218 protein-coding genes, 2 tRNA genes and 1 pseudogene (1 of these 221 running past the window's edge) are annotated in these 223,971 nt (G+C 65.7%); 123 read left to right on the top strand and 98 right to left on the bottom strand.

The window, feature by feature from the left end; genetic code table 11:
- The first annotated feature begins 133 nt into the window (after positions 1 to 133).
- The gene (locus tag AC6UUM_RS02785; RefSeq protein WP_500803831.1) at positions 134 to 1,402 is read left to right on the top strand and encodes a nucleotide sugar dehydrogenase; all 1,269 of its coding nucleotides are present in this window, start codon (positions 134 to 136) and stop codon (positions 1,400 to 1,402) included.
- A 23-nt stretch (positions 1,403 to 1,425) separates the two neighbouring features.
- Here the strand turns inward: AC6UUM_RS02785 and AC6UUM_RS02780 are convergent, their stop codons facing one another.
- From AC6UUM_RS02780 to AC6UUM_RS02765, 4 genes are all read right to left on the bottom strand, one after another.
- On the bottom strand, positions 1,426 to 2,709 hold the full coding sequence (locus AC6UUM_RS02780; protein WP_500803830.1) for a glycosyltransferase family 4 protein: 1,284 nt from the start codon (positions 2,707 to 2,709) through the stop codon (positions 1,426 to 1,428).
- 162 nt (positions 2,710 to 2,871) lie between these two features.
- Positions 2,872 to 3,882 (bottom strand): LLM class flavin-dependent oxidoreductase, encoded by a 1,011-nt coding sequence (locus AC6UUM_RS02775; protein ID WP_500803829.1) that lies wholly within the window; start codon positions 3,880 to 3,882, stop codon positions 2,872 to 2,874.
- Positions 3,879 to 4,073 (bottom strand): DUF1289 domain-containing protein, encoded by a 195-nt coding sequence (locus tag AC6UUM_RS02770; RefSeq protein WP_500803828.1) that lies wholly within the window; start codon positions 4,071 to 4,073, stop codon positions 3,879 to 3,881. Before AC6UUM_RS02770 ends, AC6UUM_RS02775 begins: the two co-directional genes overlap by 4 nt.
- Complete coding sequence (locus tag AC6UUM_RS02765; RefSeq protein ID WP_500803827.1) at positions 4,070 to 4,489, bottom strand: ABA4-like family protein; 420 nt, start codon at positions 4,487 to 4,489, stop codon at positions 4,070 to 4,072. The genes AC6UUM_RS02770 and AC6UUM_RS02765 overlap by 4 nt, the downstream gene beginning before the upstream one ends.
- A 94-nt stretch (positions 4,490 to 4,583) precedes the next feature.
- Here AC6UUM_RS02765 and AC6UUM_RS02760 point away from each other — a divergent pair, with 94 nt between their 5' ends.
- Complete coding sequence (locus AC6UUM_RS02760; RefSeq protein ID WP_500803826.1) at positions 4,584 to 5,324, top strand: class I SAM-dependent methyltransferase; 741 nt, start codon at positions 4,584 to 4,586, stop codon at positions 5,322 to 5,324.
- A gap of 579 nt (positions 5,325 to 5,903) precedes the next feature.
- Here AC6UUM_RS02760 and AC6UUM_RS02755 read toward each other — a convergent pair.
- From AC6UUM_RS02755 to AC6UUM_RS02735, 5 genes are all read right to left on the bottom strand, one after another.
- Positions 5,904 to 7,400, bottom strand: coding sequence for a GmrSD restriction endonuclease domain-containing protein (locus AC6UUM_RS02755; RefSeq protein WP_500803825.1), 1,497 nt, complete (start codon positions 7,398 to 7,400; stop codon positions 5,904 to 5,906).
- A 539-nt stretch (positions 7,401 to 7,939) separates the two neighbouring features.
- Positions 7,940 to 8,359, bottom strand: a complete 420-nt coding sequence (locus AC6UUM_RS02750; RefSeq protein WP_500803824.1) for a type II toxin-antitoxin system VapC family toxin — start codon at positions 8,357 to 8,359, stop codon at positions 7,940 to 7,942.
- On the bottom strand, positions 8,359 to 8,604 hold the full coding sequence (locus tag AC6UUM_RS02745) for a hypothetical protein (RefSeq protein ID WP_500803823.1): 246 nt from the start codon (positions 8,602 to 8,604) through the stop codon (positions 8,359 to 8,361). The genes AC6UUM_RS02750 and AC6UUM_RS02745 overlap by 1 nt, the downstream gene beginning before the upstream one ends.
- A 61-nt stretch (positions 8,605 to 8,665) precedes the next feature.
- Entirely contained in the window at positions 8,666 to 9,046 is a 381-nt protein-coding gene (locus AC6UUM_RS02740) for a RidA family protein (protein ID WP_500803822.1), read from the bottom strand.
- Positions 9,047 to 9,056: 10 nt separating this feature from the next.
- Positions 9,057 to 10,106 (bottom strand): D-alanyl-D-alanine carboxypeptidase family protein, encoded by a 1,050-nt coding sequence (locus tag AC6UUM_RS02735; RefSeq protein WP_500803821.1) that lies wholly within the window; start codon positions 10,104 to 10,106, stop codon positions 9,057 to 9,059.
- A gap of 202 nt (positions 10,107 to 10,308) precedes the next feature.
- Between AC6UUM_RS02735 and AC6UUM_RS02730 the strand changes: the two genes are divergently transcribed.
- Positions 10,309 to 11,901, top strand: a complete 1,593-nt coding sequence (locus tag AC6UUM_RS02730; RefSeq protein WP_500803820.1) for a peptide chain release factor 3 — start codon at positions 10,309 to 10,311, stop codon at positions 11,899 to 11,901.
- Positions 11,901 to 13,868: a transglycosylase domain-containing protein gene (locus tag AC6UUM_RS02725; RefSeq protein WP_500803819.1), complete on the top strand. Its 1,968-nt coding sequence runs from the start codon at positions 11,901 to 11,903 to the stop codon at positions 13,866 to 13,868. Before AC6UUM_RS02730 ends, AC6UUM_RS02725 begins: the two co-directional genes overlap by 1 nt.
- A 271-nt stretch (positions 13,869 to 14,139) precedes the next feature.
- Here AC6UUM_RS02725 and AC6UUM_RS02720 read toward each other — a convergent pair whose 3' ends face one another.
- The 8 genes from AC6UUM_RS02720 to AC6UUM_RS02685 form a co-directional block, all read right to left on the bottom strand.
- Complete coding sequence (locus AC6UUM_RS02720; RefSeq protein WP_500803818.1) at positions 14,140 to 15,882, bottom strand: DUF262 domain-containing protein; 1,743 nt, start codon at positions 15,880 to 15,882, stop codon at positions 14,140 to 14,142.
- A 413-nt stretch (positions 15,883 to 16,295) separates the two neighbouring features.
- Positions 16,296 to 18,128 (bottom strand): AMP-dependent synthetase/ligase, encoded by a 1,833-nt coding sequence (locus AC6UUM_RS02715; RefSeq protein WP_500803817.1) that lies wholly within the window; start codon positions 18,126 to 18,128, stop codon positions 16,296 to 16,298.
- Positions 18,129 to 18,193: 65 nt separating this feature from the next.
- Complete coding sequence (gene ggt, locus AC6UUM_RS02710; RefSeq protein WP_500803816.1) at positions 18,194 to 19,927, bottom strand: gamma-glutamyltransferase; 1,734 nt, start codon at positions 19,925 to 19,927, stop codon at positions 18,194 to 18,196.
- A gap of 58 nt (positions 19,928 to 19,985) precedes the next feature.
- Complete coding sequence (locus AC6UUM_RS02705) at positions 19,986 to 20,390, bottom strand: GNAT family acetyltransferase (protein ID WP_500803815.1); 405 nt, start codon at positions 20,388 to 20,390, stop codon at positions 19,986 to 19,988.
- Complete coding sequence (locus AC6UUM_RS02700; RefSeq protein WP_500803814.1) at positions 20,387 to 21,409, bottom strand: quinone-dependent dihydroorotate dehydrogenase; 1,023 nt, start codon at positions 21,407 to 21,409, stop codon at positions 20,387 to 20,389. The genes AC6UUM_RS02705 and AC6UUM_RS02700 overlap by 4 nt, the downstream gene beginning before the upstream one ends.
- 31 nt (positions 21,410 to 21,440) lie before the next feature.
- Positions 21,441 to 22,445, bottom strand: coding sequence for a ligase-associated DNA damage response exonuclease (locus AC6UUM_RS02695; RefSeq protein ID WP_500803813.1), 1,005 nt, complete (start codon positions 22,443 to 22,445; stop codon positions 21,441 to 21,443).
- Positions 22,432 to 22,863: a type II toxin-antitoxin system VapC family toxin gene (locus AC6UUM_RS02690; protein ID WP_500803812.1), complete on the bottom strand. Its 432-nt coding sequence runs from the start codon at positions 22,861 to 22,863 to the stop codon at positions 22,432 to 22,434. The genes AC6UUM_RS02695 and AC6UUM_RS02690 overlap by 14 nt, the downstream gene beginning before the upstream one ends.
- A 10-nt stretch (positions 22,864 to 22,873) precedes the next feature.
- Complete coding sequence (locus AC6UUM_RS02685) at positions 22,874 to 23,110, bottom strand: FitA-like ribbon-helix-helix domain-containing protein (RefSeq protein ID WP_500803811.1); 237 nt, start codon at positions 23,108 to 23,110, stop codon at positions 22,874 to 22,876.
- 75 nt (positions 23,111 to 23,185) lie between these two features.
- Here AC6UUM_RS02685 and AC6UUM_RS02680 point away from each other — a divergent pair, with 75 nt between their 5' ends.
- From AC6UUM_RS02680 to AC6UUM_RS02665, 4 genes are all read left to right on the top strand, one after another.
- Positions 23,186 to 25,606 carry a ligase-associated DNA damage response DEXH box helicase gene (locus AC6UUM_RS02680; RefSeq protein WP_500803810.1) on the top strand — a complete coding sequence of 807 codons (2,421 nt, stop codon included), beginning with the start codon at positions 23,186 to 23,188 and terminating at the stop codon, positions 25,604 to 25,606.
- Between the two features lie 11 nt (positions 25,607 to 25,617).
- The gene (locus tag AC6UUM_RS02675) at positions 25,618 to 26,952 is read left to right on the top strand and encodes a POT-type proton-dependent oligopeptide transporter (protein ID WP_500803809.1); all 1,335 of its coding nucleotides are present in this window, start codon (positions 25,618 to 25,620) and stop codon (positions 26,950 to 26,952) included.
- Positions 26,949 to 27,608, top strand: coding sequence for a ligase-associated DNA damage response endonuclease PdeM (gene pdeM / locus AC6UUM_RS02670; protein WP_500803808.1), 660 nt, complete (start codon positions 26,949 to 26,951; stop codon positions 27,606 to 27,608). Before AC6UUM_RS02675 ends, pdeM begins: the two co-directional genes overlap by 4 nt.
- Before the next feature lie 175 nt (positions 27,609 to 27,783).
- Positions 27,784 to 28,656 (top strand): UTP--glucose-1-phosphate uridylyltransferase, encoded by an 873-nt coding sequence (locus AC6UUM_RS02665; RefSeq protein ID WP_500803807.1) that lies wholly within the window; start codon positions 27,784 to 27,786, stop codon positions 28,654 to 28,656.
- A gap of 14 nt (positions 28,657 to 28,670) precedes the next feature.
- Here the strand turns inward: AC6UUM_RS02665 and AC6UUM_RS02660 are convergent, their stop codons facing one another.
- Both AC6UUM_RS02660 and AC6UUM_RS02655 read right to left on the bottom strand, forming a co-directional pair.
- The gene (locus AC6UUM_RS02660) at positions 28,671 to 29,342 is read right to left on the bottom strand and encodes a response regulator transcription factor (RefSeq protein ID WP_500803806.1); all 672 of its coding nucleotides are present in this window, start codon (positions 29,340 to 29,342) and stop codon (positions 28,671 to 28,673) included.
- 151 nt (positions 29,343 to 29,493) lie between these two features.
- Positions 29,494 to 29,931, bottom strand: coding sequence for a molybdopterin-dependent oxidoreductase (locus AC6UUM_RS02655; RefSeq protein WP_500803805.1), 438 nt, complete (start codon positions 29,929 to 29,931; stop codon positions 29,494 to 29,496).
- A 98-nt stretch (positions 29,932 to 30,029) separates the two neighbouring features.
- Here AC6UUM_RS02655 and AC6UUM_RS02650 point away from each other — a divergent pair, with 98 nt between their 5' ends.
- Both AC6UUM_RS02650 and AC6UUM_RS02645 read left to right on the top strand, forming a co-directional pair.
- Complete coding sequence (locus tag AC6UUM_RS02650) at positions 30,030 to 30,551, top strand: flavin reductase family protein (protein ID WP_500803804.1); 522 nt, start codon at positions 30,030 to 30,032, stop codon at positions 30,549 to 30,551.
- On the top strand, positions 30,541 to 32,052 hold the full coding sequence (locus AC6UUM_RS02645; RefSeq protein ID WP_500803803.1) for a lipopolysaccharide biosynthesis protein: 1,512 nt from the start codon (positions 30,541 to 30,543) through the stop codon (positions 32,050 to 32,052). The genes AC6UUM_RS02650 and AC6UUM_RS02645 overlap by 11 nt, the downstream gene beginning before the upstream one ends.
- Here AC6UUM_RS02645 and AC6UUM_RS02640 read toward each other — a convergent pair whose 3' ends face one another.
- A complete protein-coding gene (locus AC6UUM_RS02640; RefSeq protein ID WP_500803802.1) occupies positions 32,053 to 32,550 on the bottom strand; it encodes a DUF2306 domain-containing protein in 498 nt (165 codons plus the stop codon).
- A 77-nt stretch (positions 32,551 to 32,627) separates the two neighbouring features.
- Here AC6UUM_RS02640 and AC6UUM_RS02635 point away from each other — a divergent pair, with 77 nt between their 5' ends.
- On the top strand, positions 32,628 to 33,461 hold the full coding sequence (locus AC6UUM_RS02635; protein ID WP_500803801.1) for a LytTR family DNA-binding domain-containing protein: 834 nt from the start codon (positions 32,628 to 32,630) through the stop codon (positions 33,459 to 33,461).
- Here the strand turns inward: AC6UUM_RS02635 and AC6UUM_RS02630 are convergent.
- Positions 33,446 to 35,650, bottom strand: a complete 2,205-nt coding sequence (locus AC6UUM_RS02630; RefSeq protein ID WP_500803800.1) for a primosomal protein N' — start codon at positions 35,648 to 35,650, stop codon at positions 33,446 to 33,448. The two genes, AC6UUM_RS02635 and AC6UUM_RS02630, sit on opposite strands and share 16 nt — an antisense overlap.
- Positions 35,651 to 35,685: 35 nt before the next feature.
- Here AC6UUM_RS02630 and purB point away from each other — a divergent pair, with 35 nt between their 5' ends.
- Together purB and AC6UUM_RS02620 are read left to right on the top strand one after the other, a co-directional pair.
- Positions 35,686 to 36,999 carry an adenylosuccinate lyase gene (gene purB / locus AC6UUM_RS02625; RefSeq protein ID WP_500803799.1) on the top strand — a complete coding sequence of 438 codons (1,314 nt, stop codon included), beginning with the start codon at positions 35,686 to 35,688 and terminating at the stop codon, positions 36,997 to 36,999.
- The gene (locus AC6UUM_RS02620; protein ID WP_500803798.1) at positions 36,999 to 38,531 is read left to right on the top strand and encodes an acyl-CoA synthetase; all 1,533 of its coding nucleotides are present in this window, start codon (positions 36,999 to 37,001) and stop codon (positions 38,529 to 38,531) included. The genes purB and AC6UUM_RS02620 overlap by 1 nt, the downstream gene beginning before the upstream one ends.
- A 1-nt stretch (position 38,532) precedes the next feature.
- Here the strand turns inward: AC6UUM_RS02620 and AC6UUM_RS02615 are convergent, their stop codons facing one another.
- Positions 38,533 to 40,053: a hypothetical protein gene (locus tag AC6UUM_RS02615; protein ID WP_500803797.1), complete on the bottom strand. Its 1,521-nt coding sequence runs from the start codon at positions 40,051 to 40,053 to the stop codon at positions 38,533 to 38,535.
- A gap of 41 nt (positions 40,054 to 40,094) precedes the next feature.
- Here AC6UUM_RS02615 and AC6UUM_RS02610 point away from each other — a divergent pair, with 41 nt between their 5' ends.
- Together AC6UUM_RS02610 and AC6UUM_RS02605 are read left to right on the top strand one after the other, a co-directional pair.
- Entirely contained in the window at positions 40,095 to 40,700 is a 606-nt protein-coding gene (locus AC6UUM_RS02610; RefSeq protein ID WP_500803796.1) for a 2-hydroxychromene-2-carboxylate isomerase, read from the top strand.
- A 392-nt stretch (positions 40,701 to 41,092) separates the two neighbouring features.
- Positions 41,093 to 41,953 carry a PEPxxWA-CTERM sorting domain-containing protein gene (locus AC6UUM_RS02605; RefSeq protein WP_500803795.1) on the top strand — a complete coding sequence of 287 codons (861 nt, stop codon included), beginning with the start codon at positions 41,093 to 41,095 and terminating at the stop codon, positions 41,951 to 41,953.
- A gap of 52 nt (positions 41,954 to 42,005) precedes the next feature.
- Here the strand turns inward: AC6UUM_RS02605 and AC6UUM_RS02600 are convergent.
- Positions 42,006 to 42,167: pseudogene (locus tag AC6UUM_RS02600) on the bottom strand (PEPxxWA-CTERM sorting domain-containing protein); the annotation flags it as partial.
- A gap of 403 nt (positions 42,168 to 42,570) precedes the next feature.
- Here AC6UUM_RS02600 and AC6UUM_RS02595 point away from each other — a divergent pair.
- The 7 genes from AC6UUM_RS02595 (at position 42,571) to AC6UUM_RS02565 (ending at position 49,770) form a co-directional block, all read left to right on the top strand.
- A complete protein-coding gene (locus AC6UUM_RS02595; protein ID WP_500803794.1) occupies positions 42,571 to 42,717 on the top strand; it encodes a hypothetical protein in 147 nt (48 codons plus the stop codon).
- A gap of 383 nt (positions 42,718 to 43,100) precedes the next feature.
- On the top strand, positions 43,101 to 43,832 hold the full coding sequence (locus tag AC6UUM_RS02590; protein ID WP_500803793.1) for an ImuA family protein: 732 nt from the start codon (positions 43,101 to 43,103) through the stop codon (positions 43,830 to 43,832).
- Positions 43,747 to 45,252 carry a DUF6504 family protein gene (locus AC6UUM_RS02585; RefSeq protein ID WP_500803792.1) on the top strand — a complete coding sequence of 502 codons (1,506 nt, stop codon included), beginning with the start codon at positions 43,747 to 43,749 and terminating at the stop codon, positions 45,250 to 45,252. Before AC6UUM_RS02590 ends, AC6UUM_RS02585 begins: the two co-directional genes overlap by 86 nt.
- Positions 45,252 to 48,635: an error-prone DNA polymerase gene (locus AC6UUM_RS02580; RefSeq protein ID WP_500803791.1), complete on the top strand. Its 3,384-nt coding sequence runs from the start codon at positions 45,252 to 45,254 to the stop codon at positions 48,633 to 48,635. The genes AC6UUM_RS02585 and AC6UUM_RS02580 overlap by 1 nt, the downstream gene beginning before the upstream one ends.
- Positions 48,636 to 48,690: 55 nt before the next feature.
- Positions 48,691 to 48,936: a type II TA system antitoxin, ParD family gene (locus AC6UUM_RS02575; protein WP_500803790.1), complete on the top strand. Its 246-nt coding sequence runs from the start codon at positions 48,691 to 48,693 to the stop codon at positions 48,934 to 48,936.
- Positions 48,933 to 49,241 (top strand): type II toxin-antitoxin system RelE/ParE family toxin, encoded by a 309-nt coding sequence (locus tag AC6UUM_RS02570; protein WP_500803789.1) that lies wholly within the window; start codon positions 48,933 to 48,935, stop codon positions 49,239 to 49,241. Before AC6UUM_RS02575 ends, AC6UUM_RS02570 begins: the two co-directional genes overlap by 4 nt.
- A gap of 43 nt (positions 49,242 to 49,284) precedes the next feature.
- Positions 49,285 to 49,770 (top strand): CinA family protein, encoded by a 486-nt coding sequence (locus AC6UUM_RS02565; protein WP_500803788.1) that lies wholly within the window; start codon positions 49,285 to 49,287, stop codon positions 49,768 to 49,770.
- Here AC6UUM_RS02565 and AC6UUM_RS02560 read toward each other — a convergent pair.
- A complete protein-coding gene (locus tag AC6UUM_RS02560) occupies positions 49,767 to 50,219 on the bottom strand; it encodes a VOC family protein (protein WP_500803787.1) in 453 nt (150 codons plus the stop codon). The two genes, AC6UUM_RS02565 and AC6UUM_RS02560, sit on opposite strands and share 4 nt — an antisense overlap.
- 32 nt (positions 50,220 to 50,251) lie before the next feature.
- Here AC6UUM_RS02560 and AC6UUM_RS02555 point away from each other — a divergent pair, with 32 nt between their 5' ends.
- The 4 genes from AC6UUM_RS02555 to tatC all read left to right on the top strand — a co-directional run bounded on the left by AC6UUM_RS02555 (position 50,252) and on the right by tatC (position 52,896).
- The gene (locus AC6UUM_RS02555) at positions 50,252 to 51,262 is read left to right on the top strand and encodes an NADP-dependent oxidoreductase (protein WP_500803786.1); all 1,011 of its coding nucleotides are present in this window, start codon (positions 50,252 to 50,254) and stop codon (positions 51,260 to 51,262) included.
- Positions 51,263 to 51,341: 79 nt separating this feature from the next.
- Complete coding sequence (locus tag AC6UUM_RS02550; protein ID WP_500803785.1) at positions 51,342 to 51,572, top strand: twin-arginine translocase TatA/TatE family subunit; 231 nt, start codon at positions 51,342 to 51,344, stop codon at positions 51,570 to 51,572.
- Between the two features lie 59 nt (positions 51,573 to 51,631).
- Positions 51,632 to 52,108 (top strand): Sec-independent protein translocase protein TatB, encoded by a 477-nt coding sequence (gene tatB / locus AC6UUM_RS02545; RefSeq protein WP_500803784.1) that lies wholly within the window; start codon positions 51,632 to 51,634, stop codon positions 52,106 to 52,108.
- Positions 52,105 to 52,896, top strand: a complete 792-nt coding sequence (gene tatC / locus AC6UUM_RS02540; RefSeq protein ID WP_500803783.1) for a twin-arginine translocase subunit TatC — start codon at positions 52,105 to 52,107, stop codon at positions 52,894 to 52,896. The genes tatB and tatC overlap by 4 nt, the downstream gene beginning before the upstream one ends.
- On the opposite strand, the gene AC6UUM_RS02535 is transcribed toward tatC, so the two are convergent.
- A complete protein-coding gene (locus AC6UUM_RS02535) occupies positions 52,893 to 53,057 on the bottom strand; it encodes an entericidin A/B family lipoprotein (protein WP_500803782.1) in 165 nt (54 codons plus the stop codon). The two genes, tatC and AC6UUM_RS02535, sit on opposite strands and share 4 nt — an antisense overlap.
- An 81-nt stretch (positions 53,058 to 53,138) precedes the next feature.
- Here AC6UUM_RS02535 and AC6UUM_RS02530 point away from each other — a divergent pair, with 81 nt between their 5' ends.
- The 4 genes from AC6UUM_RS02530 to AC6UUM_RS02515 all read left to right on the top strand — a co-directional run bounded on the left by AC6UUM_RS02530 (position 53,139) and on the right by AC6UUM_RS02515 (position 58,150).
- A complete protein-coding gene (locus tag AC6UUM_RS02530; protein WP_500803781.1) occupies positions 53,139 to 55,898 on the top strand; it encodes a bifunctional [glutamine synthetase] adenylyltransferase/[glutamine synthetase]-adenylyl-L-tyrosine phosphorylase in 2,760 nt (919 codons plus the stop codon).
- Between the two features lie 9 nt (positions 55,899 to 55,907).
- The gene (locus tag AC6UUM_RS02525; RefSeq protein WP_500804887.1) at positions 55,908 to 56,366 is read left to right on the top strand and encodes a peroxiredoxin; all 459 of its coding nucleotides are present in this window, start codon (positions 55,908 to 55,910) and stop codon (positions 56,364 to 56,366) included.
- Between the two features lie 388 nt (positions 56,367 to 56,754).
- The gene (locus AC6UUM_RS02520; protein ID WP_500803780.1) at positions 56,755 to 57,774 is read left to right on the top strand and encodes a M23 family metallopeptidase; all 1,020 of its coding nucleotides are present in this window, start codon (positions 56,755 to 56,757) and stop codon (positions 57,772 to 57,774) included.
- 43 nt (positions 57,775 to 57,817) lie between these two features.
- Positions 57,818 to 58,150 (top strand): HesB/IscA family protein, encoded by a 333-nt coding sequence (locus tag AC6UUM_RS02515; protein WP_500803779.1) that lies wholly within the window; start codon positions 57,818 to 57,820, stop codon positions 58,148 to 58,150.
- A gap of 10 nt (positions 58,151 to 58,160) precedes the next feature.
- Here AC6UUM_RS02515 and AC6UUM_RS02510 read toward each other — a convergent pair whose 3' ends face one another.
- Complete coding sequence (locus tag AC6UUM_RS02510) at positions 58,161 to 59,327, bottom strand: ATP-NAD kinase family protein (RefSeq protein WP_500803778.1); 1,167 nt, start codon at positions 59,325 to 59,327, stop codon at positions 58,161 to 58,163.
- 14 nt (positions 59,328 to 59,341) lie between these two features.
- Here AC6UUM_RS02510 and AC6UUM_RS02505 point away from each other — a divergent pair, with 14 nt between their 5' ends.
- Complete coding sequence (locus tag AC6UUM_RS02505) at positions 59,342 to 59,962, top strand: HAD-IA family hydrolase (RefSeq protein WP_500803777.1); 621 nt, start codon at positions 59,342 to 59,344, stop codon at positions 59,960 to 59,962.
- Positions 59,963 to 60,024: 62 nt separating this feature from the next.
- Here the strand turns inward: AC6UUM_RS02505 and AC6UUM_RS02500 are convergent, their stop codons facing one another.
- Positions 60,025 to 61,227, bottom strand: coding sequence for an acyl-CoA dehydrogenase family protein (locus AC6UUM_RS02500; RefSeq protein WP_500803776.1), 1,203 nt, complete (start codon positions 61,225 to 61,227; stop codon positions 60,025 to 60,027).
- Positions 61,224 to 62,237, bottom strand: coding sequence for a phosphotransferase family protein (locus AC6UUM_RS02495; RefSeq protein ID WP_500803775.1), 1,014 nt, complete (start codon positions 62,235 to 62,237; stop codon positions 61,224 to 61,226). The genes AC6UUM_RS02500 and AC6UUM_RS02495 overlap by 4 nt, the downstream gene beginning before the upstream one ends.
- Positions 62,238 to 62,252: 15 nt before the next feature.
- Here AC6UUM_RS02495 and AC6UUM_RS02490 point away from each other — a divergent pair, with 15 nt between their 5' ends.
- Positions 62,253 to 62,879 (top strand): GNAT family N-acetyltransferase, encoded by a 627-nt coding sequence (locus AC6UUM_RS02490; RefSeq protein WP_500803774.1) that lies wholly within the window; start codon positions 62,253 to 62,255, stop codon positions 62,877 to 62,879.
- Here the strand turns inward: AC6UUM_RS02490 and AC6UUM_RS02485 are convergent.
- Together AC6UUM_RS02485 and AC6UUM_RS02480 are read right to left on the bottom strand one after the other, a co-directional pair.
- On the bottom strand, positions 62,863 to 64,953 hold the full coding sequence (locus AC6UUM_RS02485) for a TonB-dependent receptor (RefSeq protein ID WP_500803773.1): 2,091 nt from the start codon (positions 64,951 to 64,953) through the stop codon (positions 62,863 to 62,865). The two genes, AC6UUM_RS02490 and AC6UUM_RS02485, sit on opposite strands and share 17 nt — an antisense overlap.
- A gap of 90 nt (positions 64,954 to 65,043) precedes the next feature.
- A complete protein-coding gene (locus tag AC6UUM_RS02480) occupies positions 65,044 to 65,937 on the bottom strand; it encodes an SDR family NAD(P)-dependent oxidoreductase (RefSeq protein WP_500803772.1) in 894 nt (297 codons plus the stop codon).
- Positions 65,938 to 66,009: 72 nt separating this feature from the next.
- Between AC6UUM_RS02480 and AC6UUM_RS02475 the strand changes: the two genes are divergently transcribed.
- Positions 66,010 to 66,606 carry a TetR/AcrR family transcriptional regulator gene (locus AC6UUM_RS02475; RefSeq protein ID WP_500803771.1) on the top strand — a complete coding sequence of 199 codons (597 nt, stop codon included), beginning with the start codon at positions 66,010 to 66,012 and terminating at the stop codon, positions 66,604 to 66,606.
- Positions 66,607 to 66,672: 66 nt separating this feature from the next.
- Here the strand turns inward: AC6UUM_RS02475 and acs are convergent, their stop codons facing one another.
- Positions 66,673 to 68,631, bottom strand: coding sequence for an acetate--CoA ligase (gene acs / locus AC6UUM_RS02470; RefSeq protein ID WP_500803770.1), 1,959 nt, complete (start codon positions 68,629 to 68,631; stop codon positions 66,673 to 66,675).
- 69 nt (positions 68,632 to 68,700) lie between these two features.
- On the opposite strand from acs, the gene AC6UUM_RS02465 reads away from it, so the two are divergent.
- Both AC6UUM_RS02465 and AC6UUM_RS02460 read left to right on the top strand, forming a co-directional pair.
- Complete coding sequence (locus AC6UUM_RS02465; RefSeq protein WP_500803769.1) at positions 68,701 to 69,135, top strand: nucleoside deaminase; 435 nt, start codon at positions 68,701 to 68,703, stop codon at positions 69,133 to 69,135.
- A 175-nt stretch (positions 69,136 to 69,310) separates the two neighbouring features.
- Entirely contained in the window at positions 69,311 to 70,648 is a 1,338-nt protein-coding gene (locus AC6UUM_RS02460) for an APC family permease (protein ID WP_500803768.1), read from the top strand.
- On the opposite strand, the gene feoB is transcribed toward AC6UUM_RS02460, so the two are convergent.
- From feoB to AC6UUM_RS02445, 3 genes are all read right to left on the bottom strand, one after another.
- Positions 70,614 to 72,482, bottom strand: a complete 1,869-nt coding sequence (gene feoB / locus AC6UUM_RS02455) for a ferrous iron transporter B (protein WP_500803767.1) — start codon at positions 72,480 to 72,482, stop codon at positions 70,614 to 70,616. The genes AC6UUM_RS02460 and feoB overlap by 35 nt on opposite strands.
- Positions 72,479 to 72,727 carry a FeoA family protein gene (locus AC6UUM_RS02450; protein ID WP_500803766.1) on the bottom strand — a complete coding sequence of 83 codons (249 nt, stop codon included), beginning with the start codon at positions 72,725 to 72,727 and terminating at the stop codon, positions 72,479 to 72,481. The genes feoB and AC6UUM_RS02450 overlap by 4 nt, the downstream gene beginning before the upstream one ends.
- Before the next feature lie 65 nt (positions 72,728 to 72,792).
- Entirely contained in the window at positions 72,793 to 73,434 is a 642-nt protein-coding gene (locus tag AC6UUM_RS02445) for a COQ9 family protein (protein ID WP_500803765.1), read from the bottom strand.
- Between the two features lie 204 nt (positions 73,435 to 73,638).
- Here AC6UUM_RS02445 and rpsU point away from each other — a divergent pair, with 204 nt between their 5' ends.
- The gene (rpsU, locus tag AC6UUM_RS02440) at positions 73,639 to 73,845 is read left to right on the top strand and encodes a 30S ribosomal protein S21 (RefSeq protein ID WP_156255446.1); all 207 of its coding nucleotides are present in this window, start codon (positions 73,639 to 73,641) and stop codon (positions 73,843 to 73,845) included.
- Positions 73,846 to 74,000: 155 nt separating this feature from the next.
- Positions 74,001 to 74,519 carry an FKBP-type peptidyl-prolyl cis-trans isomerase gene (locus AC6UUM_RS02435; RefSeq protein ID WP_500803764.1) on the top strand — a complete coding sequence of 173 codons (519 nt, stop codon included), beginning with the start codon at positions 74,001 to 74,003 and terminating at the stop codon, positions 74,517 to 74,519.
- Between the two features lie 25 nt (positions 74,520 to 74,544).
- Here AC6UUM_RS02435 and lepB read toward each other — a convergent pair whose 3' ends face one another.
- The 7 genes from lepB to rpoZ form a co-directional block, all read right to left on the bottom strand.
- Positions 74,545 to 75,342: a signal peptidase I gene (lepB, locus tag AC6UUM_RS02430; protein ID WP_500803763.1), complete on the bottom strand. Its 798-nt coding sequence runs from the start codon at positions 75,340 to 75,342 to the stop codon at positions 74,545 to 74,547.
- Positions 75,339 to 75,764, bottom strand: coding sequence for a holo-ACP synthase (acpS, locus tag AC6UUM_RS02425; RefSeq protein ID WP_500803762.1), 426 nt, complete (start codon positions 75,762 to 75,764; stop codon positions 75,339 to 75,341). Before acpS ends, lepB begins: the two co-directional genes overlap by 4 nt.
- Positions 75,761 to 76,498 (bottom strand): pyridoxine 5'-phosphate synthase, encoded by a 738-nt coding sequence (locus AC6UUM_RS02420; RefSeq protein WP_500803761.1) that lies wholly within the window; start codon positions 76,496 to 76,498, stop codon positions 75,761 to 75,763. The genes acpS and AC6UUM_RS02420 overlap by 4 nt, the downstream gene beginning before the upstream one ends.
- 7 nt (positions 76,499 to 76,505) lie before the next feature.
- On the bottom strand, positions 76,506 to 77,582 hold the full coding sequence (locus tag AC6UUM_RS02415) for a serine hydrolase domain-containing protein (protein ID WP_500803760.1): 1,077 nt from the start codon (positions 77,580 to 77,582) through the stop codon (positions 76,506 to 76,508).
- Positions 77,583 to 77,592: 10 nt separating this feature from the next.
- Complete coding sequence (gene pyrE / locus AC6UUM_RS02410; RefSeq protein ID WP_500803759.1) at positions 77,593 to 78,174, bottom strand: orotate phosphoribosyltransferase; 582 nt, start codon at positions 78,172 to 78,174, stop codon at positions 77,593 to 77,595.
- Between the two features lie 66 nt (positions 78,175 to 78,240).
- Positions 78,241 to 80,349, bottom strand: a complete 2,109-nt coding sequence (locus AC6UUM_RS02405; RefSeq protein WP_500803758.1) for a RelA/SpoT family protein — start codon at positions 80,347 to 80,349, stop codon at positions 78,241 to 78,243.
- A gap of 249 nt (positions 80,350 to 80,598) precedes the next feature.
- On the bottom strand, positions 80,599 to 80,940 hold the full coding sequence (gene rpoZ / locus AC6UUM_RS02400; protein WP_500803757.1) for a DNA-directed RNA polymerase subunit omega: 342 nt from the start codon (positions 80,938 to 80,940) through the stop codon (positions 80,599 to 80,601).
- A 246-nt stretch (positions 80,941 to 81,186) separates the two neighbouring features.
- Between rpoZ and rpsD the strand changes: the two genes are divergently transcribed.
- Positions 81,187 to 81,798, top strand: a complete 612-nt coding sequence (rpsD, locus tag AC6UUM_RS02395; RefSeq protein ID WP_500803756.1) for a 30S ribosomal protein S4 — start codon at positions 81,187 to 81,189, stop codon at positions 81,796 to 81,798.
- Between the two features lie 212 nt (positions 81,799 to 82,010).
- Here the strand turns inward: rpsD and AC6UUM_RS02390 are convergent, their stop codons facing one another.
- Positions 82,011 to 84,218, bottom strand: coding sequence for a S9 family peptidase (locus tag AC6UUM_RS02390; protein WP_500803755.1), 2,208 nt, complete (start codon positions 84,216 to 84,218; stop codon positions 82,011 to 82,013).
- A 412-nt stretch (positions 84,219 to 84,630) separates the two neighbouring features.
- Between AC6UUM_RS02390 and AC6UUM_RS02385 the strand changes: the two genes are divergently transcribed.
- The 6 genes from AC6UUM_RS02385 (at position 84,631) to AC6UUM_RS02360 (ending at position 91,141) form a co-directional block, all read left to right on the top strand.
- Positions 84,631 to 87,219: an Rne/Rng family ribonuclease gene (locus AC6UUM_RS02385; protein WP_500803754.1), complete on the top strand. Its 2,589-nt coding sequence runs from the start codon at positions 84,631 to 84,633 to the stop codon at positions 87,217 to 87,219.
- A 91-nt stretch (positions 87,220 to 87,310) separates the two neighbouring features.
- Positions 87,311 to 88,084, top strand: coding sequence for a uroporphyrinogen-III C-methyltransferase (gene cobA / locus AC6UUM_RS02380; protein ID WP_500803753.1), 774 nt, complete (start codon positions 87,311 to 87,313; stop codon positions 88,082 to 88,084).
- A complete protein-coding gene (locus tag AC6UUM_RS02375) occupies positions 88,069 to 88,356 on the top strand; it encodes a DUF2849 domain-containing protein (protein WP_500803752.1) in 288 nt (95 codons plus the stop codon). The genes cobA and AC6UUM_RS02375 overlap by 16 nt, the downstream gene beginning before the upstream one ends.
- Positions 88,356 to 89,987 (top strand): nitrite/sulfite reductase, encoded by a 1,632-nt coding sequence (locus AC6UUM_RS02370; RefSeq protein WP_500803751.1) that lies wholly within the window; start codon positions 88,356 to 88,358, stop codon positions 89,985 to 89,987. The genes AC6UUM_RS02375 and AC6UUM_RS02370 overlap by 1 nt, the downstream gene beginning before the upstream one ends.
- The gene (locus AC6UUM_RS02365) at positions 89,980 to 90,405 is read left to right on the top strand and encodes a DUF934 domain-containing protein (RefSeq protein WP_500803750.1); all 426 of its coding nucleotides are present in this window, start codon (positions 89,980 to 89,982) and stop codon (positions 90,403 to 90,405) included. The genes AC6UUM_RS02370 and AC6UUM_RS02365 overlap by 8 nt, the downstream gene beginning before the upstream one ends.
- Positions 90,398 to 91,141 (top strand): phosphoadenylyl-sulfate reductase, encoded by a 744-nt coding sequence (locus AC6UUM_RS02360; RefSeq protein WP_500803749.1) that lies wholly within the window; start codon positions 90,398 to 90,400, stop codon positions 91,139 to 91,141. Before AC6UUM_RS02365 ends, AC6UUM_RS02360 begins: the two co-directional genes overlap by 8 nt.
- Positions 91,142 to 91,148: 7 nt before the next feature.
- On the opposite strand, the gene AC6UUM_RS02355 is transcribed toward AC6UUM_RS02360, so the two are convergent.
- From AC6UUM_RS02355 to AC6UUM_RS02345, 3 genes are all read right to left on the bottom strand, one after another.
- Complete coding sequence (locus AC6UUM_RS02355) at positions 91,149 to 93,134, bottom strand: DUF2075 domain-containing protein (protein WP_500803748.1); 1,986 nt, start codon at positions 93,132 to 93,134, stop codon at positions 91,149 to 91,151.
- Positions 93,135 to 93,222: 88 nt separating this feature from the next.
- Complete coding sequence (locus AC6UUM_RS02350; RefSeq protein WP_500804886.1) at positions 93,223 to 96,522, bottom strand: TonB-dependent receptor domain-containing protein; 3,300 nt, start codon at positions 96,520 to 96,522, stop codon at positions 93,223 to 93,225.
- A gap of 153 nt (positions 96,523 to 96,675) precedes the next feature.
- Positions 96,676 to 98,292 carry a phosphoenolpyruvate carboxykinase gene (locus AC6UUM_RS02345; protein WP_500803747.1) on the bottom strand — a complete coding sequence of 539 codons (1,617 nt, stop codon included), beginning with the start codon at positions 98,290 to 98,292 and terminating at the stop codon, positions 96,676 to 96,678.
- Positions 98,293 to 98,492: 200 nt separating this feature from the next.
- Here AC6UUM_RS02345 and AC6UUM_RS02340 point away from each other — a divergent pair, with 200 nt between their 5' ends.
- The 8 genes from AC6UUM_RS02340 to AC6UUM_RS02305 all read left to right on the top strand — a co-directional run bounded on the left by AC6UUM_RS02340 (position 98,493) and on the right by AC6UUM_RS02305 (position 105,866).
- Positions 98,493 to 99,233 (top strand): response regulator transcription factor, encoded by a 741-nt coding sequence (locus AC6UUM_RS02340; protein ID WP_500803746.1) that lies wholly within the window; start codon positions 98,493 to 98,495, stop codon positions 99,231 to 99,233.
- Between the two features lie 3 nt (positions 99,234 to 99,236).
- Complete coding sequence (locus tag AC6UUM_RS02335; protein WP_500803745.1) at positions 99,237 to 100,763, top strand: sensor histidine kinase; 1,527 nt, start codon at positions 99,237 to 99,239, stop codon at positions 100,761 to 100,763.
- A gap of 1 nt (position 100,764) precedes the next feature.
- Positions 100,765 to 102,111 (top strand): RNase adapter RapZ, encoded by a 1,347-nt coding sequence (rapZ, locus tag AC6UUM_RS02330; RefSeq protein ID WP_500803744.1) that lies wholly within the window; start codon positions 100,765 to 100,767, stop codon positions 102,109 to 102,111.
- Entirely contained in the window at positions 102,108 to 102,509 is a 402-nt protein-coding gene (locus tag AC6UUM_RS02325; protein ID WP_500803743.1) for a PTS sugar transporter subunit IIA, read from the top strand. Before rapZ ends, AC6UUM_RS02325 begins: the two co-directional genes overlap by 4 nt.
- Positions 102,506 to 102,784 carry an HPr family phosphocarrier protein gene (locus AC6UUM_RS02320; protein WP_500803742.1) on the top strand — a complete coding sequence of 93 codons (279 nt, stop codon included), beginning with the start codon at positions 102,506 to 102,508 and terminating at the stop codon, positions 102,782 to 102,784. The genes AC6UUM_RS02325 and AC6UUM_RS02320 overlap by 4 nt, the downstream gene beginning before the upstream one ends.
- A gap of 72 nt (positions 102,785 to 102,856) precedes the next feature.
- Positions 102,857 to 104,074: an FAD-binding domain-containing protein gene (locus tag AC6UUM_RS02315; protein WP_500803741.1), complete on the top strand. Its 1,218-nt coding sequence runs from the start codon at positions 102,857 to 102,859 to the stop codon at positions 104,072 to 104,074.
- 7 nt (positions 104,075 to 104,081) lie between these two features.
- Positions 104,082 to 104,333 carry a hypothetical protein gene (locus tag AC6UUM_RS02310; protein ID WP_500803740.1) on the top strand — a complete coding sequence of 84 codons (252 nt, stop codon included), beginning with the start codon at positions 104,082 to 104,084 and terminating at the stop codon, positions 104,331 to 104,333.
- Between the two features lie 213 nt (positions 104,334 to 104,546).
- Positions 104,547 to 105,866, top strand: coding sequence for a peptide MFS transporter (locus AC6UUM_RS02305; RefSeq protein WP_500803739.1), 1,320 nt, complete (start codon positions 104,547 to 104,549; stop codon positions 105,864 to 105,866).
- Here AC6UUM_RS02305 and AC6UUM_RS02300 read toward each other — a convergent pair.
- Both AC6UUM_RS02300 and AC6UUM_RS02295 read right to left on the bottom strand, forming a co-directional pair.
- A complete protein-coding gene (locus AC6UUM_RS02300; RefSeq protein ID WP_500803738.1) occupies positions 105,863 to 106,411 on the bottom strand; it encodes a SixA phosphatase family protein in 549 nt (182 codons plus the stop codon). The genes AC6UUM_RS02305 and AC6UUM_RS02300 overlap by 4 nt on opposite strands.
- Entirely contained in the window at positions 106,408 to 109,179 is a 2,772-nt protein-coding gene (locus AC6UUM_RS02295; RefSeq protein WP_500803737.1) for an ATP-dependent DNA helicase, read from the bottom strand. Before AC6UUM_RS02295 ends, AC6UUM_RS02300 begins: the two co-directional genes overlap by 4 nt.
- A 47-nt stretch (positions 109,180 to 109,226) precedes the next feature.
- Here AC6UUM_RS02295 and AC6UUM_RS02290 point away from each other — a divergent pair, with 47 nt between their 5' ends.
- Together AC6UUM_RS02290 and AC6UUM_RS02285 are read left to right on the top strand one after the other, a co-directional pair.
- Positions 109,227 to 110,813: a lysine--tRNA ligase gene (locus AC6UUM_RS02290; protein ID WP_500803736.1), complete on the top strand. Its 1,587-nt coding sequence runs from the start codon at positions 109,227 to 109,229 to the stop codon at positions 110,811 to 110,813.
- A gap of 14 nt (positions 110,814 to 110,827) precedes the next feature.
- The gene (locus AC6UUM_RS02285) at positions 110,828 to 111,679 is read left to right on the top strand and encodes a GIY-YIG nuclease family protein (protein ID WP_500803735.1); all 852 of its coding nucleotides are present in this window, start codon (positions 110,828 to 110,830) and stop codon (positions 111,677 to 111,679) included.
- A gap of 39 nt (positions 111,680 to 111,718) precedes the next feature.
- On the opposite strand, the gene bdcA is transcribed toward AC6UUM_RS02285, so the two are convergent.
- Complete coding sequence (gene bdcA / locus AC6UUM_RS02280) at positions 111,719 to 112,432, bottom strand: SDR family oxidoreductase (protein ID WP_500803734.1); 714 nt, start codon at positions 112,430 to 112,432, stop codon at positions 111,719 to 111,721.
- 122 nt (positions 112,433 to 112,554) lie between these two features.
- Here bdcA and AC6UUM_RS02275 point away from each other — a divergent pair, with 122 nt between their 5' ends.
- Both AC6UUM_RS02275 and AC6UUM_RS02270 read left to right on the top strand, forming a co-directional pair.
- A complete protein-coding gene (locus AC6UUM_RS02275) occupies positions 112,555 to 113,310 on the top strand; it encodes a hypothetical protein (RefSeq protein WP_500803733.1) in 756 nt (251 codons plus the stop codon).
- A gap of 139 nt (positions 113,311 to 113,449) precedes the next feature.
- A complete protein-coding gene (locus AC6UUM_RS02270; RefSeq protein ID WP_500803732.1) occupies positions 113,450 to 113,803 on the top strand; it encodes a hypothetical protein in 354 nt (117 codons plus the stop codon).
- A 100-nt stretch (positions 113,804 to 113,903) separates the two neighbouring features.
- Here AC6UUM_RS02270 and AC6UUM_RS02265 read toward each other — a convergent pair whose 3' ends face one another.
- From AC6UUM_RS02265 to AC6UUM_RS02240, 6 genes are read right to left on the bottom strand one after another with little or no spacing between them, the layout of a single operon-like run.
- Complete coding sequence (locus AC6UUM_RS02265) at positions 113,904 to 114,218, bottom strand: phosphoribosyl-ATP diphosphatase (RefSeq protein WP_500803731.1); 315 nt, start codon at positions 114,216 to 114,218, stop codon at positions 113,904 to 113,906.
- The gene (hisF, locus tag AC6UUM_RS02260; RefSeq protein ID WP_500803730.1) at positions 114,218 to 114,997 is read right to left on the bottom strand and encodes an imidazole glycerol phosphate synthase subunit HisF; all 780 of its coding nucleotides are present in this window, start codon (positions 114,995 to 114,997) and stop codon (positions 114,218 to 114,220) included. Before hisF ends, AC6UUM_RS02265 begins: the two co-directional genes overlap by 1 nt.
- Positions 114,994 to 115,713, bottom strand: a complete 720-nt coding sequence (hisA, locus tag AC6UUM_RS02255; protein ID WP_500803729.1) for a 1-(5-phosphoribosyl)-5-[(5-phosphoribosylamino)methylideneamino]imidazole-4-carboxamide isomerase — start codon at positions 115,711 to 115,713, stop codon at positions 114,994 to 114,996. Before hisA ends, hisF begins: the two co-directional genes overlap by 4 nt.
- Entirely contained in the window at positions 115,710 to 116,318 is a 609-nt protein-coding gene (hisH, locus tag AC6UUM_RS02250; RefSeq protein WP_500803728.1) for an imidazole glycerol phosphate synthase subunit HisH, read from the bottom strand. Before hisH ends, hisA begins: the two co-directional genes overlap by 4 nt.
- Positions 116,311 to 116,913, bottom strand: a complete 603-nt coding sequence (gene hisB, locus AC6UUM_RS02245; RefSeq protein ID WP_500803727.1) for an imidazoleglycerol-phosphate dehydratase HisB — start codon at positions 116,911 to 116,913, stop codon at positions 116,311 to 116,313. Before hisB ends, hisH begins: the two co-directional genes overlap by 8 nt.
- A gap of 44 nt (positions 116,914 to 116,957) precedes the next feature.
- A complete protein-coding gene (locus tag AC6UUM_RS02240; RefSeq protein ID WP_500803726.1) occupies positions 116,958 to 117,584 on the bottom strand; it encodes a 1-acyl-sn-glycerol-3-phosphate acyltransferase in 627 nt (208 codons plus the stop codon).
- A 113-nt stretch (positions 117,585 to 117,697) separates the two neighbouring features.
- On the opposite strand from AC6UUM_RS02240, the gene hslV reads away from it, so the two are divergent.
- From hslV to AC6UUM_RS02225, 3 genes are all read left to right on the top strand, one after another.
- Positions 117,698 to 118,258: an ATP-dependent protease subunit HslV gene (hslV, locus tag AC6UUM_RS02235; RefSeq protein WP_500803725.1), complete on the top strand. Its 561-nt coding sequence runs from the start codon at positions 117,698 to 117,700 to the stop codon at positions 118,256 to 118,258.
- Positions 118,255 to 119,553 carry an ATP-dependent protease ATPase subunit HslU gene (gene hslU, locus AC6UUM_RS02230; protein WP_500803724.1) on the top strand — a complete coding sequence of 433 codons (1,299 nt, stop codon included), beginning with the start codon at positions 118,255 to 118,257 and terminating at the stop codon, positions 119,551 to 119,553. The genes hslV and hslU overlap by 4 nt, the downstream gene beginning before the upstream one ends.
- A gap of 418 nt (positions 119,554 to 119,971) precedes the next feature.
- On the top strand, positions 119,972 to 122,776 hold the full coding sequence (locus AC6UUM_RS02225) for a M16 family metallopeptidase (protein WP_500803723.1): 2,805 nt from the start codon (positions 119,972 to 119,974) through the stop codon (positions 122,774 to 122,776).
- Between the two features lie 399 nt (positions 122,777 to 123,175).
- Here the strand turns inward: AC6UUM_RS02225 and topA are convergent, their stop codons facing one another.
- Positions 123,176 to 125,770 (bottom strand): type I DNA topoisomerase, encoded by a 2,595-nt coding sequence (gene topA, locus AC6UUM_RS02220; protein WP_500803722.1) that lies wholly within the window; start codon positions 125,768 to 125,770, stop codon positions 123,176 to 123,178.
- A gap of 90 nt (positions 125,771 to 125,860) precedes the next feature.
- Positions 125,861 to 127,069: a serine hydrolase domain-containing protein gene (locus AC6UUM_RS02215; RefSeq protein WP_500803721.1), complete on the bottom strand. Its 1,209-nt coding sequence runs from the start codon at positions 127,067 to 127,069 to the stop codon at positions 125,861 to 125,863.
- A 103-nt stretch (positions 127,070 to 127,172) separates the two neighbouring features.
- Here AC6UUM_RS02215 and AC6UUM_RS02210 point away from each other — a divergent pair, with 103 nt between their 5' ends.
- Complete coding sequence (locus AC6UUM_RS02210; protein WP_500803720.1) at positions 127,173 to 127,733, top strand: hypothetical protein; 561 nt, start codon at positions 127,173 to 127,175, stop codon at positions 127,731 to 127,733.
- A gap of 174 nt (positions 127,734 to 127,907) precedes the next feature.
- Here AC6UUM_RS02210 and AC6UUM_RS02205 read toward each other — a convergent pair whose 3' ends face one another.
- The 4 genes from AC6UUM_RS02205 to plsY all read right to left on the bottom strand — a co-directional run bounded on the left by AC6UUM_RS02205 (position 127,908) and on the right by plsY (position 131,388).
- A complete protein-coding gene (locus AC6UUM_RS02205) occupies positions 127,908 to 128,396 on the bottom strand; it encodes a DUF4411 family protein (RefSeq protein ID WP_500803719.1) in 489 nt (162 codons plus the stop codon).
- Positions 128,396 to 129,526 (bottom strand): ImmA/IrrE family metallo-endopeptidase, encoded by a 1,131-nt coding sequence (locus tag AC6UUM_RS02200; protein WP_500803718.1) that lies wholly within the window; start codon positions 129,524 to 129,526, stop codon positions 128,396 to 128,398. Before AC6UUM_RS02200 ends, AC6UUM_RS02205 begins: the two co-directional genes overlap by 1 nt.
- A 195-nt stretch (positions 129,527 to 129,721) precedes the next feature.
- The gene (gene dprA / locus AC6UUM_RS02195; protein WP_500803717.1) at positions 129,722 to 130,807 is read right to left on the bottom strand and encodes a DNA-processing protein DprA; all 1,086 of its coding nucleotides are present in this window, start codon (positions 130,805 to 130,807) and stop codon (positions 129,722 to 129,724) included.
- Positions 130,804 to 131,388: a glycerol-3-phosphate 1-O-acyltransferase PlsY gene (gene plsY / locus AC6UUM_RS02190; RefSeq protein WP_500803716.1), complete on the bottom strand. Its 585-nt coding sequence runs from the start codon at positions 131,386 to 131,388 to the stop codon at positions 130,804 to 130,806. The genes dprA and plsY overlap by 4 nt, the downstream gene beginning before the upstream one ends.
- A gap of 61 nt (positions 131,389 to 131,449) precedes the next feature.
- On the opposite strand from plsY, the gene AC6UUM_RS02185 reads away from it, so the two are divergent.
- From AC6UUM_RS02185 to AC6UUM_RS02145, 9 genes are all read left to right on the top strand, one after another.
- Entirely contained in the window at positions 131,450 to 133,063 is a 1,614-nt protein-coding gene (locus tag AC6UUM_RS02185; protein WP_500803715.1) for an amidohydrolase family protein, read from the top strand.
- Entirely contained in the window at positions 133,060 to 134,175 is a 1,116-nt protein-coding gene (locus AC6UUM_RS02180; RefSeq protein ID WP_500803714.1) for an L-lactate dehydrogenase, read from the top strand. Before AC6UUM_RS02185 ends, AC6UUM_RS02180 begins: the two co-directional genes overlap by 4 nt.
- Positions 134,176 to 134,203: 28 nt before the next feature.
- Positions 134,204 to 135,856, top strand: a complete 1,653-nt coding sequence (locus AC6UUM_RS02175; RefSeq protein WP_500803713.1) for an NAD+ synthase — start codon at positions 134,204 to 134,206, stop codon at positions 135,854 to 135,856.
- A gap of 46 nt (positions 135,857 to 135,902) precedes the next feature.
- A complete protein-coding gene (locus AC6UUM_RS02170) occupies positions 135,903 to 136,826 on the top strand; it encodes a hypothetical protein (RefSeq protein WP_500803712.1) in 924 nt (307 codons plus the stop codon).
- Between the two features lie 194 nt (positions 136,827 to 137,020).
- Complete coding sequence (locus AC6UUM_RS02165; RefSeq protein WP_500803711.1) at positions 137,021 to 139,957, top strand: TonB-dependent receptor domain-containing protein; 2,937 nt, start codon at positions 137,021 to 137,023, stop codon at positions 139,955 to 139,957.
- A 126-nt stretch (positions 139,958 to 140,083) separates the two neighbouring features.
- Positions 140,084 to 141,079: a dihydrodipicolinate synthase family protein gene (locus AC6UUM_RS02160; RefSeq protein ID WP_500803710.1), complete on the top strand. Its 996-nt coding sequence runs from the start codon at positions 140,084 to 140,086 to the stop codon at positions 141,077 to 141,079.
- Positions 141,080 to 141,123: 44 nt separating this feature from the next.
- The gene (locus AC6UUM_RS02155) at positions 141,124 to 143,217 is read left to right on the top strand and encodes an outer membrane protein assembly factor BamB family protein (RefSeq protein WP_500803709.1); all 2,094 of its coding nucleotides are present in this window, start codon (positions 141,124 to 141,126) and stop codon (positions 143,215 to 143,217) included.
- A gap of 27 nt (positions 143,218 to 143,244) precedes the next feature.
- Positions 143,245 to 143,688 carry a c-type cytochrome gene (locus AC6UUM_RS02150; RefSeq protein WP_500803708.1) on the top strand — a complete coding sequence of 148 codons (444 nt, stop codon included), beginning with the start codon at positions 143,245 to 143,247 and terminating at the stop codon, positions 143,686 to 143,688.
- 26 nt (positions 143,689 to 143,714) lie between these two features.
- The gene (locus AC6UUM_RS02145; protein ID WP_500803707.1) at positions 143,715 to 144,812 is read left to right on the top strand and encodes a peptidyl-alpha-hydroxyglycine alpha-amidating lyase family protein; all 1,098 of its coding nucleotides are present in this window, start codon (positions 143,715 to 143,717) and stop codon (positions 144,810 to 144,812) included.
- Positions 144,813 to 144,818: 6 nt separating this feature from the next.
- Here AC6UUM_RS02145 and AC6UUM_RS02140 read toward each other — a convergent pair whose 3' ends face one another.
- Positions 144,819 to 145,250: a cupin domain-containing protein gene (locus AC6UUM_RS02140; RefSeq protein ID WP_500803706.1), complete on the bottom strand. Its 432-nt coding sequence runs from the start codon at positions 145,248 to 145,250 to the stop codon at positions 144,819 to 144,821.
- 101 nt (positions 145,251 to 145,351) lie between these two features.
- Between AC6UUM_RS02140 and AC6UUM_RS02135 the strand changes: the two genes are divergently transcribed.
- From AC6UUM_RS02135 to ribH, 7 genes are read left to right on the top strand one after another with little or no spacing between them, the layout of a single operon-like run.
- A complete protein-coding gene (locus tag AC6UUM_RS02135; protein ID WP_500803705.1) occupies positions 145,352 to 146,680 on the top strand; it encodes a glutamate--tRNA ligase in 1,329 nt (442 codons plus the stop codon).
- A gap of 47 nt (positions 146,681 to 146,727) precedes the next feature.
- Positions 146,728 to 147,141 (top strand): hypothetical protein, encoded by a 414-nt coding sequence (locus tag AC6UUM_RS02130; RefSeq protein ID WP_500803704.1) that lies wholly within the window; start codon positions 146,728 to 146,730, stop codon positions 147,139 to 147,141.
- The gene (gene ribD / locus AC6UUM_RS02125) at positions 147,138 to 148,112 is read left to right on the top strand and encodes a bifunctional diaminohydroxyphosphoribosylaminopyrimidine deaminase/5-amino-6-(5-phosphoribosylamino)uracil reductase RibD (protein ID WP_500803703.1); all 975 of its coding nucleotides are present in this window, start codon (positions 147,138 to 147,140) and stop codon (positions 148,110 to 148,112) included. Before AC6UUM_RS02130 ends, ribD begins: the two co-directional genes overlap by 4 nt.
- A gap of 9 nt (positions 148,113 to 148,121) precedes the next feature.
- Entirely contained in the window at positions 148,122 to 148,724 is a 603-nt protein-coding gene (locus tag AC6UUM_RS02120; RefSeq protein ID WP_500803702.1) for a riboflavin synthase, read from the top strand.
- Between the two features lie 55 nt (positions 148,725 to 148,779).
- Positions 148,780 to 150,057 (top strand): 3,4-dihydroxy-2-butanone-4-phosphate synthase, encoded by a 1,278-nt coding sequence (ribB, locus tag AC6UUM_RS02115; RefSeq protein WP_500804885.1) that lies wholly within the window; start codon positions 148,780 to 148,782, stop codon positions 150,055 to 150,057.
- An 8-nt stretch (positions 150,058 to 150,065) separates the two neighbouring features.
- Positions 150,066 to 150,548 (top strand): CYTH domain-containing protein, encoded by a 483-nt coding sequence (locus AC6UUM_RS02110; protein WP_500803701.1) that lies wholly within the window; start codon positions 150,066 to 150,068, stop codon positions 150,546 to 150,548.
- A 3-nt stretch (positions 150,549 to 150,551) separates the two neighbouring features.
- A complete protein-coding gene (ribH, locus tag AC6UUM_RS02105) occupies positions 150,552 to 150,968 on the top strand; it encodes a 6,7-dimethyl-8-ribityllumazine synthase (RefSeq protein WP_500803700.1) in 417 nt (138 codons plus the stop codon).
- 33 nt (positions 150,969 to 151,001) lie between these two features.
- Here ribH and AC6UUM_RS02100 read toward each other — a convergent pair whose 3' ends face one another.
- Positions 151,002 to 153,035: an oxidoreductase gene (locus AC6UUM_RS02100; RefSeq protein WP_500803699.1), complete on the bottom strand. Its 2,034-nt coding sequence runs from the start codon at positions 153,033 to 153,035 to the stop codon at positions 151,002 to 151,004.
- 263 nt (positions 153,036 to 153,298) lie between these two features.
- On the opposite strand from AC6UUM_RS02100, the gene AC6UUM_RS02095 reads away from it, so the two are divergent.
- The 9 genes from AC6UUM_RS02095 (at position 153,299) to AC6UUM_RS02055 (ending at position 161,176) form a co-directional block, all read left to right on the top strand.
- A complete protein-coding gene (locus AC6UUM_RS02095; protein WP_500803698.1) occupies positions 153,299 to 153,973 on the top strand; it encodes a pyrimidine 5'-nucleotidase in 675 nt (224 codons plus the stop codon).
- Positions 153,974 to 153,975: 2 nt separating this feature from the next.
- Complete coding sequence (gene dapD, locus AC6UUM_RS02090) at positions 153,976 to 154,803, top strand: 2,3,4,5-tetrahydropyridine-2,6-dicarboxylate N-succinyltransferase (RefSeq protein WP_500804884.1); 828 nt, start codon at positions 153,976 to 153,978, stop codon at positions 154,801 to 154,803.
- Positions 154,804 to 154,916: 113 nt separating this feature from the next.
- A complete protein-coding gene (locus tag AC6UUM_RS02085) occupies positions 154,917 to 155,150 on the top strand; it encodes a type II toxin-antitoxin system Phd/YefM family antitoxin (protein ID WP_500803697.1) in 234 nt (77 codons plus the stop codon).
- Positions 155,147 to 155,533, top strand: coding sequence for a type II toxin-antitoxin system VapC family toxin (locus AC6UUM_RS02080; RefSeq protein WP_500803696.1), 387 nt, complete (start codon positions 155,147 to 155,149; stop codon positions 155,531 to 155,533). The genes AC6UUM_RS02085 and AC6UUM_RS02080 overlap by 4 nt, the downstream gene beginning before the upstream one ends.
- Before the next feature lie 144 nt (positions 155,534 to 155,677).
- Complete coding sequence (locus tag AC6UUM_RS02075) at positions 155,678 to 156,883, top strand: BtaA family protein (protein WP_500803695.1); 1,206 nt, start codon at positions 155,678 to 155,680, stop codon at positions 156,881 to 156,883.
- Positions 156,880 to 157,542, top strand: coding sequence for a class I SAM-dependent methyltransferase (locus AC6UUM_RS02070; protein WP_500803694.1), 663 nt, complete (start codon positions 156,880 to 156,882; stop codon positions 157,540 to 157,542). Before AC6UUM_RS02075 ends, AC6UUM_RS02070 begins: the two co-directional genes overlap by 4 nt.
- A gap of 85 nt (positions 157,543 to 157,627) precedes the next feature.
- Positions 157,628 to 159,052 (top strand): M20/M25/M40 family metallo-hydrolase, encoded by a 1,425-nt coding sequence (locus tag AC6UUM_RS02065; RefSeq protein WP_500803693.1) that lies wholly within the window; start codon positions 157,628 to 157,630, stop codon positions 159,050 to 159,052.
- Between the two features lie 11 nt (positions 159,053 to 159,063).
- Positions 159,064 to 160,479, top strand: coding sequence for a M20/M25/M40 family metallo-hydrolase (locus AC6UUM_RS02060; protein ID WP_500803692.1), 1,416 nt, complete (start codon positions 159,064 to 159,066; stop codon positions 160,477 to 160,479).
- A gap of 43 nt (positions 160,480 to 160,522) precedes the next feature.
- Complete coding sequence (locus AC6UUM_RS02055) at positions 160,523 to 161,176, top strand: YjbE family putative metal transport protein (protein WP_500803691.1); 654 nt, start codon at positions 160,523 to 160,525, stop codon at positions 161,174 to 161,176.
- Between the two features lie 10 nt (positions 161,177 to 161,186).
- Here the strand turns inward: AC6UUM_RS02055 and AC6UUM_RS02050 are convergent, their stop codons facing one another.
- Together AC6UUM_RS02050 and AC6UUM_RS02045 are read right to left on the bottom strand one after the other, a co-directional pair.
- The gene (locus tag AC6UUM_RS02050; RefSeq protein ID WP_500803690.1) at positions 161,187 to 162,161 is read right to left on the bottom strand and encodes an MBL fold metallo-hydrolase; all 975 of its coding nucleotides are present in this window, start codon (positions 162,159 to 162,161) and stop codon (positions 161,187 to 161,189) included.
- The gene (locus AC6UUM_RS02045) at positions 162,158 to 163,126 is read right to left on the bottom strand and encodes a quinone oxidoreductase family protein (protein WP_500803689.1); all 969 of its coding nucleotides are present in this window, start codon (positions 163,124 to 163,126) and stop codon (positions 162,158 to 162,160) included. The genes AC6UUM_RS02050 and AC6UUM_RS02045 overlap by 4 nt, the downstream gene beginning before the upstream one ends.
- Before the next feature lie 137 nt (positions 163,127 to 163,263).
- Between AC6UUM_RS02045 and AC6UUM_RS02040 the strand changes: the two genes are divergently transcribed.
- From AC6UUM_RS02040 to AC6UUM_RS02015, 6 genes are read left to right on the top strand one after another with little or no spacing between them, the layout of a single operon-like run.
- The gene (locus tag AC6UUM_RS02040) at positions 163,264 to 163,521 is read left to right on the top strand and encodes a DUF6489 family protein (protein WP_500803688.1); all 258 of its coding nucleotides are present in this window, start codon (positions 163,264 to 163,266) and stop codon (positions 163,519 to 163,521) included.
- 9 nt (positions 163,522 to 163,530) lie between these two features.
- Positions 163,531 to 164,835: a tRNA uridine-5-carboxymethylaminomethyl(34) synthesis GTPase MnmE gene (gene mnmE / locus AC6UUM_RS02035; protein ID WP_500803687.1), complete on the top strand. Its 1,305-nt coding sequence runs from the start codon at positions 163,531 to 163,533 to the stop codon at positions 164,833 to 164,835.
- A gap of 49 nt (positions 164,836 to 164,884) precedes the next feature.
- The gene (mnmG, locus tag AC6UUM_RS02030; RefSeq protein ID WP_500803686.1) at positions 164,885 to 166,738 is read left to right on the top strand and encodes a tRNA uridine-5-carboxymethylaminomethyl(34) synthesis enzyme MnmG; all 1,854 of its coding nucleotides are present in this window, start codon (positions 164,885 to 164,887) and stop codon (positions 166,736 to 166,738) included.
- A complete protein-coding gene (rsmG, locus tag AC6UUM_RS02025; protein WP_500803685.1) occupies positions 166,716 to 167,390 on the top strand; it encodes a 16S rRNA (guanine(527)-N(7))-methyltransferase RsmG in 675 nt (224 codons plus the stop codon). The genes mnmG and rsmG overlap by 23 nt, the downstream gene beginning before the upstream one ends.
- Complete coding sequence (locus AC6UUM_RS02020; protein WP_500803684.1) at positions 167,387 to 168,163, top strand: ParA family protein; 777 nt, start codon at positions 167,387 to 167,389, stop codon at positions 168,161 to 168,163. Before rsmG ends, AC6UUM_RS02020 begins: the two co-directional genes overlap by 4 nt.
- 11 nt (positions 168,164 to 168,174) lie before the next feature.
- On the top strand, positions 168,175 to 169,059 hold the full coding sequence (locus AC6UUM_RS02015) for a ParB/RepB/Spo0J family partition protein (RefSeq protein WP_500803683.1): 885 nt from the start codon (positions 168,175 to 168,177) through the stop codon (positions 169,057 to 169,059).
- Here AC6UUM_RS02015 and holA read toward each other — a convergent pair whose 3' ends face one another.
- From holA to AC6UUM_RS01995, 4 genes are read right to left on the bottom strand one after another with little or no spacing between them, the layout of a single operon-like run.
- Complete coding sequence (holA, locus tag AC6UUM_RS02010; protein WP_500803682.1) at positions 169,060 to 170,079, bottom strand: DNA polymerase III subunit delta; 1,020 nt, start codon at positions 170,077 to 170,079, stop codon at positions 169,060 to 169,062.
- A 9-nt stretch (positions 170,080 to 170,088) separates the two neighbouring features.
- A complete protein-coding gene (gene lptE / locus AC6UUM_RS02005; RefSeq protein WP_500803681.1) occupies positions 170,089 to 170,577 on the bottom strand; it encodes an LPS assembly lipoprotein LptE in 489 nt (162 codons plus the stop codon).
- The gene (gene leuS / locus AC6UUM_RS02000; RefSeq protein ID WP_500803680.1) at positions 170,570 to 173,092 is read right to left on the bottom strand and encodes a leucine--tRNA ligase; all 2,523 of its coding nucleotides are present in this window, start codon (positions 173,090 to 173,092) and stop codon (positions 170,570 to 170,572) included. Before leuS ends, lptE begins: the two co-directional genes overlap by 8 nt.
- A 17-nt stretch (positions 173,093 to 173,109) precedes the next feature.
- A complete protein-coding gene (locus AC6UUM_RS01995; protein WP_500803679.1) occupies positions 173,110 to 173,547 on the bottom strand; it encodes a DUF3576 domain-containing protein in 438 nt (145 codons plus the stop codon).
- 228 nt (positions 173,548 to 173,775) lie between these two features.
- On the opposite strand from AC6UUM_RS01995, the gene AC6UUM_RS01990 reads away from it, so the two are divergent.
- From AC6UUM_RS01990 to AC6UUM_RS01980, 3 genes are all read left to right on the top strand, one after another.
- Positions 173,776 to 174,525, top strand: a complete 750-nt coding sequence (locus AC6UUM_RS01990; protein ID WP_500803678.1) for a hypothetical protein — start codon at positions 173,776 to 173,778, stop codon at positions 174,523 to 174,525.
- Positions 174,526 to 174,529: 4 nt separating this feature from the next.
- Entirely contained in the window at positions 174,530 to 175,189 is a 660-nt protein-coding gene (locus AC6UUM_RS01985; RefSeq protein WP_500803677.1) for a YggS family pyridoxal phosphate-dependent enzyme, read from the top strand.
- 143 nt (positions 175,190 to 175,332) lie between these two features.
- Entirely contained in the window at positions 175,333 to 176,004 is a 672-nt protein-coding gene (locus AC6UUM_RS01980) for an HNH endonuclease (protein ID WP_500803676.1), read from the top strand.
- A gap of 211 nt (positions 176,005 to 176,215) precedes the next feature.
- Here AC6UUM_RS01980 and AC6UUM_RS01975 read toward each other — a convergent pair whose 3' ends face one another.
- The 13 genes from AC6UUM_RS01975 to AC6UUM_RS01915 all read right to left on the bottom strand — a co-directional run bounded on the left by AC6UUM_RS01975 (position 176,216) and on the right by AC6UUM_RS01915 (position 185,580).
- Positions 176,216 to 177,139 carry a hemolysin family protein gene (locus AC6UUM_RS01975; protein ID WP_500803675.1) on the bottom strand — a complete coding sequence of 308 codons (924 nt, stop codon included), beginning with the start codon at positions 177,137 to 177,139 and terminating at the stop codon, positions 176,216 to 176,218.
- 9 nt (positions 177,140 to 177,148) lie between these two features.
- The gene (gene ybeY / locus AC6UUM_RS01970) at positions 177,149 to 177,655 is read right to left on the bottom strand and encodes an rRNA maturation RNase YbeY (protein ID WP_500803674.1); all 507 of its coding nucleotides are present in this window, start codon (positions 177,653 to 177,655) and stop codon (positions 177,149 to 177,151) included.
- Positions 177,655 to 178,668 carry a PhoH family protein gene (locus AC6UUM_RS01965; RefSeq protein ID WP_500803673.1) on the bottom strand — a complete coding sequence of 338 codons (1,014 nt, stop codon included), beginning with the start codon at positions 178,666 to 178,668 and terminating at the stop codon, positions 177,655 to 177,657. The genes ybeY and AC6UUM_RS01965 overlap by 1 nt, the downstream gene beginning before the upstream one ends.
- Entirely contained in the window at positions 178,668 to 180,053 is a 1,386-nt protein-coding gene (gene miaB, locus AC6UUM_RS01960; RefSeq protein WP_500803672.1) for a tRNA (N6-isopentenyl adenosine(37)-C2)-methylthiotransferase MiaB, read from the bottom strand. Before miaB ends, AC6UUM_RS01965 begins: the two co-directional genes overlap by 1 nt.
- Before the next feature lie 23 nt (positions 180,054 to 180,076).
- The gene (locus AC6UUM_RS01955) at positions 180,077 to 180,847 is read right to left on the bottom strand and encodes a lysophospholipid acyltransferase family protein (RefSeq protein WP_500803671.1); all 771 of its coding nucleotides are present in this window, start codon (positions 180,845 to 180,847) and stop codon (positions 180,077 to 180,079) included.
- A gap of 49 nt (positions 180,848 to 180,896) precedes the next feature.
- Positions 180,897 to 181,316, bottom strand: coding sequence for a Fur family transcriptional regulator (locus AC6UUM_RS01950; RefSeq protein WP_500803670.1), 420 nt, complete (start codon positions 181,314 to 181,316; stop codon positions 180,897 to 180,899).
- A gap of 97 nt (positions 181,317 to 181,413) precedes the next feature.
- Complete coding sequence (locus tag AC6UUM_RS01945; protein ID WP_353198211.1) at positions 181,414 to 181,860, bottom strand: Ros/MucR family transcriptional regulator; 447 nt, start codon at positions 181,858 to 181,860, stop codon at positions 181,414 to 181,416.
- A gap of 87 nt (positions 181,861 to 181,947) precedes the next feature.
- Positions 181,948 to 182,448 (bottom strand): ribosomal protein S18-alanine N-acetyltransferase, encoded by a 501-nt coding sequence (rimI, locus tag AC6UUM_RS01940; RefSeq protein ID WP_500803669.1) that lies wholly within the window; start codon positions 182,446 to 182,448, stop codon positions 181,948 to 181,950.
- A gap of 19 nt (positions 182,449 to 182,467) precedes the next feature.
- A complete protein-coding gene (gene tsaB, locus AC6UUM_RS01935; protein WP_500803668.1) occupies positions 182,468 to 183,052 on the bottom strand; it encodes a tRNA (adenosine(37)-N6)-threonylcarbamoyltransferase complex dimerization subunit type 1 TsaB in 585 nt (194 codons plus the stop codon).
- Positions 183,053 to 183,061: 9 nt separating this feature from the next.
- The gene (locus AC6UUM_RS01930) at positions 183,062 to 183,655 is read right to left on the bottom strand and encodes a malonic semialdehyde reductase (protein WP_500803667.1); all 594 of its coding nucleotides are present in this window, start codon (positions 183,653 to 183,655) and stop codon (positions 183,062 to 183,064) included.
- Positions 183,655 to 184,209 carry a NifU family protein gene (locus tag AC6UUM_RS01925; RefSeq protein ID WP_500803666.1) on the bottom strand — a complete coding sequence of 185 codons (555 nt, stop codon included), beginning with the start codon at positions 184,207 to 184,209 and terminating at the stop codon, positions 183,655 to 183,657. Before AC6UUM_RS01925 ends, AC6UUM_RS01930 begins: the two co-directional genes overlap by 1 nt.
- Before the next feature lie 85 nt (positions 184,210 to 184,294).
- Positions 184,295 to 184,759 carry a universal stress protein gene (locus AC6UUM_RS01920; RefSeq protein ID WP_500803665.1) on the bottom strand — a complete coding sequence of 155 codons (465 nt, stop codon included), beginning with the start codon at positions 184,757 to 184,759 and terminating at the stop codon, positions 184,295 to 184,297.
- A 44-nt stretch (positions 184,760 to 184,803) separates the two neighbouring features.
- A complete protein-coding gene (locus tag AC6UUM_RS01915) occupies positions 184,804 to 185,580 on the bottom strand; it encodes a class I SAM-dependent methyltransferase (protein WP_500803664.1) in 777 nt (258 codons plus the stop codon).
- A 45-nt stretch (positions 185,581 to 185,625) separates the two neighbouring features.
- Between AC6UUM_RS01915 and AC6UUM_RS01910 the strand changes: the two genes are divergently transcribed.
- The 5 genes from AC6UUM_RS01910 (at position 185,626) to AC6UUM_RS01890 (ending at position 188,101) form a co-directional block, all read left to right on the top strand.
- Positions 185,626 to 186,393: a double zinc ribbon domain-containing protein gene (locus tag AC6UUM_RS01910; protein WP_500803663.1), complete on the top strand. Its 768-nt coding sequence runs from the start codon at positions 185,626 to 185,628 to the stop codon at positions 186,391 to 186,393.
- Between the two features lie 71 nt (positions 186,394 to 186,464).
- Positions 186,465 to 186,722, top strand: a complete 258-nt coding sequence (gene grxC, locus AC6UUM_RS01905) for a glutaredoxin 3 (protein ID WP_500803662.1) — start codon at positions 186,465 to 186,467, stop codon at positions 186,720 to 186,722.
- Positions 186,723 to 186,724: 2 nt separating this feature from the next.
- A complete protein-coding gene (locus AC6UUM_RS01900; RefSeq protein ID WP_500804883.1) occupies positions 186,725 to 187,543 on the top strand; it encodes a carbon-nitrogen hydrolase family protein in 819 nt (272 codons plus the stop codon).
- Positions 187,540 to 187,962, top strand: coding sequence for a DUF1178 family protein (locus tag AC6UUM_RS01895; protein ID WP_500803661.1), 423 nt, complete (start codon positions 187,540 to 187,542; stop codon positions 187,960 to 187,962). Before AC6UUM_RS01900 ends, AC6UUM_RS01895 begins: the two co-directional genes overlap by 4 nt.
- 65 nt (positions 187,963 to 188,027) lie before the next feature.
- Positions 188,028 to 188,101, top strand: a tRNA-Arg gene (locus AC6UUM_RS01890).
- 126 nt (positions 188,102 to 188,227) lie between these two features.
- Here AC6UUM_RS01890 and AC6UUM_RS01885 read toward each other — a convergent pair.
- The 4 genes from AC6UUM_RS01885 to hemE are packed head-to-tail and all read right to left on the bottom strand — an operon-like array spanning position 188,228 to position 192,566.
- A complete protein-coding gene (locus AC6UUM_RS01885; RefSeq protein ID WP_500803660.1) occupies positions 188,228 to 188,587 on the bottom strand; it encodes a nuclear transport factor 2-like protein in 360 nt (119 codons plus the stop codon).
- Positions 188,588 to 188,625: 38 nt separating this feature from the next.
- The gene (gene hrpB, locus AC6UUM_RS01880; protein WP_500803659.1) at positions 188,626 to 191,067 is read right to left on the bottom strand and encodes an ATP-dependent helicase HrpB; all 2,442 of its coding nucleotides are present in this window, start codon (positions 191,065 to 191,067) and stop codon (positions 188,626 to 188,628) included.
- Between the two features lie 5 nt (positions 191,068 to 191,072).
- Positions 191,073 to 191,522, bottom strand: coding sequence for a CopD family protein (locus tag AC6UUM_RS01875; protein ID WP_500803658.1), 450 nt, complete (start codon positions 191,520 to 191,522; stop codon positions 191,073 to 191,075).
- Positions 191,523 to 191,525: 3 nt separating this feature from the next.
- Positions 191,526 to 192,566: a uroporphyrinogen decarboxylase gene (gene hemE, locus AC6UUM_RS01870; protein WP_500803657.1), complete on the bottom strand. Its 1,041-nt coding sequence runs from the start codon at positions 192,564 to 192,566 to the stop codon at positions 191,526 to 191,528.
- A 385-nt stretch (positions 192,567 to 192,951) separates the two neighbouring features.
- Here hemE and AC6UUM_RS01865 point away from each other — a divergent pair, with 385 nt between their 5' ends.
- The 11 genes from AC6UUM_RS01865 (at position 192,952) to AC6UUM_RS01815 (ending at position 199,525) form a co-directional block, all read left to right on the top strand.
- Positions 192,952 to 193,815, top strand: coding sequence for a pyruvate, water dikinase regulatory protein (locus AC6UUM_RS01865; RefSeq protein ID WP_500803656.1), 864 nt, complete (start codon positions 192,952 to 192,954; stop codon positions 193,813 to 193,815).
- Positions 193,815 to 194,408 (top strand): Maf family protein, encoded by a 594-nt coding sequence (locus tag AC6UUM_RS01860; protein WP_500803655.1) that lies wholly within the window; start codon positions 193,815 to 193,817, stop codon positions 194,406 to 194,408. The genes AC6UUM_RS01865 and AC6UUM_RS01860 overlap by 1 nt, the downstream gene beginning before the upstream one ends.
- Complete coding sequence (locus tag AC6UUM_RS01855) at positions 194,405 to 195,217, top strand: shikimate dehydrogenase family protein (protein ID WP_500803654.1); 813 nt, start codon at positions 194,405 to 194,407, stop codon at positions 195,215 to 195,217. The genes AC6UUM_RS01860 and AC6UUM_RS01855 overlap by 4 nt, the downstream gene beginning before the upstream one ends.
- Before the next feature lie 20 nt (positions 195,218 to 195,237).
- Positions 195,238 to 195,621, top strand: coding sequence for a DUF5360 family protein (locus AC6UUM_RS01850; RefSeq protein ID WP_500803653.1), 384 nt, complete (start codon positions 195,238 to 195,240; stop codon positions 195,619 to 195,621).
- A 4-nt stretch (positions 195,622 to 195,625) separates the two neighbouring features.
- On the top strand, positions 195,626 to 196,210 hold the full coding sequence (gene coaE / locus AC6UUM_RS01845) for a dephospho-CoA kinase (RefSeq protein ID WP_500803652.1): 585 nt from the start codon (positions 195,626 to 195,628) through the stop codon (positions 196,208 to 196,210).
- Between the two features lie 38 nt (positions 196,211 to 196,248).
- A complete protein-coding gene (dnaQ, locus tag AC6UUM_RS01840; RefSeq protein WP_500803651.1) occupies positions 196,249 to 196,914 on the top strand; it encodes a DNA polymerase III subunit epsilon in 666 nt (221 codons plus the stop codon).
- A gap of 43 nt (positions 196,915 to 196,957) precedes the next feature.
- Positions 196,958 to 197,590: a ribosome hibernation-promoting factor, HPF/YfiA family gene (hpf, locus tag AC6UUM_RS01835; RefSeq protein WP_500803650.1), complete on the top strand. Its 633-nt coding sequence runs from the start codon at positions 196,958 to 196,960 to the stop codon at positions 197,588 to 197,590.
- A gap of 11 nt (positions 197,591 to 197,601) precedes the next feature.
- Positions 197,602 to 198,084, top strand: a complete 483-nt coding sequence (locus AC6UUM_RS01830) for a PTS sugar transporter subunit IIA (RefSeq protein ID WP_500803649.1) — start codon at positions 197,602 to 197,604, stop codon at positions 198,082 to 198,084.
- Between the two features lie 4 nt (positions 198,085 to 198,088).
- Positions 198,089 to 198,418 (top strand): DUF1491 family protein, encoded by a 330-nt coding sequence (locus tag AC6UUM_RS01825; RefSeq protein WP_500803648.1) that lies wholly within the window; start codon positions 198,089 to 198,091, stop codon positions 198,416 to 198,418.
- A gap of 89 nt (positions 198,419 to 198,507) precedes the next feature.
- Positions 198,508 to 199,023, top strand: a complete 516-nt coding sequence (locus AC6UUM_RS01820) for a cell wall hydrolase (protein ID WP_500803647.1) — start codon at positions 198,508 to 198,510, stop codon at positions 199,021 to 199,023.
- Between the two features lie 37 nt (positions 199,024 to 199,060).
- Entirely contained in the window at positions 199,061 to 199,525 is a 465-nt protein-coding gene (locus AC6UUM_RS01815) for an MmcB family DNA repair protein (RefSeq protein ID WP_500803646.1), read from the top strand.
- Here the strand turns inward: AC6UUM_RS01815 and AC6UUM_RS01810 are convergent.
- The 4 genes from AC6UUM_RS01810 to AC6UUM_RS01795 form a co-directional block, all read right to left on the bottom strand.
- Entirely contained in the window at positions 199,516 to 201,300 is a 1,785-nt protein-coding gene (locus AC6UUM_RS01810) for a DUF885 domain-containing protein (RefSeq protein WP_500803645.1), read from the bottom strand. The two genes, AC6UUM_RS01815 and AC6UUM_RS01810, sit on opposite strands and share 10 nt — an antisense overlap.
- A 38-nt stretch (positions 201,301 to 201,338) precedes the next feature.
- On the bottom strand, positions 201,339 to 201,884 hold the full coding sequence (locus AC6UUM_RS01805; protein ID WP_353198236.1) for an ActR/PrrA/RegA family redox response regulator transcription factor: 546 nt from the start codon (positions 201,882 to 201,884) through the stop codon (positions 201,339 to 201,341).
- Entirely contained in the window at positions 201,884 to 203,128 is a 1,245-nt protein-coding gene (locus AC6UUM_RS01800; protein ID WP_500803644.1) for an ActS/PrrB/RegB family redox-sensitive histidine kinase, read from the bottom strand. Before AC6UUM_RS01800 ends, AC6UUM_RS01805 begins: the two co-directional genes overlap by 1 nt.
- Positions 203,129 to 203,259: 131 nt before the next feature.
- On the bottom strand, positions 203,260 to 203,847 hold the full coding sequence (locus tag AC6UUM_RS01795) for an ankyrin repeat domain-containing protein (RefSeq protein WP_500803643.1): 588 nt from the start codon (positions 203,845 to 203,847) through the stop codon (positions 203,260 to 203,262).
- 66 nt (positions 203,848 to 203,913) lie between these two features.
- On the opposite strand from AC6UUM_RS01795, the gene AC6UUM_RS01790 reads away from it, so the two are divergent.
- Genes AC6UUM_RS01790 through AC6UUM_RS01780 form a run of 3 tightly spaced genes read left to right on the top strand, consistent with a single transcriptional unit; the run spans position 203,914 to position 205,741 of the window.
- Positions 203,914 to 204,531 (top strand): SCO family protein, encoded by a 618-nt coding sequence (locus tag AC6UUM_RS01790; protein WP_500803642.1) that lies wholly within the window; start codon positions 203,914 to 203,916, stop codon positions 204,529 to 204,531.
- Positions 204,521 to 204,970: a YcgN family cysteine cluster protein gene (locus AC6UUM_RS01785; RefSeq protein ID WP_500803641.1), complete on the top strand. Its 450-nt coding sequence runs from the start codon at positions 204,521 to 204,523 to the stop codon at positions 204,968 to 204,970. The genes AC6UUM_RS01790 and AC6UUM_RS01785 overlap by 11 nt, the downstream gene beginning before the upstream one ends.
- Before the next feature lie 9 nt (positions 204,971 to 204,979).
- Positions 204,980 to 205,741: a M48 family metallopeptidase gene (locus AC6UUM_RS01780; protein WP_500803640.1), complete on the top strand. Its 762-nt coding sequence runs from the start codon at positions 204,980 to 204,982 to the stop codon at positions 205,739 to 205,741.
- Here the strand turns inward: AC6UUM_RS01780 and AC6UUM_RS01775 are convergent.
- From AC6UUM_RS01775 to lptB, 5 genes are all read right to left on the bottom strand, one after another.
- Positions 205,729 to 206,478: an alpha/beta fold hydrolase gene (locus tag AC6UUM_RS01775; RefSeq protein WP_500803639.1), complete on the bottom strand. Its 750-nt coding sequence runs from the start codon at positions 206,476 to 206,478 to the stop codon at positions 205,729 to 205,731. The two genes, AC6UUM_RS01780 and AC6UUM_RS01775, sit on opposite strands and share 13 nt — an antisense overlap.
- Positions 206,479 to 206,480: 2 nt before the next feature.
- Positions 206,481 to 207,236 carry a DsbA family protein gene (locus AC6UUM_RS01770; RefSeq protein WP_500803638.1) on the bottom strand — a complete coding sequence of 252 codons (756 nt, stop codon included), beginning with the start codon at positions 207,234 to 207,236 and terminating at the stop codon, positions 206,481 to 206,483.
- 2 nt (positions 207,237 to 207,238) lie between these two features.
- Positions 207,239 to 208,585, bottom strand: a complete 1,347-nt coding sequence (locus tag AC6UUM_RS01765; RefSeq protein WP_500803637.1) for a M48 family metalloprotease — start codon at positions 208,583 to 208,585, stop codon at positions 207,239 to 207,241.
- Between the two features lie 74 nt (positions 208,586 to 208,659).
- Positions 208,660 to 210,162, bottom strand: a complete 1,503-nt coding sequence (gene rpoN, locus AC6UUM_RS01760) for an RNA polymerase factor sigma-54 (RefSeq protein ID WP_500803636.1) — start codon at positions 210,160 to 210,162, stop codon at positions 208,660 to 208,662.
- 18 nt (positions 210,163 to 210,180) lie between these two features.
- The gene (lptB, locus tag AC6UUM_RS01755; protein ID WP_500803635.1) at positions 210,181 to 210,960 is read right to left on the bottom strand and encodes an LPS export ABC transporter ATP-binding protein; all 780 of its coding nucleotides are present in this window, start codon (positions 210,958 to 210,960) and stop codon (positions 210,181 to 210,183) included.
- A 158-nt stretch (positions 210,961 to 211,118) separates the two neighbouring features.
- On the opposite strand from lptB, the gene AC6UUM_RS01750 reads away from it, so the two are divergent.
- Positions 211,119 to 211,880, top strand: a complete 762-nt coding sequence (locus tag AC6UUM_RS01750; protein WP_500803634.1) for a sulfite exporter TauE/SafE family protein — start codon at positions 211,119 to 211,121, stop codon at positions 211,878 to 211,880.
- 9 nt (positions 211,881 to 211,889) lie between these two features.
- On the opposite strand, the gene AC6UUM_RS01745 is transcribed toward AC6UUM_RS01750, so the two are convergent.
- Positions 211,890 to 214,196 carry an FtsK/SpoIIIE family DNA translocase gene (locus tag AC6UUM_RS01745; RefSeq protein WP_500803633.1) on the bottom strand — a complete coding sequence of 769 codons (2,307 nt, stop codon included), beginning with the start codon at positions 214,194 to 214,196 and terminating at the stop codon, positions 211,890 to 211,892.
- A gap of 190 nt (positions 214,197 to 214,386) precedes the next feature.
- On the opposite strand from AC6UUM_RS01745, the gene AC6UUM_RS01740 reads away from it, so the two are divergent.
- Genes AC6UUM_RS01740 through AC6UUM_RS01725 form a run of 4 tightly spaced genes read left to right on the top strand, consistent with a single transcriptional unit; the run spans position 214,387 to position 218,001 of the window.
- Positions 214,387 to 215,613: an FAD-dependent monooxygenase gene (locus tag AC6UUM_RS01740; protein WP_500803632.1), complete on the top strand. Its 1,227-nt coding sequence runs from the start codon at positions 214,387 to 214,389 to the stop codon at positions 215,611 to 215,613.
- Between the two features lie 27 nt (positions 215,614 to 215,640).
- Complete coding sequence (locus AC6UUM_RS01735; protein WP_500803631.1) at positions 215,641 to 215,892, top strand: ribbon-helix-helix domain-containing protein; 252 nt, start codon at positions 215,641 to 215,643, stop codon at positions 215,890 to 215,892.
- Complete coding sequence (locus tag AC6UUM_RS01730) at positions 215,876 to 216,163, top strand: type II toxin-antitoxin system RelE/ParE family toxin (protein WP_500803630.1); 288 nt, start codon at positions 215,876 to 215,878, stop codon at positions 216,161 to 216,163. Before AC6UUM_RS01735 ends, AC6UUM_RS01730 begins: the two co-directional genes overlap by 17 nt.
- A gap of 56 nt (positions 216,164 to 216,219) precedes the next feature.
- Positions 216,220 to 218,001, top strand: a complete 1,782-nt coding sequence (locus AC6UUM_RS01725; RefSeq protein ID WP_500803629.1) for a flavin-containing monooxygenase — start codon at positions 216,220 to 216,222, stop codon at positions 217,999 to 218,001.
- 7 nt (positions 218,002 to 218,008) lie between these two features.
- Here the strand turns inward: AC6UUM_RS01725 and AC6UUM_RS01720 are convergent, their stop codons facing one another.
- Genes AC6UUM_RS01720 through trxA form a run of 3 tightly spaced genes read right to left on the bottom strand, consistent with a single transcriptional unit; the run spans position 218,009 to position 219,775 of the window.
- On the bottom strand, positions 218,009 to 218,200 hold the full coding sequence (locus tag AC6UUM_RS01720) for a Trm112 family protein (RefSeq protein ID WP_500803628.1): 192 nt from the start codon (positions 218,198 to 218,200) through the stop codon (positions 218,009 to 218,011).
- Between the two features lies 1 nt (position 218,201).
- Entirely contained in the window at positions 218,202 to 218,873 is a 672-nt protein-coding gene (locus AC6UUM_RS01715; RefSeq protein WP_500803627.1) for an LON peptidase substrate-binding domain-containing protein, read from the bottom strand.
- A complete protein-coding gene (gene trxA / locus AC6UUM_RS01710) occupies positions 218,870 to 219,775 on the bottom strand; it encodes a thioredoxin (RefSeq protein ID WP_500803626.1) in 906 nt (301 codons plus the stop codon). Before trxA ends, AC6UUM_RS01715 begins: the two co-directional genes overlap by 4 nt.
- A 160-nt stretch (positions 219,776 to 219,935) precedes the next feature.
- Here trxA and AC6UUM_RS01705 point away from each other — a divergent pair.
- From AC6UUM_RS01705 to AC6UUM_RS01685, 5 genes are all read left to right on the top strand, one after another.
- Positions 219,936 to 220,010, top strand: a tRNA-Gly gene (locus tag AC6UUM_RS01705).
- Positions 220,011 to 220,332: 322 nt separating this feature from the next.
- The gene (locus tag AC6UUM_RS01700; RefSeq protein WP_500803625.1) at positions 220,333 to 221,280 is read left to right on the top strand and encodes a cation diffusion facilitator family transporter; all 948 of its coding nucleotides are present in this window, start codon (positions 220,333 to 220,335) and stop codon (positions 221,278 to 221,280) included.
- A 61-nt stretch (positions 221,281 to 221,341) separates the two neighbouring features.
- Positions 221,342 to 222,841, top strand: coding sequence for a CoA-acylating methylmalonate-semialdehyde dehydrogenase (locus tag AC6UUM_RS01695; RefSeq protein WP_500803624.1), 1,500 nt, complete (start codon positions 221,342 to 221,344; stop codon positions 222,839 to 222,841).
- A 4-nt stretch (positions 222,842 to 222,845) separates the two neighbouring features.
- The gene (locus AC6UUM_RS01690) at positions 222,846 to 223,217 is read left to right on the top strand and encodes a cupin domain-containing protein (RefSeq protein WP_500803623.1); all 372 of its coding nucleotides are present in this window, start codon (positions 222,846 to 222,848) and stop codon (positions 223,215 to 223,217) included.
- Positions 223,214 to 223,971 carry the 5' portion of an enoyl-CoA hydratase gene (locus tag AC6UUM_RS01685; protein ID WP_500803622.1) on the top strand. Its footprint extends 16 nt past the window's final position, so 758 of the gene's 774 nt are visible here — the first part of the coding sequence; the start codon lies at positions 223,214 to 223,216; its stop codon lies off the right edge, out of view. Before AC6UUM_RS01690 ends, AC6UUM_RS01685 begins: the two co-directional genes overlap by 4 nt.

Here is a 223,971-nt window from a genome sequence, read left to right as displayed (position 1 = left end):
TGCGTGGCGAATGCTGGCCGGGTCAATCAACGCATGCAGCCGTTGCGGGGTTGAACCGCGACACCGGTTCGGGCAGAACGCCGGCGGCCGCTCGCTTGCGGTTTTCAGATACGGTTGCGGGGGCTGGTGCGCCATGAAGATTGCCATTTTCGGATTGGGCTATGTCGGCTTCACGGCAGCATGCTGCCTTGCCTCCCAGGGCCATCAGGTGATCGGGGTTGATGTCAGCCCGGCCAAGATCGCCGACATCAACGCTGGCCGCCCGCCGTTCGAAGAGCCTGGCCTCGCCGATATGCTCACACAACAGCGCGCCGCCGGCCGGCTGGCCGCCACCAACAGCGTGGCGGACGCACTGGAAGCGGCCGAGCTGGCGATTGTGTGCGTCGGAACGCCGTCCGGCCCCGATGGCGGGCATGACATGCGCTACATCATCGATGTGTCGCGGCAGATCGCAGCGGCGGTGGCGGCGCAGCCCGGCACGGCGCGGATCGGCGTCGCCTATCGGTCCACCATGAAGCCCGGCACGATGCGCCGGCTGATCACGCCGCTGTTTGCTGCCCAGCTTGGCGATGATTGGGCGCAGCGCGTTGAATTGTTGTACAATCCGGAATTCCTGCGTGAGGCGCAGGCGGTCCATGATTTCTTCCATCCGCCCAAGATTGTGGTCGGCACCCATGATGGCGAGCCCAGCGCCGTCATGGCGGCCATGAACGAGGGCATTTCGGCGCCGCTGTTCGTCACCGGCTGGGAAGAAGCCGAAATCACCAAGTTCGTGGACAACAGCTGGCACGCGACCAAGGTCGCATTTGCCAATGAGATCGGCCGCGTGTGCGAACGGATGGGGATTTCCGCCCGCCGCGTCCACGAAATCTTCGTGTCCGATACCAAGCTTAACATCTCGGCCTATTACACGCGGCCAGGCGGTGCCTTTGGCGGATCGTGCCTGCCCAAGGATGTGCGGGCCCTGCAGCACATGGCCAATGACATTGGCGCCCATATCGATGTGGTGGGCAGCCTGTTGCGCTCCAATGAGGCGCACAAGAATCACCAGTTTGCGCAAGTGACCCGCGGTCTGGAGCCGGGCGCGCGCGTGCTGATTGCCGGTTTGGCCTTCAAGGCGAGCACCGATGATCTGCGCGAAAGCCCGAATGTCGATCTGGCGCGCAAGCTGATCGAGGCCGGCTATCATGTGCGGGTGTATGATCCCGGCCTGGTGCCTGACAAGCTGCGCGGCCAGAATCTGGGCTATGCCTATGCCCACCTACCCAGCATCGACAACCTGCTGGTGGGCAAGGCGGAGGCCGAAGCGGGCCCGTGGGACGTGGCGGTCGCCTCCAATGCGACGGCCGATGCGCTGGATCTTTCGGGCTTTCGCGTCGTCGCCACCCACAGCATCGCCTGATCCGCGCGCATCCGGGCGGTGTGTCAGCCCATCCGGGCAAACAACCGCTCATAGGCGGCGACCAGCGCGCCAACCTGATGCGGCCAGGCAAACAGCCGCGTCACACGATCATGCCCGATGTCGCCCATCCGCGCCCGGGCGTCGGGATCGGCGAGCAGTTCGGACATGCAGCGCGCGAGATCGACAGGGTCGTTGGCTTTGGCATAGAGCGACGCCTCGCCGGCCGAAAACCGGCCCTCGGTCACGTCAAATTGCACAATCGGCTTTGAAAAGGCCATATATTCCAAGATTTTGTTCATGGTCGATTGATCATTCATCGCATTCACCCGGTCGGGGTTCACGCACAGATCGGCGGTTGACATGATCTCGAAAAGATCGGCATCAGGGGCGCGGCCGGTAAAGGTGACATGCTGATCCAGCTGCATGGCGCTGGCCTGCGCCCGCAACGCATCGAGCGCGGGGCCGCCACCCACCAGCACGAATTGGATATCCTGGCGGCCCTCCACCTTGATCAGCTGCGCCACGGCTTCCAGCAACAGGTCGATGCCTTCCTGTTCGCCCATCACGCCGACATAGCCAACCAGATAGCGGCGGCCATTGCGCCAGCGATCGTTCGGCGGCACCGGCTTCACGCGTGACAGATCCGGGCCTGATCGCACAACGAACACATCATCGGCCTGCATGCGACCACGACGCAGCGCAATCGCGCGATAGCTTTCGTTGGTGGCAATCGACACCGTCGCAGCGGCAAAGGTCAGCCGTTCGAACAAGCACATCAGCCACCAGAAGGGACCGCGCTTGCCGAACTTGGCTTCGTACAATTCGGGATTGATATCGTGGTGATCGAACAGGAAACGGCGGCCAAGCAGGCGGAACTGCAGCGCCACCAGAAAGATCAGATCCGGCGGGTTGCACCCATGGATGACGTCAAACCCCTGACGAAAGAAGATCTTCCACGCCAGCCGTGATTCGTGGAACAGCGCCGATCCATATTCCAGCAGATAGCCCAGCGCGCCCTTGGCCTCGATCGGTAGGCTGTGGCGATAGATGTGGATACCATCCAGCATCTCTTCACGTGCATCATGGCCCTTGCCGATCGGGCAGATCACGGAAACCTCGGCGCCAGCAGCCTTCAAGGTGCGGGCTTCCATCCACACCCGCCGGTCAAATGGCACCGGCAGATTCTCCACGATGATCAGGATGCGTCGTCCCGCCAGACGGCCGGCCCAATTTTCGGGGTCGCCCAGCCAAGCCATGGCTGACCCGCTGTTGTCGGTTGTTGCCGGCACCATATCCAGATTATCCAAAACGCGGTTTCCCCACTACGCGGCTTCGCTGTCAGGCCAAAGGCATGATCCGGAATCGGCTTAGTGGGCAGGTGTTGTCATCGCAAGACGGTGTTTGACCGGGAAGGCGATCGGCCACCTTTAACCCGGAACAGATCAGGCACGCCAAGTGCCAATTGGCGATCAGGCCTCAACCATGGCCATGGCTTCGCTGGCCAGCGTGTAGCTGGCCTTGCGATCATCATGGCCGTGCAGGATATTGACCAGCATCAGTTCGTCGGCTGCATACTCGCTGATCACATCCAGCAATCCGGCGCGCACCGTGGCGGGGCTGCCAGCCACCACCCGGCGGCTGGCGAAGCCGCGCGCCACTTCGGGCCGATCGGCCAGCCACGCCGTGGCCACATCCGGATCCGGCACCGCGATGGATTTGCCCATCATCATGTGCGCAAACATCATCCGCGCCGGTGCGGCCAGGCGCTGGGCGGCGGCATCGGTTTCGGCGCATACGGTCCACACCGCCACCATCACGCGCGGCGCATCAGCTGGATGACGCGCCACAAACCGCGCGCGATATTGCGCTGCCAGCGCGCCCTGCCGCGGCGCGATGAAATCGGCGATGCAATAGGGCAGGCCCATGTCGGCGGCAAAGGCCACACTGTCCGGCGAGGAGCCGAGCACCCAAGGCTCCGGCGCATGGGGCTGGCCCGGCAGGGTGGCCGCATAGGCCGCGAACGGGTGATCGTCCGGCAGGCTGCCCTCCAGATAGCCGATCAGCTCGGCCAGCTGCGCCGGGAAGTTGTTCGGCGCATATTGGCGCCGATCCTGCTGCAACGCGACAGAGGTGCGCTGGTCACTGCCCGGCGCGCGACCCAGGCCCAGATCGATGCGGCCAGGATAGAGCCCGGCAAGCAGGCTGAACTGTTCGGCGACTTTCAACGGCGAATAATGCGGCAGCATCACCCCGCCGGAGCCGACACGGATGCGGCTGGTGGCAGCTGCGACCGCGCCGATCAATATTTCCGGCGCGCTGCCGGCCAATGCGTGGCTGGCGTGGTGCTCGGCCAGCCAGTGGCGCTGATAGCCCCGCGCCTCGCAGTGGCGGGCCAGATCGATGCTGTTCGCCAGCGCCTGCGCCGGGGTCATGCCTTGCGCAATCGGCGTCTGATCGAGAACGGAAAGGGGAATCATCATCGCCACAGGCTCCGTTTCGGGATGCTGCGCCCCGCCAGCGCGGCGAGGATGGCGCGGCGTTCATCGTCGCTGGCCACCGACCAGCGGGTGATTTCGTCGATGCTGCGCCGGCAGCCTTCGCACCAGCCGCTGCGCCGATCGATGCGGCAGACGTTGGTGCACGGGCTGGCCACGGTGCGGGCTTCGCTCATGCACGCGCCTTTCGCGCGGCCTTCAGCAGGTGATAGAGCAGCAGCCCGGTCGGCCCGGCGACAAACGTCAGCGCCAGGCAGGGCAGCAGCAGCCAGTGCGGCAGGCTGTTGTCCTCCGCCTCCCAACTGCCCACCCACAGATCGAACACCAGATAATGCACCCAGCCGGCCAGCAGCGCCGCCGGCGACGACAGCAGCAGGCGCACACCCTCCAGCGTATCGAAGCTGGCACCCGCTGGCGGCCCTTCACCGGCGAGGCCCGCCACCAGCAGCGACACATAGAGGCCGGACAGCAACACCGCGATGATCCGCGCAATCAACACGAGCCGCGCCCGGGCCAGCGGCGCGAAGGCCAGCGCCAACCAGCCGGGCAAAACCACGGTGCTGGCGATCTGGAACAGGCTGTCCGGCGTCATCGCAATCGACAGTGACGGTGCTGCCCGGCCCGGTCAAGCATGGCACGCCGCCTCAGCTTGCGATAGGATAGCGCAAATCACGGGGAGGATGAACATGCGCATCGTTGGTCTGGCCGGGATGGCCCTGTTGCTGATGGCGGCGGCGCCTCCGGCCAAAGCGGCCGATATCGTTGGCGCGCCGGGCCGACCGGCCGAGATGGTGGCGCTGGATGCCGGGCGTATGCCGGCGGCGGTGTTGGCGCAAAGCCTGATCCGCCCCGGCGCCCGCGTCATGGATGTGATGGCCGGCCAAGGCTATTACACCGAATTGCTCGCCCGCCATGTCGGGCCCAAGGGCCGGGTATTTGCGGTCGAACCGGTCAGCTACATGGACGATCCCAAAACCGCCGCCGCCTGGGCCGCCCTGCAGAAACGCCAGCCCAATGCCGAACTGATCGTCGGCGCACCCGGCGAAGCCAAGATGCCGGACGGGCTGGACGCCGCCTTCTTCCACCTGACCTACCATGATCTTTATTGGCAGAGCGAAAAGTTCAAATATCCGCGCACCGAGGTCGATGCCTACAACGCCCGGCTGTTTGCCGCGCTGAAGCCCGGCGGCGTGGTGATCATCATCGATCATTACGGCGTGCCCGGCATGGACAGCCGCGCCCAGGCCGACAAGACCCACCGCATCGACGCCGAGATCGTCAAAGCCGACCTGGCCCGCGCCGGCTTCCGCTTCGCCGGCAGCGTGCCGATCCTGGAAGTGGCCGGCGACGATCCGGCGAAACTGGTGTTCGACCCGTCGGTGCGGGGCAAGACCAACCGGTTTTACTATCGGTTCGTGAAGCCGTGAGAGATTATAATGAAAGAATAGCCTCCGGCGGGCAGGGCTGAGCCCTGCACCCGTTTGTTTTCGCGCCGCCCTTGCGGTGCGCCGTGTCCTGATCTGAGAAAGAGCAGCATATTTCGTGGATGGCCGGCATTTGCGCCATCCTTGGGCAATTTTTTCAGCGGCAGTTTTGCCAGTTGTGACGAATCCGACGAGATTCAGCGTTGTTTTTCCTCTGTTTTGTGTTTTCTGCGGTTTTCAACGCCTCACAGCAGCAATGCTCAACCACAAGATGACAGGCTTTACCCGTGTAGGACAGGACAGCAATGCGGCCTCTGCCTGCCGCTTGCCGTACACGGCTAAAGGTCGGGTTTGGGGTAGCGAGCGGTCGTTCCCGTACGGCCGACAGATGGCCGCTTTTGGGCCGTATGCCGACTGACCGCTTTAGGACCGGCAAGTGGGTATAGCTGACGCTGTCTCTCCCGTTGTTGACACGGCCGTTGACGACCGAGAACCGGTCGTTCAGGTCCGTTCCGATAAAAATCCGGTCTTGCCGGAAGCCGCCCTCTCGCTCATTGATCAATTCACGATGACTGGCGGTAACTACTCTCCGGGGCTGGCGAGTAGATCAGCGAGGTCATTCTGGAGCGCCTTGAGTAATCCCAACTGCAAAAGAGGGAACTGAGAAGGGGCAGCAACTGCGGGCGATGTTACGCCCGAATATTTTTTAAAGATGTCACCATGCGCGGTCTTTTTCTTGGCAACGGCGCTCGACTTTCCATGATCAACATCGTGCTGCAATTCGGTCCGTAACGTATTTGCGTCTTTAAAGGATTGCGGCTTGTCACTGAGCTTCGACCCAGGGCCTTCCCAGAAGAGAAAGTACAGGTTCTCAACGAATAACTTATACTGGGCAAACGAGTTGATTTGCTCACCAATTGCAACCTGAGCTTCGGCAGTCTTGCTCGTGGCTTTGAACAAATCGCTGCCGTTCGTCGCGGCGTAGGCGTTGTTGATGTCTAGGACGAGGGACCTGACCTTTTTCGCGACGTTCGCAATCTCACCAGAAAAATCTGCTGCGGCGATCGCGCTTGCGTCGGCACTGGTCAGAAATGAGGGATCAAACTGGAACAGCTTTCGGAGCAACACTTGGTCGCGCACCACCGGGCCCGACTTCACGTTCGCATTGATGCTCTTTTGGAAGGCAATGAAATCAGAGTCGGTTGCCGACTGACCTTTCTCGACTTGAACGCCGAGCTCATGAACAAACTCCTTCGCGAAGGCAGCAATAGTAACCTCTTTACCCTTGAGCGCACCGTTCTCTTGCAAATGACACATCAGCGATATAAATGATTGTGTCAGTGATCGACTTCGGAATGCCACGCATTTGTCAGGTATAGACGCTGCCAAAAAGTCTAGTGCTGCTTTAATACGCACCGCGACTTGCGATTTTTCAGAAAAGTTTTTTTGCGCCTCAAACACCTGCCGAACGTCATCGTAGCGCAACCCTGCGCCAAATCCTTCGACCTCAAGCGTGGCTACCTTAGCGACTACGTCAAAATGGGCATATCGTTTGTTATCAAATACCACCTTCTTTTTGAAGAAATCATGCTTGGACATGTTTCTGCAGAATGTTTTTAACTTGCTCGGGATAGCATTGAGCTTCTCGCTCGAATTTAGCTCCAATCCCGACTGGAGTCTCTGAAAGAAATCCATCAGTTCTTCATCGGAAGCGTCTTCAATAATATCAAAATCTATTTTGAAATCATCTACACGGTCGGATAATTTATCTGGCAAACCCTTATAGGTATGCGATCCGAACTCGGCCGCCATATTATCGGTCAACGACAGCTCACCCGAGAGAAACTCAAAGATGGTTGCGAGACGCTGTTGCCCGTCCACGACCTCATATGTCGGCGGCTCTGTCTTTGACACCACGAAGTAGAACTTGGGCAGCTTCCAACCCCTGAGGATGGAATCTATAAGCAGTTGTTTGCGCGGTTCGTCCCAGACTTTCTCGCGCTGCCAGTCAGGGATCTCATAACGATCGCGCCGCTTAAAGATTTTGTCCAGTTCCCGCCGATCAGACTTCATGTGCATTTTTGATACCTCGCCGCTCGTTGATAGCCTCGGCAAGCGTACAAAGAAAGGTCAGTGTCCCGCTGATCACTTTTCGCGGCAGTGAGCGTTTTCTATATCGAACCGAATCGGAGCGACCAGTCCGCTATCGGCGCAATTCCAGCCATTCAATTGTTTTGCTCGAACACACGCTCAAATGACGTCTCGTGCTTTGAGCCGACGTTCGGTGGCCCAAGCAGGACCCGCGGGTAAGTCCCCGACCCGGGCTTCAGGCCGGCAGGTGCCGCTATTCGGTGAAAGGCAGGTTTCGGGACGGTCTCGCGGCCTATGGAACGACCGAGATGGGGGCGCGAATCAGACGAAAGAACCAATGACGGATTCTGGACGCAAGCGGACTCGCTTCAATCCAGTGCGTCCGAAAATAAATGGGTGCAGGGGTCTCGCCCCTGCCCGCCGGAGGCCTCCTGTTCTTCAGCCCGCCAGCATCGCCGTTCCGATCTCGATCTTCATGGCTGGAGCGATCAAATCGACCAGCACCACATGTTTGCCGGCGGATTGCGCTACCCGGCAAACGGGTTGATCAATTTTACGCCCATGGCGGCGAAATCATCGACATTGCGGGTGACGAGGATCAGGCCTGCATGAATCGCCGTCGCTGCGATCCAGGCGTCACGTTCGGATTTGGGATCGGGGATGTGGAGGCCGGCGCAGATCAGGGCCACGGCGCGCGAGAGCGGCAGGGTGCGGGCTTCATAGGTTGGCATGACCCTATCATTCAGCCAGGCCCGCAGCACGGCGCCAGCCCTCGCGTCGCAGCGCTCCATTTGCTGCACGCCGCGTTCCAGTTCGAAAATGGTCATCGCACAGACAAAGCTGCTTTCGGCATCGACCGTCGCCAGCCAGCGGGCCACGTTTGGATCAATGCGGGGCGTGCCGAGCTTGCGGCTTTCCGACAGGATATTGGTATCGAGCAGATACATCAGGCATCAAGATCGGGCACGCGGGCGGTGATGGTGGCGCGCGGCGGCTCCCAATCGAAGTCTTGGCAAGTGGCCGGGGCCAGCGCTTCGGCCAGGGTCTGGCGCTGCGCAGCGAGGCGCTCGAGCGCTTCCTCGATGATCTGGGCCTGGCTGCGGCCGCCGGTGGCGAGGCGGCGCAACAACGCGGTCGCGCGGGCCGAGCGGATGGTGATCGGGGGTTGGCTGCGGCGCGCCGGCGATGTCATCGAACATCCTTTCGGTGGACCATAGCATTTGTGCAAGTACGCGTACAAGCACGCAGCATGATCAGCCCGGCAGCATCGCCGTCACCTCGATCTCGATCTTCATCGCCGGGTCGATCAGGTCGGCGAAGATCACTGTGCTGGCCGGCGGGTTGGCGCCGAACACGGCGCGCAGTTGCGGCCAGCAGGGTTCGAAATCGGTGCGATTGGGGAGGTAATAGGTCACGCGCACGACGTGGGCGAAGTCGCTGCCGGCTTGCGCCAGGGCGCGGCCGATGATGGCGAGCGCGTTGGCGCATTGGCCTTCCACATCCGCCGGCAGGTCGCCGGTGTCGGGATTGCGGCCCACCGTGCCGGATACGAACACGAACGGCGCGGCCACAACGGCGCGGCAATAGCCGACCTTGGCCTCCCACGGCGCGCCGGAGGGGATGCGGGTGATCAAGCGCGTATTATCAGCGGCGCGGCAGGCCACCACCGCCGCCAGCCAGGCGCGGCGCGGAAAGGCCGGCTTCGCCGAGCGTGGTGATGGCGCTGGCGACGTCCACCAGTTGCACGGCGCGCACCGGTTGCTGCACTTCGCCGTCGATTGCGGCGACGTCACCGGCCAGGCTTTCCATCACGGCATCGGGCAGATCGTCAGGCTCGGCAAAGCGGCTGGCAACGGTGAAGCTCTGGCCCTGTTGCCGCGCGGCCAGCACATCGAAGCCGATGCTGAGCAGATCTTCGACATTGTTATCCCGGCCCAGCCGGCTCGGCCCGCCGAGCACGACGGCGACCAGCCGGCGGCCATCGCGCACGGCGGACGCCGCCAGCGTGAAGCCCGCCGCATTGGTGAAGCCGGTCTTGATGCCATCGACGCCGGGCATGGTGCGCAGCAGATGGTTGTGATTGGCCACCGCCTGGCCGCGATATTGATAATGGGCCTGGCTGAACGCCGGATAATAATCGGGGAAATCGCGCAGCATGGCACGGGACAATATTGCGATATCGCGCGCCGTGGTGGTGTGATCCGGATGCGGCAGGCCCGACGCATTGTAGAAGGTCGTGCCCATCATGCCCAGCCGGCGGGCGGTCGCCGTCATCCGCACGGCGAATGCACTTTCGCTGCCGCTGATATGTTCAGCAACGGCGACCGCGATATCATTGGCGCTTTTGGTGGCGATCACGCCGATGGCATCGCGCATGCTGATCGTGGCGCCAACGCGCAGGCCGAGTTTGGACGGCGCCTGGATCCAGGCCTGGCGCGAAATGCGGATATCATCATCCAGCCGCAGCCGGCCGGCAGCGATTTCCTCGAACGCCACATACAGCGTCATCACCTTGGTGATCGAGGCCGGATAGCGGGTTTCATCGGCGCGGCGAGCATAGAGGACTTCGCCCGTGGCGTTATCGATCAGGATCGCGGCATAACGCGGCGCAGTATAAAGGCTTGCGGCAAAAGCAGATGGCGCCAGCAACGCCAGCAGTATCGCAAGACATTGCGCCAGAGCCTTGATCGACAAGCGTTTTGCTCCCTCTATATCCCCAGTTCGAACTGTAACCTGAATGTCGCGCCACTGCATAGGGGGCGATTGCCGGTGCTGCGCCCTGTCGCAGCAAATGCACGGTGAAACCACGCACGCGTCCGCGCAACTTGGCGGCCCCATTGCCCTTTGTGCGTACATCTGCCATGCGCCGCGCCTGTTGTTGGATGCCGCTCCCCAGATGAACGCGCCCCTTTCCCCTTTGCTCGGTCCGGTCGCGCGGCGGCGCACCTTTGCCATCATTTCGCATCCTGATGCCGGCAAAACGACATTGACCGAAAAATTGCTGCTGTTCGGCGGCGCCATCCACGCCGCCGGCGAAGTGCGCGCGCGCGGGCAGAACCGCCGGGCGCGATCGGATTGGATGAAGATCGAGCAGGCGCGCGGCATTTCGGTCACCTCCAGCGTGATGACCTTCGAACGCGGCGGCATCACCTTCAACCTGCTCGACACGCCGGGCCACGAGGATTTTTCCGAAGACACGTATCGCACGCTGACCGCGGTCGATTCCGCCGTGATGGTGATCGATGCGGCCAAGGGCATCGAAGCGCAGACGCGCAAGTTGTTCGAAGTCTGCCGCCTGCGCGACGTGCCGATCATCACCTTCATCAACAAGGTCGATCGCGAAGGCCGCGACCCGTTCGACCTGCTCGATGAAATCGCCGACATGCTGGCGCTGGAGGTTGCGCCGTTGAACTGGCCGGCCGGCATGGGCGGTGAATTCACCGGGCTTTATGATCTGAAAACCCATCGCTTTCACCGGCCCGATGGCAACGACAGCCGGCTGGCCGGCGATGTCGTCCAGGTGACGGGCCTCGATGATCCGCGCATCGATGCGCTGGCCGGGCCGATGGCCGGGCGCTTGCGCGAACAGGCGGAACTGGCCGAAGGCGGCTATGCCTCGCTGGATATCGAACAATATCGCGCCGGCGCACTGACCCCGGTGATCTTCGGATCGGCACTGAAGGATTTCGGTGTTGTCGATTTGATCGAGGCGCTGGCCAATCTGGCACCCAGCCCCCGCCCGCAACCGGCGCTGCCCGCTGCGGTCGATCCGATGGGCGCGCAGGTTTCTGGTTTCGTGTTCAAGGTGCAGGCCAACATGAACCCGCAGCACCGCGATCGCATCGCCTTCCTGCGGCTGGCCAGCGGGCGGTTCCGGCGCGGCATGAAGCTGAAGCAAATGGCCACCGGCAAGATGATCGCCATCAACTCGCCGATCTTCTTCTTCGCGCAGGATCGTGAAATTGCCGACGAAGCCTGGCCGGGCGACATCATCGGCATCCCCAACCACGGCGTGCTGCGGGTGGGTGACAGCCTGGTGGAGCGCGACGATGTGACCTTCACCGGCATTCCGAATTTCGCGCCGGAAATCCTGCGCCGCGTGCGGCTGGATGATCCCACCAAATCCAAGCAGTTGAAAACCGCGCTCACCGACATGGCCGAAGAGGGCGTGACGCAATTGTTCAAGCCGGCGATCGGCAGCCAGTGGATTGTCGGCGTGGTGGGCCAGTTGCAGCTGGAAGTGCTGATCAGCCGGCTGGAGGCCGAATATCGCGTCGCCGCCAGTTTTGAAGCCAGCCCGTATGATACGGCGCGCTGGATCGGCGGCGCCCCGGCCGATGTGAAAAGCTTCATGGAGGAGCATCGCAGCGCCATGGCCGAAGATCGCGATGGCGCGCCGGTGTTCATGGCGCGCGACAATTGGGATCTGAATTTCGTGCAAGGCCGTTATCCGGCGATCCGCTTTTCCGCCACACGGGAACGTGCGTGATGGCCAGCCTGCCCACCAGCATCGGGACGTTCTGGGGGCTGGTGCGGCCGTATCGCTGGTGGTTCGTCGCGGCGGTTGTCGCGCTGTTCGCAGCACTGCTGGCCTGGCTGGTGGCGACCGCGCCGCTCGGCCGGGCGCTGGAGCCGCTGAAGCAGCCCAGCCTGGTGATCACCGACATGACCGGCAAGCCCATTGCCCGGCGCGGCGATTACAAGGAAGAACCGGTGTTGATCGCGCGCCTGCCGGCCTATGTGCCCGCCGCGCTGATCGCCATCGAGGATCGCCGCTTCAACGAGCACTTCGGCGTTGATCCGGTCGGCATCCTGCGGGCCTTCGTCACCAATGCCCAGGCCGGCGGCGTGCGCCAGGGCGGATCGACGCTCACCCAGCAATTGGCCAAAACCAGTTTTCTGTCCGCCGAACGCAGCGTCAAGCGCAAGCTGCAGGAGATCATCATCGCGCTCTATCTGGAGGCGCGGCTGAGCAAGGACGAGATCCTGCAGAATTATCTCAGCTCGGTGTATTTCGGCGATGGCGCCTATGGCATTCGCGCTGCGGCGCGCACCTATTTCGACAGGGCGCCTGAGCAATTGACGCTCGGCGAAGCCGCCATGCTGGCCGGGCTGGTGCAGGCGCCGTCGCGGCTCGCCCCTTCGCGGCATCTGGAACGGGCGCGGGCGCGCGCCGTGCAAGTGCTGGCGGCGATGGTGGAAACCGGCGCCATCACGGCCGCTCAGGCCAAGGCCGCGCGTGCCGCCGATTATCGTCCGGGTCGCAAGCCACTGCCCACCGGCAGCTATTTCGCCGATTGGGTGCTCGCCGAAGCGCGGGAGGCCAATGATGCCGCCTATGGCGAGACGGTGGTGAAAACCACGCTCGATCCCAAGTTGCAGCGCATCGCCGAAGACATGATCAAGGATGGCCTGGCACGCGCCCGCGGCCTGAATGTCACGCAGGCAGCATTGGTGGCCATGCGGCTGGATGGCCGGGTGGTGGCGATGGTCGGCGGCACGGATTACAAGGCCAGCAGCTTCAACCGCGCCACCCAGGCCCAGCGCCAGCCGGGCAGCTCGTTCAAATTGTTCGTTTATCTTGCCGCGCTGGAGGCCGGGGTGAAGCCCGGTGACACGATCGTTGATGAGCCCATCGAAATCTGCGGGCCGGGCCAGCTACCAGGCGAATGCTATGCGCCGAAGAATGACGATCTGCGCTTCCGCGGCCCGATCAGCATCGCCACCGCTTTTGCCGCCAGCTCCAACATCGCGGCGGTCAAGCTGGCGCAGCAGGTCGGCATCCCGGCAGTGGCGAAGCAGGTGAAGAAGCTCGGCATCGACGGCGGCGTGAGCATCTATCCGGCGATGGCGCTGGGCACCACGCCGATCCCGCTGATCGACATGACCCGCGCCTTTGCCGCGGTGGCCAGCGGCAAATATCCGGTGCGCGCCACCGGCCTGTGGCGCGCCGATCCCTGGCCCGAAAAGGTCGCGCCGACCGAAGCCACCGCAGCCAGCTGGCCGGTGCGCGAAGACATGATGCAATTGCTGCAATCCGCCGTGCGCAACGGCACCGGCAACGCCGCGCGGCTGTCGATGCCGACCTGGGGCAAGACCGGCACCACGCAGAACCACCGCGACGCCTTGTTCATCGGCTTTGCCGGCGATCTGGTGGTCGGCATCTGGGTGGGCAATGACGACAATTCACCGATGGCGGCCAGCCTGGTCGGCGGCGGCCTGCCAGCGCGGCTGTGGAAGGGCTTCATGACCGCCGCCCTGCAATCGGAAGGCCGGCTGGAGCGCGAGGCCGAATTGGCGCCGGTCGAGGTCGACATGGACGCGCTGGCGCTGGATATGGAAGGCATGACTCTGAACCTCGATGGCACGCCGACCGAGCCGCCGCCGCCCGACAGCAACGAAGCCGATGTGCCGCCGGATCCGCCGCAAGTGCCGGCCCTGCCGCCGCCGCAGTAGAAAAAAGGTGCCTCCGGCGGGCAGGGGTGACCCCTGCACCCGGTTGTTTTTGCGTGCGCTGGCGGGGAGGGCGGTTGCCGATCGTCCGCTTTGCGCCTGCCAGCCGGTAGTTCAGCGTGTGCATTGCCTTGCCCCGAAGCAGCCATTCAATCGTTGGCTCTGCAAACAGTAGCGAATGACCGATTTTGGGACGTTGCTGCCGTTCGCGATGTCTACGCCGAACGGCGGGTTTTGGCGAAACCGGACGTTTGGGAAAAATTGTCTTCCTTCGTCACGCCAGCAATCCTTTTAACGCCTTCACTAGCATCCTTTCCCGTTTCTCGACAAACTCCCGGAAGTTGGCAAAAGAAATATCGACGTCAGGAATATAGTGCTTGGCCATATAGTCCTTACGATCCGCCTTGGAGGGAAATTTCTGATTCAGCCACGCATCAAAATCTTTGCCTGATTTCTCCTGATTCGGAACTCCTTCGAGCAGTTGTAAATTGGCGAGACTGTTGAATTTTTCCATGAAAAATTCAACGTCTTTATCGTCAATTCCCGCCTTCGACAGACGCGATTTCGTAAATAACTTTTTTGGGAAAATGTGATCTTGATGGAATTTATTGCGAAAATCCAGCATCGGGTAAAGGAATGCTAGGACAGAGTAGGTGTATGCTTCGCCGTAGCTGTAGTGTAGCAGACTCACGATCTCGTCATCGTCGAATGACAAGGATTTTGTCCCACCCTTCAACTTGCTTGCGATCTCTTCGAACGGAAAACCTGGTTCGGCGTTGTTGATGACATCGCGGATAGGACGAAGCACGTTATCGGGTTGACCACTGAATGTGCGCTTGAGGAGGACGATCACCAGCCATTTGAAAATGGCCTTGCGGTCAGCCTCGTATTTTGATGCGATGGCAAAATTATTGGGGACGCCAATCTTCTTCAGATACAGGGCGATTGGGATCAGGGCGTTGTTGGATGTCAGCGTATCGCGGTGATAACCGAGATTGGCGAGCAGGATAACAGCGGCGCTGATCGCTTTGGCGATGTCATCCCATTGGCGCTCGATATTGAGCATGTTTGCTTTGTTGAAATTGTCTACTTTGAAAGCGATTTCCCGAAATCCGCCGAGGACAAGGCAGCATTTCAGGACGAAGTCCTTGTTAATGTTGAAGCCGTCGCCGATCGCATTCACTTCGTCAACAAATTCCGTGATCTCCTCGCGTGCATCTTTTTCTTTCCATTGAGCCGTGGCGATTGACAGCAGAAGATCAGAATAATTGAGTTGAGTGCCGCCGCTGTTTACGCGGATGAAGATATTGAGAACCTTGTCGAGGTCCTCGCCACGCTCGAGGAAAAAATTGATCGATCTGCTCTTTCGTATGACGTCATGCAGCTTGAATAGAGCTTTATTAGCCAGCCGAAACTTGTCGTTTCCAAACTGCGAAACACCATTATTCAGCAGATAATCATTGACATCGACTGGTTCAATTATGTCGAGAATGTCGCCAACCTTAAACCAGAAATTTTCAGCGTCACGAACCTCAGCTTCCTTTTTTGTCAGGAAGCTAAATTGATACTCGATGTCACTGTCTTCCGTGGGAGCGTGGAAGAGGTTCAAATAGAGATACCGCTTGGGAAAAGCAGCATCATTATCCCAGCGCTTGCGTGGCATTTTATAGGCATATGAACCTTTGAGCCCGATATAAAGCGAAGTCAGGCGCTGTTGGCCATCAAGAATAGCGATAATCCCGGATTCGCCGCTCAGGTTGGCTTTTGGGTTATGGTAGCTGTCGCGCTCGTGGTAGTCACGGACGAATTCATAAAACTGGTATTTGTCGACATTGTTGCGTTCGACTTCCCAGAATAGAAATGAATTAATTGGATAGTCCCGCATAAGTGAGTCAAAGAGCGTCTCAATCTGATCGACGCTCCAGACGAATTCGCGCTGGATTGCGGGAAGCAGGTAATTTTTGCGGTGAATGTTGTCGATGGCGTCCTTGATCGTGATCGGTTCAACAAATGCCATCTTTCCCTCCAGCCATACTTCCAAGTTCGTACCGCGTTCAATATCACCTCATTCATTGGCAAAGGCAATGTCCGGAATGGCTTGGCGATTTCGGTGACATAGATAAGTCGAGGCAAAATATCTTGATTTCATCCAAGCTGCAGCAACCGCGCCTATTTGCGACGTCATCTTCTGTTAGAAATTGAGCGCGTTGCTGGTAGGTGATTCCACGGTCGCCGGCGACCGGTTCCGGCGGCAGCGGTCATTTGCCGCCCGGTTGGTCAACGACTTGTTCTGGGTCGGAAGCAGCCATGCTCGTTTGGCATTTGCGAATGGCGGCAATTGCGGCAGCGCGTCCAAACTGTCGCAAAGCACCGCCCGAAAACAATCGGGTGCAGGGGTCACCCCTGCCCGCCGGAGGCTAATATTTTGCCTTAATCCTTGTACAGCCGATCCAGCCGCTCGCCATACACTTGCCGCAGCACATGGCGCCGGATTTTCAGCGAGGGCGTCAATTGCTGGTTGTCGGTGCTGAACGGTTCATCGGCGATGATCACCCGGCGCACCTTTTCGATGACGCTCAGCCGCTGGTTGACCCGGTCCACCGCGGCCTGGATCGCCCGCACATATTCGGGTTCGTCGCGCAATTTGTGCAGATCGGCCGGCAGGCCCTTGTCGCGGGCGAAGCCCAGCGCCCATTCGGCTTCGGGGACGACCACGCCGACGAGATAGGGCCGCTTGTCGCCATAGACCATCGCCTGGGCGATTTCGTCCTGCAGGGTGAGCATGCCTTCGACGCGCTGGGGCGCGACATTGTCGCCCTTGTCGTTGATGATGATGTCCTTCTTGCGATCGGTGATCACCAGATGGCCATCCTTGTCGATGTGGCCGATGTCGCCCGTGTAGAGCCAGCCGTCTTTCAGGGCCTTGTGGCTTTCGGCGTCGTTCATCCAGTAACCGTCCATCACCAGCTCGCCGCGCACCAATATCTCGCCATCGGGCGCGATCTTGATCTCGACGCCGGTGAGGGGCGGGCCGACGGTGTGCATCTTCAGCCGGGCGCGCGGCCGGTTGCAGCTGATCACCGGGCCGGCTTCGGTCTGGCCATAACCTTGCAGGATGGGGATGCCGATGGCGGTGAAGAAGATGCCGACTTCCGGATTCAAGGGCGCGCCGCCGGCGACCATGCCGCGCAGGCGCCCGCCAAATTTGGCGCGGATGGATTTGCGGATCGTGCGTTCCAGTGCCTGATCGATCAGCTTTTCCGCCAGGTTGAGCGTCTCGCCCTTGGCTTCCTTGCGCGCGATGGCCAGCGCCTGGTTGAGCAGCGTGATCGCCAGCCCGCCCTGCTTCTCGATCTGCTTGGCGATGCGCATGCGCAGCACTTCGAACAGGCGCGGCACCACCACCATGAAGGTCGGCTTGGCCTCCTCGATGTTGCTCGCCAGCTTTTCGAGCCCTTCGGCATAGACGATCTGCCCGCCCATCCCCATCGGCATATACTGCCCGGCGGTATGCTCATAGGCGTGGCTGAGTGGCAGGAAGGACAGGAAGATCTCGCCCTTGGCCTCGGGCGGCGGATCGGGAAAATCCTGCTCGATCACGGTGATGGCGCCGGAAATGTTGCGCATGATCGCGCCATGATGCTGGCGCACGCCGCGCGGGGCGCCGCCGGTGCCGCTGGTATAGATCAGGCAGGCCAGATCATCGCGGTTCATGGTGGCGCGCGCGCGGACGGCGGCGCGATCCTCATCCAGCATGGCGCCGCGGCTGGCGATCAATTTGCCCCATTCGTGGATGGCGAGGCCCTGCACATCCTGCACGGGATCGATGGTGACGACGATGCGGCAGGATTCGGTGGCCAGCATCGCCGGCAGCAGATTTTTCGCCAGTTTCGGCCCCGATACCACCACAGCGCGCGCGCCGCTGTTGGTCAGGATATGGGTATGGTCCGCTTCGGTGTTGGTGGTGTAGGCCGGCACGCTGATGGCGCCGGCGGCCATGATGGCCAGATCAGCCAGGCACCATTCCGGGCGATTTTCCGAAACGATGCACACGCGGTCGCCGCGCTTGATGCCGTTCGCGATCAGCGCTGCCGACAGGCTGGCCACCGCGTCACGCGCCTCGGCCCAGCTCATCGCGCGCCACTGGCCGCCGATCCGCGCCGTCAGGAACGGCAGCGACGGTTGTTCATCGGCGCGATCCAGGAACATCGTCACCAGATTTGGCGTCTGATCGATGCGGGCCGCAATGGCGGCAGGCCGCATTGGCGGCAATTTCGGCAACATCACCCTCTCCCCGCAGCGGCTTCGTTCGCCGCCATCTTGTTGGTTCAGTATCCGGCCGGCCGGCCTTCGCCGCGCGCATCGGCGCCGCCGCGCCAGCCACCCGCCACGCGCTGCACGCCATTCAATTTCAGCGGCAGCGCCGTCGCCACCGGTTGATGGCCCATGGCGGTCAGGGCCGGAATCATCGTTTCAAGATAGGTGCCCTTTTCCACCGAAAGGCGATCGCCGATCGCGATCAATTGCGGCAGCGCAATCGCCTGTTCCACCGGCAGCCCCCAATCGAGCACGCCGATGATCGCCTTGGTCACCTGGGCAATGATGGTCACCCCGCCGGCGGCACCAATGGCCAGGATCGGCTGCCCCTTGGCATCATAGACGATGGTGGGCGACATGGCGGAGCGCGGCCGCTTGCCCGGCTGGACATGATTGGCGGTGAGCTTGCCCTGATCTTCCGGCGCGAAATTGAAATCGGTCAATTCATTGTTAAGCACGAAGCCGTTCGACACCAGGCCCGAACCGAAGGTCTTTTCCACCGTCGAGGTCCAGGTGGTGATGTTGCCGGCGGCATCGGCCACGGCGAAGTTGGTGGTGCCAGCCACTTCATTGTCCGCCGCCGTCACCCGCGCCACCGGCGCCCCGGCTGGCATGCCGGCGACCACCTTGGCCATGCGCGCCCCGGCGCTGATCAGACCGGACCGCGTGATAAGATAGGCCGGATCGGCGAGGCCCTTGGTCGGCACCGCGACAAAGCCCGGATCGCCGATCCATTTTTCGCGATCGGCATAGGCCAGCCGCTGGCTTTCGGCGAACAGATGCCACGAAACCGGATTGTCCTTGCCCAGCCCGGCCATGTCGAACCGCTCGAGTTGCTTCAGCATGGCCAGCACGCCGGTCCCACCGGACGAGGGCGGGCCCATGCCGCACACCTTGTATTGGCGATAGCTGCCGCACACCGGCTCGCGCACCTTGGCCTGATAGGCGGCGACATCGGCCAGCGTCATCGCGGTGGGATTGGCTTCGGCCGTCGTCACCGTCTGCACGATGCCTTGCGCGATTGCGCCTTTGTAGAAGGCATCTGGCCCCTGCACGGCAATCGTGCGCAGCGTGGCGGCGAGCTTGTCATTGCGGAAGATGGTGCCGGCCTGCAGCGGCGCGCCAGCCTGGTCATAATAAAGCGCGCGGCCTTCCGGGCCGGCCTGCTTCAGACTGTCCTGCCCGAAGGCGATGAAGCGCGCCAGGGTCGGCGAAATGGCAAAGCCTTCGGCCAGACGGATGGCGGGTTCGAACAATTTGGCCCACGGCAGCTTGCCCCAGCGCTTGTGCGCCTCGGCGGCGAGCGCGACATTGCCCGGCACGCCGACACTGCGGCCACCGGTGGCGGCCTTCATGAACGGCATCGGCTTGCCGGCATCATCCAGGAACTGTTTCGGGCTGGCGACGCCCGGCGCGGTTTCGCGGCCATCGATGGTGCCGAGCGCGCCCTTGGCCGGCTGATAGACGATGAAGCCGCCGCCGCCGATGCCGCTCGATTGCGGTTCCACCACGGTGAGCGCCAGCATGGTGGCGATGGCGGCATCGGCCGCGCTGCCGCCCTGTTTCAGGATGGACAGGCCGGCTTCGGACGCCATCGGATTGGCGGCCGACACTACGGCCTTGAACGGACCGGCCCCGGCGGTGCTGGCGGCTTGCACTGGCCCGCTGTCAGCGTCTTTCGGGATGGGCTGGGCCGCGGCAGCAGTGGCGAGCAGGGAAGCGGCGAGGAGCGTGAAGCGGATCATGATGGCCGCACCTTAAGCCGATTTAAGCCCAAGAAAAGTGCCTAAACCGCAGGGCCTGTCACAGATCATGTTGCAGCACGTGCACGTCAGACACGCGAAAGCCCAGCGCCCGGTAGAAGCCAAGCACCGCATCATTGCCCGCGCGCACCATCAGATTGAGCCGCGGCACATCAGCGACGCGCAGCCAGTCCATGGCGGCGGCCATCAAGGCGCGGCCGTGGCCCGCGCGGCGACAATCATCGGCGACGGCCAGATAATAGACCCAGCCGCGATGACCATCATGGCCGACCATCACGGTGCCCACCAGCCGTTCGCCGTCGTGTGCGGCGAGGATGGTGGAGGATGGCCCGGCCAGCGCGCGCATTGCATCGGCCACCGGATCATTCCACGGCCTGGTCAGGCTGGCAGCGTGCCACAGCGCCACCGCCGCCGGAATGGCGTCTGCGGCCAGCGGCGCGATCATCCCACCGCTTCGCCCACGCTGGCGAAGCCATCACGGCGCAGCAGGGCGGCGAGTTCCGCCTTGATGCGCGTCACCAACCCCGGCCCGTGATAGACCAGCGCCGAATAAAGCTGCACCGCACCCGCCCCGGCGCGGATGCGATCATAGGCGTCCTGCCCGCTGGCGATGCCACCCACCGCGATCAACGGCAATTGCCCGCCGGCCTCGGCGCGGAAACGCTTGAGCGCGGCCAGCGCCAGCGGTTTCAGCGGCGCGCCGGACAGGCCGCCCATCTCCCCGGCGTGGGCACTGGCCAGCGCGGGCCGCGCCAAGGTGGTGTTGGAAACGATCAGCCCGTCGATGCCGCCATCGATGCAGGCGCGGGTAATGACGGCCCAATCATCTTCGCCCTGATCGGGGGCGACCTTGACGAAGACGGGCACCTCCAGCGCGCCGCGCGCCGCCATCACCCGCGCGATCAGATCGGCCAGCGCCGCGCCGTCCTGCAGGCTGCGCAAACCCGGCGTGTTGGGCGAGGAGATGTTGACCGTGACATAGGACGCCAGCGGCGCCAGCGCGCGCAGGCCCACGGCATAATCATCGGCGCGGTCTGCACTGTCCTTGTTGGCGCCCAGGTTGATGCCGACGATTCCCGGTTTGCCGCGGCGGGCAGCAAGGCGGGCGTGGGCGAATTCGACGCCCCTGGAATTGAAGCCGAAGCGGTTGATGACGGCTGCATCCTCGACCAGCCGGAACAGCCGCGGCTTGGGATTGCCCGGCTGCGGGCGCGGGCAGACGCTGCCGCATTCGACAAAGCCGAAGCCCAATTTCAGCATCGCGTCCGGCACTTCGGCATCCTTGTCGAAGCCGGCGGCGAGGCCGATGGGATTGGGCAGGCGCAGCCCTGCAAATTCCGTGGCCAGGATCGGATCATCGGCCGGCGCGGCCGGAACCAGCCCGGTTTTCAGCGCCGCCATGGTCAGATTGTGCGCGACCTCCGGGTCGAGCGCGAACAGCAGGGGGCGGACGAGCGAAAACATGGGACGCGCATGGCAGGGGGCACGCCCCCGTTCAATCCCCATCTTCCTCTTCACGCCCGACCAGGGCGAGCGCCCGCGCGCGGCGCTGATTGAGCGCGCACCAATGCACCAGCGCCTCCTCGCGGCCGTGCGTTACCCACACTTCGGCGGGGTTCAGTTCGGTGATGGTGGCGGTCAGTTCGTCCCAATCGGCGTGATCGGAAATCACCAGCGGCAGTTCGATGCCGCTCTGCACGGCGCGCTGGCGCACGCGCATCCAGCCCGATGCCATGGCGGTGATCGGATCGGGCAAGCGCCGGCTCCACACATCACGCAACGCCGATGGCGGCGCGATGATGATATGGCCTTTCAGCGCATCGCCCTTCAGCAGGCCGACGGGGCGAAGATCGCCCAGTTCGATGCCGTGCGCCTGATAAAGTTCGCACAGCGCCACCATCGCGCCGTGCAGATAGATGGGCGCGTCATGCCCGGCCCGGCGCAGCTCGGCGATCACCCGCTGCGCCTTGCCGAGCGCATAGGCGCCCACCGCGACGCAGCGATCCGGATTGGCATTGAGCGCGGCCAGCAGTTTGCGGATTTCCTGCCCCGTATCGGGGTGGCGGAACACAGGCAGGCCGAAGGTGGCTTCGGTGATGAAAATGTCGCATGGCAGGGCCTCGAACGGCGCACAGGTCGGATCGGGCCGGCGCTTGTAATCGCCCGACACGATGATGCGGGTGCCGGCCTTTTCCAGCACCACCTGCGCCGATCCCAGCACATGGCCGGCCGGCAACAGCATCAGCGATATGCCATCGCCCAGCGCCAGCCGCTCGCCATAGGCCAGCGCCTGCCCGCCCGGCTGCGGCCCGAAGCGGTGGTGCATGATGCCGAGTGTTTCAGCGGTGGCCAGCACCTTGCCATGCCCGGCGCGGGCATGATCGGCATGGCCATGGGTGATGATGGCGCGCTCCACGCTGCGTGACGGATCGATCCAGGTGTCGATGCCGGGCAGATACAGACCCTGCGGCTGCGGGATGATCCAATCAGGGCTGGGCATCGAACGGGTTCACCAACGGCACGTCGAGTCCCTGGAAATCGCCGATATTGCGGGTGACGATGCCAACGCGGTTGGCGAGCGCGATGCCGGCGATCATGGTGTCGCGGATATCGACGGGTCGGCCGATGGTGCGCCGCTCTGCGGCCAGCAAGCCGGCGCGCTCGGCCGCAGCCTGGTCAAATGGCAGGATCCGGCCGGCAAAACGCTCGGCCAACAAGGCGGCAAAGCGCAATTCCAGCCCGACTCGCCGTTGGCCGAAGGGCAAGGTTGCAAGTCCCTGGCGAATTTCCATGACCGTCACCGCGTTGCCCAACAGATTGTCACTGCGCTGCGCGTCAATCCAGCGCGCCACATTCGGGTTGCATGGCACCCGCATCAATTCGGAAATGATGTTGGTATCGATCAGCCAGCGCGACACCGAAATCGGCTCAATCAAAGTCGACGGGCCGGATGGTCTGGCCCTTCCATTCCTCGATCGGTTCTTCCAATCCGCAATCGGCGAACAATGTTTGCATATAGGTGGCCAAGCCCGTTTCCGGCGGCTCGACGGCCTCCGCCAATATTGCCCGCGCCTCTGCCTCAAGGCTGCGGCCATGCCGCGCTGCCCGGCGGACCAGCCCGGCCTTCACATGATCATCGAGGTTGCGAACAAGAATCTGCGCCATGCGCATGTTGATATCACGATATCACCGCCTTCGCCAGACTGGCCGCGGCACCCACCTTGGCTATAGGTTGGCAGCGTGACCCTGCCCCACATCATTGCCACCTGGTTCGCGCAGCGCGGCTGGCAGGTGCGTGACCATCAGCTGGCGATGATCGATGCCGCACACCGGGGCCGCCATGCGCTGCTGACAGCACCCACAGGTGCGGGCAAAACGCTGGCCGGGTTCCTGCCGACCCTGTCCGATCTTGCCACCGGCAGCCATGAAGGCCTGCACACGCTCTATATCTCGCCGCTGAAGGCGCTGGCGGTCGATGTGCAGCGCAATCTGATCACTCCGATCGCCGAAATGGGCCTTCAGATCACGGTCGAAACCCGCACCGGCGACACGCCATCGGACCGCAAGGCCCGCCAGAAAGTGCGGCCGCCGCAGATCTTGCTCACCACGCCGGAAAGCCTCGCCATCCTGCTCTCCGCCCCCGAAGCCGCTGCCATGATGGCCGGCGTCAAGCGCGTGATCATCGATGAAATCCACGCCTTCGGCACCACCAAGCGCGGCGATCAGCTCAGCCTGTGCCTTGCCCGCTTGGCTCGCCTCGCCCCCACCATGCAGCGCGTCGGCCTGTCCGCCACCATTGCCGATCCCGAAAGCTGGGCCGGCTGGCTGGCGCCGGATGCCGACGCGGATCAGGTGGATATCGTGCGCGCCCAAGGCGGCGCCGCGCCCGATATCGATATCCTGGTCATCGACGACCGCATCCCGTGGGGCGGCCACAATGGCCGCTGGGCGGCGCGCGCTGTCATGAAGCGCATCGAAACGGCGCGGTTGGCCATCGTATTCGTCAACACCCGCGCCGTGGCCGAACTGGTGTTCCGCGATCTGTGGGCGGAAAATGATTCTGCCCTGCCGATCGGCATCCACCATGGCAGCCTGGCCCCCGAAGCCCGGCGCAAGGTGGAGGCGGCGATGGCCGCTGGCCGGTTGCGGGCGATTGTCGCCACCGCCAGCCTCGATCTCGGCCTCGATTGGGGCGATGTCGATCTGGTCATCCAGATGGGCGCGCCCAAGGGCGCATCGCGGCTGCTGCAGCGCACCGGGCGGGCCAATCACCGCATGGACGAAGCCAGCCATTGCCTGATCGTGCCGGGCAATCGCTTTGAATATCTGGAGGCCTTTGCGGCGCGCGATGCTGTGTCAGTGGGCGAACTCGATCCCGACGGCTTTCGCCCCGGTGCGCTTGATGTGCTGGCCCAGCATGTCATCGGCTGTGCCGCTGCCGGGCCATTCCACCCGGACGACCTCTATAATGAAGTGAAGAGCGCCGCGCCCTATGCCGGCCTGACCCGCGAAAGCTTCGATGCCGTGCTGAACTATGCCGCCACCGGCGGCTATGCGCTGAAGGCCTATGAACGTTACCAGCGGCTGATCGCCATGCCCGACGGCCGGTTGCGGCTGCGATCGGCGGCGCTGGGCCGGCAATGGCGGATGAACAGCGGCACCATCGTTGAGGCCGTCGCCATGAACATCGTGTTCGGGACGGGAAAGCCGGGGCGCGGTGGCCGCCGCCTGGGCCAGGTCGAGGAATATTTTGCCGGGCAATTGCTGGTGGGCGACAGTTTCATGTTCGCCGGCCAGGTGCTGGAGGTGACCGGCTTTGATGGCGCCGATGTGCATGTGCGGCTGGGGCGCGGCAATCCCAAGGTGCCAGTCTATGCCGGGGGCCGCATGCCGATGACGACGCGGCTGGCGATGCGGGTGCGCGGCCTGATGAACACGCCGGCGCGCTGGCCGGAAATGCCGGGCGATGTGCGCGAATGGCTGGATATCCAGGCGCGCGTGTCGCGGCTGCCGGGGCTGGACGATGTGCTGGTGGAGACGTTCGAGCGCGATGGCCGCTGGTATCTGATCGCTTATGGCTTTGCCGGCCACCCCGCCCACCAGACCCTGGGCATGTTGATCACCCAACGCATGGAGCGCGCCGGGTTGAAGCCCTTGGGCTTTGTCGCCAGCGATTATGCCATGGCCTGCTGGAGCCTCGATCCGGTCGATGATCCGCGCCCGCTGTTTGATCCCACCGTGCTGGAGGATGAGTTGGCGGCCTGGCTGGCGGCGTCCCCCTTCCTGCGCCGGGCGTTCCGCGAAGTGGCGATCATCGGCGGCCTGATCGAGCGCACCCAGCCCGGCGTGGTCAAGACCGGCAAGGCGATGAGCGTGTCGTCCGATCTGATCTATGACGTGCTGCGCCGACACGAGCCCGATCATCTGCTGCTTGCCGCGGCCTGGACCGACGCGCGCGGCAAGTTGACCGACATCGATCGATTGGCGGCGCTGCTGGAACGCGCGCATGCGCAGTTGACCCATGTGCGGCTCGATCGCGTGTCGCCGCTGGCGGTGCCATCGCTGCTCACCATCGGCCGCGAACGCGTGGGCGACAGCGCCGATTCGGCCCTGTTGCTGGAGGCCGAAGCGCTGATTGCCGAAGCGATGCGGGTCGATTAGGCCGAATTGCGATGAGCACCAACACCGCCTTCTTCGGCCACCCGCGCGGCCTGGGGATCCTGGCCTTCACCCAGGCTTCGGAGCGCTTTTCCTTCTATGGCATGCAGGCGCTGCTGCCGCTCTATCTGGTCAGCCACCTGCTCAAACCCGATGTCGCGGCCACCGTGTTCGGGCTGGATGGCTTGCGCGCCGGCGTGGAATATCTGACCGGGCCGCTCAGCACCACCGCCTTCGCCGCGCAATTGTTTGGACTCTACATCGGCCTGTTCAACATCGCGCCGATGGCGCTGGGCTGGTTGGCCGATGGGCTTTACGGGCAGCGCCGGCTGGTGCTGGCCGGGCTGGTGCTGATGGCGGCCGGGCATTTCGCCATGGCGGTGGAGGCCTTGTTCCTGCCGGCGCTGCTGCTGTTGCTGCTGGGTGGCGGCTGCCTGAAAGGCAATCTCTATGCGCAGGTCGGCATGCTCTATGGCAGCGGCGATGATCGCCGCACTCGCGCCTATGCCATCCACCTGATGGCCCTGAATGTCGGATCGATCCTGGCACCCTTGGTGTGCGGCACGCTGGGCGAGCTGGTCGGCTGGCATTGGGGCTTTGCCGCGGCCGGTGCCGGCATGCTGGTCGGGCTGGGCATCTATGTGGCCGGCACGCGCGATCTGCCGGCCGATCGCATCGGCGGGCAAGCTGCGGACACCCCTGCACCCGCCACCCGCACGATCAGCGACAGCGCCGCCATTGCCGCCATCGTGCTGATGCTGTTGCCGTTCATCATCACCTATGCCGGCGCGATGCAGGCCTATAATCTGCTGCTGGTCTGGGCGCAGGAGGCGATGGACCGCGATGTCGGCGGCTTCGAAGTGCCGGTCACGTGGCTGCTGACCTATGATGGCCTGATGACCATCGTCGGCATCTTCGGGGCGCTCACCCTGTGGCGGCGGCTTGGCGGCCGCGAACCCGATGCGATGATCAAGCTGGCGGTGGCCGGGGTGATTGTCGCGCTGTCATGGTCGTTGCTGGCGCTGATCACCACGGCCGCAGCCGGTGCCATGGTGCCGATCCTGTCGGTGCTGGTCTTCTTTGCGCTGCTCGATCTGTCCTATGGCTGGCTCGATCCGCCGGCCAACAGCTTCGTTTCGGTCCATGCGCCGCCGCGCCTGTCGAGCACGTTGATGAGCCTGAACATCGCCGCCTTTGGTGCGGCCAATATCGCATCGGGCTGGCTGGGACGCTTTCAGAACCCGGCCGACCCGGCCGCCTTCTGGTGGCTGCTGGCCGGTGTCGGCGCCGGCGGCGCGGTGGCGGCGCTGCTGCTGCGCCCCGCCGTGCGTCGGCTGGTTGGCGGATGACCCGGCATTTCGATTTCGCCGGCGAATCGTTCATGGCCCTGCCGAGTGGCGCGCTGTGGTGGCCGGCGCAGGCCACCCTGTTCGTGGCCGATCTGCATCTGGAAAAGGCCAGCCATTTCGCCGCGCGCGGCTGGCTGTTGCCGCCGCATGCCACCGCCGAAACCCTGGCGGCGCTGATCACCGCGGTGGAACAGACGGCAGCAAGGCGCGTGGTGTGCCTGGGCGACAGTTTCCACGACCAGGGCGGCCCCGACCGTTTGCTGCCCGAAGCGCGCCACGCGCTGGGCCTGATGACGCACAATCTCGATTGGTGGTGGATCACCGGCAATCATGACGAAGCCGCCGCCGCGTGCCTTGGCGGGCAAGTGATGGCAACCGCGCAGATCGGCCCGCTGGCATTGCGCCACGAAGCCGATCCCGGCGATGTGACGCCGGAGCTTTCCGGGCATTTCCACCCCAAGCTGGTGATCCGCCACCGCGGCCGCCACATTGCCCGGCGCTGCATCGCGCAAGGGGCGACCAAGCTGATCCTGCCGGCCTTCGGGGCGTTTACCGGTGGGCTGGACGTGGCCGATCCGGCGATCCGCACGGCGCTGGTCAGGCCGATGCAGGCGCTGGTGGTGGAAGGCGATCGGTTGCTGCGGTTTCCGTGCTGACCTGAGCGCCTCGCGCGGTGGAGGGGTGAAAGATTGACGCGCGCTTAACAGCGGCGCGAAACCGGGCGGTCATCGGGTGATTTTGGCAAATATGCCCAAGATTCAACCGAAGTTTCGCTTGACCAGCCGCGTGCCATCGCAATGGTGCCGGCCGAAGAGAAGGGGACCAAAGGCCATGCGATCAGTGAAAACCGCCGTGTTTCCGGTAGGCGGGCAAGGCACGCGGTTTCTGCCGGCCACCAAGGCGGTGCCCAAGGAAATGCTGCCGGTGGTCGACAAGCCGCTGCTGCAATATGCCGTGGACGAAGCCTTGGCCGCCGGTATCGAACGGCTGGTGTTCGTGACGGCGCGCGGCAAGGATGCGCTGGAGAATTATTTCGATATCGCCCGCGAACTGGTCGACTCGCTGGAACGCAAGGGCAAGACGGCCGAGCTGGTGACACTGGCAGGCACGCAGCTCGAACCCGGCCGCATCCTGTATGTGCGGCAGCAGGAACCGGCCGGGCTGGGCCATGCCGTGTGGTGCGCCCGCCATGTTGTGGGCCGTGAAGCCTTCGCCGTGCTGTTGCCCGATGAACTGTTGTGGAACCCGGCCAACCCGGCGCTGAAGGAGATGTGCGCGGCCTACGACAGGTTGGGCGGCAACATCATTTCGGTGCTGGAAGTGCCGGAAGACCAGACCCACCGATATGGCATCGTGTCGCCCGGCGCGGTGGACGGCCTGATCACCGAGGTGAAGGCGCTGGTGGAAAAACCGGCGCAGGGCACGGCACCGTCACGGCTGGCCGCCATCGGCCGCTACATATTGCAGCCCGAAGTGATGGATGTGCTGGCGCATGGCAAGCGCGGGGCGGGCGGCGAGATCCAGCTGACCGATGCGATGGCGGAAATGATCGGCGTGCAACCCTTCCATGCCCTCACCTTCACCGGAACGCGCTTTGATTGCGGCGACAAGGCCGGGCATGTGATGGCCAATATCGCGCTGGCCCTGGAACGTGACGATGTCGGCCCGGCGGTGCGCGCCTGGCTCAAATCCCAGACATTCTGATCCGGAAGCGGCGGTCAGCCGTCCAATTTGTCCAGTCGATAGCCGAAACCATAGACGCTGCTCAGGCGCCAGCCCTGATCGGGGCGCAGTGCCAGCCGTTTGCGCACCTGAGCGACATGGGCATCCAGGGTGCGGCTGCCCGGTTGATCGCCGCGCCCCCACACACTGGTCATGATCTGATCGCGTGACAGCGCCTGGCCGGCGTTGCGCATGAACAGCAGGGCCAGCGAAAATTCCTTGGCGGTGAGCAGCACCGGGTGGCCGCGCACCAGCACCTGGCTGGCCGTGCGATCGAACAGCAATTTGCCGAACTGTTCGCGCAGGGCACCCTGGGCGCCGCGGCCAGCAAGGGCCACAGCGATGGCCTGCTCGATATCGGCGTCGGTGCCGGGATCGTGCAGCAGTGCGTCGGCGCCTTCGCCGATGCAGCCCGGTGCATCGGCGGTCATCATCAGCACGATGGCCGGCGGGTGGGCCTGGCGACTGCGCAACCGGTGCATCAACGCCACGCCGCACAGATCCGGCCCATCCCAGCGCATCACCAACAGGTCAAATTGCTCATGGGCAAGCGCCTCGGCCAGGGCCTCCCCGGCGGTGAAGGCAACAGGCCGATATCCGAATTGCGCCAACACCACGGATAAGGCGCCGGCGGCAGCAGGATCATGATGCAGAACAGCGATCCGCATGGAAGCTTTTTGCCATCTTTCTTTCGTTAACAGGCGTGTAACAGGGCATTAGCGCCATGCAAAGCGAAAGTGACGACAGTAATGATGTCAAAAAACCAGCCCCGGTATAAGCTTGTCTTTCAAGCCGGCTGACCGGTCTCACAATGATCGTTCAGGGCAGGGTGACCACACGCAGCGTTCGCAGCTGTCGTACTGAACGTGCGGCGCGGGCTTCCCCCGGTATCACCAGGCGCAGCGGGCCATCTTCGGCCGACAGTGGCTGTCCGTCGCAAAGCCCGGTGACCAGCACTTGGGCGTTGCCCAACTTGGGATCGATTTCGCCCAGGCTGAACGGCACGCGGTAACCATCGGCCGCTTCGGCAACGATCAACGTCTGCAACGCCGGGCCACGGATGGCGTCGCCGCTGGGCAGGCCGGCCGCGGCGGCCAGATCGGCCAGCCATACACCTTCACAGCTTTGGGTCTTGCCATGCGCCGTCAGCCGGGCCGTGGCCTTTGGCAAGGCTGCCAGGGTCGTGGCATCGATCGGCAATGTGGTCGGCGCTGCGGCCGAAACGGCCATGGACAGCAAAAGGGCAAGCGGCAGCATGATGGTCTCCAGGGTGCATATGACACAGCATCCGATGATAAGCCTGCCGTGGCCATCCGCAACATTGACGAGGCGCGGATTCGCGATAGGGGACGGGCATGACCGCCATCCCCTCCCAGATGCCCCCTGCGCTGGCCGAATCGGCATTCGATGCCCGGCTGCTGCGCGATGCCTTCGGCTGTTTCGCCACCGGCGTTACCGTGGTGACCAGCCAATCCCCCAGCAGGGAGCGCGTCGGCCTCACCGCCAACAGCTTCACCTCGGTCAGCCTCGATCCGCCGTTGCTGCTGTTTTGCCCGGCCAATGGCGCGTCGGCGCTACCGGTGCTGCGCGAATCGGGGCGGTTTGCCATCAATATTCTCGATCTGGATGGCCAGACGGTAGCCAACCGCTTCACGCAGCGCGATCTTGATCGATTCGGCGCACATGACTGGCTGGATTGGGATGGCGTGCCGGTGCTGGCCACTGCCAAGGCGGCCTTTGCCTGCGAACTGCACGCCGATCATGATGGCGGCGATCATCGCATCATCGTCGGCCGGGTGACAAGGCTGGCGCTCGACACCGACCGCGAACCGTTGCTGTATCTGCACGGCCGCTATCGCCGGGTGCATGTTGGCTGACACGCCGGCCTCCAACCGGGACAATCCGGAAACGGCTGCCGAAACCGCCGCCCTGGCAAAGGGCGGACGCACCAGCTTCTTCGGCTATGTGCTGCGGCTGGCGGCGCGCTTTCCGTTCCTGTTCATCGCCGGCCGGCTCTATGGCGCCGAAGCGCTGGGTCGCTTTGCCTATGCCACCATGGCGGTCGAGCTGGTGGCGATGCTGGCGACCCTGGGACTGAAGCGCGGCCTGGCCGAAGATCTGGCGCGCCGCCCCGACGATCAGGCCGGTGCCATGGCCGATGCGCTGCTGGTGGCCTTGCTGGCGTCGATTCTGGGTGCGGCGGTGCTGGTCGCCCTGCCCCAACTGATGTTCCCGGCCACCAGCCTGCATCCGCTGGATCGCTGGTTTGCCGCGGTCATCCCGTTCATTGCCCTCGCCGATGTGGCGCTTGCGGGCCTCGCCTTTCACCACGATGTCGGCGCCACCGTGCGTGCCCGTTCGATCATCGAGCCCTGGATCCTTTCGATCGCGGCGCTGGCGCTGGCCTTCACCGCCTGGAAGGGCGACGGCATGCTGATCGCCTATCTGCTGTCGATGCTGGCGGCGTTTTTCGCCGCCTTGGCGCCGGCGGTGCGCCGCTTCGGTTGGCCGGTCGGTTGGCGGATCGATCCAGCGCGGTTGTGGCGGCTGGTGCGCAGCAATGGGCCCCTGGCCGGCGCTGATCTGGCCGAATGGGGCGCGCGCCGGCTCGACATTTTCATCCTTGGCCGCTTTGCCTCGGCCGAACTTGTCGGCATCTATTATGTGGCGCAGCAGATCGCCTCGCTGCCGCAGCGGCTGAAATCCAGTTTCGATCCGATCCTCGGCCCGGTGCTCACCCGCAATCTGGCCGCGGGCAATCTGGCCAAGGTGGCGGCGCATGTGCGGCAGATCAGTTTCTGGGTGGCATCGGTGCAACTGGCGGCGGTGCTGTCGCTGGGCATGATCGGCAAGGCCGGCATGGGCCTGTTCGGCCCGGCCTTTGCCAGCGGCTTTCTGGTGCTGACCGTGCTGCTGGCGGTCGAGCTGTTCGCGGCGCAGGCAGCGGTGGCCGAAGGCGCGCTGATCTATGTGGCGCGCGGCCGCAATCTGATGTGGTCGGTGATCGGCCTGGTGGTGCAGGCGGGCCTGACCTTGTGGCTGGTGCAACTGGAGGGGCCCCTTGGCGGCGCCGTGGGGGCAGCGATGGCGCTGGCGATCGCTGCCTTGCTGCAATCGGTGGGCAAATCGCGGCTGCTGGCGGCGACGTTGGGCCATAAGGTCGCCGGCTGGCGCTGGTCGCTGCTGGCCGCGGCGCTGCCTGCGGTGTGCATTGGTCTGCTGGTGCTGCGCACGCCAGAACCCATTCAGCTCACCATCGGCTTCTTCGCCATCCTCGGCAGCTTTGGCCTGACGATCTGGCGCATCGGCTTTCGCGGCGCCGATCGGCTGCTGTTCGCGCGCGGCCTCAAGCAGCTTGAGGCCGACGCGGCCGCCTGATCAAGCCAACTGCCGGCGGAGCAGCTTGCCGAACAGCCACCAACTGCCCACCGCATACATCACGACATTGAGGCCAATCACCATCGCCCAGAACTGCACCGGTTCGAAGCCTTCGATGATGCCGAAGCGCGGATTGGTCAGCACCTGGCTGCCGCCGGCCATCATCAGGCCCAGCCAGCTGTAGGCCATCTGCACCTTGTGCGCCTTCATGTCCGCCGGCTTGCGATCCCGCAGCCAACGCCGCAGGGCGAGCATGCCGGTGGTGAGCGAATAGAGGCTGACAAACGCCAGGATGTGAAAGGGCAGGAATTTCGTGTCCGGCCGGAAGCTGGCCAGCGCGCCCAGATTGCACACCAGCATCGCCGGCACATACAGCCGCCCGGCCAGCGCATGGCCCGGCGTGCCTTGCCGGGCGACCATCTGATACAGGCCCAGCGGCATGGCCAGGCAGGCGGCCACCAGATGGGCCAGCAGCAAGGGGGACAGGTTGGCAAGCATCACAGCATCTCCGTTCGGGGTTGATGCCGTGGTGTGGCCACCTGCCGCCGCTTGCTGCAATCGCGGTTTCGCCTATCATGCCAATCGCTTCGCCAATCCCGCTGGAACCGGATTCACGCTTCGTGGAATCGACACTCAATATTTCGCAAGGCAGCGCGCCGCCGCTGCGCCCGCTGGTGGCAGGAACCCTGTTTGCCGTGGTGGTGTGCGTGTTCACCGGGCCGTTCCACACCGATGGGCTGCCGCTGCCCAGCCGGCTGGTGTTCTGGTTGGTGCTGATCGGCTGGAACAGCGTGAAATGGTGGTTGTGGTACGGCTGGGTGGGGCCGCGCACCACCAATCGGCGCACCGCCGTGCTGGCGGCAGTGATCGGCGCCCTGCTGCTGAATGCGACGATGCCGTTGGAAATTGATCTGATGTTCCGCGCCATCGGACGGCCGCTGGTGCAATCCTGGTTCGGCCTCTACCTGATGGCGCTGCTGGTTGCCGGATCGGTTTCGGGGCTGGTCGCGGCGATTCGCGGCCCGCGCGTGGCGGCGGTGCCCGCTGCGATGCTGCCTGTCGATCGCCAGCCGGAACTGCCGCCCTCCCTGCTCGCCCAACGCGCCGGCCTGCCCGATCTGGCCGGCGTGCGGATGGTGACGGCGGAGGATCATTATCTGCGCCTGGTGCTGGCCGACGGTCGCCGCCCGCTGGTGCTGTTCCGCATGGGCGATGCGTTGCCGGAACTTGCCGGGCACGGTGGCCTGCAAGTGCACCGCAGCGCCTGGGTGGCGCGCCGGCATGTGGTGGGGGCCGTGCGCGACGGCCGACGCTGGAAATTGCGGCTGTCCGATGGCAGCGAGCAGGCGATCAGCGAGACGTTCCTGCCGGCCGTGCGCACGGCGGGGTGGCTTCAGACGAAGCTGTAAGGATCGACATCCACCACCACCCGCACATTGCCGGGCAGCGGCACCCGCGTCAGCCAATCGCGCAAGATCGCCGGCAGCGGCAGTTCGCGGCGTGCCTGCACCAATATGCGATGCCGGTGCCGGCCGCGCAGCATGGCCATGCTGGCGGGCGCCGGGCCGAGCACCAGCAGGCCGTCGCGCACCGGCGCGGCGGCACCCAGCGCATCGGCGGCCGATTTTGCCGCTGAAGCGTCTTCGGAACTGATGATCAGCGCCGCCAGCCGCCCGAACGGGGGCTGGCCGAGATCACGGCGGGCAGCGATTTCGGCGGCAAAAAACGCCTGCGCATCGCCCTTGCCCAGCGCCTGCATCAGCGCCGCCTGCGGCTGGTGCGTCTGGATCAGCACGCGGCCGGGCTTGGCCCCGCGCCCGGCCCGCCCCGATGCCTGCACGATCTGCTGCCAACTGCGTTCCCCGGCGCGCAGATCACCGCCCTGCAAGCCGAGATCGGCATCGACCACGCCCACCAGGGTCAGATCGGGGAAATGATAGCCCTTGGTCACCATCTGGGTGCCGATGATGATGTCGATTTCTTGGCGTTCGACGGCCGCCACCAGCGCGGTGGCGCGCGCCGGGCTGGTGATGGTGTCGCTGGTCACCACCGCCGTGCGCGCATCGGGCCAGGTGCGGCGCACTTCCTCGGCGATGCGTTCCACGCCGGGGCCGCAGGCGACCAGATGGTCCGTTTCCCCACATTCCGGGCAGCGTTCGGGCACCGGCGCAACATGGCCGCAATGGTGGCAGGCCAGCCGGCGCGACAGGCGATGTTCCACCATCCAGGCCGTGCAGTTCGGGCACTGGATGCGGTGGCCGCAACTGCGGCACAGGGTGAGCGGCGCATAACCACGCCGGTTGAGGAACAGCAGGGATTGTTCGCCGCGCTGCAAGGTCGCGCTGATTGCGGCGACCAGCACAGGCGAGAGCCAGCTGCCGCGCGTCGGCGGATGGCGGGTCATGTCCACCAGTTGCACATCCGGCAGCTCCGCGCCGCCAAAGCGGCTGGGCAGCAGCAGATGCGTGTAGGTGCCGCGGCTGGCCAGCACCTGGGTTTCGATGGCCGGCGTGGCGGTGGCCAGCACCACCGGCAGGCTCTCCAATTTGCCGCGCATCACCGCCACGTCTCGGGCGTGATAATGCACGCCCTCCTCCTGCTTGAAGCTGGCTTCATGGGCTTCATCGACGATGATGCAGCGCAGGTTCGCATAGGGCAGGAACAGCGCCGAGCGCGCGCCGACCACCACCCGCGCCCGGCCATCGGCGATTGCGGCCCAGGCGGCGCGGCGCTCGCTGGTTTTCAGGTCTGAGTGCCAGGCCAGCGGCTGGCAGCCGAAGCGGGCGGCAAAGCGCGTCAGCCACGGCGCGGTCAGCGCGATTTCCGGCACCAGCACCAGCACCTGGCCGCCGCCCCGGATCGCCGCTGCCACGGCTTCGAAATAGACCTCGGTCTTGCCCGAACCGGTGACGCCTTCCAGAAGGAAGGGCGCGAACTGGCGGGCCTGCACGGCCGCCACCAGCGTGTCGGCCACGGCGCGCTGATCGGCGGACAGCGCCGGTACGGCATGATCCGGATCGGGCAGCGGCGGGCTGACATCGCCGGCCACGCGCTGCGCCACCAGCGTACCGGCAGTAATCAGGCCGCGAATCACCGCATCGGACACGCCGGCCATCCGCGCCAGATCGCGGGCGCTGCCCTGCCGGCCCTCCAGACGTTCGATTGCCTGGCTGCGTTCCGGCGTCAGCCGCTTCGGCAGCGGCCCACCCAGCCGATATTCGGTAAATTCGCGCGGGTTCAGAAACGCCACCGAAGGCCAGGCCATGCGCACCACCGCCAGCGGGCTGGCGACATAATAATCCGCCGTCCAGTCGATCAGGCGGCGCAGCGGCGCAGCCAGCGGCGGCAGATCGAGCCTTTCCGCCACCGGGCGCAGCCTGGCGGCCGACACTTCGGGCGCGGCCATCGCATCCATGTCCCACACCACGCCCAGAATGCGCCGCGGCCCCAGCGGCACCTCCACCGCATCACCGGGGCCGAGCACCATGCCGGCCGGCACGGCATAGTCGAGCGCGCCCAGCCCATGCTGAAAGGGGATGACGCGGACGCGGGAGGCAGTGGCCTGGTTCACCCCCGACAGATAGGCAAGTCCTGCCACGCATGCTAGGCGCGCGGCCAAACGAAAGGCCCTCCATGATCCCGCGTTATTCCCGCCCCGAAATGGTCGCCCTGTGGGACGCTGCAAGCCGGTTCCGCATCTGGTTCGAGATCGAGGCACACGCCACGCAAAAGCTGGCCGATCTCGGCGTCGTGCCGCAAGCCGCGGCCCAGGCGCTGTGGGACTGGTGGGCGACGGGTCCCGCCATCGACGTGGCCGCCATCGACGCCATCGAGGCGGTGACCAAGCATGACGTGATCGCCTTCCTCGATTGGGTGGCGCAGCAGGTTGGCCCGCAAGCCCGCTTCATGCACCAGGGCATGACCAGCAGCGACGTGCTGGACACCTGCCTGGCCGTGCAACTGGCCCGCGCCGCCGATATCCTGCTGGCCGACATTGATGCATTGCTGGACGCCATCAAGCGCCGGGCACTGGAGCATAAATTCACCCCCACCATGGGCCGCAGCCACGGCATCCACGCCGAGCCGACGACCTTTGGCGTGAAGCTGGCGCAGGCCCATGCCGAATTTGCCCGCAACCGCGTCCGGCTGGTGGCGGCGCGTGCCGATATCGCCACCTGCGCGATTTCGGGCGCGGTCGGCACCTTTGCCAACATCGATCCGCGCGTCGAAGCCCATGTCGCCGCGCAGATGGGCCTGACGGTCGAGCCGGTCTCCACCCAGGTCATCCCGCGCGATCGCCACGCCATGTTCTTCGCGACGTTGGGCGTCATCGCCAGCAGCATCGAGCGGCTGGCCACCGAGATCCGCCACCTGCAACGCACCGAAGTGCTGGAGGCCGAAGAATATTTCAGCCCCGGCCAGAAGGGTTCGAGCGCGATGCCGCACAAGCGCAACCCGGTGCTGACCGAGAATCTCACCGGTCTCGCCCGGCTGGTGCGCTCTGCCGTGACCCCGGCGCTGGAGAATGTCGCGCTGTGGCACGAACGCGACATTTCGCATTCCTCGGTGGAGCGCATGATCGGCCCGGATGCCACCATCACGCTGGATTTCGCGCTGGCCCGTCTAACCCAGGTAGTGGACAAATTGCTGATCTATCCGGAGCGGATGGCGAAGAATTTGAACCGCATGGGCGGCCTGATCCATTCGCAGCGCATCCTGCTGGCGCTCACCCAGGCCGGCGTGACCCGCGACGACGCCTATCGCCTGGTCCAGCGCAACGCCATGAAAGTGTGGGAAGCCGATGGCGCCCTGTCGCTGCTCGATCTGCTGAAGGCCGATGCCGATGTGAGCGCCCACCTGTCCGATGCCCAACTGGAAGGCCTGTTCGATCTTGGTTATCATTTCGCCCAGGTCGATACGATCTTTGCGCGGGTGTTCGGGGAGTAATGATGATCAAGGCCGATATCGGGTTGAACAGCTGGTTCAGCCGGCGAGTGCTGCAAACGCCGGACCGGCCGGCGCTGAGCTTTGAAGGCGCAACCCGCAGCTATGCCGAAATGGGCGATGCCATCAACCGGTTGGCGACCGCGCTGAAAGCCGGCGGCATCTGCAGGGGCGACCGGGTTGGCTATCTGGGGCTGAACAATCCGCTCTATTTTGATCTGCTGTTTGCCGCCGCGCGGCTGGGCGCGATCTTCGTGCCACTGAACTTCCGGCTGACGGGGCCGGAACTGGATTATATCATCAACGATGCCGGCGTGCACACGCTGGTGGTGGATGGCCCGCACCGGCCGGTGATCGACAGCGTGCGTGACCGGCTGTGCTGCCGGCGCTTCCTGTCGGCCGATGGCGCGGCCCCGGCCTGGCAGCCTGTCGCCGAATTCGTCGGCGATGCAGCGCCGCTGGCCGAAGGCGTGGAAACCGCCGACGATGATGTCGCGGTGATCATGTACACATCGGGCACCACCGGCCGGCCCAAGGGCGCCATGCTGACCCACGGCAATTTCTGGTGGGCCAATGTCAACGGCGCGCTGGGGGCCGATGTCTCCGAAAAGGACGTCAGCCTGGTGATGGCGCCGCTGTTCCATATCGGCGGCCTCAACGTCACGCCTTTGAGCTGCTGGCAGAAGGGCGGCCATGTCGTGCTGCACCGCGCCTTCGATCCGGCGCGCTTCATCGCGGATGTGCGACATTACCGCGTCACCACCACCTTCGCGGTGCCGGCGATGCTGCTGTTCATCGCCCAACAAGCCGATTTCGAAGCGGCCGATCTGTCCAGTCTGCGTGTCATCATGTGCGGCGGCGCGCCGGTGCCAGAGCCATTGCTGCGGCTCTACAACGCCCGCGGCATTCCGATGAACCAGGGCTATGGCCTCACCGAAACCGCGCCCTCGGGCACCTATCTCGGCCCCGATTTCGCGCTCGCCAAGCTGGGCTCGGCAGGCAAACCGATGTTCTTTGTCGATCTGCGCATCGTCGCCGAAGATGGCCGCACGCCGCTGGGGCCGGGCGAGCGCGGCGAAGTGATCATGCGCGGGCCCAACATCATGCGTGGGTACTGGAACAAGCCCGATGCCACGGCGGCGGCCATCGATGCCGAAGGCTGGTTCCATTCCGGCGACATCGGCTATCTGGATGCCGATGGCTTCCTCTATATCTGTGACCGGCTGAAAGACATGATCATCAGCGGCGGCGAGAATATCTATCCGGCCGAGGTGGAAGCCGTGATCTATGATCACCCCGCCATCGCCGAAGTGGCGATCTTTGGTGAACCCAATGAAAAATGGGGGGAAAGCGTGACCGCGGTTGCCGCCCTGAAGCCGGGCGAGGCGCTGGATATCGAAAGCCTGCGCGCCTGGGCAACGGAGCGGCTGGCCCGCTACAAATTGCCGAGCCGGCTGGAAATCGTGCCGGCGCTACCGCGCAACCCGGCCGGCAAAGTGCTGAAGTTCGAGCTGCGCGACCGCTTCCGGCGCTGATTCAACGCGGAGGGGCCACCGCCGCCGGCAGATCGCGGCCCCATTTCGCAAACGCCGCCTTCACGTCCGGCCGCGCCTTCAGCGCGCGCAGATCGGCGCGGCTGCGGCGGCCCGGCAAGGCGGCATGATCGAGGATCAGGAACGGCTGCAATTCGAACAAGGCCTCGCTGCGCCGCGCCGGATCATCGAGGCGCTTGATGATGGCGCGCGCCGCATCATCTGCACGCCCCAAGCACAGCATCGCCTGGAAATAGGCATCGTCATTGCGTTCGGGCGCTGCCAGCAACGGCGCCAGGGCCGCGCTGGCCGCCGCGGCATTGCCCTGCCGGTGCCGGGCACAGGCGCGCACCCCGGCCAGATAGAGCTTGCCGAAATCATTCATGTCCTCGCCCATCTTGCGTTCGGCAACGTCGGCAGCGGCCAGCGCCGCATCGCTGCGCCCGACCTGATCGGCCAGCAGGGCATGGTTGATCAGCAGCCCGGTCAGGCTCGGCCGCGCCTTGGCATCCAGCGTCGCTGCCGCCGCAAAGCGCGCCAGCCCGGCATCGACCTGGCCGAGATCGGCGAGCAATTGTGCCGACAGATTGACCAGCCACAGGCCATTGTCGGGCAATTTCGCCATGGCCTCGGCCGTCTGTGCCGTATCGGCCAGCGCCAGCGCGTCTTTTTCCTGCGAGGCGATGTTGAGCGCCTGGGCATGGCCGAGCCGGGCGATGACATCATCCGGCGCCGCATCGAGCGCCGCCTTGCTGGCCTTCAGATAGGCGGCATCGGCCAGATCAGCGCCCGGCCCCAGCCGCTTTTCCAGCGCCGGCCACAGCGATTGATAGCGCCGGTCAATGGCCAGCCGCACCAGGCTGACCGGGTTGATCAATTTCTCGATGATCGGCAGCGCCTCGTCCAGCCGATCGCGAGTGGCGAGGCCGGTAATCACCAGCAGCTTCAGGCCATCGCCCGCCGCCACCGTTTCATCGCGCGGCACATAATCGGCGCTGACCAGCGTGAACGACAGATCGAATTTCTGATCGGCGTTGGTGATGGCCACCAGCACCTGCGCGATGAGTTCCGACGGCAGTTCTGCCAGCCATTTCGGATTGGACACCGCAATCAGTTGCAGCGCCTGGCCCGCAGCCGGCGCATCGCCGCTGATGGCGCGCAGCACGAACAATTGCCGCAACAGCAGCAGGGTCGGGTTGAGCGCCGCATCCACCGCGAACTCGATGGATTTGCGCGCCTCGGCCACCTTGCCCTGGCGCGCCAGCGCAAAGCTGCGCAGCCCTTCGATCTGGCCGCGATCGGCCGGCAGATCGGCTTCGGTCAGCAGGCCATCGAGCAGGCTCAAGGCTTCTGTGGTCTTGTTTGCGTCGATCAGGCCGGCGGCCTGCGCCAGCCGGTCTTCGCGCGCCAGTGGGGCTGCAACGCTGGTCGCCGGCGGGGCGGTGGGGGCTGCAAGCGCCGCAGCAAGGGGCAACATGAACGCCAGCGGTGCCAGCAAAATGGCTGGTTTGAAGATATGGGTCATGCGTCCACAGTAACCCGATAAACGGCTTTGGGGAGAGGGTCATGACGGCACAGGTGGAATTCTTCTTCGATTGTTCGTCGCCCTGGACCTATCTGGGTTTCGAAGCGCTGTGCGCGGCGGCGCGCGAAGACGGATTTGGCGTGTGTTTCCGGCCGTTTCTGGTTGGCGGCGTGTTCAACACGGTGAACCCCAGCGTCTATGAAATGCGCTCCAAGCCGGTGGTGCCCAAGGCGCGCTATTTCACCAAGGATCTGCACGATTGGATCAAGCGTTCCGGCCTCGCCATCAAATGGACGCCCAGCATCTTCCCGGTGAACAGCGCCCGCGCCATGCGCCTGTGCCTGGTCGCCAGCGATGCAAATGCCTGCGAAGCCGTCGCCCGCCGCATCTTCCAGCTTTACTGGAGCGAGGATCGCGACATCTCGCAGCCCGATGTATTGGCCGAAGCCGCAGCCGCCGGCGGGCTGGGGCCGGACGCGCTGGAACAGGCCGATTCGCCCGAACTGAAAGCCCGCCTGCGCGCCAACACCGACGAACTCATCGCCCGCGGCGGCTTCGGCAGCCCGACATTTTATGTGGGCGGCACCGACATGTATTTCGGGCAGGATCGCATCATCCTTGTGCGTGAAGCGGCGGCGCGTGGCTAAAGTTGGGCAACTTGTCTGTTTGTATGCCACAAGCCGGTACATTGTGGTCCTTCAGGGCGACCGTGAAGAACGACCGCTGTAGCCAGACACGATCACGCGGACTGAATCCTGTGGGAGACGCTTCGGCGAGACCGCAAGCCGCCAATACTCTGTGAGATCTACGCCAGATCAGGCTATCGGCGCCTGCCGATGTTACATTATTTGAACCAAAGTAAGCATGAAATTGAATTAATTCAAGTATTAATACGGCAATAAGGTTCCACGGTTCGTCGCATTCATAGTAGAATTTACCTATATGTTCGCATTTCGACCGATATAAGCGAATCAGGACACCCCTCGGGGTAGAGTGGTGGGCGCGGGGCCTCCACGTCTTGCAGCGTATCGGCAGGATCATGGGAATCATTTCATCGGCTGAGGCCGTAACTTTATTTCTATCGCGCCATGCACCGAAGTCATTAACTGTCGCTGCACTCCTTGTCTTGAGTGTTCCCGCGGCAGCCCTGCAAACCCAATCGTGGAACGGATATCGCTGGGCGCGGACCGGCCCGTTGTCGATTGCGTTGGGCTTGAATGTCAGTTCGGTTTGGCAGCCCTATGTCACCGCCGCTGCCGCGCAATGGTCGGCCGCCAACAACATCGACATTGTCCCGACGATCGGGTCTTCGCTCGCGCCGACGTGCGGTGCCGTTTACGGTTCGATTCAGATCTGCAGCGGCAACTATGGGGCAAACGGTTGGCTGGGCTATGCAACGGTCTGGCTTGGCGGCGGCTTCATCAGCCAGGCTACGGTCAAACTCAACGACTATTATTTCGCGAATGCCAAATATGATACGCCGGCGTGGCGGAGCATGACCGCCTGTCAGGAGATCGGCCACACCCTTGGTCTCGCGCACAATGACGAGATCCGGACCAATCTGAACAAGGGCACGTGCATGGATTATACCAATGATCCGACCGGCACCATCAACCTGGGCAATGGCCTGTTGGCGAACATCGCGCCCGCCGCGTCCGATTTCGCTGCGCTCGACGGCATTTATGCAACGCTCGATGCGCGGCAGCTTTCGCAAACAAAGCCGCAATTCCGCATCAGCCAGGGGTTTGGCATTCTCGATGACCATGACCATGAGGATGGTCTGCAAGCGGTTCCGGAACCGGAAAGCTGGTTGCTGATGCTTGCCGGGTTTGCCGCAGTGGGGACCAGCGCGCGCCGCCAGGCTTCACACCGGCGTGCCAGGGCGTTCGCAATCGCCTGACCGCCCAACACAGCAAGGCGACGGGGCCGGATGGCCTGGCCCCGTCGTTTTCTCACGCTGTGATCACACGGGTCCGCGATTGCCGGCGACGCATTGCGCCGATCAACCCGAAGCCCATCACCATCATGGCCCATGAGGCCGGTTCCGGAACGGTCGATCCTGAGCCGTCCGACAGATCGGCACCGAAGTTGCCGCTTGCCGTGCCGGCAAAGGAGGCCAGGCCGCCCTGTGATACGGCAAGCGACGGGTTGATCGCGTTGATGGCAATCGCGATGTCCCGCGCCGTCGTCTGCGCGAAGTTGAAGAAATCGGAGGTGAACGTCACGTTGCCCGGCGGCTGGGAATTGAGGAACGATGCAACCGATCCACCGGCCAGCCCGGAAAACACGCCGCCGGTGAAGGCTGCGGTCAACAGGTTGGTGCCGGTGCGCCCCTTGTAGGTCACGGCACCAAGCGAGGTGAAGGTAAAGCTGCCCGCCGTGGCAGGCGCGATTCCGAGACCACCGGCAGCAAGACCGCCGGCGGTCGCAGCGAGGAAGTTGAAATTGGCCGTGACATCGAAAACCGAGCTCGACCCGGCCGGGTCGAGAAAGCGGAAGGTGACCGGGGAGCCCGGAATGCTGGCCACCGTCCCGGCGCCGCTTGGACCTGCTGTAAACTCGATGTTGGGCGAATTGGTCAGCGGTGCAAAGGTTGCGAAGGTCGTGATCGCGCTCGACGGGGCGCTCACCAACGTCGCGAAGGCCACGACTGCCGCCAGATGAAATTTGCCCATTACGCTCTACTCCGTTAAAACCTAAGCAACTACTAACGTACCCGAAACGCACGATAATTGGCGTTCCGGATGAGAGCACAATGTTTCTGGCCACTGGTAAGTTCCATATTTTTTAGACAAATGTAAAAAAGATATATTGTGCGATCAGCGACTTTGCTGGCGCTCGGCTCCGAATCTCTGCGCCTGCCTTGGCGGCCATCCGCCGCGCCCAGCAGAAATGACCGCGACAGACAAGCCGGCTTGACTCTTCTCGACGACAGGCGGCAACGTGAACAAAAGTGGAACACGTAGCCAAAGTGAGTCGCCCCCCTGCCCCCTGTTGTCCCCCCTGTCGCCCGCCTGGTGCCGCCTGGGCCTGTTGCCGCTCCGCCTGTGGCGGCACGGTTGCAGCTCGATTCCGGGCGGGTGGATGCCGCGTTGAACGGCGGGCTGATGCTGGCCGCGTGTCACGAGATTTACGGGCCGGGGGCGACGGCCTTTGCGTTGATGCTGGCGCTGGCGAACCCACGCCCCGGGCCGATCCTGTGGGTGGCCGATGGCTGGGAGGACAATGGGCGTTTGCACGGTGCCGGACTGGCGGAGCTGGGCGGCGATCCGGGGCGGTTGTGGCTGGTGGCGGCCGGTGGCGTGGTGCGGATGCTGCGTGCCACTGGCGAGGCGCAGCGCTGTGCGGCGCTGGCCTGTGTGGTGATCGAATCCCATGGCGAGGCCAAGGCCATCGATCTGACCGTGACGCGCCGGTTGCAACTGGCTGCCGCCGCATCGGGCGTGTTCACCCTGTTGCTGCGCAGTGGCGCACCGCGCCCGAGCGCCGCCAGCACCCGCTGGCAGGCCGAACCGGCACCGGCACGGCGGCTGGCGGCGGGCGCGCCGGGGCCGCCGCGGCTGGCCATCACCCTGACGCGCCAGCGCGGCGGCCCGGCCGATATCAGCCTTGCACTGGAGTGGGATCGTGACCGTTGCAGCTTCATCCCGGCCGAAAGCCGCATTGCCGCCGCCACCCCCATCGGCGCGGCTTTTGCCAAACACTCGGCGCATCCTGGCGCTGGCGCTGCCGTGGCTGCCGGCCGAGCGGCTGGCAAGAACCGGCGCAGCGCCGCCTGAGCAGCCGCTGGCGCTGATCGCCAATGATCGCGGCCGGCAGGTGATTCAGGCGGTGAACGCCGCCGCGTTGGCCGAAGGCATACTGCCCGGCCTGGCGCTGGCCGATGCCCGCGCGCGCCTGCCGTCCTTGCGCGTGGCGCCGCACGATCCGGCCGGCGATACCGCCTGCCTCGATTGGCTGGCGCAAGGCGCCACCCGCTGGTCCCCCATGGTCGCGGCGCGGCCACCCCATGGCCTGGTCATCGATATCAGCGGCTGCGCGCAGTTGTTCGGCGGGGAGGCCAGCCTGGTGTCGGACGTGGTCACCCGCCTGCACCGGCTGGGCTTCAGCGCGCAACCGGCGCTGGCCGCCACCCCCGCTGCGGCGCTGGCGCTGGCGCGGTTCGGGGCGGAACGGGTGAGCGAACTGCCGCTGGCGGCGCTGTCCGATCTGGAACAGGTGCAGATCGGCCTGCGCCGCGCCGGCTTGCGCAGCGTCGGCGATGTGGCCCGCCTGTCGCGCGCCGCGGTCGCCTCACGCTTTGGCGAGGCGCTGCTGGCCGCGCTCGATGCGCTGACCGAGGCGGCGCCGCAGCCGCTCGATCCCGTGCTGCCGCCAGCCGCGGTGATCGCCGAACAGCGTTTTGCCAGCCCCATCGTGCAACAGGATGCCGTGCGCGTGGCGCTGGAACGCTTGCTGCGGCGCTGCGCGGCGCAAATGGGCGCACTGGGCGTGGGCGGCCGGCGTTTCGCGCTGGCGCTGTACCGCAGCGACGGCCATGTCGCGCGCCTCGCGGTGGACACCGCCGAACCGCAGCGCGATGCGCGGCTCCTGCTGCGCCTGTTCGATGAGCGGATTGCGGCGCTCAACGATCCGCTCGATCCCGGTTTCGGCTATGATCTGCTGCGCCTTGCCGTGCCGGTCACGGCGCGGCTCGATGAATCGCAATTGGGCCTGGATGGCGGCGCGCTGGCCGAAACCCAGTTGAACGAACTGGTCGATCGGCTGACGGCGCGGCTGGGGCGCGGGCGCTTGCGCCGGCCAGTGGCGGCCGACACGCATATCCCCGAACAGGCGAGTTTTCTGGGCACACTGGCCGATTGCCCGGCGGCGGCCTGGCCGTCTCCCGTTCCCGGTGAGCCGCCCACGCGCCCCATCCGGCTGTTCGATCCGCCGCAACCCATCGAAGTGCTCGCCGAAGTGCCCGATGGCCCGCCGCGCCGGTTTCGCTGGCGCGGGCGCGTGCATGATGTGACGGCGCAGGAAGGCCCGGAACGCATCACCGCCGAATGGTGGCAGCGCAAGGACGGCGCCGGGCTGACCCGCGATTACTGGCGGGTGGAGGATAGTACCGGCCGGCGCTTCTGGCTGTTCCGCCACGGCCTTTATGATCGCGAAACGACCACCCCGCGCTGGTATCTGCACGGGCTGTTTGCCTGATGATGCCGCCAGTTTCCGGCTTTGCCGAGCTGGCAGCCGCAACCCATTATTCGTTCCTGGACGGCGCCTCCAGCCCGGCCGAGATGGTGGCGGCGGCGCTGGCGCTGGGCCATGCCGGCATCGGCATTGCCGATACCAACACGGTCGCCGGCGTGGTGCGCGCGCAAGTGGCAGTGCGCGAGTCTGCAGAGGCCGCGCGCGAAGCCGGCAGCGAACTGCCCCCCTTCAAGCTCGCCGTGGGCGCGCGGCTGGTGTTTGCCGACGGCACGCCCGATGTGATCGCCTATCCGGCGCACCGGCAGGGCTGGGGCCGGCTGACGCGGCTGCTCACCACCGGCAACCGTCGCGCCGAAAAGGGGATGTGTATCCTGCATCTCGCCGATCTGATCGATCATGCCGATGGCTTGCTGCTGATCACCATGCCCCCCGAACCCGGCCAGCAGCCGCGCCTGGCCGAGCTGGCACGCGCCTGCCCCGGCCGGCTGTGGCAGGGGGCGGTGATGTGGGGCCGGGGTGATGATCGGCGCCGGCTGGCGGCGCTGGCCGGGGTCGCCGACGCCCAGGGCCTGCCGCTGCTGGCGCTGAATGCGCCGCTTTATGCGACACCGGCGCAGCGGCCGCTGCACGATGTGATCCGCTGCATCAAACTGGGCTGCACGTTGAAAAACGCCGGCACGCAGCTGCGCGCCAATGCGGAGGCGCATCTGAAATCCGCGGCCGACATGGCGCGCCTGTTCCGCGACCGCCCGGATGCGCTGGCCGAACCGGCGCGGCTGCTCTCGCGCATCGATTTCAACCTCGATCAGCTGCGCTATGAATATCCCAATGAGCCGGTGCCACCCGGTTATTCCCCGCAAGGCTGGCTGGAAACGCTGACCCTGCAAAAGGCGCGGGAGCGCTGGCCCGATGGCATCCCGCCGAAGCTGCTCGGTCTGCTCGCCGAGGAATTCCGCATCATCGCCAAGGCCGGCTATGCCCCCTATTTCCTGACCGTCCACGATATCGTCGCGTTTGCGCAAGGCCGGGGCATCTTGTGCCAGGGCCGCGGCAGCGCGGCGAACAGCGCGGTGTGCTTCGTGCTGGGCATCACCGCGGTCGATCCATCCGTGCACAATCTGCTGTTTTCCCGCTTCATTTCCGAAGAACGCAAGGAACCGCCCGATATCGACGTCGATTTCGAGCATGAGCGCCGCGAGGAGGTGATGCAGTGGATTTACGAACGCTATGGCCGGGAACGCGCCGGCATCGCCGCCACCGTGATCCATTACCGGCCCAGGAGCGCAGTGCGCGAGGTCGGCAAGGTGCTGGGCATGAGCGAGGATCTGACCAACCGGCTCTCCAGCACCGTGTGGGGCAGCTATTCCAGCCAGATGGAGCGCGAGCGCTTTGCCGAAAGCGGCCTCGATCCCGACAGCCCGGAACTTGCCCGGCTGGCGGGGCTGGTGACGCAGATATTGGGCATGCCCCGCCATCTTTCGCAGCATGTCGGCGGCTTCGTGCTGACCGAAGGCCGGCTGGATGAGCTGGTGCCGATCCACAATGCCGCCATGGCGGACCGCACCTTCATCGAATGGGACAAGGACGATATCGATGCTTTGGGCCTGATGAAGGTCGATGTGCTGGCGCTCGGTATGCTCAGCTGTATCCGCCGCGCCTTCGAGATGATCGAGACCCACATCGGTCCCAGCTATACGCTCGACAATGTGCCGGGCGATGCGCCGGACGTTTACCAGATGCTGCAGAAGGGCGATAGCATCGGGGTGTTCCAGGTCGAAAGCCGCGCGCAGATGAACATGCTGCCGCGCCTGAAGCCGGCCGAATTCTATGATCTGGTCATCCAGGTCGCCATCGTGCGGCCCGGCCCGATCCAGGGCGACATGGTCCACCCCTATCTGCGGCGCCGGCAGGGGCGGGAGGCGGTGCATTTTCCGAGCCCCGGCCCCCCACATGATCCCGATGAATTGAAACAGGTGCTCGGCAAGACGCTGGGGGTGCCGCTGTTCCAGGAACAGGCGATGAAGCTGGCGATCACCGCCGCCAGCTTCACGCCGGCCGAAGCCAACCGCCTGCGCCGCGCCATGGCGACCTTCCGCAGCAATGGCGGCATGGAGTATTTCGAAACCAAGCTGATCGATGGCATGGTGGCGCGCGGCTATGAAGCGGAGTTTGCCCGGCGTTGTTTCAACCAGATCAAGGGCTTTGGCAGTTACGGCTTTCCCGAAAGCCACGCGATTGCCTTTGCCCGGCTGGTGTGGGTGTCGGCCTACCTCAAATGCCGATACCCGGCGGTGTTTGCGGCGGCACTGCTGAACGCGCAGCCGATGGGGTTTTACGCGCCGGCGCAGATCGTTCGTGATGCGGCGGAACATGGCGTGGCGGTGAGCGGCGTGGATGTGAATTTCAGCGGGTGGGATTGCAGTTTGGAGATGGCGGGTAATCCCACCCCCAGCCCCTCCCGCAAGCGGGAGGGGCGCCGGTTGGCGCTCGCACACACTGTTCCCCTACCGCTTGCGGGAGGGGTTAGGGGTGGGGAAGGCAGGCACGACACCCCGCTGTCCCTGCGCCTCGGCCTGCGCCAGATCACCGGTTTCCGCGAAGAATGGGCGCAGGCCATCGCCGCCGCCCGCCCCATCCGCTCCCTCGAACATCTCGCCCGCGCCGGCCTGCCGGCCCGCGCACTGAAACTGCTCGCCGATGCCGATGCCTGCGCCAGCCTGGGCCTCAGCCGCCGTGATGCCGGCTGGCAGGCGCTGCGCACCCCCACGGACAGCCTGCCGTTGTTTGCCGCCGCCGACGCCAGCGATCTGGGCGTGGAGGAATCCGCCGATCTGCCGCTGATGGCGCCCGGCGAGGAGGTTGCCGCCGATTACCAGGTGCTGCGCCTGTCCCTGCGCGCCCACCCGATGGCGCTGCTGCGGCCGTGGTTTCCGGGCGTGCTCAGCGCCGCGCAGTTCAACGCGGCGCGCAATGGCCGACGCGTCAGCGCGGCAGGCGTGGTGCTGGTGCGGCAGCGGCCGGGCGGCGGCAATGCCATCTTCATCACGCTGGAGGATGAAAGCGGCGTGGTGAACGTGGTGGTGTGGGCGCGGCTGTTCGAACGCTATCGCCGCGCCATCATGGCCAGCCGCCTGATGCAGGTGGACGGCGAGGTGCAGCGCAGCCCCGAAGGCGTGATGCACCTGATGGCCACCCGCATCACCGACATGAGCGGGGTGCTGGACCGCCTGTCGGACGCCCACGACGCCACGCCCGCCCTGGCGCGGGCGAGCGAGGATCTGGTGCACGGGCCGCAGGGTCGCAAACCGCCGCCGCCGAAAGCCGCGAGCCGGGGCCGTCACCCCCGCGACGTGCGCGTGATCCCACGCAGCCGGGATTTTCATTGATGGCCTGCACAAACCCACATTTGCACAAGTGCGGCTATCATGGCAGATTGCTCCCATGAGCCGCCTCAGCATCGATCTCAGCGACCAGCAGCACAACAGCCTGAAGGCGCTCGCCGCGCTGGAAGGCAAGAGCATCCGCCAATTTGCACTGGAGCGGCTGTTCCCCGATGCAGAAGGCGACGCGCCGGCCTTGGCCGAACTGAAAGCCCTGATCGATCAGCGTATTGAGGCCGCCATGGATGGCGCGATTTCCACCGCCACATTTGACGAGATCGTTGCCCAAGCGCTTGATCGCGCGTGACCGCCTGGCAGCTTACGACGGGAGCGGCGGCGGACCTCGATGAAATTCTCCGCTTCACGCAAAATGAATGGGGCGACACCCAAGCCCGCCGCTTCGCTGCCGATCTCAAGACAGCAATGCAGGCGCTTGCCGACCATCCGCATCGCCACCGCGCAATGCCCCGCCTGCATCCCGCTGTGCGCATTGCCCGCTGCCGCCACCATCTGATCTTCGCCTTGCCAATGGACGCCGGCCCCACGCTGATTCTGGCGATCCTGCATGAACGCATGGATTTGCTCGCTCGTCTGTTGCATCGGCTGCCTTGATCCGGGTCTTGCCTTCATGGCTGCAACCACCGAAGCTGCGCCCATGACCATGGAAACCCTCTTCGAAACCGCCGCTCTTGTTGGCGCGCAATTGAAAGCGCGCGGCGAGACCGTGGCCGTGGCCGAATCGGCGGCGGGCGGGCTGATCTCGGCGGCGCTGCTGGCTGTGCCGGGGGCGTCGGCCTTCTACATCGCCGGCGCGGTCGTCTACACGCCGCGCGCCCGGCACCGGCTGCTCGGCCTGAAACGCGAAGACGTGCGCGGCTTCATGTCCGCCACCGAACCGTTCGCGCTGCTGATGGCCGAAACCATCCGCGCGCAACACAGCGCCACCTGGGGCATCGGCGAGACCGGCGCGGCTGGGCCGAATGGCAACCCCTATGGCCACGCCGCCGGGCATGACGTGGTGGCGGTGAGCGGCCCAGTGCACGTGGCGCGCACCATCGCGACGGGATCGAGCGACCGGCAGGCGAATATGGTGGCGTTTGCGGTGGCGGCGCTGGAATTGTTGGGCGAGCAGTTGGTTTAATCCCCCAACGTTACCGTCCCATCCGGCCCCGGCAGCATGAACGGGTTGTAGGCGACTTCCCACGGGTGGCCATCGGGATCGCAGAAATAGCCTGAGTAGCCGCCCCAGAAGGCATCGTGCGCGGGTTTTTGTAAGCGTCCGCCGTTGGCGACGGCGCGGGCGAGGAGTTCGTCGACTTCGGCCTTGCTGCTGACATTGTGGGCGAGGGTGAAGCCGCCGAAGCCCCGGCGCCGGACGGCGCCATCTTCTAAAACTTCGCGATCCTGCATCCCGCAATCTTCGGCCAGTTTGTCGAACGGGTAGAGGGCGAAGGTCATGCCGCCGCACTGGAACATGGCGATGGCCTCCCACTTTCGCATCTTTCGTGGCCAGCCCATGGCTTCCCAAAAGGCGACGGCGCGGGGCAGATTGTCAGTGCCGAGGGTGACGATGCTGATGCGTTGGTCCATGATGGCCTCCGGTTGAATGGGGAGACTTTGGCATGACGGCTACGCAAATGGAACGCATCGTGCTGGCGCGGCATATCGTGGGTGCGCCGACGCCAGAGGATTTCCGGCTGGAAACGCTGCCGATCCCGGCGCTGGAGGAGGGCCAGTTGCTGATCGCCAATCGCTTCATCAGCTGCGATCCGGGCACACGCTCGCGGCTGTCGCCGGGTGCCTCCTACGCGCCGCCGTTGAAGGCCGGGGCCATGGTCGATGGCTTTGCGGTGGGGGAGGTGGTGGAGAGCCGCCACCCGAAGTTCGCGGCCGGCGATCTGGTGATGGGCACGGGCTGGGCGACGCATATGGTGTCGAGCGGGCGCGGTTATCTGTCGAAAGTGCCTGATCTGGGCGTGCCGCTCAGTCTGTGGAACGGCATTTTGGGCGTGCCGGGGATGACAGCGTGGTTCGGCCTGAAGCGCGTGGCGAATTTGCAGGCCGGCGAACGCGTGCTGGTCACCTCCGCCGCCGGGCCGGTGGGGGCGACGGCGGGGCAGTTGGCAAAGCTGTGGGGCGCGGGGCGCGTCGTGGGCATTGCCGGCGGCGCAGAGAAATGCCGCTGGCTGACCGAGGCGTGCGGCTTCGATGACGCGCTGGATTACAAGGCAGATGATTTCGAAGCACGCTTTGCCGAGGCCAGCGCCGATGGCTGGGATGTGCTGTTCGACAATGTCGGCAACGCCAGCATCGATCGCGCCCTGCCGGTGATGCGCATGAAGGGCCGCATCGTCGTGTCCGGCCAGGTCGCGGATTACAATCTGACGCCCGAAGACGCCCCCGGCATCCACCACACCCGCGAATTCATCGGCAAGCGCCTGCGCATGGAAGGCATGGTGGTGTTCGACGATCTGCCGCAGTTCCCCGCCGCGCAAGCCGAACTGGCGGCGTTGATCCGCGATGGCAAGGTCGCCTATCGCGAGGAAATCTTTGACGGCCTGGCCAGCCTTCCGGGCGCCTTCTGCGGCCTGTTCAGCGGCGCCAGCTTTGGCCGGCGGCTGATCCGGCTGTAATTGCAAAGGCTGGCGCATCGCTGGCCATGGGCGTAAGAAGGCCACTATCGCGTTCAAAACTGCCTAAGGAACACATCACATGGGTTCGTTCAGCCTCACTCACTGGCTGGTGGTCATTCTGGTCGTCGTGCTGCTGTTCGGTCGCGGCCGCATTTCCGATCTGATGGGTGATTTCGCCAAGGGCATCAACAGCTTCAAGAAGGGGCTGAGCGACAATGATGCGCCGACGCCACCCGCGGCCGCACCGCCGCAGGTGACGAATGGCGGCCAGCCGCAGCCGGCACCGATGGGCGAAGAAACCCGCCGCTGAGCGATTGCGGGGGCAGGCCCCCCATGCCTTCCTCGTTCAAGTGAATCCGGCACCGCCCCATGTTTGGTATTGAGTCGTCCGAACTTCTGGTCATCGCGCTGGTGGCCCTGGTGGTCATCGGACCCAAGGATCTGCCGCGCGTCATGCGCTGGGTGGGGCAATGGGTGGGCAAGGCTCGCGCCATGAGCCGCCACCTGCGCACCGGTTTCGATGCGATGATGCGCGAATCCGAACTGGAAGAGATGCAGAAACTGTGGGCGGCGCAGAATGATGCGATCATGAAGGCATCGCAGCTGCCGGAAAACAGCCTGCCCAACCTGGCCGGGCCCCATCTGCCTGAGCCTGCGCCATCCGAGCCTGCCGAAACATCCTATGATCCGTGGCCGACCACCGAAACGCCGTGGTTGCCCGCGCCGGAGTTGGACGTCGCGGCGGAACCGCCGGCCAAACCCAAGCGCCAGCGCAAACCGCGCGCCAAGCCGGCAGCCGAAGCCCCAACCGAGGCTGAACCCGCGCCACAGAGTGACGCGGCATGAGCGAAGAGATCGACCGTTCGGATATCGACGCCAGCAAGGCGCCGTTGATGGATCATCTGATCGAGCTGCGCGGGCGGTTGCTGCGCTGCGTCGTCTATTTCGCCATCGCCTTCGGTCTGGCGTTCAGCCAGGCGGGGCGCGTGTTCGATTTTCTGGTGCAGCCGCTGGTGACCGCGTCGGGCACCAGCGCCAAATTGATCTACACCAAGCTGTATGAGGCCTTCTTCACCGAAATCCGCGTCGCGGCCTTTGCCGGTTTCTGCCTCGCCTTCCCGCTGATCGCCAACGAGCTGTGGCGCTTTGTGGCGCCGGGCCTGTACCGCCGCGAGCAGAAGGCGCTGCTGCCGTTCCTGCTGGCGACGCCGATCCTGTTCACCTGCGGCGCGGCGCTGGCCTATTATGTCGTCATGCCGACGGCGTTCCGGTTTTTCCTGAGCTTTCAGCAGATCGGCGGCGCTGGCGGAGTCGAGCGCGAAGCGCTGCCGGCCATGGGCGAATATCTCGATCTGGTGATGAGCATGATCCTGGCCTTTGGCGTGGCGTTCCTGCTGCCGGTGCTGCTGATGCTGCTCGAACGCTCCGGCATCATCACCCGCCAGCAATTGCAGGGCGGCCGCCGCTATTCGGTGGTGGCGGCGTTCGTGGTCGCCGCCGTGCTCACGCCGCCCGACCTGTGGTCGCAGGTCGCGCTCGCCATCCCGTTGATCCTGCTGTATGAAATCTCGATCATCGGCATCTGGATCACCGAACGGCGGCGCGCCCGCGTGGATGCAACGGCCAGCCCTTAAAGGCGCCCGGCGGCATCCCGGCCAGCGTCATCCTTGTTGTCATTCGCGGTCTTCTTGATCGAACCGCCCGCGCTTTCGAGATCGCGGCCGGCGCCTTCCACCGTGTTGCATGCGGTCAACAGCACCAGCGCCGCCAGCAGGCCGATTGTCGTGGTCTTCATGGATACTCTCCTTCGTGTCGCGTCGAACAACTGACCGCCTGCCGGCTTGCTGGCGACCGCACGGGCTGGCATCACCCGGGCATGGCGTTCATCCTGCCCGAAGCCGAGCCGCCGCCCGATCTGGCGGGCGTGTTGCCCGATGGCCTGTCCCGCCAGATGCTGAACGCCGCCGTGGCCGCTTGGTTCAATGCGCCGTTTCTGAAGGGCCTGATCCGTGGCCGGCGGGACACCATGGCAACGCTGGCCACTGCTGGCCCGGATGCGGCGCTGGCCAATGCCATGGCACTGGCGCGCGACGATACGCAGCCGATCATGCCGCGGCTGCGCACCGCGCGGCGCGACGTGGCGCTGATCACGGCAATGGCCGATCTGGCCGGGCTGTGGCCGCTGGAGCGGGTGACGGCCGCCCTGTCGGACTTTGCCGATGCCGCAATTCATGCCGCTATCACCGCCGCCCTGGCCGAACGCGGCGCCCCCCCGGGCAGGCAGGCGCGCGGGCTGGTGGCGCTGGCGCTGGGCAAGCTCGGCAGCCATGAGCTGAATTATTCGTCCGATGCCGATCTGATCTTTCTGCATGATCCCTCGGCTGTCCCGTGCCGGGCGGGGGAGGAGCCGGGCGAGGCCGCCGTGCGCATCACGCGGCGCGCCGTGGCGATCCTGGCTGACCTGACGCCGGATGGTTATGTCGCGCGCATCGATCTGCGGCTGCGGCCGGCATCGGAAATCACGCCCATGTCGATCAGCCTGAGTGCAGCCGAGCAATATTATCAATCCGAAGCGCTGACCTGGGAGCGGGTGGCCTTCATCCGCGCCCGCGCTGCCGGCGGCGATGTCGCGATGGGCGCCGCCTTCCTGAACCGCATCCGGCCGTTCGTCTGGCGACGCAGCCTGGATTATACGGCGGTGCGCGATATCCAGTCGGTCAGCTTGCGCATCCGCGACCATTTCGAGGACGGCCAAGGCATCGGCCCGGGCTTTGATCTGAAACGCGGCCGCGGCGGTATCCGCGAAGTGGAGTTCTTTGCGCAGATCCATCAGCTGATCTGGGGCGGGCGCGCGCCGGAATTGCGCTGTCCGGCGACGCTGGACGGGCTGGCGGCGCTGGGGGCGGCGGGGCATGTGCCGGCGGGCGATGTGCAGGCGCTGTCGGCCGCGTACCGCGCGCTGCGCACGCTGGAGCATCGCTTGCAGATGCGCCGCGATGAACAGACACATGCCGTGCCGCGGCTGGCAGCCGACAGGGCTGCCGTGGCGCGGTTGAGCGGATTGAAGGACGGCGCGGCGCTGGAAGCCGCGCTGGCGCGCATCACCGCTCCGGTAGCGGCGGCCTATGACCGGCTGGTGCAGGCGGCCCTGCCGGAAGGGACGGTGGTGCCGGCCGATCCCGCCCCCTGGCTGAAGGCGCATCACCGCCCGCTCGCCAAACTGTTGGCGCCGCTGATCGCCAGTTGGCGGCAAGGCAAATACCGATCCTTGCGTGCCGAGGCCGCCCGCGCCGATTTCGAAGCCGTGTTGCCGGGCTTGATCGACGGCCTGGCCACCGCGGCTGATCCGGCCACGGCCGCGGGCCGGCTGGACGCGTTTCTGGCAGCACTGCCGGCCGGCGTGCAGTTTCTGGCGCTGCTCAGGGCCAATCCGCGCCTGGTCACCCTGCTCGGCAATCTGATCGGCGTCACCCCGGTGCTGGCCGAGGCGCTGGCCCGGCAACCGGCGCTGTTCGATATCATGCTGTCGCCCGATGCCTTTGCACCGCTGCCCGATGCCGATCGGTTGACCGCCAGCCTGGCGCAATACTGCGCCGGCGCAGCCGGTGTGGAAGAGGTGCTGGACCGGGTGCGGCGCTGGACGGCCGAATTGCGCTTTCAACTGGGCGCGCAATTGATCGAGGGCCATACCGACGCGACGACCATCGGGCGCAACCTCGCCGATATTGCCGATGCCGCAATTTGCGTGCTGTTGCCGGTGGTGGCCGCCGATTATGCGCGGCTGCACGGCGCGGTTCCCGGCGGCGAGCTGGTCGTGCTGGCGCTGGGCCGGCACGGCGGGCGGGCGATGACCCACGCGTCCGATCTCGATCTGGTGTTCCTGTTCACCGGGGATCACACGGTGGTTTCCGATGGCAGCAAGCCCCTGCCCGCCAGCCAATATTTCAATCGCCTGGCGTCCCGGCTGGTCACCGCGCTTTCGGTGCCGACCGCGGCCGGCGCCATGTACGAGATCGACACGCGGCTGCGGCCGTGGGGGGCAAAGGGCAATCTGGCGCTGTCGATCAGCAGCTTTGCCCGCTACCAGCTGGAGGAGGCCGAACGCTGGGAGCATATGGCGCTGTGCCGGGCGCGGGTGGTGGCCGGGCCGGGAAGCGCTGTTGATGATGTAATGGCCGGCGTGCTGCGGATGCCGCGCGACATCGAAGGGCTGCGCAAATCCGTGCTGGCCATGCGCGCCGATGTTGCGGCGGCCAAACCACCGCAGGGCCGGTTCGACGTCAAGCTGGCGCCGGGCGGCCTGGTCGATCTGGAATTCATCGTGCATTTCCGGCAGCTTGCCACCGGCCAGGGCCTTTCGCCGGAATTGCGGCCAGCGATCGATCAACTGGTGGCGGCCGGGTTGTTGCCCGCCGAACTGGCCGAAGCCCACGACCTGCTTAGCCGATCGCTGATGTGGCTGCGCCTGTTGTTCCCCGGCGCGCGTATCCCGGCCACCCTGCCGGCGCCGATCGGCAGCTTGCTGGCGGGTGCGCTGGGTGCGGCAAATTTCGCCGAAGTTCAGCAGCAACTGGCCATCGCCAAGGGCGTGGTGCGCATGGCATGGGCGGACATCATCCTCAAGCAAGGGACTTGAACCATGAGCATGCCGCAGCCAGGCGACACCGCCCCCGATTTCCGCATGGACGGCGATGCCGGACCGATCGCGCTGTCCGATTTCGCCGGGCGCAAGCTGGTGCTGTATTTCTACCCGAAGGATGACACGCCCGGCTGCACCACCGAAGGCAAGGCGTTTTCGGCGCTGAAGGCGGATTTCGACGCGGCCGACACGGCGATTGTCGGCGTGTCGCGCGATTCGGTGGCCAGCCATGCCAAGTTCCGCACCAAGCAGGGCCTGACTGTGGCCCTGGGCAGCGACGATGGCAGCGTGACCGAAGCCTTTGGCGTGTGGGTGGAAAAATCCATGTACGGCAAGAAATATATGGGGATCGAGCGGGCGACCTTCCTGATCGGCCGTGACGGGACCGTGGCCGGGGTGTGGCCGAAGGTGAAGGTACCCGGCCATGCCGAAGCCGTGCTGGCAGCGGCCCGCGCCCTGGCCTGAGGCCCGGGCCGGACGAGCGCCGGCCCGCGAATCACCCGACGGTGATTCGAACGATATGGTGAAATCTACGCAGGTCGTCGCGGCGGGACGGCCATCCCGCCCGCGATTTCAAATCACATTCGGCTTGTACGGTGGGATTTGCCCTGCAGATGCACGCTGGCGGCACGATTTTGTCACACTTCATCGCCTGCGACCAACGCTTGGCCGCTAGGGGGCAAATGACCGGTTGTTTGCCAGCACCGTGCCTGCTTCATCAGCGTCGTTATCCGGGTTCACCGGTGACATAGGGGACTTCAGCGCAGCGCGTGTGATGGCACTGGCATGACATGCCGGTGGACAACCGAGATGTGTGTGAAATGCCCCGGCTGAAGAAAGGTTGCACCGGGTCATGCAATTTCGGATCGGCACGATCATGCTGCTTGGCGCAGGGCTGGTTGCCCTGGCCGCGCCGGCATCGGCCAACGAGACGGCATCGACCGATCAGGGCACAGGCTTCGCACCGGTTTCCGCCGTCAGCGCCGTGATGGCGATGACCGCCGACGACAGCGCCAGCCATCCGGCGACCAGCATCGCCCAGGCGCGCCGCGAATTTCTGGCTGCGCTGGCCAATGAACATACTGATGCCGCCGTGCTGGCCCGCCTGCTGCCGCGCGCCGGCCAACCGGTTGCCGCGTTGATCGGGGCAGCGCCGGCTGGCCAGGCCCGCGCCGAAGCCGTGCTGCGCCGGCTCGGCCTTGATCCCGAGCGTTTTCTGGGGGCCCGCACCAATCTGGCGCAGGGTGGCCCGTTCATCGCGGCCAATGATCCGCAGGTGCGCAGCTTGCAGGCCGATTCGGTGCGGCAGGCGGCGCTTGCCGCCACATTCGCCAGCATCCCGGCCTTCCTGCCGGTCAATCGCCTGAGCGAATCTTCGGATTTCGGCTATCGCACCGATCCGATTCATGGTGGCGGCGCTTTTCATGCCGGACTCGATCTGACCGGCAAGACCGGCGAAGCCATCCATGCCGCCGCCGATGGTGTGGTGGTCAGGGCTGGCTGGTGGGCCGGCTATGGCAAGGTCGTGGTGGTCGATCACGGCAATGGCGTGGAAACACGTTATGGCCACATGTCGCGCTTTCATGTGAAGGCCGGCGACACCATCCGCCAGGGCCAGGTGATTGGCGGCATGGGCTCCACCGGGCGTTCCACCGGCACCCACCTGCATTTCGAAGTACGGCTCGATGGTCGTCCGCTCGATCCGCAGCCGTTCCTTGATCTGGCCAGCTATGGCGTCGATGCACCGGCCAAGCCGCGCAAGGCCGTGGTGGCGCCGCTGAACCTTGCCAGCGATGAACCCTTTGCGCCGCTGGCCAGCGACGATATGGTGATGGCCGCTGGCAAGACTTGGACCGTTCGCACTGGCCGCTGACGCTGCGGTTGCACCTGGCGGTGTGACGCCCTACATTGCAGCCATGGAAGAGCTTCCCCGCCTCAGCCCCGCCGCCGCCGGCCGCGTGTCGGCCATCGCCGCCCGTCAGGGCAAGCCCGGCCTGATGTTGCGACTGGCCGTTGATGGCGGCGGCTGCGCCGGGTTCCAATATCGCTTCGGCTTGGAAGCCGCCCCTGCGGCCGATGACATCGCCGTGCAGGCGCACGGCGTGACGATGTTGATCGATCCGGACAGCCTGCCCTTTCTGGCCGGCGCCGAGGTCGATTATGTCGAGAAAATTGGTGCGGCCGCCTTTGAAGTGCGCAACCCCAATGCCGCTTCCGGTTGCGGCTGTGGTTCCAGCTTTTCGGTCTGAACGCCGTCGTTCAGGCCGGCGCCACCGCCATCATCATCTGGCGGCGCGGCCCGGTGCGCACGGCGATATGGCCGGCCAGCGCCTGATCGAGCGCCTCATCGCCTGAATCCACCAGCAACTGCCCATCGGGAAGGGTGGCCAATTTGTCGGCACTGGCCAGCACCGTCAGCCGCTGCGGACCAACCGCCCGGATAATGCGCGCCGAAAGCTGCTGATTGCCGCGCCCAAGCAGAAAGCCCTGGCCACCGATCACACCCAGCACGAGGCGAACGCCAGCCGGCGCGCCCGCCAGCAACTGCCACAGCCGGGCTTCATCGGCATCGCGCGCGAGCAACTGTTCACCGGCAAACACATCGACCCCCAGCAATGTGCCATCGCCGGCCAGCGCCTGCTTCACCGCCAGCATGGTGCCGCCGGTGCCGATGATCGCCAGCGGACACGCCGCCAGTTCACGGGCCAGTGCGGCACAGGCGGCGGACAGATCGGTGTTGGCGATGCCGCCAGCGATTCCGGGCCCCGCGGCCTTGGCAGCCTGCCGGCGTGGGCCTTGCGGCGCCGGCAACAGACCAAACAATTGGGCCACGCCATCCGCGTCGCGATCGATGATCTCTGCGGGCTGGGGCAGCAGCGCCCGGCCCGCCACATGGTCGCGCAGCAGCGCCGCCGCCGCCGCCGGGCTGGTGGCAAACACCGCGCTGTGCATCTTCACGCCGGCCGGGATGCCCAGCACTGGCACGCTGCCGGTTGCGCCGAGCAGGTCCCGCGCCGTGCCGTCGCCGCCGGCAAAGACCAGCAGATCGATCCCGGCGGCACACAGCGCCCGCGCCGCGGCAACCGTATCGGAGGCCGTTGTATCCGCCGGCGCCTGATGCACCACGATGGGCTGGTGCCCGGCGGCCAGCGCCGCCGCTTCCCCCATCGCGTCGCTGGCGGTGAGCATCTGGGCACTGCCAATGCCGGTGAGGGCGCGAATCGCCCGCTGACCGGCGAGCGCCGCCGCCCCCTGCGCCCGCGCGCGGCCCGCAACGGCGCCGTCGCTGCCCTTCAGCGCAAGCGGGCCACCAATTCCGGCCCAGGGATTGACGATCAGGCCAAGCCGCACGCGATGATCCTTTTTCTGCCGGCGTTTGATGCTATCCCACGCCAGCACGGCGGACAAATCTGCGGCCGAGATCATGGGGGAACAGGGCGATGCCAAAAGCGGTGATTTTCGATTTCGGCGGCGTCATCACCTCGTCGCCGTTCGAGGCCTTTGCCCGCTATGAAGCGGCGCACGGGCTGCCAGCCAATTTCATCCGCACCGTCAACGCCACCAACCCGGACAGCAACGCCTGGGCGCTGCTGGAGCGCAGCGAGATTGCCGGCGCCGCATTTGATGCGATGTTCCGCGCCGAGGCGCTGGCGTTGGGCCACGATGTGCCGGGCCGCGATGTGCTGCCGCTGCTCGCAGGTGGTGTGCGGCCCGGCATGGTCGCGGCGTTGAAGGCCTGCAAGGCGCAGTTCAAGGTGGGGTGCATCACCAACAATGTCGCCAGTGACGATGATATCGGCTGGGGCAGCAGCGTCGCCGATATCCTGGCGCTGTTCGATCATGTGATCGAAAGCAGCAAGGCCGGCGTGCGCAAGCCAGACCCGCGCATCTATCTGATGATGTGCGAGGCGCTGGGCGTGGCGCCAGCGGACTGCGTCTATCTCGATGATCTCGGCATCAACTGCAAACCGGCCGCCGCGTTGGGGATGACGGCGATCAAGGTGACCGGTGAAGCGCAGGCGCTGGCCGATCTGGCGGCGACGACGGGGCTGGTGTTTTAACGAACCCTCACCCCGCTCGGCTGCGCCGAGTCGCCCTCTCCCGCAAGGGGAGAGGGGAATTGTTACCACCCCACCGGATCGGCAAATGCCGTGCCCGTCCGCTCCAACTGGGTGGCGATGGCGAATTTGTGGACTTCGGTGGGGCCATCATACAGTCGGAACGGCCGCATATCGCGGAAGATCATTTCGACGACGGTTTCCGACGTCACCCCGATCCCGCCCAGGATCTGCACGCAGCGATCGGCGACCTTGAACAACTCCTCCGACACGCTGGCCTTGACGATGCTGCTTTCGTGGCGCGCGCGCACGCCGTTGTCGAGCAGCCAGGCGACATGACGGATGGCAAGCCGGGCCTGGTGCAAGGCGATTTCATTGTCGGCCAGCATGAAGTTGACGCCCTGGTGCTGGATCAGCGGCTTGCCAAAGGCGGTGCGCACCCGCGCATGTTCCAGTGCGATATGCTGGCAGCGCGCGGCGGCACCGAGCCAGCGCATGCAGTGCGTCAGCCGCGCCGGGGCAAGGCGCATCTGGGCATAACGGAATGCCGAACCAATCTCCCCCAGCAGGTGTGATGGCCCCAGTCGCACGCTGTCAAAACGCACGACGCAATGGCCCTCGACATAGTTGCGATCCATCGAATCCATCACGCGCTCGATCCGGATGCCCGGCGTGTCGCCTTCGCACAGGAACAGGGTCGGCCCGTGGGGGCCGTGCGGATTCGGCTCGACATTGGCCATAATGATCCAGGTTTTCGCGCCATTGGCCCCAGTGATCAGCCACTTCAGCCCGGAAATCTCGTAATCATTGCCGTTGAACACCGCCTTGGTTTTCAACTGGCCGGGATCGCTGCCGGCGCCATCGGGCTCGGTCATGGCGAACACGCTGCGCCGGTGCCCGGCGACCATCGGGGCCAGGAACTGCTTCACCTGATCGGGGCGGGCGATGCGCGACAGCAGATACATATTGCCTTCGTCCGGTGCGGCGCAGTTCATCGCCACCGGCCCCAGCGTCGACCAGCCGGCCGCTTCGAACACCGCGGCCTGGGTGGCATGGTCGAATCCCATGCCGCCCAATTCCGTGGACGCTTGCGGGGTCAACAGGCCTTCGGCGCGGGCCAGCGCCACCAGTTCGCCGCGCAGATCATCATTCGGGCCATGCTGCGTCAGGCGCGGATCGCGTTCGAACGGAATGATCCGGTCAATGACGAACTGGCGGACACGGCGGGCCAGCGCCTTGGTCTCTTCGGGCAAGGTGAAATCGGTCACAGCGCGCCTTTCCTGAACTGGTCTGCGGCATGGGCAAGGATCGCCAGCACCAGCGGTTCAAAGCCCTGATAGCGGCTTCCGTGCATCTCGCCGCGCTGCCATTTTCGGTATAATTGCATCCAGGCCACGGCCAAGCGCAGCCGCGCCAGCGCCAGCGGCCAGACAAGATCGCCAACGTCGTGCCCGCTGACGGCTTGATAACGCGCCGCCACCGCCGCGCGCCCCGGCCAGCCGGGGGTGAGCGATGGCACCGCCAGCAGCGATTTGACAGCATCGGGATCGCCCGGCTCGATCCAGTATGACAGCAAGACAGCCAGATCGAAGCTGCGCGGGCCGCGGGTCGCCATGTCCCAATCGATCATCGCGCGTAGCGCCAGCGTGGTCTGATCGACGAGCAGATTGTCGGGCTTCAGGTCCATGTGCAGCAGCACGGCGATGCCCGAATCGGGCGGCGGCGCGGCGTTGAGGGCGGTGATCAGCGCGTCCGCCGTCGCCGGGAGACCGTCTGGCCAAACGGCTGCAGCCCGCGTTGTCCAGCCCTTCAGCTGGCGGGCGTAAAACCCTTCCGGCTTGCCGAGATCGCCGAGGCCAACGGCGGCCGGATCGAGCGCGTGCAGCGCCGCCATGGCGCCGAGCGTGGTTTCGACCAGCGGCAGGCCATCGGCGATACCGACGGGCAGTACGCCGCCGATGGCAATGCCTTCACGCCATTCCAGCAGCTGGAATTTGGTGCCCAACACAGCTTCGTTGTCGCAAAAGGCGATCAGGCGCGGCGCCAGTGCGAACTGCGGCGCCAGCGCGGTCAGCACGCGGGCTTCGCGCGCCATGTCGCTGGCGCCGGCCGCCAGCACACCCGGTGGCGGCCGCCGCAGCACCGCCGGGCCGGTGGTGAGCATGATCAGTTCATTGCGATTGGCGATGCCGCCGCCCAAGGCCGACAGCTGCGCGCCAGGCACCGGGGCCAGCCCCACCGTGGGCAGCCAGGCGATCAAACGGTCAAGGTCGGTCATCCTGCCATGGCTATCATGCCGAACGCAGACGGCAAATATTTGTCACAAAGCCGTTACTGGAACTTGGCGCTGGCTGTGGTTATGAAACGCAGCATGGAAGACCAATTCGTCCTGCAATCCGAGCGGCTGGTGCTGCGGCGGCCGCGCCTTTCGGATTTCGATCGACTGGCGGCGATGTGGGCGCAGCCGTCGGTGGTCACGCATTTCGGCGGCAAGCCGTTCAACCGTGAAGACAGCTGGAGCCGGCTGCTGCGCTATGTCGGCCATTGGGAGCTGATGGGCTATGGCATGTGGACGGCCACGCTGCGCGGCGATGATATCCACATGGGGGATGTCGGTTTTCTGCACGGCGAGCGCACCGGCGTGCCGGCGTTCGGCTGCCCGGAAGCCGGGTGGAGCTTCCACCCCGAAGCACAAGGCCAGGGCCTGGGCAGCGAAGCCGTGGCCTGCATCCTGGACTGGGCCGATGCCCAGGCCGCCAGCGGCGCCGATCCGCGCTTTGAACGCACCGTCGCCATGATCAACCCGGCCAATGCCGCCAGCATCGCCGTTGCGCGCCGCTGCGGCTATGCGATCTTTGGCGAAGCGACCTATCGCGCCGAGCCGGTTGGCCTGTGGCAGCGGTTCAGAACGCCGTCCTGATCGTCACGCGGGCCGTGCGCGGCGTGCCTGTGCTGATATTGTTGTCGGTGTGGGCGGTCGGGAAATAGCCGGTGTTGAGCAGATTTTCGATGTTTAACTGCGCATTCACGCCCTTGGCCAGCCGCAGGAACAGCGCCCCATCCACCCGCGTATAGGCCGGCAGGCGCACGGCATTGCTGATGCCGGTGAAGCTGCTGCTCTGGTGCAGGATGCCGACACCCAGCGCCACCGGCTCGGCAAGCTGGAAGCGCTGCCACAGGCTGGCCTGAAATTCCGGAACCAACGCCACGTGGCGGCCGGCCGGGGCCGCGCTGGTGGTGCTGGTGATGCGGGCGCTTTGCACCGCCAGGCCGGCTTGCACCTGCCACCATGGCCGGATCTCGCCATCAAGCCCCAGTTCAAGGCCGCGGCTGCGCTGGCGACCAGTCAACTCGACGGTTCCGGCCACGGCGCCGGGTGCGCGGGTGTTGGTGCGATCGAGCACATAGAAGGCGGCGTTGATGTTCAACTTGGGCGTGATGTCCCACTTGGCGCCGATTTCGCGGTTCAGAAAGCCTTCGGGTTCGAGCGCGGCCAAGCTGGCATCGAGGCTGGTGAACTGGTCGCCCGATTGCGGCAGGTAGCTGCGGCTGACGCTGGCATAGAGGGACGCGCTAGCCATCGGTTTCACCACCAGCCCAGCGCGCGGCGACCATAGATGATCGACGCGAGCAAAGCGCTGCCCATTCAGCCGATTGTCGATGGTGAGTTCGAAACGGTCATGGCGCAGCCCGGCAATCAGCTCGACGGCGTCGCCAAACTTGATCTGATCTTGCACGAACACTGCGGCAACCTCGGCCTGCGCGCGGATTGACCGGTTGCCGGGGCCGGCGCGGAACGTCGCCAGCGGCGGACGCGAGGCATCGGCGAGCGGCACGAACGCCCGCGTGGTGCCAGGCGCGACCCCATCGAAAAAGCCATTGATCCGCTGGTTGCGGGACACCTGCCGGCCCAGTTCGAACCCGGCGAGGATCTGGTGGCTTGTGCCCGCAATATCGGTGGCCCAGGTCACATCGGTCTGGCTGAACAGATTGTGACGACGGGTCGGGTCGCGATACGCTTCCAAACCGATACGGCTGTCCGCGCCGAGCGCCGTGACGGCAAAGACGTTGACATATTCCTTGTCGTAATCGGCCCAGCGCGTGCGGTGGCGCAGCGACAGATTGTCGGCCAATCGATAATCCGCCGCCAGCGACAGGGCATCGACGTTGACTCGGCTGCGGTTCAGCGCGGGATCGCCAACGAACAGATTGCGCGACACCGGCGCCGGGCGGCCAGCCTGCGAAGGGATGCCGCGATCGGCGACCCGGTCGTCCTCGGCATGTTCATAGCCCAGCACCAGATTGCCATGGCCGCCCAGATCAAACCCGACCGTCGGGTTCACAGCCCAGCGCGACAGACCATAGAAATCGCGGCGATTGCTGGCGTCCTCATAAAATCCGTTCAGGCGTGCGGCCACTCCGCTGCCAAGTGGCTGGTTCAGGTCCGTGGCCATGCGCCAGCTGCCCCAGCTGTCTGCCGCTGCATCAGCGCCGATTCGGCTGCCGGTGAGATCGGGCGTCTTGGTCACCCGGTTGATGACGCCGCCACCGCCGCCACGACCAAAGATCATCGCGTTGGAGCCTTTCAGGATCTCCAGCCGATCAAGATTGTAGAAATCGCGGAAATATTGGACATCATCACGCACGCCATCGACGAAGAAATCGGCGGTGCTGTTGTTGCCGCGCAGCACGATCTGATCGCGATTGCCTTCGCCCTGGGCGCCGACCGCACCGGGCACAAAGCGCAGCGCTTCCTGCACCGACAGGATCGCCTGATCGTCCAACCGCTGCCGGGTCAGCACGGTGATCGCCTGTGGCACATCGAGCAGCGGGGTTTCGGTGCGGGTGGCGGTATTGATGCTGCCGGCCTTGTAGCCGGCCTCGCGTTGGCCAGTCACCACGATGGTGGCGGCCTCATCGGCCAGCAGGTCCTGCGCCGCAGCGGGAACGGCGACCAGCACGGCCGTGGACAGCAACAGTAGGCAACGCATCATTGATTCCTGCGAATGATTATCAGTTGCGTCTTATTGCGACGCATTCGCAGAATGGCAAGCGGAAATTGCGAGCTTGTCGCAATAGTCAGCTCACATGGCGGGCAGACCGCATAACGCCTCACTGTCCCGCCATAAGGCGGCACACGCCTGATCGTCGCGCGCCAGAAGAGACGGTTCAGGCCATGTGATCAGGCCCTTGCGCAGCGAGGCGTAAACGCGCCCCGGCGGTGGCCGCACATCGCTGGCGAGCAGGGCGAGGTGGCGACCGGCATCGGCCAGGCTGTTCATCGTCTTGCCGAACGGCAGCAGCATCGGCAGCAGCGGCCAGATCAACGTGCGCACGATCCACATCTGGTCACGCGCCAGCCCGGTGCCGGGCGTGAGGCCGGGGTCATAGGCCACCACGCTGATCTCGCGCGCCACTGCATCGGGCAGCTGGGCTGCGGCGCGGGCGGTCAACAGGTTGCACAGTTTCGATGCGGAATAGGCGCGCATGCCCGCCGTGATCGGATTGCTGTCCAGCGCAGGATCGCAGGACGGATCCGCCAGCAGCTGGGCGTTGGCGTGGCGCGGCGGCGGCACACCGGTGCGCTCGGCTGGATCATGCGTGCCGCTGCTGGTGATCACGACGCGCGCGCCCTGGCCAAGATGCGGCCACAGCAGGCGCAGCAGCAGATAGTGGGCGAGATGATTGGCCGCGAAGGTCAGTTCATGGCCATCGGCCGAGCGTTCGGCGACGTTGGGGCGCTGGCCACCGGCGTTGAGCACCAGCGTATCGATCTGGTTGCCGGCCAGCAGAGCAATCACCGCGTCGGCAAATTTGCTGGCATTTTCGAGGCTGGCCAGATCAAGCGGTAGACCGCGGGTCCCGGCCGGGGCCGATCCGCGCAGGCCGACGATTATATCTGCAGCGGGAATCGCCGCCAGATGGCGCAGCGCTTCGGCACCAATTCCGCGACTGGCACCGGTCATGACGATCTGCATGGTGTATCCTTACATCGTAAAGTTTACGCTGTATAAATTGCGCACTGCTGTCGGTCAAGCTAGGGGTGGCGGGTGAAGCCCGAATCAGCCTGGCATTTCGATGGCGACCTGAAGCCGGCGCTCGTCGCCGCCGCGCGCGCCATCGTCGAACAGGATGGCGCTGCCGCCCTGACGCTGCGCGCCGTGGCGCGCGCCACCGGCGTATCGGCCATGGCACCCTATCACCACTTCAAGGATCGCACGGCGCTGGTGGCGGCGGTGGCAGCAAGGGGGTTCCATCAGCTTTACACCGACAAGATTGCAGCGCTGGCGACGGCAGCCGATGATCCGGCCCAGCGCATCGTCGCCGGCGCCATCGCCTATGTCCGCTTCGTCACCGAGCATCCGGAACTTTACCGGGTGATGAAAAGCCCGGAACTCGCCGACCGGTCGGCCTATCCGGAGCTGGCCGCAGCAGCGGCCAGGCCCGGCGCCACGCTGGCCGCGATGTTGCAGCAACTGGCCGATGCCGGCCGCCTGCACGGCGTGACGGCCAGGGAGGCCGGCGCCATCATGTGGGCCCTCGTCCACGGCATCGGCACGCTGGCGGTGGATGCCTATCTCACCGACGCCGAAGCGCGGACCGCGCAGGGTGCTGCCGCGCTGCTCGCCGGCTGGGGGGCACTTTAGGCTCGATTGTCACGGAGCCATGAGGAGCCCGCTCAGCCTTAGCGGTTCAATAAGAACCAACTGCGCCTAACGATTCAGCCGCCCCTCGATCAGCGCATCCACAACCGATGGATCGGCCAGCGTCGAGGTATCGCCCAAAGCGCCAAAATCATTTTCGGCGATCTTGCGCAGGATGCGGCGCATGATCTTGCCACTGCGGGTTTTCGGCAGGGCCGGAGTCAGGTGGATATGGTCGGGCACGGCGATGCCGCCAATTTCGGCGCGCACCGTCGCCTTCAGCGCATCGACCAGCGCCGGCGCGACGGCGATGCCGGCGTTCAAAGTCACATAGGCATAGATGCCCTGGCCCTTCACATCGTGCGGATAACCGACCACCGCGGCTTCGGCGACATCGGCATGGGCGACCAGCGCCGATTCGACCTCGGCAGTGCCCATGCGGTGGCCGGAAACGTTGATCACATCGTCCACCCGCCCGGTGATCCACCAATAGCCATCGGCATCGCGGCGCGCGCCATCGCCAGTGAAATATTGGCCGCGATAGGTGGTGAAATAGGTCTGCGCGAACCGATCATGATCACCAAAGATGCTGCGCGCCTGGCCGGGCCAGCTGCGCCGCAGGATCAGATTGCCGCTGATATCGTTCCCCGGCGTCCACGGAATCACCGTGCCATCGGCCTCCACCAGCGCCGGTTCGATCCCGAACATCGGATGGCAGGCGCTGCCGGGCTTCAGCGCCGTGGCGCCCGGCAAGGGCGTGATCAGCACGCCGCCGGTTTCGGTCTGCCACCAGGTATCGACGATCGGCAGCCGGCCCTTGCCGACGACGCGGTGATACCAGTTCCACGCCTCCGGATTGATCGGTTCGCCCACTGTGCCGAGCAGGCGCAGGCTGGACAGGTCATGGCGTTCCACCGGTTCGTCGCCGTCGCGCATGATGGCCCGCAACGCGGTCGGCGCGGTGTAGAAGATGTTGACCTTGTGCCTGGCGATCACTTGCCAGAAACGGTCGTTCGCCGGCCAGCTCGGCACGCCTTCGAACATCAGCACGGTCGCGCCGGCCGACAGCGGGCCATAGACGATATAGCTGTGGCCGGTGATCCAGCCGACATCGGCCGTGCACCAGAAAATCTCGCCCGGCCGATAATCGAACACGGTTTCGAAGGTGAGGTTCACCCACAGCAGATAGCCGGCGGTGGTGTGCAGCACGCCCTTGGGCTTACCGGTGGAGCCTGACGTATAGAGGATGAACAGCGGGTCTTCGGCAGCCATCGGCTCGGGCGTGCAGCTGATGGGCGATTGCAAGCGCAGCTGGTGCCACCAATGGTCGCGCTCCTTGTGGGTGGTCACCTTGCCGCCGGTGTGGCGGACCACCAGCACGGCTTCCACCGGGGTGCCGGCGCTTTCCGCCTTCTCGCAGGCGGCATCGACAATGGCTTTCAGCGGAATGGCCTTGCCGCCGCGCCGGCCTTCATCGGCGGTGATGACGAAGCGGCTTTGCGCATCTTCCAGCCGCCCGGCGAGTGCCTCGGCGGAAAAACCACCGAACACCACCGAATGCACCGCGCCGATACGGGCGCAGGCCAGCATCGCCATCGTGGCTTCGGGGATCATCGGCATGTAGATGGTGACCCGGTCGCCCTTCTCCACGCCCAGCGCCACCAGCGCATTGGCCATGCGCGCCACCTCTTCACGCAGTTCGCCATAGCTGATGCGGCGGGTGGCGGTGCCCGGATCATCGGCCTCCCATATGATGGCGATGCGTTCGGGATCGGAATCGGCCCAGCGATCGAGGCAATTCCAGCTGGCGTTCAATATGCCATCTTCGAACCATTTGATCGCCACCGGGTCCCAACGCCAATTGCCCATGATGGTGGGGGCGCGGTGCCAATCCAGCCGGGCAATCTGTGTGCGCCAGAAGCCATCGGGATCATCGAGGCTCTGGGCGTACATGGCCTGATATTGTTCGGCGGTCGTGCGGGTGATCGCCAGCGCCTCGGGCGTGACCGGGTGGATCGTGTTGCTCATGCCCCCAGACTAGGCCGCACGGCGGCTTGCGGCTAGAGGCTGTGCATGGCCTTTCCCCCCTCCAAAGCGATGGCAGCCGCGCTCGACGAAGCCCGCGCCGCGGCGGCGCGCGATGAAGTGCCGGTGGGCGCGGTGATCAGCGATGCCGCCGGCAGGATCATCGCCAGCGCCGGCAATCGCACGCGCGAACTGAACGATCCGACTGCCCACGCCGAAATGCTGGCGATCCGGGAGGCGTGTGCGCTGGTGGCATCGGAACGGCTGATCGGCTGCACGATCACGGTGACGCTGGAACCCTGCGCCATGTGCGCGGCGGCCATCGCCGCGGCCCGGCTGAGCCGCGTGGTCTATGGCGCATCCGATCCCAAATCCGGCGGCGTGGCGCACGGCGCGCGCGTGTTCAGCCATGCCCAGGCGCATCACCGGCCCGAAGTGGTTGCCGGCGTGGCCGAGGCGGAGTGTGCGGGCTTGCTGAAGGACTTCTTCGCCGGACGGCGGGCGTGATCCCCTCTCCCCTTGCGGGAGAGGGCGACTCGGCGCAGCCGAGCGGGGTGAGGGGTTGCGGGCAGCGGTCACACGAGCACCCCCTTACCCCGGGCCGCCTGCGGCGTCTCTCGCCCTCTCCCGCAAGGGGGAGGGGGGCTTGCCGCCCGCGTCGCACTCCGCCACCTTGACCGGTATGACCACTCCCGCCCCCCGCCGCATCCTCGGCCCGTTCGCGGCCGCATCGGTGGTGGTCGGCATGGTGGTGGGCGCGGGGATTTTCCGGTCGGCCAGCCTGGTGGCGGCAACCCTCCAGAATGATGCACTGGTGCTGGCCGCGTGGGGGCTGGGCGGGGTGTTCGCGCTGGCCGGCGCCCTGGTCTATGCCGAACTGGCGACGGCCTTTCCCCACACCGGCGGCGATTATCGGTTCCTGCGGCTGGCCTATGGCCGGTTGGTGGCGTTTCTGTTTGCCTGGTCGCGCTTTGCGGTGATTTTCTCGGCGTCGGCGGCACTGCTGGCGTTTGTGGCGGCCGATTATATCGCGGAGCTGGTGCCCTTGTCGGCCGCGGCGCGCGGCGGGGTGGCGGCGCTGGCCATCGTCACGTTGACCGCGCTCAACCTGGCCGGGGTGAAGCGCTCCACCGGCGGCCAGGTCGTGCTGGTCACCGGCGATGTGATCGCGTTGCTGGTGTTGGGCGTTGCCGCCGCCAGTCTGATCGCCGCCGGCACGCCGCCGCTGTTGCCTACGCCTGCGCCGCAGCCATTTGGCGCCGCCGCCTTCGGCCAGGCCATGGTGTTCGTCATGCTGGCCTTTGGCGGCTTCAACGATGCCGCCACCTTGTCCGCCGAAGTGCGCACCCCGCGCGACATGACGCGGGCGATGGTCGGCGGCATGGCGCTGGTCACCATGCTCTATTGCCTCGCTAATTGGGCCTATTTGTCTGGGCTGGGCGGCGCCGGGCTGGCGGCCAGCAATGCGCCAGCGGCGGCGTTGATGGCCCGTGCCTTCGGCTGGCAAGGCCAGGCGGTGATGGTGATCTTCGTCACGCTGGCGGCGCTGGCCATCGTCAACGCGCTCGTCATCGTGGGCGGGCGCACGCTCTATGCCGTGGCCGGCGATGAGCCGGCGCTGGCGCGGCTGGCGGCGTGGGACGAAGCCGCTGGCGTGCCACGCGTGGCGATCTGGGCGCAATGTGCGCTGTCGTTATGTCTCGTCGCGTGGGGGTCGCTGTCCACCGGCTTTGCCCAGATGGTGGATTTCCTGTCGCCGGTGTTCTGGCTATTCCTGTCGTTGACCGGCCCGGCGTTGATCATCCTGCGCCGCCGGCTGCCCGATCAGCCGCGCCCGTTCCGCGTGCCGCTCTATCCGCTGGTGCCGCTGTTGTTCAGCGCCGGCTGCCTGTTCGTGCTGCAAAGTTCGGTGCGTTATGTTGGCGTGCAGGGTTCCCTGATCAGTTTTGGCGTGCTGGCCGCAGGGCTGGTGCTGCGTGTCCTGCTCAAAGCCCCAGTGCTGTCGCCACGTGAAAGGTGATGCCGGCCGCCACATAAGCCGCGACGAACAAATAGGTGAACATGAGGATCGGCCAGCGCCAACTGGCGGTTTCGCGGCGGGTGACCGCCAGGGTTGACAGACATTGCGGCGCAAACACGAACCACGCGAGAAAGGCCAGCGCCGTGGGCAGCGGCCAGGCGGCGCGCAATTGATCGATCAGGCTGCCGGTGTTTTCCTCGTCGACATCCTGCAGGGCATAGACGGTGCCGAGCGCCGACACCGCCACTTCGCGCGCCGCCATGCCGGGCACCAGCGCGATGGCGATTTCCTTGTTGAAACCAATGGGGGCAAAGATCGGCTCCAGCGCGGTGCCGAGCTTGCCGGCCAGGCTGTATTCGATGCCGGGCTTCACCGCGCCCACCGGCGGCTGCGGCCAGCTCGCCATGGCCCACAGCACGATGGTGCTGGCCATGATGATGGTGCCGGCGCGTTGCAAGAAAGCCGTTGCGCGGCCGTACAGCCCGATGCCGATATCGCGCGGCGCCGGCCATTGATATTTCGGCATTTCCATCAGGAACGGCGGCGCAGCGCCCTTGGTGACCGTGCGCCTAAGCGCGAAGGCCGCCACCAGCGCGCCAAGGATGCCGGCCATATAGAGCACGAACAGCACCAGGCCCTGCAGCCCGAATGGCCCGACATCGCGTGCCGGAATGAAGGCGCCGATCACCACGGCATAGACCGGCAGGCGTGCCGAACAGGTCATCAGCGGCGCGATCAATATGGTGGTCAGCCGGTCCCGCGGCGAATCGATGCTGCGCGTCGCCATGATGCCGGGGATGGCGCAGGCAAAGCTGGACAACAGCGGAATGAACGCCCGGCCATTCAGGCCGACGCGCGCCATCAACCGATCCATCAGGAAGGCCGCGCGCGTCATGTAACCGGATTGTTCCAGCGTGATGATGAAGGCGAACAGGATCAGGATCTGCGGCAGGAACACCACCACCGCCCCCACCCCGGCCAGCACGCCATCATTGAGCAGCGACAACAGCCAGCCGGCGGGCAAAGCGGCGGCCAGTTCGCCTTGCAGGGCGGCCACGCCGGCTTCGATCCAGCCCATCGGCGCTTCGGCCCAGCTGAACACCGCCTGGAACATGAAGAACAGGATGGCGGCGAGCAGCAATGGCCCAGCCACCGGGTGCAGCACGACATTGTCGATCCGCTGCGACCAGCGCCGCGCCGCGCCGGTCGCGGTCTGCACCGCGGCGGCCATGCGGCGGGCTTCGCCTTGCAGGGCGCGCAAGTCGCGTGGTTGCATTTCCGGTGCTGCCGCCCGGCCGGTGCCAATCTGTTCGTTCAGCGCCGCGCCCAGCGCGTCGAGCCCGCGCTTGCGCACGGCCACGGTCGGCACCACCGGCACCCCCAGCAGATCGGCCAGCCGCGCCGCATCGATCACGATGCCATCGCGGGCGGCCAGATCGACCATGTTCAGCGCCACCACCAGCGGCAGGCCAAGCGCGCGCAATTCCAGCACGAAGCGCAAATGGTTGCGCAAATTGGTGGCGTCGATCACCGCGATGATGGCATCCAGCGGCCGTTCCCCCGCGATGCGCCCGAAAATGGCATCGCGTGTCACCGCTTCATCAGGCGATTTGGGATCGAGGCTGTAGGTGCCGGGCAGATCGATCAGTTCCGCCACGCGGCCATCGGGCAGCGCCAGCCGCCCGGCCTTGCGCTCCACCGTTACGCCCGGATAATTGCCCACCTTCTGCCGGCTGCCGGTCAACGCGTTGAACAGGCTGGTCTTGCCGGCATTGGGATTGCCGACCAGGGCCACCGCGAGATCGCGTGGCTGCACGCCCGCATGCGCGTTCATGGAGTAACTTCGATCAGCCGCGCCATGTCGCGGCGCAGCGCCACCACCATATTGCCGACCCGCACAGCGAGAGGATCGCCGCCGAAAGGCGCGCGGTGCAGGATTTCGACATCGACGCCTTCATCGAAGCCCAACTCGCACAGGCGCTGCGCGGTTTCGGGCGCGAGGCCGCCGCGATCGATCGCCGCGATCAGCGCGACTTCGCCGGGAATCAGGCTGTCGATAAGGCGATGGGATGGAATCAAGCTGGGGTCCGCTGGCGGTTGTTGCGAACCATTATCAGCTTTGCGCCGCAACGCCAGCGGTTAGTTCACACCGCCGGATAGCGCAACCGACCGAGGAAGCGCGCCGGATCGGGCAGCTTGGCGCCCAGGCCGATCAGCTTGGCCTTGGTCTTTTCAAAGCGCATCACGCCATCGATGCGCCGTTCGATGAAAGCGCGCGTGTCGACGAAATCTTGCGTGTCATCCTGAGTCCAGTGCAGCAGCGTGGCCGAGTAGATCGCAGCCAGGATCGTGCGCTTGGTATAATGATTATAATCGGTGGCGGTATCGCCGGCCGCGCGCCACATCGCATCGGCTGCCTGCCACAAAAGCCTGGCCGACAATGCCGCGTGTTGCGGCTGTGCCAGCAAAGCCAGCGCCCGGCGCGTCACTTCGCGATCGCCCTGTTCCAACCGCGTGATCAGCGCCATGCGGATGCGGTCCCGAACCTTCATGTTGTGGCTGCCCGCCATCGCCTCGGCCATGCGCGCGTTGGCCAATGTGCCCCACGCGGTCAGCATGGCGGCGGCATCCGGCAAGGCCAGCGCCGCCAGATCCGCGTCCAGGCCGATGTCGCGCGCGGCGGCGGCCAGCGCCGTGTCGCTCCAGCCGTCAAAGGCGACATGCGGCAGCATGGCTGCAATCAACTGCGGCGCAAGCTCGGCCAGCGGTGTGTCATCATAGATCATGACAGTATCTTACCGCGCCCGCCGCGCCGCCTCCAGCGCCAAAGACGTCGCGGCGCGGGCGATTGCCCGGCAACGCTTGTTTCCCTGTGTCCCCTCTGCTATGCGCCGCGCTCGCTCCGGCCAGGCTTGGTCCGGAAATGGTGATTCTTTGACAAGCATCGGCGCTGTGCCAGCTCCGGTGACGTGAATGGAGAGAACGGCTGCATGCAAATCGTGGTTCGCGACAACAATGTCGATCAGGCGCTGCGCGCCCTCAAGAAGAAGCTGCAGCGTGAAGGCGTCTACCGCGAGATGAAGCTCCGTCGTCACTACGAGAAGCCGTCGGAAAAGCGCGCCCGTGAAAAGGCTGCCGCCGTGCGCCGCGCCCGCAAGATGGAGCGCAAGCGCATGGAGCGCGACGGCGTCAAATAAGCGCTGGCGTTCAGAAGATCAGGGCCGGGCAGGGATCACCCCGCCCGGCCTTCTTCGTTCAGGGGCCGCGCGGCCAGCGCAGGGTTGACCCTGCACGGCGCGCGTCCCATGGTTCCCGCCGATCAGGCCCTTCGGCCACACAATAGAGGCACATCATGTCAGGTCAGACAGCAGGCAGCGCGGGCGGCATCGGGATCGGCAAGTGGCTGGCCGCCGGCGCGGTCGTGATCGCGGTGGTGGGCGTGCTGGTCTACACCGGCACCCAGGGCCAGGTGGAATCGGTGCGCCAGACCGACATGAATTTTCTGGCCGAAAACAAGGGGAAGCCCGGCGTGATCACCACAAGTTCCGGCCTGCAATATAATATCGTGCGCGAAGGCAAGGGCCCGCGCCCGGCCGCGAAAGACACGGTGCTTGTGCATTATGAAGGCAAGCTGATCGACGGCACGGTGTTCGACAGCAGCTATCAGCGCGGCCAGCCGGCGGCCTTCCCGCTCGATCAGGTGATCCCCGGCTGGACCGAAGGCGTGCAATTGATGCCGACCGGTTCAAAATATCATTTCGTGGTGCCGCCGCAGCTCGCCTATGGCGCGCAAGGCGCCGGCGGCGTGATTCCACCGGGCGCGGTGCTGGAATTCGATATCGAATTGCTGGCGGTGAAGCCGGCAGCTTAGCCCCGTAACGACCGGGACCAGCGCCTCAGTCGCGAAGCGACAAGAACCAGCGATTGCGCAGCGCCGTCACCCAGGTGACGGGATTGAAGCTGGTCGATCCATCCAGGCTGAAAGTGGTGAATTCGGCACGGCCGACGATATTTTCTACCGGCAACAGGCCCAGGCCGCCGGTTTCGGCGGGAAACCGGCTGTCTTCGCTGTTGTCGCGATTGTCACCCATCAGGAACACGCGGCCTTCGGGCACGATCACCGCTTCGGTATTGTCCTGCGGGAGCGCGGCCATGTCGTGCACCAGATAGGATCGGCCGCCAGGCAGGGTCTCACGATAGGTCGGCAGATGGCATTCGGCCGTGCCGTCGGGCGTAATCACCCGATACTGCGCATCGACCATGCTGTTGCAATCGCTGTTGGGCGTCACCTGCATCACCGTATCGGCCACCTGCACCTTGGGCACCGGTTGGCCGTTCAGCCACAACTGGCCATCCTTCATCTGCACGATATCGCCGGGCAGGCCTATCACCCGCTTGATCCAGTCATCCTGGGCGATCGGCGATTTCAGCACCACGATATCACCGCGTTCCGGCAGGCTGCCGAACAGCCGCCCCGGCATGCGCGGCAGCACATTCAAGGATGGTGACAGATAGGAATAGCCATAGGGAAATTTGGACACGATCAGCCGGTCACCCACCAACAACGTCGGCAACATCGAACCGGACGGGATATAGAAGGGCTTGGCGACCGCCGTGTGTACCGCGAGCACCGCCAGTGCCAGCAGGAACAATTGCCAGGCTTCTGCTGCCCACTTTGCCAATTTTGTGTTCATTCCGGTGCCGCCGTGATCAGAACGATGGCCTGCGCCCACGGATGGTCGTCGGTCATCGTGAGATGAATCGCGGCCTTATGCCCCGTGGGCGTGATTTGCGCCAGCCTTGCCGCAGCGCCGCCGGTGAGGATCAGCGTCGGCTGGCCGCTCGGCAGATTGACCACGCCCATGTCGCGCCAGAACACGCCATTGCGAAAGCCGGTGCCCAGCGCCTTCGAACACGCCTCCTTGGCGGCAAAGCGCTTGGCATAGGTGGCCACGCGGGTGAGCTGGCGGCGGTTGGCCTTGGCCTGTTCCAGATCGGTGAAGATGCGATTGATGAAGCGGTCGCCAAAGCGTTCGATGCTGGCGGCGATGCGATCGATGTTGGCCAGATCGGACCCAAGCCCCAGCACCGTCAGGCCCTGCGGCACCGCCATCATTCCGGCGTCCTTGCGGCGTCCATCAAGGCGCGCATGCGGCTGATGGCGGGGCCCAGGCCGACGAACACCGCTTCGCCGATCAGGAAATGCCCGATGTTCAGTTCCGCCAGCTGCGGCAACGCCGCCACCGGGCTGACATTGTCATAGGTCAGGCCATGGCCGGCGTGAATCTCCAGCCCCATCGCTACGCCGATCGCCACGGCGCGTTCCAGCCGCGCCAGTTCGGCGATGGCGGCCTCCCCATCGGCATGGGCATAAGGCCCGGTGTGCAGTTCCACCACCGGCGCGCCCAGGCGCGCCGCGGCTTCCAGCTGGCGTTCGTCGGGGGCAATGAACAGGCTGACGCGCATGCCGGCATCGCGCAGCCGCGCCACGATGGGTTGCAGGCTGTTATGCTGCCCGGCGGCATCCAGCCCGCCTTCGGTGGTGCGTTCGGCGCGGCGTTCCGGCACGATGCAGGCGGCGTGCGGCCGGTGGCGCAGCGCGATGCCCAGCATTTCATCGGTGGCAGCCATTTCCAGGTTGATCGGCAGCGCCACCCCGATGCTCAGCCGATCGAGATCGGCATCGGTGATATGGCGGCGATCTTCGCGCAGGTGAATGGTGATCCCATCGGCGCCGGCCGCCGCGGCCATTTCGGCGGCGCGCAGCGGATCAGGATGCAACCCGCCGCGCGCGTTGCGGATGGTGGCCACGTGATCGATGTTCACGCCCAGGCGCAAGTGATTGGTCATGTTTTGCTCAAGACTTTGCTGATGGGCAGAAGGCAGCGGACAACAGGTCGTGGGTCAGGCCCTTGCCCTGCCAAGGTTCGCCAAAATCGGCCGGGCGATCGGCGAAGGCGATGACGATGCGGCCCAGCGCCGGCGCGATGACGTTGCGGATTTCGACGCCGCCGATGCTGCCGCGCCGCTCGACCAGCTCCACCGGCTTTGCGCAACCGGCCAGCGGCACCGTATAGACCCACTGGCCCAGAGCCGCATAACCCAGCTTCGGTTCGCCCTTCCAATATTCGGCGCGGGCAGCGGCGCTCATCACCCGGCCAGTCATCAGTGCCTGATCGAAGCGCACCAGCGCGGCCGGCGGCCCGGCAATGGCCCCGGCGGCTCCGAAGCGACCGACATCGATGAAGTCATCGCCGCTGCCATCCGCGAAATAACCGGTGCGCCCGGCCGCTTCGCCGGGCTGCAGCAGTCGTGCGCCGGTCATGCGCAGCGGCGCGAACATGCGGCTGTTCAGCAATTGCGCCAGGGGCTTGCCGGTGACGGCTTCCAGCACGGCGCCGACAATTTCGGTGTCGCAGTCGTTATATTCGAAGCGGGCGCCCGGTTCGGCCTTGGCGGCGCCGGTGCAAATGGCGTTGATGGGCCCAGCGTTGCGCGGCGTGCTGCGATCGAACAGCAGCAGCATGGTGCCGGCGGCGTTCAGCGGCCCGTCCTCCACGTTGGGCAGCCCGCTGGTATGCTGCAACAACTGCCGCAGTGTCACCCGATCGGCATTGGCCACCTTGAGCGTCGGGGCATAGGCCTTGATCGGCGTGTCGAGCGCAAGTGTGCCGCGATCAACTTCCTGCATGACCAGCGCGGCGACGATCTGCTTGCTGACCGATGCCCAGCGCCAGAACGGGGTGCCAGGCTTGCCGATATCCTCGCCATGGCTTGACGCGGCGTCGGCAACGATCAGATGGCCGTTCAGGCCGCCCGCCCGCGCCGCGGCAGACGTTGCCTGCCACATCGCCGCCAATTGCGCCGGCGGCGCAGCGGCAGCCGGCACCGCCATGGCCAGGGCCGCAACAGCGAGCAGGCGCAACCGCTTCATGCCCCCCGCCTCATGCGGCCCGGCTGCCTGGCTTGATCGCCGGGATCGCTGCCAGTTCGGGCGGCAGCGCATCGGGCTGGTAACTGGGCACGTCCAGTCGGACCAATGGCGTGAACGGCACGCCCAGATCAGCCGTCCCGCCGGAGCGATCAACGAGCGAAGCCGCATGGATCACCTGCCCGCCGGCAGCCTGCACCGCCGCAATCGCCTCGCGACTGGAAAGCCCGGTGGTGACGACATCTTCCATCAGCAGCACGGCCTGCCCCGGTTCCAGCCGGAAACCGCGGCGCAGTTCAAAGGTGCCGGTGGGCCGTTCGACAAACATCGATTGCACGCCAAGCTGGCGCGCCAGTTCATAACCGCAGATCAACCCGCCCATGGCCGGCGCAATCACCACCGACACGCGCGCTTTCACCGCCGCCGGGATTTTCGCGGCCAGCGCCAGCGCCAGCCGCTCGGCGCGGGCCGGATCCATCAACACCCGCGCGCATTGCAGGTAACGCGAACTGCGCAGGCCGGACGAGAGAATGAAATGGCCTTCCAGCAGCGCATCGGCCGCCCGAAATTCCGCCAGCACCTCATCATCGGTCATCGTGCGCACCCCTTTCTGGCCCATGGCTGGGCGATTGGCAGGCCCAACCCGGTTTGCCAAGCAGCTTTACTGGCGCACCCGATCCGCCGACACCACTGCCTTCACCTGGCGCAGCGCCGCCATCAACGTGGCGAGATGCGCCGCGCTTTCCACCTCGATATCAAGGATGTCGGTGTGGAATTCCCGGTCACGGTGCTTCAGCGCGAGGCCGACGATATTGGCATTGTGCGCGGCAATGCTGGCAGCCAGGCTGGCCAGCGCGCCGGGTTGATTGTGCACCACCACGGCAATCCGTGCCGCGGCGCCGGCGGTTTCGGCGCCCCAGCGCACATCCAGCCATTCACCGGCTTCGTCGCTGAGCAGATCACAGTCGATCACATGCACGCTGATCGGGCCATCGGGGGCGCGGTTGCCGACGATGCGATCGCCGGGCACCGGCCGGCAATGGTCGCAAAGCAGGAAGCCGACGCCGGGGGTCAGGCCCTCGATGGAGATGGCGGCTGCCGCCTTGGCCTTGCTGCTGCGCGGCCGCGTCGGGCGGTCGGCCGCGCCGGGCACCAGCGCTTCGGCCACCTGATCGTCGGTCAGGCGGTTTTCGGCCATGGCCAGTTCCAGCGAACTGCGATCATGCAGCTTCAGCCGGCCCAGCGCCGGCCCCATGATGTCGTCGCCAAGCGCCACGCGCAGCCGCCCGGCCACCGCATCGAGCAATTTGTTGCCCATGGCCTGCAATTCCTCGCGACGTTTTAACCGCACATGGCGGCGGATGGCGGCGCGCGCCTTGGCGCTGGCGACAAAGCCTTCCCAGGCCGGATCGGGGGCCCGCACCTTGCCTTTCATGATCTCGACCTGATCGCCGTTCACCAGTCGGGTGCGCAGCGGCACGACGCGGCCGTTCACCTTGGCGCCCACGCAGGTGTCACCCAGATCGCTGTGCACCGCATAGGCGAAATCGACCGGCGTGGCATCGCCTGGCAACTGGTAGAGTTCGCCCTTGGGCGTGAACACGAACACCTGATCCTGGAACATCGCAAGCCGGGCGTTTTCCAGCAGCTCTTCGGGGTTGGCGGCATCCTGCAGCACATCGAGCAGATCATCGATCCACGGATAGGCCTCGCGCGCCGAAGCGCCGTCACTGCCCTGCTTGTAGGCCCAGTGAGCGGCCAGGCCATATTCGGCCTCTTCATGCATCAGCGCGGTGCGAATCTGCACTTCGATGCGCGCCGCTTCGCTGCCGAGCAATACCGAGCTGTGCAGCGATCGATAGCCATTGGATTTGGGCGTGGAGATGAAATCCTTGAAACGCCCCGGCACCATCGGCCAGCGCCCGTGCACGATGCCAAGCGCGCGATAACAATCGGTGACATCATCGACGATCACCCGGAACGCCATCACGTCCGACAATTGTTCGAAACTCATCTGGCGCGCCTGCATCTTGCGCCAGATCGAATAAGGCCGCTTTTCCCGCCCGGTCACGCTGGCCGCCACCCCTTTGCTGCGCAGCACGGCTTCCACCGATCCGCTGATGCGGTGCACATTGGCGCCGGTCGTTTCGCGTAAGCGATCCATGCGCTGGCTGATGGTGGCATGGGCTTCGGGTTCAAGCTGGCGGAAGGCGAGTTCCTGCATCTCCTCCATGAATCCGTACATGCCGATGCGTTCGGCCAGCGGCGCATAGATATCCATGGTCTCGCGCGCGATGCGGCGGCGCTTTTCTTCCTTCTTGATGTGATGCAGCGTGCGCATGTTGTGCAGCCGATCCGCCAGCTTGACCAGCAGCACACGGATGTCGTTCGACATGGCCAGCAGGAATTTGCGCAGATTTTCCGCCTGGCGCTCGCTTTCCGTCTGCGTTTCGATCTTCGACAATTTGGTGACGCCATCGACCAGCCGGGCAACCTCCGGCCCGAACAGCCGCTCGATCTCCTCGTGCGTCGCCACCGTATCCTCGATGGTGTCGTGCAGGATGGCGCAGGCGATGGTCTTGTCGTCCAGCTTCAGATCGGTGAGGATACCGGCGACCTGCACCGGATGGCTGAAATAAGGGTCGCCGCTGGCGCGCAGCTGGCTGCCATGCGCCTTCACCGAAAACACATAGGCGCGGTTCAGCAGATCCTCATCTGCTTCCGGGGCATAGGCCTTGACCCGCTCGACCAATTCATACTGGCGCAACATAGCCCATCATCGTGAAGGGGATTGGCGGGGGGCGCAAGGGTGATGGGGGTCGCGGAGTGGGCGCTGGTGGGCGCGGCCGGCGGCGGAGCCGCCGAGTCCGCTGGGTTTGGTGAAGGAAGGAAGAAAGAAAGAGCGTGGCGGAGCCACGCCGTCGGACGACTCACGAAAAAGGCGGCTGGAGAGCCGCCTTTTTTGGTCGCCGGCCGGAATTCGCCGAGTCTCGAAATAGCTACGCTATTTCGTGCCGCCTTACTCGTAATCCCCACCCATGTTCTGGTTCCGCGGGGGCTGCGCCGCCGTGATCCGCAACGCTTCCGCCGATGCTGACAGCGAACCGATCACATCGGGCGTATCATCATCCTCGGCCTGGACCTTCTGCATGCCCAAAGTCATCGATTCGCGCAGGTCGGCCGGACGGATGGTCTGTTCGGCGATCTCGCGCAGCGCCACCACCGGGTTCTTGTCGCGGTCGCGATCGATGGTCAGTTCCGAACCCGACGAGATATTGCGGGCACGATGCGCGGCCAACAGCACCAGATCGAACCGGTTCGGCACCTTGTCGACGCAATCTTCTACAGTCACACGTGCCATGGGGATTGGCTCCGGAATCAAAATCGAATGAAGCGGTGCTGGTGACCAGTTGTGCCCGCAAAGTCAAGGAAATTGGCCGGCCGCCATCGTCGCAACCTTGACTCTGGCCATCCACCCCCCTAAGCCGCGCGCTTCGCGTTTGGCCCCACACCCCGGTGAAGTGGTGGCCCACGCCAGTGGCAATATATATTGTGGGCTGGCGCGGCGGGACCGGGAACAACGTCGTCGCAAAGCCAAGGACTCAACATGTCAAAGCGTTCCAACGCGAAATACAAGCTCGATCGCCGCATGGGCGAAAATATCTGGGGTCGTCCCAAGAGCCCGGTGAACAAGCGTGAATATGGCCCCGGCCAGCACGGCCAGCGCCGCAAGGGCAAGGTCAGCGATTTCGGCCTGCAGCTGCGCGCCAAGCAGAAGCTGAAGGGCTATTACGGCGACGTCACCGAAAAGCAGTTCCGCAAGGTCTATGCCGAAGCGGTGCGCATGAAGGGCGATACCTCGCAGAATCTGATCGGCCTGCTCGAACAGCGCCTCGACATCGCGGTGTACCGCGCCAAGTGGGCGCCGACGGTGTTTGCCGCCCGCCAGATCGTCAACCATGGCCATATCCTGGTCAACGGCCGCCGCTGCAACATCGGTTCGGCCCGCCTGAAGCCGGGTGACGTGATCGAGCTGGGCACCAAGGCCCGCGAAATGGCGCTGGTGCTGGAAGCGCAAGGCCTGTCCGAGCGCGACGTGCCGGAATATGTGTCCGTGGAAGGCCCGAAGGCCACCTATGTGCGCGTGCCCACGCTGGATGAAGTGCCGTACCCGGTGAAGATGGAACCGAACCTGGTCGTCGAATTCTACAGCCGCTGATCGCAGCGCCGCGAGCGCGCAGCGGGAACTGCTGCGCGCCGACAGGCGCAAGATCGGACGGCGAGCGAAAAGGGCGGCCCTAACAGGCCGCCCTTTTTGACTCGTCCGACGGCGTGGCTCCGCCACGCTCTTCCTTGCTTTTCTTTTTTGGCACGGAACGAGCGGACTCGGCGGCTTTGCCGCCGGCCGCGCCCGAAGCCGCCCCCGCCCCCTCAATACCCCGTCGGCGACACCGTGCGCCCGAGGAACTTCAACCGCGTGATCCACGTGTGCAATTCCAGCCCTGGCGTCGCATGGGTGGCGCCAGGATAGACCATCAGATCGAACGGTTTGTTGGCCCGCTGCAACGCCGACATCAGCGCGGTGGAATTTTCGAACACCACATTGTCATCGGCCATGCCGTGGATCAGCAGCAGCGGATCGGCGATCTTCGTTGCATCCCGCAGCGCACCCGACGTCTGATATGGCACCGGGTCTTTCGCCGGATTGCCCAGGTAACGCTCGGTATAGGCGGTGTCGTACAATTCCCAGCGCGTCACCGGCGCGCCGGCGATCCCGGCGGCAAACGCGCCCGGCGCGGCCTCCAGCAGTTTCAGCACCATGTAACCGCCATAGGACCAGCCGTTCACCGCCACCTTGTCGGCCTTGGCCCACGCCTGCTGCTTGACCCAGGCCAAAGCCTGCAACTGGTCGGCCACCTCGACGCTGCCCATGGCGCGATTGATCGGGTCTTCGAACGCCTTGCCGCGGTTGTTGCTGCCGCGATTGTCGAGCTGGAACACCGCCCAGCCGTGTTGCACCAGATATTGTTCGATCGGCGCCGGGAAGCGCTTCATCACATTCTGCGCGTGCGGCCCGCCATAGACCTGCATCAGCACCGGGAACGGGCCAGACCCCTTGGGCTTCAGCAGCCGCCAGTCCATGGCCTGGCCGTCGGTAGCGGTGAGTGTGCCAAATTCCGGCGCGATATGCGCGGCGAGATAGGGCGCATAGGGATGGCTGGCATCCAGCTTGTTCTCGATCAGCCAGGCCAGGCGCTTGCCGGCGCCATCGGCCAGCCACACCTGCGCCGGCTGGCGCGGGGTGGTGGAGGTGATGATCAGCCGCTGCCCGGCGGCATCCATCACGGCCTCGTGCCAGCCGCCCGGTGCCGTCAGCCGCACAGGCCTGGCCGCCGGTTTCTGCCAATCGAGGGCATAGACATGGCTTTCCAAGGTGGAATCGGCAAAGCCGGTGAACCATAGCCGGCCACGCTTCTCGTCGACACCGACCAGATCATCGACCACCCAGCGCCCGCTGGTCAGTTGCTGCGCCTGGCCATCGGCCAGCCGATAGAGGTGACGATAGCCGTCGCGTTCGCTGGCCCACAATATGCTGCCATCCTTCAGCGGGCGGAATGTGTCGTGCAGGTTGATCCAGGTCGCGCTGGTCTCGCTGTGGATGATCTTCGCCGCTCCGGTGGCCGGATCGACCGCCAAGATGTCCAGCCGTTTCTGGTCGCGCGGCAGCCGCTGCACATAAAGCGTCTTGCCATCGAGCGCCCAGGCGACGCGCGCCAGATAGATATCCTTGTCCGGCCCAAGATTGACCCGCACCTTGCCGCTGCCATCGGGGCTGATGACCCACAGCGACACATCGGCGTTGGCGGTGCCGGCGGCGGGATAGGCCTGGGTGAACAGCCGCGTGCCATCGGCGCCGATTGCGGCCCGCGTGACCTGGTTGACCGGCGTTTCATCGACGCGGGCGACCGCAATGCGGGCATCGGTGGGCGACCACCAATGGCCATCGAAGCGGCCCAATTCTTCCTGCGCGATGAATTCGGCCACGCCCCAGCGCACGTTGGCCTTGTTCTCACCGGCCACTTCGTGCGCCTGCGCGGTGGCCAGATCGGCGACAAACAACCGGCCATCGCGCACGAAGCTGGCATATGTGCCCTTGGGCGACAATTTGGCGTCGGTTTCGGTGTCCGGCGTCTGCGTCAGGCGCTGCACCTGGCCATCCAGGCCCGCGACCCACAGATCGCCATCCACGGGAACGAGCAGGCGCTTGCTGTCCGGCGCCCAGGCATAATCGGCGATGCCCTGCACATCGGCGATGCGCTGGCGTTCGCGGTTCATGCGCTCGGCTTCCGACAAGGGCCCGCCGGCCAGCCGGGTCGAATCCACCAGCATGCGCCGCGCGCCGGTGGCGGTATCCACCGCCCACAGATCGAAGCGCGCGCGATCATTGGGGCGGTTCTGCAACAAGGTCGCCAACCGGCCATCCGGCGACAATTTCAGCACGCGCGGCCGCGCGCCGGTCAGCGCCGGTGAGGCAAACACACGCTCAAGCGTGAGCGATGCCGATTGCTGTGCCATGGCCGTCCCCTGCGCCGTCACCAGCGCCACCGCCGCTGCTGTCCACCACTTGCCCGATCCCATGACATCGCCTCCCAAATCCCCGCCAATATGCCTCGTCAATGGCGGACACTTGCCGCACCGCCAAGTGCCTGCTAGCAGAAAGATCACAACGCGCTGTGCGTTGCCGTTTTTTGCTTGCTTCCGTCCTGCCAGCCATATGGCCTGGTGTTTGGCGGAACCGGACCGAAAACAGGCTGGAGCCGCTCGTCGGCCCGGCACCCAGTTGCAGGGATACGAATGAACGCTACACACCCCCAGGCTGACGCATCGCGCACCGCGCGTTGCACGGCTGACGGTGTTTTGGCGGCATCGCGCCCGTTTGCCGCTGTTTTTGCCTCTCGCCGGCCCGATGCCGGCTTTTTCATTTCGCGCTGTTCTGACGCCGCCCGTTTGCCGGGCTCGGGCGCATGGCTGCGCGCTACGGAGCATATTCATGTCATATCGCATGCTGATCGACGCCCGCCACCCGGAAGAAACACGGGTGGCCGTGGTCAATGGCCAACGCATCGAGGAATTTGATTTCGAATCAGCCGACAAACGTCAGCTGAAGGGCAACATCTACCTCGCCAAGGTCACCCGGGTCGAACCTTCGCTGCAAGCCGCGTTCGTCGAATATGGCGGCAATCGCCATGGCTTTCTGGCGTTTTCCGAAATCCACCCGGATTATTACCAGATCCCCAAGGAAGATCGCGAAGCCTTGCTGCGCGAAGAAGCCGAGCTGGCCGCCGACGATCATGGCCATGACGACGACGGCGATGAAAACGACGATGTGCTGGAAACCGGCGGGCAGCATGACGAGCCCACCGAATCGCTGCGCCGCAAGCGCATGGCGCTGCGCCGCCGTTACAAGATCCAGGAGGTCATCCGGCGCCGCCAGGTGATGCTGATCCAAGTGGTGAAGGAAGAGCGCGGATCGAAGGGCGCGGCGCTGACCACCTATTTGTCGCTCGCCGGCCGTTATTGCGTGCTGATGCCCAACACCGCGCACGGCGGCGGCATTTCGCGCAAGATTTCCAATCCGCAGGATCGCAAGCGCCTGAAGCAGATCATGGCTGATCTGCACCTGCCATCGGGCATGGGCGCCATCGTGCGCACCGCCGGCCTCAAGCGCGGTGCGGCCGACATCCGCCGCGATTTCGATTATCTGACCCGGCTGTGGGATGAAATCCGCGAAAAGACCCTGGCCAGCCAGGCTCCGGCGCTGATCCATGAAGACAGTGGCCTGATCAAGCGCGCCATCCGCGACATCTATACCCGCGATATCGAACAGGTGCTGGTGGAAGGCCGCGCCGGTTTCGATGCTGCGCACCGGTTCATGTCGATGCTGATGCCAAGCCACGCCGCCAAGGTGGTGGAATATCAAGGCACGGTGCCCTTGTTCCAACGCTTCGGGGTCGAAGGCCAGCTGGAGAGCATGTACCAGCCGGTCGTGCAGCTGAAATCCGGCGGCTATCTCGTCATCAACCCGACCGAAGCCCTGGTGTCGATCGACATCAACTCCGGCCGTTCGACCCGCGAATATGGCATCGAGGAAACCGCCACCAAGACCAATCTGGAAGCCGCCGACGAAATCGGCCGGCAGCTGCGCCTGCGTGACATGGCCGGTCTGGTGGTGATCGATTTCATCGACATGGAAAATGGCTCCAACGTCCGCAAGGTCGAAAAGGCCATGAAGGAGGCGCTGAAGAATGATCGCGCCCGCGTGCAGATCGGCCGCATCTCCAGCTTTGGCCTGATGGAAATGAGCCGGCAGCGCCTGCGCACCGGCATCCTCGAAGCCTCCACCCATATCTGCCCGATGTGCGAAGGCACCGGCATGGTGCGTTCGGTGGCGTCGGCTGCCCTGGCCGCCCTGCGCGCGCTGGAAGCCGAGGCCTTGCGTGGTCGCCACAGCGAATTGTCGCTGCGCGCCGGCGAGGAGGTTGCGGTCTATCTGCTCAATCGCAAGCGCATCGAGCTGGCCGAGCTGGAAGAGCTGTATGGCGTCGCCATCCTGACCCGCCCGGACGATGGCCTGATCGGACCGAATTTCGAGATCGATGCCGGCGGCCCGCCGCCATCGAAGCGCGTCGACATGGCGCCGCTGCCGGCCATCCAGAAAGTGGATGACGAACCGGAACCGGAAGACAGCGACGCCGACGGTGATGATGACCGCGATGGCGACCGTGATGGGGAAGAAGGCCGCGACGAAGGCGGCCGCGAAGATGGCAAGAGCGATGATCGGCGTGGCCGGCGCGGCCGCCGCCGGCGTGGCCGCGGCCGCCGCGAGGACGGCGAAGACAACAACGAAACCGCCAACGCCACCCCCGCCAATGCCGATTCTGCGGACGCGAATGAAGCGGGCGATGATTCGGGTGAAGCCGACGACGGCAGCGATGCCGACGGTGATGACCAGGGCGACAATGGTGACGCCAACGGTTCGCGCCGCAAGCGCCGCCGCCGTGGCCGTCGCGGCCGCCGCGGCACCGCCGAGCGCACGGCGGATGCAGCTGGGGATGGCGCTGGCGAAGACGCCAGCGACACCGCGCCCGTGGCGGAACCGGTTGCCGAAACCGCGCCCGAAGCTTTGGCCGAAGTGCCGGCCAAGCCGAAGCGCAGCCGCCGCAAGCCCGCCGCCGAAAGCGCAGACGTCGCCGTGGAAATCGCCAAGCCGGTTCCAGCAGCGCCAGAGGCCGTGATCGACACACCGGCATCCAAGCCGGCCCGATCGCGCCGCAAGAAGGCTGATGCGGCCCCGGAAGCGGCTGTTGAAGCGATTGTTGAAGCGCCCGCACCGGAACTGCCGGTGATCGCCGCCGCGCCGGAACCGGAAGCCGTTGCCGCTCCGAAGCGCAGCCGCCGCAAGAAGGCCGATGCACCGGCAGCAGACGCGCCAGCCGAAGCGCCGGCTGCCGCCATCGCCGAGCCGGTCACAACCGAAGCTGCACCCGTGCCGGAGCCTGCGCCTGTGGCCGAAGAACCAGCCCAACCGGCGCCGGCACCGCGCAAGGGCTGGTGGCAGCGCACGTTCGGAACCGAATGATCGCGCTCGCCAGGGCCATGCCCAACTTGCGCTAACGCCGGCCAAAGAAAGCCTTGCTCCCCCCCTGCCGCCGGGTGCGGCAAGGGGGGACATGGATGATCCCAACCTGAACGGCCGCGTGATTCTGGTCGGTGCCGGCCCCGGTGCCGCTGATCTGTTGACCATGCGGGCCGTGCGGGCGCTGGCTTCAGCCGATGTCGTGGTGCACGACGGGCTGGTCGGCCCCGATATCATGGCGCTGATCCCGCCCGCCGCCCGCCGCATCGGCGTCGCCAAGCGCCGGGCGCGCCACACGCTGCCGCAAGACCAGATCGGCGCGCTGCTGGTCGCCGAAGCCCTGGCCGGCAACATCGTGGTGCGGCTGAAAGGCGGCGATCCCTTCATCTTCGGCCGCGGCGGTGAGGAAGTGGTGGCCTGTCAGGCCGCCGGCGTGCCGGTGGAAGCCATTCCCGGCATTTCCGCCGCCAATGGCGCGGCGGCGTCGCTGCTGCTGCCGCTCACCCACCGCGATCATGCCTCGATCGTCAGTTTCGTCGCCGGCGAATGCCGCGGCCTGGCCGATCAGGACTGGGCCGGCCTCGCCGGCAAGGGCCGCACGCTGGTGATCTACATGGGCCTGGCCGGCGCCGCCGCCATTGCCGACAAGTTGATGGCCGACGGCCTCGCCCCCGAAACGCCGGTCGCGGTGATCGAGCGCGCCACCCAGGCCGGGGAGCGCATGGTGACGTCGCTGCTGGCCGATCTCGGCGATCTGGTGGCGCGCGAAGCCATCGAATCGCCGGCACTGATCATCGTTGGTGATGTCGCCACATTGCCGGCCAAAGCACTTGCTCTTGCAAAGGAAATCCCATGCCCCGTATATTGACCGGCAACCGGCTGGAAACCGGCGATGTGCTGTGGTGGACTGGCAATGACTGGAGCCTGCACCTGAACGACGCTGTGGCGGTGGGCGACGAAGCCGATGCGCTGGTCGCGCGCCTGATCGCCGAAGAGCGCATCAACGACGTGGTGCTGGTCGATGTGGATGCCACCGATGGCGGCTGGCGCCCGCGTTCCACGCGCGAACGCGTGCGCGCTGTCGGCCCCAGTGTACGCCCTGATTTTGCCCTGCCCTCCCTGCCTGTGGACGCGATCTGATGTACAAATACGACGAATATGATCAGGCCATTGTCGATGCCCGCGTCGAGGAATTTCGCGATCAGGTGCAGCGCCGGCTGAACAATGAAATCAGCGAGGACGCCTTCAAGCCGCTGCGGCTGATGAACGGCCTCTATCTGCAGCTGCACGCCTATATGCTGCGCGTCGCCATCCCCTATGGCACGCTGAGTTCGCGGCAATTGCGCATGCTGGCCCATATCGCCCGGCGCTATGATCGTGGCTATGCCCACTTCACCACGCGCCAGAATCTGCAATACAACTGGATGAAGCTGGAAGAGACGCCCGATCTGCTCGCCGATCTCGCCAGCGTGGAAATGCATGCCTTCCAGACCAGCGGCAATTGCATCCGCAACATCAGTTCCGATCAATTCGCCGGCGCCGCCGCCGATGAAATCGCCGATCCGCGCCCCTATGCCGAGTTGTTGCGGCAATGGTCCACGCTGCACCCGGAATTTTCCTTCCTGCCGCGCAAGTTCAAGATCGCCGTCACCGGTTCCAGCATTGATCGTGCCGCCATCCAGCTGCACGACATCGGCCTGCAACTGGTGCGCAATGAAACGGGCGAGATCGGGATGAAGGTGCTGGTGGGTGGCGGCATGGGCCGCACGCCGTTGCTGGCGCATGTCATCCGCGAATTTCTGCCGATGGCTGACTATCTCAGCTACATGGAAGCGATTTTGCGGGTCTATAATCGCCACGGCCGGCGCGACAATATCTACAAGGCGCGCATCAAGATTTTGGTGAACGATTTGGGTCCGGCGGAATTCACCGCGCAGGTTGAGGCCGAATGGGCGCAGATGAAGCCGCTCGGCCTTGATGCGCCGGCCGCCGAACTGGCGCGCATCGTGGCACAATTCGCCCCGCCCGCGCTCGATGCCGACGCGCCGACCGAGATTGATCTGTCGAACGCCGATTTCGCCAATTGGGTGGCGGTGAACACGCACCCGCACAAGGTGCCCGGCCATGCCATCGTCACCATCAGCCTGAAGGCGCCCGGCGAAATCCCCGGTGATGCCTCCGCCGATCAGATGGACCTGATCGCCGATCTCGCCGAGCGACTGGCAGGCGATGAAATCCGCGTCACCCATGCGCAGAATCTGGTGCTGCCGCATGTGCGGCGCGCCGATCTGTTCGTGCTGTGGCAGGCGCTGGTGGGGGCTGGCCTTGCCAGCGCCAATCTCGATCGCGCGTCCGACATCATTGCCTGCCCCGGCCTCGATTATTGCACGCTGGCCAATGCCCGCTCCATCCCGATCGCGCAGAAGCTGGCCGTGAAGCTGGCGCCTCAGGAAGCCGATCTTGGTGAGCTGAAGATCAAGATTTCCGGTTGCATCAACGCCTGTGGGCACCACCATGCCGGCCACATCGGCATATTGGGCGTCGATCGCAAGGGCGACGAGAATTACCAGCTGCTGCTTGGCGGTTCCGGTGCCGAAGATGCCAGCCTGGCCAAGATCCTCGGCCCCGGTTTCGATGAAGACGGCATTGTCGTCGCCGTCGAAAAGGTCGTCGATTGCTACAAGGCGCTGCGCAGCGACCCGGCCGAACGCCTGCTCGACACCTACCGCCGCGTTGGCGCCGCCCCGTTCAAGGAGGCCGTATATGGCTGATTCCAATCTGCTGCGCCTGCGTGATGATGCGGAGCATAGCTCTGCGGCGGTCGCGCTGGCCGATCACCAACAGGGTGATACGGCGGTGCAATTGGCCCCCGCCGACGATGCCCGCGCGCTGATCCCGCACCTGGCCACGCTGCACCGCATCGACATCGTGTTTCCCAAATTCCGCGATGGCCGCGGCTTCAGCAGCGCCCGCATCCTGCGTGAAGCCGGCTTCAAGGGCGAAATCCGCGCCGTTGGTGATCTCAAGATCGATCAGCTCGGCTTTCTGGTCCGCGCCGGGTTCGATGCCGTGCGGTCCGATCTGGCGTTCGATCCCGCCGTGGTGGCCCGCACGCTGCAGCGCTTCGCCCATGTTTATATGAAGGCCGCCGATGGCCGTCAGCCGGTCTGGGCGCTGCGCGGTGCCTGAGGCCGCCCTGCAGCGCGTGGTGGACAGCATCGACACCGCGCCGCTGTTCACGGCGGCCGATGTCGAACGGCTGACGGCGCACTATGCCGCCGTGCCGGCGCAGGACATGCTGGCCGACCTGATCTTGGGCGAGCTCAGCGGGCGCGTTGCGGTGGTCTCCTCCTTCGGCAGCGAATCGGCGGTGCTGCTCGATCTGGTCGCCTCGGCCAGCAAGGATGTGCCGGCCATCTTCATCAATACGCAGAAGATTTTCGGCGAGACGCTGGCCTATCGCGACACGCTGGCCGAACAGCTGGGTTTCACCGATCTGCGCGTCTATCGCCCCGATCCGCGCCTGCTGGCGCAAAAGGACGCGACCAGCACGCGCTGGCGCTATGATGCCGATGGCTGCTGCGATTTGCGCAAGGTGGAACCGCTGCGCCGCGCGCTGGCGCCGTTCGGGGCCTGGATTTCCGGCCGCAAGGCCTATCAGGGCCGCTCCCGCGCCGCGCTGCCGCGCTTCGAGATCGACGAAGGCCGGCTGAAGATCAATCCCTTCGCCGATTGGTCCCGCGAAGCCGTGGACGCGGCCTTTGCCGCCCGCAACCTGCCGCTCCACCCGCTCGAATCGCAAGGCTACCCGTCCGTCGGCTGCGTCCCCTGCACCGCCAAAGTCCTCCCCGGCCAAGACCCCCGCGCCGGCCGCTGGCCCGGCCTCGACAAGACCGAATGCGGGATTCACCGGCCGGCGATCTGATCGCGTTTCATGGCAGCTGCGCAATGCCGCAGGCCGCCAACCAATCGGCAATGGCGTCATAATCGGCCGGCGGCCTGGTGGCGTCAGCAGGATCGCCCTTGGGCACAAAGATCACCATGCCTTGCCGCGCCCGAGTGAGCAGCACGCGATAGGCGTTTTTTACGTAATCGGCGCGGCCGAAGCCGCTGTCACGCGTGCTGATCTGCTGCCATTTGGTGCCTTTGAACTGGCGGGCCTGCCAGCCTTGTGCTGTACGGCGATAGTTCAGATCCCAGGCCACCCCGGTCCAATCCAGTTCCAGCCCCTGAACCGCAAATTCGGTGGCCGCATCCTCCAGCGCATTGGAGGCGCGGACATCATCGTTGCCGTTGAGGAACCAGTGGCAGACATCGATTGGCGCCTTCACGTGCAGGCCTTCGGGCTTCAGCCGCAAGGCGTTGGAACTGGCGAGCAGGCCGGCACGTTCCCCGGCACGGCGTTGCGCGCGCAGCCAGCGGCGCGCGGTGGCGAGATCACGGGTTTGCCAGATCGGGAACTGGACCGGATCGGGCCGCAGCGCGGTTGCCGCGGGCGCATCCTCGGCCAGCAGCGCCGCGACATAGGACGAAACACGATCCGTCCGGAACGAGCGCACGGAGACTGCGAGATGGAGGCCCGCATCCACCACCGCGCCGCGCTGGGTCAGGTGCCATTGCATCGCGCCATCGATGGAGCCATCGTTGGCAAGCAGGTGCGGTGGCAGGAAAGTCTGCCAGTGCCGAAGATCGGCCTGCAGGGCGCGTAGCCATTCGCCAACGCCGGCTTCGCCACGGTTGATCTCCTGCCCTTCGCCGATCAGGCAGACCACGACACACCAATCTGGCCGCCGGTCCATGACCGAAAGCAGGAAGGCAGGCTCGGATTGGTCAAAGCCCGGTTGTCCTTTCTTGCGGCGCATGAAGTCGCTGGTCATGGCGCGATCCCATGCGCGCTGCGCTTCGTCGAAGATCACGACATGCTCCGGTGGCAGCTGGTCCGGCGCCAGATATTCATCGCGGAAATGATGGACATTCTGGATGAAGGTATCGGGCTCACGCGCCTGAACAATTCGGGCTTCCGGCAGATTGGGCACCGCATGGTTTCGCTTGCTGTCGCGGCGCAGGGCCTCTTGCAGAACTTCTACCAGCGGGCCGTTGCCGGACAGGAACACGGCGTGTTCATCTGGATGGTCAGGGTCGCGCTGGCAGGCAAGATTGAGACCAGCCAGTGTCTTGCCGGCGCCCGGGACCCCGGTCACGAAGCAGATGGCCTTATGGAGGCCTGAGCGTGCATGATCCACCACGCGCGCTATCGCGACCGCCGTGCGCGACAGATTCTCGGCCCCGGCTTCAGACCGCGAAATTTCGGTCACGTCATGGCCAGCATACAGGGCCTCGGCAGCTTCGATGATGTTGGGTGTGGGGCGATAGGCGCCATCGGCCCATGCCAATGCATCAACATGTGGGCCATCGCCAGTCGCCAACAAACGCCGGACGCTCAACAGAACATCATCCGGCGCCAACAGCAGGGGTTCATGCACCCGGTCGGGAGCCCAGAATCCCAGGCCAATCTGCTGTGGCGGCGCTTCGCTGCTGATCAGGATCGGCACGATCGGCTTGTCATGGCTGGTGACATGGAAATTCTTGAGATCAAGCGCATAGCCATGTGCCTGTTCGATGGCGTGCCGGGCAAAGCCGCGTTCCCCCACCTTGTATTCCAGTACAAGGATCAGCGGACCGGCGATGATCACCGCATCAGCGCGCCGGCCCATGCGCGGGATGGCAAATTCCATGAAGATATGGCTACCGGGCAGCTCATCGGCCAGCGACTGCAAATGGCGGATCGTGAACTTCCACGCTTCGATCTGCGCCAGTTCAGCTGCAAACTGTGTTCGCGTCGCCAGTTCACCCAAGAGCCGATCCGGGTGCAAGGCGGCAAAGATTTCGGCAGGCGCATCGGCCCAGGCGCGTTTCATCGGCCCAGGCTGCCAGGCACGAACCCGCCCCGCAAACGAAAAAGGGCGGCCCTTTCGGGCCGCCCTTTCGCGTTTCTGGCTATACGCCTCAGATCTTGGCGCGGATGCCCATGAAGTAATAGCGGCCGATGCCCGACACCGGATAGGCCGACGACGAGATATAGGGCAGCGCGTTGGTGAGGTTGTTGACGCCACCATAGACGCTGAAGCGATCGCCGATCACGTCCACGTTGAAGCTGGCGCTGTGGATCCAGTAATCCGGGGCGAAGCCGGCCGGGCCGAATTCGGCGGCGGCACGTTCGATTTCGATCGCCGACGCAGCCGCCGTCGATTGGATATACTGGACGTTGTAGCCCACGGTCACCTTGCCGCGGTTGTAGGTGATGTTGCCCACGCCCGACCATTCCGGCACCGAAAGTTCACGCAGCGCCGGGTTGCCCAGCGTCGGATCGCGCGGATCGAAGAAGCGGTTCACCTTCTCCGTCCAGTTGCCGTTCACGCCGATGGTGAAGTTGTTCTTTTCCCACAGCTTGAAACGATAGTTCACCGAGAAATCGATGCCCGAGGTTTCGATGCGGGCAAAGTTCAGCGAACGCACATCCAGATTGCGGAACCCGAACAGCGCCGGCTGCGTGATGGCTGTCGCCCCAGGTGTGGTCGGGGCAACACGCTGGAACAGCGAGCAGAACTGGTTGGGGAAGCTGGTATCATAGCAGGTGTTGACGATGGTTTGCGCCGGGATCGTCTGGATCGCATTGGCGATCTTGATCGAATAATAATCGACGCTCGCCGTGAAGCCCCGCAGGAAGGTCGGCTGGAACACCGAACCGATGGTGAAGGTGGTGGCGGTTTCTTCCTGCAGATCGGGATTGCCGCCGCTGGTGCCACCGAAACGGCCGGTGAGCGGATCGCTGTAGCCGTTGATGAACGTCGTCGGGTTGGCGATGCCGAGCGCCGTCGCCGCCGCAATGCAATTCGCCTTGCGGATCGGCGTGGCATTCTGGTTGACGACATCGCACGGGTCAGACGGGCGGAAGGTGGTGCCCTGCGCCGGATCGAACAATTCGGCAATGTTCGGCGCGCGGATGGCCCGCGCATAGGTGCCGCGGAACTTCAGATCCTTCACCGGCGCCCAGGTGCCGCTGACATTCCAGGTGAAGGCGCCGCCCACCGTGGAATAATCGGCATAACGACCGGCCGCCGCGACGGTCAACTCCTGCGCGAAGGCTTCGTCCTTCAGGATCGGCAGCTTGATTTCGCCGAACACTTCCTTGACGTCGAAGGAGCCGCCGGCATTGCGCGTGCGGTTGGTCGGATCGAAGATCAGCGACTGGTTGGTGGAGACATCGCCGATGAAGCGACCGACCAGATTGGCCGGGCCGGTTTGCGGAATGGTGCCAAGCACCAGCGGATCGAACAGCGAGGTGGACTTTTCCTTGCGATATTCGCCGCCGGCCGCGAACTGCACGGCGCCGCCCGGCAGGTTGAAGAAGCCGCCGGTATCGCCGGTGAACAGCAGGGTGAACACCGTCTGCTCCAGCTGCGACCGGTTGGTCGTCGGCGTGGTGATCCAGTTCACCGCTGCCTGGCTGATTGAATTGGCGCCGGCCAGGATGTTGGCCGGTACGCAGGTGCCATCGCCGGGGCGGAAGGTGAAGAAGCCGGGCGCGATGACCGGGAAGGATTCCGAACCGGGATAGGGCGTCGTGTTGCCGGTGGATACACGGCACACCGGCTGGTTGTTGGGCCCGCGCACCACATCGAGCGCGGCGAACAAGCGGTCATACAGCACGCTGTTGGAGAAGGTGACGGCATTGTCGGTGCGGCCATAATTGCCGACGAACTCATAGCTGAGATGCGGGGTCAGCTCGCCGCGCAGGCCGCCGACGAGGCGATAGGTTTGCCGCAGCGTTGAGGTGATGCCCGGCCCCAGATCGGTCATGTCGCGCGACACGCGCAGGCCGCCCGCCAGGTTGGATTGCGCCTGCAAGGCCGCCGGCGTGAAGGGATTGTCCGGAAAGATCAGCAGCGAATCATAGAATGAGTTGTACGAGCTGCGGTTGATCGAGGTGTTGCGCGCATATTTGGCATCGATGAACACTTCGGCTGCCGGCGAGAATTCATAGTTGAAGCGCAGATTGGCGTAGGCGCGCTGCGACCCCGGGATCAGCGAGGCTGCGTTCACCCGTTCCGGCGCGCCATCGCCGCCGAACTGGTTCTGGCTGGTCGAAATGATGCCATCCTGGAAGATCCGCACGCCGCCATCGGGTGTCGAGACATAGCAGCCGCCGCCACCAAAGCCGGTCCAGCCGGTGTAGGATTCATTGCAGTCGGCAACGCCGTTGTTGTTGAGATCGGTGGTGAAGCGGGCAAAATCCGCGCGGAAGATCAGGCCCGCATTCGACGAAATGCCGAAGGTCGGCTGCGCGGCGATCACGAAGCTCGATGCACCGGCGGCGCGGGCCATCAGCGCCGATTCGGCCGCCGTGGGCGTCACACCCGGGAACAGCGTGGCGAATTGCGCCGTCGTCGGAATGGCGTTGCCGAAGCTGATGCGACTGGTGCGCGGGCCGGGGCCGCCAACACGGTAATAGTTGGCGAAATTCGGCATCGTGGAAGCCACGATGTCACCCTTCTGGAAGCGGCGCGCCGGGTTCTGATAGGTGGTCGAATTGTTGCCGCGGCCGTTGTCACGTGTGGCGTCACGGTCGCTGAACAGGATTTCCTCTTCCTTGGCATAGCCAGCGGAGAAGGTGATGTTACCACGGCCATCGGCGAAATTCTTGCCCCAGGTGCCGTCGATACGATAGGTCTTGCCGTCGCCTTCATCCGAAAGACCGAACTGGGCATCGAGGCTGAGGCCCTGGAAATTCTTTTTCAGGACATAGTTGACCACGCCGGTGACCGCGTCTGCGCCATAGACGGCCGAAGCACCGCCGGTCAGCACGTCCACCCGATCGATCAGGGCGCGCGGAATCGACGCCACGTCCACCGTCTGGCTGCCGGCCACGCCCGATACGTGGCGATAGCCATCGACCAGCACCAGCGTGCGGTTGGCACCCAACTGGCGCAGGCTCAGCGTCGCCTGGCCGCGGCCGCCAGCGCCGCGCTCGATCGAATCGGCGACCGTGCCCGATGCCAGCAGTGCGGGGATCTGGCGCAGCGTGGCGGTGGGATCATTATTGCCCAGGGCCTGCAACTGCGCCGAATCAACCGACGTGATCGGCAGCGAAGAGGTCTCGTTCGGGCTGGCCTTCAGGCGCGAACCGGTAACCACCAGTTCTTCGGCCGCGGTTTCCGCTGCCGCTGTGGTCTGGTCTTGCGCCAGTGCAGCCGTGGCAATCGAACCAGCCAGCACCGAGCCGGCCAGCAGCAGCATCTTCTTCATCAGCACGATTTTGCCCCTATCACGTGAATTGCGGCACTTTTGTTGCGCCGCAATGATGTCGTGACAACAGGGCAAACCGCGTATTCGCGTTAGGCCGCGCACATTGTGCCGCCGATGTGGCCGATCGGCCACAGCGGCGGCGGCGCCGGGCACTCAGGCGGCGTTGGGAGCCGCTTCGCGCACGCCTTGATCGACATGCGCTTCGAATGCCGCAAAATTGGCGATGAACATGCCCACCAACTTCCGGGCCTGCGCGTCATAGGCGGCCTGGTCAGCCCAGGTGTCGCGCGGGTTGAGGATCACGCTGTCCACGCCCGGCACCGAAACCGGCACCGCAAAGCCGAAATTGGCATCGGTGCGGAAATTCGCCGTCTTCAGGCTGCCATCCAGCGCGGCATTCAGCAGCGCCCGTGTCACCTTGATCGGCATGCGGCTGCCGCCGCCCATTCCTGCACTGCTGCTGGCGCTGCCGCCGGTCCAGCCGGTGTTGACCAGCCACACATCGACACCACCCTTGGCAATGCGCTGCTTCAACAGATTGCCATAGACCGACGGGTGGCGCGGCATGAACGGCGCACCGAAACAGGTGGAGAAGGTGGCATCGGGCTCGGTCACGCCGATTTCGGTGCCGGCGACACGCGCCGTATAGCCCGACAGGAAGTGATACATCGCCTGATCCGGCGTCAGCTTGGAAATGGGCGGCAGGATGCCGAACGCATCGGCGGTGAGCATAATGATGTTGCGCGGCACCGGGCCCATGTTGTCGGCGGACGCATTGGGAATGAATTCGATCGGATAGGAACCGCGGCTGTTTTCGGCCAGGCTGTTGTCGTCCAGATCGATCACCCGCGTATCGGGATCGATCACGACATTTTCCAGCACCGTGCCAAAGCGGCGCGTGGTGGCATAAATCTCCGGCTCGGCTTCTGCCGACAGCCGGATTACCTTGGCATAGCAGCCGCCTTCGAAATTGAAGACCGCCGTGTCGGACCAGCCATGTTCATCATCGCCGATCAGTGTGCGGCTGGCATCGGCAGACAGCGTGGTCTTGCCGGTGCCCGACAGGCCGAAGAAGATCGCCGTGTCGCCATCCGGGCCGATGTTGGCCGAACAGTGCATCGGCATCACGCCGCGTTCCGGCAGCAGATAGTTCAGGATTGAGAACACCGATTTCTTCATTTCACCGGCATAGGCAGTGCCGCCGATCAGCACGGTCTTGTTGGTGAAATCGACCGCCACGATGGTTTCGCTGCGGCAGCCATGACGGGCCGGATCGGCACGGAACGACGGCAGATCGATGATCGTGTATTCCGGCACGAAATCCGCCAGCTGATCGGCGCCAGGGCGAACCAGCAGCGTGCGGATGAACAGGCTGTGCCAGGCATGTTCGGTGATCACCCGCACCTTCACCCGGTGTTCGGGTTGGCTGCCGCCGAACAGATCCTGCACGAACAGATCGGCCTTTTGCGCCAGCGCGGCCTGGAAATCGGCCTTCACGGCGGCGAACTGCTCCGGCGTGATGCTCTTGTTCTTGTCCCACCAGATGGTGCCATCGGTGTCGGCATCGCGCACGATGAACTTGTCGTTGGCGCTGCGACCGGTGTGCTTGCCGGTTTTCACCACCAGCGCGCCATGTTCCGACAGCAGGCCTTCACCGCGCTGCACGGCCAGTTCCACCAGCGGACCGGTGGCCAGGTTCCAATGCAGTTGCGCGGCGGTGGCATAGCCCTGCGCTGCGAGACCAAAGGCGGGAACAACAGTGGATGGCACGTTTCTACTCCTGAATTCCGGGGCCAAACCCGCCCCCAGAGCCGAGCCGACCTTCGATGGCGGCCCGCATAGCCGACGCATCAACATCCGTCAAAAACGCAATAGCAAGGTCAACCCTTACTTGACCGCGCCGAGTCGTTGCTTGTGCAATCTACGCGCCGGACTTGCGAAAGACGCGCTGTCGCTTCACATAGGCGGTGATGGACCAGACCGCCCCGCTAGTCGCCACAATCGCCCTGGTCGACGATGATCGGAACATCCTGACGTCGGTATCGATCGCGTTGCAGGCCGAAGGCTTTGCGGTGCGGCTCTATTCGGACGGCGATACTGCCTTGAAGGCTCTGCTGGAAAATCTGCCCGATCTGGTGGTGCTGGATATCAAGATGCCGCGCATGGACGGCATGGAACTGCTGCGCCGCCTGCGCGAGAAAAGCCAGGTGCCGGTGATCTTCCTGACCAGCAAGGACACCGAAATCGATGAAGCGCTCGGCCTGGCCATGGGCGCCGACGATTATATCGGCAAACCGTTCAGCCAGCGCCTGTTGATCGAGCGCATCCGCGCCGTGCTGCGCCGCACCGCCAATCGCCGCGCTGCGCCCGATGCCGCCGACGAGGTCGTGGTCGATCCCATCGTGCGCGGCCGGCTGAACATGGATCCGGCGCGCCACCGCGTCTATTGGGATGCCGGTGAAGGCCGCCGCGGCGATGTGGCCCTGACCGTCACCGAATTCATGATCCTGGAAACCCTGGCGCAGCGGCCCGGATTCGTGAAGTCGCGCGACCAGTTGATGGACGCCGCCTACGCCCACGACGTCTATGTCGATGATCGCACCATCGACAGCCATATCAAGCGGTTGCGAAAGAAATTCCGCGCCGTCGATCACCAGTTCAAGGCCATCGAGACATTGTATGGCGTCGGTTACCGGTTCAACGAGGAATAGCATGTGAAGGCCGAGGAGGCGGTGCAGGAATGGCGCCGGGGCCTCGGCTTTGGTTCGCTGCGCGCCCGGATCTTTGCGGTGAACCTGCTGGCAGTGATCGTGCTGGCGATCATGCTGCTCTACCTCGATACGGTGCGCGCGCGCCTGCTGGACGAGCGCACCAACGCCGTTTCGAATGAAGCCCTGGCGATTGCCAGTCTCGCGGGCGATCTGCCTGCCGGGCTGGAACGGCTGAACTTTGCCCGGGGCACGCGCGTGCGGCTTTATGGCAACGACGGGGCCTTGCTGACCGACAATTGGCGCAATGCCACCACCCGCAGCTTTGCCATCGAAGATCCCGAAACCTTTTCCTGGCGGCGCGCGTCGGCCAAATTCATCGACCGCGTGCTGGAACAATTGCTCAGCGCCCGCACCCTGCCACGCTATGCCGAATCACTGCCGGATCGGGCCGGCCAGTGGCGCGAAGTGCAGATTGCCCGCCAGACCGGCCAGCCCGCCACCCAACTGCGCCGCGCCAACGACGGCAGCATCATCGTGGGTGCCGCCGTGCGCGTGCCGAGCCTTGGTGTGGTGCATTTGATGGACAATGCCGAAGACGTGTCGCGCATCCTGCGGGCCGAACGCCTGACCTCCTTCTGGCTGCTGCTCAGCGTGTCTGGCCTCACCCTGGGGCTGTCCCTGTATCTGACACGCACGATCGTGCGCCCGCTGCGCTTGCTGGCCATTGCCGCCCACCGGGTGCGGTTGGGCCGGCGCCGCGAAGTGGTGGTGCCGCGCCTGCCCGAACGCCGCGACGAGATCGGCGCGCTGGCCCGCGCCGTGTCCGACATGTCGATCGCGCTGCGGCGGCAGATCGATGCCACCGAAGCCTTTGCCGCCGATGTCGCCCATGAACTGAAGAATCCGCTCGCGTCGCTGCGCTCGGCCGTCGATGTGCTCGGCCAGGTCGAGCAGCCGGCGCTGCGCAATCAGTTGCTGGATGTGATCCGCGATGATGTCGGCCGCATTGATCGGCTGATCACCGATATCGCCGATGCCAGCCGGCTGGACGCGGAATTGTCGCGCACCGGATTCCAGCCGGTCGATGCCGGTGCGCTCGCCGATGGCCTGGTCAGCGCCTATGGCATCGCTGCACAGGTGCGGGGGCTGGCGGTGCAGCGCGCCGGCCTGCCAGCACCGGTGATGATCGAGGGCGATGCCAGCCGGCTGGCACAAGTGCTGCGCAACCTGATCGACAATGCGCTGAGCTTCTCGCCCGACGGGGGCACGGTGACGCTTGCCGTCGATCGGGTCGGTGAGCAGGTCGAACTGGTCGTCACCGATCAGGGGCCCGGCGTACCACCCGCCAACCGCAGCGACATCTTCCGCCGATTCTATTCCGAACGGCCGCCGGCAGAGGATTTCGGCCGCCATTCCGGGCTGGGCCTGTCGATCGCCGCGGCCATCGTCAACGCGCACGGCGGCCAGATCGTGGTGGAGGATGCCCCCGGTGGCGGCGGCCGGTTCCGCGTGCTGCTGCCGGCGGCCTGAGATGGCACCGGAGACGCTTCACGCCACGGCCGTGGCGCTGGATGGCCGCGCGGTGCTGCTGTTGGGGCCATCGGGGGCCGGCAAATCCGATCTGGCGCTGCGTCTGGTGGCGTGTGGCTGGCAGCTGGTGGCCGATGATCGGGTGGTGGTGACCGCTGGCGAACAGGGGCCGGTGGCCAGCGCGCCGCCGCGGCTGGCGGGCCTGCTGGAAGTGCGCGGGCTGGGCATCGTTCCCGAACCCACGGCACCGGCCCGAATCGCACTGGCGCTGGATCTCGGCCGCCACCCCGACCGCCTGCCCGAGATCGAACAGCTGCCGCTGGCCGGCGGACGCATCCCGATGTTGCCCTTTGATCCGTTCGGCGATTCGGCGCCGGAGCGCGCGGCGCGGGCCTTGGCAAGCCACGGCCTTCCCGGCACAAGCGGCCGCGTGAGCCAGCCGATCCTGATCATTTCCGGGCTTTCGGGTGCCGGCAAATCCACCGTGCTGCGCGCGCTGGAAGATGCCGAGCATGAAGTGGTGGACAATCTGCCGCTGTCGCTGCTCGATGCGTTGATCGCCGGCACACAGGGGCGCCCGCTGGCGCTGGGCATCGACACCCGCACTCGCGCTTTTGATCCCACCGCGCTTTCCGCGCGCGTGGCAGCGCTGCGCGATGCCGGGCGCGATGTGCGGTTGATCTTTCTGGATTGCGCCGACGAGGTGTTGATCCGGCGCTTTTCCGAAACCCGCCGCCGCCACCCGCTCAGCCTCGATCGCCCGGCCATCGATGGCATCATCGCGGAGCGCGACCTGCTGATGCCGTTGCGGCGCTGGGCCGATCTGGTCATCGATACCACCGAATTGTCGGTCACCGATCTGCGCGCCCGCGTGGCGGAACGGTTCGGTGGCCTGTCGCCGGGGCTGACCGTCACCATCCTCAGCTTCGGTTTTGCTGCCGGCCTGCCGCGCGATGCCGATCTGGTGCTGGATGTGCGCTTCCTGGCCAATCCGCACTGGAATGTCGCGCTGCGGCCTCTGACAGGGGAAGATGACCGGGTGGCGGCGTTTGTGGCGGCCGATCCGCTTTATGCCGCCACGCTCGCCAAGTTCGACGATCTCGTCCGCACCCTGCTTCCCGGCTATGCCCGCGAAGGCAAGGCCTATCTGACCATTGCCATCGGCTGCACCGGCGGGCGCCATCGCAGTGTTGCCACCGCGCGCGATCTGGCGGCGCGGCTGGTGGCGGCCGGGCAACCCGTGGCGCTGGTGCATCGGGATATCGCAAAATTGGCGGGCGATGCCGCCGTTATGGCAGGCGCCCCATTGACAGACTCAGGCGAAGGGCGTGAGGGCAGCGACCAATGATCGGATTGGTTCTGGTAACCCACGGGGGGTTGGCGGCCGAGTTTCGGGCCGCCATGGAGCATGTCGTTGGCGCGCAATCCTGCGTGGCGGCGATCTGCATCGCGGCCGATGACGATATGGAAGTGCGCCGCAGCGACATCGCCGAGGCGGTCACCGCCTGCAACAGCGGCCAGGGCGTCATCATTCTCACCGACATGTTCGGCGGCACCCCATCCAATCTGGCGATTTCATTGCTCGGCCCGCAGGTGGAGGTGATTGCTGGCGTCAATCTGCCGATGCTGATCAAGCTGGCCAGCGTGCGCAAGACCGGCACGGTGGCGGCCGCTGTGCAGGCGGCGCAGGATGCCGGGCGCAAATATATCGCCGTGGCCAGCCGCATGCTGGGTGAGGCCGCTTGAGCGAAGCCGCCGGCCCGATTCGGGTCACGATCAGCAACCGCCGCGGGCTGCATGCGCGGGCCAGCGCCAAGTTCGTGACATTGGCCTCCAGCTTCGATGCGGAGGTGACGGTGTCGCACGATGGCGCATCAGTCACCGGCACGTCGATCATGGGCCTGATGATGCTCGCCGCCGCGCTGGGCGACGACATCGAGATCAGCGCGACCGGGCGCGAAGCCGAAGCCGCGCTGTCGAAGCTCGTCGGCCTGGTGCAGGACAAGTTCGGGGAAGATTGAGCGGGCATAGAGCCGCACCCCGCGACATCACTGCGCGCTCCCGACCACCACAAAACCGCTATCCCTGCGGCCATGCGTTTCCCCCTCACCCGCGCCGCTGCCCTGTCCCGCGTTGCTCAATTCGTGCCGCTGGCGGGCCGCGCCTATGCCGCGCGGCGCAACCATGATGGCGGGCCGGATGGTGCGGCCACCACCTCCCTGCTCTCCCCCGCCGTCCGCCGCCGGCTGGTTAGCGAGGCCGAAGTCGCCGCCGCCGCCATCGCCGCGCACGGTTTCAGCGGCGCGGAAAAATTCGTCCAGGAAATCTGCTGGCGCAGCTATTGGGTCGGCTGGCTGCAACAGCGCCCCGACATCTGGACGCGCTGGCAGGCCGATGTGGTGCGCATGCAGGCGATGCTGGCCGAGGATGGCAAATGGCAGCGCCGCTACCAATCTGCCATGGCCGGCACCACTGGCATCGATTGTTTCGATGCCTGGGTGCACGAACTGATCGAAACCGGCTGGCTGCACAATCATGTGCGGATGAGCTTTGCCAGCATCTGGTGCTTCACGCTGCGGCTGCCGTGGCAACTGGGCGCGGCGTTCTTCTATCAGCATCTGCTCGATGCCTGCCCGGCCAGCAACACGCTGGGCTGGCGCTGGGTGGTGGGGCTGCAGACACCGGGCAAGACCTATCTGGCGCGCGCCGATCTGATCCGTGATCTTTCGGGCGGGCGTTTCCAGGTGGAGGCACCACTGGCCCGCGAAGCCCCGCCATGGCCAGCTGACACGATCCCGCCGCCGATCCCGCCCGCGCCGGCCATGCGGCCCGATCCGATGCTGCGCACCGGCCTGTTCATCACCACCGAAGATTGCAGCATCGAACAGCTGGCGCTGCCCAATTTTGCGCTGAATCTGGCGGCGCTGGCCGCCACGCCCGATATCGGCGGCACGCCCGCGCCGTTGAAGCAGCGCGTGGCAATGGCCATGCTCGGCGATGGCCTTGGCCGTGCCGCGCACCGGTTCGGCCTGGAACCCGAACGTGTCGATGCCACCTTCGGCGTGGAGGCCATGCGCGACTGGGCGGCACGTCACCAGTTGCGCCAGATCATCACCGCCGATGCGCCGGTCGGCCCGGTGAAGGATCGGCTGGATGTGCTGGCCCCGGCGCTGGCCGCCGATGGCGTGGCGCTGGTGCGCCTGCGCCGGGCCTGGGATGAGGTCGCCTGGCCACGCGCCACCAAGGGCTTTTTCCCGTTCAAGGCCGCCATTCCGAAACTGCTGGCGCTGGCGCCCGGCGCAATGGCATAAGAGCCACATGCGCCCCGTTCTCCTGCTGGTTCCCTTGGCCTTGTTGCTCGGCGGCTGCCTCAGCGTAGCCAAAACCATCATCACCGCGCCGGTGAAGCTGGGCGAAGCGGTCTATGACACCGCCACCGAAAGCCAGGAGGAGGCCGACATCAAGCGCGGCCGCGCCATGCGCAAACAGGAAGACGCGCAGAAGCGCGAGGCGAAGCAGGCCGAGAAGGCACGCCGCAAGGCCGAACGCGAACGCCGCCGCGACGATTGAACGCAAACGCGCACGGGCGCTGTGGACTGCCCTACCTGGAAACACCCAGTCATGCTGGCGCAGGCCAGCATCCATCGTGCGGCCGGCGCACCCTTCGCCACGCCTCGCACCGGCGGCACAGTGGATGCTGGCCTGCGCCAGCATGACATCAGCGAAATGACGTGGGTCAACCACCCGCTTGCCCAATTCCCGCCCGCAAGCCACGGTGGCCGCATGGGGCACAAACCAGATTTCGCCGGCCACCCGGCCGGCCTTGCCATCGTCACGGTGGCCGAAGGCTTGCAGGCTGCCGGCGTCTATGGCGTGCAATCGCTGCTGATCCTCTACATGGCGAATTTCCTGTTCACGCCGGCCGAAGTGGCCAGCGTCGGCGGCTTCGATATGTGGCGCGCCCTGGTGGAAAGCCTGTTCGGGCCGATGAGCAACCAGGCGCTCGCCACCCAGACGATGGGGCTTTATCTCGGGCTGTTCTTCCTCACCCCGCTGCTCGGCGGCTGGCTGGGCGATCGGCTGTGGGGGCCGCGCCTTACCTGCATCCTGGGTGCGATCCTGGCCAGCGTCGGCATGGCGATGGTGATCACGCCATCGCTGTTCTTGCCCGGCCTGCTGGTCAGCGCTTTTGGCGCCGGCGCGCTGCGCTGCAACCTGAATGCGCAGACCGGGCATCTCTATGCCCGCGACGATGGCCGCCGCGACGCCGCCTTTGCCATTCTCGCCGCCGGGCTCAACACTGGCGCGTTCCTTGGTCCGCTGCTGATCGGCGCGCTGGGGGAGGTGGTGAACTGGCAATGGGGGTTCGCCGCGGCCTGCACCTGCATGGCGCTGGCGGCGATCACGCTGTTGATTGGCAACGGCCTGATGCCCGGCGACACCCCGCCCGCCACCCGCCGCGCCGCACGGTTGCAGCCCGGTGACGGCAAGACCATCGCAGCGCTGATCGCGGTGATGCTGCTGACCAGCCTGTTCTGGCTGGCCCAGTCCCAGGTGTGGAATGTCTATGCGCTGTGGGGCCGCGACCATCTTGACCGCATGGTGCTCGGCCTCGAAGTGCCGGTCACCTGGCTGCAGGCGATCGACAGCCTGGCGCCGATCCTGGCGGTGCCGCCGGTGCTCGCCCTGTGGCGCCGGCAGGCGGCGCGCGGACGCGAGCCGAAGGAACTCGGCAAGATCGGCATCGGCATGGCGCTGATGGGCGTCGCCTTCCTGTGGCTCGCGGCTGGCAGCGGATCAGCCAAAACGCCGTTCCTGTGGGTGGTGGTGTTCCACCTGACGCTCAACACCGGCTGGCTTTATCTGGTGCCGACCATGAATGCGCTGTTTTCGCGCAGCGCGCCGGTGGCAGTAACCGGGGTGATGCTGGGCGCGGTGCAATTCGCGGTGTTCCTGGGCAGCACCCTGTCCGGCTGGCTGGGGCGGTTTTACGAGACCATGGATGCGCCGGGCTTCTGGGTGATGCACGCCTGCTTCCCGCTGGCCGGCGCCGCCGTGATGTGGGCGGCGCGCGGGCGATTGGGGCGCGTGCTCAGCCTTTAATCATCCGGCCCCAAACTCGGATCAAGATCGCGTGGCCGCACGAAGCGCGTCAGTTCCGCCCGGCCGCCATCAATCTGCGCCCAACGATCGATGGCGATATCAAGCCGGGCCAGCGTGGCGGTGGGGTATTTCAGCTCGGCTTCGGCGCGCAAGTCCCCGCCCGGTGGCACGAGTTCGAGCAGCAGATCCTCCAGCCCCGGATTGTGGCCGACCAGCATGGCATCGGCAAATTCATCGGAAAAACCGGCACACAATTCGATCAGCGTCGCCGACGACGACAGATAGATGCGCTGTTCATAGACTGGCGCCAGTGGGCGGCTCATGCCGGCTTCCAGCCCCTCGATGGTCTGGCGCACCCGCACGGCCGGCGACGCAAATACCAGGCGATAGTCGGGCATCTCGCCGCGTTTGATCGCCGCGTTCAGCCATTGCCCGACCTTCATCGCCGCACGCCGGCCGCGATCATTGAGCGGCCGATCGAAATCGCGCAGCAACGGATCGTCATAACCCGATTTGGCATGGCGCAGCAGCGTGAGCGTTTTCAAGGGGCACCCGGTGACGTTGACCGATCATGGCTTGGCATATCGGCCCCGAATTGGCCAGAGTCCTGAATGCTGCCGCCGATGCCGGCCTTCACCAAAGCCACCGCCTGATCCAGCGTCACCCGATCGATCGGCACGCCGGCCGGAAACGCGCCAAGCAATCGCGACGGCACTGCCGGCCCCAGCAGCACGAAATGGCCGCGATCATCGGCGCGGCGGATCAGCCGGCCAAAGGCCTGCGCCAGCCGGTCCATCGTCACCCGATCATCGAAAACATTGCCGCCGCCGGCCAACCGCCGCGCCGCATGCAGCACGGTGCGGCGCGGCCACGGCACGCCTTCCATGATCACTTGCCGCAGCGATTCGCCCGGCACATCCACCCCATCGCGCAGCGCATCGGTGCCGAGCAGCGACGCCCCCGGTTCGGCACGGAAGATATCCACCAGCGTGCCGGTATCGATCGGATCGACATGCTGGGCATACAGCGGCAGGCCGGCGCGCGCCAACGGATCGGCGAGCCGCGCATGAACGCCACGCAGCCGGGCGATGGCCGTGAACAGCCCCAACGTGCCGCCGCCCGCCGCCTCGATCAGCGCGCGATAGGCATGGGCCAGCGCCGCGATATCGCGCGGTTTCACGTCCGTCACGATCAGCACGCGGGCTTGCGCGGCATAATCAAACGGGCTGGTGGCGGCGAAATGCCGTGCCGGCACCGGCAGATGCGCCGCGCCGGTGCGGGCATCGGCATCGCGCCAATCATCCGCCAAGGCATCGGGCCGCGCGCGCAGTGTGGCCGACGTCACCACAACGCCATGCGCCTGCCCCAGCACGGCGGCTGCGAACGGCCGCATCGGATCGAGCCAGCGCCGCTGCACCCCCACATCCAGCAGCCGGCCATCCACCCGCGCCAGTTCCAGCCAATCGATGAAATCCGCATCCGCCGGACCACCCAGGCGCCCGAGCAACTGCTGCCACGCACCGAGCAGTTCGCCGCGCAGCACCAGGCCAGCGCGGGCGCCGTCCACCCGCGCCCGGCCCTGGCCATCCAGCCAATCGGGCGGATCATCCAGCAACAGCGCCAGCCGCGCCTCCAGCTGCGCCATCGGCCCGGCCATGCGGCCCAGCGCGGCGCGAGCCTCGGCCGCCGCCTCCACCAGCCGCGGCAGCACCTCGGCCACCTGGGTTTCCAGGCCATAGCCACCCTCGGCATCTTCGGGCGGGGCACGCGCCAGCACCTGCGCGCGCACGGCGGCGAAAAGCGCCTCCAGCGCGCCATCGCCGGCATCGGCGGCCACGCGCTGCAACCACGCCTCGCTGGGCAGGGCGCGCGCGGCTTCAGTGATGCGCTCAACGGCGCGCGCCGCTTCATCGTCATAGCTGATCGCGTCGGCGAGCCGCGCCGATAATCCCCGTCTCCGGCCGCGCCCGGCCGCGCGCTCCGGCCCCAGCAGCCAGTTCTTCAGCTCCACCGCCTCGCGGCCCGTCAACGCCACGGCAAAGGTCGCATCGGCCGCGTCAAACAGATGATGGCCTTCATCAAAGATAATGCGGTTCAGCCCGCTGCCTTCCGCCCGGCCGCGCGCCGCGTTGATCATCACCAGCGAATGATTGGCGATCACCAGATCAGCCTGCGCCGATGCCCGCGTCGCGCGCTCGATGAAGCAGCTGCGGTAATGCGGGCAGGCGGCATAGATGCACTCGCCGCGCCGATCGGTCAGCCCGGCAAAGCTCATGCGGCCGAACAGCGCCGGCAGCCAGCCAGGCAGATCGCCGCCCACCATGTCCCCATCGCGGCTATATTCGGCCCAGCGCTCCGCCAACCGCGCAAACACTGCCGCCCGCCCGCCAAAGCCGCCCTGCACGGCATCTTCAAGGTTGAGCAAGCACAGATAATTTTCGCGGCCCTTGCGCACCACCACCTTGGCGCGCCGCTCGGCCGCATCGGGCCACACCCGCGCAGTTTCACCGTCCAGCTGGCGTTGCAGCGCCTTGGTGAAGGTCGCCACCCACACGGCACCGCCGGCTATGTCCGCCCACAGGCTGGCCGGGGCCAGGTATCCTAGTGTCTTGCCTATGCCCGTCCCGGCCTCCGCCAGCACCATCTGCGGGCCATCGCCGCGCTGGCGGGGCGCGAAGGCTTCGCTTACCGCGGCGGCATAGGCGCGCTGCCCATCGCGCTGTTCGGCGCCGATACCCACCAGCCGCGCCAGCCGCGCGGCGACCTCGCCGGCCGGCAGCGTCACCACGCGTGGCGCCGGGCGCGGCGCGGCCTCCTCCCACTGCGGCAGCGATTGGAACACATGGCGTTCCGGCTTTTCCGGCTTTGGAATCAGGCGCAGCAAATGCGGCGCCCAGGCCCAGCGTTGCCGCGCCAGGCTTTGCAGGATGGTCCAGGCGCCGTGGCGTTCAGGCCAGTCCTTGCGCGCCGGCAGCGCCAGCAGTGCGCCGGCCGCGCGTTGCAGGAAGGCCGCGTCGGCATCGCCAGCCGGTTCGGGCAGGCCCAATGCGGCCGCCAGCCCGCGCGGCGTGGGCACGCAAAACCGCGCCGGGCACAGAAAGGCGAACAATTCCAGCAGGTCGAGGCCGGAAATCTCGCCCAGCCCCAGCCGGCTGGCCGTCACCGGTGCGTTCAGCAGCAGGTGCGGGCTGTCCCCAGCGCGGGCAATGGCTTCGCCGCGGCCCACCCCGCGCACGCGGCCTTGCGTATCGGCGATCCACACCCCGGCATGGCTGGCGACAAGCGCCGGAATGGCCAATTCAGTTGCAACCATGGGCCGCTCCCGCCAGATGGGCGTCAGACAACAAGCAAGACAGAGCCATGACCATATCCGCCCAAACCATGCAGGCCGCCGCGCTGGCAAACAAGGCCTGGCCGTATGAAGAAGCCCGCAAGCTGCTTGCGCGCTATCCCGATGGCGTGCCCGCTGGCCGGGCGGTGATCTTCGAAACCGGATACGGCCCATCGGGCCTGCCGCACATCGGCACTTTCGGCGAAGTGGTGCGCACCACCATGGTGCGCCGCGCCTTCGAGGCGATGGCGCCCGGCGTGCCCACCCGCCTGATCGCCTTTTCCGACGACATGGATGGCCTGCGCAAGGTGCCGGACGGCATCCCCAACCCGGAGATGCTGCGCGCCGCGCTGAACAAGCCGCTGACCAAGGTGCCCGATCCGTTCGGCACGCACAGCAGTTTCGGCGCGCACAACAATGCCCGGCTGCGCGCGTTCCTCGATGGCTTCGGCTTCGATTATGAATTCCTGAGCTCCACCGATTGCTACGCCAGCGGCATGTTCGATGCGACCTTGCTGCGGATTTTGGCGCATTATGATGATGTGATGGCGATCATCCTGCCGACACTCGGCCCAGACCGCCGCGCAACCTATTCGCCGTTCCTGCCGATCGATCCCGTCTCCGGCCATGTGTTGCAGGTGCCGATCGTGGCGCGCGATGTCGATGCCGGCACCGTCACCTATATCCGCCCCGGCACCAACGACAGCGTCACCGTTCCCGTCACCGGCGGCGCCTGCAAGCTGCAATGGAAGGTCGATTGGGCGATGCGCTGGCTGGCGCTGGGCGTCGATTATGAAATGGCCGGCAAGGATCTGATCGATTCGGTCATGCTGTCGGGCAAGATCGTCCGCGCGCTGGGCGCCGTGCCGCCGGCCGGGTTCAATTACGAACTGTTCCTGGACGGTGAAGGCGCCAAGATTTCCAAGTCCAAGGGCAATGGCCTGACCATCGAACAATGGCTGGATTACGGCCCGCCGACGAGCCTGGCGCTCTACATGTTCCAGAGCCCGCGCAAGGCCAAGCGCCTGCATTACGACGTGATCCCGCGCGCGATCGAGGATTATGCCGATTTCCTCGGCCGTTATCCGGAGCAACCGCTGGAACAGCAGCTCGGCAACCCGGTGCACCATATCCATGAAGGCAAGCCGCCCAGCGCCGATCTGCCGGTCAGCTTCTCGCTGCTGCTGAACCTCGCCTCTGTCGCGGCGACAGATGACGCCGCGCGCCTGTGGGGCTTCGTGCAGCGCTACGCCCCCGGCACATCACCCGCCACGCACCCGCAATTGGACCGCCTGGTCCACCACGCCGCCGCCTACGCGCGCGATTTCGTCGTCCCCACCCTCCACCGCCGCGCACCCACCCCGGCCGAAGCGGCAGCATTGGCCGATCTGTCCGCGCGGTTGGCTGCGGTTGGCGAAGGTGCCGAAGCCGAAGCCTATCAGACGGTCGTCTACGAAGCCGGCAAAGCCGCCGGTTACGAGAATCTGCGCGACTGGTTCAAATCGCTCTACGAAATCCTGATCGGCACCCCCAACGGCCCCCGCATGGGCAGCTTCATCGCGCTTTATGGATTGGCGCAGAGCCGGGCGCTGATTGCCGATGCGCTGAAGGGCTGAAGTGCTACATTGTCATGGCGCCTTGGGGTCCCTTGGTTCAAAACCGGCTCGTTGACGTTGCGGGCGTTCGAGCTGCACTCGCCCTCAACAAACCGCATTACGTCTATGTTCTGTGTCGGTCGGACGGATCCCCCTTTTATGTGGGGAAGGGCGTGGGAACACGCTGCCTTTCACATGAAGCGGAAGCGCGAAACACTGAACGCCTTACTCACAAGCTCAACGTCATTCGCGCAATGAAACGGAGTGGCGCGACTGTCCAATACTGCATTGAAAGCAGCTTCGAGACCGAGGCTGAAGCCCATGCTCGGGAACGCTATCTCATCGGCCTGTTTGGGCGCCATGATCAGAAGAGGGGCCCCCTCACCAATCAGACCGATGGGGGCGAAGGCGCATCAAATCCATCCGAAGAGTCGCGAGAGCGGCGTCGACAGTCACTTTGGGGTGAGGCTGACGATGAAGATCGTCGGCTTGCCAACAGTTGGTTTCAAAAGCTTTGCAAAGTTCGTTCTGTGCCGATCAAACCGCTGGGTGGACGGTTCATACCCGAGCGGCTTTATGCAAATCGTCCTAGCTTTGCCGTGTCTGACCGGCAGGCAGCTGCCTTGGCCGCTTCCGCGATAGCCAATCGCATCCTAATCGAACCTGGTGCGGTGATACCCCGCCTGATGACTGTCGCCGGCGTTGCCATGTCAGTAGAGAATGGCGTGGGGCGAGACATCCTTTCAAGTGGTATGGCAACTCTGTTCAACCCTACGCCCGGACAGGAAACGCTGGCGCTGACTGGAACAGGATATGAGGCGGTTCTCCGCACAATCGGACGCGACATGCTGGAGGACGCGGGCGTGCTTTGCCCAGTCACAGCTTAGAGAGCCCGCGCAGAAGCCCGGCTATAGAATCAACCCGCCCTAAATCCCCAACCCGCCATCGATCGTCTGCGTTGTTCCGGTGATCATCGCCGCCGCCGGGCTGGCCAGGTACATCACCAGCGCCGCCACTTCATCGACATGGGCGTGGCGTTTGATGGCCATCGATCCGTGCATCATCGGCGCCATCGGCCCTTGGGCCGGGTTCATGTCGGTGTTCACCGGGCCGGGTTGCACGACGTTGACGGTGATGCCGCGCGGGCCGAAATCGCGGGCGAGGCCGCGGCCGATGCCCTGAACGGCGGATTTGGACATGGCGTATGCGGTGAAGCCGCCCGAGGGCACGCGATCGCCGTTCACTGATCCGAGGATGATGATGCGGCCATTGTCGTGCATCTGCCGCCCGGCCTCCACGCCGGCGAAATAGGGTGCGCGCACGTTGATATCGATCAGCCGGTCCACCGCATCCGGATCGAGCTTGAGCGGATCGCCCATGATGGCGACGCCGGCGTTGATCACCATGATGTCGAGCGCGCCGGCTGCGGCGATGGCGGCCACCAGTTCATCGCGGTTGGCGCTGTCCGCCTGCACCATGGTTGCGCCGGTTTCGGCGGCGATGGCGGCGGCGGCATCGGCCGATCCGGAATAGCTGAAGGTCACGCTGGCGCCCGCGGCCGCGAAATGGCGCACGATCGCGGCGCCGATGCCGCGGCTGCCGCCCAGCACCATCACCGATTTGCCCGAGAATTCACCCATGTCTGTCTCCATCCGCTGCTTGGGCGCATGATGACGCGGCGTTGTGCACCGGGCAACCCTCATTGCCCGTTCATCGAAACTGCGGGACAAGCAGTGCAACCATCCTGATGAAAGCTCACGCCATGAAAACCGCCCTGTCCGCCCTGTTGCTGATCATCGCCGTGCCGGCCAATGCCGCGGCCATCGATGCGTTTCGCGCCGGCGATTGGGCGGCCGCGGTGCGCGAGGGGCGGGCCGAAAATGATGCGGCCGGCCTGATCCTGGCCGGGCGCGCGCAACTGTCCATCGCCGGGTACCAGACCGACGACAAGGCGCGCGCGCTGGCGCAAGTGGCGGCCGCCGAAGCCGATTTCGAAAAGGCGCTGGCGCGTGAGCCGGGCAATGTGCAGGCGCAGCTGCAAAAGGCCGTCGCCATCGCCTATCGCGCGCAGCTGACCCGCGGGATCAGCCTGGCCAAGGATGTGCGCCGCCGCTTTGAAACCATCCTCGCCGCCCACCCGGACAACAGCCTGGCCTGGGGCGCGCTGGGCGGCTGGCACGGCGGCGCAGTGGCCACCGTGGGCAGTTTCCTGGCCGGCACCGCACTGGGCGCGAAGAAATCCGAAATGGAGCGCTGTTACGCACAGGCGCTTCGCCTGTCGCCGGGCCTGCCCTCCACCCGCGTGTTCTTCGCGATCACGCTGCTGGATCTGGACGCCGGCAATGCCGCGCGCGCCGCCGGCATGCTGAAGGGGTTGGAGGCCCTGCCGGCGACGGATGGTTTTGAAGCGATGCTGAAGCGGCAGGGGCTGGAACTGGCCGCGGTGCTGGCGCGCGGCGACGCGCGGGCGGCGCAGGCGACGGCGCGGCGGTTGAAGGCGTTTTCGCGGATTGTTTGAGGGGTGTTGGGAAGAGAAGAGAGCCTCCGGCGGCCAGGGTCGCAGACCCTGGACCCGTGTGTTTTTGGGCGTGATGGTTGGCGATTAGTCCGCTAGCGCCCCAGTAGCTGTCGTTCTTTGACCGCGCTATCATGGCGACATGATGAGCGTCGTTTTGCTGGCGGGAGACCGCGTCGAAATTTGCGGTGGCTATGATTTCGAGCCCTCTTGGCTCGGTAACCGCTCTTCAGTGGTCGGCCGAGTGGCCTCCTTCATTCCCGGACAGACCGACTCCGCTGCAGCGGTTATCGCGCTCGACGAACCCCTAACTATGGACGGTGTTTGCGGTCTCACAGTTGTCCTCGAACAGCGATACGTTGGTGCCACTTGGGCTTTTACCGGGGTAGTCCACGTCGAACTGTGTGATTTTGTGCCGGAACCGAAACGCTGGCAGGATCGCCGCCAAGGCCGATGGGTAGAGAGCCATGCCCAATACAAGAAGATTGTAGACTGACCGAGGTCTTCGGCAGCTAACCACCCCAATCCGGCCATAAAGCACTGCCCAAAAACAACCGGGTGCAGGGTCTGCGACCCTTGCCGCCGGAGGCCACTTCTTACCCCTTCCGGCCTGCCTTCTCGTCGATCCCCGAAACGCCTTCGCGCCGGGCCAGTTCGGCGCGGATATCATCAAAGCTCAGGCCCATGTCGGCGAGCAGCACGGCGAGATGGAACATCAGGTCCGCGCCTTCCGACACCAGCCCGGCGCGATCATCGGAAACGGCGGCGATCACCGTTTCCACCGCTTCCTCACCCAGTTTCTGCGCCATTTTCGCACGGCCCTTGGCGGTCAGCTTGGCGACATAGGAGGTGGCCGGATCGGCTGAGCGCCGTTCGATGATGGTGGCCAGCAACTGGTCGAACCGCTCCATCACGCCGCGCCCGCGAACGGGGCGCGCACGGGCAGGCCGGCGGCGGCCATGGCGGCGCGGGCCTGGGCGATGGTGACTTCGCCGAAATGGAAGATGGAGGCGGCCAGCACGGCCGAAGCATGGCCTTCGGTCACGCCGCTGACAAGATCGGCGACACCGCCGACCCCGCCCGACGCCACCACCGGCACCGGCACGGCATCGGCAATGGCGCGGGTGAGCGCCAGGTCGTATCCAGCCTTGGTGCCGTCGCGGTCCATCGAGGTGAGCAATATTTCGCCGGCGCCGAGGTGCGCGGCCTCGATGGCATAGGCCACGGCATCGATGCCGGTGGGGGTGCGGCCGCCGTGGGTGAAGATTTCCCATCTGCCGGGGCTCACCTGCTTGGCGTCCACCGCCACCACCACGCATTGTTCGCCAAAGCGCATCGCAAGTTCGCCGATCAGCGCGGGCCGCGCCACCGCCGCGCTGTTCACCGCCACCTTGTCGGCGCCGGCCAGCAGCAGCGCGCGGGCATCGTCCACGCTCCGCACGCCGCCGCCGACGGTCAATGGCATGAAGCAGACGTCGGCGGTGCGCTCGACCATGGCGATCAGCGTGCCGCGATTTTCGTGACTGGCGGTGATATCCAGAAAACAGAGTTCGTCCGCGCCGGCCGCATCATAGGCGGCGGCGGCCTGCACCGGATCGCCGGCATCACGCAGTTCGACGAAATTCACGCCCTTGACCACGCGGCCACCGGCGACATCGAGGCAGGGGATGATGCGCACCGCCAGCGTCATGCCGCCACCCTGATGGCCTCGGCCAGATCGAGCCGGCCATCATAGAGCGCGCGCCCGGTGATGACGCCTTCGATGCCGGCCTGGCCCACCAGCGCATGGATATCGGCGATGCTGGCCACCCCGCCCGACGCAATCACCGGCAGCAACGTGGCCGCCGCCAGCGCCACGGTGGCGTCGATGTTCACACCCTTCAGCATGCCGTCGCGCCCGACATCGGTGAACAGCACGGCCGCCACCCCGGCATCTTCAAACCGCCGCGCCAGATCGGTGACCGGCAGCGTCGAAACATCGGCCCAGCCGCGCGTGGCGACCATGCCGTCCTTCGCGTCCACCGCCACGACGATGCACCCCGGATGATCGGCGGCGAGCCCGCGCACGAGATCGGGATTGTCGAGCGCGGCGGTGCCCATCACCACGCGCCAGACGCCGGCGGCGAGCCAGGATTCTACATGGGCGGCGCTGCGGATGCCGCCGCCGACCTGCACCTTGCCCGTCCCGAACCCAGCCAGCGCCGCCTTCACTCCGTCCGCATTGCGGCTGTCGCCCGCGAACGCGCCATCGAGATCAACGACATGCAGATGCGTAGCGCCGGCCGCGCGGAACAGCGCCGCCTGCGCAGCGGGATCATCGGCGTAAACCGTGGCGCGGTTCATGTCGCCTTCCGCCAGGCGCACGCATTGACCGCCCTTCAGATCGATGGCGGGAAAGACGATCATGAGTTGAGCCAGCTCTGCAGGAAGGCCAGGCCATAGGCTTGGGACTTTTCCGGGTGGAATTGCACGCCGGTGATATGGCCGCGCTTCACGATGGCGGCAAATTCGCCGCCGTGATCGCTGACCGCCTGCGTATCTTCGGCATAAAATGGCGCGAAGGCGAAACTGTGCACGAAATAGGCGTCGCCGGCCGGCACTGGCGCGCCATGCACAGGCGTGACGCGGTTCCAGCCCATGTGCGGGATTTTCAGCGCCGGGTCCGCAGGTTGCAGCCGGCTGACGATGCCGGGCAGCCAGCCCAGCCCGGCGTGCACGCCATGTTCATGGCCTTCGCTGGCCAGCAATTGCATGCCGACACAAATGCCCAGAAACGGCACGCCGCGCTGATTCACCGCTTCGTTCAGCGCCGCCTCGATACCGGTGCGTTCGCGCAGCTGGTTGATGCACTGCGCAAAGGCGCCGACACCGGGCAGCACGATGCGCGCAGCACCGGCAATCACCGCCGGATCATCGGTGACGACAACCTGCGCCCCGGCACGCTCCAGCGCGCGCGCCGCCGACCGCAGATTGCCAGCGCCGTAATCGACCACTGCAACCCGATCAGGCACCGCCAAGCGTGCCTTTGGTGCTGGGGATGGCATCGCTTTTCCGCGGATCAATGGCGACGGCGGCCCGCAAGGCCCGCGCGACACCCTTGAAGCAGCTTTCGCCGATATGGTGATTGTTCACGCCATAGAGCGTTTCGATGTGCAGCGTGATGCCGGCGCTGCCCGCGAACGCCGCGAAGAACTCCTTGAACATCTCGGTATCCAGCGTGCCCAGCTTCGGCTGGCTGAACGACGTGCGCCACACCAGATAGGGCCGGCCCGAGATATCCAGCGCCACGCGGGTGAGCGTTTCGTCCATCGGGATCAGCGCGTCGCCATAACGCGTGATGCCGCGCCGATCGCCCAGCGCCTTGGCGACCGCTTCGCCCAGCGCGATGCCGGTGTCTTCGGTGGTGTGGTGGCCATCAATGTGCAGATCGCCGGTGGTCTTCACGGTCAGATCGATCAGGCTGTGGCGCGAGAGCTGCTCCAGCATGTGATCGAGAAAGCCGATTCCGGTGGACACGTCATAGTGGCCGCTGCCGTCCAGATTGACGGTGACGGCGACATCGGTTTCCTTGGTGGCCCGATGGATGCTGGCAATGCGCTGTTCCATGCCGCGGCGGGTAGAGGATTGCCGCCGTTCCGGCAAGGGATGCGCTACTTGCCGGTCATCACGAACTCGGAGGCGTTCTTGCCCTGTGCGTCGGCATAGAAGCTCTGGATGATCGCCAGATCGGCGGCATAATCGCCGCTCGGCCACAGCGTCGCCGGCATGCGCACGGTTTTTGTGGCATAATCCATCACCGCAAAACTGATCGGCACGTTCGCGCCCACCGCGATATGGTAGAAACCCGATTTCCACTTCTCCACGGCGCTGCGCGTGCCTTCGGGTGGCACCACCAGGAACAGGCTGTCCACGTCAAAGGCCTGCTTCATCGCGGCGACCACATCGTTGGATTGGCTGCGATCGATGGGGATGCACCCCGTCCAGCGCACCAGCCAGCCGAACGGGCCCTGCGTCAGGCTTTTCTTGCCCATGTAGCGCAACCGCACGCGCCAGGCACCGGCCGCTGCCAGCATCCAGATGCCATCCCAGTTCGAGGTGTGCGGCGCTGCCGTCACCACCATGCGCGCATCGGCCGGCCAGCTGCCGGCGACTTTCCAGCCGCCCAGCCACAGCGCGAAGCGGCCCACCAGGTGCCACAGCGCCAGCCCCGGCCCACCGGGCGGTGCGGGCAGCGCACGGCTGAGATCATGGGTGATGAGGGTGCCGGGCGCTGCCATGGGGGTTTCTACCAGCCCCATGGCGATCTGCGCCAGCCTGCGACAAACAAGCGGCCCCTTTCATCGCCCGACACGCGCCCTACATAGGCGCATCAGCAGGATCGGACGACCAGATGAGCGAGCTCCCTCAATTCCACGGCACCACCATCGTTTCGGTGCGCAAGAACGGCCAGGTGGTCGTCGCCGGCGATGGCCAGGTGACCATGGGCCAGACGGTGATGAAGCCCAATGCCCGCAAGGTGCGGCGGCTGGGGCCGAAGGGCGACGTGATCGGCGGTTTCGCCGGCGCCACTGCCGATGCCTTCACCCTGTTCGAGCGGCTGGAGTCCAAGCTCGAGCGCCACCCCGGCCAGTTGCTGCGCGCCGCGGTCGAGCTGGCCAAGGATTGGCGCAGCGATCGTTACCTGCGCCGGCTGGAGGCGATGATGATCGTCGCCGATGTGCACGTCACGCTGGTGATCACCGGCAACGGCGATGTGCTGGAGCCGGTGGGCGGCATTGCCGCCATCGGGTCGGGCGGCAATTTCGCGCTCGCCGCCGCGCGCGCGCTGGCGGACAGCGATCACGGCGCCGAAGCCATCGCCCGGCGCGCCATGAAGATTGCCGCCGATCTATGTGTCTATACCAACGAGGAACTGACCTTGGAAATCATTGCCAACGGTGCCGAAGCGTGAGCGACGCCCTGACCCCCCGCGCCATCGTCTCGGCGCTCGATCGCCACATCGTCGGCCAGGATGATGCCAAGCGCGCCGTCGCCGTTGCCCTGCGCAACCGCTGGCGCCGGCAGCAATTGCCCGACGATCTGCGCGACGAAGTGGTGCCCAAGAATATCCTGATGATCGGCCCCACCGGCTGCGGCAAGACCGAGATCAGCCGCCGCCTCGCCAGGCTGGCCGGCGCGCCGTTCATCAAGATCGAAGCCACCAAATTCACCGAGGTCGGCTATGTCGGCCGCGATGTCGATTCGATCATCCGCGATCTCGTCGAGGAATCGATCCGGCTGGTGCGCGAAACCCGCCGCGCCGGCGTGAAGGACAAGGCCGAAGAGGCCGCCATGGCCCGCCTGCTCGATGCGCTGGTCGGCAAGGATGCCAGCGAAGCCACCCGCATCGCCTTTCGCCAGCGCTTCGAAGCCGGCGATCTGAAAGGCCGCGAGGTCGAGATCGAGGTGCAGGAAAGCGCGCCGAATTTCGATCTGCCCGGCATGCAGCCCGGCCAGGTCGGCATGATCAACCTGTCCGACATGATGGCCAAGGCCATGGGCGGCCGCACCAAACGCCGCAAGATGAAGGTGGAAGCCGCCTGGGACGCGCTGCTGGCCGAGGAGTCGGACAAGCGCCTGGACGACGATGAAATCACCCGCGAGGCCGTGCGCAATGCCGAGGCCAATGGCATCGTGTTCCTGGATGAGATCGACAAGATCGCCGTATCAGACGTGCGCGGCGGCAGCGTGTCCCGCGAAGGCGTGCAGCGCGATCTGCTCCCCCTGATCGAAGGCACCACCGTCTCCACCAAATATGGCCCGGTGAAAACCGACCATGTGCTGTTCATCGCATCCGGCGCCTTCCACGTCGCCAAGCCATCCGATCTGCTGCCCGAACTCCAAGGCCGCCTGCCGATCCGCGTCGAGCTGAAAGGCCTGACCGAAGCCGATTTCCGCCGCATCCTCTCCGACACCGAAGCCAGCCTGATCCGCCAATATGCGGCGCTGCTCGCCACCGAAGGGGTGACGCTGACCGTGTCGGAAGACGGCATCAACGCCATCGCCCGCATCGCCGCCCAGGTGAACGAAACGGTGGAAAATATTGGCGCCCGCCGCCTGCACACCGTGCTGGAAAAACTGCTGGAGCAGATCAGCTTTGATGCGGACGAACGGAGCGGTGAGACGGTGACGGTGGACGAAGCCATGGTGACGGCGGAACTGGGCGCCATCGCCGGCAACACCGATCTCTCGAAATATATTCTGTAATAAGAAAGCTTTGCCTCCAGCGGGCAGGGCCTGAGGCCCTGCACCCACTTTCGTTTTCGGGCGCACTCAAAGGAAGTGTGTCCGCTTACGCCCCAAAGTCACACCGTCACGTGCGATCAAATGCGTCCAGGAAACAGCCGTTCGTGCATGTTCAACCGGTCGCAGCGCAATGGCTGATACTGGGACAGCATGGCCATTCATGGCAGGGCCGCTGGACGGCGGGTTCCGGCATGAACCGACGTTTGCGGGTGAATCATCGCGTTCTTGCCGAATGTCCCGGGTTGTGCCGATTGTGGTCAGGCGGGTCTCGAAATAGCGCCGTGCCGCTATCGGCCTCATCGCCTTTGCGGCAAGCGGGGATTGCCCGATCTCGAAAAGGCCTTAGGGTCTGGTTCATTGTCCTTTCGAGTGTCTGCGAATGTTGATCCGCCTCGCCGCTGTCGCCCTCCTCGCCACCAGCAGCCTTGCTGCCGCCGAGCCATTGCTCCCTGTCACAGATTATCAGCTCCCCAATGGCCTCAAGGTCATCTTCCACCGCGACACATCCGATCCCGTGGTCGCCGTCGCGCTCACCGCCCATGTCGGCTCCGCCCGCGAAACCCCCGGCCGCACCGGCTTCGCCCACATGTTCGAACATCTCTTCTTCCTCGATTCCGAAAATCTCGGCACCGGCGGGCTTGATCGGCTGAGCGCCCGCGTCGGCGGCTCCGGCGCCAATGGCAACACCGATTTCGATGCCACCGTCTATGCCCAGGAAGTACCATCAAACGCACTGGAAAAAATGCTCTGGGCCGAAGCGGACAAGCTCGGCTGGTTCATCAACACCGTCACCGAAGCCGTCCTCGCCAAGGAAAAGCAGGTCGTCAAAAACGAAAAGCGCCAGTCCGTCGACAATCGCCCCTATGGCTTCGGCCGGGTCATCTTGTTCGAAAATCTCTTTCCCGCCGATCACCCTTACAGCTGGCCGGTCATCGGCTCGATGGCCGATCTGGATGCCGCGCGGCTGGATGATGTGAAGTCCTTTTATCGCAACTGGTACACGCCGCAGAACACCACCATCACCATCGCCGGCGATTTCGATCCCGCGCAAGCCCGCGCGTTTGTCGATCGCTATTTCGGGGAGCTGAAGGGCAGCGGCCAGCGCGCCGCCCCCGCCGCTCCACGCCCGGCCGTGCTCACCGCCACCAAGCGCCTCGTCCACGAAGACCGCTTCGCCAAGCGCCCCCTACTCACCCTCGCCTTCCCCGGCGCGCCCGCAGGCACCGCCGATGCCGTCGCGCTCGAACTGCTGCTCACCATGCTTACCAACGGCAAGGAGGCGCCGCTCACCAGACGCCTTGTCGAGGTCGAAAAACTCACCGACCGCATCGCCGCGTTACACAATGATCTGGAACTCGCCGGCATCGGCCTGTTCCAGACCATGGCCTTTGATGGCGTCGCGCTCGATCGGGTGGCCGCCGCCATCGATCGGGGTCTTGGCGATTTCGATGCGGGCGGCATCGATCCCGCCGCGCTCAATCGCGCCCGCCTGGCACTGGAAACCCGCCTCTATGACAGCCTCGAAAATATCGATGTGAAGGCCCAGGCCATCGCCCGCGCCGAAGCCACCACAGGCAACAGCAATGCCATCAATCTCTATGCCGAGCGGCTGGCCGCTGTCACCCCAGCCGATATCGCCCGCGTCTGGCGCACCTATCTGAAACAGAAGCCGCGCCTCGAAATCTCAATCGTGCCGCGCGGTCAGGACGCGCTCGCCCTCGCCAATTCCACCGCCGCCCGCGTGTCCGAAGAAGCCATTGTCCAGAACGCCGAAAAGCCGATCGATCCGCGCGCCGAAACCGCTCGCTACACGCCCACTCCGTCCAGGATCGACCGCCGGCAGGAACCGCCCTTCGGCGCCGCCCCCACCGTCACTGCGCCGCCAATCTGGACCGCTAGCCTTTCGAACGGCCTCGCCATTTCCGGCATCGCCTCCTCCGAACTGCCCGTGGCCGATTTTGAACTGGCCTTCGATGGTGGCCGGCTGTTCGATGATCCCGCCAAGCCCGGCGCTGCCAGCCTGCTCGCCCGCATGCTTACGCGCGGCACCACCCGCCTCACTGCCACCCAGTTCGACAACGCGCTGAAGGACCTTGGCGCCGATCTCAGCGTCAGCGCCAGCGATGACCGGCTGATCCTCTCTGGCAACACGCTCGCCCGCAATCTCGCGCCCACGTTGGCGCTCGTCGAAGAACTGATCCTCTCCCCGCGCTGGGACACCGCTGAACTGGCGCTGGCCAAGGCCGCGACCATCGGCGAGATTCAGGCCAACAGAGCCAATCCCGCCCGCATCGCCGCGCGCATCGCCGACACATTGGAATATCCCGGTTCGGTGCTCGCTTCCGATCCGCTCGGCACGCAAGCCTCGGTCACTGCGCTCACCATGGCCGATCTTCAGGCCTTCCATGCCCGCAACCTGTCACCGAAAAATGCCCGCCTGCGTCTTGTCGGCCCGGCCAAGCCCGCCGAGGTCACCGCGGCGCTCGCCGGCCTTGCCGCCCGCTGGGTCACGCCGGCCGTGTCCGTGCCCGCCATGCCGGCCGCCACGCCGCCGTCCGCGCCCGAGCTGCTGTTCTACGACATTCCCGATGCCAAGCAGTCTCTGCTGCTGTTCGCAGGCGACGGCCCGGCCTGCACAGATGCCGATTATTACCCAGCCACTGCCACCAATTTCATTCTCGGCGGCGGCGGCTTCGCCTCGCGCCTCACCCAGCAACTGCGCGAGGGCAAGGGCTATACCTATGGCATCCGCAGCAACTTCACCTGCGGCCGCAGCCGGGGCCATTTCACCGTCTCCAGCCCGGTGCGCAGCAACGTCACACTCGAAGCCGCCACCCTGGCCCGCGAGATCATCGGCCAGTTCGGCGCGACCTACACCGCCGAAGATCTTGCCCTCACCCGCGACAGCCTCGCCCGCGCCCGCGCCCGCGCTTTTGAAACCATCAGCGCCAAGCTGAACATCCTCGCCGATATCGGCGATGACGGCCGCGCCCCCGATTTCATCGCCGCCGATGCCCGGGCGCTCGATGCCCTGTCACTGCCACAGGTCCGATCGCTGGCTGCCCGATACTTCAACCCGCGCGCCTTGCGCCTCATCATTGTCGGCGACGCCAAAACACAGGCGGCCCGCCTTTCAGATTTGGCACCTGTCATGCCCATCGACTCCAAATCCCTCGATAAATGACGGTTGGCCTTCGGCCAAACGTCGGCTTTGGCTGCAACCGGTCATTTGATGATGATTGCGCGAAAGGCCGGAAATGGGTCGCTTCCAGCCTTACGATGATCAATCTGCAGAGGGCCGCGCTGGCGTTTCCGGCAGGCAAAAGCCGCCAGTCTGCGACCCACCCCGAAGCTGACCACCAGAGCCGTTTTATCCTGGCTGCCTTGCCCTAGACTCGATTGCAGTTTGGTTGAAGCGTTCTGGCTCCCTCCCTTCAAGGGAGGGCGACTCGGCGCCAGCCGAGCGGGGTGGGTGATCCTGCCTGTGGCCACAGACAACGCCCACGTGCCTCGCCTGCGGCTCGTCTGTCGCCCTCCCTTGAAGGGAGGGAGCTTTGTCGTTTCAACTTGAACGCAATCGAGTCTAGGCCGGTTCGGCTTTGGCCTTCTTCGTTGCCGGCTTCTTCGCGGCCGCTTTCTTCGCAGCCGGTTTTTTGGCCGCAGCCTTCTTCGCCGCCGGCTTCTTGCCCTTCTTGGCCGGTGCCGCCGCGGCGCGCGCCGCCAGCAGGGCCACCGCCTCGTCCAGTGTCACCGCGGTCGGTTCGGTGCCCTTGGGCACGTTGGCGTTGGTGGTGCCGTCGCTGATATAGGGGCCGTAACGGCCCGACAGCACCCGCACCGCCACGCCGCTTTCGGGATGCGCGCCCAGTTCGGCCAGGGCCGTCGCCGTCCCGCGTTGCGGCCGGCCGCCCGCCGCCTTGGCCGCGGCGGCTTCCGCCAATTTCACCACGGCGGCGTTCATGCCGGTTTCGAACACCTCCGCCGTATTGCTCAGCCGGCCATATTTGCCGGCATGCGCCAGATAGGGGCCATAACGGCCGATGCTGGCGGTGATCGGCTCACCGGTTTCCGGGTGCAGGCCGATGGTGCGCGGCAGGCTGAGCAGTTTCACCGCCCAATCCAGATCCTCCGGGCCGCTGATGCTCACATCCTTGGGGATCGACGCGCGCGGCGGCTTCTCGCCTTCACCCATCTGCACGAAGCGACCGAAGCGGCCAGAGCGCAGCGTGATCAATTCGCCCGACACCGGATCGGCACCCAGTTCGATCGGGCCTTCATTGGCGCCGCCTTCACTGGCGAACGGCCGCGTATATTTGCATTCGGGATAGTTGGAACAGGCGACAAACGCCCCGAACCGCCCGGTCTTCAGGCTCAGCCGCCCCGCCGCACAGCGCGGGCACAGGCGCGGATCGCTGCCGTCTTCCTTGTCCGGGAACAGGAACGGCGCCAGATAGTCATCCAGCGCGGCGGTCACATCCGACGGGCGCTGCTCCATGATCTCGGCGGTTTTCGGCTGGAAATCCGCCCAGAACGCACGCAGCAATTCGAGATACGACGCGTCCCCGGCCGACACATCATCAAGCTGCGTCTCCAGCCCCGCGGTGAAATCATATTCCACGTATCGCGCGAAGAAACGCTCCAGAAACGCCGTGACCAGCCGGCCCTTTTCCTCGGCATGGAAACGGTTCTTTTCCACCCGCACATAGGCACGATCGCGCAGCGTCGTCAGGATCGAGGCATAGGTCGAGGGCCGGCCGATACCCAATTCCTCCATGCGCTTGACCAGCGTGGCTTCGCTGAAGCGCGGGGGTGGTTCGGTGAAATGCTGGGTGGCCTGCACATCCTTCGATGCACAGCGATCGCCGCCGGCCAAGCGCGGCAGCCGGGCTTCGTCGTCCTCGTCGTCGGCCGGCTTCTCGTCGTGGGCTTCGCTGTACAGCACGAGGAATCCCGGCGTGATCACCACCTGGCCGGTGGCGCGCAGGCCGTGGCGGCCATCATCGTCATAAAGCTCGATCGTGGTGCGCTCCAGCCGCGCGCTGGCCATCTGGCTGGCGACGGTGCGGTTCCAAATCAGCGCGTAGAGCTTCTCGGCATCGCTGTCGGCCCGGCCGGGCCGGCGCGAGAAATCGGTGGGGCGGATGGCTTCGTGGGCTTCCTGGGCGTTCTTCGCCTTGGTGGCATAGAATCGCGGTTTTTCGGGCAGCACGTCGGGCTTGCTGCCATAATCCTGCGCGATCAGATCGCGCACCGCGGCCATGGCTTCGCCGGCAATCTGCACGCCATCGGTGCGCATGTAGGTGATGCGGCCATCTTCATACAGGCCCTGCGCCACCCGCATCGTGTGGCTGGCGTTGAAACCCAGCCGGCGTGACGCTTCCTGTTGCAGGGTCGATGTGGTGAACGGCGGTGCCGGGTTGCGGCTGACCGGTTTGGTCTCCACCGTTCGCACCGTGAATCCATTCTTTTGAATGGCTTCCCGCGCAGCATAGGCTGCAGCATTGTCCAGATCGAACTGGCCCAATTTCTTGCCATTCAGCACCGCCAGGCGCGCCATGAAGGTCGCGCCATTGGGGGCGATCATCTCCGCCGACACGCGCCAATATTCGCGCGCCACATGCGCTTCGATCTCGCGTTCGCGCTCCACCACCAGCCGCAGCGCCACCGATTGCACGCGGCCCGCACTCTTCGCGCCGGGCAGCTTGCGCCACAACACCGGGGAGAGCGTGAAGCCGACCAGATAATCCAGCGCACGGCGCGCGAGATAGGCATCGATCAACGGCTGATCGAGATCACGCGGCGCCTGCATGGCGCGCGTCACCGCTGTCTTGGTGATCTCGTTGAACGTCACCCGCCGCGCGCCGCCCTTGGGGATCGCGCGCTTGTCCTTCAGCCATTCCAGCAGGTGCCAGCTGATCGCCTCGCCCTCGCGATCCGGATCGGTGGCCAGGATCACGCTGTCGGCGCGCTTGGCCGCCTCGCGAATCGCTGAGAGTTGCTTGGTGCGATCGGCCGAAACTTCCCAGGCCATGGCGAAATCCGCTTCCGGATTCACCGATCCATCGCGCGGCGGCAGATCGCGCACATGCCCGAAACTGGCCAGCACCTCATAGTCGCTGCCCAGATATTTGTTGATGGTCTTCGCCTTGGCGGGCGATTCGACGATGACAAGTTGCATATGGTCCTCACGTGTACGCGCGAGGGTGGCGGCGGGTTGCAGCTCTCGTCAAGCGGCCAGCCGCCGCAGGCTCAGGCGGGCGGCGTAGCGTCAGGCCGGCGGCGCCGGGCAAGGCGCGCCGCCGATCACCACGGGCAGCAACGCGCGCAGCAGCGCCATGGCGCTGGGCGGATCGCGATTGGCCAGCACCACCACGCTGGTCTGATCATCCGGGAAGGCCATGGTTTCGACATTCACGCCCGGCGTGCCGCCATTGTGGCCAAACCAGCGGTGGCCGCGATAGTCACCGATGCCAAGCCCCAGCGCGTGGCCAAGCGGCGGCCGGCCGGGCGGCCCCGGGATGTCGATCTGCCGCGTCAGCAACTGATCGCGCATGGCCGCACTGGTCAGCTTGGCGGCCTGGAAGGCGGCGAAGAAGCGCTGCATGTCGGCCGCCGTGCTGAAACTGCCGCCCGCCGACGTACCCATCAACGCCGCCTCTGGCGCGGGGCGCAGCGGGCCGGGGGGCGGCATCATCATGCCGCCGGGGGGTGGGCCCATCTGCGCTCCGGGCGGCGGCCCTATCATCGGGCCTGAAGGCGGCCCGGGGGGCGGCCCCATCATCCCTACCGGCATCTCCGGCATGGTCGTCATGCCCACCGCACGCTGCGGCGGCGGCGTCAGGCCCGATGCGGTCATGCCGGCCGGCGCAAACACATGATCGGCGAGATAGAGGCCGTAATCCTGGCCCGACACCCGCTCGATCATCAGGCCGAGCAGCAGGAATCCGGTATTGGAATAGTCAAAGCGCGATCCCGGCGCGAAGCCCGGCCGCGCGCCGGCCACCAACGGCAGCAGATCGGCCAGCCGTTGCGCCCGTTGCATCGCCGGCAGATTTTCGGGCGCGTAGAAATCCGGCAGCCCGCTGCTGTGGGTGAGCAACTGGCGCACGGTGATCGCGGCGGCTTCCGGGGTCAGGCCGGGCAGGTGGCGGCCGATGGGATCGTCAAAGCCGATCTTGCCGGCCTCCACCAGCTGCGCCACCGCGACGGCGGTGAACATCTTGGTGGCCGATCCCAGGTTGAAGCGCGCATCGGCGGTAATCGGCGCGCTGCCCGGCCCGGCCATCACGCCGGCGCTGTGGGTGAAGCCGCCGCCCGGCCGAGCGATCGCGATCACCCCGGAAAAATCGCCCGCCCTGGCCAGCTGTGCCGCGCAGGCGCGCAAAGCCGCCGCATCGGTTGCAGCGGGGCCTTGCGCCGCCGCGGCGCTCGCCATGATCAGGCCCGCCGCAGCGGACAGGATATTCCCCATCATCATTCTCCTCTTGAACCTCGCGCGACCATGATCGCCCTTCTACTTCAATAGCGACCGCTCTAGTTGAACAGGAATTGGCGATAGGGGCGCGATGATGCAGGACGAGATGACCATCACCACCCCGGCCGCCGCCGCCGTGTTCGCCGCCGCGCGCAGCCGCCGCATTGTCGAGGCGCTGATCCCCGCCGCCCTGCCGCTGTCGGCGCTGGCGCGCACGCTGCAAATGCCGCTCAGCCTGGCGCATTACCATGTCGGCAAATTGCGCGCGCTGGGCCTGATCAGCATCGAGCGCGAAGACCGCCGCGCCGGCCGCGTGATCAAGCACTACCGCGCCGCCGCCCACCGCTTCTTCGTGCCGGCCGAGCATCTCACCGAACTGCCCGGCGCCGGCCTGAACATACTGCTGCGCACCGCGCTGGACGATCAACTGGCGCGCAGCCTGCACGGCATATTGTTCAGCCACGACGGCCAGCAGCCGCGCATGCAGTTGCTCCGCACCGAAGCCGCGCCCAGCCCCAGCCTCGAACTCTGGCTCGACACCGGCCTCTCCCGCACCGACGCTTTGGCGCTGATCACAGACCTGCGCGTCGTGATCGACCGCTATCGCCCGCGCGGGACGGCGACGGAGCCGCGGCATCTGGTGCATGTGGCGGCGGTGCGGGTTTGATGTGGGGATTGGCGCTGCATGTTGGCCGTCAGTCTTTGCGCTAAGGTGAGGTAACAGGGCGAGGGGCCTCATGAGGGCGGGGTCGCAGAGGAATTACAATCAGAAAATTCTATTTTCTTCAATTGAAAGCCTGAAACCTGTAAAATTCCTCGGGTTCATCAAAACCAGAATTTACTATGTCTCTCCATGAAGAATGAATCGTGCTCGTTCGCGGCGCAACATTTCGTACGGATTAATACACGTGATATTGAGACCAAGACAGGCATTTGGAATTTTTATCTTACGTATAGTTTCGGCAGGTACCTCATGTGTAACTACAACACACTGCTTGGCCAAAGCGTGGGCCACCAACCAATAGTCAGCGACTTGCAAGAAGGTCGCTATGGCAGCACGTTCGTATGTCTGACCGGTGGCCCATGCACTAACCTGACCAAGCGCTGGCACCACCTGATCGTCTGCGGCGACGAAAAACTGCTGACCTTGGGCAGTTGCCCAAGCCGAAAGGTCATCGTCAATAAGTTCTCCAGCAACACGGTCTATGCTTCCAACCACTCCAGCCGCATTTTGCACAGCGAGCCATGCCCAGAAAGCCGGACAAAAGTCGAATCCGTAATGGAGATTACGTGCTTGAATGAAGACATTAGTGTCAAGGAGGTAGCGCATTAAATTACGGCTCCTGCTTGTTCGCCAATTGTGTTAAAGGTTTCAGTCTTGCTTACGCCAAGCATGCGAAACGCATCACGATACAACGTCTGGCCTTCAAGCGTACTCTCCACAACTGCCCGAGCAAACCGCTTTCCAACTCGTGATAGGGTGGTTCGGTAAAAATCACCCCCCTTCGAATCCCTTCTAGCTTCAAACTGGTCCAATCGCTCTCGCTCCGCCGTCCAAGCCCGATCAAAGACGTCACGACTGATCACGCCGGCGTCAAGCAAGCGTCGCAGAACCACAAGCGCACTAACCTTGAACTGTCGCCTCAAACGCTCGACAGATTGGTCAAGTGTTTCGTTCGTTCGCACGCTGGCGCGAACTGCATCAAGTGGCACGAGTAATTCTGCCGCAACAGCATTGCACCAGACTTCCTCGCGGCGATGGCCATTTACGGGAATCGCGCTCAAGTCAGATAGAGCCGAAGTTCCTAGCCATATGTGAGCCAACTCGTGCGCGAGGGTAAACATCTGCGCTGATTTACTATCAGCGCCGTTAATGAATACTAATGGCGCTCGCGAGTCAACCAATGCAAAGCCCCGAAACTCGCGAGGATCTAGCGGTCGATGTGTATTGGAAAGTACGATGCCACTAATCATCACTAGTATGCCTGAAGATTCAGCTTGTCTAGCGAAGTGTCGAAGTGCTTCTTCCCAAGTGCTGCATGTAGCGCGTGCAGAAATACTGAAATCAAGGCGTTCCGACATCTCAGCGGCAACCGTCGCTGGTGACTGGCGGAGGTCTGAACTAGCCACAAATTCCAATTCTGGTAGCCGAGTAGCGATAGCATAATCTCGGAACCAAGCCTGGCGCTCCTGGCAAGCATAAATCATATCTAGCATTTCCGGGCTCGCGCGACTCACTCCTCGCCCGTCCAGTGTGCGGAAGTCAGGAATAGGGAGAGGCTCGTCGGGCGGCTCCAGCAGAAACAAGTAGCCGAACGGAACATGGACCCGCCTCGCGAACGCCTCCAACTGACGAATGGTCGGTTGAACCGTTCCGGCTTCCCAGTCGGCTAGCCTCGGCAAGGTGTCAGCAAGGTCATCTACGTCATAGATACCCGCTCGCTCGCGGGCCCAGCGCAACAACTCTGGCCTGACTGCAACCCTTGTCATGTTGCTACCATTTAACGCTGAAAGCCCGTTTGCCTAGCTTTCTTTCGAACCACCGGCGCATCTCGCCTATCAACGAACTCCAGATATTCCGATCCATACCGCAGGTGCTGCCATCACTATTGCCAAGTATGCAATGGTTGGTGATTTCGACAGCTTATCACAGTCTCACCCCAACGCCACCCGCCCGCCGGCGTGCCGCGCCAGCGCGCCTTCCAGTTCCAGATCGAGCAGCACCGTTGCCACTTGGGCGGCGGGCAGGCCGGATTGGCGGACGAGTTCGTCGATCTGCACCGGGGTGGGCGACAGCAGGGCGACCACGGCGCGCCGCGCGTCGGGTTCGGCCACGAGGGCTGGCGCGGGCATGGACTCCGATACGTGCAGCGGCAGCGCGGGTTGGCCCGACAGGGTGTGCAGCGCCTCCAGCACGTCGGCCGCGCCCTGGATCAGGGTGGCGCCTTCGCGAATGAGCAGGTTGCAGCCTTGAGCGCGCGGATCGAGGGGGGAGCCGGGGACGGCCATGACTTCGCGGCCCAGTTCGGCGGCGATGCGGGCGGTGATCAGGCTGCCGGATTTGGGGGCGCCCTCCACCACGATGGTGCCGGCCGCCAGGCCGGCGATGATGCGGTTGCGGCGGGGGAAGTGGCGGGCTTGGGGTTCGATGCCCGGCGGCTGTTCGGCCACCACCAGGCCGCGTTCGGCGATTTTCGCCATCAGATCGGCGTGATCGGGCGGGTAGGGCACATCGATGCCGCCGGCGACCACGGCAATGGTGCCACGATCCAGCGCCGCGACATGTGCCGCCGCGTCGATGCCGCGCGCCAGGCCGGAGACCACGACGAAATCCGCTTCGCCCAGATCGATGGCCAGTTGCCGGGCAAAGCGCACGCCGGCCGCACTGGCGTTGCGCGCGCCGACGATGGCCACTGCCGGCCGATCGAGCAGCGCGGTATCCCCATGCGCAAACAGCACCGGCGGCGCGGTTTCGGTGCGGGCGAGCAGCGGCGGATAGTCGGGCGTGCCGATGAACAGCAGGGTCGCGCCCAGCCGGGCGGCGGTGGCCAGTTCGGCTTCGGCCACGTCGATTGCGCAGATGCTCAAGTGCCGGTTGCCGCGCCGCGCCAGATCGGGGAGCGCGTGCAGCGCCGCCTCTGCGCTGCCGAACCGCGCCACCAGTTGCCGATAAGTGACCGGGCCAATGCTGTCGGTGCGGATCAGCCGCAGCCGCGAAACAGCGTCCGCCGGCAGGCTCATTTGGCCTTTTGCCCGATTTTCGATTCGGTGCCGGCGGCCAGCCGCTTGAGATTGTCGCGGTGCAGGAAGATCAGCAGCGCCGCCAGCGGCGCCAGATGGATGGCCCAGCCGATATTGTCGCGCACCGCCCAGGCGGCCAGCGGGCAGGCGAGCGCCGCCAGCATGCCGCCCACACTGGAATAGCGGGTGATGAGCGCTCCGCCCAGCCACGTCGCCAGGGCAATCACCCCGGCCAGGGGCGCCGCCGCCAAGGTGATGCCCAGAATCGTCGCCACGCCCTTGCCGCCACGGAATTTCAACCACACCGGGAAGCAATGGCCGATGAACGCCGCCGTGCCGGCCATGATCGCCGCCATTTCCCCGCCCAGTTCCCGCCCGATCAGCACGGCGGCCGCGCCCTTGCCGGCGTCGAGCAGCAACGTCGCCGCCGCCAGCCCCTTGTTGCCGGTGCGCAGCACATTGGTGGTGCCGATATTGCCGCTGCCCACCTGGCGTATATCGATGCCGATCATCCGCGTGAGCAGCAGGCCGAACGGGATCGAGCCCAGGACATAACCAATCAGAAGCGCGATCCATTGCATGATTGACAGCCTAGCGGCGCGAAAAAGCCGCGTCTATGCTGCGCAGCATCAGGGGGTTGCCATGAAGACATTGCTTGCACTTGCCGTTGCCTTGGCCGCCACTGCTGCCACCGCGCAGATGAAGCCCTCCGCGCCGCGCGACCCGGCGCTGGCCGCCGGGCCGTATGAAACGCTGGTGATCCGCGGCGCCACCATCATCACCGGCAACGGCGGGCCGCCGCAGGGCCCCGCCGACATCATCATCACGCAAGGCCGCATCACCGATATCCGCAGCGCCGGCACGCCGGGCCTGCCGATGCGTGCCAATCGCCCGCCGGCCAATCCGACCCGGGAAATCGACGCCACCGGCATGTATGTGCTGCCGGGCTTTGTCGACATGCACGGCCACCAGGGCGATCCCAACAAGATGGACACGCCGGATTACGCCTGGAAACTGTGGCTGGCGCATGGTGTCACCACGGTGCGCGGCGTGTCCTTCTTTGGCCGCGACACCGCCCGCGCGCTCGCCGATCAGAAGCGCGCCGCCGCTGGCGAGATCATGGCGCCGCGGATGTATGTGTATCAGACGCTGGGTTCCGGCGCGTCGGCCGGCTGGAAGGGCGGGCGGGTGCTGACGCCGGAGAAAGCGCGCGAATGGGTGCGCTGGGCGGCAAGCGTGGGCATCGATGGCATCAAATTCTTCAACCGCGACGATGAAACGCCGGCGATCGATCGCGCAGCGATTGACGAGGCGAAAAAGCTGGGCCTCGGCACCGTTGCGCACCTGTCGCAGCCCAACATTGCCGAATTCAACGCCCGCGATGCGGCTGCGGCGGGCCTGGGCACCATCACGCATTTCTATGGCCATTTCGAAAGCTTGCTCGATGGCCGCCGCGTGCAGGACACGCCAGCCAATTATAATTTCAACGATGAACAGATGCGCTTTGGCGGCATCGCCGAGATCTGGAACCAGATTCATGAACCGGGCGGGCCGGAATGGCAGGCCTATCTGCAGGCGCAAAAGGCCAGCGGCGTGGTGTTTGATCCCACCTTCAACATCTACAGCGCCAGCCGCGATCTGATGCGCGCCCAACGCGCCGAATGGCATGACCGCTACACGCTGCCCAGCCTGACGAAATTCTTCGAATCCAACCGCGACAACCATGGCAGCTATTTCTTCGAATGGACGACTGAGCGCGAATATGAATGGCGGCAATTCTACACCCGCTACATGCGTTTGGTGAATGATTACAAGAATATCGGCGGGCGCGTCACCACCGGTTCCGATCCCGGCTTCATCTGGCAGACTTGGGGCTTTGGCTATATCCTCGAACTGGAACTGCTGCGCGAGGCTGGCTTTGCGCCGCTGGAGGTGATCCAGGCCGCCACCATCAACGGCGCCCGCACCCTGGAAGAGCCCAAGGGCCGCGAGCCGGACTTCGGTCTGGTGCGGGTGGGCATGCGCGCCGATCTGATCGTGGTGCCGGAAAACCCGCTGAACAATCTGAAAACGCTGTACGGCACCGGCTTTGCCCGGCTGGATGAGGCCACGCAGACCACGGTGGTGAAAGGTGGCATCCGCTGGACCATCCGCGACGGCATCGTCCATGATGTGCCGGCGATCCTGCGCAGCGTGGAGGCCCAGGTGGCGGCGGCCAAGGCGGCAGCCAATTCGGGGGCCAAGGCGGCGCAGTGACCCCCGCCAGCATCCACGATTACCGCGCGATCAGCCGGGACCGCGTACCGCGATTTTTGTTCGATTACACCGATGGCGGCAGCTATGCCGAAACCACGCTGGCGGCGAACATTGCTGATCTGGCAGCGGTGCAGCTGGATCAGCGGGTGCTGGTGGATGTGTCGCGCATCGAAACGGCGGTGACCTTGCTCGGCCAGCGGCTGGCGATGCCGGTGGTGCTGGCGCCGGTGGGCCTGGCCGGGCTGCATGCGCGACGCGGCGAAGTGCAGGCAATGCGGGCGGCGCGCGATGCGGGGGTGGCGATGGCGCTGTCCACCGTGTCGGTGTGCAGCCTTGCCGAGGTGACACAGGGCGCCGGCGCACCGCCCTGGTATCAGCTGTATCTGGTGAGGGATCGCGGCGCAAACGAAGCGATGATTGCGGCGGCGCAGGCGCAGCAATGCCAGGCGCTGGTGCTCACCGTCGATCTGCCGATGCCGGGCGCGCGTTATCGCGATGTGCGCTCCAGCCTGTCGGGCGCGCCGGGCGTTGCCGGCTGGCTGCACCGCGCTGCGCAGGTGGCGGCGCGGCCGCGTTGGGCGGTGGATGTCGGCCTGTTGGGCGGGCCGGTGGCGATGGGCAATCTTGCGCAGCTGGTGGGGGCAAAGGCGCCGCTCAGCGACTATCTCGGCTGGCTGGCGCGCAATTTCGATGCCAGCGCCGATTGGGAACGGCTGGCCTGGGTGCGGTCGCTGTGGCCGGGGCCGTTGATCGTGAAGGGCATTCTCCACCCCGACGATGCCGCGCTGGCGGTGCAGCACGGCGCCGATGCCATTGTCGTGTCCAACCATGGCGGCCGGCAACTGGACGGCGCGATGTCGGCCGTGAAGGCGCTGCCGGCGATATTGGATCGGCTGGGCGGCTGCGTGCCGGTGCTGGCCGATGGCGGCGTGCGGTCGGGCCTGGATGTGCTGCGCTATGTCAGCCTGGGCGCCAGCGCCGTACTGATCGGCCGGCCGTGGGTGTGGGCGCTGGGCGCGCGCGGCCAGGCCGGGGTGGCGCACATGTTGGCGCTGATCCGCGCCGAGCTGGAAACCGCCATGGCGCTGACGGGTCGCACCCGGCTGGCCTGACACGACAAAGCCTTGTAACGCTGTTGCAATGACCGACCGGCTGACCATCGCCCTTGCCCAGTTGAATGCCAGTGTTGGCGATGTGGCCGGCAATGCCGATGCCATATTGCAGACGCGCGCGCAGGCGGTTGGCGCCGATCTGCTGGTAACGCCGGAACTCAGCATCGTCGGCTATCCGCCCGAAGATCTGGTGCTGAAACCGGCGTTGGTCGCGGCAGCGCGCGTGCAGGTGGAGCGGCTGGCGGCCGCCACTGCAGACGGCGGCCCCGCGCTGCTGGTGGGCGCGCCTTGGGCCGAGAACGGCAATTTGTTCAACGCCATGCTGCTGCTCGATGGCGGGCGCATCGCCGGCATCACCCGCAAGCATGAGCTGCCCAATTATGGCACGTTCGATGAAAAGCGCCTGTTCGACAGTGGCCCGCTGCCCGGCCCGCTGGTGGTGCGCGGGGTGCGGATCGGCGTGCCGATCTGCGAAGATATCTGGCTGCCCGATGTGTGCGAATGCCTTGTTGAAACCGGCGCCGAGCTGCTGATCGTGCCCAATGGCAGCCCCTATGAAGTCGGCAAGGGCGACCAGCGCCTGTCGGTGAGCGTGGCGCGGGTCACGGAAACCGGCCTGCCTATGGCCTATCTCAACCGCGTTGGCGGGCAGGATGAACTGGTGTTCGATGGCGCGTCGTTCGTGCTGAATGCCGATCGCAGCTACGCCCACAGGCTGCCCGATTGGGACGAAACCATCCGCGTCACCAACTGGCAGCGCGGTTCCGCCGGCTGGGCGTGCGAACCCGGCCTGCTCAGCCCGCCTGACGAAGACCCGGCGGACATCTACCACGCCATGCTGGTCGGCCTGCGCGATTATGTGAACCGCAATCGCTTCCCCGGCGTGGTGCTCGGGCTGTCGGGTGGCATTGACTCGGCGCTGTCGGCCGCGGTCGCCGTCGATGCGCTGGGGGCCGACCGGGTGTGGTGCGTGATGCTGCCCAGCCCCTACACCAGCCAGGAGAGCCTGGACGACGCCGCCGAATGTGCGCGCCTGCTGGGCTGCCGGCTCGATACGGTGCGCATCGAACCGGCGATGCTGGCTTATGATGCCATGTTGGCCCCGCTGTTCGCTGGCCGCACGCCCGATCTGACCGAGGAGAATATCCAGTCACGCATCCGCGCCGTCACGCTGATGGCGCTGTCGAACAAATTTGGCCACATGCTGCTGACCACCGGCAACAAGAGTGAGATGAGCGTTGGTTATGCCACCATCTATGGCGACATGGCCGGCGGCTATTCGGTGCTGAAGGATCTGTACAAGATGACCGTGTTTCGCGTGTCGGAATGGCGCAATGCCAACGCGCCGCGCCTCGGCATCGGCCCCGCTGGTGCGGTGATGCCGGCGCGGGTGATCAGCAAGCCGCCTTCGGCCGAATTGCGCCCCGACCAGAAGGACGAGGACAGCCTGCCGCCCTATCCGCTGCTCGATGCGATCTTGCACGGGCTGGTGGAACAGGAACAAGCGGCGGCCGATCTGGTGGCACAGGGGCTGGATGCCGCCACCGTCGCCCGCATCGAGCGCCTGCTCTACATTGCCGAATACAAGCGCCGCCAGGCCCCGCCGGGCGTCAAGATCGGTGGCCGAAACTTCGGCCGTGACCGGCGCTACCCGATCAGCAATGCGTTTCGCACGGCTTAGCCTGCTTTGGCTTGTTGCGGTGCCGGCGATGGCGAAGGGGCCGCCTTTGCTGCCCTCGCTGCCCCCGCCGCTGCCCGCCCTTGATCTGCCGGCCGATCGCCCGGTGATCGCCGCGCAAATCGCCGGGCAGGATGTGCTGCTGACGGTGGATTTCGGTGCAGACCCGGTGGTGCTGCTCGGCGCGCAAGCCCATCGCCGGCTCGGGCTGGCGGGGGAGGCGCGACCCGATGGCAAGCCGGTGCGGCGCGGGCTGTTCCAGGTATCGGTGGGCCAGGTGCCGCTGGCGGTGCCGTTCAGCCGCGAGACACTGGTGATTGCCGGGCAGGCCCTGCCGGCACGCGTGCTGGCGCCGGCGGCGGCGCCCGATGGCCAGGCACCGGGCAGCGACGGCGTGATTGGCCTGCCGCTGCTGCCCTATGGCGACGTGCGGATCAGCCGGCGCGCAGCTGGCCCGCAGGATCACATGGTGACCATGCCGGCGCGCATCGGCGGCAACAGCGGCGCGCTGGGCTTTGATTGGCCGCTGCCCGCTGGCGCCGGACGTATCGAGGTGGAGCTGCACAATCTGCGCCCCGCCGGTGTGGCCAGCGTGGCCAGCGTGGCGGCGGCCAGCCGGCTGGCGCAGGCCGGCGGCGGGCATCTGGATGGCCCGGTGCGGCGGGTGGTGATCGGATTTGGCGTCGCTCGGCCAGTGCGCCGGCTGCTGCTCGATACGCCGGTGATGATTGCCGGCCTGGCGGTGACCAGCGTGGACGTGCGGCTGTTCGATTGGGCGGGTGCGGCCGATCTGCCGCCCGATGCCGGCAACGATCGCACCGGGCTCACCGTGATCGGCCGGCGCGGGCGCCAGCGCGGCTGGCCGGTGCTGAAGCTGGGCGATGACGTGCTGGGCCGCTGCGCCAGCCTGCGCTGGCGGCGCGAAACCGGCCAGTTGCTGCTGACCTGTCCAGGCCCCGCCGCAAGCCCTTGAACGCAACCGTCAATTGCATTTGACGGTTCGGTCAGCGAACACTTGTGGCCATGCCGCACAGATGATAGGACTTGCGAGTCTGTGAGACGGCACGCCAGCAGGCCGCCACGGGTGTTGGTTTTCAACAGCATTCGGCCCGTTGGTGGGATCAATCTGCCCCATCACATGTGGTCGCACCTTGGGGGTAAGGGATCATGGCCGCAATTGCCGTTTCACGTCTGGCACTCATCACCGCTCTGGCCTGGCCGGCCATGGCCGCCGCGCAGCAAGCCGCCGCACCGGCAGCGCCGGCCGCCGCTGCGGCTCCGGAAGACACGGCCAACGAAACCATCGTGGTTACCGGATCGCGCATCACCGCATCGGGCTACACCGCGCCGACGCCGGTCACCGTGGTCAGCGAGGAATTGATCCTGCGCGACGCGAAGCCGACCATCGGCGATGCCATCCGCGAACTGCCGGCGGTCGGATCGTCGGCGTCACCGAACAACACGTCGGGCGCCGGCAATATCGTGGCCGGCATCACCGGGCTTGATACCGTCAACCTGCGCAACCTGGGCGTCACCCGCACGCTGGTGCTGTTCAATGGCCAGCGCGTCGTACAGTCCAACGTCACCGGCCAGGTCGATATCGGCACCATGCCCACCGCGCTGGTGCAGCGCATCGACGTGGTGACCGCGGGCGCTTCGGCCGCCTGGGGGTCTGACGCCGTATCGGGCGTGGTCAACCTGGTGCTTAACACGAAATTCGATGGCCTGAAGGCCAGCATCGAGGCCGGCGACAGCTATGCCTTCGATCGCTTCAACTATCGCGCCCAAGCCGCGTTCGGCACCGGGTTCGATGATGATCGCGGCCGGGTGATCGTGGCCGGCAACTTCTTCAACGCCCCCAGCAACATCTTCGCCAACGAACGCGGCTGGAACAAATATCGCCAGCTGGTCAACAACCCGGCCTTCACCACCACCAACAGCGAACCGCGCCTTATCCATGCCGACAATGTCAACCTGGCCGGCGCCACCACCGGCGGGCTCATCGTGGCCGGCTGCCGCGCGACGCTCACCGCAGCCGGCGCCTGCCCGGCGGGACAATCGACCACGACCAGCGTGCTGCAGAACCAGCAGTTCGGCGCCAACAGCACATTGTCGCCCTTTGGCGGCACGAATTTCTCCGGTCAGGTCGCGTCCAACGCCGAAACCCTGCAAGGCGCGCTCAACAACCTCGCCATCCAGTACCGCACCGGATCGGTGTTCGGGCTGGTCAGCTATGATGTGGCCGATTGGCTGAAACTGTCGGTGCAGGCCAATTATGGCGCCACCTTCAGCCGCAACAATTCGGTGCCGTTCATCCGTATCGGCGCGCAGGCGCCGTTCATCCGCATCGACAACCCGTTCGTGCCGGCGGCGGTGCGTGCCCAGATGACCGCGGCGGGGCTGACTGCCATCCAGGTCGGCACCACCAACCAGAACAACATCACCGCCGACACGCTCAGCTATGACAATTTCGCCGCTAATGCGCTCGGCATCCCGGTGGCGACCACCGATCGTTCGCTGATGCGCGGGGTGTTCACCGCCGAAGGCGATATCGGCGGCGGCTGGAGCTACAACGCCTATTACCAGCGCGGCGACGTGACGGTATTCCAGAAGACCGAATCGAACGCCATCATCGCCAATTTCAACCGCGCCATCGATGCCGTGCAGTTGCCGAATGGCGGCGCGATCGTCTGCCGGGTCAACGCCGATGCCATCACCACCAATGATGATCCGGCCTGCGCGCCTTTGAACATCCTGGGCACCGGCGTCGCCAGCCAGGCGGCCATCCGCTATGTCAACGTCGCGCCGGGCCAGAATTTCCAGCGCCAGAAACTGCGCCAGACGGTCACCGCCTTCACCATGCAGGGCACCCTGCCGGGCCTGTCGGCTGGCGAGATCGCCGTGGCGTTCGGCGGTGAATATCGCACCGAAGGCGGCACCATCACCAACGATCCCGGCGCCCAGGCCCGCATCTATTCGGTGGCCAACTTCCCCAGCTTTGCCGGCGGTTACAATGTGAAGGAAGGTTTTGTCGAAGTCGATGTGCCGCTGTTGAAGGACAATGGCGTCCAGTCGCTGAACGTGTCGGGCGCGCTGCGCTACACCGATTATTCGACCAGCGGCAGCGTCGTCACCTGGAAGGCGGGTGTGCTTTCGGATATTGTTGATGGGCTGCGCGTGCGCGCCACCCTGTCCCGCGATATCCGCGCCCCCAACCTGAACGAGCTGTTCTCCACCGGCCTGTCCACCCTGTCGTCGGCGGTCGATCCGCGCAACAACGTCAACGTGTCGATCTTCACCTTCGCCAGCGGCAATGCGGCGCTGCGCCCGGAAAAGGCCCGCACCTTCTCCGCCGGGATGGTGCTGCAACCCTCGTTCATCGACCGCTTCAGCCTGTCGATCGATTATTATCGCATCGCCCTGTCGGATGCGATCGTGGCGGTGGGCGCCAATGACGTGCTGACCCGCTGCAACGCCGGTGAAACCGCCTTCTGCAGCCAGCTGGTGTTCGCCGGTGCGGCAGGTGGCAATGGCCAGCCGTTGCTCAGCCAGATCAACACCTTCCCCAACAACATCGCCAAGCTGACCACCTCGGGCATCGATTATCAGCTCGACTGGACGGTGCCGGCGCTGGGCGGCAACCTCAATTTCCGCGTGCTCGGCAGCTACATTCTCAAGCTGGAACAGCAGCAGCTGGGCAACACCTTCAGGCTGGCCGGCGCCATCGGGCCGGACAATCTGGGCGGCAGCGGCTTCCCGCGCGCCCGCTTCACCGCATCGACCACCTGGAACAAGGATGCGCTGAGCCTGACGGCACAGACCCGCTTCATCGGCGCCGCCAAGCTGAACAGCGCCTGGGGGCCGAAGGATGTGGACGACAACAAGGTGCCGGCCATCGCCTATGTCGATCTGCGCGGCAGCTGGAAGTTCACCGACAACATCCAGTTCTTCGCCACGATCGACAATCTGCTGAACAAGGCGCCGCCCAACGTCGCTGCGGGCCCCACCCAGGGGCAGACGAGCTATTATTTCACGCCGATCAACGGCATCATCTATGATGCGATCGGCCGGGCCTATCGCGCCGGTGTGCGTGTGAATTTCTGATGAAACGAACGCTGGGCAGGCCGGCGGCGGCACAAGCATCTTGCCGCATGGCTTGCCCGGCGCAATGATGGCAATCAACCGGCCGATATCCGCACAGACGGCGGCCGTTCTTGGGGAGGAACGATCATGGAATTGAACCGTCGCGAAACCATGGCTGGCGCTGCTGCTGCCACCGCACTCGCTCTGGCCGCTGCACCGGCCGCCGCTCAGATGGGGGGCGCGCGCCGTCTCGGCTCCAAGGAAAAGGTCGCTTACTGGGTGGCCACGGTCACGCCGTGCGATGCCAAGGGCATGTTCGATGCCGGCGCCATGAAGGCGGTGATGGAATGGCACCAGAAATGCGGCGCCGATGGCGTCGTGGTGCTCGGCACCTCCGGCGAATTCCCCAGCTTCTCGGTGGCCGAGCGCAAGCTGATCACCGAGACGGCGATGAAGCACAAGGGCAACATGAACATCATGGTCGGCCCCGGCACGTCCAACATCGTCGAGACCATCGATCTGGCCAAGCATGCGCAGAGTGTCGGCGCCGATGGCCTGCTGGTCATACCGCCCTTCTATTTCAACCAGCCGCCGATCGAAGGTCTGACCGATTATTACACCCGCCTGTTCGAAGCGGTGTCGATCCCGATCAATCTCTATCACATCCCCGGCACCTCGGAGGTGAACATCACCCTCGATCTGTTGAAGAATCTGATGAAATATCCGCATCTGGCCGGTATCAAGGATTCATCGGGCAGCGCCGAGGGCTTTGCGCAGTTCCTGGCCGGCTTCCCGGAACTCAACATGCGTTGCGGCACGTCGAACAACCTGATCCCGGCGGTTTCGGCCGGCATGGGCGCCATCCTGGCCGACGGCAACCAGTTCAGCGACAAGTGCGCCAACATCTTCAAGGCCTATCGCGCCAAGGGTGACTGGAAGGCCGAACTGGAGAAGCTGCGCGCCGCGCAGACGGTGATCCGCGATCACAACATGGGCGCCAACACCTATGCGTCCATGAAATATGTGCTGTCGCTGCGCATGGGCGGCCCGATGATGTACGCGCGCACCCCCTATCCGCAGCTGACCGACGCGCAGAAGGCCAGCCTGAAGATCGGCGTGGAAAAGGCGGCGGCGCTGGCCTGAGCCGCGCCCGCCCCTTGCCCGTTCTCAACCGAAAGACCTGACCGATGAAGATCACCCGTATCCTGCCGCTGTCCATCGCCGCCGCACTGCTGCTGAACGCCGCGCCCGGCGCGCTGGCGCAAACCCCGGCCAAGGAAGGCACCATCGCCGCCCGCACCCAGGCCGGTGTTGCCAATTGGACCACCTACAACGCCGATCTGAAGGGCAGCCGCTATTCGCCGCTCGACCAGATCAACGCCAGCAATTTCAAGGACCTGGAAATCGCTTGGCGCTTCAAGACCGACATTCTGGGCTCGCGACCGGAATATAAGCTGGAATCGACCCCGCTGGCGGTGGACGGCGTGATCTATACCACCGGCGGCACCCGCCGCGCCGTGGTGGCGCTGAACGGCGCCACCGGTGAACTGCTCTGGCAGTATGCGCTGCATGAAGGCAAGCGTTCGGCCGAATCCCCGCGTGCCCTGTCAGGGCGCGGCCTGTCCTATTGGACCGACGGCACCAAGCGCCGCATCCTTTATGTCACCATCGGTTATCGCCTGGTCAGCCTGGATGCCGATACCGGCCGCCCCGATCCGGAATTTGGCACCAATGGTGTCGTCGATCTGAAGACCGATTTCGATCAGGATCTCGGCGATCTCGATACCGGTGAAGTCGGCGTGCACTCGGCGCCGGCGGTTTCGGGCAACACCATCATCATCGGCGCCGCCTTCCGCGAAGGCTTCACGCCAAAGACCAGCAACAACACCAAGGGCTATGCGCGTGCGTTCGACGTGCGCACCGGCAAGCGGATCTGGACGTTCCATACCGTGCCGAAGAAAGGCGAATTCGGCTATGAGACCTGGTTGAACAATTCGGCCGAGATCAACGGCAACACCGGCGTGTGGACGCAGGTGTCGGTAGATGAGGATCTGGGCCTCGCCTATCTCGCCGTCGAATCGCCCACGTCGGATTTCTTCGGCGGCAAGCGCCCGGGCCCCAATCTGTTCGGCAACAGCCTGGTGGCGGTCGATCTGAAAACCGGGGAGCGCCGCTGGCATTTCCAGCTGATCCATCACGAAATCTGGGATCTGGACAACAGCTCGGCACCGCTGCTGATGGATGTGACCGTCGATGGCAAGCCGCGCAAGGTGGTGGGCCTGCCGTCGAAACAGGGCTTCTTCTATGTCTTCGATCGTGCCACCGGCCAGCCGGTGTGGCCGATCAAGGAAACCAAGGTTGCCAAGGGCAATGTGCCCGGCGAATGGTATAGCCCGACCCAGCCGATCCCGTCGAAGCCGCCGGTCTATGCCCGCAACGGCGTCGAGGACAAGGATCTGATCGATTTCACGCCAGATCTGAAGGCGAAGGCCGTGGCGTTGACCGGCAAATATGTGCTGGGCCCGGTCTATACCCCGCCGATCGTTTCCACGCCGGAGAAGTTCGGCGTGATCAACAACTGGGCGCAGGGCGGCACCAACTGGCCCGGCGGCAGCTTCGATCCGGAATCCGGCATCGCCTATGTCTATGCTTGCGGCGCCTGCATCTCCTCCACCGGCCTGTTGCCGCCGCCCGCCGGCCTGTCGGACATTCCGCTGGTCGTCGGCGTCGCCGGGCAGCCGGTGGTGATGATCAAGGGCCCTGGCGAAGGTGCCGGTGCCGACAGCCCGGCCCCGGCGCCGGCTGCGGGTGGTGGTGGTGGTGCTGGCGGCCCGCCGCGCCTCGCCGTCGATGGCCTGCCGCTGGTCAAGCCGCCCTATGGCACGATCAGCGCGATCGATGTAAACAGCGGCACGATCAAGTGGCAGGTCGCCCACGGCGAAACCCCGGATTTCGTGCGCAACCATCCGGCCATCAAGGCACTGGGCGGCATCCCGCGCACCGGCCAATCCACCTATCAGATCGGCACTCTGGTGACGAAATCGGTGGTGATTGCCGGCGAAAACCAGTTTACCACCACGCCGGACCGGCCGCGCGGCGCCATGCTGCGCGCCTATGACAAGCAGACCGGCGCGGAAGTCGGCGCGGTCTATATGCCGTCCACCCAATCGGGTTCGCCGATGACCTATATGATCGGCGGAAAGCAGTATATCATCGTGCCGACCAGCGGCGGCAATGCATCGGGCGAATTCATCGCCTATGCGCTGCCCAACAAGCGATAACAGCGAAGCGACCAGAGGACATTGTTCATGCGTAGCCTGCCCATCATCCTGCCCGTCGTTGCCGCGGTGGCGCTGGCGGGTGCCGCCCTGGCCCAGGAGGCAGGGAAATCGGTGTGGCAGGGCGTGTTCACAGCGGAACAGGCGACCCGCGGCGCTGCGGTTTACGCGCAGCGTTGCGGCGCCTGCCACGGCGCGGCCATGAATGGCACCGGCGAAGCGCCGCCGTTGATCGGCGGCGAATTCGTCAGCCATTGGGACACGATGACCGTGGGCGATTTGTTCGATCGCGTGCGCACCACCATGCCGCAGAATGATCCGCAATCGCTGACGCGCGAAGAATATGCCGATGTGCTGGCCTTCCTGCTGAAAAACAACGGCTTCCCGGCCGGCGGCCAGCCCCTCGATCGCCGTTCGGAAGTACTGGCCACCATCGGCATCACTGCAGAGAAACCGGCCAACAGCGGCAGCTGAACTGCCGCGGGCCAAAAGGGGGATCGATGAAGAGCCTGTTCGTTGCCGCCACGTTGCTGGCCGGCACTGCTGCCATCGCACAACAAGCGGTGCCCGCCGCGACCAGCCCACCAGGGCCGCCGCGCCCGGTATGGACGGTGGACACGCTGCCCAAACCGGCGCCGCTGACAGCCGAGACCAACAAGCAGCCCAATACCTACCGAACGGACCTGAATTTCTTCAAGCTGCCGCCCGGCCGCGTCATGGGATCGACCAGCGCCGTGGGTGTGGACAGCAAGGGCCATATCTGGATCGCCGAACGCTGCGGTGCCAACAGCTGCGCCACCAGCAATATCGATCCGATCATGGAATTCGACGCGCAGGGCGTGTTTCTCAAGGCGTTCGGCGGCGGCCTCACCGTGTTTCCGCATGGGTTCACCATCGATGCCAAGGACAATATCTGGCTGACCGACGCCCGCGCCGTGCCTGGCAAGGGCGCCACAGTGATGAAATTCTCGCCTGACGGCAAGTTGCTGCTGACGCTCGGCAAACCCGGTGTCCAGGGCAAGGGCACCGATGAATTCACCGAACCCAACGCAGTGCTGGTCGCGAAGAACGGTGACATCTTCGTCAGCGATGGCCACGAGGCCGACCGCGGCGTCGCCCGCATCCTGAAATACAACGCCAGCGGCAAATTCCTGATGCAATGGGGCCAACCCGGCAAGGCCCAGGGCGATCTGGAAGTGCCCCATGCGCTCGCCATGGACTCAAAGGGCCTGCTCTATGTCGGCGATCGCTGGAACAACCGCGTGCAAGTTTACACCCAGGCCGGCAAATTGCTGAACAGCTGGACACAGTTCGGCCGCCCGTCGGGCCTGTTCATCGACAAGAACGACATGCTCTACAGCGCCGACAGCGAAAGCCGGCGGCCGGTCGGCTATGGTTACAACCCCGGCTGGCAGCGCGGCATCCGCATCGGCAGCGTGAAGGACGGCAAGGTGATCGCCTTCATCCCCGATCCCGAACCCGAACCCGACAAGGGCGCCACCAGCAACGCCGAAGGCATCACCGTCGATCGCAACGGCGTGATCTATGGCGCGCAGGTGAAGGAACGGCTGGTCGCCAGGCACGTGCCGATCAAATAAGCCGGCTCATTGCGGCGGTGTCCCCGCCGATCCCGCGCCGCCATCGACATAGCGTGTTGCCCACACGCCGCTGGCGACGCCCAGGATGATCGCTTCTTCATCGGCGCCATCGAAATGCACCGCGCCGGCTGGCACCACGACAAAGCTGCCGGCCGGGAAACGCTGCGCCTTCGCCTTGTCCATCGTCGCCCCCCAGCCAAGTTTGAGCGCGCCCTTCAACACGAAGATGCGCGCGGTGGTGCTGTGGCTGTGCGGTTTGTCCCACACGCCGCCAGGCAAGGCGAAGGCATAGGAAAATTGCAGCCCCGCCACCTCGCGCTGGCCTTCCAGCAGCGCAAAGCGCGTGCCGTCGGGCGCGGTGGCCCCCCAAGGGATGGTGGCGGGCGTGATGGCGACGAAGGTGGCGGCGGCGGCGGCGATGAGAATGTGCTGGATCATGACGCAGCCATGCCATCACCGGCCGCGCCTGTCTGGCGGCAATCGGCCCATGATTTTTGTGTTCGTGATTTTTCCCCGCCAACCTTCTATGTCCGGTCACGATGATCATCACCCGCTTCGCCCCATCGCCCACCGGCCGCCTTCATGCCGGCAACATCCGCACCGCGCTGGTCAACTGGCTGCTTGCGCGAGCCGAACATGATGGCCGCTTCGTGCTGCGCCTCGACGACACCGATGTCGCGCGCTCCACCGAGGAATCCGCCGCCTCAATCCGCGCCGATCTCGCCTGGCTCGGCCTCGTGCCCGACATCGAAGTCAAGCAGTCCGACCGTTTCGCGCTTTATGATGCCGCACTGGAACGGCTGGCCAGCGCCGGCCGCGCCTATCGCTGTTATGAAACGCCCGAAGAGCTGGAACTGAAGCGCCGCGTTGCGCTGTCGCGCGGCCTGCCGCCGATCTATGACCGCGCCGCGCTGGCGCTCAGCGATGCCGACCATGACGATCTGGCGGCGCAGGGCCGCCAGCCCCATTGGCGCTTCAAGCTGGATGAAAGCCCGATCAACTGGGATGATGGCGTGCGCGGGGCCTGCCATTTCGATGCCGCCAGCCTGTCCGATCCCGTCGTGCGCCGCGCCGATGGCACATGGCTGTACATGCTGCCATCAGTGGTCGACGATATCGATCTGGGCATCACCGACATCGCCCGCGGTGAGGATCATGTCACCAACTCGGCCGTGCAGTTGCAGATGTTTGCCGCGCTGGGTGGAACCGAAGGCTCTGGGCCGCCGCGGCTGGCGCATATGGCGCTGTTCACCGGCAAGGATGCCGCGCTGTCCAAGCGACTCGGGTCCGAAGGCGTGGACCAATGGCGCGAACAGGGCATCGAGGCCGTCGCCATCGCGGCGTTGCTGTCGCGCCTCGGCACCTCGCAACCGATCGAGCCGGTGGCGCAATTGGCCGATCTGCTCCCCGGCTTCGCGCTCAGCCACTTCGGCCGCGCCCCGGCGCGCTTTGATCCGGCCGATCTGGCTGCGCTGTCGCCGCGCTGCCTGCAATTGATGGACTTTGCGCTGGTCGCACCGCGCCTGCCCGCCGGCATGACCGAAGCCGGCTGGCTGGCGGTGCGCGGCAACCTCTTGCGGCTCGAGGAAGCCGCCTTGTGGCAACAGGTGATCACCGGGCCGATCACCCCGGTGATCGAGGAGGCGGATTATATCGCTGCGGCGCACGCGACGCTGACCGGACTGGCGTGGAGCGATGACATCTGGGCGCGCCTGATCGACGTGCTGAAGGCCAGCACCGGCCGCAAGGGCAAGGCCCTGTTCCTGCCGCTGCGCCTTGCTTTCACCGGCCAGCCGCACGGCCCGGAAATGGCGGCGCTGCTGCCGCTGATTGGCCGCGACGCGGCGCTGGCGCGATTGGCGGGCTGAACGCCGCACCTCTGGCAAAGCCGGCGCTGCGCCATTATGGTCATCCCATGGCTTTTCTCGATCCGCCCGATGCGCAAGCGCGCCGCACCCGATACTGGATCGGCGGAGGCGCCGTGCTGGCCACTGCAGCGATCATGACCTTGTTCCTGATCGAATCGCGCTGGGGATATTCCAAGCCCGACCCGATCATTATCTATGCGCAAAGCTGGAAGGGAGATCGCACGCGCGAGCAGGCCATTGCCGACACCAAGGCCACCAAGGCGGCGCGCGAAGCCAAGTTGGCCGAAGCCCGCAGCTTCATCGCCACGTTGCAGGGCCAGGCGAAGATCGATGCGCAGGCGCAATATGATGCCTATGTCAAAGGTGGCGGTGCCGCCAAGGACATCCCCTACGTGGCGGCGCAGCCAGCGACCCAGGCCATCGTGCGGGTGCCGCAAGCGTCCGAACCACCCATCGAGTGAGCGCAGCGCAAGACGACTGGCGCTGGATGGGCGCGGCGTTGGCGCTGGCCAGCCGCGGCGTCGGATTGAGCACGCCCAACCCGTCGGTCGGTTGCGCGATCGTGCGTGATGGGCGCGTGATCGGCCGCGGCCACACCCAGAAGGGCGGCCGGCCGCACGCCGAGGCCGTCGCGCTTGACCAGGCCGGGGCGGCAGCGCGCGGCAGCACGGCCTATGTCACGCTGGAACCCTGCGCGCATCAAAGCCCGCGCGGGGAGGCCTGTGCCGATTTGCTTGTCGCCGCCGGCATCGCGCGCATCGTGGTCGCCGCGCCCGATCCTGATCCGCGCACCAATGGCCAAGGCATCGAACGCCTGCGCGCCGCCGGCATCTCGGTAACCAGCGGCGTGCGCACCGCCGAGGCGCAGGCCGGGCTGGCGGGCTTTCTCACCCGGCTGGCGCTGGGCCGCCCGCACATCACATTGAAGCTTGCCGTCAGCCTGGATGGCGCCATCGCCCGGCACGATGGCCGCAGCCGCTGGATCACCGGCCCGCGCGCCCGGGCCGCCGCGCATCTTTTGCGCGCGCGCAGCGATCTGATCGTGGTCGGGCGCGGCACCTGGGACGCAGATGCGCCCACGCTCGATGTGCGCCTGCCCGGCCTGCAAGCGCGCGCCCCCCGCATTGGCGTGGTGGGTCGCGGTGATGGACTGCCGGCGCATGTGACCCATTTTGCCGATCTCGCGGCGCTGGCCGGCGATCCGGCGCTGCATCTGCTGGTGGAAGGCGGCATGGGGCTGGCGGCCAGCCTGTTCGCTGCCGATCTGGTCGATACGCTTATGTTGCACCGCGCGCCGATCATCATCGGCAATGGCCGCACGCTGGGCGACATCGGTCTTGGCGATCTGGCCGATGCGCACGGCCGCTGGGCCGCAGCCCCGGTGATCCAGCTTGGGCCAGACCACATTGAACGCTTCACCCGCATCCGTTAGGGCTTTCGCATGTTTACCGGCATCATCACCGACATCGGCACCATCACGGCGGTGGAGGAACGCGGCGACCTGCGGGTCACTGTCAGCACCGGATACGATACCAGCGGCATCGCCATCGGCGCGTCCGTGGCCAACAGCGGCGTCTGCCTGACCGTGGTGAGCAAGACCGCGAACAGCATCAGCTTCGACGTCTCCGCCGAAACCCAACGCTGCACCGCCAAGGGCATGTGGCAGGAAGGCAGCAGGCTCAATCTGGAACGCGCGCTGAAGGTGGGCGACGAGCTGGGCGGCCATATCGTCACCGGGCACGTGGACGCCGTCGGCCGCATCACCGACATCGTGGCCGAAGGCGATTCCAAACGCTTCACCTTCCAGATGCCGGCCAGCGTCGCGCCGTACATTGCGCCCAAGGGCAGCATCTGCCTGAACGGCGTCTCGCTCACCGTGAACGAGGTCGTCGATGATGATCTCGGCCACTGGTTCACTATCAACCTCATCCCGCACACCGCCGACTGGACGACCTTCGGCACCGCTGCGGTGCATGACGAGGTGAATATCGAGATCGACGTGCTCGCGCGCTACCTGTTCCGGATGAACCAGCTGCGGGCTTGACACTGCAATGTGATAGGCGCACACCCTCCATCACATTCCGATGTGAGGCGTGATGATGAGCGAGTCCCTGATTGCCCGGCTGCGGGACCTGGTGGCAACCGGCGAGGAATCCAAGGCCGGCATGGCGCGCGCCGCCGGCCTGCACGCCAACAGCCTGCGCGCGCTGGACGAGGCCGACTGGAACCCGACCACCGATACGCTGCGCAAGCTCGAGTCCTGGCTGGCCGAACGGGAAGCCGGCCCAGTGCTGGCCCCCATATCCGACATCATCAACGAAGCCCGCAACGGCCGCATGTATATATTGGTCGATGATGAAGACCGCGAGAATGAAGGCGATCTGATCATCCCCGGCCAGATGGCGACGCCGGATGCGATCAATTTCATGGCCAAGTTCGGCCGCGGCCTGATCTGCCTGGCCCTGGCATCGGAACGGGTGAAGGCGCTGGGCCTGCCGCTGATGGCGCAGCACAATGGCACCCGCCACAGCACCGCCTTCACCGTTTCCATCGAGGCGAAGGAAGGCGTGACCACTGGCATTTCCGCCGCCGATCGCGCCCGCACCATCGCCGTGGCCATCGATGCCGGCAAGGGCGCCGATCACATCGTGACGCCGGGCCATGTGTTTCCGCTGGTGGCGCGCGATGGCGGCGTGCTGGTGCGCGCCGGCCATACCGAGGCCAGCGTGGACATTTCGCGCCTGGCCGGGCTGAACCCCAGCGGCGTGATCTGCGAGATCATGAACGACGATGGCAGCATGGCGCGCCTGCCCGATCTGATCCCGTTCGCCCGCCGCCATGGCCTGAAGATCGGCACCATCCGCGATCTGATCGCCTACCGCCATGCCCATGACCGGCTGGTGAAATGCGTCGCCGAAACCAGGCTGGAAAGCTGGCATGGCGGCGACTGGATTGCGAAAACCTATGCCAACACCGCCGAATATTCCGAGCATATGGTGCTGCAGAAAGGCCGCGTCGAACCCGGCAAGCCCACGCTGGTGCGCGTGCACACCCAATCGATGTTCACCGACATGTTTGCCGAAAAAGGCGAGCGTGCTGGGCAATTGAATCGCGCCATGGATGAAATCGGCCGCGAAGGTGCCGGAATCGTCGTCATCATCCGCGACGGCAGCCCCACCGCCATTTCCGAACAGATGCGCGCCAAGGACCAGGGCGAATCGATCACCCTGCGCGATTACGGCATCGGCGCGCAGATATTGGTGGATCTGGGCGTCACCGACATGATCCTGCTCACCAACCAGCACCGCAACATCGTCGGCATCGAAGGCTATGGCCTGCAGGTGGTCGGCGAACGCGCCATTCCGCCCCGCGCCTGACGTCAGCCATGGCCGGGCTGCCGAAATATGCGCTGATCGAACGGGAACGGCGCTGGCTGGTGGAGCGCCTGCCGCCGCTGTCCGCCGCGCACAGTTGCATATCGGATCGCTACATCATCGGCACGCGCCTGCGCCTGCGCCAGATCATGGACAGCGAGACCGAAGCAGCCACTTACAAGCTCACCCGCAAATATGCGGTGGATGATCCCACGGTCCGCCCGATCGTGACCGCCTATCTGGATGCCGCTGAACATGCCGTGGTCGCGGCGCTGCCGGCCCACTGCATCCAGAAGCGCCGCCACAAGGCGGATGGCTTCAGCATCGACCTGTTCGACGGCGCGCTCGCCGGCCTGGTGCTGGCGGAACGCGAAGCGCCCGATGCCGAAACCCTCGCCGCCCTGCCACTGCCCGCCTGGCTGGGCGCGGACGTGACGAACAATCCCTGCTATCAGGGCGGCAACCTCGCTGCCCACGGCCTGCCGGAGACTTGAACCATGCATATCCTGATCGTCGAAGCCCGATTCTATGACCATATCGCCGACATGATGCTGGATGGCATCACAGCCGCGCTCGCTGCGGCCGGCGCCACGCACGAGGTGATCACCGTGCCCGGTGCACTGGAAATCCCGGCCGCCATCGCCTTTGCCGACGCATCCGGCAAATATGACGGCTATGTCGCCAGCGGCTGCGTGATCCGCGGCGAGACCTATCATTTCGAGATTGTCGCCGGCGAATCGGCGCGCGCCATCATGGCGCTGACGCTGGATGGCCTGGCCATCGGCAACGGCATCCTGACGGTCGAAAACGAAGCCCAGGCGCTGGCGCGCGCCGACAAGGCCCGCAAGGACAAGGGCGGTGAAGCCGCCAAGGCCGCGCTCGCCATGGTGGCGCTGCAGCAGCGGTTTGCCTGATTGCTTCCCTCTCCCTTTAGGGGAGAGGGGGTTTTACGCCGCCAACGCCAGCGCCGTCGCTTCGGCAATGGCGCGCTTGGCATCCAGCTCGCCGGCTTCCTGCGCGCCGCCCACCAGCTGCGCGGAGATGCCGCGTGCCACCAGCGCATCATACAGGCTGCGTTCCGGTTCCTGGCCGGCGCAGATGATCACCGTATCGACGGCAAACAGCCGCGGCTCACCGCCGACCAGCGTGTGCAGGCCCTCGTCGTCGATCCTGAGATAATCCACGCCGCCCAGCAGCTTGACGCCACGCCGTTGCAGGCTGAGGCGGTGGGTCCAGCCGGTGGTGCGGCCCAGCGTCTTGCCCGGTGCGCCATCGCGGCGTTGCAAGATCACCACCTCGCGGTCGGCACGTTCGATCTGCAATTCCACCCCGGTCACCCCCCCGCGCGGATGGCCGGCGAAATCCACCCCCCATTCGCGGCAGAAGGTGGGGATATCCATCGCCGCCGACAGCCCGGCATGGGTGATCAGCGTGGCGACATCGAATCCGATGCCGCCGGCGCCCATGATCGCCACGCGCCGGCCAACGGCGCGCCGGCCCTGGATGACATCGATATAGCTGACGGCCTTGGGATGATCGATGCCGGGCAGATCGGGCACGCGCGGGCGGATTCCGGTGGCGACGATCACTTCGTCATGCCCGGCCGACGCCAGCGCATCGGCATCGACGCGGGTGTTCAGGCGCAGCTTGATGCCGTGCTTGTCGATCATCCGTCGGAAATAGCGCAAGGTTTCGGAAAATTCCTCCTTGCCCGGCACAAGCTTGGCCAGGTTGAATTGCCCGCCAATCTCGGCCGCGGCATCATAAAGGGTAACACGATGGCCGCGCTGCGCCGCTTCGGTGGCAAAGGCGAGGCCGGCCGGGCCGGCGCCCACCACAGCCAGATTGCGCGGGGCGGCCGCTGGTTGCGCCACGATCAGCGTTTCATGGCAGGCGCGCGGGTTGACCAGGCAACTGGTCAACCGGCCGGTGAACGTGTGATCCAAGCAGGCCTGATTGCAGGCGATGCAGGTGTTGATCTCGTCCTCGCGGCCTTCAAACGCCTTGTTGACCAGATCGGCATCGGCCAGCATCGGCCGCGCCATGGACACGAGATCGGCATGGCCAGCGGCCAGCACCTGCTCCACCACATCGGGCATGTTGATGCGGTTTGATGTGATCATCGGCACGGACACATGTTTGCGGATGCGCCCGGTGACTTCCGCAAAGGCAGCGCGCGGCACCATGGTGGCGATGGTCGGCACCTGGGCTTCGTGCCAGGTGAAATGCGTGCTGATGATGGTGGCGCCGGCGGCTTCGACGGCTTGCGCCAACTGGATCACCTCCTCGCCCGACATGCCGCCGTCCAGCATGTCCATCGCCGGAATGCGGAAGATCAGGATGAAGTCATCGCCCACCGCCGCCCGCGCCTGGCGGATCACCTCAACCGGGAAGCGCATGCGATTTTCGAAACTGCCGCCCCATTCGTCGTCGCGCGTGTTGGTCTTCTCGACCAGGAAGGTGGAGAGCAGATAGCCGGCGGAGCCGATGATCTCCACCCCGTCATAGCCGGCCGCCTTGGCCAGCGCGGTGCAGTTGGCAAAATCGGCCAATTGCTTCTCGATGCCGGCCGCATCCAGCTCGTTCGGCACAAAGCGGCCAATGCGGCTGCGCACCGCCGATGGCGCCACACAGGCCGGGGTGCCGGCCAGCGGCCCGGCATGCAGGATCTGCAGCACGATCTTCACATCGGCATCGGCGCTGTGCACGGCGTCAGTCACGATGCGGTGCTGCTGCGCCTCTTCGGGCGTGGACAATTTGGCGCCGCCACCACCTTCGTGGTTGGGGGCAATCCCGCCGGTGATGATCATCCCCACCCCGCCGCGCGCCCGCGCCGAAAAATAGGCCGCCATGCGTTCAAAGCCGCCTTCGATATCCTCCAGCCCGGTGTGCATCGATCCCATCAGGATGCGATTCTTCAGCCGGGTGAAGCCCAGATCGAGCGGCGAGAAACTGAGCGGATAGCGCGGGTGCGTGGTCATGCGCAGATGATATCAGTGCGGCGCGCGCCGTCACCTGCCAGATGCACGCGGGCGAACTTTGGTATCTGCCCGCGACACACTGAAGCGCGGTGCGTACGCCGCAGTGCAACATGAAGCGCCGCAGCGCATAGGCCGCCCTTGCCTGATCCTCCTCAGGCCAGCGCGGGCGGTGGCCTGGCGAACCCGACCTTGCCTTCCACCGCCCGCGCTGCCCCCAACGGGGCCTCTTGGCTGGCCCGCACGATGCGCCTATGCGCAGCACAATGGCGCCGCTTTCCCACATCGACACCTGGATCTTCGATCTCGACAACACGCTGTATCCGGCGGGTTCGGCGCTGTTTCCGCAGATCGATGCCCGCATGGGCGCCTATATCCAGCGGCTGCTGAATGTTGATCCGGCCGAAGCCCACCGCATTCAGAAAAGCCTGTTCCACAGCCACGGCATGACCCTGCCCGGCCTGATGGCGCTGCACGATGTCGATCCGCACCAGTTCCTGGGCGAGGTGCATGATGTCGATATCGACGTTCTCGATCCGCATCCCGAACTGGGCGCGCTGATCGCCCAGCTGCCGGGGCGCAAGTTCATCTTCACCAACGCCGATGCGCCTTATGCGGAGCGTGTGCTGGCGCGGCTCGGCCTGTCCGACACCTTCGATGCGCTCCACGATATCCACGCGCTGGATTATGTGCCCAAACCGCAGCCGCCGGCCTATGCCAACCTTTGCGCCGCGCACGGCATTGATCCCACCACATCGCTGTTCGTGGAGGATATGGCGCGCAACCTGGCGCCGGCCAAGGCGATCGGCATGACCACCGTGTGGATCAACAACGGGTCCGAACAAGGTCCAACCGAAGGCCGCGACCATATCGATTACACCATCGCCGACCTGGCCGCTTTTCTGGCCAGTGTCCTGGCGCAACTGGAGGGGACAGCATGACCATGACCGACGCAATCGAGGCCGGCTGGGAAAACCGCGCCGACGTGACCTCGAAAACCGGCGGCGAATTGCGCCTCGCCGTCGATCGCGCGCTCGCCCTGCTGGACAGTGGCGAACTGCGGGTGGCGGAGCCGGACGGGAACGGCGGCTGGATCACCCACCAATGGCTGAAAAAGGCCGTGCTGCTCAGCTTCCGCCTGAACGACAACCAGGTGATGCCCGGCCTGGGCGATGCCAGTTTCTATGACAAGGTGCCGCTGAAATTCGACACCTGGGGCGACAACCGCTTCCGGGAAGCCGGCTTCCGCGCCGTGCCCGGTGCCATCGTGCGGCGCGGCGCCTATATCGCGCCGGGCACCGTGCTGATGCCCAGCTTCGTCAACATCGGCGCGCGCGTCGGCAAGGGCACCATGGTCGACACCTGGGCCACCGTCGGTTCGTGCGCGCAGATCGGCGAGAATGTCCACATCTCCGGCGGCGCCGGCATCGGTGGCGTGCTGGAACCCTTGCAGGCGAACCCCGTCATCATCGGCGACGGCGCCTTCATCGGCGCCCGCGCCGAAGTCGCCGAAGGCGTCATCGTCGGCGAAGGCGCCGTGCTGTCGATGGGCGTCTATCTGGGTGCCTCCACCAAGATCGTCGACCGCGCCACCGGCGAAATCCACATCGGCAAGGTCCCGCCCTACGCGGTCGTCGTCTCCGGCACCCTGCCCGGCAAACCGCTGCCCGACGGCGCGCCGGGGCCGAACCTCTATTGCGCGGTGATCGTGAAGACAGTGGACGCGCAGACGCGGTCGAAGACGGGGATCAACGAGTTGTTGCGGGATTGAGATTCAGGAAGGAGGGCCTCCGGCGGGCAGGGGCGTGGCCCTGCCCGCCGGAGGCCGCCTTCTCCTTGCAGCCGGGGACCGCCTTAGCTACATAGTTAGCCAAGGAGGCGACGATGGCCCAGTTCTCGGTGCATGATGCAAAAACCAATCTGTCCCGCCTGATCGCCGACGCGCTCGCCGGCGGCGAGGTGGTGATTGCCCGCGGCAATGTGCCGGCGGTGCGTCTGGTGCCCATCAACCCGCGCGGTCGCCGGCAGTTTGGCGCGTTGAAGGGCAAGATTGCCGTCGATGCGCGCTTCGACGAACCCCTGCCCGCCGATGAACTGGATGGCTGGGCGCTCGGTTGAAGCTGCTGCTCGACACCCACGCGCTGATCTGGTGGCTGCTTGGCGATGAGGCGCTCAGCCGTCGCGCACGCGAAGCCATCGCCGACGAAGCCAATGATGTCGCCGTCAGCGCCGCGTCCGCCATGGAGGTTGCCACCAAGTTCCGGATCGGGAAACTGCCGGAAGCCGCCCTGCTCGCGCAGGATTTCGAGGCCATCATCGCCGATCAGGGTTTCATCGAACTGCCGATCAGCGTCCACCATGCCCGCCTCGCCGGTGAAATGAACATTCCCCACAAGGACCCGTTCGATCGCCTGTTGATCGCCCAGACGCTGGCGGAGGACATGATGCTGGTGTCCAATGAAACGCGCTTCGACGGCTTTGCGGTGAAGCGCATTTGGTGAGGCGCCCGGCGCGCACCCATCCATACCATGTCAGAAATGCTGCGCTTTCTTGAGTGTCACACCGCTGTCACCCCACCGGCCTAGAGGCGTCGAAACCGCTGGGGGTGTGCTGATATGGAAGTTGCGCTTGCCAAAGCCCGTCACATGGCTGTGCGCGAAGCCGTGCATCGCCATGAGGAGTTCAGCAAGCAGGGTGTGCTGGAGCGCGCCTTCACCTTTGCCTTCCGCGGCCTCGTTTATGCGCAGATCTGGGAAGATCCGGTCGTCGATCTGGAGGCGCTGCAATTGGGGCCGGGGATGCACCTCGTCACCATCGCCAGCGGCGGCTGCAACGTGCTCTCTTATCTCACCGCCGATCCGGCGCGGATCACGGCAGTCGATCTCAACACCGCGCATGTCGCGCTCGGCAAGCTGAAGCTGGCCGCCGCGCAGCATCTGCCCGACCAGGCCACATTCCACCGCTTTTTCGCCGAGGCCGACAGCCCGGCCAATATCGCCGCCTACAAGGCCCATGTCGCGCCGCATCTCGATGCCGTCAGCCGCGATTATTGGGAAGGCCGCGATCCGCTGGGTCGCAAGCGCATCAACGGCTTTGCCCGGAATTTCTACCGGCGCGGCCTGTTGGGCAGCTTCATCATCACCGGGCAGTGGCTGGCGCGCGCCTATGGGATCGACACGCGGCGGATGCTGGCCGCCAAGACGCTGGAAGAGCAGCGCGAAATCTTCGAAACCGAGTTCGCGCCGTTGTTCGACAAGAAATTCGTGCGCTGGCTGACCAGCAATCCGGCCTCTTTGTTCGGGCTGGGCATCCCGCCGGCGCAGTATCAGGCGCTGCTCGGCGAAGCGCCCGACATGGCCAGCGTGCTGCGCGCCCGGCTGGAAAAATTGTCGTGCGATTTCGCCGTGTCCGACAATTATTTCGCCTGGCAGGCCTTCGGCCGCGGTTATGGCAAGCACCGCGATGCGCCGCTGCCGCCCTATCTACAGGCCGCGCATTACGCCGCCGTCGCCGCGCGCACGGATCGCGTCGATTATCGCCACATCAACTATGTCGATTTCTTGGCGACCCAGCCGGCGGCCAGCTGCGACCGCTATGTGCTGCTCGACGCGCAGGACTGGATGACCGACGCGCAATTGACCGAGCTGTGGAGCGAGATCACCCGCACCGCCCGCCTAGGTGCCCGCGTGCTGTTCCGCACCGCCGCCGAACCTAGCCTGCTGCCCGGCCGCCTGCCCGACGCGCTGCTGGCGCGCTGGCACTATGCGGCGGAGGAGTCGCTGCGCTTCACCCGCGCCGATCGCTCGTCCATCTATGGCGGGGTCCATCTCTACACGCTCGCCGCCGCATGAGCGCCGCCGATGCCGTCACCCACGGCGCGGCGATGGACCGCATCTATCGCAATCAGCGGCATTTTTACGATCTCACCCGCAAATATTATCTGCTCGGCCGCGATGATCTGATCGCCAGGCTTGATGCCGGGCCGGAAGCCCGCGTGCTCGAAGTCGGCTGCGGCACCGGGCGCAACCTGATCGCCGCCGCCCGCCGCTTCCCGGACGCGCACTTCACCGGCATCGATATCTCATTGGAAATGCTGGCCACCGCCCGCGCCAACGTCCGCCGCGCGCGCCTGGCGGACCGCATCACCTTGCTGCAAGGCGACGCCACCGCCTTCGATGGCGCGGCCCTGTCCGGCGGCACCGGTTTCGACCGCGTCTTCCTGTCCTACACGCTCTCCATGATCCCAGACTGGCGCGCCGCGCTGGCGCAGGCTGCCGCTGCGCTGGCCCCCGGCGGCCGCCTCGATCTCGTCGATTTCGGCCAACAGGAACGCCTGCCCGCCGCCTTCCGCAAAGCCCTGTTCGCCTGGCTGGCCAAGTTCGACGTCACCCCCCGCGCCGACCTCGGCGATGTCGTGGCTGATTTGGCCGCCGCCCACGGCCTGACCAGCCACTGGCACTCCACCCGCGCCGGCTATGCGTGGTCGGCCGGGCTGCGCCGGCCACGCTGAGGCGCCTCGCCTTACCCCCCTTTCCCCTTTGCCCCTTGCCATCGCGCACGCCGCCCGCTTTGATGCGCGGGAAAAGGGGATCATCATGCGTCACATCATCGCCGGCCTGCTGGCCGCCAGCGCCATGTTTTCGAACGCCGTTCCAGCCGCAGCCCAAGCGCCAATCGCGCGCCCTGGGGAGCCCGCCTTTCGCGCGCTCTACAAGGAGCTGGTGGAGACCAACACCACGGTCTCCGCCGGCAGCTGCACGGCATTGGCGCAGAAGATCGCGGTGCGGTTGAAGGCGGCTGGGTACGCCGATGCCGATATCAAATTGTTCAACGGCCCCACCGATCGCCCGCAGGATGGCGGCCTGGTCGCCACGCTGCCGGGCAAGGACCCGAAGGCAAAGGCGATCCTGCTGCTCTCCCACCTCGACGTGGTGGAGGCCAAGCGCGCCGATTGGGAGCGCGACCCGTTTGCCTTCATCGAGGAGGGCGGCTTTTTCTATGGCCGCGGCGTTTCGGATGACAAGGCGCATGCCACCATCTTCACCGATGCGATGATCCGCCTGAAAATGGCCGGTAAACCGCAAAAACGCACGCTGAAACTGGCGCTGACCTGCGGCGAGGAAGGCGGGCCGTTCAATGGCGCGCAATGGCTGGTGGAAAATCACCGCGACTGGATCGAGGCGGAATTCGCCCTGAACGAAGGCGGCGGCGGCAAGGCCGACGAGACCGGCAAGCCGATGAGCCTGGCCTTCCAGGCCGGCGAGAAAGTCTATCAGGATTTCGTGCTGGAAACCCGCAACCCCGGCGGCCACAGCAGCCGGCCGCGCCCGGACAATGCGATTTATGAACTCGCCGCGGGGCTGGTGCGCCTGTCGAAAAATGATTTCCCGGTCATCCTGTCGGACACCACCCGCGCCTATTTCAACGCCATGGCCGGGTTGACCACGGCGGAAAATGCCGCCGCCATCCGCGCCCTGCTGGCCAATCCGGGCGATGCCGCCGCCGATGCCATCGTCTCGCGCGATCCGGGCTGGCACTCCACGCTGCGCACCAGCTGCGTCGCGACCATGCTGGATGCCGGCCATGCTCGCAACGCGCTGCCGCAACGCGCGCAGGCCAATGTGAACTGCCGCATGTTCCCCGGCGAAAGCGTCGAGAAGGTGCGCGGGCAAATCGCCGAACGGCTGGGCGATCCCACCATCACCGTCACACCGCGCGCCTCTGAAAATCCGCCGCAGGCCGCGCCGCCGCCGCCGCTCAGCGCCCAGGTCTATGGCCCCGCCGTCGCGCTGGCGACCAAGCATTTCCCCGGCATCGCCATCATCCCGACCATGAGCACCGGCGCCACCGATGGCCGCTATCTGAACGCCGCCGGCATCGCCACCTATGGCATGCCCGGCCGCTTTGGCATGCCCGATGGCAATGGCGTCCACGGCCTCAACGAACGGATTTCGGTGAAGGGCGTGCTTGATGAGCGCGATTATCTGTTCGACCTGATCGTCACCTACGCCAGCAAGTAAGGATAGTCCCCGTGCGCAAGACCCTGTTTGCTGCGGCGCTGTTGGCGGCCCTGCCCGCCGCTAATCCCGCTGTCGCCCAACCCGTCACCCCGCAGCCGGGCGAAGCCGCCTTCCGCGCGCTCTACAAGGAGATGGTGGAAACCGACACCAGCCTGACCACCGGCAGCTGCACCGCCGCCGCCGACAAACTCGCCGTGCGCTTCCGCGCGGCCGGTTTCAGCGATGCCGAGATCACCCAGTTTTCGGTGCCGGAATTTCCCAAGGAAGGCGGTATTGTCGTCCATCTGAACGGCACCGACAAAAAGGCGCAGCCGATGCTGCTGCTCGGCCATCTGGATGTGGTGGCGGCAAAGCCGGAGGATTGGACACGCAGCCCCTTCAAACTGATTGAGGAAAGTGGCTATTTCTATGGCCGCGGCACGCTGGACGACAAGGCGCAGGCCGCCGTGTGGGCCGATCTGCTGATCCGCCTGAAGGCCGCCGGCAAGCCGCAGAAACGCACGATCAAACTGGCGCTGACCTGCGGCGAGGAAACCACCTATGCCTTCAACGGCGCCGATTGGCTGGCAAAGAACCGTCCCGATCTGATCAGCGCGGCCTTTGCCCTGAACGAAGGCGGCGGCGGCCGTTATGGCGCCGATGGCAAGCCGCAGCGCCTGGACGTGCAGGTCGGCGAAAAGACCGTGCAGAATTTCTGGATCGAGGCGACCAATCCGGGCGGCCACAGCAGCGTGCCGCGGCCGGACAACGCCATCACCGATCTGGCCCGTGCCATCGTGGCGGTGAACACCCATGAATTTCCGGTGCAATATACCGATACCACCCGCGCCTACTTTACGGCGCTCGCCCGCGCGCTGCCCGATCCGGTCGGCCCGGCGATCACCCGCCTGCTGGCCAACCCCAATGATGCCGAAGCCAACGCCATCGTTTCGCAGGACCCGACCAACCACAGCGTGCTGCGCACCACCTGCGTCGCCACCCTGATCGAGGCCGGCCATGCCGAAAACGCCCTGGCGCAGCGCGCGCGCGCCAATGTGAACTGCCGCATGTTCCCCGGCACCGATCCCAATGCGCTGAAAGCCGATCTGGCCGCCATCATCGGCAATCCCAAGGTGAGTATCAGCCTGAAACTGCCGATCCGCCCGGTCGCCAAGCCCACGCCGATGAACCCGGCCATCATCGGCCCGATGCAAAGCCTGGCCGCGAAACATTTCCCCGGCGTGCCGCTGCTGGCGATGATGTCCACCGGCGCCACCGATGCCATTTTCATCACGCCCGTAGGCGTGCCGGTCTATGGCGCGCCTGGCATGTTCATCGATCCCGATGGCAACGGCGTTCACGGCCTCAACGAACGTATCCGCGTAACCAGCGTGATGAAGGGCCGCGATTATCTTTCCGATCTGGTGATCGCCCTGGCCAATCCCTGATGTGGGGCTGGCATCCGGGGCGCTGAGGCCCTACATGCTGGCCATGGATTTCGCTCATCTTCTCACGCCCGAAGCCTTGGCGGCGTTCGGCCAGGTCGTGCTGATCGATCTGGTGCTCGCCGGCGACAATGCCATCGTGGTCGGTGCGCTCGCGGCCGGCCTGCCCGCGGCGCAGCGCAAGAAGGTGATCCTGATCGGCATCATCGCCGCGCTGGTGCTGCGCATCGTGTTTGCGCTGCTCGTCACGCAATTGTTGCAGATCGTCGGCCTGATCCTCGCTGGTGGCTTGCTGCTGTTGTGGGTGGCCTGGCGCATGTGGCGCGAGCTGAACCCGCGCACCGCGATGATCGACATGCCGGGCAACAAGGATGATTTTACCGCCGCCAACGCACCGGCCCCGGCCAAGAGCTTCGCCGCCGCCGCTTGGTCGGTGGCCATCGCCGACGTCTCGATGAGCCTGGACAATGTGCTCGCCGTGGCCGGCGCCGCGCGCGAACACCCCGATATCCTGATCGCCGGCCTGATCTTGTCGGTGGCGCTGATGGGCGTCGCCGCCAATTTCATCGCGCAATATATCGAGCGCTATCGCTGGATCGCCTATGTCGGGCTGGCGGTGATCGTTTATGTCGCCGGCAAGATGATCTGGGAAGGCTTCAACGAGGTCGCGCCGGTCGTCCTGCCGCTGGTCGCGAGCTGACGCTGCGATCTCATCTGTTGGCAATCGGATAGAGCGTAAGCATCGTCATCCGGCTGTTCACCGGGAAACGCCGGATCAGCACCCCGCGACTGTGCTGCGTGCCGGCCTGAATGCGCAAGATCGCAGCCTTTGTATCGGCAAGATCCCGCACGGACAGCCACGGCGCCTGCGGCGGCGCATCATTACGGCAGCAATGGGCACCATAGAGGCGGGTGTCGCTGGGCAACATGGCCAGCAACCGGTCGATGGTAGCAACATAGGTGGACAGGCTCGAATCCGGCGCGAAGGCATAAAGCGTTGTCGGATAGAGAAAATCGCCGGTGTACAGGCGTTTGCCCACAGGATCCCACACGGAGACCGAGCTGGTGGTATGGCCTGGCGTCAGCAGGACCTTGACCGATCGCCCGCCCAGATCGATGGTTTCACCCGGCTTGATCCACTGCGTCACCGCAAATGCGGGCGGCGACCAGCCTTCATATTGATACCGGCCCAGCCGCACCCGATCGCCATCCGCGCGAGCGCGGGTTTCCGGCAGATCGATCAGCGCGATGTCGCGAAAATGCGCCAGGCCATTGGTGTGATCATAATGGAGATGGCTGGGGATGACCGTGACGGGCAGCGACGTGAGGCCGGCAACCACCCGGCCGAGATCATGGCGCGTGGTGGCGCCGGCGTCGATCAGCAGCGCCCGGCGGGTGCCGATCAGCAGATATTCGTAATTGTCCGGCGCGTCGGCTGGCTCGCCAATGGCAAAGCTGCCCGGCGCAATCTCCTCGACCAGCCAATGCCCACCGACGATCCGGCCGGCCGCCTTGCCCGGCCTTGCGGCAAACTGCGCCGGGTTGGCCGGTGCCGGCATGACCTCCACCCCCAGCTGGCCGGCGGCCATGAAGGCTTCGGCAAAGCCATAGGGCGCCGCGGCAACCGCCAGCGCTGTGGCGCCCGCCGCCGCCAGCGCCCAGCCGGCGAGGCTGCGCCCCCTCAAGGCAGCAGCACCGTCGATCCGGTTGTGCGCCGCGCCGCCAGATCGGTGTGCGCCGTCGCCACATCGGCCAGTGCATAGCGTTGATTCACCGCCAGTTTCAGCGCGCCCGACGCCATCATCGCCAGCACCCGGCCGGCATAGGTCGCGCGATCATCCGGCGTGGCATAATAATCGAACAGGGTTGGCCGCGTCGCAAACAAGGATCCCTTGCGCGCCAATATGCCCAGATCGACGCCCGACACCGGCCCCGAAGCATTGCCGAAGCTGATCATCAACCCGCGCCGCTTCAAACTGTCGAGGCTGGATTCCCAGCTCGCCTTGCCAACACCGTCGAACACCACATCCACACCGCGCCCCTTGGTCAGGCTGCGCACAGTCACGGCCACATCCTCGCTGTCCAGCACGCCATGATCGGCGCCATTGGCCGCCGCCAGCGCCAGTTTCTCCGCGCTGCCCGCCACGGCAATCACGGTCGCGCCCAGCGATTTCAGCCATTGCACCAGCAACAGGCCCACGCCGCCAGCCGCCGCCGGCACCAGCGCCCAATCGCCGGCCTGTACGCGCGCGCACCGCTCCACCAAAAATTCGGTGGTGCAGCCCTTCAGCAAGCCGGCCGCGGCCACCTCGTCGCTCACCCCATCGGGCAGCGGCACCAGCATGGCGGCCGCGATGTTGCGGTGCGTGGCATAGGCCCCGATCGGCCCCCAGCAATAGCCGACGCGCGCGCCCACCGGCAGCGTCACGCCCTCCCCGGCTGCTTCGATCACGCCGGCCGCCTCCAGCCCCAGGCCTGACGGAAAACTGAGCGGATAGAGGCCGGAACGATGATAGGTATCGATGAAGTTAAGCCCGATCGCCGTGTGGCGGATGCGCACCTCCCCCGGGCCGGGTTCGGTCAGGCTGATATCCTGCCACTGCATCACCTCGGGGCCGCCTGTCGCTTCGATCCGGATCGCCTTCATCATTTCACCCCTTCATGCTGCACCGATGCTGCGCGGTAAGTATTTGTTTTTGTTCCACACCTGCAAATCCGCGCAACGCCTTGCCGATAGCGCTGCCAAGCCGCTACACTAACGGTTTCCCGGCAAGAGGCAAAGCGCGCATGAAGATCAGCTTCGACATCGAATGCACCCCGCAAGAGGCCCGCGCTTTTTTCGGCCTGCCTGATCTGCAGCCGCTGCACGATGTCTATCTCGATCGCATGAAGGCCACGATGACCGACGGTATCACGCCGGCTGATTGGGAGAAGATGATGCGCGCCTGGGCGCCCGGCATCGCCGGCGGCTATGAACAATGGCAGAAATTGTTCATGTCTGGCCTGACCGCCGCCACCATGAACAACAAGCCGCCCAAGGGCTGAAGCTTCGCCATGACCGACACGATCGCGGCGCTGGCCAGCGGCCGGCCGCCGGCCGCGCTGGCGGTCATCCGCATCTCCGGCCCCGCGGCCTTTGCCGTGGTCCACACACTTGCCGGCCGGCTGCCGGCGCCGCGGCGGATGAGCCTGTGCCGGCTGACCGATCCGGCGACCCAGGTGCTGCTCGATTCGGCGCTGGTGGTGATCTTCCCCGGCCCGAACAGCGCCAGCGGCGAGGATCTGGCCGAACTCCACCTGCACGGCGGCGCGGCGGTGATCAGCGGCGTGCTGGCGGCGGTTACCGCCATGCCGGGCGTGCGGCTGGCAGAGCCCGGCGAATATACGCGCCGCGCCTTTGCCAATGGCCGCATGGATCTGGCGCAGGTCGAGGGCCTTGCCGATCTGGTCGCCGCCGAAACCGCCAGCCAGCGCGATCAGGCGCTGGCACTGGCCGGCGGCGCGCTGGGGCGATTGGCAGAGGATTGGCGCGGACGCTGCCTGGATGTGCTGGCCCAGGCCGAAGCCGGGCTGGATTTCGCCGAGGAGGAGGCTGATGTCGCCGAGCGCCTCGATGAAGCTGCCCGCCAGCAGCTGCTGGCGATGGCCGCTGATCTGGCGCGGCTGATCGCCGATTCCACCCGCGCCGCCCGCATCCGCGATGGCCTGACCATCGCGGTCACAGGCGCCCCGAATGTCGGAAAATCTAGCCTGGTCAATAAGTTGGCGATGCGTGACGTGTCGATCGTCACCGCGATTGCCGGCACCACCCGCGATGCCATCGAGGTGCCGATCGATCTTGGCGGCGTCGCCGCGGTACTGATCGACACCGCCGGCTTGCGCGACACCGATGACCCGGTGGAGGCCGAAGGCATCGCCCGCGCCCGCCGCCGCGCCGCCGACGCTGATCTGGTGATCGCCGTCGCCAGCGCCGATGCGCCCGTGTGGCCCGAAGCGCCCGCCACACGCCTGCTGCTGCTCAACAAGGCGGACCTCGGCCTGCCCGCCGCCGTGCCCGCCGAAGCGCTGGCCGTTTCCGCCGCCACCAGCGCAGGCCTGCCCGAACTGCGCAAATGGCTGACCGACTGGGCCCATGGCGCCACTCGCCCCGGCGAGCCGGCCCTGCTCTCCCACGCCCGCCACCGCGCCGCCTTCGCCGATGCCGAAGCCGCGCTGCGCGATGCCGCTGACGCCGCCGAGCCCGTCCTGCGCGCCGAAGCCTTGCGCGTCGCAGCCCACGCCTTCGGCCGCATCGCCGGGCGGGTCGCCGTGGACGAGGTGCTGGATCGCATCTTCAGCCGCTTCTGCATCGGCAAGTAGTCTGATGTTTCACGTGGAACAATCGCCCCCGACACGCTAAAGCCTCCGCATGATCTTTGACGTCATCATCGTCGGCGCTGGCCATGCCGGCTGTGAGGCTGCGACCGCTGCAGCGCGGCGCGGCGCGCGCGTGGCGTTGGTGACGCTGCGCAGCGACGATCCGGGCATGCTCAGTTGCAATCCCGCTGTCGGTGGCATCGGCAAGGGTCATCTTGTCACCGAGATTGACGCGCTGGGTGGCATCATGGGCCGGGTGACAGATGCCGCGCGCCTGCAATCACGGCTGCTCAACCGCTCCAAGGGCCCCGCTGTGCACGGCCCACGGGCCCAAGTTGACCGCAAACTTTATCGCGGCGCCATGGCGCAGGTGCTGGCCGAACACCCTCAGCTAAGCGTTGTCGCAACTGCCGTGCAATCGCTGATCATCGAGAATGGCTGCATCACGGGCGTCGGGACCGCGCAAGGCCGCCTGAGCGCGCCAACAGTCGTCCTCACAACCGGCACCTTCCTCGGCGGCATGATGCACATCGGCAGCCAGCGCGAGGCTGGCGGCCGCGTCGGTGCGCCAGAACATCCTGGCGCCTCCGATCTCGGCGCCGCGCTGCGCGCCATGGGCCTGCCGGTCAGCCGGCTGAAGACCGGTACGCCAGCGCGCCTGGATGGCCGCAGCATCGATTGGGCCGTGCTGGAATGGCAGCATGGTGATACCGATCACCCGCGCTTCAGCCAGACCGGTACGCCCAATGCGCGCCCGCCGCTGCCCTGCGCCATCACCCGCACCAACGCGCGCACCCATCAGATCATCCGCGATCACCTGGGGGAATCGGCGCTCTATGGCGGCCATATCGATTCGGTCGGCCCGCGCTATTGCCCCTCAATCGAAGACAAGGTGGTGCGCTTCGGCGACCGCGACGGCCACCAGATCTTCCTGGAGCCGGAAGGCTATGATGACATCAACATCTATCCCAATGGCCTTTCGACCTCGCTGCCGCTCAATGTCCAGCAAGCCTTCATCGCCACCATCACCGGACTGGAGCGGGTCCGCATCCTGCGGCCGGGCTATGCCATCGAATATGATCATGTCGATCCGCGCGCGTTGACGCCGGGGCTGGCGTGCAAGGATATCCCCGGCCTGTTCCTCGCCGGCCAGATCAACGGCACCACCGGGTATGAAGAAGCCGCCGCGCAGGGCCTGGTCGCCGGCGCCAATGCAGCGGCACAGGCGCTCGGCCTGCCCGAACTGCAGATCGATCGCACCCAGGCCTATATCGGGGTGATGATCGACGATCTGACGACGCACGGGGTCGCCGAACCCTATCGCATGTTCACCAGCCGCGCTGAATATCGCCTGCGGCTGCGGGCCGACAATGCCGATCAGCGGCTGACGCCGTTGGGCCAAACCCTTGGCCTGATTCCGGACGATCAGGCGGAACGCTTCGCAATCCGGGCCACCGCGCGCCAAACCGCGCGCGCACTGCTCGATTCGCTGTCGGCAACGCCCCACCAACTGGCCAGCCACGGCATCGATGTGCGCCAGGATGGCCAGCTGCGCAGCCTGTTCGATTGGCTGCGCTTCCCGGCCGTTACCCATGAAGCCGCCCGCTGCGTCTGGCCGCAACTGGCAGCGGTGCCCGACGACCTGCTCGCCAGCCTGGCCGTAGATGCCAACTATGCCGCCTATGTCGCCCGGCAGGATGCCGACGTGGCTGCGCTGCGCCGCGATGAAGGCCTGGCGCTGCCGGCGTCACTGGATTACGCCGCCGTCGCTGGCCTGTCGCACGAGATGGTCGAGCGGCTCACTCGCGCCCGCCCGCTTACCATCGGCGCCGCCAGCCGCGTGCCCGGCATCACGCCCGCCGCGCTTGTCGCCCTGCTGCCACTTGCCTCGCGCCGCGCTGCCTGACGTGAACAATCCGGAACGGGAGGCCTTTGCGGCCGAGTTTGATGTTTCACGTGAAACAATGGCGCGGCTCGATCGCTATGCCGAACTGCTCGCCGAATGGCAGCAGCGCATGAACCTGGTTGGCCCGTCCACGCTGCCGCACATCTGGGATCGGCACTTCCGCGACTCGGCGCAATTGCTGCCCATTGCCGGCACCGGGCAACGCTGGCTCGATATCGGCGCCGGCGGCGGCTTCCCCGGCCTGGTTCTGGCCATCCTTGATCCAACATCCAATTTCATGTTGGTCGAATCCATCACCAAGAAATGCACATTCTTGTCCACAGTCGCAGGCGAAACCGGCACGGAAAGCCAGGTTCTTGTCACCAACGCGCGCATTGAAGGCACGAAGGCCACGCGTTTCGACGTGATCACCGCCCGCGCCGCCGCCGCGCTCGACACATTGTTCGATTGGGGCGCGCGCTTCGCCGGCCCCGGCACACGCTGGATCCTGCCAAAAGGCGCGCGCGTGCAGGAAGAGCTTGCCACCGCCGCCAAGCGCTATCACTTTGATCATCAGCTGATTCCCAGCCGCACTGATTCTGCCGCCCGCATCGTCGTCGCCAGCAATGTCAGGTCAGCAGCGTCAGGCCATGTGGGGGTAAAACGCCGATGATCATTGCCATTGCCAATCAGAAAGGCGGCGTCGGCAAGACGACAACCGCCGTCAATCTGGCGACCGCGCTGGCCGCCATCGGCAAGAGCGTGCTGGTGATCGATAGCGACCCGCAGGGCAATGCCTCCACCGGGCTCGGCGTTGGCCGTCGGGATCGCGAACCGTCGCTGTATCAATTGCTGATTGGGGAAGCCACGGCCGCCGAAACGGTCAAGCCCACCGCCGTCCCCGGCCTGTCGCTGATACCGGCCACCTCGGCCCTGTCCGGCGCAGAGGTGGAGCTGGTCAGCACCGACCGCCGCACCCATCGCCTGGCCGACGCGCTCGCCACCCTGCCCCCCCATGATTTCGTGCTGATCGATTGCCCGCCGTCGCTCGGCCTGCTCACCGTCAACGCGCTGGTGGCGGCCGATTCGGTGCTGGTGCCGCTGCAAAGCGAGTTTTTTGCCCTGGAGGGCCTGTCGCAATTGCTCGGCACCATCGATCGGGTGAAGGCTGGCCTCAACCGCCGGCTGGAATTACTGGGCATCGTCCTCACCATGGTCGATCGCCGCAACCGGCTGTCTGATCAGGTTTGTGACGATGTGCGCGCGGTGATGGGCGCCAAAGTGCTCAAGACCATGGTGCCGCGCAACGTCCGCCTGTCGGAAGCGCCCAGCCACGGCTTGCCGGCCTTGATTTATGACAGCCGCTGCGTCGGCTCCGAAGCCTATGTCGCCCTCGCCCGCGAACTGCTTGGCCGCATCGATACAGGCCTGGCGCTGGCCGGATGAAGAGAGTCCAAATGGCTGAAATCAAAAAGAAATCTGGCCTCGGTCGCGGGCTGTCGGCCCTGCTGGACGATATCGCCGCGCCGCCCCCGGTCGATTCGCCGAGTGTGGTGCGCCTGGCAATCGCCGACATTGAAGCCAACCCGGATCAGCCCCGCCGCCATTTCGACGAGCAGGCCATGGCCGAACTGGTGGCCTCGGTGCGTGCGCACGGCATTTTGCAACCGATCCTGGTACGTCCGTACCTTGGTCCGAACGGGAGCCGGCATCAGATCATCGCCGGTGAACGGCGCTGGCGCGCGGCGCAAGCGGCAGGCTTGCACGAAGTTCCGGTGGTGGTCCGTCCGCTCGATGACCGACAAGTGTCTGAAATTGCCCTGATCGAAAATATCCAGCGCGCCGACCTCAACGCCATCGAGGAAGCCCGCGGCTATCAACGGCTGATCGCCGAACATGGCCATACCCAGATGGTGCTGGCCGATATCGTTGGCAAATCGCGCAGCCACATCGCCAATCTGCTGCGGTTGCTCGATCTGCCGGCTGCGGTGCAGGCCATGGTTGAAACCGGCGCGCTGTCGATGGGTCACGCTCGGGCGCTGGTCGGCGCCGCCAATGCGCAGGCGCTGGCCGAGCGGGTTGTCCGCCAGGGCCTTTCGGTGCGCGCCCTTGAACAGCAACTGGCCGGCGGCCGCGCCAAGCCCGGCGCGCCGGCGCGCCCAGCTGCGTTTGCCCCCGCCAGTGATCCGAACAGTGAAGCACTGGAAAGCCAATTGGCCGAGGCGCTTGGCATGCCGGTGGCCTTGCAGGTCGCCGCCGGCGCCAGCAGTGGCAGCCTCACCATCCGCTTTGCCGATCTCGATCAGCTCGACATGCTTTGCGCCAGGCTCGGGGCCAGCTGATCAGCGCCGTCTTGCCGCCGCCGCGGCCCGGCGCGTGATGGCCAGCAATGTGGCATGCACCCCCAGATCGGCCAAGCCGCCGCTGGTCTTCACGCTGCGCTCTGCGGCCAGCACGTCGGCCATGGCGCGTTGCAGACGATCCTGGGTCCACAGGCCCAACGCCTTGGAAATGATGGGTTTTTCTTTGAAGAAAATCGCCCTGGCGCCCTCGACCACCGCATCCGGGCTGCGGCCGGCATCCACCTCCACCCGCAGCGCGATCAATTGCACCAAGCGCCGTTCCAACCCGCGCAGCAGGGGGATGGCGGTGCCATCAGGCAGCCGGGCGAGCAGATCGGTGGCGGTCGCGACATCACCGGTGGTGATCGCCGCGATCGGCGCGAACAGCTCGGCATCGCCGCTGGTGATGCCCAGCGCCGCCAGATCCTCGGCTTCCAGCCGCTGCGGCTTGTCCGCTGCCGAGTCCTTGTACAGCGCGTATTTCTCCAGTTCCCGGCGCATCACCTGGCGGTCGCCACCTGCCGACGCGAACAAGGTCTCCGCCACGCCTCGTTCCAGTCGCAACCCCAACGGCGTCGCCATGTCGGCAAGCAACCGCGGCGCATCGCGCAAGGTCGCCTCATATTGCGCGCTGGACGCAATTGCCGCCTGCTTTTCCGCAAATTGGCGCAGCTTGTTGGCGGCCTTCAGATCGCCGGCCAGCGCCACCACCGGGTGCCCGGCCGGCGCCGCCAGCAGCGCCTCCACCGCGGGCAGCCCGGCCTCGTCCAGGCCATCGACGCGCACCACCTCACGCCCGCCAAACATCGACAGGCTGGTCGCGGCGGCCATCAGCGCTTGCGGATCATGCTTCAGGCTGGCGCCGTCGATTTCGGTCAAGGTTTCAGCAGCCAGGCCGGCCAGCAACTGCCCGGCCAGATCACGCGACGCCGATTCATCCGGCCCGAACAGCAGCACCAGGCGCAGATCGGCCGGCCAGGCCCGCGCGATGCTGGCAATGCGGCCGACATCGGCCTTCATCGCCGCCGCTTACCTGGCGGTGGCGCGGGCATGGCGCGCCAGCCGGGCGCTGATCTGCCGGGCCAGATCGATCGACAGCCGGTCCAGCGCAGCATTTTCCGCCGCGACCACGGCATAGTTGGAACTGACACGATCGATGCCGGCATCGGCCGCCACGCTGTCATCCAGCACGACCTGACCAGTGTCAGCCTCCACCAACCGGAAACGGGCGCGCAACGTGCGCCGTTCGCGCGCGGCCGATGAATCACCGCGCAAACCGAACGCCGTGATCTGATCATCCAACAGGATTTCCAGGCGATAGCGCGGATCGGCGGCGGCGCGGCCGAATTGTTCCTCCAGCGCCTGTCGCACCAGAAAGCCGGCGCGTTCCGGGATCGGCGCGATGCTGATATCCGCCATCAAGCTGGCCGGAGCCGATGTGCCGCCACCGGAATAGACCGGTTGCAGGGCGCAGCCGGGCAGGGCCAGCACAGCCAGCAGCAGAACGGCCCTATGCAACGATGTTCACCAGGCGATCGGGCACCACGATGATCTTGCGCGGAGCCGCGCCATCCAGGCTGCGCTGCACCGTGGGCAGCGCCAGCGCTTCGGCCTCCAGTGCGGCCTTGTCGGCGCCTTTGGCGGCGGTGAAGCTGCCCTTGAGCTTGCCATTCAGCTGCACCGCAATGGTGACCTCGTCGTCGATCAGCAGCGCCGGATCGGCCACCGGCCAGGCCGCATCGCACACCAGCCCATCCTGCCCCAGCAGCGCCCATGCCTCTTCGGCCAGATGCGGGGACATTGGCGCAACCAATTGAATCAGCGTGATAACCCCGGCGAAGCGACTGGGGCCAGGCGTGGCGCGCTCCAGTGCCCCGACCAGCTCATACAGACGCGCCACCGCCTTGTTGAACTGCAACTTGTCGATATCACCGGTCACCGCCGCAATCGCGCGGTGCACCTGGCGGTCGATCTTGGGATCAGCGGCGCCCTCCACCGGCGTCACATGGTCTTCGGCCAGTCGCCACACCCGCTGCACAAAGCGCCAGGCGCCATCGATGCCGCTTTCCGACCAGGCCAGATCACGCTCCGGCGGCGAATCGGACAGCATGAACCAGCGCACAGCATCGGCGCCATACCGGCCGAGAATGGCATCGGGATCGATGACATTCTTCTTCGATTTCGACATCTTGATGACCCGGCCGATCTCTACGGCCTCGCCATCGGCCTTCAGCCAGGCTCCATCGCTGCGGCGCTCGATGTCTTCGGGTGCGAACCACAGCGGCGGCAAGCCCTCGCCTTGCGGCCGGCTGTAGGTTTCGTGGGTCACCATGCCTTGCGTGAACAGGCCGGCAAACGGCTCCGCCACATCGATCGCGCCGATGCGCTGCAAGGCGCGTGTCCAGAACCGCGCATAGAGCAGGTGCAGGATGGCATGCTCCACCCCGCCGATATACTGGCCAACCGGCAGCCACTGCGCCGCCACCGCCGGATCGAACGGCCGATCGACGGGCGCGCTGGCGAAGCGGATGAAATACCACGATGAATTGGTGAAGGTGTCGAGCGTGTCGGTCTCGCGCCGCGCCGCGGCACCGCATTGCGGGCAGTCCACCTGCCCCCAGGTCGGGTGGCGCTCCAGCGGGTTGCCAGGCTGATCGAAGCTGACGTCTTCGGGCAGGGTCACCGGCAGATCGGCCTTGGGCACCGGCACCACGCCGCAGGCATCGCAATGGATGATGGGGATCGGCGTGCCCCAGTAACGCTGGCGCGACACACCCCAATCGCGCAGGCGATATTGGGTGACCGCTTCGCCCCAGCCTTCGGCTTCGGCCCGCACGATCACGGCGGCGCGCGCCTCATCGGCAGTCATGCCATCCAGAAAGCGCGAGTTCACCATGCGGCCCGGCCCGGTATAGGCCTCATCATGGATCGGTGCCGCTTCATCGCCTTCGGCCGCGACGACGCGTAGTACCGGCAACTGATATTTGCGCGCGAAATCGAGGTCGCGCTGGTCATGGCCGGGACAGCCGAACAGCGCGCCGGTGCCATAATCCATCAACACGAAATTGGCGACGAACACCGGCAAGCGGATGGCAGGATCGAGCGGGTGAAGCACCGAAAGGCCGGTATCAAACCCCAGTTTCTCCTGAGTCTCGATATCGGCCGCCGCGGTGCCACCGGCCTGACATTGCAGGATGAAATCCGCCAGCGCCGGGTTGTCTGCGGCACAACGCTGCGCCAACGGGTGATCGGCGGCGATGGCGGCAAAGCTCGCGCCGAACAGCGTATCGGGCCGGGTGGTGAACACGTCAAAACGGCCGCCGCCGTCCACCTGGAAGGTGAACCGCAGCCCGGTTGAACGCCCGATCCAGTTCTCCTGCATCAGGCGGACCTTGTCCGGCCACTGATCCAGCCCCTGCAACCCTTCCAGCAGATCATCGGCAAAATCGGTGATCTTCAGGAACCACTGATTCAGCTTGCGCCGCTCGACCAGCGCCCCCGATCGCCAGCCGCGGCCGTCGATCACCTGTTCGTTGGCCAGCACGGTCATATCGACCGGATCCCAGTTCACCGCCGATTCGCGGCGATAGACCAGCCCGGCAGCGAGCATATCCAGGAACAGCGCCTGTTCGTGGCCGTAATAATCCGGCTCGCAGGTGGCGAGTTCGCGGCTCCAATCCAGTGCAAAGCCCAGCCGCTTCAGCTGGGCGCGCATCGCCGCGATATTGGCGCGCGTCCAGCTGCCGGGGTCCACGCCGCGTTCCATGGCGGCATTTTCGGCCGGCATGCCGAACGCATCCCAGCCCATCGGATGCAGCACTTCAAAGCCCTGGGCGCGGCGCGTGCGCGCCACAACATCGCCCATCGTATAGTTGCGCACATGGCCGATGTGGATGCGCCCCGATGGATAGGGAAACATTTCAAGTACATAGGACTTGGGCTTCGGACTGTCATCGCGCGCGACAAAGCTTTCGCGCGCGTCCCATATCGCCTGCCAGCGCGCCTCTGCGGCCTGATGATCAAAACGCGGCATCTTGGGCGGTCAGCGCATCAACGGTCGGGCGCCATGGCATTGCGCCGCAGATCGCGGGCCTTGGCCAGGATCGTTTCTTCCAGCCGCTGCACGGTGCCGGCGCGCACGCCGGCATCGGCCCAGCCGGTGGCGCCCAGCGTCTGGCGCTGCACATTCACCTTGATCGCATCAGAGCGCAATTCGGTGTCCAGCACGGTGATCGTCACCTTCACCCGTTCATTGGCGCTTTGCGGGGAGACATACCAATCGGTGAGGATGACGCCGCCATTGGAATCGACCTGTGCCAGCGGCATGAAACCGATGGTATCCAGCGCCGAACGCCACAAATAGGCGTTGATGCCCAGCGTGGTGACACGCGGCGGCGCTTCGGCGGCCAGTTTCGGCTTCTTGCGGCCGCACGCCGGCGCCATCAGCGCCAGCGAAGACAGGAAAACCAGGGTAACGATACGCCGCATGGCAGGCCCTTCATCGGATGCGGCCCCGGCGGGCCGGCTCGCGCTGCTTATTGGCATGTTGCACCCCCGTCGCCAAGCCCGGCGCGTGCCGGCGCGTGCCGGCGCGCGGGGGCAACTGTGGGCTTCCCGCCACAAACCGCGCAAAAGCGAGAGCATACGGCCGTTCATGTCAGGGATACGTTCGAACTTATATGGGCTTGAACCATGCGGGTTGCTAGGCTGCACGTTATGAAGACCGGGGCTGATTCGGCCGCGCCTGTGCGCGCCTTCGCCCGCCGCGCCGCTACGGTGCTGGTGGCGGCAAGCCTGTGCGCCGGCCTTGCCGTGTCGGCGCAGGCCGCAAAGCCGGTGCGCGCGCCGAAACAGCGTCTCGCCATCGATACGCCGATCACGCCGTTTGCGCCAAAGCTCGCCGAGTTCGGCCGCTTTGCTTTCACCGCGCCCGGTGCGCCGTCACAGCCGCAATCGCTGTCCAGCGGCTTCCGCTTCACGCCGTCGGGCCAGGCCGAAAGCCTGCGCGCCCTGTCGCTCGGCCTCGCCACCCGCGTCACCGCCGCAGCGACCGATCGTTCCAAGGCGACCGCGCCCACCGAATTGCTGGTGGTGCCGGCCGGCTATGGCCTCAATCTCTCGCTGGGCTGGAAGGGCTTTGCGCTCGATACCGGCTACAGCCATGCCGAACCGGTGCTGGCTTCACCGCTGGCCGGCCGGATGACCGACGCCGTCAATCTCGGCCTGTCTTATGGTGGCCGCAACTGGCGCACCCGCCTGGAAGGCACCGCCGAACAAAGCCAGCCGCTGGCCTTCGCGCCGCTCACCCGCCGCTATTCGCTCGAACTGGGCGGCGCCTATCGCGTCGCGCCGCGCCTGTCGGTCACCGGCGGCCTGCGCTATCGCATCGCGCCCGAACCGCCGAGCCTGGTGCTGCCGAACCGCGACGACCAGGCCGTCTATCTCGGCACCAGCATCGCTTTCTGAGTTCGTGACGGACGCATTCGAACGACTGGCCGGCATAAAGGCCGGGCTCGACCGGGCCTGCCGCGATGCCGGGCGCAAAGATCGGCCGCTGCTGGTCGCCGTCTCCAAAACCTTCGCCGCTGAAGACATCGCACCGCTCATCGCCGCCGGCCAACGCCACTTCGGCGAAAACCGCGTGCAGGAAGCGCAAGCGAAATGGCCGGACCTGATGGCCACAACGCCCGGCCTGGTCCTGCACCTCGTCGGCCAACTGCAATCCAACAAGGCGCTTGAGGCCGTCGCGCTGTTCGACGTGATCCACAGCGTCGATCGCCCCAGCCTGGTCACCGCCCTGGCCAAGGCCCAAACCACCGCGGGCAAACGCCCCGCCTGCTACCTGCAAGTCAACATCGGCGACGAAGCCCAAAAAGGCGGCTGCGCAATCCCCGATCTCCCCGCCCTGCTCACCCAGGCCCACGAAGCCAACCTCGATATCGCCGGCCTGATGTGCGTCCCCCCCGCTACCCAAGAACCCGCCCCCTACTTCGCCCTGCTGGCCGAACACGCCCGCCGCCTGAACCTCCCCGGCCTCTCCATGGGCATGTCCAGCGACTACCAGACAGCCGCCCTTCTGGGGTCCACGGTGGTGCGCGTGGGCAGCGCGCTGTTCGGTTCACGCGGTTGAGGTTTGGGAAAAAGCAGCACGTCACGGCCTTGATCCAGAGTCCAGCTTTCGTCGGTGGCGGGCAGCGTTGGCACGACCTGTTGCAGTCTTGATCAAAAGCAGAAATATGTCAGGCTGCGGCCTTCGGTCCGAGCGAGATTGAAATGCGAAAGACTTGGCGGGACGCCGTATGGGAAGCCGTTCAACGCCAATCGTCCAATAATGCGGCGTTTACCCGCCAGCAGCTGATTGATCGTGAACTCGATACCATCATAAAAGCGGTAAAGAGTGAAGGAACGACACCGACGCAGACGCTCAGTCGTATCCTGCAAGAACTTCGTGACGAAAGCGTACTGATTTTTGACGGTGGCGGACGCTATCGTCTGTCAGATGGGCTTGCTGATGTCGATATCGAAACGGCTGTAGCAACAGAAGTGTGGCGCTTGCAGGCCTGCCGCATTGGTCAAAGCAGCTTTCGCCGCAAGCTGGAAACGCGTTGGAACGCCAAGTGTCCAATGACCGATATCTATGATCGTGAACTGCTGCGGGCGTCGCATGTGGTGCCATGGAACCGCTGTCAAAGCGCCGAGGAGCGCCATTCTGTGGACAACGGGCTGCTGCTTTCGGCCTTATGGGATGCAGCATTCGACAAGGGGCTCGTTGCGTTTGACGATGACGGCGCCGCGATGTTCGCGGCGCGGATCGACAATTGCGCGGAGCACGCACTGCGGCAGACAAAACGACTCAAATTGCCCTTCCTCACCGTGCCTTTGCGCGAACGGTTGGACCGCCACCGTGCGCTTCATATCACGATGGGATTGCGTCGGACGATGTGACCAACCGGCCTGCAAGCCGCGCTGTCCTACACTGGCCGGATTGGCTATGATCTCAGGCTTCGCGATGGGGCAGTGCGTGCTCTGCGCATGAATGGGGCGAAAATGTAAAGTCCACGACTGGCAAAATCGGGCGATTTCAGCGCAGATTCCCGGACGGTTCGTCAAGAGTGGCAAAAGTGGCGGCGGCGGAAATTTGCAATGTCGCTGGTGATCAGGCAGCTGTCGTCTGTATTCGCAGGCGTTTGACCATGCGGGGGTCGCCGTCGATGACGTCGATGCGCCAGCCGGCGGGGTGGTCGACGTGTTCGCCGGGGGCGGGGACGCGGCCGGCGAGCATGAAGACGAGGCCGCCGAGGGTATCGACATCGAGGCCGACGGCGTCGTCGGCGAGTTTGACGCCGAGGGTTTCTTCGAGGTCGCTGATGGAGAGGCGGGCGTCGGCTTCCCAGAGGCCGTCGCCGACTTCCTGGATCAGCGCGGCGGCGGCTTCGTCGTGTTCGTCTTCGATGTCGCCGACGATTTCCTCGACGAGGTCTTCGATGGTGACGAGGCCATCGACGCCGCCATATTCATCGATGATGATGGCCATGTGGGTGCGGCCGGCGCGCATGCGGGCCAGCAGATCGACGATGGCCATGGAGGCTGGCACGAACAGCACTTCGCGCAGCAGCGGCTCGATGGCGAGGTCCATCAGCGGGGCGGAGCTGACCTGGTCTGAGAAGGTATCGGCGATGCGGGTGTAGACATCCTTGATGTGGATCATGCCGATGATGTTGTCGCGTTCCCCGCGCCAGACGGGCATGCGGCTGTGACCGGCATCGCGGAATTTGGCGACCAGGGCGGCAAAGCCCTGATCGGCATCGAAGGTGATCATGTCGGCGCGGGGCACGCCGATATCGCCGGCGCATTCTTCGCCCAGGTGCAGCATGTTGCGCAACATGGCGCGTTCCACCGGGCCGAGATCGGAACCGGGTGCGCCGGACGGTTCGGCGTCTTCGGCTTCGTCGATGGCCTCTTCCAGGCTTTCGCGCAGCGTGGTTTCCTGGGCGGGGTTGAACAGGTGGCGCAGCTGGTGCCACCACGTCTTGCCCCGCGATCGACTATGGCTGTCGCCGCTACTGTCGCCCTCAGGCATGGTCAGGCTCTATCCTTCATAAGGGTCTGGCAGGTGCAACCGGGCGCAGGCGGCGCGTTCCAGCGCTTCCATATGCTCGGCGGCGGCCTCGTCGTCCTCGTGATCATAACCTAGCAGGTGGAGCGTGCCGTGCACAACCAGATGCGCGACATATTGGCCGGGCGTCCAGCCCTTGGCGGCGGCCTCGACCAGCACGGTCTCGGCGGCCAGCACCAGATCGCCGAGCAGCACTTCGCCATCGTCGCTGTTGGCCAGCTGCACCAGCATGTCGGCGCTGAGCATCGGGAAGGAGAGGATGTTGGTCGGCTTGTCCTTGCCGCGATATTGGCGATTGAGTTCGTGGACCTCGGCATCGTTGGTGAGGCGCACGGCGACTTCAACCGACATCGGCGCCGCATCCAGATCGGCGTGCGGGGTTTCGGCAACGGCGGCGGCGACGGCGGCACGCGCCACCGCGTCCCAGTCCGTCCCCTCCGGCCAGCCGGCGGCGACGATATCGGTTTCAACGGTAAGCATCAGCCATCCTGAGCCGGGCCTTCATAGGCCTCGACAATGCGGCCGACGATGGGATGGCGCACGATTTCCTTCGCCGAAAAGCGCAGGGTGGCGATGCCTTCGACGCCGTCGAGCCGCCGGACCGCATCGATCAGGCCCGACGAGCCCGCCACCGGCAGATCGACCTGGTTGGGATCGCCACAGATGACCATGCGGCTCCGCTCACCGAAACGAGTGAGGAACATCTTCATCTGCAGCGGCGTGGTGTTCTGCGCTTCATCGAGGATGATGAAGGCGTTGGCCAGGGTGCGGCCGCGCATGAAGGCCAGCGGGGCGATTTCGATCTCGCCCGATGCCAGCCGGCGTTCGACCTGCTCGGCGGGCAGCATGTCGTAGAGCGCATCGTACAGCGGCCGCAGATAGGGATCGACCTTTTCCTTCATGTCGCCCGGCAGAAACCCGAGCCGCTCGCCGGCTTCCACGGCCGGGCGGGACAGGATCAGCCGGTCCACCGATCCGGAAATCAGCTGGCTGACGGCCTGCGCCACCGCCAGATAGGTCTTGCCGGTGCCAGCCGGGCCCAGCGCGAAAATCACATCGGCGGCGCTCAACGCCTCGATATAGCGGACCTGGGTGGGCGAACGCGCCACGATGGTCTTGCGGCGGGTGCGGATGGCGGCGGTGGGCGCCGGGCCGGCGTCGGCATGCACCAGCCCTTCCAGCATCGGCTCGGCGGCCAGCGCCACGGCGCCGATCACGTCGCCGGTATCGATATCGTCGCCCTTCAGCACCCGGGCATAGAGGCTGGTCAGCACATCGCGTGTGCGCGCCGCGGCATCGGCCTGGCCCTCCACCACAACGCGGTTGCCGCGCGCGCTGATATAGACGCCCAATTGGCCTTCCAGCGCGATCAGATGCTGATCATATTGGCCGAACAGCGCACCCAGCAACTGCACCTTGTCAAACTGGATCTCCAGCTTGACGCGATCGGTGGGGCCGGGCGGGTTGCCGCCGCGGTGCGGTTTGCGGCCCATCAGGCGGGGCTTTGGGTTGTTGCGCAGGGCACGGCTTCGACGCTGTTTGGCATGGCCGACACGATCTCCACTTCCACAAGATCACCAATCACGGCGCCGGGCAAGGACACCACCGCGGATTGCAGCCACGGGGTCTTGCCGATCAACTGCCCCGGCTTGCGGCCGGGCCGTTCCAGCAGCACCGTGCAGCGCCGGCCGATCGTGCTGTGATTGAACGCCAGGCTGCATGCGGTGATGGCGGCTTGCAAGCGGGCCAGCCGTTCATCCTTCACGGCTTCAGGCACCTGATCGGCCATGGTGGCCGCCGGCGTGCCGGGGCGCACGCTGTATTTGAAACTGTAGGCGGCGGCATATTGCACTTCGTGCACGATCGACAGCGTCTGTTCGAAATCCGCCTCGGTCTCGCCCGGGAAGCCGACGATGAAATCACCGGACAGCGCGATATCGGGTCGGGCCGCGCGCAGTCGCGCCAGCGTCGCAAGATAGGAATCGCGGGTGTGGGCGCGGTTCATGGCCTTCAGGATACGGCTGGAACCCGATTGCACCGGCAGATGCAGATAGGGCATCAGCTTGGCTACCTCGACATGGGCGTTGATCAGATCGACACCGCCAGCGCCTTCCATGTCGCGCGGGTGGCTGGTGGTGTACCGGATGCGCACCAGACCATCGATCTGCGCCAATTCGCGAATCAGGCCGGACAGCGACAAGCCGCCCGCATAAGCATTTACATTCTGGCCGAGCAGGGTGATCTCACGGACGCCGCGCGCCACCAGCGCCTCGGCCTCGGCGATCAGATCGGCCGCCGGGCGGCTGGTTTCCGGGCCACGTGTGTAGGGCACCACGCAGAAGGTGCAGAATTTGTCGCAGCCTTCCTGCACGGTGAGAAAGGCGCTGGCCTGAACCACGCGCCGCGCCGGCAAGGCATCGAATTTGGGCACCGCCGGCATGTCGATATCCATCACCCGGCCACCCCGCGCCTGTTGCAACAGCTGCGGCAGGCGATGATAGGCCAACGGACCGACGATCACATCCACGGCGGGGGCGCGCGCGGCAATTTCGGCGCCTTCGGCCTGGGCGACACAGCCGGCGGCCACGATGGTCGGCCGGCTGCCATCGCGGCGCGGCTGGCGCAGGCGGCCGATATCGGAATAGAGCTTTTCCGACGCGCGTTCGCGGATATGGCAGGTGTTGAGCACCACCACATCGGCATCGTCGGGCGTGTCCGTTGCGGCCATGCCTTGCGCGGTCAACACATCGCCCATCCGCTCGCTGTCATAGACATTCATCTGACAGCCGAAGGATTTGACGTGGAATCGCGACTGCACGGGCTTGGGCGGGGCGGACGACACGGGTGCTGCGATCTCCAGAGTTGCAGCCTTAGCCATAGCTTCTTTGTGGGGCGTGGTCATCAGGCCGTGACGTCATTGGGCGCTTGGCCGCGCATCAGGCGGCGGTAGCCATCGGCGATCACATCATGGCAGTGGCGGGCCAGCGCCTTGCGATCGGGCCACGCGGCCGGGTCAAGCGGGGGGTGGAAGATGATTTCGGCGGTCACCCGGCCCAGGCCGATGAAGCCCAGCGCGTGCGGCCCCAGCGCCGTATCCCCCACCCAGGCCAGATCCGGCAGATCGGCGCGGACGACCGGCAGGCCGTTGATGCGGGTATAGGCGAGAGTCACCGGCTGTATGATCACGCCCGGCACATCGGCGACTACGGCAAACAGCGACGATTTGAACGGCAACACGCCGGTGCCGTCACTGTTGGTGCCTTCGGGAAACAGGATGATGTTGCCCCCGGCGCGCAGGCGATCGGCAATCTCGTTCTTCTGGGCGCCGGCGCTGTGGCGGCGATCCCGCGCGACATAGACAGTGTGGGCAAAGCTGGCGAGCCAGCCGACCGGGCCCCAATCGGCGACTTCGGATTTGGCGACGAAACTGCCGCGCAGGCGCGCGCCCAGCACCGGGATATCCGCCCAGGAAAGATGATTGACCACATATAGAACCCGGCTGCGCGCCGCCGGCCGGCCGTGGGTGCGGATGGCGACATTCATCGCCCGCGACAGGCCGCGATGGAACCAGATCGGCAGAAAGGGGCGATTGCGCAAGGTGATGGCGCGCAGCAGCAGCTCAGTCGGAACGGTGGCGACCACGGTGGCCGCGGTGCCCAAAGCGGTGCGCATGGTGCCCAGGCGCCGGGTGCTGGGCGCCCGCCGCTGCGCAAGGGGAGATTCAGGCCGGTTTGATCGCCGTGCCATAAAGCTCCATGCGATGGTCGACCAGGCGATAACCCAGACGGTCGGCGATGCGGCGCTGCAGCTCTTCGATTTCGGGATCGTGGAATTCGATCACATCGCCGGTATCGATATCGATCAGATGGTCGTGATGGCCATCGGCCACGGTTTCATAACGCGATCGGCCGCCCTGGAATTCGTGGCGTTCCAATATGCCGGCTTCTTCGAACAATTTGACGGTGCGATACACCGTGGCGATCGAAATGCGCGGATCAACCTGCGCAACGCGGCGATGCAGCGCCTCCACATCCGGATGGTCCGTCACGTCACTGAGCACACGTGCAATGACCCGACGCTGCTCGGTGATGCGCAGGCCCTTTTTCAGGCACAAGGCCTCGATGTCGATCTGCTCGCCCATCTCCGCTCTCCCGGTTCCCCGCGCTCCCGCCAGCCCTGCCCCCATTTAGGGGGCAAGACGGACGGTAGCAAGCGGACGAATGGCCAGCGTTACGGGTTCAAGCGACCGGGTTCTTGCGCGGGCGGCCGCGCGGCTTGGCGGTGCGCTTGGTGCCCAGGCCAATCGACTTGGCGAGCGTGCGGCGCTGTTCAGCATAGTTCGGCGCAACCATCGGGTAATCGCCGGGCAGGCCCCACTTGGTGCGGTAATCATCCGGCGTCATGCCGTACCGCGTCATCAGGTGGCGCTTCAGCATCTTCAGCTTCTTGCCATCTTCCAGGCACACGATGAAATCGGGCTTGATCGATGAACGAATGGCAACAGCCGGTTCCTGCTTCGGCGGCGGCGGCGCCACCGGGCTGCCAAGCCGCGACAGCGTGGCATAAACGGCTTCAATCACGCCGGGCACATCGGCCGGTTGCACCGTGTTGTTCGCAAAATGCGACGCAACGATATCGGCGGTCAACGCCAGCAATTCGGTATGTGAATGTGTATTATCTGTCATTTTCTGTTCCTTGACCCAAAACACGCGGATCCCTACTTCCGCGCGCCTGTCCTGAGCCGCAGTCCGACCTTTTGCAACAAAAAACTGTCACATGACCAAGGCATCAAGTCCAAAACGCATGGTAATTGCGGCACGGCGGCTCCCATCTTTGCCAGCATAATAGTCGGCTCGGCGCCCGATCACAGCAAAGCCTGTCAATTCATAAAGACAACGCGCCGCATCGTTGTCTTCGCGTACCTCAAGAAACAACATGCTGCCGCCACGCGCCAGTGAATCTTCCTGCGCCCGGACCAGCAACCGGCTGCCAGCGCCCTGCCGGCGCAATTGCGGAGCCACGGCAATCAACAACAGCTCAACTTCATCAATCACGGCCCGGCATAATGAAAAGCCCACAACTTGCCCGCCAAGCAACGCCAGCCGCGCCCAGCAACCCGGCATCGCCAGTGTCGCCAGCAACTGCGCCGCCGACCAGGCTTCGCCATAACGCGGATCAAAGGCGGCATGCATCACCGCCATCATCGCATCGAGATGGCGTTCGTCGGCTGGCACGATCACCAACGCGGGGGAGCCAAGGCCAGGCTGTTCCACGGCGCTCGCCATAAGCGGCTCAATCGTCGAGGTAAAGCGCGGTCGGCAGCCGCAGCGCCGCCGCTGCAATCCGCCCGGCAAAGCGGGCATCGGGATGGCTGGCATGAAGCGTCGGCGCCTCCGGCGCCACCAGCTGCACCCCCGCCCCGGCCAGCGCCACGCCCGCTGGCAAACCGGTCACCACACGCGCTGTCGGCACCGCGCCTTCGCGCGACACTCTCGCGCCCACCGGCTGGCCGCGGCCGGCATCGATCACGGCCAATATTTCCGCCAATGCGGGATCGTCGGCAAAGGCGCGCGCCGACACCAGCGCCAGCGCCGACACGCCGTGCACCGGCACGCCCCAGGCCAGCCCGAGCGCGCGGGCAGCGGCAATGCCGATGCGGATGCCGGTATAGCTGCCCGGCCCGATATCGACCATGATGGCCTGCGGGCGCGGCTGGCCATCCAACAGCGCGGCAATGCCGGGCACCAGCGCTTCGGCGTGCCCGCGGCCAATCAATTCATGCCGGCACACCAGCACGTCCGGCCCGGCCACCAGCGCGATCGAAAGGGCCGGTGACGACGTGGACATCGCCAGGATCAGGGGGGGAGAAATGGTCACGCCGGCCCGTTACAGGATGCGGGCGGCATCCTCAAATGCGAGGCGCGGCAGCCGCGGAAACAGGCCTTCACCCGTGCCCTTGCCCAACGAACAGATGAAGTTGGTTTCGATCTTCGTCCCGGCCCAGAATTCGGCATCCACCGCCGGCTTGGCAAAGCCCGACATCGGCCCGGCATCCCAGCCCAGCGCCCGCGCCGCCATGATCAGCCAGGCGGCTTGCAGCGACGAATTGCGGAAGGCGGTTTCGCGGGCGAAATCCGCACTCCAGTTGAACCAGGGCCGCGCATCGACATGCGGGAAAAGTTCGGGCAGTCGATCATAAAATTCGGGATCAAAGCCGATGATCACCGTCACCGGCGCGGCCTTCACCTTGGGCTGGTTGGCCGCGCTCACGCACGCGGCCAGCCGCTCGCGCGCTTCGCGGGAATGGCAGAAGATGAACCGCGCCGGGCTGCTGTTGGCCGATGTCGGGCCCATCTTGAACAGATCATAAAGTTGCCGCAGATCGGCTTCGGATATCGGCGTGTCCTCCCAGCCATAATGGGTGCGCGCATCGGTGAAGAGCTGTGCCAGCGCGGCGGCATCCAGCGGGCTGCCCGCCATCAGATCGCCCTCACGTCGGTGACTTCGGGCACATAATATTTCAGCAGCGATTCAATGCCCATTTTCAAGGTCATCGTGCTGGATGGGCAGCCCGAACAGGCGCCCTGCATTTCGAGGAACACCGTGCCCTGCTTGAAGCCGCGATAGACGATGTCACCGCCATCGTCCGCCACTTGCGGGCGCACGCGGGTTTCAATCAGTTCGCGGATCTGCATGACGATCTCGGCATCGGCCGGGTCATCGTCGAAGGTCGCCTGCGCCACCGTGCCGGTAAACAGCGGCGCGCCACTGCTGAAATGATCGACGAGCACACCCAGGATCTGCGGTTTCAACCCAACCCATTCGGCCCCGGCCGGATTGCGCGTCACCGACACGAAATCATGGCCGAAAAACACCCGGTCGATATCACCCAACGCAAACAACGCCGCCGCCAACGGCGAGGCGCCAGCCGCTTCGGGCGTCGCCACATCGACACCATCGCCGCCGGTGACCTTGCGACCAGGGCGGAACATCAGGGTCAGTGGATTTGGGGTCTGTTCGGTTTCGATGAACATGGCTTGTCCCTTCAATATTGATCCAGCCGGCTATGGCGCACGGCCGTCGGTGCTACAATCGAAATAAGACCGAAGTCATCCACTATCAAGCCAGATCGGCGATCCGCTCCGGTTCCAGCCCGCCGGGCACCAGCATCAGGATGCAGGGCAGGCTGCCGGCGGTTTCACCGGCGAAAAAACTCACCAGCGCGCTCGGGCTGCCGCGCGTCGCCGTGCCCAGCACGAGCGCGCGTATGCCGGGATTATTCTTCACATGCGCCAATATCGCCTTGGCTGGCTCGCCATCCAGCACCCGCGTGGCGGGGCGAACGCCGGCCAATGCTTCGGCTTCGGTCGCCAGCTGATCGAGCAATTTTTCCGCATCGGCGCGGGCTTCGGCGGCCATCGCGCTTTGCAGACTGCCGAAATGCAGGAATTCGGTAGGGGCCACCACACTCACCAGCGCCACCGCAGCATCGACATGCGCCGCGCGCTGCACCGCAAAGCGCATGGCGACGCCGCTTTCAGGGCTGTCCTCGATCACTACCAGATAGGTTGCGGCAGTCTGCATGCCACGATCTTAGGGGGAATCGGCAGGGAACGCAAAATTCACACTCAGTTCTTCAGAACTGGCGCCCAGCCCGCGACATGCAGCATCTCGATAGTCACCGGTGTCTTGCCATCGGGATCGGCCATGGCGGCAAAGCGCGCCGCCGCCGCCATCAGCACATCGCGGCGCAGCGGCCGGCGATCGACCAGCACCGAACGCGCGCCCATCGCTGCCAGATCATCGAACAGCCCGAACAGGCTGGCATAGCGCAGCGTCACCCGATCGACATCGGCGACCGGCATCGAAAAGCCGGCGCGAGCCAACAGACCAGCCGCCTGGGAGGCCTCCACCATCGGCGCGGTGTGGCGGCCGGCGCCGCCGCTGATCTCGGCTTCGGCTTCCAGCAGGCAGGTGCGCAGTTCAACCAGGCTCATGCCGCCGATAAAGCTGGCCATGAACAGGCCATCGGGGCGCAGCACGCGGCGCACGCCCACCAGCGCGCCGGGCAGATCATTCACCGTGGTCAGGCTGCCGGCGGCAATCACCAGATCGAAACTGGCATCGGCAAAGGGCAGATGATCCTCATCGGCGACCACCAATTTGCCGACCGGTTCGCCCGGCCCGGCGGCCAGCGCCGCGCGGATCACGCCATCTCCCGCCGGCCACACGGGGCGCGGACCGCCCAGATCGAGTACATCGGCAAAGGGCCGCGCGATCATTGCCGCGCGCTCGCGCAGCTCTTCGGCCATGCGATCGTGCAGAAAGCCGGCAGCGGCAAAGCCCGGCGCCGCGCGACGATGCCGGCGGCGGCGCAACATGGCATCGAAGGGCAGATCCTGCATGGCCACCCCTTTACGGCCGGCGGCGGCCCGCGCAAGCTGCGACCCATGGCCAGCGCCGCGCATATGCTTACCCTGCCGCTGCGCATGGTCGTTGATGCCGTGCTGCCGCCGCGCTGTCCGGGTTGCGGGCAGATTGTCGATGGCGACGATCGCTTTTGCGCTGCCTGCTTTGCCGCGCTGCAATTTCTGGGGCCGCCGCAATGCGCCTGCTGCGGCGTGCCATTGCCGCATGAGGGGGACGCCGCGGCGCAATGCGGTGCGTGCCTGGCCGATCCGCCGCCGTTTGCCACCGCGCGGGCGCCGCTGGCCTATGGCGGGCCGGCGCGGCAGGTGGTGCTGGCGCTCAAACACGGCCGGCGGCTGGTGCTGGCGCGGCTGATGGCGCGGGCGATGCTGCGCGTGGCCGGCGCGCTGCCCGATGATGCGGTGATCGTGCCGGTGCCGTCACATCGCTGGCGGCTGTGGCAACGCGGTTTCAACCAGGCGGCGGAAATTGCCCGCCATGTCGCGCGCCAGTCCGGCCGGGCGCTGGCGGTCGATGCGCTGATCCGCGTGAAGCCGACAGTCAGCACCAAGGGGCTGACCCGCAAGCAGCGCGCCAGCAACGTGACCGGTGCGTTCAAGGTGGCGCAAAAAGCGGCCGTGCAGGGCCGCGCCGTGGTGTTGGTGGACGATGTGATGACCACCGGCGCGACCGTATCGGCCTGCGCGCGCCAACTGCGCCGCGCCGGGGCGCGACATGTGACCGTGTTGACCTACACCCGCGCTTTGGCCAACAGTGCAGCCGACTTTGCCGCGTTCAGGGCGGAATAGCGACAGACTGCCGATGTTTGACATTGGCCGGCGTGGGTGTATCGCCTCGCCCTTGAAGATTGGAACAGGCCATGGCCAAGATTGAAATCTACACGAAATTCCTGTGCCCCTTCTGCACGCGGGCCAAGAAATTGCTCGAAACCAAGGGCGCTGCCTTCGAAGAGATCGACATCAGCGCTGGCGGACCGCGGCGCGGCGAGATGCTTGATCGCTCGGGCGGCCGGCAGACTGTGCCGCAAATCTTCATCGATGGTACGCATGTTGGCGGCTGCGATGATCTGATGGCCCTGGATCGAGCCGGCCGGCTCGATCCGATGCTTGCCGCATGAATCTGCGCATCGGCCTGATCCAGACCAGCACCGGCATCGATCCCATAGTTGAAGCCGAAGGCCTTGTCCTGCGCATCGCCGAAGCGGTCGGGCAGGGTGCTCAGATCATCTTCACGCCCGAAATGAGCGGCCTGCTCGATCGTGACCGGGCGCGCGCCGCCGGCAATGTCCGCGCCGAAACGGATGATGTCGTACTGACTGCTGTGCGCGCCGCCGCCGCGCGTCACGGCGTGTGGGTGCAGCTGGGCAGCCTGGCGCTGCGCAGTGAAACCTCTGACAAATTCGTCAATCTCGGTTTCCTGATCGATCCGACCGGTACGGTGCAGGCGCGCTATGCGAAGATCCATCTCTTCGATGTCGCGCTGGGGAGCGAAAGCTGGCGTGAGTCCGCGGCCTATCAGGCCGGCGAAGCGGCCGTCGTCGCCGCGACCCCATGGGGGCCACTCGGCCTGACCATCTGCTATGATGTGCGCTTCCCGGCCTTGCACCGCGCGCTGGCCAAGGCGGGCGCGGCGATGATCGCGGTACCGGCGGCGTTTACCCGCCCCACCGGCGCGGCGCACTGGCATGTGTTGCTGCGCGCCCGCGCCATTGAAACCGGCTGCTGGGTCATCGCGGCGGCGCAGACCGGCGAGCACGCCGACGGCCGCGCTACCTATGGCCATAGCCTGGTGGTGTCACCTTGGGGCGAGGTGCGGCTTGATATGGGTGAAGCGCCTGGCGTTGCGGTGTGCGACATCGATCTGGGCGAGGTCGCCGCCGCGCGCGGCAAGGTGCCGGCACTCGATCATGCGCGCGAATTTCGGGTGACAGCGCCATGATGGTTTATGATCTGGCCTGCGACAGTGCCCACCGCTTCGAAGCCTGGTTCGGCAGCAGCGCCGATTTCGACGATCAACAGGCGCGTGGGCTGTTGGAATGCCCGCTGTGCGGATCGCAGAATGTCGGCAAGGCGGTGATGGCGCCGGCGGTGCCCGCCAAATCCAACCAGTCCCCGCTGCGCCAGAGCCTGGCCAACGACGATCCGATGGCCCGTCTGCTGATGATGCAGCGGGCGTTCGAGGCGCAGAGCGACTATGTCGGCGACCGCTTCGCTGCCGAAGCCCGCGCCATCCACGAAAGCGGCGAAGTGCGCAGTGTGCATGGCGAAGCATCCGCCGATGAAGTGAAGGCGCTGCGCGAAGATGGCGTGCCGTTGCTGCCCCTGCCGTTCCGGCCGCGCGCCCGTTCTGACGCCTGATCCTCGCTGCCGCCGGCAAATTTCTGCTTGAATCCGCCGGCGCACCATGGCCTTGAATATGGCGCGCACCCGTAGCTCAGCAGGATAGAGCGGCGGTTTCCTAAACCGTAGGCCACTGGTTCGAATCCAGTCGGGTGCACGTTTCTTGTTGGCGCGATGCCGCCCGCCAACCCATCGCGCGTGTTGGCGCGATGCCGCCCGCCAACCCATCGCGCGTGTTGGCGCGATGCCGCCCACCGACCCATCGCGGGTGTTGGGCGCCCGTTCAACCCTTGCTGGCCGCCAAAGCCGCGAGCATCGGGGCGGCCGCTGCCGTGTCCACATACTCCCGGATGTTGGTCACCACGCCGTCGCAAACATCGGCCACAATGCAGGCCACGAAATCGATTCTACGACCATCGGCCAGCGTGCCGCGCACCGCATGCTCCTCCACAAAGCCGCTGGCTGTCTCCGCGCAGACAATATCCTCATAGCGAAAGCCGCTGACCACCCCATGCACGCGCCGATTGAAGCGCAGCAGGGTTTCCAGAGACATGGGCTTGCCGCCATTCTGGCGCAGCTGCATCGCGGGTGAACAGAGCGCGCGCACGCGCCCGTCGTCGGTCTGCGCCAGGGCTTCGAACACCGCCCGCGCCAACATCGCATGGTTCATCATATCTTCCTTCAACCGGCTTGCCCCGGCCGTTTTGCCCGCAAGGTGGGCGGGGCCTCCAGTGGATTTTCGGGCCAGGGATGTTTGGAATAACGGCCCTTCAGTTCCTTGCGCACATCAGCCCAGCTGCCCGCCCAGAAGCCGGGCAGATCCTTGGTCACCTGGATCGGCCGGCCGGCCGGCGAGGTGAGGCGCAAGGTCAGCGGCACGCGGCCGTCGCCAACCATGGGATGGCGCGCCAGACCGAACAGCGCCTGGCAGCGCACATCGACCGCCGGGCCACCGTCCGCCGCATAATCGATCGCGTGGCTGCTGCCCGCCGGGGTGTCGAGGCGGACGGGGGCAAACTGGTCGAGCCGCTGCCGCTGCGGCCAATCGAGCCGGTTCAGCAGCGCGTCGGCCAGCGCGGCATCACCGATGTCGGACAGGCGGCGACCGAGCAGCGGCGCCAACCAGTCATCAAGGCTGGCCAGCAGTGCCGCATCCTCGCTGGCCGGCAGCGCCAGACCCTGCGCGGCGGCAAAGGCCAGCCGTGCGCGCACAGCTGTCGCGGCGTCGCCCCACGGCAGCAGCGCCAGGCCTTGCTGGGCCACCGCCGCCAGCAGCGCGGCGCGTACCCGCGCCGGGTCAGGGCGCTCCATGGGCTGCCGGGCGAGCGTGATCGCGCCCAGCCGGCGCTGAGTTTCGGCCGTCACGCCCGTGGTCGCCGGATCATAAGCAAAGAGGACGCGGGTTTCGATGCGGCTGGCCAACGTGGCTTCGACATCGCCATTCAACGGCGCGCCGAGCAACAGCCGGGCACCGGCTGCACTGCCGCTGGCATCGGCCACCACCAGCCATTCGAGCCGCGCCAGCGGCGATTCGCCCGGCACCGTCACGGCGCGGCCATTGGCCATCAGGAAGCCGCCGCCGCGCCGCCGCGCCACCCGGTCCGGCCAGGCCAGCGCCAGCACGTCGCCTGCCGCTTCGATTTTCACGCCGGTTTCGCGCGCGCCCACCGCCTGCGCCCAGCGCTGCGCCAACCGGCGCGCTGCATCAGCCCGCGGGCCGCGTTCGCGGGCCCAGGCGGCCAGCCGCTGTTCGATATCGTCGCTGCGCCCACCGAGCCCACGCTCGCCGATCAGCACGGCGATGCGCGCTGCCAACAGGCCATGGCCGCCGCGCGCTGCCATGATCAGCATGTGCGCCAGTTCCGGCGCCAGTGGCAGCGCGGCCATCGCCTCGCCATGCGCGGTCACTCGACCATCGCCATCCAGCGCACCCAGCCCGACCAAACGCCGGCGTGCATCGGCTACGGCGGCAACCGGCGGCGGATCACGCCAGTTCAGGCTGGCGGGATCGCTCACGCCCCAGCCTGCGCATTCGAGCACCAGCCCGGCGAGATCGGCCTCCAGAATTTCGGGCGGATCAAAGGCCGCGCGCCCGGCGGTTTCGGCCGCCTCCCACAGTCTGATGGCCACGCCCGGCGCCGTGCGCCCGGCCCGCCCGGCCCGCTGACTGGCCGAGGCCTGCGATGCACGCACCGTCATCAGCCGCGACAGGCCGACACTGCGATCGAGTTGGGGCCGCCGCGACAGGCCGGAATCGACCACGACGCGCACGCCATCGATGGTGATGCTGGTCTCCGCAATGCTTGTCGTCAACACCAGCTTGCGCCGGCCCGGCGGCGCGGGCGCAATGGCGGCGCGCTGGTCGGCCGCCTCGCGGGCGCCATGGAGCCGGAACAGATCGACATCGCCCGGCAGACGCGCTTCGAGACGCTCGGCGGTGCGCTCGATCTCGGCAACGCCGGGCAGGAAGGCCAAGATCGATCCGGCCTCGCTGGCCAATGCGCCACGGATGGCGCTGGCCATGGCATCCTCCAGCCGTTCCTCGCTACGCCGGCCGATATGGCGCAGCTCAACCGGAAACATGCGGCCCAGCGATTCGATGACGTGGAGCTCGGGAATGATGCTGGCAAAGCCGCTGCCATCCAGCGTCGCCGACATCAGCAGCAGCCGCAAATCGGGGCGCAGGGCGTCGCGGGCTTCCAATGTCAGCGCCAGTGCGAAATCGCTGTCGAGGCTGCGTTCATGCACTTCATCGAAGATCACCGCCGCCACGCCGGCCAGTTCCGGATCGGCCACCAGCAGCCGCGTGTAGATGCCTTCGGTCACCACTTCGATGCGGGTGGCGGCCGATGTGCGCGAATCCAGCCGGGTGCGATAGCCGATGGTCTGGCCGACCGGTTCGCCCAGCAGATCGGCCATCCGCTCGGCCGCGGCGCGTGCCGCCAGCCGCCGCGGTTGCAGCAGGATGATGCGGCGGCCCCTGGCCCAATCTTCATGCAGCAGCGCCGGCGGCACCGCCGTGGTCTTGCCGGCCCCCGGCGGCGCGATCAACGCGACCGGGGCATTGTCGGCAAGCGCGGCCAGCACATCGGGCAGCACCGCTTCGACAGGCAGCGCTGCCATCGGGCTCAGAACGGCTTGACGATCACCAGCACCACAACGGCCAGCGTCACCAGCGACGGGATTTCATTGGCCAGGCGCAGCGCCTTCTCGCTGACCGGGCGTTCGCCAGCGGCAAAGCGCTTGGCCATGCCCAGCGTCCATTCGTGAAAGCCGGTCAATCCGACGACAAACACCAGCTTGGCCAGCAGCCACAGCGGCCAGCCGAGGTGAAAGCCCAGCGACAGGCCGGCGACCCAGCTGACCATCATCGCGGGCGTCAGGATGATACGGCGCAAGCGACGGCAACGCTCATCCCACAGCAGGGATTCGGGTGCCCCCGGCGCGACGGGATGCCAATAAACCAGGAAGCGCGGCACCATGAACAATCCGGCCATCCAGAAGATGACGAAGGCAACGTGCAGCGCCTTCACCCATGGATAGGCGTCTTCCAGCCAGCCGACCCCCCACTCCATCATGGTTCAGAGCGACTTCTTGAGCAGGCTGAACAGATGCTCGACATGCGCGATCGGCGTGTCCTGCAAGATGCCGTGGCCCAGGTTGAAGATATGCGGCCGGCCGCTCAGCGCGTGACGGATGCGGGTGACGGCGTCTTCCAGCGCCCTGCCACCGGTGATCAGCGCCAGCGGATCGAGATTGCCCTGCACCGGCATGCCCGGCGGCAGCATCGCATCGGCCCAGGCCGGATCGACGGTTTCATCAAGGCCGACGGCATCGACTCCGGTTTCGGCGGCATAGGCGGCCAATTTGGCCCCGGCACCCTTGGGAAAGCCGATGATCGGCACATCGGGGTGGCGCACCATCAGCCGGCCAACGATATCGGCATTGGGCGCGATCACCCAGCGCTCGAACTGCGCCGGTGACAAGGTGCCAGCCCAGCTGTCGAACAATTGCACGGCCTGCGCGCCCGCCTCGATCTGGCCGGATAGATAATCCACTGTCACCGCCACGATCCGGTCGATCAGCGCCTGGAAGCGCGCCGGATCGGCATAGGCGAGCCGGCGGGTTTCGGCCTGATCCTTGCTGCCATGGCCAGCCACCATATAGGTCGCCACCGTCCATGGGCTGCCGGCAAAGCCCAGCATGGTCACCGATGGATCGATGGCCTTGCGCACCTTGGCGACGGTTTCATAGATTTTGGCGAAGTGCAGTGGGTTGGGCTGCAGCGCGGAAAAATCACCATCATGCAGCGGCGGGGTGAGCTGCGGGCCTTCGCCGGGACCAAAGGTCAGGCCCTGGCCCATGGCGTGCGGCACGATCAAGATGTCGGAAAACAATATGGCCCCGTCCATGCCGAAGCGCTTCAGCGGCTGGATGGTGATCTCGGCAGCGGCATCACTGTCATAGACGAGCTCGAGAAAGCCGCCCTTTTCGGCGCGCAGGGCGCGATATTCGGGCAGATAGCGCCCGGCCTGGCGCATCAGCCACACCGGCGGCGGATCGCGGCGTTCGCCTTTCAGAACGGCAAGCAGCGGTGGATCGGTGGGGAGCGCAGTGGACATGCGGTTCCTTTCGGCGGAGCGGCGAAACCGGTCAAGAGCAGACACGCCTCTCAACCATTCAATGAATCTGAGTCTGATGTGGTAAGTAGTTGGGGGCTCGCAACATGGGGATAAAATGCCATGCGCCGGCCTGTCCACAGGCAGCAAGGGCTGTGACTCGTCGGAATCAGGCGAGTCGCAGCAATCATCCCCGTTTTCCACAGGCATGGCTGTGCATATGTGCCCAGGCGGATGATCACGCGAAGCCCGCGTGCGCCGTCTGGCGGAATTGCGGCTTGCCCCCGCCACCACAGAGGCATTAACGCTGTCCACCCATGGTTTTCCACAGAGTCATCAGACTGAAATATTTCCCCTCCTCGCTGCAACGCGTGCCGTTGGTGGCGGCATGAGCCCGGCCAGCGCCGCGCCAGAGCTGCTGCATCTGCACCTGATCAGCGATTCGACCGGTGAAACGCTCGAATCGGTGGCCAAGGCCAGCCTTGCCCGCTTCGAAGGCGCGCAGGCGGTGAAGCATTTCTGGCCGATGGTGCGCAGCGAAGGCCATCTCGATCGGGTGATCGAGGAGATTGCCAAGAAGCCCGGCCTGGTCATCTATACGCTGGTCGATGGCGGGGTGCGCGATCGGCTGGAAAGCCGCTGCGCCACGCTTGGCCTGCCGATGGTGTCGCCGCTCGATCCGACGATTTCGGCAATGTCGGAACTGCTCGGCCAGGCGGCCACACGGCGACCGGGGCGTCAGCATGTGATGGATCAGGCCTATTTCCGCCGCGTTGATGCGATCAACTACACGATGGTGCATGATGATGGGGCGATGACCGGCCGTGAGGCGCTGGAAGAGGCCGACATCTTGCTGCTCGGCGTGTCGCGCACCTCGAAAACGCCAACATCCATCTATCTCGCCAACCGCGGTTACAAGACCGCGAATATCCCGCTTGTACCGCAATCGCCGCCGCCGCCCCATGTCTGGTCGATCAATGGCCCGTTGCTGGTCGGGCTGACGACCGCGCCCGACCGGCTGCAATCCATTCGCCGCAATCGTCTGCTCAGCCTGGGGCAGACCCCTGACACCGATTATGTCAACGCCGATCGCATCGAGGCTGAAGTGGCCTTTGCCCGCCGCTTGTTTGCCGATCATGACGTGCCGGTGATCGACGTGACCCGGCGCAGCATCGAGGAGACGGCTGCGGCGATCATCAATCTGCACCAGGCGCGGGCCGAGCGCGCAGCCATTGCTGCGGGCGATCCCTGATGCTTGTGCTCGCCAGCCAATCGGCGGCGCGGCGCGCCATGTTGGCGGCGGCCGGGGTGCCGCACGAGGCATTGCCGGCGCATGTCGATGAGGAGGGCATCACCGCTGGCCTGCACGCCGAAGGCGCCACGCCGCTGCGCATCGCTGATGCCCTGGCTGAAGTGAAAGCGCTGAAGATCAGCCGCCAACATCCGGGTGCCTTGGTGCTGGGCGCGGACAGTGTGGGCGTTGCACAGGATGGCACATTGCTCAACAAGCCGGAAACCCGCGCCCGCGCCGAAGCGCAGTTGCGCGCGCTGTCGGGCACCAGCCACCAGCTGATTTCGGCGGCGGTGATCTGCGAAGGCGGACAGCCGGTGTGGCGCAGCACCGGTTCGGCCAAGCTCACCATGCGGGCATTGTCGGACAGGTTCATCGCCGATTATCTCGATACCGAAGGCGATGCCGTGCTTGGCTGTGCCGGCTGTTATCGCATCGAAGGCCTGGGCGCGCAGCTGTTCACCCGCGTCGATGGTGACCAGTACAGCATTCGCGGGCTGCCGTTGCTGGCGGTGCTGGATTATCTGCGCATCCGGGGTCTGTTGTCGTCATGATCCTGCCAGCCGTTGCTGGTGTGATTGGCTGGCCGATCGCCCACAGCAAATCTCCGCTGATCCACCGCTTCTGGCTGGGCAAGCTCGGGCTGGATGGCGATTACAGCCGCTTTCCGGTGGCGCCCGATCGCCTCGGGCAATTTCTGGCGGCAATGCCCGCCATGGGCCTGCGCGGCGTGAATGTGACGGTGCCGCACAAATTGCTGGCGATCCCGCATCTGGCTTCGGTGTCGGCCGGCGCCACGGCGGTCGGCGCGATCAACACGATATTGGTCGATGCAGATGGGCAGCTGCATGGCCACAACACCGATGTTGCTGGCATAAGCGTGCCGGCGGCCGCAGCTATGGCGGCGCGCACGGTGCTGGTGGTGGGCAGCGGTGGCGCGGCGCGGGCCGGCGTGGCCGCAGCCCGCCAGGCCGGCGCGGCGCGTTTGTGGCTGCTGGCGCGCAACCAGGGGGAAGCCCAGGCGATTCACAGCGCCAGCGGCCTGCCCGGTGGGGTGATCGCCTGGGGCGGACCGCTGCCAGCCGGCATTGGCCTTCTGTTCAATGCAACGCAGCTTGGGATGGTCGGCCAGCCACCGCTCGATCTCGATCTGACGCCTTTGCCGGACGATGCCACCGTGTTCGATGCCGTCTATGCGCCGCTGGAAACGGGATTGCTCAAGGCCGCGCGGGCGCGCGGGCTGGCAACCATCGATGGTCTCGCCATGTTGATCGGCCAGGCTGCCGAGGCCTTCGAGCTGTTCTTCGGCGCGCCGGCGCCGCGTGCCCATGATGATGAACTGCGGGCCTTGCTGACACGATGATGCCGTCTGGCCTGCAGCGCATGCTGGCCATCACCGATGGCCTGATGCTGCTGTATTGGGCGGTGACCGCGCTAGCCGCCGCAGGCGTGATGTCCTTGTCGCCGGCGCTCCTCTACAAGGATTATCATGATCCGGTGATGGTGGCGTGGAACTGGTCGTTCCTGCCGCTCGATCTGGGCTTCTCGGCGATCGGGCTGACGGCGCTGGCACGGTCGCGCCGGGGGCAGCCCTGGCAGGGCCTGGCCATCATCAGCCTCACCCTCACTTGTTGTGCCGGCCTGATGGCCATTGCATTCTGGGTGTTGCGCGGCGATTTTGATCTGCAATGGTGGCTGCCCAACCTGGCGCTGGCGTTGCTGCCGTGGATCTGGCTGCCGGAGCTGGCATGGCACAGGACAAGTTGACGCGATGAGCCGCACCACCATCATCGGCCTCACCGGCTCCATCGGCATGGGCAAATCCACCGTGGCGGCCATGTTCCGCAAGTTGGGTGTGCCGGTGTTCGATGCCGATGCCGAAGTGCGCCGCGTGCAGGGCCCCGGCGGTCGCGCGCTGGCGGCGATCGAGGCGGCGTTTCCCGGCACCACCCACACCGGCGGCCTGCACCGCGAAAAGCTTGGCGCGGCCGTGTTCGGCGATCACGCGCAGCTGCGCCGGCTCGAACAGATCCTCCACCCGCTGGTTGCCGAAGCGCAAAGCGAATTTCTGGGCGCCCATCGGCTGAAGCCCGCCATCGTGCTCGATGTGCCCTTGCTGTTCGAAAAAGGCGGCTGGCAGCGTTGCCATCTGACCGTGGTGGTCTCTGCCCCTTACCGGGTTCAGCGCGCGCGCGTGCTGGCGCGGCCGGGCATGACGGCGCAGAAATTCGCCGGCATATTGAAAGGCCAGATGCCGGACCGCGAAAAGCGCGCCCTTGCCGATGTGGTGATCGAAACCGGGCGCGGCCGGCGTGAAACCTGGGCTGCGGTGAAACGCCTGGTGACCGGTTTGTAAGGCTTGCCCCGCACCCATCTGTAGGGGCATAGGGGGGCATGCGCGAGATCGTCTGGGACACTGAAACCACCGGCATCATGCCCGGTGATGGCCACCGTATTGTCGAGATCGGCGCGCTGGAGATGGTCAACCGCTCGCTGACCGGGCGCAGCTTCCACACCTATCTCGATCCGCAGCGCGCCATGCCCAAGGATGCCGAGCGGGTGCACGGCCTGTCGTCGGACTTCCTGACCGGACAGCCCATTTTCGAGCAGGTGGTGGATGATTTCCTCGCCTTCATCGGCGATGCGCCGCTGGTTGCGCACAATGCCGCGTTCGACATGGAGTTCCTCAACTGGGAATTGAAGCGTGCGGGCATGCCGATCATCCCGATGGCGCGCGCCATCGACACGCTGGAAATCAGCCGCAAGGCCAATCCCGGCGCCAAGCACACGCTTGATGCGCTGTGCAACCGGTATGGCATTGATCTTTCAGGCCGCACCAAGCATGGCGCGTTGATCGACGCGGAACTGCTGGCGCGTGTCTATATCGAGTTGACCGGAGGCCGGCAGATCGGATTCGACCTTGCCAGCGACGCAAGCGGCGACGACACTGTGTACGAGCGGGTGAGTCTGGCCGCGCGTGCCCATGATGCCAGCCCAGAGGAGCTGGCCCGTCACGCCGAATTCCTGACCGGCCTGAAAGACCCGCTCTGGCTGTCGTGACCCTATCCAGGGCCTGTCACCAGCACGCGAGGAGAAAACATCGATGGATATTCGTATTTCAGGCCACCAGGTTGATACCGGGGCGGCCTTTGCCGAACATGTGCGCGAACGCCTGACCGCGATGGCGGAGAAATATTTTCCGCGCGCGCTGTCCGCCCATGTGACGCTCGGCCCGGCGCCCCACGGGCATTTTTCCTGCGATATCGTCATGCATGTGATGGCCGATCTGATCCTGAAGGGCACGGCTCAGGCCAATGGCGCGCATCCGGCCTTTGATGCCGCCGCCGAACGCATCGACAAGCAGCTGCGGCGCTACATGCGCCGGCTGAAGGATCGCCATTCGCCCGCCGCCGCCCGCGATGTGCCGCCGCTTGCCGAACTGCCGCCGCTCGACAACGCCGAATACAAGATTTTTGCCGGATCGGACGATGATGCCGAACCGGCCGGCGACGCACCATTGATCATCGCCGAAACGCGCGTCGATATCCCGACGGCTTCGGTGGGCGATGCGGTGATGATGCTCGATCTGCGCAACACCACCGCCTTGCTGTTCGTCAACAGCGCCACCGGCGCCCACAACATGGTCTATCGCCGTGAAGATGGCACCATCGGCTGGGTGGAACCCCGCACCATGACCGTGGCGGCGCCGCCGCGACGTGCCGTGGCCGGCGGTTGAACGCTATCCACATGCCATACAGCGGTCTGGGTGCCGGCTTTGCCGGGCTGGTGGTGGCAGGCGGGGTGTTTCCGGCGCTGCCGGCCGCCTCGCGTGACGCCGCGCTGCTGGCGTTGGCGCGGGGCGCAGCCGGCCATATCGACGCGCCCATACTGGCCCTCCAGGCCATGTTGGTGGCCCGGGAAGCCGCGGCCAGCACCGGCGCTGGCGGCGGTGTCGCCATCCCGCACGCGCGGCTGCCCGGTTTGCCGCGCTGCATCGTGCTGCTGGCGCGGCTGCCGGCGGCCATCGATTGGCAGGCCGTCGATGGCGAACCTGTCGATGTGCTGGTGCTGCTGCTGTCGCCAGCCGAGGCCGACGTCGATCATCTGAAGGCGCTGGCGCGGATCGGCCGCACGCTGCGCAATCCCGAAACCCTGCCGGCGCTGCGCTGCGCGCGCTCGGTGGCGGACATGCTCGCGGCGGTGTCGCTCGATGCTGTAACGGTCGCCTGAGCCGGTGGACACGCTGCCGCGGCTGGCCAGCCGCTTCAAGATCGATGCGCTGCGCCGCCGGGTAAGTACGGCCGGCGGCTTTGCCACAGTGCTGGCGCATGGCGATGATGTAGCGGGCGCCATCGCCGTGGTCACCCGCGACGGCGGCCGGGAATCTCTGCTCGCCGCTGTGCTCGGTGGCACCGGCGCCTATGAATTTGCCGAACTGGCGAGCGGCGACGCCGTGGCGCCGTGGATCGAGCGGGCGCGGGGACGTGACCCGGATCTGTGGGTGATCGAACTGGATATCCCGCAGGCAGGGCAGTTCGTCGCCGAAATGCTCGTCGGCGCTTGATCAGCGTCCAAGGCTACGCTTCGAATGTGGCCATGGTTGCAACTGCCCTTCAAATTCTGGCCCGGCGCGGTGCACGCTGCGCGGCGCTGATGATGATGGCCCTTGCCGGCCCGGCGCTGGCCGATACCAATTTGCCGATCCTGCCGGCTGATGATGTCGGCGTGGTGGTGTCTGCCGATACCGGGGGCTCTGCAACCGGCTTGCCGGCGTTGGTGCAGATGGCCGCTGCCGATCGGCAGCTGGCTGCGGCTGAACCGACCGAACTGGATTGCCTGGCCACCGCCGTGTGGTTCGAAAGCCGCGGCGAAACCCTCGAAGGCCAGCTCGCCGTCGCACAGGCCGTGGTGAACCGCGCCCGTGCCGGGCGATGGGGCAAGAATATCTGCGGCGTGATCAAGGCGCCGCGCCAGTTCAATTTCAACGCCGCGCAGGTCAAGCGCAGCACCGCGACCTTCACCACCGCCCTGGCCGTCGCGCGCATCGCCGTCGCCGGCCTGTGGCACGACGTGGCGGAAGGCGCGCACAGCTTTCATTCCGCCCGGCTCAGCCCCGGCTGGCGCCTGAAGCGCGTCGCGAAGATCGGCAATCACGTCTTCTATCGCTGAGCTTGCCGTTCCCGCTACGTTCTGGCACACCCCCGCCATGGGGCATGATCTCACGGCAATCGACGTGCTGCGCGGTACCTGCCGCTGGCTGCTGCGCGCCGGCATCAGCCCGCTTGCCGAAGTGCCGCTGGCCGGTGGCCGCCGCGCCGATATCCTGGGCATTGATGCGGCCGGGCAGTTGAGCATCGTCGAAATCAAGGTCAGCCTCGCCGATCTGCGCGGTGACCGCAAATGGCCGGACTATCTCGATCATTGTGACCGGTTTTTCTGGGCGGTGCCAGCCGGGCTGCCGCTGGATGATCTGCACACACCGGCGTTCAGGCCCGACGTGACCGGGCTGATCGTGGCGGACCGTTATGATGCGGAGCAGTTGCGCGCGGCGCCGTGTCGCCCGCTCAATGCCGCGCGGCGCCGGGCCATCACCGTGGCGCTTGCCCGCCGCGCCGCCAATCGCTGGCTGGGCCTCGTTGATCCGGAAAGCGCCTTGCTCGGTTACGATTGACGCCCGCCGCCCGCGGCAACCCAGTCCTTCACCTTGGCTTCCAGCACGGCCAGCGGCAGCGCGCCGGTGTTGAGGCAGACATCATGGAAATCGCGCACGTCGAATTTCGGCCCCAGCGTGGCGGTCGCCTCGCGGCGCAGGCGCGCAAAGGTCAGCTCGCCGATCTTGTAGGCGCAGGCCTGGCCGGGCTGGGCGATGTAGCGATCAATCTCCACCGCGACATCGCGCGGCGCCATCGATGTGTTGTCCAGCATATAGGCGATGGCTCGGTCACGGCTCCAGTCCAGCGCGTGCAGGCCAGTGTCCACCACCAGCCGCACGGCGCGCAGCATTTCCATGTCGAGATGGCCGAACCAAGCCCAAGCATCGGTGAACATCCCCAGTTCGCGCCCCAGCGATTCGGCATAGAGCCCCCAGCCTTCGGTGTAGGCGGTGCTGCCGCCACGCTTCAGGAAGGCAGGCAGTGTCTTGTCTTCATTCACCAGCGTCGATTGGAAATGATGGCCGGGGATGCCTTCGTGCAGGGTCAGCGTTTCCAGCGTGGGGATCGGGCGCGTATCGAGCATCGACATGTTGAAATAAAGGATACCCGGCGACACGCCGTCGGGCGGCCCGGCCCGATAATATCCGGTGCCGCGCTGTCCGCCGAGGCCGGGCAACGGTGCCACCTTGAACGGCGCCTTGGGGCGGGAATGGAACAGCCGCGGGATGCCCAGCCAGATGCGCTGCTCTATCTCGGCGAACCGTCCCAGCAACTCTTCCTGGGTTTTGCAGTAAAAACGCGGATCGGTGCGGACATATTCGAATAAGGCCTTGAGATCGCCGGCAAAGCCCAGTTGGCCGCGCACGCTTTCGAATTCGGCGCGGATGCGCGCCACTTCGCGCAGGCCCAGCGCATGGATATCGGCCGCCGCCATCGGCAGCGTGGTGTGGCGCTCCAGTTCGAAGGTATAGAGCCGCAGGCCATCGGGGATGCCCGATCGCCCCGGCACAGCCGGCGTGCGCGGCAAATAGGTGCCGCGCAGAAACTCCAGCCAGCGCGCATAGGCTGGCAGCACAGTCTCCGTGACCATGGCGCGATAGGCGGCCGTCCAGCGTTCCCGGTCGGCCGCCAGCGCCGCCGGCAGGCGCTTGATCGCCGCCATGAAGCTGGTGTCGTCGGGGCTCTGCGCCAGCTGCGCCTCGATCTGGCGGATGACATTTTCCACCAGCACCCGCGGCTGGATGTGGCCGCTGGCCAGGCCTTCGCGCAGGCGCACCAGCGCCATGTCCATATGGCCGGCGAACAGTCGCAGCCGATCCAGCCCGGCCTGATAATCCGCCGCGGTTTCAAACAGGGCACCGGCGCCGGAGACATAATCCGGCAATTCGATGTGCAGGCCGAAACTGGGGTTCAGCGCCAGTTGCCGCTGGATCGCGAACAGGCCGGACGTGTGGAAGCTGATCGTCTGGTTCAGGCTGCGCCCGAACACGTCATAGGCAATGCGCTCGGCCGGGGTGAGGGCGCCGCGATCGATGCCGGCCAGCGCCGCCGCGGCGCTGCGCTTGTTGGCCAGCGTTGCGCTGGCCCAGCTGTCCGTCAGCGGATCGATGAACACCGCCTGCCCGGCTGCCCGGCGCTGCCCCGGCGGGCCCGTGGGGGCCAGCGCCGCATCGTCGGCCGCCGCCCGCGCGATCAGCGCGGCAAAGCGCGATGACGGCGTGTCAGCGGCGGCCAACGCCGGTATGACAGGAACAGCGGCCAGCAGGCCCAGCGCGGTGCGACGGTTCAACATGCCTGCATCCAACCAGCTTGGGGCCGGAAAGCAAGAGGCTACTTGGGTGAGCGTTTGGCCAGGATGCGCTGCAAGGTGCGGCGGTGCATTTTCAACCGGCGCGCGGTTTCGGAAACATTGCGCTCGCACAGTTCATAGACACGCTGGATATGTTCCCAGCGCACGCGATCGGCCGACATCGGCTCCGGCGGGGCTTCCGGGCGGGCGCTGCCATCGGCGGAAAGCGCGCGCACGATGTCTTCCGGGTCAGCCGGCTTGGCGAGATAATCGATGGCGCCAGCCTTCACCGCGGCCACCGCGGTGGCGAGATTGCCATAGCCGGTGAGCATGACGATGCGCACATCCGGGTTGGTCGCCCGCATTTCGGTAACCAGATCAAGGCCGTTGCCATCCTCCAGCCGCATATCGACCACGGCATGGCCGGGCTTCAGGCGGGCGGCTTCGATGCGCGCTTCAGACAGGCTGCCCACGGCCGTGACGGCAAAGCCCTTGCGGGCCAGCAACACGCCGAGGCGCTGGCGGAACGGGGCATCATCGTCAACCAGCAGCAGCGGACGGGTTTCGGGTTCGGGCGTGCTCGCCATCAGATGGGCTCCTGTTGTGCCACAAGGGATTCATTAACCTCAAACTCTTCGCGTGGCCAGCGCACGTCAACGCGCGCGCCGCCTTCGGGTCGGTTGGAGAAGGACAGCCGGCCACCTGTCCGTTCGATCAGCGTGGTGGCAATGAACACGCCAAGGCCGGTGGAATTGGATTTGGACCGCGTCGGGCCCAGGATGGGCTCGCCCAGCCGCGGCAGCAGATCGGGGGGGAAACCGAAACCGTCATCCAGTACGGCCACCCGGATTTCGGATGGGGTGACGATGGTTTCGATGCGCACTTCGGTACCGGCATGGCGGGCAGCGTTGGACACGAGATTGTTGAAGGCGTGGAGCAATTCCGGCGATCGTTGCACCAGCGGCTGCGGTTGCGGCGCCACCACATGCACCGGCACACGGCTGGGCTTCACGCTCTGCGCCACTTCATGCAGCAACAGATCGAGGGTCAGGGTGGCGAACGGATCTTCGGCTTCGGCGCGGGTGGCGATGCCCTTCATGATGCGGCGGCTGCGCGCGGCTTCGGCGGCCAGCAGGCGGATATCCTCGCCGAAATCCGGATCATCGCCCAATTGCTCTTCCAGACTGTGGGCGATCAGCGAGATCGAACCCAGTGGCCCACCCAGTTCATGGGCTGCTGCCGCCGCCAGGCTGCCCAGCGCGTTCATGCGGGCTTCGCGAGTCAACGCTGCTTCGGTGGCAACCAGCGCGCGGGCGCGATCGCGGCTTTCGGCCGAGACCATCCACAGATAGACGGTGAGAAAGCCGATGGCGAGCGCATAGGCGATCACGTCGCCAAAGCGGTAGATCAGCGGAAATTCCGGCGGTGGCCCAAGCCACGGCAAGGGTTGCGCCCCGAACCACAGCACCGCCAGCACGCCAAAGGCCAGCGCCACCAGCGGTGCCATGTCCTTGGCGGTCAACAAGGTCGCCGCGATGGTGACCGGCACGATCAGCAGCAGCGCGAACGGATTGGCCAGACCGCCGGTGAGGAACAGCAGCACGCCAGCCTGGATCAGATCGAAGGCCAGATGCAGCGCCAGTTCGCGCCCTGTCATCCGGTCATTGCGTTCATACAATGTGGACAGGCCGAAATTCAGGATGACCGATGCCGCCACCGCCGCCAGCAGCGATCCCCACGGCAAAGGGTAGCCAAAGCCCAAGCCCACCACCAGCAACGTGGCGAACTGGCCCAGAATCGCAATCCAGCGGATCGCCGCAAGGGTGCGCACGCGCACCCCGGGCCGATCAAAGGCGGCTGCTGCAATGGACGGACGTTCCATCGCCACCGCCTAGACCCCCATGACCGCTGCGCCCATGCGGCAGATTGTATGCGACAATCGCGCCCGCCGTAAGCGTTTGATTACAGCGACGGCCCCTGCACGCGGCCGCTGGGCTTGGCCGGGATGTCCTTGAACAATTTGGCGATGGCGCCGGCGCGGGCGTCATTGTCGGCGGCGATGCGCGGCGAGATCCCGCTGTTGTCGGCAATATCGGGGTTGGCACCGGCCTCGATCAACGCCTTGGCCAAGCCCATATCGCGCGCCTGCACCACCTTCAGCAATGCGGTTTCGCCCAGCCGGTTTTGCGTATTCACCTGGGCCTTCAGGCGGATCAGCGTCGTTGCGCCCTCGCTCCAGCGCGTGATGGCGGCCAGGATCAGTGGCGTGTTGCCGTCGCGATCCTTCACGTTCAGATTGGCGCCCTTCTGATACAGCAGCCCCAGCCAGCCCAGATCGCCGCGCCGGGTCACGATGTGCACCGCGGCTTCGCCGGTATCGGTGTCGCGGGTGTTGACCACGGTTGTGCCGGGCTTGTCGGCCATCTCGATTGCCTTGTTGACGTCGCGGTCACGCACGGCCTTGAGGAAGTTATAGCTGTCCGAAAACTGCGCAGCGGCTGGGCCAGCCAGCGCCAGCGCGAGCAGAGCCGCCACCAAATGTCTGATCATCGACAAGTCATCCCCACATGCTTAAGGCCTTGCCAGCATGACTGGGCATAACCTCTCGAACCGGCGATGAACAGGGGCAAGAATTTGCAACTGTGGCTGGTGCTGGGCATTGCGGTGCTGATCGCCGGCGTGCTGGGCTGGATGCGGTTTTCCAGCCCGCCGATGCCGGCCGGCAATCTGGCTGGCGCCAGCCTGGGCGGGCCGTTTGTTCTGGTTGATCAGAACGGCCGCACCGTGCGCGACACGGATTTCGCCGGTCGATATCGCCTGATCTATTTCGGCTATGGTTTCTGCCCGGATATCTGCCCCACCGATCTGGCACTGCTCGGCCGCGGCTTGGCAGCGTTCGAAGCGCAGGACGCGGCGCGCGCCGCCAGCGTGGCGCCGATCTTCATCACCATCGATCCGCAGCGCGATACAGCGGCCGTGCTCAAACCCTTCGTGGCTGCCTTCCATCCCCGGCTGGTCGGCCTGACCGGTACGACCGCGCAGATCGCGGCCGTCACCAAGGCCTATGGCGTCTATGCCAAGCGCATCGACACGGGCGATGCCGAAAATTACCTGATGGATCACAGCGCCATGGTCTATTTGTTCGGCCCGGATGGCCGGCCGATCGCCTTCCTGTCGCACCAGGGCTTGACCGCTGAACAGGTCACGCAGATGCTGGCCGCCTATGTCCGATAGGCCATCAGACAAGCCCTTCTGGGAAACCACGCCGCTCGCGCGCATGAGCCGCGCGCAATGGGAAAGCCTGTGCGACGGCTGCGGCAAATGTTGCGTGCACAAGCTTGAGGATGAAGACACCGGCGAGGTGTTTCCCACCAATGTTTGCTGCACCTTGCTCGATATGAAAACCGCCCAGTGCCGCGATTATCGCAATCGCAAGGCGCTGGTGCCGGATTGTGTGCGGCTCACCCCCGCCCGCCTCGATGAGCTGGATTGGCTGCCGGAAACCTGTTCCTACCTGCGCGTGCACCGCGGTCAGGGGCTGGCACCGTGGCACCACCTGATCACCGGCGATCGCGAATCCATCCATCGCGCCCGCGAATCCGTGGCGGGCCGGGTGATCAGCGAGGATCATGTCGGCGATCTTGAAGATTATATCCTCGAGAAGCCGTTGTAGGCTTGACCGATGCTGCGCTGGCGTCGGGCTGTATTGCCAACCGAGCTGACCATTGCCGGGCGCTGTGTGCCGGTGGTGCTCACCCGCCGCGCCAGCCAGCGCGCGGTGCGGCTGCGGGCCAGTGCCGTCGCCGGGCGCATCGAAATCAGCCTGCCGACGCGCGGCGGCGAAGATATTGGCGCCGCGCTGCTGAAATCGCACAGCGCCTGGCTCGAAGCGCAAGTGGCGCGCTGGCCGCGGCCGATCCCCTTTGCCCCCGGCTTCATCATCCCCATCGACGGCGAACCGGTGCTGATCGATTGGCAGGAAGGCCATAAACGCATGCCCCTGTTGGCCAATGGCAGGCTGCAACTGGGCGGGCCGCTGCCGCTGCTGTCCGGCCGCATCGAACGCTGGCTGAAAGCGCGGGCGCTGGCCGATCTCGACGCGATGACCCAGGGTTTCGCAGCCCAACTGGCGCGCAAGGTCGCGCGGGTCAGCGTGGGCGACACCACCAGCCGCTGGGGCAGTTGTGCCGGCGCGCTGCGCCCGGAAGGCGCCCGCATCGCCTATAGCTGGCGGTTGATCATGGCCCCAGCCTGGGTGCGGCGATCATTGGCGGCGCACGAGGCCGCGCACCTGGTCCACCAGAATCACTCACCGGCCTTCCACGCCCTCAACCGCCAGCTCGATCCGCGCGCGGCCGAGGCGCGGCGCTGGCTGGCCCGCCACGGCGCGGCGCTGCATTGGGTGGGGCGCAGCGATCAGGCCCATGGCGATCAGGCCGGGTGATGCCCCAGCCAGGCGGCGATGGCGGCACCGAAATCCGGCTTGGTCACCGCGCTCATGTGATTGCCGGGGATTTCGACGAGCGCCGCGTTTGGCAATTCCAGGGCCAGCGCCGGGGCCGAACCGTTGTCGCGATCGTCCCGCCCGCACAACACGAGCGCGCGCGTGTCGAGCCCGCGCAACACGTCGAGCGGCGTTGATACGAATGTGTCGAGCAACAGGCCGACGGCGGTGCCATCCACCTTGTTCTGCTTCATGAAGGCCGCGGCAAAGGCTTCCGGGCTGCCACTGGGCCAGCCATCGGGTTGGCGCACGACTGTCTTGAAGAAATCGGCCCGCGCCGTGCCGCCGACCAGGCCTTCCAGCCCCATGCCGGAAATGATCGCCTTGCCCGGTTGCAGGCCGCGCGCCAGCAGCCGCACCAGCGTGCGCGCGCCCATTGAATAGCCGGCGATATCGAAATCGGTCAGCCCCAATTGGGTGATCAGCGCCTCGATATCCATCGCCAGCACATCGGGCGGGTAGGCGGCGGCATCATGCGGTGCGGCGCTGCGGCCATGGGCGCGGAAATCCGGCATGATCACCCGATAACCGGCACCGGCAATCTCGGCGGCGGCGCCATAACGCTGCCAGTTCATCTCGGCCGATGAAAACAGCCCGTGCAGCAGGATGATGGCCCGGCCTTCGCCGATGTCGGTCAGCGCCAGTTCGGCGCCGTCAAAGCCGCGATAATGGCCCAAGCTCAGCGGCCTTTTTCCATACGGGCCGCAGCAACGGCCTCTTTCAACCGATCGAAGCCGACCGCGCCCGAAAGGATGCGGTTGCCGATGATGTAGCTTGGTGTGCCTGTCAGCCCCAGATTGCGGCCGAGTTCGAGATTGCGGTTCACCTGCGCCTTCAGTTCGGCGTCATTCAACGCCGCGGTGGCGCGGGCTTGATCCATGCCGACACCCTTGACGATGCCCAGCGTGCGCGCCTGGTTGGGACGGCCGGGGCTTTCGAACATCGCATTGTGGAACCCGCCATATTTGCCCTGCTGCGCCGCCGACAGGCTGGCCAGCGCCGCTTCGGTACTGGCCGGGCCGAGCACCGGGAAATCGCGGTAGATCACCATCAGCTTCGGGTCTTCGCGCACCAGCCGCTGCACATCGGCATGGCCCTGGCGGCAATAGGGGCAGGCATAATCGAAGAACACCACCAGCTTCACATCGCCCTTGGGATTGCCGGCGATGGCGCCGGCAAACGGCGTTTCGATGGCGCTGCGATTTGCGGCCAGCGCCTTGCGCGCCTCCGCCTGTTCCAGCCGCGCCACGGCTTCAGGAATGATTTCGGGGTGATTGAGGATATAGTCGCGCACAATGGCTTCGATTTCGGCGCGATTGGTGGCCGGCGCGCCCTGGCCCGCAGCCAGCGCCGCGCCAGCGCCGAGCGCAGTGCCGGCCAGTGCCAGCGCCACGCCGGCTGCCATGCTCAGCCGGCGATTCCAGAAACCCATCATGCTCACCTCTTCTTGCGTTTCTGCAGCTCCAGCGCATCGCCGGCGACCAATGTGATGTCGTCTGCCCGTATGAAGTCGGGCGTGCCGGCCGGCAAGCCTGCCCGCGCCATCCGCGCGTTCATCATCGCGCCCATGGCATTGCCTTCCAGGCTGAACCGCTCCGCCGCCGCCAGCGCGGCGCGCGGCTTGTCGCCGCGTCGGTCATAGATCACGCCCAGCTGATACCAGGTGAAGGGGTTTTCCCGATCCAGGCTGACCGCCTTGCGCAACAGCGGCTCGGCTTCGGCCTGCAGTTTCGGGTCTTCGCTGGTCACCAGCGCATGGCCGAGCAACGTCAGGATCATCGGTTCGCCCGGCGCCTGTGCCACCGCCCGGCGCAGCACCGGCAGGCTGTCATCGACCTTGCCCGATTCCAGCAGGATCTGGCCTTCGAGTTCCAGGAAATACGGGTCATTCGGCCCGCTGGCCACCAGCTTCGCCGCTTCGGCCATGGCCAGATCGGGGTGGCCCGATCGGTGCCAGGCATAGGCGCGGGCATAGAGCGCAGCCGGCGTGTTGGTGCCTTCGGGATAGCGCTGCATCACCAGCCGCGGTTCATCGACAAAGCCGACCAGCTTGCCCTTGATGCGTTCGAACCGCGCCTGCAATGCCTTGTCTGGCGGTGTGTTCCACGCCTTGTCGCGTTCATACACCGCCAACAGATTGTTGACGCGCGTGCTCGAAAGCGGGTGGGTGCGGGCATATTCATTGTCTTGCGGGATGGCGAGGCGATATTCCATGCCCTGCAACTTGCGGAAAAACGCGATCGAACCGCGGCCGGAAATCCCGGCTTTCGACAGGAACACCGCGCCGGCCTGATCGGTGCGGCTTTCCTGATCGCGGGTGAAAGCCAGAAAGCGCCCCTGCGCCGCGGCCGTGCCCAGGCCCAATATGGCCATGCCAGCCTCACCGGCCCCGGCTGCCACCGCCAGTGCCGCGCCGACCAGCGACAGCAGGGAGATTTTGCTGGCCGGGCCGGCGCCTTCGCCAAAACGCACATTGTGCCCGGCGGCGATATGGCCAAGTTCGTGGGCGATCACGCCCTGCAATTCGTTCACATTGTCGGCCGCGATGATCAGGCCGGAATGGATGAACACATTCTGCCCGCCGGTCACGAATGCGTTGATGCTGGAATCGCCCACCAGCACGAACTGCACATTGCGCGGCTCCAGCCCGGCCGCGAGCACCAGATCCTTGCTGATATCGCGGAAAAACGCCTCGGTCTCGGCATCGCGCAGGATCGATTGCGCCGCCACAGGGCGCGGCAACGCCAGAACCAGCATGGCGATCAAGGCAAGGGCTGCGCGCATCGTTACGACCTTGCCTAGCACAGTTGAACAATGGGTGAAGCGGGGGGTATAGCCTGAGGGAATAGGGGCGGGCCTTACGCCGCCGTCAACGCCCGCGCCCGCCGGCGCTGCACCGATGATCCCAGCCCCAGCGCCTCGCGATATTTGGCCACGGTGCGCCGGGCGATGTCAAAGCCTTCGCCCTGCAACACCTCGACCAACTTGTCGTCCGACAGCACGTCCTCGCCTTCGGCCGCGATCAGCCGGGCGATGCGGTCCTTCACGGCCAGGGCCGAGGCGGTTTCGCCATCGCCGGAGCCGACGCCGGAGGTGAAGAAATACTTCAGCTCGAACAGGCCGCGTTCGCACAGCAGATATTTGTGGCTGGTCACCCGGCTGACGGTCGATTCGTGCATTTCGATCAGATCGGCGACCTGGCGCAGGGTCAGCGGCTTCAATTGGCTGACGCCTTGTTCGAAAAACCCCTGTTGCAGACGGACGATCTCGGCGGCGACCCGCACGATGGTGCGGGCGCGCTGATCCAGCGCCTTCAACAGCCAATTGGCGCTGGCCACGCATTCGTTCACGAAGCTGTTCGTGGCGCGATCGGCGCCGGCGGCCAGTTCGGATTGATATTGGCGATCGATGATCAGCCGCGGCAGTGTCGCCTGGTTGAGCGTCACCTGCCAGCCGCCATCGGCGCCGCGCATCACGAACACATCGGGCACCACCGCCGTCGCCGCCTCGCCGCCATAACGCAGGCCTGGCTTGGGATCATAGCCTTTCAGCTCGCGGATCATCTCGACGATATCCTCGCGATCCACTCCGCATTTGCGCACCAGGCCGGCCATGTCGCCGCGCGCCACCAGATCGAGATTGCGCAGCAGCTGGAGCATCGCCGGGTCGCAGCGATCGACGGCGCGGGCCTGCGCGATCAAGCATTCCGAAAGCGTGCGCGCCGCCACGCCGACCGGATCGAACATCTGCACGCGGGCCAGCACCTGCTCGACATGGGCCGGGCTGGTGCCAAGCCTTTCGGCAATATCGTCCACGGTTTCACCCAGATAGCCGCATTCATCGAGCCCATCGATGACGAAGCGCGCGATGGCGAGATCGATGCCGTTGAACTGGCCCACGGCCTGGCGCTCCAGCACTTCGGCCAGTGTCGCCTCACTGCCGGCAACCTGATCGAAATCGAAGCCGTCTTCGTCGCCGCCGGCGCCCTGGTTGGCCCGTTCGCCCCAATCGGCGGGCTGATCGGATGCGCAATCATGGTGGAACCGTTCGCTGCTGTAATCGGCCTCCAGCGGCGCATCGCCGCCGGCGGCGCCATTCTGCAGCAGGCTTTCCAGGCCGGTGTTGCTGCTATGCTCCGATACCGGCAGCGGTTCCGGGCTGGCATCGACTCCGCTGGGGCCAGACTCGCCGGGTTCGGCCGCATCGCCGCTGGCCAGCAGCGGGTTGCGCTCCATTTCCTCGCCGATCCAGCCTTCCAGCTCGACATTGGTCAGCGTCAGCAACTTGATCGCCAGCTGCAACTGGGGTGTCATCACCAGTTGTTGCGACTGCCTCAGCTCAAGGCGTGGCCCCAGCCCCATGTCAGGCGGCAACGGCCGTCACAGGGTGAAATCCTCACCCAGATAGACACGGCGCACGGTTTCATCGGCCACCAGCGCTTCGGGCGTGCCTTCGAACAAGACGCGGCCATCATAGATGATGCAGGCGCGGTTCACGATTTCCAGCGTTTCGCGCACATTGTGATCGGTGATCAGCACGCCGATGTCGCGGGCGCGCAATTGCACCACCAGCGCGCGGATATCGGCGATGGAGATGGGATCGATGCCGGCAAATGGCTCATCGAGCAGCATGATCGACGGGTTGGCGGCCAGCGCACGCGCGATCTCCACCCGGCGCCGCTCTCCACCCGAAAGCGCCATCGCCGGGGCACTGCGCAGCCGGGTGATGTTGAATTCGTCCAGCAATTGTTCCAATCGGGCCGCGCGCGCCCTGGCATCGGGCTCCGACACTTCCAGCACTGCCATGATATTCTGTTCAACGGTCATGCCGCGAAAGATCGAAGTTTCCTGCGGCAGATAGCCGAGGCCGAGCGCGGCGCGGCGATACATCGGCAGGCCGGTGATGTCGTGGCCATCGAGCAGGATGCGCCCGGAATCGGGCATGGCCAGGCCCATGATCGAATAGAAACAAGTGGTCTTGCCGGCGCCATTGGGGCCGAGCAGGCCGACCACCTCGCCGCGCCGCACCGACAAGGACACATCGCGCAGCACGACGCGATTGTCATAACGCTTGCCGATGCCGTCCACCGACAGGCCGCGCACCACTTCGCCGCTTTGCCCGGCCTGGGTGCCGCGTTCCCTCACTTCGGTCTGAACCATCTGCGAATCAATCCCTTTGCAATTGGCCCAACAATTGCATGCAACGTGACGCTAGCCTGAAATCTTGCCCTCGCCAAGACAAAGCACCGGCAGATACGCACCACGAAGCCAGCCGGGCGCAGGCTTGCCAAGCCGCGGTGCGCGGGCGAAGGGGGCCCATGCTCGACGCGCTTCCCGAACCCGCCATGATCGGCTTGCTGCTGCTGGCCGGTCTATGGGCCGGCGCGCAGAACGCGCTGGCCGGCGGCGGCAGCTTCATCACCCTGCCGGCGCTGATTGCTGCCGGGCTGGATCCGAAACTGGCCAATATCACCTCCACCATGGCGCTGTTTCCGGGGCAGATCACCACAGGCCTGGCAGGCCGCACGCTGGTGGCCGGGGCGGAGCGGCTGTCGTTCCGCGCGCTGGCCATCATCGCGCTGGCCGGCGGCGTGGCCGGCGCACTGTTGCTCAACGCCACGCCCACCCGCGTCTTTGCGGCCCTGGTGCCGTGGCTCGTGCTGCTGGCCACGGCCGTATTCGCTTGGGGCAGCTTCGGGCCGAAGAAGGCGGCGGATCGCCCGCCGCCGCCGGCCTGGGTGACCGTGCTCAGCCAATCCACCATCGCGGTGTACAGCGGCTTTTTCGGCGGCGGTGCCGGCATCCTGACCCTGGCCAGCCTCACCATCGCCGGCCTGGCCGTGCGCAACGCTGGCGGCACCAAGAATGTGCTGGTGTCCTTGTCCAACACCACGGCGGCGATCCTGTTCGCGTTGACCGGCAATGTCGCCTGGGCCCATGCGCTGGTGGTGGGCATCGGTGCGATGGCCGGCGGCTATGCCGGCGCGCGCCTGCTGGCAGTGGTGCCGGAAAAGACGCTGAAGCTGGCGGTGATCGTCATCGGCGTGGCGCTGACGGTGGGGTTGTTCGTCAGGGGCTGACGACAAGGCTCACCGCCGGTTGCCATATTCATCCACCAGCACCTCGCGGCGGCCGACATGGTCCGGCCGGCTGACAAAGCCGTCCTGCTCCATGCGCTCGATCAGGCGGGCGGCATTGTTGTACCCGATGCGCAAGTGGCGCTGGATGAAGCTGGTGCTGGCTTTCTGCGCCTTGGCGACCACATCGACGGCCTTGGCATAGACATCGGCTTCCTCGTCGCCGCGGCCGCCGCCGCTCAGCCCTGCGCCGGACAGATCGAGCTGGCCATCCATGTCGGCCGGTTCTTCGGTCACCGATTCGACATAGTCCGGCTCGCCCTGGGCGCGCCAGAAATCGGCGACGGCTTCCACTTCCTCATCCGACACGAACGGCCCATGCACGCGCACCAGCCGGCCGCCCTGCATCCACAGCATGTCGCCCTTGCCCAGCAGCTGCTCGGCGCCCGGTTCGCCCAAAATGGTGCGCGAATCGATCTTGCTGGTGACCTGGAAACTGATGCGGGTCGGCAGATTGGCCTTGATGACGCCGGTGATCACATCCACCGACGGCCGCTGCGTGGCGACGATCAGGTGGATGCCGGCCGCGCGCGCCTTTTGTGCCAGCCGCTGGATCAGCACTTCCACCTCCTTGCCGGCGGTGATCATCAGATCGGCCAGTTCGTCCACCACGACCACCACCAGCGGCATGGTCTCGAATTCCAGCACTTCTTCCTCGATGATCGGCAATTCGGTTTCCGGGTCCCACCCGGTCTGGACACGGCGGACGAACGGTTTGCCGGCGGTGCGGGCTTCCTTCACCTTCTGGTTGAAACTGGCCAGGCTGCGCACATTCAGCTCGCTCATCTTGCGATAGCGGTCCTCCATCTGCTCGACCGCCCATTTCAGCGCGCGCACCGCCTTGCCGGGCTCGGTCACCACCGGTGCCAACAGATGCGGAATGCCGTCGTACATCTTGAGTTCCAGCATCTTGGGATCGATCATGATCAACCGGCACTGCGCAGGGGTCATGCGGAACAGCAACGACAGGATCATCGCGTTCAGGCCCACCGATTTGCCCGAACCGGTGGTGCCGGCGATCAACAGATGCGGCATCGGCGCCAGATCGGCGACCACTGGATCGCCGGCAATATCCTTGCCCAGCACCAACGGCAGGCCCATGCCGCGGCCATCAAAGGCGGCACTGCCCAACAGTTCCGAAAGCGAAACGATCTCGCGCGTCTGGTTGGGCAGTTCGATGCCGATCACATTGCGGCCCGGCACCACGGCGACGCGCGCCGACAGCGCCGACATCGATCGGGCGATATCATCGGCCAGCCCGATCACCCGGCTGGCCTTGATGCCCGGCGCCGGTTCCAGTTCGTACATGGTCACCACCGGGCCGGGTCGGACCTCACCGATGCGGCCGCGCACCCCGAAATCCTCCAGCACGCCTTCCAGCAGCCGGGCATTTTGTTCCAGCGCGGCGGCATCGATGCGCGCCCGGGGGGCCGTGGGCGGCGGGCTCAGCAGATCGAGGCCGGGCAGCACGGCGGCATCGCCCAGATCGAGCGAGGCCTGGGTGTCGCGGCGGACGCGGCGGCCGGCACTGGGGGCAGCACCGCGCTCCACCACCACCGGGCCGGATTCGGCGTCCAGCGGCAACGGCAGACTGGTTTCGGCCGGGCGCGCCCGGCGCGGCGCGGCCGGAATCGGCAAGGTCGGCGATTCGGCTTCGGCCGGTTGCCGCAGCGCCCGGATGCTGGCGACGGCCGCTGAAACGCTGTCGCGGCCGATCGCGGTGCCGATCGCGATCAATACCAGGCCGGCCGGCGCCAGCAGGATTGCCAGCACGGCACCGGCCGGCACGTCGGCGAGTTCGGGAATGGCCTCCACCGTGCTGGCCAAGGCCATCAGTGCCAGGCCCAGCAAGCCGCCGGCGCCGGCCGGAGCGCCCAGATCGGGCAGATCAAAGCCGCCGGCCGCACCCGACAGCGCCGCCACGCCGGCCAGCGTGGCGCCCGCCATGCGCAACGCCGGCAGCGGCAGATTGAAGGCGACCCGCCACCCGGCCAGCAACAGCGCCGGCACCAGCAACAGCACCGGCCAGCCGAGCAGATGCAGCAGCAGATCGGCGACATGCGCACCGGGCACGCCCAGGGCATTGCCGGGCAGCAGCGCGGTGGCGGTGTTGAACGACGGATCGCGCGGCGAATAAGTCAGCAAGGCCGCCGCCAGCGCCGCACCCACAGCGCCCAGCGCCAGCCCGGCCAGGATACGCCCCAGCTGCCGGAGCAGCAGCACGGTGCCCACCCGGACGCGCAGCAGCCAGCCCGACATGGTCGATGCTGTGGCAGTATGTGCCCGTGTGGCCATCGCGGTTCAGCCTTCATTGCTGTGAAAGCTCGGCGAGCGTTCACCCTTTGGTCACTGCGGAGCATGAATCAGCCCGTCCGGCCGGTCAAGCGCTGGCCCCTTATGACATCATGTCTCGCTTGGGGGAATCGCCTGTCTGGGTTAGACCCAAGTCATGCAGACCATGGACGCAGATGTCATCATCATTGGTGGCGGGCTTGTTGGATCGACTCTGGCGCTGGCGCTGGCGCGTCACGAGGTGACCAGCATCGTGGTGGATTCGGCTGATCTCGATACCACCACCACTGCGGCCTTCGATGGGCGCGCCAGTGCCGTGGCCAGCGCTTCGGGCCGGATGCTGCGCGCGCTGGGGCTGGGCGAAATTCTCGATACCCATGGCTGCGCGATCCGCGAAATCCGCGTCACCGATGCGGCGCACCCGCAATTTCTGCATTTCGATGCCGGCGAAGCCAATGATCCGCTCGGCACGATGGTGGAAAACCGCCATCTGCGCAGCGGGCTGCTGAATGCGGTGCGAACCTGTTCCGAAGTGACCCTGCTGGCGCCGGTGACGGTGGCCAGTCTGGTGCGCGACGATCATGCTGCAACGCTCACGCTCAGCGATGGCCGGGTGTATCGCGCCGCGCTGGTGGTGGCCTGTGACGGCCGGCGTTCGGCCACGCGCGAAGCCGCCGGCATTCCGATTGCGCAATTCCATTATCCGCACGCGGCGTTGATCAGCATGGTCACCCACAGCGTGCCGCACGGCAATGTCGCCTGCGAGCTGTTCTACCCGCAAGGCCCGCTGGCCCTGCTGCCGATGGTCGATAGCGAAGATGGCCGGCCGCGCACCGCCATCGTGTGGACGGTGGACGCCAGGCACATGGCCGCTGCGAAGAAACTGGGGCCAAAGCAACTCGCCGCCGAAATCGCCGCGCGCTGCGATGGCACGCTGGGCGACATCGAGGTGATCGCCCCGCAGGCGGTGTGGCCGCTCGGCTATCACCACGCCGCGCGCTACACTGACAATCGCCTGCTGCTGCTCGGCGACAGCGCGCACGGCATCCACCCGATCGCCGGCCAGGGCCTCAACATGGGCTTCCGCGATGTGGCGGCGGCGGCCGAAGTGCTCACCAACGCGGCGCGCAGCGGCCTCGATCTCGGCAGCCCGGATGTGCTGGCGCAGGTGTCGGCGTGGCGGCGGTTCGACAACAGCCTGGTCTGCGCCGTCACCGACGGGCTGAACCGGCTGTTTGCGCTGCCCGGCGCGGTGCCCAGCCGGGTACGGCGCATCGGCCTGTCGGCGGTGGAACGCCTGCCACCGCTGAAGCGCTTCTTCATGAACCAGGCCCGCGGCGAAACCGGCAAGCTGCCGGCGCTGCTGAAGGGCGAACTGGTTTGATGCGCAAGCCTGTGGCATAAACCGGCCATGGCGACCGTGCTGAAAACCATCGAACTGCCCGAAGCGACCATCGCTGGCCTGGATGCGCTGGTGGCAGCTGGTCATGCCGAAACGCGCGAAGCCCTGGTGGCTGATCTTGTTGCCCGTGAAGCTGAACAGGCCGCCAAGCAGAAGGCGTTTGATGAGGCCATCGAGGAAGGTTTCGCCAGCGGGTTTGTGGAAATGACCGTGGACGAGCTTCGCGCCCATCTGCGGTCCCGATATGCCAACGCGACTTAACTTCGCCCGCCGGGCAGTTGCTGATCTTGAGGCAATTGAGGATTATGGACGTCAAGTGCATGGCGAGGCTCAAGCCGTTCGCTATGCGGATGAATTGTTGGCCGCCATGCATTTGTTGCTTGATTTCCCGAACGTTGGACCCGGCTTTGGCCGGCGGGGATTGCGCCGCAAAGGGTGTGGCAGCCACGTGATTTTCTACTGGATCGATGGCGACATTGTGCGAATTGTGCGTGTGCTGCACCAGCGCATGGACCCATCGCGGCATCTGTAACCGCCTGACAATATCCAGCGTTGCCGCTCGCGCCCTCGCCCGCCATTGTCGCCATCATGATCGATCGTGACGCTCTCCTCGAAAAATATCGTGCCGAACGCGACAAGCGCCTGCGGCCCGAGGGCAATGCCCAATATGTGCGGCTGGCCACGCATTTCCCGCAGCTGCGCACCGATCCCTACACGCCGCGGGTCGAGCGCGCGCCGGTAACCGATCATGTCCGCTTTGCCATGGTCGGCGGCGGTTTTGCCGGGCTGTGCACCGGGGCGCGGCTGGCGCAGGCGGGCATCACGGATTTCCGCATCATCGAGGCTGGCGGCGATGTCGGCGGCACCTGGTACTGGAACCGCTATCCCGGCGCGCAGTGCGATACTGCATCGATTATCTACATGCCGCTGCTCGAGGAAACCGGGCATATCCCGACCGAAAAATACGCCCATGCCCCCGAAATCCAGGGCCAGGCCAAGGCCATCGCCCGCACCTTCAACCTGTATGACAAGGCGCTGTTCCACACCGAAGTGACCAGCTGTGTCTGGGATGAGGACGCGCTCGTCTGGGTGATCGAAACGACACGCGGCGATCGCTTCACCGCCGATTTCGTCGGCATCGGCACCGGGCCACTGAACGTGCCGAAGCTGCCCGGCATTGCAGGCATCGAGACGTTCAAGGGCCATCAATTCCATACCAGCCGCTGGGATTATGGCTACACCGGCGGTTCGGCCGAGGGTGCACCAATGGACAAACTCGCGAACAAGCGCGTCGCCATTATCGGCACGGGCGCCACCGCCGTGCAGTGCGTGCCGCATCTGGCGCGCGATGCGCAGGCGCTGTTCGTGGTGCAGCGCACGCCCTCATCGGTGGATGTGCGCGCCAACGAACCCATTGATCCTGACTGGTTCAAATCCATCGCGACGCCGGGCTGGCAGACGCGCTGGCTGGAAAATTTCGCCGGCAATGTCGGCATGGGCGGCGCCAGCGAAGATTGGGTGCGCGATGGCTGGACCGACCTGTCAAAGCGCATCCGGTCGCGCATCATGGCGCTGCCGCCCAGCGACTGGACGCCCGACAAGATGGCCGCCGCCTGGGAAATGGCCGATCACGAGAAGATGACCGAAATCCGCGAACGCGCCGTCAGTGTAGTCGAAGATCGCGCCACCGCCGAGAAATTGCAGGCCTGGTATCGGCAATTGTGCAAGCGGCCGTGCTTCCACGATGCCTATCTGCAAGCGTTCAACCGGCCCGGCGTCACCTTGGTCGATACCGATGGCCAGGGCGTCGAACGCATCGACGAATCCGGTCTGTGGGTGAACGGGCGGCATTACGCGGTCGATTGCATCATCCACAGCACCGGTTTCGAAGTCGGCACCCCTACCGAGGAACGCGCCGGCTTTGATCCCGTCGGTCGCGACGGCCAGAAATTGTCCGAAGCCTGGAGCGACGGCATGCGCACGTTGCACGGGCTGAACAGCACCGGCTTCCCCAATCTGTTTCTGGTGCAGTTCGCGCAGGCTGCCAATTTCATCATCAACGTGCCGCACAACTGGATGGAAACCGGCACCTCCATCGCCGCCATCGTCCGCCACATCACCGATGCCGGCCTGAAGACCGTGGAGCCCGAGCCCAAGGCCCAGGAAGATTGGGTCAATTTGCTGCTCTCCGGCCCCGGCATGATGATCAACAACCCGGATTGCACGCCGGGCTATTACAACAATGAAGGCCAGCCCATGGACCCGCGCGCCAAATATGCCGTGGGCTATCCGGCGGGGCCGAATGCGTTTTTCCGGTATATGGACGGGTGGCGGACGCGCGGCGACTTCAAGGGGTTGGTGTTCGGATGAGAGCACGTCACCCCGTATTCGGCAAAAACTCCCGCGCTTCATCCACCAGCAGGATCGGCACGCCGTCGCGGATCGGATAGGCCAACCCGGCCGTATCGTTGATCAATTCCTGCGCGTCGCGGTCATACCGCAGCGGCTGGCGGGTGAGCGGGCAGACCAATATGCCCAGCAGGCGGGGATCGAGCGCAGCGCCGGACATGTTATTGCAGGCGGCCGGGGCCGGCGCCAAAACCCGGGCTGGGACCGCTGGCAAAGCTCATCAGCGCCGCCAACGTCTGCGCGCGTTCGGGCAGGGTGATGGTTTCCAGCAGCGCCTGTTTCTCCGCCGGCTCGAACGGCAGCACGCTGGCCAAGGTCGTGATCAACGCTTCATCATCCGCCGATTGCACCGCGTCCCAATCCGCCGCCAGCCCGCGCGCGTCGAGATAGGGGCGCAGCGCGTCCTCCACCGCTGATCGTGTCGCCGCATCCAGCGACTCGGCTTCGTCGCGATCTTCGGCAAAGCTGTGATAATCGGTCATCACCTGGCGATAGAGCGTGTCACGCTCCAGCTCCGCCCCCACCCGGAAGCGGCTGGTGCCGACCAGCGCAATCAGGATGCGGCCATCGTCGGTCTCGCGATAATCGCTGATCCGCCCCAGGCAGCCGACCTGATAAAGCGGCGGCGGATTATTGTCGGATTCGCGCGGCTGGATGATGCCGATCACCCGGTTGGCAGCGCCGTTGGCGGCCATGGCATCGCGCACCATCGCCAGATAGCGCGGCTCGAAGATGTTGAGCGGCAGCACGCCGCGCGGGAACAGCACGGCGCCGGTGAGGGGGAAGACCGGCACGGCGGCCGGCAGCGGATCAAGGGCCTCGCTGGCGCTCATGCGAACCAGATCGAGCGCAAGGCGGCGCGGGTCTTGATGCTCCACGGATCGGCGAGGCCAGCGGCTTCGAACATGGTCAGCAACTTGGTGCGCGCGGCGCCGTCGTTCCAGCCGCGATCGGCCTTGATGATGGACAGCAGATGCGTCGCGGCGGCATCGCGATCACCGCGCGCGGCCAGCGCACTGGCCAGATCGAATCGCGCCGCGTGATTGCCGGGGTCGCTGTCCACCTGTGCCACCAGATCGGCCAGTTCGTCCGATTCCGGTGCAGCGGCGGCCAGCGCCAGCGCGGCGCGGGCGCGTGCCACGATTTCATCCTTCACGTCAGCCGGCACCACGGCCAGTGCCGCGGCCGCAGCCTCCACCTTGCTGCCGGCCAGCAGCGCCAGCGCATAACGGCCGATCAGATCGTGGCGATCCGGCAATTCCTGCACCAGTGCGGCCAGCATGGCGGCGGCATCGTCGTGGGCGCCGGCGGCGGTCGCCTCTTCGGCGGCGGCGACCAGCTGGGCAATCTGTTCTTCCAGTGCGGTTTCCTCGGCATCGGCCGGCACGCCGGCGAGCAGGCGATCGATGAACTGCGCCAGTTCCCGTTCGGGCAGCGCGCCCTGGAAACCATCGACCGGGCGGCCTTCCAGAAAGGCATAGACGGTGGGGATGGATTGGATGCGGAACTGCGCGGCCAGCGCCTGATTCTTGTCGACATCGATCTTGACCAGCTTGACCTTGGGCGCCCGCGCCGCAACCAGCCGCTCCAGCGCCGGCCCCAGCGTCTTGCACGGCCCGCACCATTCCGCCCAGAAATCCACCAGCACCAGCGCGGTTCTCGACGCATCGATGACATCGCGGCGGAACGCCTCGATGCTGGCCTTTTCGGCGACCGGGTTGGGAATGCTGGCCAAGACTGCTGCTCCGGTAATTGCGCGTTCCCGCCATATGGGGCGCGAGGAGGGGGTTTGCCAAGACGGCGGTTGCGCACAGGCATCGTTATGCGGCTTGGAAAAAAGAGTCTTGCACCCCTAACCCGCCCGCGCTAGACGCGCCGCTCTCATCGACGGATGAGCGGGCGTAGCTCAGGGGTAGAGCGCAACCTTGCCAAGGTTGAAGTCGAGGGTTCGAATCCCTTCGCCCGCTCCAGTCGCAGGCCGGCTCGAAAGCAACGCGGAGCGTTGGTTTCAGACTCGGCCAAGACCGGACAGCGAGCAAAAAAGGGCGGCCCCAACAGGCCGCCTTTTTTGACTCGTCTGACGGCGTGGCTCCGCCACGCACTTACGTTCTTTCTCCCTTCAAAAATCCAAACGGACTCGGCGGCTCTGCCGCCGGCCGTTGCCCCAAAGCGCAGCCGCAGTGGCAAACGCGCCACCCCTCCGTCTCGCTGCGCTCGCCACCTCCCCTTGCGGGGGAGGATCAGCGGATCCCCCCCTCGACTCGCCCCCACCCCACCCCTACAACCACCCCCATGCACAGCCACGCCCACAGCCACCCGCTGGGCGGCCATGACCACCACGGGCATGGCCATGCCCACGCGCCGGCGGATTTCGGTCGCGCCTTTGCCATCGGCGTGGCGCTCAACCTGGCCTATGTCGCCATCGAGGCCACCGCCGGACTTTGGTATGAATCCATGGCGTTGCTGGCAGACGCCGGCCACAATCTCTCCGATGTCGCCGGGCTGCTGATCGCCTGGGGCGGGCTGGCGCTGGCGCGGCGGGCGCCCAGCCCGCGCTTCACCTGGGGCCTGACGCGCTCGCCCATCCTGGCGGCGCTGGCCAATGCGTTGATCCTGGTGGCGGCGTGTGGCGGCATCGCGTTTGAATCCATCCATCGCCTGATCGATCCGCTGCCGGTGTCGGGCGATGTGGTGATGATCGTCGCCGGCATCGGCATCCTGGTGAACAGCGGCACGGCCTTGCTGTTCATGCGGGGCCGGAAGGGCGATGTGAACATCCGCGGCGCTTATCTGCATATGCTTGCCGATGCCGGCGTGTCGGCGGCCGTGGTGATTGGGGGCTTGGTGATCCGCGAGACGGGGTGGCGCTTTGTCGATCCGCTGCTCGGGCTGGCGGTGGCAGCGGTGATCCTGCGCGGCACCTGGGGCCTGTTGAAGGAATCGCTGGCGCTGGCGCTGGATGCCGTGCCGCCGGGCATCAATCCGCAGGCGGTGCAGGATTGGCTGCGCGGGCTGAACGGTGTGGCGGCGGTGCATGATCTGCATATCTGGCCGCAGGGCACCACAGGCGCCGTGCTGACCGCGCATCTGGTGATGCCGGGCGGCCATCCCGGCGACGAGGCCTTGGCCAATATTGCCCATGCGCTGCACCACCGCTTCGATATCGGCCATGCGACGTTGCAGGTGGAAACCGGCGCCGAACATTGCCGCCAGGCGGTGCCGGACGGTTGCTTGCATTAAGGCTTTGGCACTGATGCATCTGTGGGTGGCGGGCGTGCGCGCTGCGGCGTAAAGCACGGCCATGCGCATCATCGATCACCATATCGCCGGCCGCACGGTCAGCCACGGCAGCCGCACCAGCCCGGTGTATGATCCCAACAACGGCAATGTGCAGGCGCAGGTGCGGCTGGCCGGCGCCGACCTGCTCGAACAGGCCGTCGCCGCGGCGCGCGCCGCGCAACCCGCCTGGGCTGCCACCAACCCGCAGCGCCGCGCCCGCGTGATGTTTGCGTTCAAGGCCCTGGTGGAGGCGGAGATCGACGAGCTGGCCCGTGTGCTGAGCAGCGAACATGGCAAGGTGCTCGCCGATTCGAAGGGCGATATCCAGCGCGGGCTGGAGGTGATCGAATTCTGCTGCGGCATCCCGCACGTGATGAAGGGCGAATACAGCCACGGCGCCGGCCCCGGCATCGACATCATGGCCTTTCGCCAACCGGTGGGCATCGGGGCGGGCATCACCCCATTCAATTTCCCGGCGATGATCCCGATGTGGATGGCCGGCGTCGCCATCGTCACCGGCAATGCCTTCATCCTGAAGCCGTCGGAACGCGATCCCACGCTGCCGCACATGCTCGGCGATCTGTTCCGCCGCGCCGGGCTTCCGGAGGGCATTTTCAGCGTGGTGAATGGCGACAAGGAAATGGTGGACGCCATCATCGCCCACCCGGATATCGCCGCGATCAGCTTCGTCGGCTCATCGGATGTGGCGGAATATATCCATGCTCAGGGCTGCGCGCGCGGCAAGCGGGTGCAGGCGATGGGCGGCGCCAAGAATCACGCGGTGGTGATGCCCGATGCCGATCTCGATCAGGTTGTGCGCGATCTGGCCGGCGCAGCGTTCGGCAGCGCCGGCGAACGCTGCATGGCGCTGCCGGTGGTGGTGCCGGTGGGCGAGGATACGGCAGACGCGCTGCGCGCCAAGTTGCTGCCGGCGATCGCCAAATTGCGCATCGGCACCAGCACCGATCCGGAGGCCGATTATGGCCCGGTGGTGACCGCTGCGCACAAGGCCAGAATCGAAAATTATATCCAGATGGGCGTCGATGAAGGCGCCGAGCTGGTGGTCGATGGCCGCGGCTTCACCTTGCAGGGCCATGAAGGCGGCTTCTTCGTCGGGCCGACGCTGTTCGATCATGTCACGCCCGCGATGCAAAGCTATCGCGAGGAAATCTTCGGGCCCGTCCTGCAGATCGTGCGCGCCGCCGATTTCGAAGCGGCGCTCGCGCTGCCCAGCCAGCATCAATATGGCAACGGCGTCGCCATCTTCACCCGCAACGGCCACGCCGCGCGCGAATTTGCGGCGCGGGTGAATGTCGGCATGGTCGGCGTGAACGTGCCGATCCCGGTGCCGGTCGCCTATCACAGCTTCGGCGGCTGGAAGCGCAGCGCCTTTGGCGACATCGGCCAACACGGCATGGAAGGCGTGCAATTCTGGACCAAGCGCAAGACGGTGACGGGGCGCTGGCCGGATGGCGGGGTGGGCGATGCCGGCAGCGCGTTCGTCATTCCAACGATGGGGTGAAGCGATGGATATGGATGTCATTCTCAAGCGCTTCGAATCGCCCGATGAAGTGCGTGAATTCGCCAAGGGCCGCTTCGAAATCGTCCGGCTGGGCGGCATGACCATCGGCCGCGCCACCTATCAGCCCGGCTGGCGGTGGACCGCTGATGTCGGCGCCGCGATGGGGGCCACCTCCTGCCATGTCGAACATGTCGGCATGGTGATTTCCGGCTGCGCCACCGCCGCCATGGATGATGGCCCCATCATCGAAATGCGCGCCGGGGACATTTTCTATGTGCCCCCCGGCCATGACAGCTGGGTGGTGGGGGACGAACCCTATGTCTCCATCCATTTTCTGGGAGCGGCCGATTACGCGGCGGCGAAGGACGACAAATGAGCTTTGAAACTCTCCTGATCGAACAGAATGGCGCGGTCACCCTCGTCCGCCTCAACCGCCCACAGGCGCTGAACGCGCTGAACAGCCAGGTGCTGGCCGATCTGATCGCGGCGTTTGCGGCCTATGATGCCGATGCATCGCAGCGCTGCCTGGTGATCACCGGCAGCGAGAAGGCCTTTGCCGCCGGCGCCGACATCAAGGAAATGAGCGGGCAGAGCTTCGCGCAAATGTACGGCGGCAATTTCTTTGCCGGCTATGATCATGTCACCGCCACCCGCAAGCCGTGGATCGCGGCGGTCTCCGGCTTTGCGCTTGGCGGCGGCTGCGAACTGGCGATGATGGCCGATATCATCATTGCGGGCGAAAACGCCAAATTCGGCCAGCCGGAAATCAAGCTGGGCGTCACCCCCGGCATGGGCGGATCGCAGCGGTTGGTGCGCGCCATCGGCAAGGCCAAGGCCATGGAAATGTGCCTGACTGGCCGCATGATGGACGCGGCCGAGGCCGAACGCGCCGGCCTGGTGGCGCGCGTCGTGCCCACCGAAACCCTGCTCGATGAAGCACTGAAGCTTGCCGCCACCATCGCCGCCATGGCGCCGCTCGCCAGCATCGCCGTGAAGGAAGAAATCGACGCGGCGTTCGAGATGAGCCTGAAGGAAGGCGTGCGCTTCGAACGCCGGCTGTTCCACAGCCTGTTCGGCAGCGCCGATCAGAAGGAAGGCATGGCGGCGTTCGTGGAGAAGCGGCCGGGGAA

The sequence above is a fragment of the Sandarakinorhabdus sp. genome, assembly GCF_987265915.1.
This window is presented reverse-complemented; position numbering and strand designations above follow the sequence as displayed.

Bases quoted from the DNA above. Each gene is read 5' to 3' on its own strand.
- AC6UUM_RS02785 (WP_500803831.1), top strand. From the start codon at position 134: ATGAAGATTGCCATTTTCGGATTGGGCTATGTCGGCTTCACGGCAGCA.
- AC6UUM_RS02775 (WP_500803829.1), bottom strand. From the start codon at position 3,882: ATGATGATTCCCCTTTCCGTTCTCGATCAGACGCCGATTGCGCAAGGC.
- AC6UUM_RS02770 (WP_500803828.1), bottom strand. From the start codon at position 4,073: ATGAGCGAAGCCCGCACCGTGGCCAGCCCGTGCACCAACGTCTGCCGC.
- AC6UUM_RS02765 (WP_500803827.1), bottom strand. From the start codon at position 4,489: ATGACGCCGGACAGCCTGTTCCAGATCGCCAGCACCGTGGTTTTGCCC.
- AC6UUM_RS02760 (WP_500803826.1), top strand. From the start codon at position 4,584: ATGCGCATCGTTGGTCTGGCCGGGATGGCCCTGTTGCTGATGGCGGCG.
- AC6UUM_RS02755 (WP_500803825.1), bottom strand. From the start codon at position 7,400: ATGCACATGAAGTCTGATCGGCGGGAACTGGACAAAATCTTTAAGCGG.
- AC6UUM_RS02750 (WP_500803824.1), bottom strand. From the start codon at position 8,359: ATGTATCTGCTCGATACCAATATCCTGTCGGAAAGCCGCAAGCTCGGC.
- AC6UUM_RS02745 (WP_500803823.1), bottom strand. From the start codon at position 8,604: ATGACATCGCCGGCGCGCCGCAGCCAACCCCCGATCACCATCCGCTCG.
- AC6UUM_RS02730 (WP_500803820.1), top strand. From the start codon at position 10,309: ATGAACGCGCCCCTTTCCCCTTTGCTCGGTCCGGTCGCGCGGCGGCGC.
- AC6UUM_RS02725 (WP_500803819.1), top strand. From the start codon at position 11,901: ATGGCCAGCCTGCCCACCAGCATCGGGACGTTCTGGGGGCTGGTGCGG.
- AC6UUM_RS02720 (WP_500803818.1), bottom strand. From the start codon at position 15,882: ATGGCATTTGTTGAACCGATCACGATCAAGGACGCCATCGACAACATT.
- AC6UUM_RS02715 (WP_500803817.1), bottom strand. From the start codon at position 18,128: ATGCGGCCTGCCGCCATTGCGGCCCGCATCGATCAGACGCCAAATCTG.
- ggt (WP_500803816.1), bottom strand. From the start codon at position 19,927: ATGATCCGCTTCACGCTCCTCGCCGCTTCCCTGCTCGCCACTGCTGCC.
- AC6UUM_RS02705 (WP_500803815.1), bottom strand. From the start codon at position 20,390: ATGATCGCGCCGCTGGCCGCAGACGCCATTCCGGCGGCGGTGGCGCTG.
- AC6UUM_RS02700 (WP_500803814.1), bottom strand. From the start codon at position 21,409: ATGTTTTCGCTCGTCCGCCCCCTGCTGTTCGCGCTCGACCCGGAGGTC.
- AC6UUM_RS02695 (WP_500803813.1), bottom strand. From the start codon at position 22,445: ATGCCCAGCCCTGATTGGATCATCCCGCAGCCGCAGGGTCTGTATCTG.
- AC6UUM_RS02685 (WP_500803811.1), bottom strand. From the start codon at position 23,110: ATGGCGCAGATTCTTGTTCGCAACCTCGATGATCATGTGAAGGCCGGG.
- AC6UUM_RS02675 (WP_500803809.1), top strand. From the start codon at position 25,618: ATGAGCACCAACACCGCCTTCTTCGGCCACCCGCGCGGCCTGGGGATC.
- pdeM (WP_500803808.1), top strand. From the start codon at position 26,949: ATGACCCGGCATTTCGATTTCGCCGGCGAATCGTTCATGGCCCTGCCG.
- AC6UUM_RS02665 (WP_500803807.1), top strand. From the start codon at position 27,784: ATGCGATCAGTGAAAACCGCCGTGTTTCCGGTAGGCGGGCAAGGCACG.
- AC6UUM_RS02660 (WP_500803806.1), bottom strand. From the start codon at position 29,342: ATGCGGATCGCTGTTCTGCATCATGATCCTGCTGCCGCCGGCGCCTTA.
- AC6UUM_RS02655 (WP_500803805.1), bottom strand. From the start codon at position 29,931: ATGCTGCCGCTTGCCCTTTTGCTGTCCATGGCCGTTTCGGCCGCAGCG.
- AC6UUM_RS02650 (WP_500803804.1), top strand. From the start codon at position 30,030: ATGACCGCCATCCCCTCCCAGATGCCCCCTGCGCTGGCCGAATCGGCA.
- AC6UUM_RS02645 (WP_500803803.1), top strand. From the start codon at position 30,541: ATGTTGGCTGACACGCCGGCCTCCAACCGGGACAATCCGGAAACGGCT.
- AC6UUM_RS02640 (WP_500803802.1), bottom strand. From the start codon at position 32,550: ATGCTTGCCAACCTGTCCCCCTTGCTGCTGGCCCATCTGGTGGCCGCC.
- AC6UUM_RS02635 (WP_500803801.1), top strand. From the start codon at position 32,628: ATGCCAATCGCTTCGCCAATCCCGCTGGAACCGGATTCACGCTTCGTG.
- purB (WP_500803799.1), top strand. From the start codon at position 35,686: ATGATCCCGCGTTATTCCCGCCCCGAAATGGTCGCCCTGTGGGACGCT.
- AC6UUM_RS02620 (WP_500803798.1), top strand. From the start codon at position 36,999: ATGATGATCAAGGCCGATATCGGGTTGAACAGCTGGTTCAGCCGGCGA.
- AC6UUM_RS02615 (WP_500803797.1), bottom strand. From the start codon at position 40,053: ATGACCCATATCTTCAAACCAGCCATTTTGCTGGCACCGCTGGCGTTC.
- AC6UUM_RS02610 (WP_500803796.1), top strand. From the start codon at position 40,095: ATGACGGCACAGGTGGAATTCTTCTTCGATTGTTCGTCGCCCTGGACC.
- AC6UUM_RS02605 (WP_500803795.1), top strand. From the start codon at position 41,093: ATGGGAATCATTTCATCGGCTGAGGCCGTAACTTTATTTCTATCGCGC.
- AC6UUM_RS02595 (WP_500803794.1), top strand. From the start codon at position 42,571: ATGCTGGCCACCGTCCCGGCGCCGCTTGGACCTGCTGTAAACTCGATG.
- AC6UUM_RS02580 (WP_500803791.1), top strand. From the start codon at position 45,252: ATGATGCCGCCAGTTTCCGGCTTTGCCGAGCTGGCAGCCGCAACCCAT.
- AC6UUM_RS02575 (WP_500803790.1), top strand. From the start codon at position 48,691: ATGAGCCGCCTCAGCATCGATCTCAGCGACCAGCAGCACAACAGCCTG.
- AC6UUM_RS02565 (WP_500803788.1), top strand. From the start codon at position 49,285: ATGACCATGGAAACCCTCTTCGAAACCGCCGCTCTTGTTGGCGCGCAA.
- AC6UUM_RS02560 (WP_500803787.1), bottom strand. From the start codon at position 50,219: ATGGACCAACGCATCAGCATCGTCACCCTCGGCACTGACAATCTGCCC.
- AC6UUM_RS02555 (WP_500803786.1), top strand. From the start codon at position 50,252: ATGACGGCTACGCAAATGGAACGCATCGTGCTGGCGCGGCATATCGTG.
- AC6UUM_RS02550 (WP_500803785.1), top strand. From the start codon at position 51,342: ATGGGTTCGTTCAGCCTCACTCACTGGCTGGTGGTCATTCTGGTCGTC.
- tatB (WP_500803784.1), top strand. From the start codon at position 51,632: ATGTTTGGTATTGAGTCGTCCGAACTTCTGGTCATCGCGCTGGTGGCC.
- tatC (WP_500803783.1), top strand. From the start codon at position 52,105: ATGAGCGAAGAGATCGACCGTTCGGATATCGACGCCAGCAAGGCGCCG.
- AC6UUM_RS02535 (WP_500803782.1), bottom strand. From the start codon at position 53,057: ATGAAGACCACGACAATCGGCCTGCTGGCGGCGCTGGTGCTGTTGACC.
- AC6UUM_RS02530 (WP_500803781.1), top strand. From the start codon at position 53,139: ATGGCGTTCATCCTGCCCGAAGCCGAGCCGCCGCCCGATCTGGCGGGC.
- AC6UUM_RS02525 (WP_500804887.1), top strand. From the start codon at position 55,908: ATGCCGCAGCCAGGCGACACCGCCCCCGATTTCCGCATGGACGGCGAT.
- AC6UUM_RS02520 (WP_500803780.1), top strand. From the start codon at position 56,755: ATGCAATTTCGGATCGGCACGATCATGCTGCTTGGCGCAGGGCTGGTT.
- AC6UUM_RS02515 (WP_500803779.1), top strand. From the start codon at position 57,818: ATGGAAGAGCTTCCCCGCCTCAGCCCCGCCGCCGCCGGCCGCGTGTCG.
- AC6UUM_RS02510 (WP_500803778.1), bottom strand. From the start codon at position 59,327: ATGATCTCGGCCGCAGATTTGTCCGCCGTGCTGGCGTGGGATAGCATC.
- AC6UUM_RS02505 (WP_500803777.1), top strand. From the start codon at position 59,342: ATGCCAAAAGCGGTGATTTTCGATTTCGGCGGCGTCATCACCTCGTCG.
- AC6UUM_RS02495 (WP_500803775.1), bottom strand. From the start codon at position 62,237: ATGACCGACCTTGACCGTTTGATCGCCTGGCTGCCCACGGTGGGGCTG.
- AC6UUM_RS02490 (WP_500803774.1), top strand. From the start codon at position 62,253: ATGCCGAACGCAGACGGCAAATATTTGTCACAAAGCCGTTACTGGAAC.
- AC6UUM_RS02485 (WP_500803773.1), bottom strand. From the start codon at position 64,953: ATGATGCGTTGCCTACTGTTGCTGTCCACGGCCGTGCTGGTCGCCGTT.
- AC6UUM_RS02480 (WP_500803772.1), bottom strand. From the start codon at position 65,937: ATGCAGATCGTCATGACCGGTGCCAGTCGCGGAATTGGTGCCGAAGCG.
- acs (WP_500803770.1), bottom strand. From the start codon at position 68,631: ATGAGCAACACGATCCACCCGGTCACGCCCGAGGCGCTGGCGATCACC.
- AC6UUM_RS02465 (WP_500803769.1), top strand. From the start codon at position 68,701: ATGGCAGCCGCGCTCGACGAAGCCCGCGCCGCGGCGGCGCGCGATGAA.
- AC6UUM_RS02460 (WP_500803768.1), top strand. From the start codon at position 69,311: ATGACCACTCCCGCCCCCCGCCGCATCCTCGGCCCGTTCGCGGCCGCA.
- feoB (WP_500803767.1), bottom strand. From the start codon at position 72,482: ATGAACGCGCATGCGGGCGTGCAGCCACGCGATCTCGCGGTGGCCCTG.
- AC6UUM_RS02445 (WP_500803765.1), bottom strand. From the start codon at position 73,434: ATGATCTATGATGACACACCGCTGGCCGAGCTTGCGCCGCAGTTGATT.
- rpsU (WP_156255446.1), top strand. From the start codon at position 73,639: ATGCAAATCGTGGTTCGCGACAACAATGTCGATCAGGCGCTGCGCGCC.
- AC6UUM_RS02435 (WP_500803764.1), top strand. From the start codon at position 74,001: ATGTCAGGTCAGACAGCAGGCAGCGCGGGCGGCATCGGGATCGGCAAG.
- lepB (WP_500803763.1), bottom strand. From the start codon at position 75,342: ATGAACACAAAATTGGCAAAGTGGGCAGCAGAAGCCTGGCAATTGTTC.
- acpS (WP_500803762.1), bottom strand. From the start codon at position 75,764: ATGATGGCGGTGCCGCAGGGCCTGACGGTGCTGGGGCTTGGGTCCGAT.
- AC6UUM_RS02420 (WP_500803761.1), bottom strand. From the start codon at position 76,498: ATGACCAATCACTTGCGCCTGGGCGTGAACATCGATCACGTGGCCACC.
- AC6UUM_RS02415 (WP_500803760.1), bottom strand. From the start codon at position 77,582: ATGAAGCGGTTGCGCCTGCTCGCTGTTGCGGCCCTGGCCATGGCGGTG.
- pyrE (WP_500803759.1), bottom strand. From the start codon at position 78,174: ATGACCGATGATGAGGTGCTGGCGGAATTTCGGGCGGCCGATGCGCTG.
- AC6UUM_RS02405 (WP_500803758.1), bottom strand. From the start codon at position 80,349: ATGTTGCGCCAGTATGAATTGGTCGAGCGGGTCAAGGCCTATGCCCCG.
- rpoZ (WP_500803757.1), bottom strand. From the start codon at position 80,940: ATGGCACGTGTGACTGTAGAAGATTGCGTCGACAAGGTGCCGAACCGG.
- rpsD (WP_500803756.1), top strand. From the start codon at position 81,187: ATGTCAAAGCGTTCCAACGCGAAATACAAGCTCGATCGCCGCATGGGC.
- AC6UUM_RS02390 (WP_500803755.1), bottom strand. From the start codon at position 84,218: ATGGGATCGGGCAAGTGGTGGACAGCAGCGGCGGTGGCGCTGGTGACG.
- AC6UUM_RS02385 (WP_500803754.1), top strand. From the start codon at position 84,631: ATGTCATATCGCATGCTGATCGACGCCCGCCACCCGGAAGAAACACGG.
- cobA (WP_500803753.1), top strand. From the start codon at position 87,311: ATGGATGATCCCAACCTGAACGGCCGCGTGATTCTGGTCGGTGCCGGC.
- AC6UUM_RS02375 (WP_500803752.1), top strand. From the start codon at position 88,069: ATGCCCCGTATATTGACCGGCAACCGGCTGGAAACCGGCGATGTGCTG.
- AC6UUM_RS02370 (WP_500803751.1), top strand. From the start codon at position 88,356: ATGTACAAATACGACGAATATGATCAGGCCATTGTCGATGCCCGCGTC.
- AC6UUM_RS02365 (WP_500803750.1), top strand. From the start codon at position 89,980: ATGGCTGATTCCAATCTGCTGCGCCTGCGTGATGATGCGGAGCATAGC.
- AC6UUM_RS02355 (WP_500803748.1), bottom strand. From the start codon at position 93,134: ATGAAACGCGCCTGGGCCGATGCGCCTGCCGAAATCTTTGCCGCCTTG.
- AC6UUM_RS02350 (WP_500804886.1), bottom strand. From the start codon at position 96,522: ATGAAGAAGATGCTGCTGCTGGCCGGCTCGGTGCTGGCTGGTTCGATT.
- AC6UUM_RS02340 (WP_500803746.1), top strand. From the start codon at position 98,493: ATGGACCAGACCGCCCCGCTAGTCGCCACAATCGCCCTGGTCGACGAT.
- rapZ (WP_500803744.1), top strand. From the start codon at position 100,765: ATGGCACCGGAGACGCTTCACGCCACGGCCGTGGCGCTGGATGGCCGC.
- AC6UUM_RS02325 (WP_500803743.1), top strand. From the start codon at position 102,108: ATGATCGGATTGGTTCTGGTAACCCACGGGGGGTTGGCGGCCGAGTTT.
- AC6UUM_RS02315 (WP_500803741.1), top strand. From the start codon at position 102,857: ATGCGTTTCCCCCTCACCCGCGCCGCTGCCCTGTCCCGCGTTGCTCAA.
- AC6UUM_RS02310 (WP_500803740.1), top strand. From the start codon at position 104,082: ATGCGCCCCGTTCTCCTGCTGGTTCCCTTGGCCTTGTTGCTCGGCGGC.
- AC6UUM_RS02305 (WP_500803739.1), top strand. From the start codon at position 104,547: ATGGGGCACAAACCAGATTTCGCCGGCCACCCGGCCGGCCTTGCCATC.
- AC6UUM_RS02295 (WP_500803737.1), bottom strand. From the start codon at position 109,179: ATGGTTGCAACTGAATTGGCCATTCCGGCGCTTGTCGCCAGCCATGCC.
- AC6UUM_RS02290 (WP_500803736.1), top strand. From the start codon at position 109,227: ATGACCATATCCGCCCAAACCATGCAGGCCGCCGCGCTGGCAAACAAG.
- AC6UUM_RS02285 (WP_500803735.1), top strand. From the start codon at position 110,828: ATGGCGCCTTGGGGTCCCTTGGTTCAAAACCGGCTCGTTGACGTTGCG.
- bdcA (WP_500803734.1), bottom strand. From the start codon at position 112,432: ATGGGTGAATTCTCGGGCAAATCGGTGATGGTGCTGGGCGGCAGCCGC.
- AC6UUM_RS02275 (WP_500803733.1), top strand. From the start codon at position 112,555: ATGAAAACCGCCCTGTCCGCCCTGTTGCTGATCATCGCCGTGCCGGCC.
- AC6UUM_RS02270 (WP_500803732.1), top strand. From the start codon at position 113,450: ATGATGAGCGTCGTTTTGCTGGCGGGAGACCGCGTCGAAATTTGCGGT.
- AC6UUM_RS02265 (WP_500803731.1), bottom strand. From the start codon at position 114,218: ATGGAGCGGTTCGACCAGTTGCTGGCCACCATCATCGAACGGCGCTCA.
- hisF (WP_500803730.1), bottom strand. From the start codon at position 114,997: ATGACGCTGGCGGTGCGCATCATCCCCTGCCTCGATGTCGCCGGTGGC.
- hisA (WP_500803729.1), bottom strand. From the start codon at position 115,713: ATGATCGTCTTTCCCGCCATCGATCTGAAGGGCGGTCAATGCGTGCGC.
- hisB (WP_500803727.1), bottom strand. From the start codon at position 116,913: ATGGAACAGCGCATTGCCAGCATCCATCGGGCCACCAAGGAAACCGAT.
- AC6UUM_RS02240 (WP_500803726.1), bottom strand. From the start codon at position 117,584: ATGGCAGCGCCCGGCACCCTCATCACCCATGATCTCAGCCGTGCGCTG.
- hslV (WP_500803725.1), top strand. From the start codon at position 117,698: ATGAGCGAGCTCCCTCAATTCCACGGCACCACCATCGTTTCGGTGCGC.
- AC6UUM_RS02225 (WP_500803723.1), top strand. From the start codon at position 119,972: ATGTTGATCCGCCTCGCCGCTGTCGCCCTCCTCGCCACCAGCAGCCTT.
- topA (WP_500803722.1), bottom strand. From the start codon at position 125,770: ATGCAACTTGTCATCGTCGAATCGCCCGCCAAGGCGAAGACCATCAAC.
- AC6UUM_RS02215 (WP_500803721.1), bottom strand. From the start codon at position 127,069: ATGATGATGGGGAATATCCTGTCCGCTGCGGCGGGCCTGATCATGGCG.
- AC6UUM_RS02210 (WP_500803720.1), top strand. From the start codon at position 127,173: ATGACCATCACCACCCCGGCCGCCGCCGCCGTGTTCGCCGCCGCGCGC.
- AC6UUM_RS02205 (WP_500803719.1), bottom strand. From the start codon at position 128,396: ATGCGCTACCTCCTTGACACTAATGTCTTCATTCAAGCACGTAATCTC.
- dprA (WP_500803717.1), bottom strand. From the start codon at position 130,807: ATGAGCCTGCCGGCGGACGCTGTTTCGCGGCTGCGGCTGATCCGCACC.
- plsY (WP_500803716.1), bottom strand. From the start codon at position 131,388: ATGCAATGGATCGCGCTTCTGATTGGTTATGTCCTGGGCTCGATCCCG.
- AC6UUM_RS02185 (WP_500803715.1), top strand. From the start codon at position 131,450: ATGAAGACATTGCTTGCACTTGCCGTTGCCTTGGCCGCCACTGCTGCC.
- AC6UUM_RS02175 (WP_500803713.1), top strand. From the start codon at position 134,204: ATGACCGACCGGCTGACCATCGCCCTTGCCCAGTTGAATGCCAGTGTT.
- AC6UUM_RS02165 (WP_500803711.1), top strand. From the start codon at position 137,021: ATGGCCGCAATTGCCGTTTCACGTCTGGCACTCATCACCGCTCTGGCC.
- AC6UUM_RS02160 (WP_500803710.1), top strand. From the start codon at position 140,084: ATGGAATTGAACCGTCGCGAAACCATGGCTGGCGCTGCTGCTGCCACC.
- AC6UUM_RS02155 (WP_500803709.1), top strand. From the start codon at position 141,124: ATGAAGATCACCCGTATCCTGCCGCTGTCCATCGCCGCCGCACTGCTG.
- AC6UUM_RS02150 (WP_500803708.1), top strand. From the start codon at position 143,245: ATGCGTAGCCTGCCCATCATCCTGCCCGTCGTTGCCGCGGTGGCGCTG.
- AC6UUM_RS02145 (WP_500803707.1), top strand. From the start codon at position 143,715: ATGAAGAGCCTGTTCGTTGCCGCCACGTTGCTGGCCGGCACTGCTGCC.
- AC6UUM_RS02140 (WP_500803706.1), bottom strand. From the start codon at position 145,250: ATGATCCAGCACATTCTCATCGCCGCCGCCGCCGCCACCTTCGTCGCC.
- AC6UUM_RS02135 (WP_500803705.1), top strand. From the start codon at position 145,352: ATGATCATCACCCGCTTCGCCCCATCGCCCACCGGCCGCCTTCATGCC.
- AC6UUM_RS02130 (WP_500803704.1), top strand. From the start codon at position 146,728: ATGGCTTTTCTCGATCCGCCCGATGCGCAAGCGCGCCGCACCCGATAC.
- AC6UUM_RS02120 (WP_500803702.1), top strand. From the start codon at position 148,122: ATGTTTACCGGCATCATCACCGACATCGGCACCATCACGGCGGTGGAG.
- ribB (WP_500804885.1), top strand. From the start codon at position 148,780: ATGAGCGAGTCCCTGATTGCCCGGCTGCGGGACCTGGTGGCAACCGGC.
- AC6UUM_RS02110 (WP_500803701.1), top strand. From the start codon at position 150,066: ATGGCCGGGCTGCCGAAATATGCGCTGATCGAACGGGAACGGCGCTGG.
- ribH (WP_500803700.1), top strand. From the start codon at position 150,552: ATGCATATCCTGATCGTCGAAGCCCGATTCTATGACCATATCGCCGAC.
- AC6UUM_RS02100 (WP_500803699.1), bottom strand. From the start codon at position 153,035: ATGACCACGCACCCGCGCTATCCGCTCAGTTTCTCGCCGCTCGATCTG.
- AC6UUM_RS02095 (WP_500803698.1), top strand. From the start codon at position 153,299: ATGGCGCCGCTTTCCCACATCGACACCTGGATCTTCGATCTCGACAAC.
- dapD (WP_500804884.1), top strand. From the start codon at position 153,976: ATGACCGACGCAATCGAGGCCGGCTGGGAAAACCGCGCCGACGTGACC.
- AC6UUM_RS02085 (WP_500803697.1), top strand. From the start codon at position 154,917: ATGGCCCAGTTCTCGGTGCATGATGCAAAAACCAATCTGTCCCGCCTG.
- AC6UUM_RS02075 (WP_500803695.1), top strand. From the start codon at position 155,678: ATGGCTGTGCGCGAAGCCGTGCATCGCCATGAGGAGTTCAGCAAGCAG.
- AC6UUM_RS02070 (WP_500803694.1), top strand. From the start codon at position 156,880: ATGAGCGCCGCCGATGCCGTCACCCACGGCGCGGCGATGGACCGCATC.
- AC6UUM_RS02065 (WP_500803693.1), top strand. From the start codon at position 157,628: ATGCGTCACATCATCGCCGGCCTGCTGGCCGCCAGCGCCATGTTTTCG.
- AC6UUM_RS02055 (WP_500803691.1), top strand. From the start codon at position 160,523: ATGGATTTCGCTCATCTTCTCACGCCCGAAGCCTTGGCGGCGTTCGGC.
- AC6UUM_RS02045 (WP_500803689.1), bottom strand. From the start codon at position 163,126: ATGATGAAGGCGATCCGGATCGAAGCGACAGGCGGCCCCGAGGTGATG.
- AC6UUM_RS02040 (WP_500803688.1), top strand. From the start codon at position 163,264: ATGAAGATCAGCTTCGACATCGAATGCACCCCGCAAGAGGCCCGCGCT.
- mnmE (WP_500803687.1), top strand. From the start codon at position 163,531: ATGACCGACACGATCGCGGCGCTGGCCAGCGGCCGGCCGCCGGCCGCG.
- mnmG (WP_500803686.1), top strand. From the start codon at position 164,885: ATGATCTTTGACGTCATCATCGTCGGCGCTGGCCATGCCGGCTGTGAG.
- AC6UUM_RS02020 (WP_500803684.1), top strand. From the start codon at position 167,387: ATGATCATTGCCATTGCCAATCAGAAAGGCGGCGTCGGCAAGACGACA.
- AC6UUM_RS02015 (WP_500803683.1), top strand. From the start codon at position 168,175: ATGGCTGAAATCAAAAAGAAATCTGGCCTCGGTCGCGGGCTGTCGGCC.
- holA (WP_500803682.1), bottom strand. From the start codon at position 170,079: ATGAAGGCCGATGTCGGCCGCATTGCCAGCATCGCGCGGGCCTGGCCG.
- leuS (WP_500803680.1), bottom strand. From the start codon at position 173,092: ATGCCGCGTTTTGATCATCAGGCCGCAGAGGCGCGCTGGCAGGCGATA.
- AC6UUM_RS01995 (WP_500803679.1), bottom strand. From the start codon at position 173,547: ATGCGGCGTATCGTTACCCTGGTTTTCCTGTCTTCGCTGGCGCTGATG.
- AC6UUM_RS01990 (WP_500803678.1), top strand. From the start codon at position 173,776: ATGAAGACCGGGGCTGATTCGGCCGCGCCTGTGCGCGCCTTCGCCCGC.
- AC6UUM_RS01980 (WP_500803676.1), top strand. From the start codon at position 175,333: ATGCGAAAGACTTGGCGGGACGCCGTATGGGAAGCCGTTCAACGCCAA.
- AC6UUM_RS01975 (WP_500803675.1), bottom strand. From the start codon at position 177,139: ATGCCTGAGGGCGACAGTAGCGGCGACAGCCATAGTCGATCGCGGGGC.
- ybeY (WP_500803674.1), bottom strand. From the start codon at position 177,655: ATGCTTACCGTTGAAACCGATATCGTCGCCGCCGGCTGGCCGGAGGGG.
- AC6UUM_RS01965 (WP_500803673.1), bottom strand. From the start codon at position 178,668: ATGGGCCGCAAACCGCACCGCGGCGGCAACCCGCCCGGCCCCACCGAT.
- miaB (WP_500803672.1), bottom strand. From the start codon at position 180,053: ATGGCTAAGGCTGCAACTCTGGAGATCGCAGCACCCGTGTCGTCCGCC.
- AC6UUM_RS01955 (WP_500803671.1), bottom strand. From the start codon at position 180,847: ATGCGCACCGCTTTGGGCACCGCGGCCACCGTGGTCGCCACCGTTCCG.
- AC6UUM_RS01950 (WP_500803670.1), bottom strand. From the start codon at position 181,316: ATGGGCGAGCAGATCGACATCGAGGCCTTGTGCCTGAAAAAGGGCCTG.
- AC6UUM_RS01945 (WP_353198211.1), bottom strand. From the start codon at position 181,860: ATGACAGATAATACACATTCACATACCGAATTGCTGGCGTTGACCGCC.
- AC6UUM_RS01930 (WP_500803667.1), bottom strand. From the start codon at position 183,655: ATGGCGGGCAGCCCGCTGGATGCCGCCGCGCTGGCACAGCTCTTCACC.
- AC6UUM_RS01925 (WP_500803666.1), bottom strand. From the start codon at position 184,209: ATGTTCATCGAAACCGAACAGACCCCAAATCCACTGACCCTGATGTTC.
- AC6UUM_RS01920 (WP_500803665.1), bottom strand. From the start codon at position 184,759: ATGCAGACTGCCGCAACCTATCTGGTAGTGATCGAGGACAGCCCTGAA.
- AC6UUM_RS01915 (WP_500803664.1), bottom strand. From the start codon at position 185,580: ATGCAGGATCTGCCCTTCGATGCCATGTTGCGCCGCCGCCGGCATCGT.
- AC6UUM_RS01910 (WP_500803663.1), top strand. From the start codon at position 185,626: ATGGCCAGCGCCGCGCATATGCTTACCCTGCCGCTGCGCATGGTCGTT.
- grxC (WP_500803662.1), top strand. From the start codon at position 186,465: ATGGCCAAGATTGAAATCTACACGAAATTCCTGTGCCCCTTCTGCACG.
- AC6UUM_RS01895 (WP_500803661.1), top strand. From the start codon at position 187,540: ATGATGGTTTATGATCTGGCCTGCGACAGTGCCCACCGCTTCGAAGCC.
- hrpB (WP_500803659.1), bottom strand. From the start codon at position 191,067: ATGGCAGCGCTGCCTGTCGAAGCGGTGCTGCCCGATGTGCTGGCCGCG.
- AC6UUM_RS01875 (WP_500803658.1), bottom strand. From the start codon at position 191,522: ATGATGGAGTGGGGGGTCGGCTGGCTGGAAGACGCCTATCCATGGGTG.
- hemE (WP_500803657.1), bottom strand. From the start codon at position 192,566: ATGTCCACTGCGCTCCCCACCGATCCACCGCTGCTTGCCGTTCTGAAA.
- AC6UUM_RS01865 (WP_500803656.1), top strand. From the start codon at position 192,952: ATGAGCCCGGCCAGCGCCGCGCCAGAGCTGCTGCATCTGCACCTGATC.
- AC6UUM_RS01860 (WP_500803655.1), top strand. From the start codon at position 193,815: ATGCTTGTGCTCGCCAGCCAATCGGCGGCGCGGCGCGCCATGTTGGCG.
- AC6UUM_RS01855 (WP_500803654.1), top strand. From the start codon at position 194,405: ATGATCCTGCCAGCCGTTGCTGGTGTGATTGGCTGGCCGATCGCCCAC.
- AC6UUM_RS01850 (WP_500803653.1), top strand. From the start codon at position 195,238: ATGCTGGCCATCACCGATGGCCTGATGCTGCTGTATTGGGCGGTGACC.
- coaE (WP_500803652.1), top strand. From the start codon at position 195,626: ATGAGCCGCACCACCATCATCGGCCTCACCGGCTCCATCGGCATGGGC.
- dnaQ (WP_500803651.1), top strand. From the start codon at position 196,249: ATGCGCGAGATCGTCTGGGACACTGAAACCACCGGCATCATGCCCGGT.
- hpf (WP_500803650.1), top strand. From the start codon at position 196,958: ATGGATATTCGTATTTCAGGCCACCAGGTTGATACCGGGGCGGCCTTT.
- AC6UUM_RS01830 (WP_500803649.1), top strand. From the start codon at position 197,602: ATGCCATACAGCGGTCTGGGTGCCGGCTTTGCCGGGCTGGTGGTGGCA.
- AC6UUM_RS01820 (WP_500803647.1), top strand. From the start codon at position 198,508: ATGATGATGGCCCTTGCCGGCCCGGCGCTGGCCGATACCAATTTGCCG.
- AC6UUM_RS01815 (WP_500803646.1), top strand. From the start codon at position 199,061: ATGGGGCATGATCTCACGGCAATCGACGTGCTGCGCGGTACCTGCCGC.
- AC6UUM_RS01810 (WP_500803645.1), bottom strand. From the start codon at position 201,300: ATGTTGAACCGTCGCACCGCGCTGGGCCTGCTGGCCGCTGTTCCTGTC.
- AC6UUM_RS01805 (WP_353198236.1), bottom strand. From the start codon at position 201,884: ATGGCGAGCACGCCCGAACCCGAAACCCGTCCGCTGCTGCTGGTTGAC.
- AC6UUM_RS01795 (WP_500803643.1), bottom strand. From the start codon at position 203,847: ATGATCAGACATTTGGTGGCGGCTCTGCTCGCGCTGGCGCTGGCTGGC.
- AC6UUM_RS01790 (WP_500803642.1), top strand. From the start codon at position 203,914: ATGAACAGGGGCAAGAATTTGCAACTGTGGCTGGTGCTGGGCATTGCG.
- AC6UUM_RS01785 (WP_500803641.1), top strand. From the start codon at position 204,521: ATGTCCGATAGGCCATCAGACAAGCCCTTCTGGGAAACCACGCCGCTC.
- AC6UUM_RS01780 (WP_500803640.1), top strand. From the start codon at position 204,980: ATGCTGCGCTGGCGTCGGGCTGTATTGCCAACCGAGCTGACCATTGCC.
- AC6UUM_RS01770 (WP_500803638.1), bottom strand. From the start codon at position 207,236: ATGATGGGTTTCTGGAATCGCCGGCTGAGCATGGCAGCCGGCGTGGCG.
- AC6UUM_RS01765 (WP_500803637.1), bottom strand. From the start codon at position 208,585: ATGCGCGCAGCCCTTGCCTTGATCGCCATGCTGGTTCTGGCGTTGCCG.
- rpoN (WP_500803636.1), bottom strand. From the start codon at position 210,162: ATGGGGCTGGGGCCACGCCTTGAGCTGAGGCAGTCGCAACAACTGGTG.
- lptB (WP_500803635.1), bottom strand. From the start codon at position 210,960: ATGGTTCAGACCGAAGTGAGGGAACGCGGCACCCAGGCCGGGCAAAGC.
- AC6UUM_RS01750 (WP_500803634.1), top strand. From the start codon at position 211,119: ATGCTCGACGCGCTTCCCGAACCCGCCATGATCGGCTTGCTGCTGCTG.
- AC6UUM_RS01745 (WP_500803633.1), bottom strand. From the start codon at position 214,196: ATGTCGGGCTGGCTGCTGCGCGTCCGGGTGGGCACCGTGCTGCTGCTC.
- AC6UUM_RS01740 (WP_500803632.1), top strand. From the start codon at position 214,387: ATGCAGACCATGGACGCAGATGTCATCATCATTGGTGGCGGGCTTGTT.
- AC6UUM_RS01735 (WP_500803631.1), top strand. From the start codon at position 215,641: ATGGCGACCGTGCTGAAAACCATCGAACTGCCCGAAGCGACCATCGCT.
- AC6UUM_RS01730 (WP_500803630.1), top strand. From the start codon at position 215,876: ATGCCAACGCGACTTAACTTCGCCCGCCGGGCAGTTGCTGATCTTGAG.
- AC6UUM_RS01725 (WP_500803629.1), top strand. From the start codon at position 216,220: ATGATCGATCGTGACGCTCTCCTCGAAAAATATCGTGCCGAACGCGAC.
- AC6UUM_RS01720 (WP_500803628.1), bottom strand. From the start codon at position 218,200: ATGTCCGGCGCTGCGCTCGATCCCCGCCTGCTGGGCATATTGGTCTGC.
- AC6UUM_RS01715 (WP_500803627.1), bottom strand. From the start codon at position 218,873: ATGAGCGCCAGCGAGGCCCTTGATCCGCTGCCGGCCGCCGTGCCGGTC.
- AC6UUM_RS01700 (WP_500803625.1), top strand. From the start codon at position 220,333: ATGCACAGCCACGCCCACAGCCACCCGCTGGGCGGCCATGACCACCAC.
- AC6UUM_RS01695 (WP_500803624.1), top strand. From the start codon at position 221,342: ATGCGCATCATCGATCACCATATCGCCGGCCGCACGGTCAGCCACGGC.
- AC6UUM_RS01690 (WP_500803623.1), top strand. From the start codon at position 222,846: ATGGATATGGATGTCATTCTCAAGCGCTTCGAATCGCCCGATGAAGTG.